Genomic DNA, 168,439 nt, shown 5'->3' on the forward strand with positions numbered 1-168,439 from the left:
ATTTAGGTTGCTTCAGTGATGCCGAAACTGTGTATTTATAAACAAATAGCGTTAGCACAGTAATTACAGCACAGAATAAATAACTCAGTTGATAACCATAATAGGCAATCATCAATCCCAAAATGACTGAGCCGATTGCCATACCCAAATCAAACAGGGTAAAGAATGTGGAAATTGCATGCCCCATACGCTGTTTTGGCACAGACTGAATAGCAATGGTTTGAAAACATGGAAACAGTGAGCCATAACCAATACCAATAAATATAGCAGATAACCAGAGCAGCCATTGATTGGAGATAAAACTGACCACGACCAGGCCTATGGCAAAGAAAATAAAGGAAGGATAAATGACTGCACTGGCACCTTTACGATCGTAAATTTTGCCTACCCACGGCCGCACTACAATCATGGAAATGGCGAATACAATAAAAAATAAGCTGGTATACGCGAGCAGGGCTTTAGATTCGCTATAAGCGGTAATGAAACTCATAATGCTGGAATAGGCAAATGCAGTCAGCAAGGCAACAAAGCCAATCGGTATAGCACGTGTTTCAATAATGTCATGCCAACCCAGACGGTTTTTTTCTTGAGTTTCAGCCGTGAAGGCAACCTTGTCCTGCTGTTGTACTGGAATGATTAAACAAAAAATAAAACCCAGACTGATCACAGCGGTTAATAGCGCAAATAGCATCTTAAAATCAGTAAACTGCAACACGGTCAAGGCAATTAAAGGCCCAAATACCACGGCAAGATTGGTCGACATGACAAAATAGCCCATGCCCTCACCCTTACGCCGATCTGGAATAAAATCATTTGCTATGGGCACGGTGACCGTAGTTAATATGCTAAACCAAATGCCATGAATAAAACGGATCAACAATAAAGTCCACATACTGTCGGCAAATAAATAGCTAAAAGCAAACAGTACAAACAGCAATTCCGAGCCGCGAAAGGCAATTTTTTTGCCTAATTTTTCCACAATCAGTCCGGAAAATGGACGAACTGCAATTGAAGAAACCAGAAATAGGGTCAGTGCCAAACCTGCTTCCTTCACCGTCCCGCCTAGAGCCTTCATGATATAAATCGGCAAGACCGTTAATAATGCATAATAATAGGTAAATAAAAACAGGTTATTGCATAGACATAATATAAACGAGCGATTCCATAGACGCTCAGTGTTTGTTGCAGACATAATGACCAACTTAGCGGTAGCCCGGTGCTACTTTTGAACCAGAACAGGTTGCATCACCAAACGTACAAGATTGTGTATGTAAGTTTCATCTGGCATGCAATTAAAGAAAATAATCTGATAATGAATCGGCCCATACAACGTATCCAGCATCAGTTCAAATGGATAATCGGCAATAATTTCATTACGCTCTATGGCAAGTTGAATCAACTTGCGTGTTTGCTCACGACGCGGTAATAAATACAGCCTGAAAAACTCACCAGCTGCTTCACGATGCTCGGCCATCACCACCAATAAAGCTCGCCCTAACGGATGATTTAGCGCAAGGGACAATTTTAACAACTGCTGGTTCAGATTAACTTCCAGGCTCTGCTCGAAATCCAGATCAAAGACCGAAGCAGTGTGCTCTTTAAAGGCATCAAAGACCAGATCAGATTTATGCTTCCACCAGCGATAAATGGTCGACTTTCCTACCCCTGCCCGTGCAGCAATATCTTCAACAGTTAAATGACTGTAATCCTCATCTTCCAATGCAGCAGTCACTGCCTGCAAAATACATTGCTTGCGACGCGAAGTTTTTTCTAGTTCAGTCATTAACCACCAAAAACGAAACGATACGTATCGTTTTATATTAGGCTAATTTTTGCCTGCTGTATAGCTCCAATCTTCCCGTTAAAATCAAAAAAGACCGCTTTAAAGCAGTCTTTTTAACATCAGCGTTCCGTCTGTTTTAATACAGCATTAGCATTGCGAGGTTTTTTTATAAATACTGCATGAAGGATGATGGCTTTCTTGCAAGCGTGCCACTTTACGATGTTCAGCAGCCTCAAAACGGCAACGTTTCCAGTCATTGTCCAGCTTCAATGGCGGAATCTGTTTCGGTTGACCATTTTCATCTACAGCTACCATAGTGAAGTAACAACTATTGGTATGACGTACGGTACGTTTTTGAATGTTCTGCGCTTCTACGCGAATCCCGATTTCCATTGAGGTACGACCGACATGGTTGACACTGGCAAGAAAAGTAACGAGTTCACCCACATGAATCGGTTCTTTGAAATTTACTTTATCCACAGACAAAGTCACCACATAACTGCCTGAATAACGGCTAGCACATGCGTATGCGACCTGATCCAGTAATTTTAAAATTGTTCCGCCATGAACGTTTCCTGAAAAGTTCGCCATATCAGGAGTCATTAAAACTGTCATGGTTAATTCAGACTGGTCATCTAATGCTGGAGCAATTTGATCTAATGGGGACATCGCGTTCTCTAGACTCTTTTACAGACAATAGTATAAGGAATGATTATATCGTTTTTCTATGAAATAAAATGTCGAAATTGCCAATAAACACATCATTATTATTTATAGTGATTTTGGTATCATTCAAAAAAATATATATCAATTTTACTAAATCACTGAGATATAAAAATTTTTCTTATAGCATGATTTTAATAGAATATTTGTTCTAAAAATTAAATTACAAAAAGATGGCTATGTATTTTAAAACATATCGTGTGATTATTACTTGAATACCCATAAATCAAACAAAATTTAAATCCATTTGGGCACAGGGCTAGTGTCTAACGTGTCATATCAGACAAGTCGAATCTCAGCTTAAACTAATATCAAGGTGTTACATTGCGCAGCATTTCTTTGGAAATATTGCCATAGCTCAATACATTTTGCTGGTCAAGCTGGGTCTCAACACTATAGGTACCATCAGTATTTTCTGAAATCACGGTAAATACCAGATTTTCCATACTCGCCATTTTAACTTTTTGACCTATGGCAAATTTTTCTATGTTCATACTACTGTTATGCATTTAACCATCCTTACAGAAATATGCTTTTATGACTTTAATAAACTCCAGTGTAGAGAATTTTTATTTACTGGTAAACTTAAATCATTGAACAAACACATATTATATAAAAATTGTATAATACAAAAGCTTTCATCACTTAATTGATTTTATTTAATAATATCAATTGATTAGTTTATCTTTACAGTTGAATTCCATTCATTTTGATTGATTATCTCTCAAAACCTAAATAACGACAGACTAAAACCTAACAGCATTGCAATAATGAATCTGAGACTCTGAGGGATTCGGTTTCATCATTGCAATTAATTGAAGGACTTAATCCTGTGCGCTTAATTGCTGAATGGTATGGCCAAATGGATAATGCTTCTGTTTCAATAAAGTGGTAATTTCATTTAACTGACTTTCTGTTGCATCTATTCCGGCTTGCATGGTCATTGCACGACCTTTTACATCAAATATATGCCCTTTTTCTCTTAAATCTGGCTGAATCACAATATCTGCATGTTTTAACTCTTCTTCAGCTAAACGGCTTTGCATGATATTAATATTTTGATTGAACATTCCCCAAACATTACTGGTTTCGGTATGCATGGGTTGCGCCAGAATATCCACAGCAATCACAATATCCGCACCTAAATCGCGTGCCACGCCTACAGGTACCGGGCTCACCAGACCGCCATCCACATATTCATCCGCACCAATTTTGGTAGGAATAAACATGCTGGGAATAGACACGGAAGCGCGTACCGCCTGTCCGGTATTACCATAGTTAAAGACGACTTTTTTGCCTTGTTTTAATTCCGTTGCAACTACATACATCGGGATTTTTAATGCTTCTAAGGGCGTATTGTTGACTTGTTGATTGACATAATTTTCAACTTTTTGACCATCAAAAAAGCCTTTCATGTCCAGCTTTACATCACGCACATCATTGGCTTTCATACTTAAAGCAATATCACGCAGCTCTTCTGCTGTTTTACCACTGGCATAAATGGAACCCACAATACTGCCCGCACTGGTACCTACAATCAAATCCGGATGTATCCCTTGCTGCTCCAGTACCTGAATGACCCCGATATGAGCATAGCCACGAGCGCCACCACTGCCCAGTACCAAGGCAACAATAGGACGGTTTTCCTGCTGTTTGAGTTTTTTAAAATTAATACGCTCTGCCCGAACTTGAGCATCTGCAGCAGGTGGCTCTGATAGTCCTGTCGAACCAACAGTAAGCTTAGGTTGGGCAACCGTTTGACAGGCTCCCAACCCCAATACTGCCAAAACAATAAAACTAAATTTGATATTGCTCATGAACCACCTAAAGATAAATAAAGCTGTTCGCAAAAAGGCGTATATTTTAAGAACGATCTATGTGTAACACTGTATTCTTTCGTAAAGTTATCCTTAAAAGCTCTCATTTTTTAAAAGATCAGGGCTCATATATTTGCCGCCTTCCTCTTGATATTATCTCATCTTTTGACCTTTTTTATAGCAGGCTTTTGCCCATACGACTGGCGCTGATGATTCTCATACGAATGAGATCACTTAGGTATTAACTGGAGATGAAAAATAATTTTTCAAATAAAAAAAGAGGCGAACCAGTCGCCTCTTTTTTTATTTCCACTTTTGAATTAGAAATTATATTTAGCCATCAAACCTACACGGTTATCTTTATATGACTGTCCAGCAAATGTTTCACGCTTACCATTGATATATTCCACACCTAAATCAATTGGTGCAGCTGGTGAATAGATAATGTTCATCCAAGCTTGTTGCACTTTTTCATTCGCTGTTGTATTGAGGCGGGCATAGTCAGTACCATCGTCAGCAAACGATGCACCATAAGCCAATGTTGAACGCAAGTTAGGTAAAATCTTATAAGTTGCGCCGACTTGAACTGCATTAAACTCATTCTGCTCAATACTGTTATTTGCCGCATCTACAACATAAGCTGAATTGCTGCCATATAAATAGTTGCTGTTACCCACTACATGCGAAACATCAGCAGACACTTTTAAAGGATCAGCAACTTGATAATTGACCCCGGCAGCGATACCCCAACCAGTTTTTTCATCATCAGCTGCTGTTGATTTATAATTCTCAACCAAAGCACGTGCAGATACTGAACCTTTACCCTCTGCAAAACCTTGTACTAATTTTGCAGTTAAATTAGGTAAACGATATTTGATGTCTGATGTTGGGCCTGCACTATCTCCTTCTTCTGCAGACAAGAATAATTGAGTTGCAGGAGCCAGTTTAAGACCATAGCGTACTTGAGGAACACGTGCTGTACCGCCACCAATGTTGGTCGCAAGGTCAATCATTTCTGGTGCATGATTCGACAGGAAGTTCGAAGTGGTTTGACCGAATAACCAGTCATTATAAGTCAAATAAGCATGGCGAAGACGTAAGTTTTCTGACTTGCTATTGTCATTACTTGCAAAGTCAACTTCAACTTTACCGCCAACTTTTGCATCGCCCACTGGCGTATTAAAATCTAAGCCTAAACGACTCATTTTTCCAGTAGCACGAAGCTTGTCATTAACTAATGCAGTTGCTCCACCAGATTTGTGTACTGCGTTAAAGTCGTCATCTGCACCTTCAATAATATAGTTGGCATCACCACGGACAAAACCGTATAGGTTTACACTGGCGCCCGCTTTAGTTTTAAAGCCAGTTAATGCTGATTCAGACTTCGCTGCAGGTGCTGCTGCAAGTTGAACAGGCTGTGCCTTGACTTGCTCAATTTGAGTTTGTTGCTGTTGCTGCACTTGCTGTTGTTGTTGAATTAAAGATTTTAATGCTTCAACTTCTTGACGTAATTGTTGAATTTGTTTTTGTTCAGCTGTGCCGGCATGTGCTGTACTAACCATGACTGCTGTAACTGCCAATGCTAAACCTTTAGCAATAAATTTACCGTTACGTAATTGACTCATTCTTAAAATCTCCGATTTGTTAAATTTCGCATTCCATGCATTCAGTGATTTTTTAAAAACTCAATAAATCTATGAAAAAAATACCCTTCAAAAATTAATAAGCTTAAAAAACCATTGCATTTTCAGCTTCTGAGTACAGTAAAAAACTTAAAATATTATAATATTACAAATATGTGACATCCACATATCGTGCTAAATCTAGCAATTTTCAGACTTTATTAAAATCAGTTTTCCCGAACAGTGATTGAAAAATAATCTCATTTTCAGATCTAATAAAAAAATAATGTGGATATTCTTAGACTTAGAAAAATTCATCCTAAAGCCGAACAACCAGATATTCGACTAATGTATATAACTACCCAGCGCTAAAAAACTCATTTCAAAAGACATTTTTATAAATTTACAGCTCATTTCAGCATGTAAACGATGCATAACTGCCCGCCATGCGGTACGGGATTTTTTGCATCAGACAGGTTGATCCATAAATCATTAAAACATTTTAACCGTAGCAAGCCGGGCACCCTTAAGAAAACCTTTGCCTAGTTATCCGGAAAAATGGATATTGCCGCGTTTATGGATAAATAAATAGCTTGAATTCAAACAGACCTTTAGCACGAATAAGTTTAAAGGTCTGTTTTGCTATGCAGATATTTAAATATTTAAACTTTTATCCTGCAATTGTCTGCTGAGCTGCAGAATTGCAAGCAAAGTTACAGCCACAAAGATCAACATCAGAATTCCCATATTGAGCAGTGAATTCCACATCAGAAAATTCAAAATCACGCCGCCGAGCAAACCACAGGCAAACTGCATACTTCCCATAATCGCACTGGCTGTTCCCGCTTGCGCACCCTGTTCCGACATGGCCAAAGCCATCGCATTGGGACCCGTAAAACCAATTCCTGCCACTGCCCAGAACATGCCAATCAATACCAGCCATAAGGGACTATGACCGATTAAACCTGCACTGAATAAAATGCAGACCCCAAGCAACTGGATGATGCCGCCTATTTTCAGGCGACTCAGGACCGAAAATTGCTGGCCAAGTCTTTTATTGAGCGCAGATAACAGCATGATACCAAAGGCATTCAGCCCAAAAGCATAAGCAAATTGCTGTTGCGTTAATCCATAATGATCCATCAGCACAGCAGCAGATGAGCTGATATAACAGAATAAAATGCCGCCAGAAAAACAACCAGCCAGCATTGGCCATTTAAAACTCGGGTCTTTAAAAATACTACTGTACAGCTGGATAATCTGAGCAACATTCAGCTTTAAACGGCGTTCAGGTGGCAAACTCTCTTTAAAGAAAAAGTGCACACAGAATAGACAGATCAGTCCGATCAAGGTTAAAAAGACAAAGACTGCATGCCAGCTAAAGAACATCAATACCATTGCCCCGACACTCGGCGCGACAATCGGTGCAATCCCCATCACAATCATCATGCTGGCAAAGGCCTGTGCAGAAGCCTGCATATCCAGACGGTCACGAATGGCAGCCCGGGCAATCACCACCCCTACGCAGCCTCCAACAGCCTGTAAAATCCTTGCAGCAATTAAGCTCCATTCATTGCTGGCAAAAATACACAGCAGGCTTGCAACAACATACAGGGTTAATCCAAAATACAGTGGCGTTTTACGCCCAATCCGGTCACTCAAAGGTCCATAGATCAGCTGCCCTAAAGCCAGTCCCAAAAAATAAGCCGGTAAAGTATTGGCTACCATTTGCGTACTGACGCCAAAATCCTGTGCCATTTGCGGCAAGGCTGGCAGGTACATATCAATAGAAAGTGGACCAAGTGAGGTCAATAAAGCCAGCAGCATGATCCATGCTGTGGAATACTGCCGTGTAGATTGCTGTACAGACATAACGATATTCAATTTTTAAATGGGGGCTTTAAAGACAAGCTTACACTGTACATAGTATTATTTTAAGGATTGAAAATGAAATTTCACATAATTTCATTCCCTGATGCATACATCCTTTAGTGATTAGGACATAACTTGAAATCTTGGCTGACGCGTCTTAAACAAGCGACTTACAATACCACCTTCATGTATAACCTGCGCATGATTATTGCATTTGCAGGTACCGCCTTTGTGCCCTATTTTATGGGGCAACAGCTTGCCACCATTCCCTTGACCTTAGGAGTAGTGGCTGCCGGTTTAAGCGATATTGATGACCGCTTTTCAGTGCGGATCATGAACCTGATTTATACTTACATCGGTTTCTTTATTACCGCCGTCTCGATTTATTTTTTATTTCCTCATCCTATTTTATTTGCCATAGGGCTGATTCTGTCCTGCATTGGCTGGATTCTGCTCGGCTCATTAGGACGGCGTTATGCGACCATTTCCTATGGCTGTCTGGTCATTTCAGTCTATTCAATGCTGGGGGTTGGGCTGTTTGATCAATGGTATATGCAGGCTGGGCTGCTGGTTGCCGGTGCCATGTGGTATGGCCTGCTTTCTACCATCAGTTTTCTGCTATTTCCGGTTCGGCAGGTTCAGGACAAACTGTCCCAGTGCTATTCATCACTGGGGGACTTTCTATTTGCTAAATCGAACCTGTTTGATGTTGACATGACGCCAGAAAGTTATCAGCAAAGCATGATTGAGCTGTCTTTGGAAAATGGCAAACTGGTCGGTATTTTCAATGAAATGAAAACTGCCCTGTTAACCCGATTAAAAGGTGACCGTGGACAAAAAGATACCCGTCGCAGCCTGCAATATTATTTTGTGGCTCAGGATATCCATGAACGTGCAGATTCAGCGCATATTGATTATCAAAAACTGGTCAAAGTTTTTGAACATAGTGACATTTTATTTCGCTTTCAACGCATTCTTTCTATTCAGGGTAAGGCCTGTAAAGACTTGGGTCACAGTATTTTAAATCGTGAAACCTATCAGCATAACAAGCGCTTTAAACATGCCTTTGCCAACTTAAAAATATCCCTGGAAAAACTCCGTGCCGAGCAGCAATACGATCAGGTTTGGGTCAATGCCTTATTTTCTCTTTATCAAAATTTAAAGTCGATTGATGCCCAGCTTCGCAACGTAGAAACAGAGCGGCATATTAAGTTAGATAAAAGCAAACATATTGAAAACCAGCTAAAAGATGATGATCTCAAAGGCTGGGATGATATTGTGATTCGGATCAAACAGCATTTAACGCCAGAGTCGGTGCTGTTTAGACATGCAATTCGTGTCTCTATTGTCTTGTTTATTGGTTATATTTTTGTTCAAGTTACCCAGATTCAATATGGCTACTGGATTCTATTAACCGCGCTTTTTGTCAGCCAACCCAATTTTAACGCCACCAAACGTCGTCTGCGTTTACGGATTGTTGGCACCTTGGTCGGCATTATTCTCGGCTATGCCATTTTGTATTTTATTCCTTCGATCGAAGGTCAATTATTACTGCTGATTTTAAGTGGTGTACTGTTCTTTGAATTACGCAGTAAGCAATATGCCCAGGCCACCGCCTTTATTACGATTTTGGCATTAATTAACTTTAACCTCGATGGACTGGGTTTTGCCGCAGCCCTCCCGCGCATGATTGATACCTTGATTGGCTGTGCCTTGGCCTGGTTTGGGGTAAGTTTTATCTTCCCCGACTGGAAATTCCGTCGTTTACCGCGCAATATCCGGCGTTCACTCAACGCTCAATGTGAATATTTGGCCGAAGTGATTGAGCAGTACAAAAATGGCCGTAATAATGGTTTGAAATATCGTGTGGTACGTCGTGCTGCGCATAATAACGATGCAGATGTGGCCTCACTGATTTCGACCTTGGCCACAGAACCTGATTTTGATCCGACACAAAAAAGCCAAGCTTTTGAATTCTTGTGCTTGAATCACACCCTGCTCAGCTATATTGCTGCACTGGGCGCACATCGTGAAAAAATTGCAGATCAGGAAGTCTTGCAGCTCCTCGATCAAGCGCTGGACGACATTCAAGGGGCATTGCTAAAAGATGAAGTGCCCGACCTGACGGCACAAAATATGCTGAATACCATACGCCAACGCTTAAGCCAAAATAATGAAGAGGATCAAAAATCTCTGATTGTTTTGCAGCAATTATCGTTGATGCTCAGTATTCTGAATCAGCTCAGTCGTTTAAAGCAAAGTCTAAGCCATGACCGTGATGAAAAAGCCACCGAATTAGCCTCATTATAAATAGGATGATTTTGGAACAATATACTCACTGAATTGGTATAAATAATGCTAAACTTTTTACAGTTCTAAATTTGTTATTTTCATTATGACCGCGAAAAATTTATACGCTTATACCCTGCAGCCTGTGAACTATGAAATTTCTGAGGCTGAACAACGTCAAGCGCAACTTGCCATCTGGCGTAGCACCAATAAAATCGGCACCAAAGCCTGGATCATCATGGCAGCTGTTGCCCTACTTTCCATTGTCGGTATCATCTTGCTGAAAAACTATTCCACCATTTTCTGCTGGGTGGCTTTGGTCTGTGTGCTTGCATATTTCCTGATCCGTAAATTCGGCTTGGAATGGTATGTAAAACGCAAGATGAATGAATTTCCGGTACAGGAAATTAAGGGTATCCGTTTGGGCGTACAGCCTCACGGCATTATCATGCGTCAGCAAATGGGTGCACAGGAAGGTGTCGGTGCCATTGGCTGGAAAGATATTTATGAGTGGTATAATACCCCTGACTTTATGTTGATTAACTTCAAGGTTAAAGGTCAACAAGGTGCTTATATCTTGCCAAAGCGTATGGATTCAAAGAATTTTTCTTTCAAGACTATCCGCAAGCACTTGAATGAAACTGTGGGCGAAGCAAAACAGATTTAAACGCTACTGCAAGCTAGACATTAAAAAACCTCCAGACTGGGGGTTTTTTAATTCCGACAAAATTAAATGATAATGAGAATAAATATTACCTACAAAATCGATATCATTTTGGGAAAGTTCAGCTATAATTCAGGTTAATTCTGTTTCTCACCCTGTTTTTTCGGCTATGTTAAAAAAAATCTTTTTCCAGATTCACTGGTTTCTTGGTATTACTGCCGGGTTAATCCTCTCCATTATGGGGATAACTGGTGCCATTTATTCATATGAACAGCCTATCCAGAAATGGCTCAATCCGGCTAGCTATACCGTCCAGATTGAAAAACAAGATAAATTAACCCCTGCCGAACTGTATCAGCATTTTCAAAAAACTGATCCGGAAATGAAAATTAACAGCATCACCGTGGCCAAAGACCCGACAGCATCTTCAAGCATTAATATTGTCAAAGAAGGTGCACATAAAGGCTATACCATGATGATTAACCCTTACACAGCCAAAGTGTTACCTGAAATTAAAGGACGAGAATTTTTCAAGTTTATCGAGCAGTTGCATCGCAATTTAACCGTTGGACCCGTCGGCAAGCAGATCACTGGGGCCTGTACCCTCATGCTGATCTTTTTTGTACTCAGTGGTCTATATCTGCGCTGGCCGAAAAAGCATTCTGTTAAACAGTGGTTCATGCTTAAGCCACAACTGAAAGGTCGTAATTTCCTTTGGGACTTACATGCGGTTGTGGGTACCTGGGTGGTGATTTTCTTCCTGATTATCGCGTGTACCGGTTTAACCTGGTCTTATGGCTGGTGGCGTAGCGGCTTGTATACCGTGATGGGTGTTGAACAACCACAAGCCAAGGGTGAAGCTGAAGCGCCAAAAGGTGGTGAAGCACGCGGCAACCGTGAGGGTTCAAGCGAAGCATTACCTAATACAGCTACAGGCAACCCTGAAAAAGCTGCTGAACCTCAACCTGGTGAAAAACGCGAGAAAAAAGGCTTAAGCCCGGAACAGATCAATCTAGCTTTGAGTCAAAGCTGGAACGGCTTTAATGCTCAAGTGGGCCGTGATTATTCAAGTATTACCCTGAATATCCCGAAAAAAGCCAATGGTGAACTTGAAATTAGCTTTGTCGATGCCATTCCCCAGCATGAACGCGCACGCAACAAAGCCACATTTGATTATCAAGCATCTAGCATTAAAGAGATGGAACTTTACGAAGATAAAAAACTCAATGAAAAAATCATGAGCAGTATGCTGCCGGTGCACCGTGGTAGCTTCTTTGGTCCGGTTTACCAGTTCATGGCTATGCTGGCTGCTCTGAGTATGCCATTGTTCTTTGTTACAGGCTGGATGCTTTATCTGAAACGTCGCAAACAGAAGAAACTAACCCAAGCTGCACGTCATGGCTTAACCGCGATCAATATTGATGCCCGTGCAAAACCCTGGCTGATTGTCTATGCGTCACAAACCGGTACGGCAGAACAGCTGGCATGGCGTACAGCAACCAGCCTGCAACAGACTCATCAGTCTGTAAGTGTAAAATCTGTACAATATTTAAGTCTGGATGATTTAAAAAATACTGAACAGGTTTTATTTGTAGCCAGTACTTATGGTACCGGTGAAGCACCTGATTTAGCATCGGGTTTTGCCAAAAAAATATTGCGCAAAAAAGCTGATTTAAGCCATCTGCACTATGCAGTATTGGCCTTGGGTTCGCGCGAATATGCCGACACTTTCTGCCATTTTGGCCATGCAATTGATAACTGGTTAAAACAGAATGGTGCACAGCAATTGTTTAATATCATTGAAGTGGATAATACCAATCAAGAGCAGATTCAGGCATGGAATACGACTTTAGCAAAAGTAACCCAGCTTGAGTTACAAACCATGAATATCGAAAAAACCTTCGATTGCTGGACTTTAACCCAACGTGATCTGCTCAATCCGAACAGCGTAGGTGCCCCAGCCTTTAATATCGAGTTAAAGCCAGATCATGAAGTGAGTTGGCAAGCCGGTGATATCGCCGAGATTCAACCCGGTAACAGTGCTGAACGTATTGCCCGGTTTATGCAGCAGCATCAAATTCAGCCGAATACCTCTGTAGATTCGTTAAAGATCAATATTGAACAGGCCTTATGGAACAAAGATTTGACCGGTGAAGTTGAACCTTTTGCCAATATGGATCATTTACTGGAGCAACTTCCGATGCTGCCTTCACGTGAATATTCCATTGCCAGTATTCCTTCACAGCAAGTTCTGCGTTTAGTGGTGCGCCAACAGTCCGATGCTCAAGGCCAATTGGGTCTGGGTTCAGGCTGGCTGACTCGGCATGCCCCGTTAAATAGCAAGATTGCGCTGCATATCCGTAACAATGAATCTTTCCACCTGATTGATGACAACCGTCCTATCATTTGTATTGGTAACGGTACCGGTCTTGCAGGATTAATGAGCTTGCTACATGCACGTATCCGTCAGAACTATACGCAAAACTGGCTGATCTTTGGTGAACGCCAGCGTGAACATGACTTCTTCTATCAGAGCACGATTGAAGCCTGGCAAACCACTGGCATGTTGCAACGCCTGGATTTGGCTTTCTCACGAGATCAGGCAGAAAAAGTCTATGTACATCATAAACTGCGTGAACAGGCACAGGAACTAAAAGCCTGGGTTAAGAATGGTGCGGTGATTTATGTGTGCGGTAGCATCAACGGTATGGCCAGCGATGTCGATCAGGCTTTAACCGACATTCTGGGTGAAGCTGTAGTTGACCAGCTACGCCAAGATGGACGTTATCGTCGTGATGTCTACTAATCATTGAAGTCAATAAAAAAACCGGGTCTCAGAACCCGGTTTTTTTATACTTAAAGTATCCAATTTGTTTAAACTAGCAACAACATTCACCCAGAGTAATTTTATGTCCAGCAGCTTCAAACGTCACCTGAGCTTGATTATCGGCAGTATATTGACTCTCGATGGCTTATGGTTACTGTCACTGGATAAAATTCATCTCGGCATTATTCTTCCGTTGATCATCGGTATTGGACTCATGCTCTATGCCCTGTTTTTTAACCGGATTCAAAGCTTTATTCAGCGCACGCAATTAAGACAGACTTTATGGCGCTGTGCATGGGCGGGATTTTTTCTCTGGCTCAGCACATTGGTGATATTTTTCAGTTATCTGCTATATAGCATTCAGCAGTCCAATACAGTTCAGCCCGCCTCTGCAGTCATTATACTGGGCAGTGGAATCGAAAAGGGTCATCCCTCTCCCACCTTAAAACAGCGATTAGATGTTGGTGCTGCCTATGCCAAACGTTACCCGGAAACCGTGCTGGTCGTGACTGGAGGTTTAGGATTTAAAGAACAAATTGCTGAAGCAACAGTGATGTCTGAATATCTGCAACAACAGCATCATATTGATCCATCACGTATTCTGTTAGAAGCTAAAAGTACCAGCACTGCAGAAAATCTGCGTAATGTGCAGCCTTTACTGGCACAGCAGCATATTTCCCTAAAGCAGCCAGTTGTCATTGTCACCAGTGACTTTCATATTTTACGTGCCAAAGCCATTGCTAAACATCAAGGTTATCAGCAGATATTTACCCTTAGCGCCCCAACACCGCTTTATATTCGCTATAACTCCTGGTTACGCGAATATTTTGCCTTTATCAGTGGCTGGCTGTTACAGGAATACTAAAATCAGTTCAAACGAATGCTACGGGGTAAAGGCAGTTTTTCATCTTTAAACAATTCAGGTTTTTGCAGGTAAATCTGATACAGATAATTTTTGATATCCAATAATAATTTTTCTGGTGCCACCAGCACATTTTGCCCTTCTGGTGTCAAATCCATCGATACACAGGTACTTTCCTGACGTAAAAAAGGAATGACTTTTTCAACAAAATCTTTAAGTGAAATATTCTCAACATGATAATTTGCCCAATTGTCTTTCACCAGCAATTTTGCCAGCCCTTTGCTTTGCCAAATAGCAAATGCACGCTGACCGGTAGGCGTTGCACATAATGCCCAACCATCATCATACAGGGCATGGACGTAACCTTGGCCTACAATCATTTCAACAAATTTTTTATAGATTTCTTGGGCATTATAAGTATTATTTTGGGTCTTAGACGCAGCCTTGCGTTGATATGGATTTCTCATGATTTTTCAATAGTTAAAATTATTATTAACTAAGGATTTTAGGAGAAAAATAGAATTTGATCAAGGAGAATATATGGTGGGCGCTGACGGGATCGAACCGCCGACATTCTGCTTGTAAGGCAGACGCTCTACCAACTGAGCTAAGCGCCCTGAAGAGTAAAAATAACATCGTTATTTTTTATGACGCAAGACAAGCGAAGTGCGTAGTCTTGGTATTGATATCTTAAACTCAGGGATTTAAGACATTTTAAAAATGGCGCAGCGGACGGGACTCGAACCCGCGACCCCCGGCGTGACAGGCCGGTATTCTAACCAACTGAACTACCGCTGCATCACGATACTTATTTCTAAGTAGTTATATCTAAAAAAGAAAATATCTTTAAAAGATATGGTGGGCGCTGACGGGATCGAACCGCCGACATTCTGCTTGTAAGGCAGACGCTCTACCAACTGAGCTAAGCGCCCTCAAAGGGTCTTGCATTTTCGATTCTAAGGATGGCGCAGCGGACGGGACTCGAACCCGCGACCCCCGGCGTGACAGGCCGGTATTCTAACCAACTGAACTACCGCTGCATCGCAAAAAATCTGGTGGGCGCTGACGGGATCGAACCGCCGACATTCTGCTTGTAAGGCAGACGCTCTACCAACTGAGCTAAGCGCCCTCAAAAGGTCTATCATGTAAATGGCGCAGCGGACGGGACTCGAACCCGCGACCCCCGGCGTGACAGGCCGGTATTCTAACCAACTGAACTACCGCTGCACTTACACAATGTCGCTATTGTGGCAAACGAATATTAAGAACTGAAGTGGCGCAGCGGACGGGACTCGAACCCGCGACCCCCGGCGTGACAGGCCGGTATTCTAACCAACTGAACTACCGCTGCACTAAAGTGTCTTAACGCTAAAGAGCTTGGTGGGCGCTGACGGGATCGAACCGCCGACATTCTGCTTGTAAGGCAGACGCTCTACCAACTGAGCTAAGCGCCCTTTAAACGTCTTCATCGTTTGATGAGGTGCATTATAGAGAATCCTGACAGACTGTCAAACGCTTTTCTGACTGTTTTTGGTTTTTTACGTTTGAGTGATTAAAAAATAGGTTGTTTGCTATAAAAACAAACAATTTCGATAACTTATTTACTATTTTCCGTAAAAACCCAAAAATCACCGAGTCATTTTTAAGCAAAATATTGCAATATTTTTTGAACTGCTGGCGAATACCGCCGTTTTTTATCTGCTATATATTCAGCTGGGTATTAAGCTTTTAATACTTTATCACATTATTAATCGGCGATTGCCTGTGTACCATCCTTCAAATTCAAACGCTGTTCTGAAATAAACACCAAAGCATCCTCAGTGATCAGTTCGAATAATTCAATCACATCCTTATTACGCATCCGGATGCAGCCATGTGACAACGGAATCCCCATAGGCTCTGTATCGGGGGTGCCATGAATATAGATATAACGCTGAAAGGTATCACAGCCCTCACCCTGATTAAAATTTTCTTCCAGACCACTTAACCAAAGGATACGCGATAAAATCCAGTCACGTTCAGGATATTGTGCAGCCAATGCTGCATCATAGACTTCACCAGTTTGCTGCCGTGCTTTAAACACCGCATTTTTCGGAGCATTATGACCAAATTTAAGCGCCACTTTATGCCAGCCCCGAGGAGTCTTGCCGGAATTTTCCTGCTCGCCAATCCCGTTTTTGCCTGTAGAGATGACATAAGTCTTGTCATGTTTCGGTAAGATCAAACTTTGCTCAGCTAAGTCAATCCATATATCCGCCTGTTCTAAAGAATATGCCATAACAAAATCACTCACCATCTTTGATTGGTTCTGCTGAAGGTTCAGGACGTAGCCATAACCAGATGGCCACTGTCAGCATGGTCAGGTCAGTGAAGATTTTCACCAAAAGCGGTGCATTGGTAAATAACATGATGATTCCACTGATCATCATCATGATAGTGGCGAACCATTTTGCCTTGCGTGGTACGGTGCCATTTTCACGCCATGCCCTTAAGGTCGCCCCATATTTAGGATGATTCAGCAACCAGGCATCCATTTGCGGCCAGCCTTTCGAAGCCGACCAGGCAGCTAAAATCAGAAATACTGTTGTTGGCATACCCGGTAAAAGTGCCCCGATAAAGCCCAGGATGACAAAAATCATCACTAAACTTCGCCAAAACAACATTTTCATAGCACTACCCTATACAACTAATTGCGGTAGTATAAAGTGTTTTTGCATATTATCCGTTGTCATTCTGCACTTTTTAATTTATCGCCCGGGGTTGCTATGTTTGCTTTAAATCAAGTCTCTCATATTGAAGAACCCTGGCTGCAATTTAAAAATTTACTGGTTCGGCAACTGGCCTTTTGTGTATGCAGTCCAAATATTTTATCCCACATCCCGTCCGAAATGGTACTCAAGCATGCTTTTCAATTTCATGATGATGCCGTATGGCGTAGCCATTTTCAGAATTATCACTCCAGATTGCTTTATTTAGATCAGCATCCACAAGAATTAGAAAGCTTTTTACAGCAGCTGAAAAGTACACGTTTGGGTCTGCGTTTTGAAATGCTGGTCTGGTTCTGGTTGCTCGACCAAGACTATCATCCGTATCAGTTAATCGGTCATAGCATTCAGAAAATTGCAGGACCCAGAACTCTGGGTGAACTCGATTTTCTGTTATTGAATACCGAAACCCAAGCCATTGAACACTGGGAAGTGGCTTTAAAATATTATCTGGCAGAACGGGATTGTTCTTTGCCCTACTGGTATGGCTTAAACCGCAGCGATACTTTATTGCGAAAATTAAATCACTTTAGCCAAAAGCAGTTTCAGTTTGAGGATGCACTGGAACACAACATTGAGCAGCGTTTCGCAGTACTCAAAGGGCAACTTTATCTACCTATTGGAAGCACAACAAACAGCCTTCCCAACTGGGTCAATCGACAGCGACGTTTAGGCTGTTGGGGAAGCGATATTCCTCCGCAAAATGCTCAATTTTACCGCTTACAGCGACTCGAATGGATCTGTCCAGAGCAGCATATCAGTAGCGATACCGCACAGTGGTGGAGTAACGGCTTATATCTGCAAAAAGATCAAAATAATTTCTATATGTACCGCAATCCACCTTTACTCTCTCAAGCAATACATCGCCAATTTTATGAGAATTGTCTATTTTTATAACAAATGCTTACTTTTCTACCATCAAAAAACCCTATTGTTTAGACTGTGTATTAATTAACCTGAATTCACATCAAAATAATGAATGACTTGGAGATGATGATGAAAAAAATTCTTGCTGCTTCCCTCATTATTGCATTTGCTTTAACTGGCTGTAATACGTTTAAAGGTATGGGTAAAGATGTATCTAAAGCTGGAGAGGCTGTAACCGATACTGCAGAAAAAACTTCTGAGGAAATCCGCAAAAACTAGTTTGTCTTCAGCACACAGAACCCTATCCAAGATAGGGTTTTTTTATGCCAATTTTAGGGCAGTCATTCACATTCAAGGACATATTCGCCTATTATAGTGCAGACAAATTTATCGACTTATGAAAATCGCATGACCTCTTCCGCTACCCTTGATTTAAGCCTGCAACTGCTACGTCAGCCTTCTGTAACACCAATCGATCATAACTGCCAAAATATCATGGCGGAACGTCTGGAAAAAATCGGCTTCAATATTGAACCGATGCGTTTTGAAGACGTGGACAATCTGTGGGCACGTAAAGGTACTGAAGCACCTGTTTTATGTTTTGCAGGCCATACCGATGTGGTACCTACCGGGAGTTTAGATGCCTGGAATTCGGACCCTTTTGTACCGGAAATTCGCGATGGTAAACTGTATGGACGTGGCAGTGCCGACATGAAAACAGCACTGGCAGCGATGGTAGTGGCTTCAGAGCGTTTTGTGGCAAAACACCCAGACCATAAAGGTTCTATCGCATTTCTCATTACTTCCGATGAAGAAGGTCCATCCATTAACGGTACCGTGAAAGTTGTGGAAGCTTTAGAAGCCCGTAATGAAAAAATGACCTGGTGTTTGGTTGGTGAACCATCCAGTACCAAACAGTTGGGTGACGTGGTCAAAAATGGTCGTCGTGGTTCATTGAATGCTAAATTAACCGTGAAAGGTAAACAGGGACATGTGGCTTATCCTCACCTTGCCATCAACCCGATTCATACTGCCTCTAAAGCCCTGGCTGAACTGTGCGATACGGTGTGGGACAATGGCAATGAATATTTTCCTGCAACATCTTTCCAAATTTCCAATATCAATGCAGGTACCGGTACAACTAACGTGGTTCCGGGCAGTATGAATCTTTTATTTAACTTCCGTTATTCAACTGAAGTGAATGCTGAACAGTTAAAAGAACGTACCTTAGAAATTCTAGACCGTCATAATCTTGATTATGATATTGAATGGACATTATCTGGCTTGCCATTCCTTACCCCAGTAGGCGAATTGGTCAATGCTGCTAAAAATGCCATTCGTAATGTCACCGGTATTGAAACTGAACTTTCTACCAGTGGCGGTACTTCCGACGGTCGTTTTATTGCCCCTACAGGTGCACAGGTGCTGGAACTCGGTGTATTAAATGCCAGCATCCATCAAATTGACGAACATGTAAATGTTGCTGACCTGGAACCGCTTGCTGAAATTTACGAACAAATTCTAGAAGGCTTATTAGCTCGCTAAAACAGTAACCACATAAAATAAAAAAGGAACTGAACAGTTCCTTTTTTATTACCCACCTTTTATAAATGCTTCAACATTACAATCCTAAAGAAGACTGAATGTGTTCGAGATTAGGCACATAAAACACCTGATCTCCCATCCGTACATACTGGAATACATCAGGGTCTGTTGCCGTGCGTTCTTCATCTACCACTTCAGAAATACGCAGACGAATCGTTTTTGGCATCTCATTACACATCAGGGCAAAACGCTGACTGACATCATCGCCTTCAATGACCAATGCTACACCCGTTTTGCGCTCCGGATCATTCACAGCATACACTGGCAGCTTCAATTCATGCCATTCCACAAAAGGCACCTGTGTAGCGCTATCCAGCGCAGACAAGACAATGTTTTGCGGAAGAATCATCGCTTCCTTACCATAACAATCGATAATATAGGTATCGATAAATCCGGTAGATACCGTAATAAGGTGGTGTAACTCCTGTTGTGAAATTCGGTCAACAGCAGAGTTTGAAACACTATTTTGGCTCATTGAGTTATCCCTGACTGATTTCTAACAAACTTTCCACATTTTCCAGCAATTCCGCTTCCTGGAACGGTTTACCCATATAGTGCGTTACCCCAAGACTGAATGCACGTTCACGGTGCTTCTCGCCTGTTCTTGACGTAATCATGATAATAGGCAAGTTTTGATGCACGTCATGGTGACGAACCAGATTCGTGACTTCAAAACCGTCCATGCGCGGCATTTCAATATCCAGCAACATCAAGTCTGGTTTGACATTTTCCAGCTGCTCCATGGCATCAATACCATCTTTGGCCGTCACCACATCAAAGCCTTGACGTTCAAGTAAACGTGAAGTCACCTTACGTACTGTCACCGAGTCATCCACAATCATGATCAGGCGGCGTGCATTACTGTAACGCGAATGCTCACGTTGATCAGAAACATGTTTAAGACGTTGAGTGTTCTGAATTTGTCGGGCAATATTCTGACCATCCAGAATCAGACAGACTTGACCATCACCTAAAATGGTCGCTCCGGCAACAGCGCCAACACTTGAGAATTGCTGACCGATCGGTTTCACCACAATTTGTGCACGCGAACCAATCAGCTGATCCACAAGTAGTGCAATAGTTTGACCACTATTGCCTTTAATCAGCAATACAGGTAAAGAATGTGCAACATTACTTAAACGTGGTAAAGGCTGATTGGACACAAATTCGGATAAATAACGCAGTTTGTAACTGGTGTTATCAATTTTAAAGAAGTCTTCTTTACTATTGAAATACTGTTCCAGCGCTGATGGTGCAATACGTACAATACGGTCAATTTGTGCCAGTGAAATCGCAAACTGCTGGTCGCCTGATTTAACCATCAAGGCATCACTCACCGCCACCGTAGTCGGTACGCGAATGGTAAAGGTGGTCCCTTTACCCAATTCAGAATCGATGGAAATATGTCCACCCAGTGCCTTAATTTCGCTTTGCACCACGTCCAGACCTACACCGCGTCCGGAAATTTGCGTCACTTCTTTGGCAGTAGTAAATCCAGGATGGAAAATTAATTGCAGGATTTCCTGCTTATCCATGGATTGATCGGCTTTAATTAAACCCAAGCTGAGTGCTTTTTCTTTAATTTTTGTTTCATCAATCCCTTTACCGTCATCACTGAATGACACCAGTACATCTGTACCTTGACGGCTAATATTGAGAACAATTTTCCCGACTTCAGGCTTCTGTAGCTCATGTCGTACGTGAGTGTCTTCCAGACCATGGTCAATCGCATTACGCAGCATGTGCTCGAACGGTGTGACCAGACGCTCTAGAATGTTACGGTCCAATTCACCTTCGGTGTTTTGTACCACCAGCTCGGCCGGACGGTTCAGGGTCGAAGAGGTTTGACGCACAATCCGTTGTAAACGTGGCAATAGACGCTCAAATGGTACCAGACGGGTACGCATCAGGCTTTCTTGAATCTCGGCTTGAATACGGGATTGTTGTAACAGTAAACCTTCCGTATCACGAATCTTTTCTGACAAGGTCGTCTTGAAATCGACCAAGTCGGATGCAGATTCCGCCAGCGATTTTGACAACTGGTTTAATGATGAATATTGGTCCATCTCCAGAGGGTCAAAATCGGCATAGCGTGAATTATCACCATGTTTGGCAATAATTTGAGACTCGAGCTCACCTTCCATTCGACGCAACTGGTCAGCCAGACGCTTGATCGCCAGTTCCATTTCGTTCAGGGTATTACTAAACTGTCCCAAGTCCATTTCAATACGTGAACGGTTAATCGCATTTTCACCAGACAAGTCGATCATTTTTTCGACCAGATCGGCAGAAATACGGATCATTTCATTGCTGTTGTCCTGTTGATTACTTGTATCCCACTCACCCATCATTGCTGGAGGTTCGGTACCATCACCCTGAACAAATTCAAAGACTTTAGCCGTAGACAGCGTATCCGATTCAGCCACGCGCTTAGGTAACTGCGCAATGACATCAACAAATTCAATCGACTCTAAACTTAATTTGACGCTGTCAAAATTACTGTAATCATGCTCGAAAATGGCCTGCTTTAACCATGCCAAAGTCGTTTGCAATAACAGGTCATAAACATTGGAGTTGAACTGATGCACCGCAAAGCGTTCGAAGGTGGTTTCCAGCTGGTAAGCAATTGCCCCTACCGGTTCATTTTCCACCATACGTGCGCCACCTTTCAAACTGTGGGCTGCACGCTGTAATTGAAGCAGCAAGCTACGGTCACTACGCTGCTCAAACCACTGTTTCAACAGGCTATCTGTAGACTCCAGAATTTCTTCTGCTTCTTCCCAGAAGGTTTCTTCTGCAATTAAACGGATACTGTCATCCGGCTCTTCAACATAGTCTGGAGTTGCCAAGGCAACTTCAGCAGCTGTTTCAGCTTCGACTTTAGCTTCCACTTCAGTTTCAAGCTGAATCTCAGGTTCAATTTCTGTTTCTACTGTCGTTGCAGTTTCAAGTTCTTCAATTTCAGCTGCAACTTCCGGTTCAGCCTGAACTTCGACTTCCGCAACTGCGGTGCTTACAGCCACACTACCTTGAGCGATCGCCTGAATATTACGCAAAATTTCAATCGATTCAGTACCAGAATAATCAATCTGCTCATCGCGAATGACTTGAATACGGTCTGATAGATCATCTTGTACTAAGCGAATAATACTGATGAGTTGCGGATTGACCTCAATTTGATGACGGATCACACGTTCATAAATGCTTTCCAATTCATGCGCAATTAAGCCAATATGAGTCGCCTGAATCATATTGGCACCCCCTTTAAGGGTATGCAAATAACGCATTAAATTATTCAGTGCCGCAGTATCGGACGGATCTTTCGACCAGGTATTCAAGTCTTGATCGATCCCGCCCAGTAATTCTTCTGCTTCTTCCAGGAAGATATCCAACAAATCTTCATCAAAATCACGATTTGCATCAGCAGCATGCATGTGTTCGCGGTCTGAACCAATTTTTTGTGAAATCTGTGCCAGATCTACAATACCTGAAGCAGCAGCTGGTGAGGCTTCAGCTTGAGTTGCAGGATTCGGTTCCTGAGCTTCGAACTGTTCAAGATCCTGCTGAACAAAGGCTGCCAGATCATTCAGAACTTTCTGGATATCTTCCGTTAAAATAACGCGCTGACCTGCCGCCAGGGTATCGAACAGATGAATGAACTCTTGATGTGCCTGCCCAAACAGATCATATGCATAGTCGATATTGAGCAGTTCCGGTTTTAATACCAGAGCTTCATAGCCAGACTTCAATTCATGGGTAAATTGATGGATGCCCATCGCAGCACGATTATCAGTATTGTCGAATAATTGCTGTGCCTGCTGGCTTAAGGCCTGAATGTATTCCGGATATTCTGCTTTGGCACGTTTTTCAAATTCGAATTCGGCATCCAGGAGTAAATCAATATTCAATTCGACCAGTTTGGACACCAGACCTTGCGGATTAACGTCCTCATCCACTTCTGCAGAACTGAAACCATAGTCGTCCCATGCCGAATTAAAGGTGGCATATATCGCATCAAGTTTCTGGGTCTGACCCTGTCTTAAAGTATGTAAATAATCACGGACAAATTCAGCATATTGAATTAGCAACGCAGTCTGGCTGGAGGTAGAAACAATTTCTTCTTGTAAAAGTGTTTTAAATAAGTTTTCAACCTTGGTACTGGCTGCAAAAATCTGATCAATATGCGCCATAGAAGAGCTGCCACGCAAGGTATGCAAGGCACGGATCAGGCCATTATAATCCTGATATTGTTCCTGTTCATTTTTCAGGAACTGGTCAATCGTGAGCAGATGTTCTTCTGCTTCTTCAATAAAGATCGCGACCGTTTCTTCAATATCATTGTTGTCGTCTGCTGCGACTGGCGCTACTGCAGCCGTTGTTTCGATTGCCGTTTCAGGCTCTGATTCAATAGATGTTTGATCCTGCAATTCCAGGCCAGTGAGACTATTGACACTGGTCAGTGTGCTAGACAGTTCAAGCAATTCTTCTAGTGCAGGTTCCAAACTGACCTGCTGCTGAATTTGCTGCCCCAATAAAACTAAAGGTCTTAAGTCGATATCAGCATTTTGAACAGTTTTGAAAATTGGGTATAACTTGTATTGATAAATATTAAATACAGTTTGGGCAAATCGTTGAACTGTGCTATCCAAAGGTACTGTGCCGGAAATAACCCGATTTAAAGTATCTTCAACCGCCCATGCCAACTCACCCGCAGATTTTGCTCCAACCATACGGCCAGAACCTTTAAGGGTATGAAAATGACGGCGAATGGTCGTTAAAGTTTCTTGGTCATTCGGATTTTCCAACCAAGTTGTAAATAAAGTACTTAATTCAACGAAGATTTCTTCTATTTCTTCAACAAAAATTTCTAGAATTTCTGCATCTTGATCAAGATAACTATCTTCAGGAAGCGTAGTCGTTTCAACTAAATTTTTTAATATTTCTTTCATAGCTTAGGCTTCTTACGTTTATCTGCCACCAAGAAGGTTGCTCAAACTTAATTGTCACCATCACGCGAGACCTAACTTTGAAGTTAAGTTCATCTTGTCGATGCTTGATCTGTGTCTTATAGATATCCCCTGCCCAAAAGCAGGGAATATCACTGCAACGCTTTTTAATTAACTTAGTCAGGTAATTTAAAGTCGGTTACAGATTCACGTAATGATTCGGCCATATTTGCCAGTTCCGATACCGAACGTGCTGTATCGAAGGTTGCTGTTGTGGTTTGCGAGGTAATTTCTTGTACGACATTCATCGTTGTCGCAATGTGACCAGCAGAAGCAGACTGAAGTTTTGCAGCATCCGAAATGTTGGCAATCAATCGCGCCAGGTTGGTCGATACGTTTTGAATTTCATCCAGTGCCACACCGGCATCTTTGGTTAAGCTTGCACCACGAACAACCTCGGAAGTGGTTTGCTCCATCGAAATTACGGCTTCGTTGGTATCTGTCTGAATGGTTTTTACCAAGCCTTCAATCTGTTTGGTTGCAGAGGCTGAACGTTCCGCAAGACGCTGTACCTCATCGGCTACCACGGCGAAACCACGACCAGCCTCACCCGCCATAGATGCCTGAATTGCAGCGTTCAATGCCAGAATGTTGGTTTGGTCGGCAATATCGTTAATCAGGGCAACGATGTTACCAATTTCCTGAGAAGATTCACCCAGACGTTTAATACGTTTAGATGTTTCCTGGATCTGCTCACGGATGGTGTCCATACCTTCAATAGAACGGTTTACAACCTCTGCACCATTGGCAGCAATTTGTACCGAACGCTCCGCAACCACTGCAGATTCTTCCGCGTTTGCAGATACCTGGTCAATAGACATCGCCATTTCGTTAATCGCGGCAGATGCACCGGCAATCTCTTGTGCCTGGTGTTCAGATGCTTCAGCAAGCTGGTGGGTAATGCCTTGGGTATTCGCTGTATATTGCGCAACTTCTTGAGACGTTTCAGTAATACGTGATACCAGGTCACGTAACTGGTCAATCGCGAAGTTAATGGAGTCGGCAATTGCTCCGGTAAAATCTTCCGATACCGTTGCATATGAACGCAAGTCACCATCCGCCAAGTCGGCAATTTCATCCAGTAAACGTAAAATCGCATTCTGGTTACGGTCATATTCTTCTTGCAGGTTTGCCACGCGCTGTTTATCTGACTGGCCACGTAATGCAAGCAACTTGAATACAGAAAACAGGAAAGCAACCAGACACAGGATTAAAAGCAAGGCAGGAAGCGCAATAGCCAAGCTCGAACCACCAGATAGCTTATTCAGGTTGGCTAACAATTCATCCGACTGGGCAAAAATTGCAGCAGAAGCTTGACGTACTTTTACAATTTGCGCCGAGTTTGAAAGAATTGTTGCAGAAGCTGATTTTAGTACATCATCATATTCGCTTTTAATGCCTGTCAGTGATTCACGCAATGCCGGATCATCAATACGTTCTACACCCAGTTCTGCACTACCATTGAGCTGGGCATTGAGGTAAGAACCGAAAGTTTCAGTATCGGCACTGAAGTCATCCGCAGATTCACGCGAGTTATCGTTACCTGTGAGTACCGAACTGATCGAACGCAAAATACGTTCCGCAATGAATACCTGGTTTTTGGCAATAACCACCTGGTTAGACGGCATGTTTTGACGCGCCATTTGGTCAACCATCAGGTTATATTCTGCCTGAATTCCCGGAATCGACTCACCAATTGCAATATTGGTATCGTACAGCTTGTTAATCATTTTCTGTTGAGACGAAATTAAATCAATCCCTTCTGATAGCGATTTCCACTGCTTTTCCACCTCAACCAATGCAGCTGTATGTGGATGAATATCTTTAACCGTTTCCAGGTTTTCAGCAAATTCTTTTTGCGATTTAATTAATTTATCAATCGACTCTTTGGTTCCTGAAGCAGTTGCATCAGTTGCCTGACGTGAAATGGTTTGTGACAATAGACGCAAATCACCCACACTACGTGTCAATTCATTGTTACGCGGTACACTATAGAATAAGTACAATAACAGGAAGAGTGCTACGACCAGAGAAAATGCTGCCCCCAAAATTAATGGTTTGGACTTTTCACTGTCACCAAATACACGTGATAATTGCTCTGTTTGTGATTGAATCTTTGCGACTAAAGCATTCCCGCCATTATGGCTGGTGCCTTCACCTGTATTTTTCTTTTTAAGTTTAAAGCCCATCCAGCTTCTCCCCGAGTTGCGCTATCATTCTTTAGCTTGCGACTATTAATTTATAAATTTTATAGAGGCATTCATGTATTTTGGGTTTTGCAATAAACGACTAAATAAGAAAACATGCCAGTGCTGATTATGCTGATAAAAATAACCCTGACAATATTCTTGTAAATTGCTATCTAATTCACTGTTTTTAGAAAAGAAACTCTTCTTATTAAAGTGTTGAATCCCCAAAACCTGATCTACCACCAAACCGACATAATGGTCATTATGACTAATACACAATACTTTTTGAGTCGGTGAAAACTGACTTCGATGTCCTGAAATATAATGCGCCAAATCAGCGACGGAAAGTAAACGTCCCCGAATATTGGCCAGTCCCATCACCCATGACTGAGTATTTGGAACCGGAGTATATTTTGGTGGATATATCACTTCAGATACTTCACCCAAAGGGGCCACAAAATATTGCCCCATCATCTCAAAAGCAATGCCTGACCATCGGTTTACTTCATTTTCAGTTGTAACGTAGTTTTTGTTACCACGTTTAGCAATCCGAAGTAATTCGATAAATCCATTTGCTGCCATAGAGCTTATCCTGCATTGAGGTGTTGTTTAATCACATCAATTAATTGGTTTTCGTCTACAGGCTTGGTCAAATAATCACTTGCCCCCTGACGTTTCCCCCAAACGCGGTCAGTGGCTTGGTCCTTGGTACTGACAATCACAATCGGAATGTGTTTGGTAGTAGCACCACGGGCAATCTGACGTGTTGCCTGAAAACCGTTTACACCAGGCATGACCACATCCATGAGCACTAGATCTGGCAATTCTGCTTGTGCCATTGTGACACCATCAGCACCATTTGCTGCTTCAATCACCTCAAAGCCATGCTTGGTTAAAATCTCTCTAAAACGAAATGTTTCCGTAGGTGAATCATCAACGATAAGGATACGTGACATGCTTTTCCCCAATAAAAATAAACTTATGCTGTTACGTGATTGCGGATTGCGTTTAACAATTCATCTTTACTAAAGGGTTTGGTTAAATACTCATCCGAACCAACAACACGACCTTTTGCCTGGTCAAATAAACCATCTTTACTTGACAGCATAATGACTGGAATATTTTGATAATTCTGCGAATTTTTAATTAATGCACAAGTTTGATAACCGTCTAAACGTGGCATCATAATATCTACAAAAACAATATCCGGATTTGCTTCAGCAATTTTTGCCAAAGCCTCAAACCCGTCTACTGCGGTCACGACTTCACAACCTTCACGTTGGAGTAATGTTTCTGCTGTACGACGAATGGTTTTTGAATCATCAATCACCATCACTTTTAGATTTTGGAATTTTTCGTCCATTTAATGATCCTTCCCATTTTTAGAATGTACAAACAATTTTAGTCAAAAATTTTATTACAAGTTACAAACATTTTTAACATATCTTTACTTGCCTTTTCAACGAACATTTTCCGCACGAAGACTCATTTTAGTCTATTTTCAATAACGACTTCACACTTTCTATCGACCAATGATTTTTTTTTGACAGACAGAGGTTTTTTATTACTTATTTTGAGTCTAATATAGCTCATTTATTACTTTTAAAATAAGTAATTTAGTCAACTTTTATTCGGGGGTTACAATGCAAAGTCAGTTTAAATACAAACTTGCTTTCATTGCACAAAAAAAAATGAACTTTAGATTCATTTTTCTTTCTTTTCTGGTTTTACAATCGGCATTCGCATATGCTGAAAATCCGCCACCTAAAGCCACCTGGTATCGCTATTATGATAGTAAGGGTATAGCCAATATTAGCACCAATGTCACCCCCAATCATATTCGCTATGGCTACGAAGCTTTGGACCAGAACATGCAGGTCATCCGGCGTAATCGTGCCTATAATAGTGAAGCCGATATTAAACAGGCACCGCAACGTGCAGCCCACGCCAAGCAGCAGGCAGCGGACTTAAAACTAAAAAAGGCTTATGGTAATAGTCAAGTTGCATTCGCAAAACGTAATGACGCATTAACCAGCATCAAAAAGCAAATTGCCTTTCAGCAAGACCAGTTAAAGCAATTACAAACTGACCGTATTTATTTTAAGCGTCAACAGATTGAACATTTACGTAAAGCTGAAGATATTCCAGCCAGCTTGAAAAATACAATCGAGAATAATCAAAAGAATATTGAAGCAAAAAAAGCAACGATTCAATCATTACAAATTAACTATCGAAATACTCAAGCAAAATACGACAATATTATCGCTCGCTTAAAAGCGCTTGAATAAATTGTATTTAGGCTATGAAGCACTTAATTTAAGTCACAATAAATAAAAAGGATGAAGCTACATGCTATCTGGACAGCATATGAAAAAATCTAAATTAAGTGACCATAAGCAATATTTAACCGGCAGCGTTCTGTGTTTAATTTTATTTCTAACAGCTTGCCAAAAAAATGAAATCGAAAAACCTGTAGAAACAACAAAAAAAATTGAGTTAATTGAAAAAGATCTAGTTTCCGTGAAGAATGGCACTTCTGTCGCCAAAAGTGCTTTTACCGGTACGCTTCGTGCAGTCAATCAAAGTAGCATACAGGCTCAGGTCACTGCCACTGCAACCCAGGTCTATGTCCAGGTCGGACAGTCAGTCGCTAAGGGACAGATCTTGGTTCGCCTGAATAATCAAGATAATGCTGCACGTTTAGCGCAAGCTCAGGCTAATTTGTCAGCAGCACAAGCGCAGGCCAATCTGGCTAAAAATATGATGCAGCGCAAACAACGCTTATTGGATCAAGGTTTTATCTCCAAAGTTGAATATGAACAGGCTGCTGTTGACTATCAGGCACAACTGGAAAATGTGCATGCGCAACAGGCCAGTGTCAATATTGCCCAAAAAGCCGAGCGTGAAGGGACTATTTATAGCCCCATTTCCGGAGTGATTACACAGCGCCAAGTCGATGCCGGTCAAACCGTTGCTGCTGGCCAGACCCTGTTTGAAATCGTGGATCCGAATCAGCTGGAAATTCAGGCCAAATTGCCAAGTGACATGCAAGCCGCTTTAAAAGTGGGACAACATATTGAATACACCATTCAAGGTAATCCAGCTCAACTGACTGCTGTTTTAACACGCATCTCCCCGATTGCCGATCCTGCCAGTCGTCAGATTGAATTCTTTGCCCGACCGAATGAAACCATTAACTCACTGAGTATTGGTTCTTTCGTGGAAGGCAACATTCTTGCTTCGACTCAAGTTTCAGGTCAAATCATTCCGCTCGATGTGATCCAGAATATCAAAGATAAACCCTATGTCTGGGTGATCCGCCAAAACAAAATTGAAAAGGTCAACCTGGTGATTCTGGAACAGCGCTATCGGGACAATTTGGCTGTCGTGCAAGGACTGCAAAACGCCGACCAGATTAGCCGTATTAAATTTAATGACCAGGACATTCATCAAGCAGTCATCATCAATAAATAATAAAAAATAAGTACAGGATTGTTCTTATGTGGTTTACCCGAATTAGCGTTAAATATCCTGTTTTCACCATCATGATGATGTTGTGTTTACTGGTACTGGGGCTGGCATCTTGGCAACGCATGGGCATAGAAGAATTTCCCGATGTCGATTTTCCATTTGTTGTGGTCTATACCTCCTATCCGGGTGCCTCCCCTGAAACCATTGAATCTGAAATTACCAAAAAAATGGAAGACCAGATCAATACCATTTCAGGTTTAAAACAGATTATTTCTCAGTCTAGTGAAGGGCTGTCGACCATTATTGTCGAATTTAATCTGGATATGTCTTCTGCAGTGGCCGCCCAGGATATTCGCGATAAGATTGCTCCAGTTACCGCCCAGTTTCGAGATGAAATTAAGGATCCTGTTGTTGAACGTTATGACCCTACTGCCAATGCAGTGATGTCGATTGTGTTTGAATCGGAGAACATGCCCTTACGCGACTTGAGTTCCTATTTAAGTCAGCAGATTGTCCCGCAACTTCGAACCGTGCCGGGCGTGGGTACAGTCAATTTACTGGGCGATGCACAACGCCAGATTCGTATTGAAGTCGATCCGCATAAACTGCAAAGCTTTGGTATTGGTGTAGATAAAGTCATCAATACCTTGAAAGGTGAAAATATTGAGGTTCCGGGGGGAACCTTAAAACAGCCTACATCTGAACTGGTGGTGGAAATCAAATCCAAAGTGATTCACCCGCAATCGTTTGGTGACCTGATTATTGCCAATAAAAATGGTGCCCCTATTTTTCTAAAACAGGTGGCAAGTATTGAAGATGGTCAAGCCGATCTGGAATCCAGTGCTTATTTAAATGGTAAAGCTGCGGTCGCGATTGATATTCTGCGCAATTCGGATTCCAATGTAATTGATGTGGTCAATGCCAGCTATAAAATCCTAGAAAAAATCGAGCAACAGCTACCCGAGGGTACTGTGGCTAAAGTTGCCGTCGATAGCTCCAAAGGAATTCGGGGCAGTATTAAAGATGTTGCACGGACCATTATTGAAGGTGCAGTTCTCGCTGTTCTGATTGTTTTGCTGTTCTTGGGTTCTTTTCGTTCCACTGCCATTACCGGACTGACTTTACCTATTTCCCTGTTGGGGACTTTGACCTTTATTTGGGCTTTTGGCTTCACCATCAACATGATGACCTTACTGGCACTATCCCTCAGTATTGGTCTGTTGATTGATGATGCCATTGTAGTGCGGGAAAATATTGTCCGTCATGCCGATATGGGCAAAGATGCTGTAACGGCAGCACTCGATGGCACCAAAGAAATTGGACTTGCGGTTTTAGCCACTACAATGACCATTGTTGCGGTATTTTTACCGGTTGCATTTATGGGAGGTATTATCGGTAAATTCTTCTATCAATTTGGAGTAACGGTCAGCGCTGCCGTGCTGATTTCAATGTTTGTCAGCTTTACCCTCGATCCCATGCTTTCTGCACACTGGGCTGAAAAACATAATACAAACAAGAAACCCAGCAGAATCAAGCGCTTATTTAACTGGATATCCAACAGGCTTGATCATTTAAGCCATTACTATGAAAAACTGTTAAAACTGGCACTACACTTCCGTATTTTAACCCTGATAGTGGCCGCAGCTTCACTTTTTGGTGCATTGGGTTTATCTAAATTGATTGGTACGGAATTTGTTCCTGTTCCAGATAAAAACGAAATTCGGATTAAATTTGAAACGCCTGTAGATGCCTCACTCGAATATTCACAAGCCAAATTGTTGCAAGTAGAAAATATTCTGCGCCAGCATCCCGATGTACGTAATACCTACAGCATTATCAATGGGGTAACGGATCGTGGTAAAAACCATGTCAGCATACGCGTCAAGGTCACTCCTCGTCTGGAGCGTGATAAGACCCTGACCCAACTGAATAATGAGTTTCGCCAGCGCTTGCAAAGTGTAGCGGGTATTACCATTACCTCGGTGGCTTCGGCAGATGAAACGGTTTCGGGAGGGCAAAAACCGATCCTGATTTCCATTAAAGGCACCGACCTGAACGAACTGCAAAAAATCTCCGATCGCTTTCTGGCAGAAATTTCCAAAGTCGAAGGTATCGTCGATCTTGAAAGTTCACTTAAAGAACCTAAGCCCACCTTGGCGGTTCATATCAATCGTGTCCTTGCCAGTGATTTAGGTCTTTCTGTCAATCAAATCGCCAGTGTCATTCGTCCCTTAATTGCAGGCGACAACGTTACCACCTGGCAAGATGAAAAAGGCGAAATCTATGATGTTAATCTTCGCCTGACTGAAAACAGACGCACCTTACCGAGCGATATTGAAAATCTTTATCTGAATTCACAAAAAACCGATGCTTCTGGCCAGCCTATTTTAGTGCCTCTAGCCAGTGTGGCAAACTTCGAAGAAAGTTTGGGGGCATCGCAAATTACCCGCCGTGATTTGGCCCGTGAAGTACTGGTAGAAGCCAATACAGCAGGCCGCCCTGCAGGGGATATCGGTCAAGACATTAAAAAAATTCAAGATAACTTTGATTTACCACCCGGTTATAGCTTTGCCACGCAAGGTGCAAATAAAGACATGGCCGAATCGGCAGGTTATGCCTTAACCGCCATTACCCTTTCCATTGTGTTCATCTATATTGTACTGGGTTCACAATTTAACAGCTTCATTCATCCTGCTGCGATTATGGCTTCCCTTCCCCTCTCGCTGATTGGGGTGTTTCTGGCTTTATTCCTGTTTAATTCCACCATGAACCTGTTTTCCATTATTGGCATTATCATGCTGATGGGATTAGTGACCAAAAATGCTATCCTGTTAATTGACTTCATCAAAAAAGCCATGGATCGTGGGGTTGATCGTTACGATGCCATTATAGAAGCCGGTAAAACCCGTCTACGCCCTATTTTAATGACCACCAGTGCCATGGTGATGGGGATGATTCCTCTGGCATTGAGTCTGGGTGAAGGTGGCGAACAAACTGCACCCATGGCCCATGCCGTGATTGGGGGCGTAATCACTTCCACCCTATTGACTCTGGTTGTGGTTCCTGTGATCTTCACCTACCTGGATGACTTGAAGAATTTTATGACGCGCCAAATCCGAAAAATCATGGCATAATAAACCCACTTGACATGAGGTGACATTCTGAAATGTTCACCTCATTTTTTATCGTATAATCTTATGCTTTAACGCTTAATTATTAGGACAGTTTCCATGCGCGCGAGTCGCTTTTTATTTGCTACGTTAAGAGAAACCCCAAATGATGCTGAAGTGATTTCACATCAGCTCATGTTACGTGCGGGGATGATTCGTAAATTGGCTTCGGGTTTATACACTTGGTTGCCGATGGGCGTACGCGTGCTAAATAAAGTTGAAGCGATTGTCCGTGAAGAAATGAACCGTGCAGGAGCGCTGGAAGTATTCATGCCAGTAACCCAGCCTTCAAGCCTTTGGGAAGAATCCGGCCGCTTTGTGCAATATGGTCCAGAACTGTTACGTTTCAAAGACCGTCATAATAACGATTTTGTACTTGGCCCTACACACGAAGAAGTGATCACCGATCTTGCACGAAATGAATTGAAAAGCTACAAACAGCTGCCAATCAATTTCTATCAGGTACAAACCAAATTCCGTGATGAAGTTCGTCCACGTTTTGGTGTGATGCGTTCACGTGAATTTATCATGAAAGATGCTTATTCTTTCCATATCGATCAAGCTTCACTACAAGAAACCTATGATGTCATGTACGACACTTACTGCCGTATCTTTGGCCGCTTGGGCTTAGACTTCCGTCCAGTACAGGCAGACACTGGTTCAATTGGCGGTTCAGGTTCACATGAATTCCACGTTTTAGCATCAAGTGGTGAAGATGATATCGCCTTTTCTACCGAATCAGACTATGCAGCCAACGTTGAAATGGCTGAAGCAATTCTTGTCGGTGAGCGTGCGGCCGCAACTCAGGAATTAAAACTGGTCGATACACCAGCTCAAAAAACCATTGCCGATGTATCTGCCTTCTTAGGTACCGATGCTGCACAGTCTGTAAAAGCCTTGCTCGTGCAGGGTGTCGCTGAAGAAGGTAAAGCTATTCCAGTAATTGCTTTATTCTTACGTGGCGACCATGAACTGAATGAAATTAAGGCTGAAAAGCATCCGTTAATTGCTGCGCCTTTAACATTCGCAACTGAAGCTCAAATTGCTGAACTTGGCTTAACCACTGGTTTCATTGGTCCACAAGGTCTGGTTGAAAAAGGCATTACCGTGATTGTTGACCGCGCGGCATCTGTGCTTTCTGATTTTGTTGCCGGTGCTAATGAAGCCGATAAACATGCAACAGGTGTCAACTGGGAACGTGATGCAACATTTACTGAAGTTTATGACTTACGTAATGTGGTTGAAGGTGACCCATCTCCAGATGGTAAAGGTACACTGCAAATTAAACGCGGTATTGAAGTTGGTCACATCTTCCAATTGGGTCAAAAATACTCTGAAGCTTTAGGCTGCAAAGTGCTTGGTAAAGACGGCAAACCGACGATTGTAACCATGGGTTGCTACGGTATTGGTGTAACGCGTGTGGTAGCCTCTGCCATTGAACAGAACTTCGATGACAAAGGGATTATCTGGCCTTCTGCAATTGCACCGTTTGAAGTTGCGATTGTTCCAATGAATGCACATAAATCACCACGTACTTTGGAAGCTGCTGAAGCACTTTATGCAGAACTGCAAGCTGCGGGTTATGACGTGATTTTGGATGACCGTGACGAGCGTCCAGGGGTGAAATTCTCTGACCTTGAAATTACCGGGATTCCACACCGTATTGTCATTGGTGAGAAAGGTTTGGATGCAGGGACTTTTGAATATAAAGGTCGCCGTGATGCTGAATCTGTCAATATTTCAAAAGAAGAATTGCTCGCTAAAATTGCAAAGTAATTCATCTTTAAAATAAAAAATCCCGCTAACTGCGGGATTTTTTATATCCTCATTAGCAGAATTTCAGCCCACCAAAGCAGTTCGACTTAAAGTTCTGTCCTTGCAAGGTTAAGTTTTGTAATGGGAAATTAATCATTGCAGGGTTCTTAATTTCACCCACATCAAGTTTTGAATCAGCAATACATCCGAAAACCAAATCCCCACATTCACGCGGCTTAGAGGTTAAGTCGTGATTAATCCCTGCAATCGTTTGTTTAAGCACTTCGTCGGTAATTTTTACATTGGTTGTTGGACTAATACTCCCTAAATCCACTTCATCTTCAATTGCTAACCACCACCCTCGATTGGCAGCAACCGATGCACCTGGCCACAATATTTGCTGTGTCTGTAGTGATAATGAACTTGCATTATTTAAATACAAAGAGTGGATCAAACCTAAATTTTGATTCACGGTAATATCTGTCTGCAAGCCGGTTAAAGAACCGGTAATATCTTTATTAAGTGTTAAATTTAAACCTAATGCTGAAATCTGTGCAGCTAAAGGTCCAGAAAAATCTATTTGATTTACTGTTCCTGTTCCTTTTAGGACTGCTTCTGTCATACGTGTTCCAGATACGATCATCGATGGAATGGTAAAAGGTGCAGTTGTTGAAGATAAGTTAAATGAATAATCATTTGACTTGTAATGCAATTCTAAAGGAATACCAACCAATGTTCCCGTTACAGCACCTTCGATATATTGACCCGTTGCTGCATAATCCATAATTCGAGGATCTGTAATTGCCACCCCAGAAGAAGCCTTGGTTTTCATATAACCACTAAAGGAGTTAATACCATTAGGCGTACTACTGTTTTCTGTTCCTATTGTCATTAAGCCAGCAATTTTTTCAGCACTTAAACGAAAGCCAAGAACCTCACGAGTAGAAGCAGATTTTGGATTTTTAATAGCAAACTCAACAAATGGATTGGTAATAAGGGCTGAGCTTGCCGCACGATCATCAGAAGTATAGTTTGCGCCTTGCAAACCACTTAAAGAAATATTATCAATATCAATATCACATTTGCCAATACCATTCACCCCACCACAACCTAATTGCAGCTTTTTAATATTGGCGTTGATTTCCATTTCAGCTTCCAGGCCCAATTTATAAAATCCCAGATTCGTCTGGTCTACATTTTGTCCTTTAGCATCAATAACGTTATAACCCGCGTTATATTCCATAGACAATAATGCTTGACCACTTACATCAGATAATGAATCATCATCCATAGCAACCATTGCATGACTTAAACTTGGTATTGCAATAGATGAAGTAATCAAACTTGCCAATAATAATTTTTTCATAAAATTCTATCCCTATTCTTTTATTTATTCTCAAACAGGTTAACGTGGAGTAATACCTAAATTACTTCTAATACTTCCCCCTGTAATTGCAATATCTGCCATTTTCTGCATTTGATTCGGCATGGTAGACATCGATAATTCGGTTCTGAATACCTGATTCAAAGATTTGGCCGGATTAATATCCACTTTATTATCAAATACCACAGTATCTTTTTGCATCTTGACTTGTGATTCAAGCGCTAGGACACCTTGCAATTTATTCAAATTAATACTTGAAGTTTTCACAACCGTGTTATTCGCATCAACATCTTCGTTAATCAAACTAAAGTAGCTTCCCAAAATATTGGGGTTCAATTTATCTGTGTCTGATAATGCATTAAATTCAAAGTTAGCACGGAAAGATAAGAAGTTATTTTCTGCATTATCATTCATACCGGGAATAATAAACAAATCACCTTTACCATCCAGTTTAAAGGCAATGGAAGTCAGCACATCATCTTTGCGGGCGAAATTATCAACAGGAACGACACTGCCACATTTAACAGAACCACTGGTACAGTTATAGAGCGAACCAGGTAATTGACCAATCGCCATTTCTGCACTTGCAGCGACAAGCAAATCATCGGCGCTAATGTAGATTCCTTGCTCTTCGTAACCAATCACGCCTTTGGCTTTGACAAATGCATCAATATTACGTAAACCGGCATAGTAATTTACTTCTTCATTGTGCAGCCCTTTTTTTCCATCTATTAAAATTAATGATGTAGTACTCGCTGCACCCGTTTTTGTGTCAATTCCATAACCATCGGTAGTTGCCATTACATTGTAGGCAATTCCTTTTTTAGTCCCACCATCCACTTTTGATGTATATTCTGTGCCTGCAAGCGCAATATTCGCATTCAGATTATAAACAGGGATACCAATTCCCCAGCTACTGGTATCATTGGTAATTTCAGCTAAAGAGTTATCCGCAATAAACCGTGCTTTACGTGCAATCGATTGAAAATCCATACTACGTATAGCGATTAATGCAAAGTCATTACCTTTTTCAAGCGATGATAATTGCTGCGTCTGAACTAAATTGCTCACCCCTAAAGTCTTTTTAATTTTATCGTTAATTAAAAAATCTAAACTTTTTGCTTGTATTGCATTAATATAAATGTCACCAAAATCAATATAGGCATTTTTGGTATTTAAATCTGTGTTAGAACTCGAATTACGAACAGTTAATGGTGATAAATTGGAAAATTCAATAGCATAACTTCCATTACCTGTATGACCAATTTCAAGGGTTGTTGGGGGCTGATTCGTACCTAAAAGTGCATTCCCTTCACGGGTAAAATCGGCAGAAATACCAAAATGCAGCCCGCCTAGCCCTACCGCATCATAACCTGTTAATGTCGCTGTTGAAGTACGGCCAAAATCTGTAATCCCACTTTGATTGGCATTTAAGAAAATTGTGGCATTGGTTACCGCGCCCGATGCCCCCATACGAATTAAATTTCGTTGCTGATTCGGATCACTGCCATAACGCAGGTCAATATTTACCCCTGGGTTGGTTGCCTTGGTTCTTGATGAATGTACGGTATCACGACCAGGCAGTGAATTTGCACTGGCGACAGGATCGCTGTCATCTACTCGTCCCAACATTACAACATGATCCGTGGCACCATTACGACTCTTTGTGGTCAGGACAATCCCTTCATCCATGTAACTGCTTGATGTTCTTTCTTGATAAGAGTTCAGATACATATAGCCATCACCAGAAAAATTGAAGTTAAAATCTTTCAAAGTGAGCTTTTGCCCGTTTAAACCATGACTGATACTGGCATTTTGCAATTGAAAATTAAGGTGTGCCGTTTCATCTCGATTAAATAATCCTGCTTCCGTTTGAAGAAGTAAACGAAGCGGTGAACTAGTTTTGATATCGAGAGAACCCAAACTTTGTTCAGGAATCTGACATTTAGTTGCATCAGTACACAGTAACATGAGGTTGTTAACAGCTAATTCAAATGGAGAAATATTGGCTTCTATGCGAATCCCCGCCCCTCGATCAGTTGTCCCCACATCAAAGTCAAGCGTAGAAATAATCGATTGATTATTGACACCTGACAGGGTCACATCTTTCAGCCCCATCTTCATGGTATCAGGGCGTAGCAATGAATCGTTGGCATTACCTTTCGAAGAAGAATCAACCCAGTTGACAGCATTTATAGTTGCCTTGGAGATCTCATGTGTAATGCTGATACCATCTTGCCCGGTTACTGAGCCAAGATAATCATCAGAAAGTTGCTCAAATGCATGGCTTTGTTGTGCAATCAAAATGCTTACCGTAAGTATTTTTAACTTTGTTATTTTTTTCATTTTTATATCCCTATCTGGCTTTATTCAATTAACAGCGCGCAGTTCCTGCACCTGTACAGTTAAAACTGAATATTTTTAAATTGCCTGACATATGCAAATTGCCATGCATATTTAAGCCCATAAAGCCTTTTTCTGTATTTTTATCAAATGTCGGCACATCTAAGCCTGCAACTATTGTTCCATCAGATTTTTTTTCTGTATAGGTGCTATAAATCATATTATTGGCATACCCTTCAACACCTGCATCACCTGTTTCAACCGCCAAAGTATTAAAACCTAAATTCCTAATTTTAAGTGGCTTATCATCAAAAAAAGAAATTTGTAATGCAGTCTGAGGATTACCGTCACGGTTAATAATGGTCGAACCATCTAATGAAAACTGATCAATTTGTAAGGTGCCTTGAATGCCTTTAAAAACTAACCATTTCTTATTACCCGCAGCATCTTTATGATTATTCGGTGCGATCGCTAAACGGCAAAATACATTATCAGTACAACTATAAGTATAGAATGCCTCTGTTGCCTTACCTGTTGCATCAAAAACTGAAATATTTTTTAGAGATAAATCTTTAGCATAACGATGATTTAACGATAGAGTCCAACTTAAATCTGCACCACCTTGTCCGGATATATCAGTCATCTCATCATTAGCCATACCTACTAACTGTGCATTTGCAATAGGGGTAAAAGCCAACATAGAAATTGAACAAACCAGGTTCAGGATAGAAGTTTTAATACGTGAATACATAGCCTATTCTCCTATAAACCTGTTGTTTTTATTTTTAGGTGCTGAATGAGTACACCATCAATTGCAACTGAGCCTAAATTTGTCGCCTGGCCATTAATATTTTTAAAGACAACACCGGTTGCATCTGCAGTTTTGTTGGCGTTTAACAAATTACCTGTAGCTGACCGTTCTACCGTACCAATACTGATACTACTATGGGTTGCATTTCGACCTTGATAAGTCGTAGTAATATTATTTGCCGTCGTGGTAATTTCAGTACCACAACTATAAACATTACAGGTTGAACCTTTTAAATAATCAGAAAGTTTCGTGTAGGTCACTCCATCTTTATCGATCATCGCAATATTCTGATTATTTTTATCTTTCAATACAGTTGTTGAGTCTGTATCACTATAATAAGTATAAATTTGTGAATATATTTCTGGCACATTTGGAATACGGGTAATTTCTAAAATAATATTGTTACCTTCAGAACCTAAAATAAAAGGCTGATACATATTCCCTAATACCAGGTTAATATTGGGACTATATAAATACATCCCTTCCACATCATTAAATATAGGAGCTAATGAGCGGTCAATCGCTGGAGTGACGGCGGTACCATCATATAGATCAGGAGTGCTGTCCGGGCCTTTTTTTGCAGCAGTACTCATTCTAATTCCACGAGCATCCAGGTCAGCATCCGTTGCTTTTAGCATGGATGGATCATCATGAGTATTTAGACGTAAAATTGCAGCCATGCCTAAAGTTTGATTGTAATTGGCATTGCTCGTTGCTGGTAATGTTTGGAATAATCGAACTTGTGACCCATTTAAATTCAAGCCATTGGCAATAAACTGGGTTCTCAAACGATAATCTTTATCTAGTCCAGAAGTGGGTGCTCCAGTTAACGGATCCACCATATTACTTGAATTTAATTGGCGTGAAAAAATATCGCTCCAGAAGCCCAATTTAAAAGTATCACTGATATCTGTTCCTTTTAGCTTTAAAGGTGCCTCCAATGCAATATAACCGACATTGGCCTTATTGCCTTTTGCAAACTGAATCGTATCCACATTACCTGCACGAATCAGCCATGGATTTGCTGCTGTTCCCCAATTAAAACCTTGATTACTGTACCGGGTACTTAAGGACCCATCACTTTTAGAAAGAGCCAGACCATAAATAAAAACGTCTGCTTTGGTTCTTAAACTTCCTACTGTAGCTTGAGCTGCTGCCAATTTTGCCAATCGAATGGCTTCAGCTTCAACCTCAGCAAGTGCAGTATTACTTGCTGTAGTGGCTACGCTTTTCGCATATTCAGCAGCTTGTTGATTAAGTACTGCTTGGGTTTTAGCTTCCAGTTGATTCGCAACAGTGGTGTCGATCGTATTTTGCCTGGTTACACTTTGTGAATAGGTAGTTGTAGGTATACTTTCAGTTGAACGATTGCCATAAAGCAATTCAATCATTTCTAATGTATTTTTTGTAGCATATTGTTGGGATTTGTCTTTTAACCATAATGTCGATTCGGCAGACCCCGGTTCAGTTGTACCATCATCTTTTACACTTAATGGCCACAAATTCCCATCATAATAATCATCATAACGTTGTTGATAATATTGCTTCATCAAAGGAGAGTCGACGTAACTTTGTACCACATTCCCTCGATATTCTGCTGTATAGTTATTCTTTACAGTTGTGTTAACAGTCGTATAATTATTTGTTCTATAAGTATTATAAGCAGATTGATAAGTATTTTCGTAAACACCATTATAATTAGCAGCCTTCCCGCTTAAGTAAGCATCCGTATAAGCTTTATTATAAATTTTAGTATAAGCACGCTGACCAAGCAGCTCATAATTTTCACCGGTCGGAATAATTCGGATAAAGCCCGTATCATACTGTCCCGGATCGGCAATTCCTTTGCCATAACTTGAAGCTTGTGAAATTTCGTTTGGACCTTGAAAGACCATCTTAAAATTTTCAAGGGCTAAAGCAACGCCTTCACCTGTAGTTTCAGAAAGATGATCATCTGACAAGGATTCAAGCGCATAAACTGATGGGCTAAGTAAAGCTGCGAGCATGCTCGCCAAACAAGATTTTTTAAATCTTGTATTATTCCAACTCTGAGTCATCACGACCTTCCTTTTTATCAGATGCTCCGCATCATTATTTTTTAATTCGTCCTATGCTTGGTATGTCGAATTTTTATTTATTTGTCATGACGACAATGTTCTGACCAAGTCTGTTCAACTTTTTATTATGCTGAATATTATTGCAATTGCAAAAAAAAACTAGGCGAATGAACACAGTTTCCGATGAATGAAGCAAGCAAAAAATAAGCGGACCAAAATGATCCGCTTATTCAATTATTTGTAATATTTATGCTTTTGGCAAAGTCACACCGGTTTGTCCTTGATACTTACCACCCCGGTCTTTATATGAAGTTTCACATACTTCATCAGATTCAAAGAACAACATTTGCGCAACGCCTTCACCTGCATAAATACGTGCTGGCAAGTTGGTGGTATTTGAAAATTCCAGTGTCACATGTCCTTCCCACTCTGGTTCAAGTGGAGTGACATTCACAATAATACCGCAGCGTGCATAAGTCGATTTACCAAGACATACAGTCAAAACATTACGCGGAATACGGAAATACTCTACAGTACGAGCCAAAGCAAATGAATTGGGCGGAATAATACAGACATCGGATTCAATGTCGATAAAGCTTTTATCATCAAAGTTTTTTGGATCGACAATTGCTGAATGAACATTGGTAAATACTTTAAATTCGCGTGCACAACGAACATCATAACCATAGCTTGAAACACCATAAGAAATGAGTTTTTCACCAGTTTCATCATAACGTACCTGGTTTTCCGCATACGGTTCAATCATGCCGTGTTTTTCGCTCATTTCGCGAATCCAACGATCAGACTTAATTGCCATTATTTCAATCCAAAAATAGTTAATTCGATTATTGCGCTGTACTTTAACTGAAATTGGCTACAATGAAAATAATGATCAGGCGATGAGGTGTTTTTTTACAAAATGTATATTTTCATCGCCGTAATTTCAAGACTTAAAAGTTTAAAGACTCAAAATAGCAGAATAACTTAATGGAATTGAAAAACTGATTAAGATGATAGAAGCAGTCTTTTGCAAATTGGATTGATTTAACCAGCGTACTTTATTAGAAGCCAGAATTGATCCAATAAATGTCCAGAACAAGGCAATCGGGACAATGAGAACCAGAAACATTGCAATATGCGCAGCATAATTATTCACACTGAGCCATGCCGTACTTGGAAAAACAGCCGAAGCAAATAGTAAGGCTTTAGGATTGAGTAAAGTTGCACAGAACAATTCGCGGGCACGGATGGTCGGCAGATTAAAACTTGCTTCAATATCGGCAGTTTTCCAAAGTTTAATGGCGAGGAAAATAATATAGAATGCACTCAGTAGCTTTAACAAGGTCGGAAGCATGGGAAATTTAGCTGAAACGCTACCAATGATCATGCCCCAAAGCGTAATTGCAATTAAATAACCAATCGCTTCAGCAGGAATCAATCGTAATGATTTACGTACACCGACCTGAATGCCGGAAGATGCAAGCAAGGTATTTGTTGGACCAGGCGTCAATAAAATGCTAATGACTAAACCAATGAATAACCATGAAATCATATGCGATCTCTCTATAGAGTGCACGAAGAGTAAATCAGTTTATTGTACTTGGCAAATCAGAAATTTTACATCTTTTAAAATTGCCCAATCTGTTTTATTAATTTATTAAATTTCAATAAATTAAAGTTATTTTTGTAGTTTAACTCCTGAGTCATTTGTTAAAAAAAATTTCAACAAATACTATTTTAAGGTTGATCATTTATATTTATCTGGCTTGATCTGTCTCTGGGGGATCGATTCAGGCACAATACATCATCATTTAAGCGGCCTATTTTTATGGCAAAACAGTTCTTTCAGTCCTGGCTTCCCTCACCGCAAAAAGTTGCAGGGATGAAAGTAATGAAAATTTTTGGTGAGCGTACCTTAAATCCTTTACTTTGGTATGTGAACAGAAAGTCCATTTCAAAAGCTGTTTTTATTGGCACGTTTTGGGGCATGCTACCTTTACCATTTCACAGTATTTTGATTGTATTGACGGTATTGCTATTTGAAGTCAATTTACCTGTGAGCTTATGTCTTGCCTGGCTGACCAATCCTTTTACCCTGGTTCCAATTCTGTATCTGGGGTTCTGGTTAGGCAGCAAAATTTTCCAGGTCAATATGATTGATCAGGATATGATGCTGGGGGTGTTGCATCAGATCAGCCACGCTATCACCCACTTTGGGCATGGACACATCGACTTGAGTCTGGCGAAAATTTTATTATTCGGGTTGGTACTAGAGGCTTTCATCTTTGCAATTGTATTCTTCGTGATTACCCGATTATTGTGGCGATGGAATATTATTCAGCACCATAAACGGCGCCGATATTTTCAATAATCATTGCATCTTTTAACTATATTTCACTATTTAGCCTATTCATATTCGCTTTAACAATAAAATAAACTTCTGTCTAATTGTTGATCCCCCGATTTATTTCCTCCCATCAAGAGAAAATTAAAGGAATTAAAGCCCAAACAACATTGGGCTTTTCGAAAATATTGCTTTAATCAGACAGTAAATTTAAAAAATTCTATTGTGTGGTTTTTCTACTTTCGGCAATTGATCGGCAATTTTTTGCGCAATCGCCATATAACTTTCAGCTGCATCATCCCCCACGAGTACAGAAGGTTTACCAGCATCGGCATTTTCACGGATTTGCACATTGAGCGGTAAACGCCCGAGTAAGGGAATATGGTATTGTTCAGCCAATTTGTCACCTCCACCTGTACCAAAAATCTGTTCCTCATAACCACAATTAGAGCAGATATGGGTCGACATATTTTCCACTACACCAATTACCGGAATCTGGACCTTATTAAACAGTTCAATGCCTTTGGTTGCATCCAGTAAGGCAACATTTTGCGGGGTGGTGACAATCACTGCCCCGGTCACCGGAATACGCTGCGCCAAAGTTAATTGAATATCCCCTGTCCCTGGTGGCATATCAATCATCAATACATCCAGGTCTGGCCACAAAGTCTGATTAAATAATTGCATTAAAGCGCCAGTCGCTTTGGGACCACGCCAGGCAACCGGGGTATTGTTATCTCCGGTTAGATGTCCAATCGAGAGTACTGCCATACCGTAGGCATCCAGCGGAACAAAGTTTTCTGCTTCAATCATGGGCGTACGTCCGGCATTGCCCAGCATGGTTGGAATACTCGGCCCATAGATATCTGCATCCAGAACACCGACTTTTAAGCCAAGTTTCTGTAAAGCCAATGCAAGATTGACGGTGGTGGTCGATTTGCCCACTCCCCCTTTACCTGATGAAACCAGGATCACATTTTGAATGCGTGGATGCTTGGGCACATCTCTTTGCTGCGGTGCCGGTTTCTGGATTGGTGGGTTATTCGGATCTTCTGCAGCTTTGCTTTCAGCTGGAGCAGTTTGTCCGGCAGCATCTACCACAGGGGGAAGTTTTTGCGCTGAAGCTGCCGTTGAAGCCTGTGCATCACTTGCACAGCTATGCCCCTGTTTGCCATGCTCAGGATTAGAACAGCTTTCATCCTGTTTATGCTTTTGTTGAATAACATGCATATTCAGTTCCCGGATGCCGCATTTTTCCAGTGCATCGGCCAAATCATCATGAATTTGTTGTAAATGATCAGCTTCTTCAGGATAAGTATGAAGAGTGATTTGTAATACCTGACCTTCTACATTGACCTGAGTAATCCGGTCTTTCAGGGCATGCTTGGAATTGGGCAAGATATAGCCCTGTAACACATTCTGGATTTCTTCCTCCTTCACCTCTTGCGCGGGTGAAAACACAGATTTAAGCGAAGAAAGCCACGACATAAGTTTACTCCAAGTACGGACATACAGCTGAATAGTATAGTTTAGCTTTAAATGCCTCGAAGGTTAAGCATAGTTCTCTATAGCTTGATGAATGTATGAATAAATCCAAATAAATCGATAGCTTGGACTATTTCATATTGTATTTTTATTTATGTCTTCAAAACCCTTGTTTAAGTCGTTTACCTAGTAAGCATATAGGGCGGTAAAACAGCTTCAGGTCAGATTAATTTATCCAGCATCCAGCCTTATTTCTGTTAATAATTCTGCTACAGACATGCTGCTATTTTGTTCTTTATATTGATAAATTGTTTTGATTGTCATTTTATTTTGGGGATAACATGTTACTTAAATATATAATTCCAGTGATTTTTTTGTCAGTAGTGTCATTTAATCACGCAGCGAATGAGACATCATCCATCCACACGCCTTCTGGTCAGTCCATCAGTTTGGGAGATTCTTATTCCGACATGCAAAACCGTATGTCTTTATCCCCCAACTCCATGAGCACACATGAAATCAAAGAAGGAAAAAACCATTATCTAGCCATGGACTATACCTATACAGTTGAAAATATGCTTTACACCATTACCATCGTGAACGATCGGGTGAAAAAAATTGAATGGCTGAATACCGATCAGGATATTAATAAAGATCAAATTACAAAAGAATGATGCAAAATCATTCATAGAAATGGCGACACTGGATAGTCCTTAGCGGTAAAATAACTTTAAAAACAAGCAAATCCAAGTCGCATCATTTTTTAATTTGTACAGGTCTTGGTGGCTATATTCTTTAGCTCTTCCAATTGACTACAGGTATAGGTGTTAAGTTCATCACATCTAATCGCAGCGGCATGTTGCAGTCCTGAACGGGATTTAAATTGCAGCGGCATACTCAGCAAACCGCTGCAATACAAGATAAAGTGTTTATCTCCAAAGATAATCTGCGTTTAAAGAATCATGACCACGACAGCGCACGATGACCTTTATTTAACCGGAATCATCAAGTGCTGATAAGGCGTTCCGGGCCACATGACATAAGGTACGGCAGTATCTGGCTGGGCATTTTGGGGATACATGTTATAAAAACCAGATTCGGCACCGACAATCATGACGTGTGGGCCGGTCTTGATCCAATGGTTACCTTTGGTGGGTTTTTGGGCATATGGGTCGGTATTACTGGCATCGGTTCCACCCGCCAACATATACATAAAGCCGATTTTACCTACATTTGGCGGTTTGTGTCCCATCCAGGCTTCTGCCCATTCCAGCGCATCCTTGTCCATGCACATTGGATCTGGACCGGGGGTAGTCGGATTATCAGGCATACAGGTAAAACCATTATTGCCTTTGCGCAAAGTGCGCATCTTGCCATCTTTGCCTATAACCACAATGGTGGCTGCTGCACTGACTTTTTTCGATGCTGCGCTCATGGCGCTGGCGATAGCCTTCTGGTCAGCTGCGGAGGTACTGCCCGGTTTGCCACCTGTGGTCTCCGCTGCAAGTATGGCCAGTGTGGATAGAACTATCCATCCGCTCATCATTAATATTTTAGCGATGTTCATGGTCTTTTTCTCCAAATAGGAGGTTATGTTTGGACCCCTCACTCAAGTTATAAGATCCAATATTCGCCTTATAACAAAAATAGCTAAAATGGAGAAAAGCATCATTATTGTTTTATGGATTATTTTTAACCACATTTAATTATTCCATCAATATGATGTACCGCAATGCACAGATTTCATAACAAATGAAATCACTAGGACACAATAATTTACCAATATAGAAACCATGCCACTCACGGTATCCTGAACATAAAACGATCTTATTTGGACTGTCCCCAATATTGTGGAAAAATATTGTCTATTCTCTTTTTGAATAGGGAAAGAACATGATAAGTGATCATCACTTCAGATGTAGTGACAGCTTAAATTTTTCATTAAAAACGCAGCTTCAGCTGCTTTAACCTGTGCTAAAAATTATAGAAGGCTTTAATTTTGCAGCTTCTAATCAGGCAACTGATAAAAATTCTCGAACAAGAGTTTTCTAATAAAAATTTTTTAATATTTGATTTGGTTTTTTAAATATGGTCCTTTTCAGCATATTTTGAGTTGCCCCATCTAAGCAAGCGGCCACAATTTGAAGGAATTACCGGCTCCTGCCCACATCTCAACCAAGAAATGCGGCTTCTATTACAGAAATGTCAATTTTTTTCATGGTCATCATGGCATCAAATGCACGTTTGGCAGCCGCACGGTCAGGGCTGGTATAAGCTTTCGTTAGGGCGATTGGGGTAATCTGCCAAGAGATTCCCCATTTATCTTTACACCAACCCCATTCGCTTTCCTGACCGCCATTTCCGACAATCGCATTCCAGTAGCGATCCGTTTCATCCTGATCCTCGGTCGCAACCTGAAATGAGAACGCTTCGTTATGTTTAAATGCTGATCCGCCATTCAGTCCGATGCAGGCAACGCCTAGCACGGTAAACTCCACAGTTAAAATATCCCCTGCTTTCCCTGATGGATAATTTCCAGGTGCACAATGCACTGCACCGATCGATGAATCAGGAAAGGTCTCGGCATAAAATCTTGCAGCGCCTTCAGCGTCATTATCGTACCAAAGGCATATGCTATTCTTTGCAAGATTCATCATTTCACCTCTTTATAGAGACTAGGATTGATGTGATTCGTCATCACTGTCCAATATTTCCAATATCGGTCTAAATATTCTATTCAACACTTTTTCTATATTTAAGCAAAAAATGGAATAGGCCTATTTCATAATTGTATTTTTATTAATCTAAGCGTGTTTTTTAGTGAGCAAAACTACTAGTTTTTCATAGAATTTAATGAATGATGATAAAAAATTATGAGATAGGTTTGTTGTATTCCTCTATCACTAAAATATTTTCATTTTGATAATTAACGATAATTCATGTGAGTCTGAGAGATGATCATTTTTAGGGGAGATTACCGATAATTAAATGATTACTACTTTCATTAAATGCTGATTTAGAGTTAAACATAATTTTCACAATATTTTTGGCGTCTAAATCCCTATTTTTATTCATGAAAACCGTATTAGACTTAAGTAGCAAAAGATAGAGGATATTCGTCATGAATTGATTAATGTGGGCTTTTTGATAGTTTTTTTTGATGCTGCCATGGTTAGAAAAATAGCTAAAGTTGCTGAATCTGAACGATGATTGATGATTTAAAAATAAACGATTTATCAAAAGAAATAAAAAACGAGCCTCTGTACCTCTCCAGAGTTCCTTCATATTCACCTAAAGGATAAAGTAGCTTTATATCCATGGCTGAAGCACACGTTCATCCATACTCAAAGACACAATATAGCCCAGCAAAATGGTACATTCTCAGCTCACCCCCATCGAGATGATAAAGGTTAGACAGGATATTATTGACCTTTTGTACAATATTGTGCCGAATGCCCTGAGTTTTAGTAAAGTCCAAAACTGCGTTGTGCAGGGTCAAGTACCCATTTAAGGAAAATACATTTTCCTCAGCAAACTCCTCTTTAGGTTTGATACAGTATGGCTTTTCACATCAACACCTTATTCCTCATCTTTGATTTATTGACTAAGAGAAGTTCAACTCTTCAGCAACTATCATAAAACAATGGAGGCACCATAGTTTTATATAACCGACTCGCCGAGTAATAAAAAATCTCACATCTAACACCTAAAAAATAGGCCCACCTTAAATACAAGTATTTTAGTAGGAATTACTACTTTAATTATAATTGTAAATACAAAAATTAAAATAAAATCACACATCCAAAATATGAGTAATTTAGTAGGAATTATTCCTGAAAAACAATGAAAAAACATATCAATAAAAATAGATAACATTAAATTAAGTATTTGTAAATAAACAATAAAAAATCAAAAAAACAACATTCTACCTAAACAATATTAATTAAATTAAAAACAACATACTTTAAATACCAGTAATTTAGTATGAATTACTAAAAAAATACGTTCTTTAAATTAAAAAACAGATTATAATCACGAGCAATTTAATAGGAATTATTACCACAATAATAATCCATTAAATATATTAATTAAAATAAATAAAATATTTCCTAAAATACGCCCGAAAATTTCATCATCGTTGAAAAGTTAAGTCTATTACTTTGTGCCAAGATTGGTCGCAGGAGCTTTTCATGAGTGGAAAAATTGATGTGCGCGAAATCGACGCTTTAGTCGATGCACAAAATGGACGTATTACTCCATCTATTTATACAGATCCAGATTTATACGAATTAGAACTTGAACGCGTTTTTGGTCGTACATGGTTATTCCTTTGCCATGAAAGCCAGATTCCTAAAGCCGGTGACTTTTTTAACACCTACATGGGTGAAGACCCGATTATTGTGGCACGTCAAAAAGACGGTTCAGTTAAAGCATTCTTAAACCAATGTCGTCACCGTGCTATGCGTGTGAGCTTCGCAGACTGTGGTAATACCCGTGCGTTCACTTGCCCATACCACGGCTGGTCATACGGTATTGACGGTTCTTTAAAAGACATCCCGCTTGAAGAGCGTGCTTACCCACAAGGGGCTTGCAAAAAAGAATGGGGATTACTTGAAGTAACCCGTGTTAAATCCTACAAAGGCCTGGTATTTGGCTGCTGGGATGAAACAACGCCTGACCTAGAAGAATACATGGGCGATATGGCTTGGTATTTAGATGGTGTTCTTGATCGTCGCCCTGGTGGTACAGTGATTGTTGGTGGTGTACACAAGTGGGAAATCGAGTGTAACTGGAAATTTGCTGCTGAACAGTTCGCATCTGACCAATACCACGCATTGTTCTCTCATGCATCTGCAGTACAGGTGCTTGGTGCAAAACCGGACGATGATGCGTCTAAACACCTTGGTGCAGCACAAACGGCCCGTCCAGTGTGGGAAACAGCGAAAGACGCGATCCAATTCGGTTCACGTGGCCATGGTTCAGGCTTCTTCTTCACTGAAAAACCAGATGCAAACGTTTGGGTAGACGGTGAAGTAGCAAACTATTTCCGTGAAACTTATGAAGAAGTGAAAGAACGTTTAGGTGAAACCCGTGCACTGCGTCTAGCAGGTCACAACACCATGTTCCCGACCCTGTCTTGGTTGAACGGTACGGCAACACTTCGTGTATGGCACCCACGTGGTCCAAACAAAACTGAGGTTTGGGCATTCTGTATCTGTGATGCTGATGCACCACAAGATGTGAAAGACGCATTTGAACGTTCTGCAACCCGTGCTTTCGGTCCTGCTGGTTTCTTGGAGCAAGATGACTCTGAAAACTGGGTAGAAATTCAAAAAGTATTACGTGGTTATAAAGCTCGTCAAAACAAACTCATTATGGAAATGGGTAAAGGCAGCGAAAAAGTACGTGAAGATGGTGTCCCTGGTATCACCAGCTATATTTTCTCTGAAACAGCAGCACGTGGTTTTTATCGTCGTTGGGCAGACCTGCTGATTCATAAAGAATGGGAAGATGTTGAGAAAGCAACTGAAGCATATGAGAAGGAGCTTGTGAAATGAGTCAAGTAAGTGTGGAACTTCATTACGAAATCAGTCAGTTTCTTTATCGTGAAGCAAAATTGCTGGATGACTGGAAATTCCGCGAATGGCTGGATGTTATGGCAGACGACGTTTCTTACGTCCTGCGTACTACGCCAAACGCGCAAACCCGTGACCGTCGCCGTTCAGTTGAGCCACCAACAACTTGGGTGTTCAACGACAACAAACATCTGTTGGAACGCCGTGTAGCGCGTCTGGAAACGGGTATGGCTTGGGCTGAAGAGCCTCCATCACGTACCACTCACATGGTGAGCAACGTGATTGTTGAACCAACTGAAGTTGCAGGCGAATACGACGTATACGTGACTTATCTGCTCTACCGTTCTCAAAAAGAGAAAGATATTACGATTTACTGTGGTAAACGTCACGACAAGATCCGTAAAGTTGAAGGTGGTTTAGGCTGGCAAATTTTTGACCGCAAAATCACCCTAGACCAAGTGACCTATACCTCACATAACCTGAGTGTGTTCTTCTGATGAATAAGGTTTTTATTTGTCAAGTTACAGTCTAGATATCCGTAGTTTACGTCAGCTGTATGCTAGATGCTTTGATGAATAAAAATCTAGTCTGATCAAAACGGACTTATCGGCAGCCTGTTCTTAGGCTGCCTTCCTTTTAAGGAGTCTCTTATGGCTATTAAACTTATTTGTGCATCTCATAGCCCTTTAATGGAATTTGCTTCACCTCAGGAAAAACGCAAAGAACAGGTTGTTCGTGATGCCTTTGCCAAACTGGCAGCTGAAGTAAAAGCTTATGACCCTACCCTGATCATTACTTTTGGTCCTGACCATTTTAATGGTTTTTTCTATGACCTGATGCCAAGCTTCTGTGTCGGTGTTCGTGCCAAGGCTGCAGGTGACTGGGACTATGGTAAAGATAATGACCACCTGAATGTACCTCAAGACAAGGCACTGGCTTTGGTTCGCAATGTACTGGATGAAGGTGTGGATGTTGCATATTCTTATCGCATGCAAGCCGACCATGGGGTAACCCAGCCTTTACATTTCCTCTGTGAAGGTCAGCTTGACCGTTATCCAACAATTCTAGTTTTTATTAATGGCGCTGCAGCACCTATGCCCACCACCAAGCGTACCATCGCTTTAGGCCGTGCTGTAGGTCAGTTTATCAAGTCTTTAAACCTTGAAAATGAACGTGTACTTGTCCTGGGTACCGGTGGTTTGTCACACGATCCACCGACTCCGCAAATGGGTTCTGTACCACCAGAAGTGGAAGAGTTCCTGATTGCAGGCCGTAACCCGACACCTGAAGCACGTAATGCCCGTCAGGCGAATGTGATTTCTGTCGGTCAGCGTCTGGCTGCAGGCGACAAGAGCATTTCTGTGCCTCTAAACCCTGAGTGGGATCTGGCATTACTTGAAAAATTCAAAAATGCAGATTTCGCTGCACTGGAAGCCATGACTGAAGCTGAAATCCGCCGTGACGGTGGCCGTGGTGGTCAGGAAGTTCGTGCCTGGATGGCTGCATTTGCTGCCTTGAGCGAACTGGGCGAATATGACATGACGACACATTGCTATGAAGAAATCAGTGAGTGGATCGCGGGCTTCGGCATCGTATCTGCTGAGTTAAAAGCTTAATGACATGAGCAACATCGAAACCATCCGTGGCAATAGTGTAAATAAAATCAACGCTGAAGCGCATACGGTTGAATTTCAAAATGGTGATGGTGTTGCTTATCACAAGCTGTTGCTTATAACGGCTGGTATAGGATGTCGCTTGATAAGCTAAGGATACGTTGAGTAAACATATTTATACTCTGCTTAATCTGGAAGAATCACCGGCACTGGTTCCCATAGTGCAGCCAGGCCGCCCAAACTTTTCAATTTGCCGAAAAAGTTGCCTGAAGGCGAAGGTATTGATTGGAATGTTGGGATTATAGATGCCACAAAAATTCTAATCTAAAAGTCTAAAACAAAAGAAAAACTATAGTGACCAGAAAAACGCATTTTCAAACAGCTAAAATTTTTAACAACTGTGTAACTCTCTTAAGAGATGTATTTGAAGTGGCCGTAAAGAATAATGTTATTTCTAAAAATCCAATGAATAAAATCAAAAACCGTAAGGTTCAAGTTGAAATACCGGCCCCCTTTACAAGAAAAGAAATGGAAACTCTTCTTTCATGGCTAGAATCAGAATAATTTTAGCCAATAAAGATATTTGGCAGACAATCAATTCCAGTTATTGATATAGACAAATCTTGTTGCTTAAAAATATTTTTTAACTGCTGTGTGAGTTAAGTTTAAACAGTTTTTATTGTATAAAAATCAGCCCTGAATGGGCAGGGCTGATTTTTAACTGGTTGATGTAGCATTTATTATGAAGATAAATCTACACACAGATATTTCATTTCGAGATATTCATCAATACCGAATTTAGAACCTTCACGTCCTAAACCAGATTGCTTCACACCACCAAATGGCGCAACTTCATTAGAAATGGCACCGGTATTAATTCCGACCATGCCATATTCCAATGCTTCACCGACACGCCATTGACGCGCTGTACTCTGTGTGAATACATAAGTAGCCAAGCCAAACTCGGTATCATTTGCCATTGCTACCGCTTCTTCTTCCGTGTGGAAGCGGAATAATGGAGCCAATGGACCAAAAGTTTCTTCTTTAGCCACTTTCATGTCCTGGGTTACTTCAGTCAGCACGGTAGGCTCAAAGAAAGTGCCACCTAGACTTGAACGCTGGCCACCAATTTTAATCTGCGCACCTTTGCTCGCTGCATCTGCAATATGCGACTGCACTTTGGCAATTGCATCTTCATCAATTAACGGGCCTTGAGTAGAACCGTCTTGACGGCCATCACCCACTTTTAAATTGCCCACAGCGGCAGTCAATTTCTCAGCCAGCGCATCATAAATGCCATCTTGCACATAAATACGGTTGGCACAGACACAGGTTTGACCGCTATTACGGAACTTGCTGACCATAATACCCTGAACCGCCTGCTCCAGATTGGCATCATCAAAGACCAGTACTGGAGCATTGCCACCCAGCTCAAGTGACAGTTTTTTGATGGTTGGCGCACATTGCTGCATCAGAATACGGCCGACTTGAGTCGAACCGGTAAAGCTCAGCTTTTTCACTGTGTCGCTTTCGCACAAGGTTTTGCCCACTTCAATGGCATCGCCACTAATGTGCAGCAATACATCTTGTGGTAAACCTGCCTGCAAAGCCAGCACTTCCAGAGCATAGGCTGTTAATGGCGTTTGCTCAGCCGGTTTAACCAGCATAGAACAGCCGGCAGCAATTGCAGGCGCAGCCTTACGGGTAATCATGGCTGCAGGGAAATTCCACGGCGTAATTGCAGCGGTGACCCCAATTGCCTGTTTGATGACCAGCAAGCGCTGATTCGGCAGTGTTGGTGTCAGCACTTCACCGTCAATACGGCGCGCCTGTTCAGCAAACCAGCGGATAAAGGAGGCGGCATACGCAATCTCACCGCGCGCTTCAGCTAAAGGTTTACCTTGTTCAGCAGTCAAAATCTGAGCCAATGACTCTTTATTTTCCTGCATCAAATCAAACCAGGCCCACAGCACGTCAGCGCGTTGTAATGCTGTTTGTGCTTTCCATGCTTTCTGTGCCGTCTGTGAACGAGCAATTGCTTGTTCTACCGATGCACGGTCATGGGATTTCACCCATGCCAGCGTGTCATGTGTTGCCGCATCTTTTACTTCGATGTAATCGCCACTTAAGGGCTGATCCAAGCAAACATCCGGATGCTGTAATAAATATTTCAAATGATCTGGAAGCATTTCAATCCCTCATTCATTCTTATGCAGTTAAAGTTGCAAATCCCTGTTCTAAAATAGCCAGACCTTCACGGAATTGCGCTGTTGGAATGGTTAAAGGATATAGGAAACGAATCACATTACCAGAACGACCGCAGGTTAAAATCAGCAGGCCATGTGCCATTGCATAGTTTTGCACCGCTTTGGCCTGTTCAGCCGTTTCCAATTCTACTGCAACCATTGAACCCAGCGCGCGAATATCGGTGACTACATTACTGCTGGCTTTAATGTTATTTAATACCGAAACCAGTTCCGCACCCAAGACATTGGCACGATCACACAGACCTTCACCTTCAATCACATCAATAACTGCATGTGCTGCAGCAACAGCAATTGGACTACCCGCATAAGTACCGCCTAAGCCACCCGGATTCGGTGCATCCATAACTTCAGTACGACCAACCACGCCAGAGATCGGGAAACCACCGCCCAGACTTTTTGCCATCGTGATCAGGTCTGCTTTGGTTTCGTAGTGATTCATGGCAAACAGTTTACCGGTACGGGCAAAGCCTGTTTGCACTTCATCTGCAATCATCAAAATACCATGCTGATCACACAATGCACGTAAACGCTTTAAAAATTCTGCCGGTACAACATTAAAACCGCCTTCACCTTGCACAGGCTCAAGTACAATTGCCGCCACATCATGTGCAGCCACATCTTCAGCAAAAATGTCTTCAATGCTTTGGATGGCATCGTCCACAGTAATGCCTTTTGACTCTACCGGATAACGTGCATGGAAAACACCCGCTGGCATTACCCCAAAGTCACGTTTGTAAGGGGCAGTTTTACCCGTCATGGCCATGGTCATGAATGAACGGCCATGGAAACCGTTACCAAAAGTCACAATACCGTGACGGCCAGTATAGGCACGAGCAATTTTAACTGCGTTTTCTACTGCTTCAGCACCGGTAGAAAAGAATGAGGTTTTTGCAGGGCCGTCAATCGGTGCACGCTCATTGATACGCTCAGCAAGAGAGACATAACTTTCGTAAGGTACAACCTGATAGGCTGTATGGGTAAATTTTGTTAATTGTTCAGTAACAGCAGCAATAATTTTAGGGTGACGATGACCGGTATTCAGTACCGCAATACCACCTGCGAAATCGATATATTGATTGCCTTCGGCATCCCAAATTGTCGAGTTCTCTGCTTTCTCCGCGTACCATTGACACATGACACCAACACCACGAGGCGTCGCTTGCTGTTTACGTGCATTCAGTGCAGAGTGTTTACTGTCCATTTTGTATCCTCATTCTTGATTCATACAGTGTAAAATTTTGGCATCCATATCATGTGATTGATGATATGCAAATGACTGGTTGATCTTCCTCATTTTGCGCTTTTATCGGCCTGACACGAGAGCCACTTTGAACCAGATAGACAGAGCCAATTCACCCTATCCCGAAGATTTAAAAAATCAAAAAACAGAATAATTAAATACAAATCATAAACTTGAAATCACACCACAAAAAAAATGGCACCTTTTTATAAGGTGCCATTTTGATAACTGAGAGCAAAAATTTAGAAATTGTACATAAACAGTAAATTCAGCAGTCGGCTATGGCCTGCTGCATCTCCTTGCGCCAAAGAACCGGCATCACCGCCAATGAATACATCATTTTTACCGATGATATATTCGGCTGCCAGCGAAAACTGCTTAACATCCAGCTGAGCACCCAAAATATTGCGTGTGGATGTGGCAAAACCGGACTTGTCTTTATCAAAGATGGTATAGCTGACATAAGGCGTCAGATCGTAATCTTTGTAAAAATCAGTCATTTGATAATCCAGATTCGCCACATAATAATTGGCTTTATTGGCCACATGATACTTCGATTCAAAAGAACCTACCGTCGCATAATCTGGATTCTCTACAGCCTGGGTATCTGCGCGATTCTGTCCGGCAGTCAGGGTCAGGTTTGCATTCTGGTAGTTTAAGCGACCAAACACATTCCATGCATTGCGATGCCCGGTTTGACCATTGCGGTTATTTTCCAAATCTGAATACCAGTACGAGCCGCCAACATTCAGTTTAACCGGGCTGTCCTGCAGCGGAATCTGCTGATTGATGCGTGCAACCCACATGTTTTTTTCTTCAATGTCATCGGTGCTGGCATCTTCCGGCTTGACATAATTGGCCGCATAACGTGCCGCATCGTCACCAGTGCCAGCAAAACTTCCCCCATCACGCAGAAAATAAGCCACATTGACCTTGGTATTTGTACCTAACTGCTGCTGCCAGTTAATACCCAGATTATGCACATCTTCCAGTCCGGCATTGTCCATTGAACTGCCATACCAGCTGCTGCTCCAGAAGCGGCCAATACCAAAAGGCATATCTTGCAGACCCAAGGTGATGCGGCTGTCATCATTCAGCTTATAGCCCAGGTTGGCATTCACCAAAGTTGAAAAATCACACAGGGTATCATTTTGATAGCAACGGTATTCCACATCGCCGAACAATGACTTGGCATCATATTTCAGGCTGAGTTTCGCCGCATTAAACTTTAATTTATGGTCACTGTCCGAATAATCTTTATCCTGATAATTTGCTCGTAGCCACCCCGATACAGTCAGTTTGCCTAAATCGGTATCGGCATCTCCCCAAGAAAGCGAATCTGCCTGCACGGTGGCAGACATCGTAATGGCACTGGCGACAAGCGCACAGAACGAAAATGGTTTCACTAAAAAACATTGCGACATTATAGAAGCCCCAAAAAAGAAATAATAATTTTCAAAACCAGGTCGCTGGCAAAAGCAAAGTTTCTGACCAAATGGAATCAGCAAAGGCGTTAAATATCCAAACTTATGCCGGGTCAAATATTGCATCCTGCAAGAGACACTACCCTTAACCTGGATAGATGCCGCGCTCTTGGCGAGCCATCAGAATCCGTTCACATGCCAAAATATAAGCTGCGGTACGTAAAGAACATCCGGCCTGCATGGCTTTGAGCCAAACGTCATGCACGGCATTTTTCATGATCACGTCCATGCGCTGATTGATTTCTTCTTCTGTCCAGAAATAGCTGGCAAGGTCTTGTACCCATTCGAAATAGCTGACGGTCACGCCACCGGCATTGCAGATCACGTCCGGTACAACAGTGATTTGACGCTGACTCAGGATTTCATCCGCTTCAGTGAGGGTCGGACCATTGGCCCCTTCCAAAATGATCTTGGCTTGAATAGTTTGAGCAACATGCACATCAATCACCCCTTCCAGCGCCGCAGGAATAAATACTTCTGCGGGAATTTGCCAGAATTTTGCCGTCGCGATTTCGTCGCTTGCAGCAAACCCCTGAATCTTGTGATAGGTGTTTGAATATTCCATTAACTTGGGAATATCAATCCCTTGTTCTTGATATAGGGTTGCAGAGTGATCCTGTACGCAAATCACTTTGCTGCCATTTTCATGAAACAGCAAGGCGGCTTCGCTGCCGACATTACCAAACCCCTGCACACACACCCGGGCATCTTTTAAATCCAGGTCAATTTGCTGAGCCACTTCACGCCCGCTAATATACACGCCACGTCCTGTGGCTTTACTGCGGCCTAAAGAACCGCCAAGATGCACGGGTTTCCCGGTCACTACACCGGTAATGGTAGAACCTGCATTCATGGAAAAGGTGTCCATCATCCAGGCCATAATTTGCGGATTTGTCCCCACATCCGGTGCCGGAATATCCTTTTGCGGCCCAATAACCAAATTGATTTCTGCGGTATAACGGCGTGTCAATCGTTCTAGTTCACGCTTGGATAACTGGCTTGGATCAACCCGTACCCCGCCTTTGGCACCCCCAAAAGGTAAATTCAGTGCCGCACACTTAATCGTCATCCATGCAGACAGTGCCATCACCTCATCTAAATTGACATCAGGATGGAAGCGTACACCGCCCTTGCCCGGACCGCGGGTCAAATTATGCTGAACCCGATAACCTTCAAAATGCTGAACGCTGCCATCATCCATAATCACCGGAATATCCACAATCAGACTCCGCTTCGGGCGTCGCAACATATCCAGTCTTTCGCTGAGTTCACCCAGATAAGGAGCAACTTTATCCAGCTGTTTCAGATAATTGTTCCAGGCCGTCGTACCGTGCTCGGTATAGGTGAGCCCCTTCATCATTGTGTTCATTGCATGATCCTGTTTTTTGTATGCAGACGCATTTCCTTGCGACCACAAAAAGTATAAATTTATCTCTGCTTGTCGGCATTTATTGATCCAGCTATGTAGCCAGCGTGATCTGAGCTAAAACATTTAGCTTGGATTTTTCGCTTTGGCTTTAACCCAGATATGTGTATATTGCCTGCCGTTTACAGGCCCGTATTTACATGCACTGCGCAACAACGGGATACTTTACAATTACTGCCTGACCAGATTATTTTGCACATACCGATATCGCTCTCACGAGAGCCACTTTGAATTTGTAGGAGAGAGCCAATTGCGTAGCTTGCTTGGAGACTATTTGCTGCAGCGCTTACAGCAAGATATCGATGGAACATTGCAGCTGCGATTATTTCGCTGCTTACGCAATGCCATAATTGACGGCGTATTGGCGCCCAAGACTCGCCTGCCGGCATCCCGCGATCTGGCCAAAGAGATCAAGGTTTCCCGCAATACGGTATTAAGCGCGTATGAACAATTACAGGCACAAGGGTATGTCGATGCCCGCACAGGGCAAGGCACCTGGGTCACAGATAAGCTGCCCGAATCCTTTTTAGTCAAGGCGGAAAATAGCAACGCCCCTATTCAAGAAAAAAAATCTCAGCAAAGTTACAGCTTGTCTCAGCGCGGTTCTTACTTAATCGGCTATTCAGCAGCTTCGCCTTATCAATGGGGTGCTTTTGTTCCCGGTGCGCCGGATGTGACAGAGTTTCCGCATCACATTTTTAGCAAAATTCAGACCCGTTTGAGCCGTGAACCGGAAATTACCCGCTTGATTTACAGCAATGCCGGCGGCTGTCTGGAACTGCGCCAAGAACTTGCGGAATATCTGAAAATTGCACGTTCGGTGCAATGCGATGCCGATCAGATCATTATTACCGAAGGCACCCATCAGGCCATTGATTTAGTCTCGCGTACCTTGAGCGACATTGGCGATGAAGTCTGGATCGAAGATCCAGCCTACTGGGGCGCCCGCAACATTTTGCGCATTAACGGGGTCAATCTGCGTTCACTGCCGGTCGATCAGGAAGGCATTATTCCTGATCTTGATCCCAAAGTACCCCCCAAGCTGATCTTTGTTACACCCTCCCACCAGTATCCCCTAGGTTCGCATCTAAGCCTGGAACGGCGCAAACAGCTGCTTGCAATTGCCCGGCAGCATAAAAGCTGGATTGTGGAAGATGATTATGACAGTGAATTCAGGTTTTCAGGCCAGCCCTATCCGTCTTTACAAGGATTGGAACCTGATTCCCCGGTCATTTATATGGGCACATTCAGCAAAACCATTTATCCTGCACTGCGTATCGGCTATCTGGTGGTTCCGAAGAAACTGTTTTCCCCGCTACGCATTGTGGCCGCAGAACTCTATCGCGGTGGACATTTAATTGATCAGAAGGCACTGGCAGAATTTATCCGTGAAGGCCATTATGAGGCGCATATCCGACGCATGCGCTTACTCTACAGTAAACGCCATGCATTTCTGATTGATTTAATTCAGCGTCATTTAGGTGAAGATTTTCTGCACGAATACAACACGGCAGCAGGCCTACACCTGATTTTAAAACTGCCAAGCAGCAGTGATGATGTCCTGATTGCATCGAATGCACTTGATCAAGGTATTAAGGTCAGAGCCCTATCGCAATACTATACCAAGCACTATTCTACCCGGCAGAAAGGATTACTGCTCGGTTTCGCCTGCGTGAGGGAACAAGAAATATTGGTGGCTTTCGGCGTACTGTTGAAATGCTTGCGCGACAATGGAATTCATACTTTAAACTAGTAAAATTCAGATTCTAATTAAAATTTTATTTTTAAAATCAATATATTATCGGCCGGTTTTTAAACAAGGAGTAAAACCTTTTATGGCCACTTCATTTTATTTAGTCTTTATTTTTCTGTAAACATTTCTTTCTGTAATTTTCACCTTTTTAAAGCAATTGGCTCCCTTCAATAGCTAAAAAATGGCTCTCGTCACCTGACAACAAAAAAGAGAAATTAGCAGCATACATAAACAGCATGTAACAGTTTTGTAATCAAAGTGTGATTTTTCATGTGTTTATAGAAACATCAACTTTATTAAGTTTAACTTAAAATTAATGAAGTGATTGCGAATTCGGTTACAGTTTCAAAGGATAGATAGTGTACACAAGGTAGAGAGCTCTATTGCTGTTACACTATGGATATTAAGGGAAATTATATGGCAGAACATCAACATGTCTCCACGCCCGATTCATCACACGGCTTAAAAAGTGGACTTAAGTCACGTCATCTTACAATGATCTCGATTGCCGGGGTAATTGGTGGCTCACTGTTCATTGGCTCTGGTAATGTAATCTACTCGGCAGGTCCCGCTGCAATTTTGGCCTATGCTTTTGGTGGATTGCTCATTCTATTAATCATGCGCATGCTGGGTGAGATGGCCGTTCTCAACCCGGATAGCGGTTCATTCTCAACCTATGCTGATCGTGCAATTGGCCGCTGGGCAGGTTTTACCATTGGCTGGCTGTATTGGTGTTCTTGGGCCTTACTGATGGGCTGGGAAGCGTATGTCGCAGGTAAAATTCTCAACAGCTGGTTTCCGTTTATCCCCATCTGGGGCTATATGCTCCTAGTTATTGTGTCATTGGTTGTCGTTAACTTACAAAATGTCAAAAACTATGGTGAATTTGAGTTTTGGTTTGCACTGATCAAAGTGATCGCAATCGTTATTTTCTTAGTCATTGGTAGCTTGGCCGTCATGCACTTATGGCCATGGAGCCAAGCAGGTGCGACAGGTATTACCCATTTAACCTCTGAAGGTTTCATGCCCAATGGTTTCTCTGCGGTAATCACGGCATTACTCGGGGTTATGTTTGCCTACATTGGCGCTGAAATTGTGACGGTGGCTGCCGCAGAATCACAAAATCCTGCTCGTGAAATCCGTAAAGCATCGAACTCAGTGGTATGGCGTATCATGTTGTTCTATGTCGGTTCAATGCTTATTACCGTCTGCCTCATTCCACATAACAACCCACTACTCAAAGACCCAACTTGGGGAACCTATAGTGTGACCTTAACTGCACTCGGTATTCCAGAAGCAAAACACATTGTCAATTTTGTGGTCCTGACTTCAGTGTGTAGCTGTTTTAACTCTGCACTCTATACCTGTTCACGTATGCTGTTTTCATTGTCAAAACGTTGTGATGCACCGAAAAGTTTTGGTTTAATCAACCGTAATGGTAGTCCTTGGATGGGTGTTCTGGTGTCATCATCATTCGCTTTATTGGCAACCTACCTGACGGCCACTGAAAGTATGAATGTCTACGACATCTTTATGTTAGCGACAGGTACAGCGGCACTCTATGTCTATCTCACCATTGCTTTTTCTCAATTACGTATGCGTAAGAAATTAGAAGCGGAAGGACAAGTGATTGACTTTAAAATGTGGTTATTCCCCTGGCTGACTTATCTGGCAATCTTCTTTATTATTGGTGCCCTGATTACCATGCTGGTTGAAGGAACATATTTCAAAGAAGTGACTTATACCAGCTTGCTTGCACTCTTTATTGTGGGATTAGGCATCTGTGCACAAAAATTCAATTGGGGTAAAGATTCACAAAAAAAAATTTCGCAAAATAGAATAAACCTGAGCGACAATATTTAACGCTCAAGCTGATAACATAAATCTTGGGGACAGAATCAGACCCGGCTGGTAGGTGAATCGTTAATCTAAACTTTCACCTACCAATAACAATAAAAGATCTTTTATCATTCAAAAACTGCTGTTCTTTTTATCGGATATAAATAGTAACAACGTTCTCAATAGTCGGGCATCATCTGCCTAATATGCCTTAAATAATCTCCCATTTTATAGATCTTTTTTTTCTTGGATAACATGGCGAACAAAATCAAGTTCCCGATAGTCCTTATCTTCAGATTTTAGATTTCCTAATACTGTATCTGATAAAGGGCGCTTTTTAATATCTGAACGCTTTATTGTGTATCACAGTGGTTTCAATTACTTATCAATGATACACGATATGATACAAACTCATATACTCGGTTAAGCTCAGTTATATACAGGTATAAAAAAAGGCTTGATCCGTTAAGAATCAAGCCTTTTCGTTTTAAGACTTGGCATATTTTGCCATGTCTTGTTAGGTATTTGGTGGAGATGGCGGGAGTTGAACCCGCGTCCGCCAGCACTACGCTCGAGAATACTACATGCTTAGATATCGTCTATTGTTTTAACTCTTTGTGACCCGACGAACAGGGTACAAATCGCGATCCTCTAAGTTTAGTACAAAGCCCCGAGGCTTGGCTTTATACGGACTTGTGTGCGTGCGCTTCAGTCGGACTCTCTAACCACAAGTATTTGGAGAGGCGGACAAGCTGCCCTTAGGCAGCTAGAGCGTATGATTCGTCGTTTGCGACTATTAAAATGCAAATTTGATTTACGAGAGAAAATGCGCTCTCGACATGCATCTATGAGTTTCATCACCAGCGTCGAAGCCAGAAACATCCCCAAAGTAGACCGCAATCATAACATAAATGTTTAAACCCGCAGCGAGTTTTTTAAACATTTACACAAACAGATGCGATTAATTCAATAATTGCGCTAATATTTTATTTTTCAAGTCCTATAAAAGAAAAAAATTATGAGCTATTTACTTGCACTCGATCAGGGAACCACCTCTAGCCGTGCGATTATCTTCAATGAACAGGGAAAAGTTCAAGCAACAGCTCAGCGTGAGATACATATCTCTACCCCACATTCAGGCTGGGTAGAACAGGATGCACAGGAAATCTGGACCACACAAATTGCAGTTGTGCAGCAGGCCCTCGCCTCGGCCCGTATTCTGGCCAAAGATATCAAAGCCATTGGACTGACTAATCAGCGTGAAACCACCATGGTTTGGGATAAACGCAATGGCAAGCCGCTTGCCCCTGCAATTGTCTGGCAAGATCGACGTGCAACTGAATGGTGTAATCAGCTTCTGCAAAAAAATTTACAGAATAAAATCCAGCAGAAAACCGGTTTATTGATTGACCCTTATTTCAGTGCCGGAAAACTGGTCTGGTTGCTGGAAAATATCGAAGGTCTGCGTGATCTGGCACAACAGGGACATGTGGCTTTTGGAACAGTCGATAGCTGGCTGATGTGGAATCTGACCCAAGGTACAGAACATGTCATTGAAGCCAGCAATGCCTCCCGTACTATGCTGATGAATCTGCAAACTCAGGCCTGGGATGAAGAATTGCTACAGCTGTTTAATATCCCGCGTTCAGTTCTGCCGCAAATTATTGCTTCGGATAGCTATATGGCAGACACGGCTACAGGTTTATTGGGCGCAAATATCCCAATTATGGGAATTTTGGGCGATCAGCAATCGGCCCTGTTTGGCCAGTCCTGCTTTGAAGTGGGTAGTGCAAAAAATACCTATGGCACGGGTTGCTTCATGCTGTTCAATACGGGGCATCAGGTGCAATTTAGCCACAACAAGCTCTTGAGCACCTTAGCCTGGCAATGTCATGAAAAAACCACTTATGCATTGGAAGGCAGTGTATTTATGGCGGGTGCCATTGTGCAATGGTTACGTGATGGTTTAGGGATTATTCAAAACAGTCGTGAAGTCGAACAGCTGGCTTGTCAGGTAAAAGATACCGACGGCGTAGTTTTGGTGCCGGCTTTTACCGGACTCGGTGCTCCGCATTGGGACAGTGATGCCCGTGCCCTGCTCTGCGGCATGTCCCGTGGGACCAATAAAGCCCATATTGCCCGTGCAGCTTTGGAATCGATAGCCTTTCAGGTCTCCGATGTCCTGATGGCCATGCAATCCGATATTACCCATCCCTTAAAGGAACTGCGCGTCGATGGCGGTGCGAGTAGCAATGACATGCTGATGCAGTTTCAGGCAGATATCTTAAATGTGCCGGTATTGCGCCCTAAAATGCTGGAATCTACCGCTTGGGGTGCAGCAGCCATGGCCGGATTAAAAGCTGGCGTATTTTCCAGCATGTCAGATATTTCTGCATCATGGCAACTGGAGCGGGCTTTTGAACCCAATATGAATCAAGACCAGCGCCAGTTTCATCTAAGCAAATGGCAAACTGCATTAAAGCGTGCTAAATCAGATATTTAATATCTTCATATCCAAGATAATCAAAAACCGCTTCGAAAAGCGGTTTTTGATTAATGTGCATGTCCACCACCGGTGACACCATTTTTGGGTTTTGGACATAGCCAGATAATCAGTGCGGCAAAAACAAACACCAGCGCCAGAATTAAAAATACATGGTTAGCAGATAAGGTAGATGCTTCTTTATCGACCAGACTCGAAATATAGCCCAAACTGCTTTCTGGACTCATTCCTCTTTGGGTCAGCGTATTTTGCACCTCATCCACATGCAAGCTTCCGGCCATCTCGCTACGTGCCACCTTTGCATGATCATCCCAAATGGTAACGGCAATCGACGCTCCAATTGCCCCGGCCATGGTTCTGAGGAAGTTCATCAAACCGGCAGCAGAAGCCATTTCTTGCGGCAATACTGAAGCCAGAGCCATATTGGAGAGTGGAATAAAGAAAAACGGTACGGCAAAACCTTGCAAGATTTGCGGCAATGCCAAGGCCATAAAGTCGGCTTCAGTAGTCCAGAAGGCCCGCATCAGGGTCACCCCGCCCAGCAGACATAAACCAAAACTGGCCAAAGCCCGCTGATCATATTTGGTCGCCAGTTTGGCCACAATGGGCGACATCAGCAAACTGCCAAAACCCATGGTTGCAGTCAAATAACCTGCCCAAGTGGCGGTATAGCCAAGATTCACCTGTAACCATTGTGGAATCATGACAATACTGCCAAAAAAGGCCCCAAAACCAAAGGCTAAAGCCAAAACGGAAATGGTAAATCCACGATATTTAAAGATCTGGATATTCACTACCGGATGGCACTCGGTGAGTTCCCAAATGGTAAAAACGATGAGCCCGATCAAGGCAATCATGGCCAAAATAACAATAAAGGGATGATTAAACCAGTCATACTCATGGCCTAAATCCAGCATCAGCTGCAATGCCCCAATCCATAAAATCAGAAGCATTAATCCGCCCATATCAATTTTGAGTGTATTGGTTGCTGTTTCAGCAGATTTCAGCAAACGCATTGCAGCAAATGCACAGCCCAACCCGACCGGGATATTGATAAAGAAAATCCAGTGCCATGACCAGTTATCACTAATAGTCCCGCCCAGAATTGGCCCCAAAATGGGTCCAACAACTGTAGTCATGGCCCACATGCCCATCGCCTGCGACTGTTTCTCCGGTGGGAAAATACGCATCAGCAGGGTTTGACTGAGCGGCATAATCGGCCCGCCAAACAGGCCTTGTCCAATTCGGCAAAATACCAGCATTTCCAGACTGGTGGATAAACCGCATAACACAGAAAATAAGGTAAAACCGAACAGGCTGATGACAAAGATCCGGACCGTGCCAAAGCGTCCAGCCAGCCAGCCGGTTAAAGGCACACAAATGGCTTCGGCAACGGCATAGGAGGTAATCACCCAGGTCCCTTGCGATGCAGAAACCGCAAGGCTACCGGTAATATGCGGAACCGAGACATTGGCAATGGTCATGTCCAGCACGACCATAAAATTGGCAAAGGCCAGTACAAATGCTGCCAGAAGCAGGCGGCCGCCAGTCAGGTTCGGTATAGGAGCGTAGTTATTCATAAATGACTACTTCGAAGACAAATCGATCTTCGCTTCCATAGACAGTCCCACCCGTAACGGATGTTCAGCCAGTTCTTTAGAATCAAGCTTGATGCGAACCGGCAAGCGCTGAACCACCTTAATCCAGTTACCCGTCGCATTTTGTGCCGGAATCAGCGCAAAGGCTGAACCGGTTCCGCCAGAGAAGCCTTGTACCGTGCCGTGATATTCAACGGAATCTCCATACAAGTCAGAAGTCAGGATTACATTTTGACCGGGACGGACTTTTTCCAGCTGGCTTTCTTTAAAGTTGGCATCAACATACAGTTGTGAGGTCGGCACCACCATCATCAGGACAGTGCCCGGTGCCACACGCTGACCAACCTGAATATTACGGCGTGTCACCACCCCATCAAAAGGAGCCTTGATTTCAGTACGCTCCAGATCTAACACAGCCTGCTTTAATTTGGCCTGTGCCACCAAAACATCAGGCGTGCTATTTTCATTGGCGCCGCGAATCAGTGCTTCATTGGCCGCCAAATTGCTTTGTGCCGCTTTTTGGCTGGATTTAGCTTGTGCCAAACCGGCTTGTGCCGATTCATAAACCGCTTTGGCGGTATTCAGTGCGCTTTGTGCCGTACTGAGTTCTTCTTTAGAAATGGCGCCAGAGGCACTGAGTTTTTCACGACGGCTTAAATCATCTTGTGCCTTATCCATTTCAGCTTTGGCCTCGGCCACTTTGGCTTCAGCACTATGAATCGCATCATCACTGACAAAAATTTGTGAATTCAGTGAGCTGCTATTGGCTTGCGTCTGTTTATATTGACGCTGTGCCTTGACCAGTTCTGCTTTGGCTGCAGCAAGAGCGATTTCCGCATCGCGCTGATCAACTCGAACCAGCAACTGACCTTTTTTGACCGTTTGAGTATCACTGACCAATACCTGTTCGACTTGTCCGGTGACCATAGAAGTGATTGAGGCCGTTTCTGCACCTACATAGGCATTATCGGTATCAACAGAATGATTGAAAAATAATGTCCAGATGGCATATAAAATCACAGCAAGGATTAAAATCAGTGCCACAAATCCCAAAGCCTTTTTTCGTTTTGCCTTGAGTTGCTGGTCAGTCACCTGTTCAGACTGTTGAGCATCTGGCGGCGTAATTTGAACATCTGTCATGCATGTTTCCTAAATCCAACAGCCCCCATCAGCAAGCAGCCCTGATCTGCCACCTTGACAATAGGCATCTAGATCGTAGTAAGCTCATCTTGATGAGACGTTATTCTTGTAAAAATTTTTGATGCATTTTAAGAGTAAAAAATCATATTTTGAGAATAAAAATGTAACTCACCAGTTTCCAAAACAAATTCAGCACCGGATTTTCATCCAATGCCACATATTGACCTGACTTCTACTTAGCTGGCTTCAAACAAGTTTAATAAGCATAAGAAGCGATGGCGGTTGCAATCGCTTTGTCTTCATCATTGACTAAGGTCATGCGCATGGTGCAACCTTTCCGACCTAAACGCAAAGTCTCGGCACGTGCAGTAAAAGAATTGCCGCGACCCGGTGCAAGATAATCGACCCGCATATCAACTGTTGCCAAACGGGATACCTTCTTAATGGTCTCGGGCAAATCATCAGACGTTGCTTTCTTGTATAGCTCCCCCATGGCCACAATTCCGCCAATACTGTCTAAAATGGTCGCCGCAACACCGCCATGCAAAATCTGAAATGCCACATTGCCAATCATATACGGCTGCATGTCGATATGGGCTTCAATCTGCCCATCTACCACCCGCATGTTCATGCCATTGTGCTGAAAAAAAGGAGATTTATTAAAAGCCTTGCATAACTGGTTCAGCAATACATCAATATCAACTTTCGAGCCGAAATGTATATGACCGGTCCAACTTTTTTCTGTTTCGTTTACCATTCGCTCGAATTTCCTGATTGAATAAAAATCTGTTAAACATCACCCAAAAACATATTCTAGGGCTACAATAGCCAAAGTTTAATACTGATCATTGAGATTGTTATGACCTATACGTTCAATCGTCCAGCATTTCCCGCTACCCGCATGCGCCGCATCCGTAAAAATGACAAATTACGTGCCATGGTACGTGAAACCCAGCTGACGACCGATCATCTCATTTACCCAGTATTCGTCCTTCCGGGACAGAACCAAACCCAAGACATTCCAAGTATGCCGAATGTACAGCGTCTGTCTGCCGACCTACTGTTAAAAAAATCCGAACGTCTACTGGAATTGGGCGTTTCTAAATTAGCGCTCTTCCCTGTTACTCCACAAGAAGACAAAAGTCTGTCCGCCGAAGCTGCATGGCGTGAAGATGGTCTGGTCCAAAATACCGTTCGCCTGCTAAAAAAAGAATTGCCAGAAATGGTGCTGATCACGGATGGTGCTTTAGACCCGTATACTACGCATGGTCAGGACGGCATCATTGATAACACAGGCTATGTGCTAAATGATGAAACGGTAGAATGTCTGATTAAACAAGCCTTAAGTCATGCTGAAGCCGGTGCAGATGTGGTTGCGCCGAGTGACATGATGGATGGCCGGATTGGTGCAATTCGTCAGGCTTTAGAGGCCAATGGTCATATCTATACCAACATCATGGCTTACTCAGCCAAATACGCTTCCAGCTTCTATGGCCCTTTCCGTGATGCTGTTGGTTCATCCAGCAACTTAAAAGGCGGCAACAAATACAATTACCAGATGGATATTGGCAACCGTGCCGAAGCCCTACATGAAATTGCCCTGGATATTCAGGAAGGTGCAGACATGGTGATTGTCAAACCGGGTATGCCTTATCTGGATATCGTCCGTGAAGTGAAAGATACCTTTGGCGTGCCGACTTTCGTTTATCAGGTCAGCGGTGAATATGCCATGCTGGCGGGTGCCATTCAAAATGGCTGGCTGTCCGACAGCGTGATTATTGAATCACTGATGAGTTGCCGCCGTGCCGGTGCTGATGGCATCTGGACCTACTTTGCCGAAGAAGCGGCTCTTAAACTAAAAGACATGAAATAAGGATTTGTGGTCTAAGCGATGAAAATTGCCATTATTGGAGCAGGCATTAGCGGTCTGCTGTCTGCTCTAGAGCTGGTGGAACAGGGATGTTCCGTGATGATTTTCGATCAGCAGCAGGCAGGAAAAGCTGCCTCCTGGGCGGGTGGTGGGATTCTCTCCCCGATGTATCCGTGGCGCTATCCGCAAGCCGTAAATCAGCTGGCGCAATATGGCAAGTCATTGTATTTAGACTGGAACAAAAAGTTAAAGCCTGTGTCAGGCATTGATTTTGAAATTCATGAAAGCGGTATGCTGATTTTTGATGAAGCTGATTTTGAAAGCGGTCTGAATTATGCCGAGCAGTTTCAGGAACCAATGCAGCAATGTGAATATTTACAACAGGAACAGATTGAACAGCTAAATCCTTTTATTGACGCCAAATTTCAACACGCCATTTATTTCCCCCAGATTGCCAATGTCAGAAACCCGCGCTTACTGCAATCCATGGTGGCCTATTTAAAGCAGCATCCACAAGTCGAATTTATTGAACACTGCCCGATTGAGCAGTTCAATATCGCCAATGGCCAAGTCCAGTCCGTAGCTGCTAAAAATGGCAAAACTTATGATGCGGATCAGTTTGTGATCACCACCGGCGCATGGTCGCAGCGCTGGTCTGAACAACTGGATCTTGAGATTCCAGTTCGTCCGGTTCAGGGACAGATGGTGCTGTTTAAAACCCCGGCAAACTGGTTACCGACCATGTGCATGAATGATGTGATGTATTTAATTCCACGTCTGGACGGTCATGTGGTCTGTGGTTCCAGCATGGCGGATTGCGGTTTTGACACCACCCCAACAGTAGCAACCAAGCAGAAAATTTTAGAAGCCTGTTTCGAGATGGTTCCCGAACTGGCAGCGTTCCCTATCGAAAAACAGTGGGCCGGTTTAAGACCCGGCTCCCCAACGGGTATTCCTTACGTCGGCAAAATACCCGAGATGGAAAATTTGTGGGCCAACTTTGGACATTTCCGTAACGGCTTATGTATGGGGCCTGCCTCTGCACAATTGCTCAGACAGCTGATGCTGGGCCAAACTCCTCTCGTAAACCCGGCAGCTTATAGCCCTGCGCGTCTCAAATCTGAAGCAGAGTTAATGGTTCACTAATATATCTTCTAAAGCGCTGTTCAAGGTCGGATATTTAAACTCAAAACCGGCCTCTTGCAGGGCTATGGACGCGACATATTGACCATTTAATACCAGTTGTGACTGCTCACCCAGCATCCATCGCAACACGAAAGCCGGTAAAAAGAACACAGGTTTACGTTTTAAAACTTGTGCCGCTGTTTTAACAAACTGCGCTTGCGAGACTTTTTCAGGTGACACGAGATTAAATATTTGTGCTTCAGTTTCATTGAGCATTAAAAATTCGATGGCACGCAGCACATCTTGCACATGCACCCAGACTACAGGTTGCCGCCCATGTCCAATCTGTCCCACCAGATTCAGTTTAATGGGGAATAACATACGCGGTAAAATTCCGCCATTTTTCCCAAACACAATGCCAAGACGAATAATCTTGGTTTTTTGCTGCGTAAAACTGAGGGCTGCCTGCTCCCATAACTGGCACAATTCCGACATAAAAATAGACTGTGGTGCAGACAGTTCTGTATATGTTTCTAACCATTGTTCAGTCGGATCTATACCGTAATATCCGACTGCGGAACCGGAAATAATCCGCTTTGGAAAAATCTGTCTTTTTTCCAGGTATCGATAGAGCTGCTGCGTGGTTTCTACCCGGCTCTTCATCAGTTGTTGTTTTCTTTTCGCTGTCCAGCGTCCCTGTCCAATACTTTCACCAGCCAGGTTGATGACATAATCAATGCGGTCGGTTTTTAGTTCATCTAAATGCTGAATCCAGGTCAGATCGGGATGATTTGAGCGTTTATTTTTCTGGCGGGTCAGTCCCACCACGGCATAATCACGAGCCAGCAAATAAGACAACAGATGCGAGCCGATAAAACCACTGCCCCCGGTAATCAAGACACATGCTTTTTGCATTTTAGACGTACTCATGTTTTTCTTATCTATAGATCAAGACGGTATAAAACTCAAGCCTACATCAGGGTCGTTTAGCCAAACATTTTTTGCGCCATGCGCTTCGCCTGTTTACCATAAAACCAATAGGTCAAAAGATAAAGTGGAATGGCAACGAGCAAGACCATGATCAGTACCATACTCATAAATTGTGTATTTTTGAGATATAAAAGAAAATTCTGCCAAACTTCGGGATCATTCTTGGCAAAAAGGACAATGCCGAGCAATAAAAAGGCCAGGTTATAGCCCCAGAAAATCAGGCTAAACCCCAAAGTAATTTTTTTTTGTTCTTGAGCGGTTGGTGCTCGTCGTTGTTGTTTTAAAAACTTATACAGCACTAAAATCATGGCTGTTAAATAAGGCACAATGGTCAGAATTCCGCCCATGCCGGTTGGCAGTAAAGCAGCCAATACACCACAGATACAGGTAAAAATAAAACAGAAGAGAAAAAACCATAAAAAATATCGGGTTAATGACACAATGAGCCTGCATAAGCAACTTTTAGATGATCAGTATAAAAAAAAATGAGTTTTTTTTCATTTTATTGTCAACCAATCTGTAAAGCTCTGCGTTATATAAGGTATGAAGTTCATGAACCGTTAATTTGTACCGGCATCCACAATATTTTCGGTGAACTTTTCTAAAGCAATAAACTTGGTTTCAAGTTTTAGTTAGGAACAGCAGCCCAAGCTAAAACTTGCAACAGATTTTTTGACCGACGATTTCATCATCACTCGAATCGTCGGTCTTTTATTTTCTACATTCTATTTTAATCCTAACGTTAAGTCTGGGAATAGATTTATACACTTCTTGCATAAATCACTCTTTTTATAAAATAACAAATGAGTAAACCATTCAAAATTGATTTACCCATGCCGTGATTTATTTCATTCCAAAGATTAACTTCAAGCCCAGTAAAGTCATGATGCCGCCTGCAGCACGGTCAAAACCTGCTTTAAATTTCAAATAGACACGACGTGGCTTTTCTGCCGACAAGGCCACTGCAACCAGTGAGCACCACCCTGCATCAATAAAAAAGCACAAAATGGGTAACACAAAATAATAATAAGTCGGAATTTCTTTGGGTAAAAGTGCAGTAAAAATACTGGCCAGCACAATTGCAATTTTCGGATTGGAAAGCTGAGTAATCAGGCCTGTAGTAAATGCACGGCGTAAGGACATTTGGGCTTGCGAACTATGCTCAGATTCAATCGGTTCTTTGGCATGTTTAATAATTTTAAAAGCCAACCAGAGTAGATATATGCCACCGCAGATTTTTAAAGCCAGATAGGCAGATGGCACCGCCAATAAAAATGCCTGTAATCCGAGTACGGCCAACAAGCCAAAAATGGCAGCGCCTGTGCCTGTACCTAAAGCGGTAAACACACCATGCTGACGTGAAATCGCAATTGAATTTTTAGCGACATAAATCGAAGTCGGTCCAGGACTCATTGCACCTAACATTAAGGCAAATGCAATTGAGCCCAAAATCCAAAATGATTCCACAAGTCCACCTACTGAAATTAATTCCTCGGCAATTTTACAATTTAAAAGGCTGAATATCTCCCTGAATTTCACCTCTTTTTCAGAATTTCACCGCATCATTCACCAAGAATTAAATCAATCACCTAATAAATCACTAAGTAGGCACATCAAATCCCTCATTTATTAGAAAATGGATGAAATGAACAGAAGTATGGCTGCTGCGTAGCGATAGATATGGAAGAATATAAAATAAAGGTTTATATGGTAAAGATCGTTACAGTTACAATGAAATTAGCTGCATACATATATTTTTATGACAGTACTCAAATAGAAAAAAATCAGCACATCATTTCAGTAATAATTTTTTAGATACATATCAATTCAGACCTGCCAATTGGCAGGTCAAGCTTGATTTAGCGCGAGATTAAATATCGGTTTCCGCTCAGTTTACTCTTGAGCCATTGGCTGGATTTCACGTGCGCCAAGCGGAGCAAGCCGATAATCTTGATCATGCACCGGCACACCGCCAATAATCATGCTACGAACTTCGGTTTTTGGCTTATTATAATCATCTTTCGCATCACATGCTGTCAGCAATAGCAGCACGCAAACAGATAAACCCACGGATAGCGTCTTCATCACATATCCTCTTTTTCATCATTGTTATATCTTTTAGATTAACACTAATGAGTATTTTTCAATCATTATTTTTATCATTTTAATTCAATTATTTAAGATATATTTACAAATAAGGCTTCTATGAATATGAGCAAGAACAAAAATCTTCAATAACTATTGTCAGGTCACTCCTTATATTAAAATATCACTTTGATGATCCTGATGAAAACAGCGTGCCATAGATCCTCCTATTTTACGTACAATACAATCTCATATTTATGGACCATAATGAAATGTTTGACCATATTGCCCAGTCAGTCACTTATCAGCACATTCAGCTGAATGCCCCCGTTACAGTGACTGTGAAGCGTTTGGATCAGATTCATCCTCAAATTTCGGGCAACAAGTTTTTTAAACTGAAATACAATTTTCTGGAAGCAGAGCAGCAAGGCTTTAAAAAAGTCCTGACTTTTGGCGGTGCCTACTCCAATCATATTGCTGCCACCGCTTATGCAGCACATCTGTTTGGCTTTGCCAGTGTAGGCATTATTCGCGGTGAAGAACTCAAAGATAAAGCACTCAATCCTACCCTTGCCACAGCGCAACAATCTGGTATGCAACTGCATTTTGTCTCCCGCCAACAATATCGTGAAAAAACCAGTTCTGATTTTCTTGCACAATTACAACAGAGCTATCCAGAGCATTACATCATTCCCGAAGGTGGAACCAATTCTCTTGCCATTCAGGGCTGCAAGGAAATTTTAACAGCCGGAGACCAACACAATTATGATGTGATCTGCTGTGCCGTTGGAACAGGCGGAACAATTACAGGATTAATTGAAGCCAGTGCTGCTCATCAAACTGTGCTGGGTTTTTCGGCCTTAAAAGGCGATTTTTTAAAGTCGGATGTCGAGCAATGGACAACAAAGAAAAACTGGAAAATCACCGATGCCTATTGCTGTGGCGGTTATGCCAAGACCAGTTCTGAGCTATTACAGTTTATGCAGTGCTTTGAAGCCGAGCACCACATTCCTTTAGAGCAGGTTTATACTGCGAAGATGACGTACGGTCTGATGGATTTAATTGCCCAAAACCATTTTCCGGCAGGCAGCCGTATTCTGGTAATTCATACGGGTGGTCTGCAAGGTCGGCATCCAGATGCAGATCTATCCTGAAATTGAGCGCAAAATTGTCTATAATGCCCTGTTTTTATCTCCCGCGGGTTGCTCATGTCTACAAATCAGTATGATGTCATTGTTTTAGGTGCAGGTGCATCCGGTCTGATGTTGGCATTTATGGCGGCCCAGCGTGGTCGTAAAGTTGTGGTACTGGAAAAAGCCAACAAGGTGGGTAAAAAAATTCTGATGTCCGGTGGTGGTAAATGTAATTTTACCAACCTGTACGTCGAACCTGAAAACTATATTTCACATAATCCGCACTTCGTAATCTCGGCCTTAAGCCGCTATACCAACTGGGACTTTATTGGTCTGGTGTGTGAACACGGGATTGAATATGAAGAGCGCAAACACGGTCAGTTATTTACCTTAAAGGGTGCCAAAGAAATTTTGGCTATGCTGCTGGCTGAATGTGACAAAACCGGTCTGGTCGACATTAAAACCGGTTGTGAAGTCAAAGCAGTGACGGCAGTGAATGAGCAAGGTTTCCAAGTTGCAACTACTTTAGGTTATTTTCAGGCTGAATCTGTGGTTGTGGCAACGGGTGGTTTGTCTGTTCCTACACTTGGCGGCTCGGGTATTGGTTATGAGATTGCCAAACAGTTCGGCCATCATGTGCACCCGACCCGTGCAGGCTTGGTGCCCTTTACTTTTTCCGACCAGTTTAAAGAAGTGACTACCCGTTTAAGCGGTAATGCGGTCGATGCCACCCTATCCAATGATTTAAACAGTTTTACTGAAGCCTTGCTGTTTACCCATCGTGGTTTAAGTGGTCCAAGTTCATTACAGCTTTCTAACTACTGGAATGTCGGTCAAAGCTTTAATATCAATTTTCTGCCTTACCTCGACTTGGTAGAATTTTTTAAAGCTAAAAAATCCAGCCAGCCTAAAGTGCTGCTACGTACCCTGTTGAATGAGCATTTGCCAAAAAGTGTGGTGCTGGAACTGCAAAATCTCATATGGGCAGAACTGGCCGATATAGCAATCGGTAATTTGAGTGACGATAAACTGGAACAGATTGCCAAACATCTACAGCATTTTGAAGTGAAACCGTCTGGAACTGAAGGCTACCGGACTGCGGAAGTGACTTTGGGTGGTGTAGATACCACGGAAGTATCGTCCAAGACCATGGAAAGTAAGAAACAGAAAGGCTTGTACTTTGTCGGTGAAGTTCTGGATGTGTCTGGTCATTTAGGCGGGTTTAATTTTCAATGGGCATGGGCCTCTGCACATGCCGCATCGCAATATGTTTAATCCATTGCAACTAAATTATTCTAAATAGTCCGTACGTAAAATTTCAATATGCTGCTTCTGCTGCATACGCACAATTGCTTGATCCATCTTTGCAACTGCTTGTGTATGTTGGCAGTCTTGTTGAAATGCTTGCCCGACTAAACCTAAAAGTTTCTTAACTAACATCATAATTTCCCCTCAATAATTATTTATACGTCCTAGTATAGAATGATGAATATTTCAAGAATATTAAAACTAAGTCTTTATATTCTTGAAACATTACAATTATATTTAGCATAATACATGCCAACAATCGAGCATTTATTGATTATTTTTTATCTAAATTTTCTCGATATTCTGGGCTTTTCTGTTGATATTCAACTTTAAGTTTGGCAAATATAAATTTATATGCACTCATAAGAAACCCAACTGTTATACCTGCGATTACAATTGGTATAAGAAACTTATTCGGTTCTCTTTTACTCATTTTGCTCTCCTGTTCAGAATTAGGGTCTGTTGACGATCCGTCCCTAATTTTGACAATACATTTTTTTAACGAGTCTCAGGCTTGCAATAGAAAATTCAGTCATTTTACTGACTGCTTCATAACAATAGAGCTGCAAAAAACATCCCCATCCCTTATGCACAAACAAAGCAGCGCTTTGTTTGTGCTCATGTAGTGGATTTTTCTGGTTCTAGCGATTATTTTTTATCATCACTGGAGCCAGGATTATTTGGACCTTTGTCACTCTTAAGATCGACATCAGACTCTTTTTCCCCCGTGGATCCAAAAGGATTATTTACTGGCGGATGCTTGGGATCAACACGAACAGAATCCGGAATACTCTGATCTGAATCCGTTTTTTGTGCCTCTTGTGGTGCAGTGGTTAATGAGGCAGGAGTTGGGTTAGATAAATCAGGAGTGAGCGTTTCTTTTTGATCTGAGATTGGAAATGAACTCACCGTTACAGGTTTGTTAGAAGTAGAGGTTGCTGGTACTCCGCCATCGATTTCCAATTCAGAAGATTTATGTACTGAAGTATCAGAACCTGGTCTTGAATTTTCCTGATGCGGATTAGGCTGCTTCGCCTCTTTTTTGCATTTATCAATCAAGTCGGTCAAGACACGTTGTGCCGGATCTCGCCCACCTAAACCAAAAGCCAATGCGAAGGCAACAGCGACGGCTCCCAAGGTTAAACCGAAGGCCAGATTGACGATGGAATCGGCAATACCCATTGCACGCAACCCCATAGCAATCACCAGTCCCATAATCAATATACGAACAAGATTTGCCAGCCAGCGTGAACTGACATATTCACCTCGTCCAATCACTTGGGCGACCAGATTAGCAAGCCAGAAGCCAATCATCAGAATCACTGCACCGAGCAGGATATTGGCACCGAACTGGATAAACATCGAAATCAGTGCACTGATCTGCTCAAAACCAAGCCGGTTCGCTGCTTCAGATACCGCAAACAACATGGTAAAGAACACAATCAGGTAACCAATAATTGAAGATACTTTGGTCTTGCCTAAAAAGCGTTGTGCATCCATTTTGGCAGGAATTTCATCCACGCCCGTTCCAGAGACAATGTCTACCACCAGTTTAGCCACAAAGCGCGATACCACATAAGCCAGAATAAGAATCAGAGCCGCTGCAATAATATGCGGAATGGCATTCATGATTTCGTACAACATGGCTGTGGCCGGTTGTGAAATTGCCTGAATGCCTAAAGCTTCGAAGGCAATAATTAGGGCGGTAATGATAATAATCGCAAAGACAAATGAGCCCAGTACCTGTGACAGATTAGAATTTTTAAACATCCCGATTTTCTGGGCATGTTGCTGGAGATTCAAACTGCCCACCAGACCTTCAACAATACCGCGTACAATTTTTGCCAGAATATAACCAACAAATACAATCACAGCAGCAATAAAGATATTCGGCAAGAATGAAACAACTTCATTCACCATGTTCTGTACTGGAACAAGCAAGCCGGTTAAGCCTAAAATAGACAGTACAATTGGCAGGAACAATAACAAAATCAGCCAATACACAATCTCGCTAATGTTTTGGCTAATAGGACTGACGCCCACATCAGCACTTAATTTTTCGTCCAGTTCAGTTCTGTCCAACAGTTTTTGTAGCCCCATCTTGACCAGATTTGCTACAATCCAGCCAATAAAACCGACCGCAATAGCCGCCAAAAGTTGAGGAATAAATAACAGGAATTGCTGAATCATATTGCTAAATGGCCCACTCACGCTGGTGAGATTCAGCACATTAAAAGCACCTATAACGGCAATGATCATCACGATCCAAAAGACAATACGCGAAACAATGCTTTCAATATTGGCGCGATGTCCTGTCGCACCCGAAAGTCTTTGATTTGTTCCAAGCTTTTGTAAAACTTTTTTAATTCCTGCCGCAATAATAAGGGCAACAATCCAACCTATGATTAAAATGGCGATGGCAGCGAGAATAGGATGAAACTGATTCCAATAATACATCGCATCAAATTCACCCCCTCTAGGGCCTCCAGAAAAATACTCATTCATATTGTCATGTCCTCTTGTTATTACTTATTGAATTTCTATAGATGAATACTGGGTTATGTTGGCTCAGTTCACCCTAAAATGATGAAGTTAAGAACACATTAGAATTCGATTATTTTTTATTCAATACAAACCAGCATAAATACAACAAAAGCGCACATTAGATTGCAAAAAAGCCCTAATCCTTTCAAATTAGAGCTTTAAATGAATGATTTGAATCCCTACTGATTTTTGTTACTAATGCCTGTCCCCACATTATCGGCAGCCTCACCTATTGCACTTTTTTCACCCGGTTCTGTTACAGTATCGGCATCTGTAGCGACTGCCTCATCTGTTGCCGTTGCAGTACCGGTAGTGGCGGTATTATTTGGTGTGGCAGGTTGGGCACTAGGGTCAGGATGTCCTGGAGGAGCATTTGATGATTGCGGTTTAGTATAGGCAAACATGTAAACCAGTACGGCAATGAAGAATACACCCACAAGAAGGAGGATATACACTGGCAAACGTTTTTTCTGAGATCTTTCTTCTTCACTCGTAACATGAGGCAGTTTATTAAAATCATGTGTCATGTTTTTTCCCCTTTTTTTATCTCATTCCATGTATTTATATTAACCATATTTCCTGATGAATTATGTATAAAAGCATAGTGACATGGTGAAGACTTGTAATTTTCACTTAAAAAACAGCAATTCAGAAAACAGCTGTTTAAATATTTTAAGGCAAGAAGATTGTGTCGATTCAATTTTCAGTCAGGCTATCATTCTTTTCTATAGCTCTTTTAATATTACTGCTGCTGTTGCTTTTATCGCAGTAAAGAGGACTTTTATTCCATTTTTATATCTGGAGCAAGACACTATTATTTTACTTTAAGCCCCAGCAAAATTTAACCATGCAAAAGATAGGGGTTTAAGTTGCGGTTTTTAAAATAAGAAAATTAACCGATTTTTAAACCTGTCTAAGCTTTCATGATGAAACATGCTTTAGGTGCTGAAAGGCTTAAAATGAGCTATAATTATGCACCGTTTTTCATGCTGCTTAACTTTATGGCGTATCGTCAGCAATCTGTAACGCTTGATTTGGACACTGACGTCACTCATCAATGTTGTTTGCATTACACTCGTGATGAACATCTCATTGGAATTATTGAATTTAGTAAACCAAGTTATGTGCTTAAATGGGGTGATCTGGAATATTTCCGCCGTCGTACCGAAGAATTTTCTGTGATGCCGTTTCCTGAATGCATCAATGCCATGGTGATCGACATTCGCAATATTGCCCCGTTCATAGACAATGAAGTACCCATTATTCCTTGGCGCTTACTAGAAGAAGAATGTCCGATCCGTCTGGTGGTTCCCCAAGAACGACTTGAACATTATGCCGGTATATTTGAACCTACCTGGCTGACCAGCGATGTGGAAACTGCAATTCAGGAAATCCGCGAATTTATTGATATGTTTGTCCACTAAACTACTTCAATCAAAAACCTCCTGTACGGAGGTTTTTTTATGCCTAAAGAAAGTCCCCCTTAGAAAAAGGGGGATTTAGGGGGATTCAATTTTCACGAGATAAATTATTCATTTTAATCCCTCCCTTGCGAAGCAGTGATTCTCACCTTTTCCAAAGGAAAGATCATTAGAGGCTTTACCAATAATTCTCGACCGCAATATTACCTTCACCACGGCGGTTCATTTTCAAGCCACGTACTTTTAATGCTTCTTTGGTATCTTCCACCATTTGTGGGTTACCGCAAAGCATCACATGACTGGTGTCTACATTGAATTGTAGCCCTACCGCTTTTTCCAGTTCACCATTTTCAATCAATACCGGTAAACGGTCATGCAACGTTGCATCGGGATTCCGGGTAATAATCGGGATAAATTTAAAGCCCGTATGACCTTCGCCAAAGGTTTCAGCTATTTCCTGAATACGCTCGACATAAGCCAGTTCGGCTTCCGTACGCACACTATAAACCAGATTGATCTTTTGATATTTCGACCAGGTTTCAAAGTCTTGTAGCATGGAAATAAACGGTGCCAAACCTGTGCCAGTCGCGAGTAGCCACAAGTCATGCGGTAATGGGAGCTGATAACGCGCCAAGGTTAAAAAACCATAAGGAATTTTTTCCAGGTACAGCTCATCACCGATCTGTAAATGTTGCAGGTTAGATGTAAATGCACCATCTGGCACCACAATTGAAAAGAACTCCAGGGTTTCATCAAAGGGAGATGACACCACGGAATAAGCCCGAACCACCAGTTCATCGCCCACTTTTAGGCCAATACGTGCAAACTGCCCTGCAGTAAATTTAAAATGTGCAGGTCGTGTCATGGTAAAACTGAATAAGGTATTGGTCCAGCGATGTACAGATAAAACTTTTTCTAAGCTAAATTTTTCAATTGACATGATTTCAACGTGGCATGAAAGACTGTGCTCATGGTAGCATGACCACATAATTTATTAATATTTTTTAAATGTTAAGGCTCTATTCATGCGCATGACCTTACGCCAGTTGGCTGTTTTTGTAGCAGTTGCACAAGAAGGCACAGTAACCAAAGCCAGCGATGCTGTCAAACTCACGCAAAGTGCTGCAAGTATGGCTTTAGCAGATTTGGAAGATGGCTTGGGTGCACCTCTATTCGACCGTCTTGGCAAGCGTCTGCAACTCAATGATTTAGGTCGTTTTCTACTTCCTCAAGCACTAGAAATTTTAGGTCGCTGCGAAGCTTTTGAACAGGCGGCTAAAGGTGAATTACAAAGTATTGACCTGCGCCTGGGGGCAACCTTAACCATTAGCGATTACCTGATGCCAGACCTGATGGCAGACTTTTTGCAAATTCAGCCGCAAGCACATTTGCAGTTGCAAGTAGGTAACACCCGTCAGATGATTGAAGCAGTCAACCAGTTCCAGCTGGATTTAGCCTTGATTGAAGGGTCCTGTCATTTGCCACAGCTGCAGTGTATACACTGGCGCGATGATGAACTGGCGGTATGCTGTTCACCAGAGCATCCATTGGCAAAACTAGACCGCGCAATTACCGCTAAAGATTTTGACTATGTCGAATGGATTTTACGTGAAGAAGGTTCAGGGACCCGTGAGGTGTTTGACAATGCCATTTTAAAAGACCTGCCAGATGCCAATATCCGCCTCACTTTAGGCCATAATGAAGCGATTTTAAAAATTGTGGCGGGAGGTATTGGGATGTCCTGTATTTCTAAACTCGCCATTGAACCTTTACGTGAAAAAGGTCAGCTGGTCATTTTAGAAACCCCTTTCTGGCAACTGACTCGTCCTTTATTCATGTTGGTGCATCGTCAGAAATATCAGGGACCCGGCCTTAAAGCCTTTATGAAATTCTGTGAAGAATAAAAAACGATTTAAAAAAAGCGCCATTTAGGCGCTTTTTTTATTACCAGCGTGAATCATTTTCACAAGGTATACCGTCACCATCACCATCCATCTTATGATGTGGACAGTTTTGTACATACCACACAGCTTCTGCTCTTGAATTCATTTGACTGCAATGTTGCCGTTCATCACATTTAAATTGTGCTGTTGCTAATCTCACCCCATTTTGCTGATCAATACTGGCATTAATTTTTTCCGAGCGCGGTTTAGTGGTATTGTAAGTTTCACCTGCCAGATTACGCTGCCCCTGCTCCGACAAAACTGCTTCCGGTAAATCCCCCAGTGCTTCTCGCTGTTCTGACACAATGCGCTGTTGCTCTATAATCAACTGTTGCGCTTTCAGCTGCTCTGCCGTGCGATAATCCTGATATTGACCATAACCGATCACAGCAAGCAGTGCCAGAATGATCAAGGCAATAGCGGACAAGATTCGGCCTTTATATGAAGCCTTATTATAACGTGGTGAAGCAGTTTTCTTTTTTGCACCTGCTGGCTTGGCAGCTATACTCTCCGCTGAGACAGACTGTAGGTCCAGTCGTACAATACGGTCGGCTTTAAACTTACCATCATCTTCCACAATAATAAATTTTAACTTCTCCCCGACTTTAGGTTCGATAGTGCTATTGGGCACATCTTTAATGTGAAAGAAAATATCTTTCACTTCGCCTTCCTCTACTGCAATAAATCCAAAACCACGCTCTGCGTTATAAGTTTTGACTTTCCCCTGAACAAACATAAAACACTCTTTTTCATTTATATTTTTTCTTATTATAATAAAAAAGAGGCTAAAAAGCCTCTTTTCCAATGATTGTCAAAAGCAACCCTGAACATCATCATACTGCAATCAAAAGCAGAAGCCTCAACCTCGAAAATTCGACAACAAGGCGGATGTAATCGATTTATTATGCTCAGATACTTTCGATTTTTTTGCTTTTGCTGAGTGATCTGCAACACGTTCTATACGAATGGCCTTGTACTTATCACCATTCTTAACAGCCGCAAATTTTACCCGTTCATTACGTTTCGGTTCGCCTTCTGCCGCAGGGAAATCTGAAATATGAAAGAAAATATCCCCTTCAGCCGAACCAATAAAACCAAAGCCTTTTTCAGGGTCATACTTTTTGATTTTACCCTGATGTAATTCATCTTTCATGCTGCTGCCCTATACTAAAAAATGCCATGTTTACAGTATATAAAAAAAGAGGCTTGAAGCCTCTTTTAATTTGTCTTCCAGGATCAGTCTTTTTGTACTGAACCGAAAATTTTATCGCCTGCATCGCCAAGACCCGGAACGATATAACCATTTTCGTTGAGACCGTCATCAATAGCTGCTGTGAAAATAGTCACATCCGGATGTTCTTCTTCTACTTTTTTAATACCTTCGGGTGCAGCCACTAAAACCATGACACGAATATCTTTACAACCACTTGCCTTCAATACATCAATGGCTGCGACCAATGAAGAACCGGTTGCCAACATCGGGTCGATAATCATCGCCAAACGGTTCTGTACATCGGGAACCAGTTTTTTATAGTAAGTACGTGCTTGCAAAGTTTCTTCATCACGCTCAAGACCCAGTACAGATACTTTTGCGCTTGGAATCAGGTTCAGGAAACCATCTAACATGCCAATACCGGCACGTAGAATTGGCACAACGGTAATTTTTTTACCCGCAATACGGTCTACAGTAACTTTGCCATTCCAGCCGTCAATTTCATGCTCACACATCGGCAAGTCTTTGGTTGCTTCATAAGTCAGAAGCATGGTCACTTCTTGTGCTAATTCGCGGAAGTTTTTTGTACTGATGTCTGCACGACGTAGCAAACCAAGTTTATGTCGGATAAGCGGATGACGGATTTCATGAATAGCCACGGGAGAGTACCTAAAAAAATAAGATAAAATTTCAGCTATTATAAATGTTTTTTATATCTCTTATAAACTAAAAAGCCTCCTAAGAAAGGAGGCTTTTTAGAAAAAACTTATAGTTTTTTTAGATTACTGCTGAGAAAGCATGAAATGCAATGGAGATAAAATCTCCGCTTGAAGCGCCAATTTGATGATTGGGTCAGGATAAACACCAATGATCAATACAGCCAATGCCGCAGCAAGCACCATAATACCACCCACTTTCTGACCCCAATGTTTGTCAGCATCAATACGTGGCGTATCTGGCGGAGTCATGTACATCACCACCATCACACGAAGGTAATAGTACAGACCAATACCTGAACCTACTACAATCATGGCAGCAAGGAACCAGTGCTGGGTTGTTACCGCAGCCATCACCACCAGGAACTTACCAATGAAGCCTGCAGTCAATGGAATACCGGCAAGAGACAACATCATGACAGTCAAGGTCGCAGTCAATACTGGACGGCGCCAGAACAAGCCACGGTAATCTGCCAGGCTTTGTGCTTCATCTGCATTGTTATACGGACTAGACATCAACGCGACAACACCAAATGCACCAATCGTCGTCAATACATAAGTGATTACGTATACAGATACGTTACCCAGGCTTGCATAAGTCATGCTGATTAAACCAATCAGCAAATAACCAAAGTGCGCAATTGAAGAGTAACCCAGAATACGTTTCAGGTTGACTTGACGTACTGCAAGGAAGTTACCCACCAGAATAGAAAGCACCGCAATAATCGTGATGATCGTTACGATTGAATCTACCAGGATTGCACCCGAAGCAAGTAAATAACGTACAAACAAACCAATGGTTGCTACCTTAGCCACAGTCGCAAGGAATGTTGCGATTGGCGCTGGAGCACCTGCATACACGTCAGGCGTCCATTTATGGAATGGCGCAAGAGACAATTTAAATGCCACAGCAAACACGATTAAGCCTAGACCTAAAATCACCATTGGCTGTTTGATCGCTTGCATCAAGGCCTGAACATTGTCATAGAAAGACAATGAACCGGTATAAGCATAGATATATGCCATGCCCATCAACAACATTGCAGAAGCAGTTGCTGAAAGAACAAGGTATTTAATACCCGCTTCTAGCGATTGTGAACGTTGGTGTGTATAAGCCAAAAGACCGTATACAGGAATCGACATCAACTCAAGGCTAATGAAGAAAGATGCATAATGAGAACTAGCCACCATCAGCATTGCGCCCGCTACCGAGCACAGCATCAGGATATACAGTTCTTCACGGTTATCTTGATAGCTTTCAATATAAGCATGTGACAAGGTACAGCAAGCCAGTGCAGCAATCAGGATGACCAATTGGTAAAGCAAGGTAAATGGGTCAAGCATAAACATGCCCATCACGTTCGCTGGTGCAAAAGCACCACCGAAGATTGCAATCAGGACATAGGCTGCAGCAAGGTTCAAGCCGACTACAGAGGCTGTTGCAATTAAATTATGGTTACGTTTAATTGCAATGAGAAGCATCACTACGATCGCAGTTAAAGCCACGATCATCACAGGAGCTAATGGCATAAGCTCGGAAAATGACATTGTGAAGTTCATGGCTTATTGGATCTCCACATTTTGTTGAGATACGACCTGTTGAGTCGCATCGACAACTTCTTGAACTGGGATATAGCTGTTTGCTAACCACGCCATGCTTGAATTTGAAATATCAAGGAAGCTTTGTGGATAGATACCGAGCCATAGTAGACCAAAAGCACACACTAACAAAATAACAATCTCACGCGCATTCAAGTCTTTCAATGGGTTTGTATAATTTTGTTTTTGCTCTTCATTTGGCGTACCAAACAATGCTTTGTGAATCAGGATCAAACCATAAAGACCTGCCAATACCAAGCTGGTCGCTGCCACAATGGTAAAGGTTGGGAATTTATTGAATGAACCCATCAAAATCAGGAATTCACCAATAAAGTTACCTAAACCTGGAATACCGACAAGCGCAGCAATAAAGAACATCAGGAAGAAAGCTAGGTACGGGAATTGACCGCGCATACCACCCATTAAACGTAAGTCGCGCGTATGAACACGCTCGTACACTTGACCACACATAATGAACAAGGCAGCAGATGACAGGCCATGTGCCAGCATCATGATCATTAAGCCTTGGAAAGTCAGTATATTACCTGCGTAAAGTGCAAGTAATACAAAGCCCATGTGTGAAATTGAAGTATACGCCAACAAACGTTTCATATCGGTTTGCTGGAAAGCACACCAGGCACCGTAGAATACGCCGACTAAACCGAAGATGATCGCGATATCTGCAAACTGTGCAGAAGCCGCCGGGAAGAATGGCATAACAAAACGAAGCAAACCGTATGCAGCAGTCTTAATCAAGATACCTGCCAAGTCGACAGAACCGGCTGTCGGTGCTTGAGCATGGGCATCTGGTAACCAGCCATGCAATGGGAACACTGGAAGTTTTACAGCGAAACCAATGAACATACAGATCATCAAGGCATAAGCCACTGATGGCAACTGTGCATCAAGCGTATTCGCCACACCTAACAGGTAGTTGTAATCGAAGCCGATCATGCCAGTCATCATGTATCCGTAAACCACAAGGCCTAGAATACCGATCAGCATGATCAAACCTGCTACCTGCGTATAGATGAAGAACTTGGTCGCAGCATAAACACGTGACTTACCGTCTGCTCCCTTATGACCCCATAAGGCAATCAGAAAGTAGATCGGTACCAGCATCATCTCCCAGAAGAAGAAGAACAGGAACAGGTCAATCGCCAGGAATACACCGATTACCCCACCCAAAGACCATAAAAGGTTTAAGTGGAAGAAACCCACGTTCTTTTGAATCTCACCCCATGAACAGCCCACTGCAAGTACACCCAGTAATGCAGTCAAGCCGACCATAAGCAGTGAAAGACCATCCACCGCAAGGTGAATGTTAATGCCAAGGGTTGAAATCCAAGGCAGCATGAATTCGGCAGACCAAGTTGGAACTTTGGCGCCGAGTTCATAGTGATAAGTACCAGAATTCCAAAGCGCAACGGTTAAGCCCAAAGTAATGAGCATACCGAATAACGCAATGTAACGCGGTAGTTTGTCGTCGAGCTTGTCGACGATCCAGCATACAAAACCTGCAATGAACGGTACGAGGATCAGCGCGGGTAAAATCCAGTTGTTTGTGATTTCCATCTTATTTCCCCACTACCTGAATCACGATCAGGATCATCAGCAATACCACTACACCGAGTGACATACTTGATGCGTATTCACGCAATGAACCTGTTTGACGTGAGCTGGTGAAGCTATGACCACCTTTAACAATGGCAGGAAGCACTAACCACAGGCCGTCAATCGGATCACGACCTAAAATTTTCGCGATAAGCAAATATGGTTGTACAAATACGATGTTATACAACGCATCAAAACCAAGTGCATTACGGCAGATATTGGCAAGACCGGCACCCAATGAAGTACGGGCAAAACCTTTCACTGCATTATAAGCAAAGACAAATAATACGATACCTACCACAAGACCAGCCAATGCAATACCCACAGCGGTATATTCAGCACCATGTACACCTGCTTCAAGCGCTTCAGGAATAACAAAAGCTGGGATATTGGCTTTGGTTAATGCAGCTTCTACTGGTGCTTTCAAGAAGTAAGCCAAGCCAGTTGAAAGTACCGCCAAGATACCCAACGGAGCCCAATAAGTTGCACCTTTGATTTCGTGATAAGGCGTGTTTTCTTTACCAAAGAATACAACCCAGATTAAACGGAATGTATAGATTGACGTTAAGAATGCACCCGCAACACCTGTCCAGTATAAGCAATTATATATAGGAAGATTTGCAATGTGGCTTTGTGCCCAAACTGCACCAAGGATGGCATCTTTCGAGAAGAAGCCGATGGTCAAGAATGGAATGGCTGCCAATGCACCACCACCAATCGCGAAGCAGGCAAACAGGAATTTGTTATGTTTGAACAAGCCACCCATTTTGAAGATGTTTTGTTCGTGATGGTAAGCCAGAATCACCGCACCAGAAGACAAGAACAATAATGCCTTAAAGAATGCATGTGAAAGCATGTGGAACAGACCCGCTTGGTATGCTTCAGCACCTACAGCCATAAACATATAACCGAGCTGACTCATGGTTGAGTAAGCAAGAATACGTTTGATGTCGGTTTGAACCAATGCAGCAAAACCAGCCACAATCAATGTTACCGCACCAGTGATCGAGATGAACATCATCACTTCTGGTGTCATTTCAAACACCGAGAACATACGGCAGCACAGGTAAACACCAGCAGTAACCATTGTTGCAGCATGGATCAACGCAGAAACAGGTGTAGGACCTGCCATTGCGTCTGCCAACCATGTTTGTAATGGAATTTGCGCAGATTTACCGGCAGCACCCAGGAACAACATTAATGATGTCCAGATCGCAAGTGAATGATCACCCGCTAATACTTGCGGTGCATTGGCAACGATTGTACCGATATGCAAAGTACCGAATTGTTGGAAAATCAGGAACAATGCAATCAGCAAGAATACGTCACCAATACGGGTTACGGTAAATGCCTTGATTGCTGCAAAACCATTTTCCGGGTTTTGATAGTAGTAACCAATCAGCAAGTAAGAGCAAAGACCTACGCCTTCCCAACCCAGGAACAATAACGCCAGGTTATCGCCAAGAACGAGCAGCAACATGCTGGCAACGAACAGGTTGAAGTAAGAGAAGAAACGTGCGAAGTCTTCTTCACCGCGCATGTACCATGATGCAAAGATATGGATCAAGAAGCCCACACCTGTGATCATGCCGGTCATGAGTAATGACAGACCGTCTAAATGCAGGCTCATGCCCGGTGCAAAACCACCGACATTGAACCAGGTCCAAAGATGTTGAACCTGAGCTACTGAACCATTGTCTACAAAGCCCATGCCAGCAATCAGTGCAAATAAAGCAGATAAACCGACTGAACCCACACCAATAATAGCTGCCACATTTTCAGGAAGCTTATTGCGCCCCGCCGCCAAGAGGACAAAACCAATGAGCGGAAATAAAATTGTTAAATATAAATAACTCATCCGCGCATCTCACTAGCAGCATCCACATCCAAATGATGGAAGCGATGGTAGAACTGAAGGACGATCGCAAGACCAATACAAGCCTCTGCAGCTGCAAGGGTCAAGATCAGGATGAACATGATTTGTCCATCTGGCTGTAACCATGCACTACCTGCAAGAACGAACGCAAGCGCCGCTGCGTTCATCATGATTTCAAGGCTCATCAACATAAATAGTAGGTTGCGTCGCACCATTACACCGTAAAAACCCAGTGCAAAAAGAATGGTTGCAACGATTAAACCGTGTTCTAAAGGAATGTTGCCCATTATTCTTTTTCCTCTTTTGCACTTGGTTCACGTTTACCTAAGTGGAATGCTGCAACGAGGGCTGCAAGCAATAACATTGCGGCAACTTCTACCAATAGTAAGTAGTGAGTAAAGAGCGCTGTACCTACAGCTTTAGGTCCCACAACTTTAGTGCCCATTACCAGACCTGCGGTTGTGTAATCCGAACCAAGCATCCAGACAAGCACCAGGCCCATCAGGAAACTCATCAATGCTGGATATGCCCATGCAGATGAAGTCAGCCATTTACGTTCCTGTTCAACCGTATGTTGACCAAGATTCAGCATCATCACCACAAACACGAACAACACCATGATCGCGCCGGCATAAACAATAATTTCTAGTGCGCCAGCGAATGGCGCACCAACGATCATGAACATCCCTGCCACAGCAAGGAGGGACACGATCAGGCTTAATAAAGCATGCACAGGATTCGCGTTAGTCACCACACGAACCGTAGAAACAATGGCCACAAGTGCCATCAAATAAAATGGCCACATCATGGTAATAAGCTCCGTACGTCAACTGGTGCACTTTCACGTTGTGCCTGACCTTTATCTTTACCTGCCACTGCCATACCGGTTACACGGTAGAAGTTATAGTCAGGATATTTACCAGGACCTGAAATGAGCAGGTTCTCTTTTTCGTAGACCAAGTCTTGACGAACGTATTCACTTAACTCGAAATCTGGTGTCATTTGAATCGCTGTCGTTGGACAAGCTTCTTCACACATACCGCAGAAAATACAACGCGAGAAGTTGATACGGAAAAACTCCGGATACCAGCGACCATCTTCTTTTTCTGCTTTCTGTAAAGAAATACAGCCCACAGGACAAGCAACCGCACACAGGTTACATGCCACGCAGCGTTCTTCACCATCTGGGTCACGTGTCAATACAATACGACCACGGAAACGCGGCGGAACAATTTGTTCAGCTGGCACTTCTGGATAAAGAATAGTGTCACGTTTACGTGTCACGTGGCTGAACACCATCCACAATGAACGTACGATTGACCCGAATCCAGCTAGAATTTTATACATTTTGTACTCCCTGCTGTCCTAGGCCTGATTCATCAGAATCACAGCACCAGTCACCAACAAGTTGACCAACGCCAATGGCAAACAAATTTTCCAACCAAAGTTCATCACTTGATCGTAACGTGGACGCATTAACGAACCACGAGCCAAGACAAACATCATCACAAAGAATGCTGTTTTGATAATGAACCAGAATACTGGTGGAATAAATGGAATTTCTAGGTTAAATGGTGCTAACCAACCGCCAAAGAATAAAGTGACGATCAATGCTGAAATAAGAACTACGTTGACATATTCCGCAACGAAGAACATACCCCATTTCATACCGCCGTATTCGACGTGATAACCTTCCGCCAATTCTTGCTCAGCTTCCGGTTGGTCAAATGGATGACGGTGCGTTACTGCAACACCTGCAACAATAAAGATAATGAAACCCAAGAATTGTGGAATCACAAACCATACATCGCGTTGTGCTTCAACAATTTCACGCATGTTGAATGAACCGGCAATTGCCACCACACCCATCAGCGAGATCCCCAGGAACACTTCATAAGAAATGGTTTGAGCTGCAGAACGCAGACCACCCAATAATGCATATTTGTTATTTGAAGACCAGCCACCGAATAGCACGGCATATACCGCGATACCAGCCATTGCCATAAAGAACAACAGGCCGATGCTCATGTCTGCTACGCCCATTGTCGGACTTACAGGAATCACCATGAACGAAAGTACCGCAGTTGCCATGGCAACTGCAGGTGCTAAACGGAAAGTCAGCTTATCGGCAAACTTAGGCGTCCAGTCTTCCTTGAACATGATTTTCAGCATGTCGGCAACGATCTGGAACATCCCCCCGGGACCAACACGGTTTGGACCGTAACGGTCTTGCCATAACGCAAGTAAACGGCGTTCGATGAATGACATCAACGCAGCGACAAGCACCACTACAAGCAAGATCACAATCGCTTGAATCACAGAATAAGCGATTGGCCAGTTCTCAGCCCATAGCGGTGTTTGACGTATAATTTCTTGATTCATGAATTACACTCCTACCGCGACGGATACAGGCTCTGCAAGTGATACCGTTGGTGCAAGACCAACTGGATAACCGATATAACCTGTCGGCAAATATTCGATCACTTGAACTGGAAGGCTGATTGTCGCCTCACCTGCTTTCACAGTAATTTTTTGACCATCTTGAACGTTTAGACGCGCAGCATCCTGTTCACCTACTGCAAACATGGCTTCAGGAATACGTGATTCCATGGCCGGAGTTTTCACCGTAAATTCACCAGAAGCGAAGATATGATGCATTGGCACTAAACGGAAGCTTTCAGCATTTGCAAGTACTGCTGCTGGAGCAACGAAAGTACGTGCAGGGCGTTTAGCCAAACGATCAAATAAACGAATACCCGAATCACCACCTTTTAGGTGACCACCCACGTGATCCTGGAATTTGTTCCAGGCTTGTGGAGAGTTCCAACCTGCAGACCATGCAAATGGAACTAGTGAAGATGGGGTTTCATTACCCACATAACCTTCCATAGAGAACGTTAATGCAGAATCGACATCGATTGGCTGTTTAGGTTCATGAACAGACAATGGTGCACGCATAGAGGTACGACCAGAGTAACGACGCGGTTCACGCGCAATCTTCAAGCCATGGACACGGTAACCTGCATCTGGTGCTACATCCTGAATGGCTTCAAGTGCCGGAACATTTTTCACTACAGATTCAATGACATCATCCAGCAAGGTCCAGGAAATCGCTTTGCCTTTTACACCGGTTTCAATGGCATGTAACCAGCGCCAAGATTCTTTGATTGCAAGTTCCGGTTTGTAGTAGCTTGGGTCATACACCTGGTAGAAACGTTGTGCACGGCCTTCTTGAGATACCACAGTACCATCACCTTCCGCGAAGCTTGCAGCAGAAAGCACGATATCTGCTTTCTTCACAGTTTCGGTTTCAGAGTGATCAAGAACAATCACGTCTTTGCCTGCAAGTGCAGCGTTGACTTGAGCAGCAGGTAAACGACGGTAAAGGTCATTTTCCACAATGATAACAGTGTCATAATCTTGCGCAAATGCTTGCTCAAGGCTGTTACCACCGAAGATTGCAAGACCCATTGAGTTCACTTCAGGAACAGTCAAGGTCAAACCAGCATTACCCAGGTTCTGTGCCACTTGTGCAGCAGCTTCCATGATGGCAGCATCTTGTAAGCTGGTACCAGAGATGATCAATGGTTTCTTCGCCGCTTTTAAAGTGTCAGCAATGGTTTGAGCAAATGCTTTGGCATCGTCATCTAAACCAGTAACCGCTTCACCTGCAACTGCCGCAGCAACCGCAAAGCCTAAACGTGCAATATCGTTTGGAGAAGCAACCACTTCGCCAGTCGCGACGTCAGCTAAACGCGTTTGAGTCGCAGCAAGAATGTAGATTGGGGATTTTGCATCCTGACCAATACGTTGTACCGGTTCAGCCAACCATTCTTGGGTGCGGCGTTCTGCTGCCATTTCTTTGGCTTTGTTTTTCGCAGCTTGGCGAACAGATAAAGCCATACGTGGCGCAGTTTGGGTTAAATCTTCACCCAAGATGAGCACTGCATCATAACTTTCGATTTCACGCATGGTCGGGTTATAAACACCCTCGGTTTGCATGATCGATGCAGCCAACTCAACCAGGTTTTGCTCTTTTTGAGCCATACCAGTTGAGTAGTTGTCTTGACCAACAAGCTCACGCAATGCGAAGTTCGTTTCAAGCGATGCACGTGGTGAACCAATACCCAGAACTTTTTTGCCCTGAATCTTTTCAATCACGGTATCAAGCGCGGTATCCACTGAAACAGTCGTTACGTTTGCACCATCACGGAATTGTGGCTGACGTGGACGGTCTGCACGGTTCACATAACCGGTACCGAAACGGCCTTTGTCACACAGGAAGTATTGGTTTACATCGCCGTTGAAACGGTTTTCAACACGACGAAGTTCGCCATAACGTTCACCCGGAGAGATGTTACAGCCTGAAGAACAGCCTTGGCATACGCTTGGCGCATACTGCATGTCCCACTTACGGTTATAACGTTCAGAGTGAGTTTTGTCGGTGAACACACCTGTTGGACATACTTCAGTCAGGTTACCCGAGAATTCAGATTCTAAAGTGCCTGATTCTGGACGACCAAAGTACACACGTGATGCATTGGCATACACGCCAAAGTCAGTACCGCCCGCATAGTCTTTGTAGTAACGCACACAACGGTAACACGCGATACAACGGTTCATCTCGTGTGCAATAAACGAACCAAGTTCCTGATTGTAATGCGTACGTTTGGTGAAACGGTAACGACGGCGGTCGTGCTGAGTCATCACAGTCATATCTTGTAAATGACAGTGACCACCTTCTTCACAGACTGGACAGTCGTGTGGATGGTTGGTCATCAAGAATTCAACAACAGATGCACGGAAATCTTTTGCTTCTTTGTCTTCAATCGAGATGTAGGTATTGTCAGCTGCTGGCGTCATACATGACATGACTAAACGACCACGCGTATCTTCAGGATTCGCGTATTGAGTCACGGCACATTGACGGCAAGAACCGACAGAACCTAAGGATGGATGCCAACAAAAGTACGGGATATCAATGCCCAAAGATAAACATGCTTGCAGCAGGTTTTCTGAGCCATTGACTTCGTACGATTTGCCATCGACATGAATTGTAGCCATAGTCGAATTCCTTAAGCTTGTTCTACGGAGCTAACTTGAGCGGCAGCATTTACGACTTTCGCTTCAAATTCGCCACGGAAATGTTTGAGTGCGCCCATAAGCGGTTCCATTGCACCTGGAGCGTGGGCACAGAAAGTCTTACCAATCCAAAGCTTACGAGTCAGTTCTTGTAAGTGATCGATATCTTCTTTCTTGCCTGTACCATCTTCCAGTGCTTTAAGCGCTTTTACCGCCCAAGGTAAACCGTCACGGCAAGGTGTACACCAGCCACATGATTCACGCGCAAAGAATTCTTCCAAATTACGAGTCGCAGATACCATACATTGAGTTTCGTCTACCACCATCAGCAAACACGTACCTAAACGTGAACCCGCTTTCATGATGCTTTCTGCATCCATCGGCAGGTCAATGTGCTCTGCTGCCAGGAAGTCAGTCGATGCACCGCCTGGTAACCACGCTTTCAGTTTAAGACCGTCACGCATACCACCGGCATGCTCTTCAATCACTTCGCGCGCAGTGGTACCGAATGGAAGTTCCCAAAGACCTGGGAATTTCACCTTACCGGATGCACCGTAGATTTTGGTACCTGGATCTTTTGATTTACCTTCAGATAAACCCACATACCATTCTGGACCACGTAACATAATCGCAGGTAAGTTGTTGTAGGTCTCTACGTTGTTGACAATCGTAGGACGACCCCAAGCACCTGCAACTTGCGGGAATGGCGGTTTGGTACGCGGATTGGCACGGCGACCTTCAAGCGAGTTAATCAATGCAGTTTCTTCACCGCAGATATAACGACCCGCACCGGTATGCACATGCATTTCGAAGTTCCAGCCAGAACCCAGGATATTTTCACCCAGGTAACCTTTGGCACGAATTTGCTCTAATGCTTCATTCAAGTATTGAGCAGCTTCGATGTATTCACCACGGATGAAGATATAACCTTGCGTTGCTTCAAGCGTATAGCCTGCAATCAGCATACCTTCGATCAATTGATGTGGAAGTTTTTCCATCAACAAACGGTCTTTGAAAGTACCCGGTTCCATTTCATCGGCATTACAGATCAGGTAACGAGGGCCACCATCATTTGGCGCCATCAATGACCATTTAATCCCTGCTGGGAAACCTGCACCACCACGACCTTTTACAGTCGCAGCTTTAATGACTTCAAGCACTTCTTTCGGTTGCATGCCAAGGGCTTTTTTAAAGCCGGCATAACCTTCCAGCACTTCGTAATCATCAGCACTACGAACGTGTTCCTGTTTGCTCAAACGCCATGTTAATGGGTGAGTTTCTGGGTTACCGTCGCCATAAATTGGTTTTGGTTCAGTATTCATACATACTTCTCCAATAACTGTTTAATTGAAGTTACTTCAACCAAACCGTGCGTATCTTGATCAATCATCAGGGTTGGACCTTTGTCACAGTTACCCAGACAGCAGATTGGCAATAAAGTGAAACGACCATCAGCGGTGGTTTGACCAAACTGAATCCCCAATTCACGCTGGAACGCTTCTGCCAGAGTTTCCGCACCCATCAAGAAACATGCGATTGAATCACATAATAAAATTACGTGACGACCAACCGGTTGACGGTAAATACGGTTATAGAAAGTCGCAACACCTTCAAGATCTGCAACACTCATGCTAAGCATTTGAGCAATTGCATTCATTTGTGCATCGTCTACCCAACCATTACGGCGTTGTACACACTTCAGCGCATCTAAACATGCAGCACGCGGGTACGGGTAGTGACCCATGTGATGTTCAATTTCATGGATTTCTTCCGAAGTTAAAATCCCTTCAACATTCACACGTGGCTTTTTATCAGTCAAAATCATCATAATGCGTTTACCCCTTAGCGATCCACGTCAGCCATTACGACGTCAATTGTCGCTAAATAAATGATCAAGTCAGATACAAGACTGCCATTAATCACAGAAGGCATTTGCTGTAAGTGCGTGAAAGTCGGTGTACGAATACGGGTACGGTAACTCATGGTTGACTTGTCTGAAGTCAAGTAATAGTTAGACGCGCCTTTTACCACTTCTGCCATCACAGATGCTTCACCTGCAGGCATTACAGGACCCCATGACACGCTCAAGAAGTGCGTAATCAAGGTTTCGATATCTTGTAGTGTCTTATCTTTCGGTGGTGGAACAGCCAGTGGATGGTCTGCTTTGTACGCACCAGACGGCATGTTGTCTAAGCACTGCTTGATGATTTTCAGTGACTGTTCGATTTCACGGAAGTGAACCAGAACACGTGCATAAGCATCGCCTTCGTACTCAACCGGCACATCGAAATCATAGTTTTCATAACCGCTATAAGGACGGTATTTACGTACATCGAAGTCGATACCTGTCGCACGTAGACCTGTACCGGTTACACCCCAAGCCAATGCAGATTTTGCATCGTATTGCGCAACATTACGGGTACGACCGATAAACACTGAGTTTTTCAAAGCCGCAGTGTAGTACTCGTTCATACGCTTCGGCATCCAGTCCAGGATTTCGCGAATGAGGTGTTGCCAGTTGTTTGGAAGATCGTGTGCAGTACCGCCAATACGGAACCATGCAGGGTGCATACGGTAACCAGTAATTGCTTCGATGGCGTCATAGATTTTTTGACGGTCAGCGAACATATAGAATACTGGTGTCATACCGCCGGCATCTTGAATTGCAGTACCGATATACAACAAGTGGTTATTGATACGGAACAATTCGGACATCATGACACGGATACATTGCGCACGGTCAGGAACAGTGATTCCCGCCAGTTGCTCCACACCCATCACATAAGGCATGTTTTGAGCACAACCACCCAGGTAGTCAACACGGTCGGTATACGGAATGAATGAATGCCAGGTTTGACGTTCAGCCATCTTTTCCACACCACGGTGGTGATAACCGATATCAGGCACACAGTCTTTTACTTCTTCGCCGTCCAACTGCAAGATCACACGGAACGCACCGTGCGCAGATGGATGGTTAGGCCCCAGGTTCAGGAACATGAAGTCTTCATCGGCGTTACCGCGTTTTAGCCCCCAGTCTTCAGGAACGAAACGAAGGTGCTCCTGTTCAAAGTCCTGCTTGGCCTGGTTCTGCATATACGGTGTATATTCAGTGGCACGTGCAGAATATTCTTTACGCAGCGGGTGACCTTCCCAGTATGTCGGCAACAAGATACGACGGAGCATTGGATGCCCTTCGAAGTTGATACCAAACATATCGTAAGCTTCACGTTCGTACCAGTTGGCATTTGGCCAAATGTTGGTTGCTGTTGGAATGTTGAGATCACTCTCATTCAAGGCAACTTTAATACGAATGTCAGTATTACGCTCTAGCGACAACAAGTGATAGAACACAGTGAAGTCTGACGCAGGCAAACCGTCACGGTGAGTACGTAAACGCTCATCTACCGCAGACAAATCGAACAGCATCACGTAAGGACGTTCTACTTTCCGCAAGAACATTAAGACTTCTTGCACACGTGCGCGCTCAACCCAGACTGTTGGAAAGTCTTCAAAAGTCGTTTGCACAAAGAAGTTCTCACCAAATTTGGTTTTGAGCTCTTCTATAATTGCAAATGCTGGGCGTGAATCAACAGGCGTTGATTCTGGCATAGCAATGTCAGTTTCAGCCATTGGCTTGGCTTCCTATTCAATACAAATTCAGTCAACCTGAACGACAATTACACCCAGACCGGGTGCATCAATATTTTGTCGCTCGGATTATTTAATTTCATCCATAGAGCGTAAGTTTTTCACGGCAATACGTTCAGCATTCTTACGGTCACGTTCTGGCTGCATCTTTGGCTTATACACTGGCTGAAGATCATCACCAATAACCGCTGAAAGTGGACGGCGCTCTAATTGAATTTGGTCTTGTAACAACATTAATGCTTGCAATAATGCTTCAGGACGTGGCGGACAGCCCGGGATGTACACATCGACAGGGATGATTTTATCCACACCTTGTACAACCGAATAAATGTCGTACATACCGCCAGAGTTTGCACAAGCACCCATTGAAATCACCCATTTAGGCTCTAACATTTGCTCATATAAACGCTGGATTACAGGTGCCATTTTCACGAAGCAGGTCCCTGCAACGATCATTAAGTCCGCCTGACGTGGTGAAGCACGAATAACCTCGGCACCGAAACGCGACATATCATGCACACCCGTCAAAGTGGTTGCATATTCTACGTAACAGCAAGATGTACCAAAGTTAAAGGGCCATACAGAGTTTTTACGGCCCCAGTTTACAGCTGTATGCATTACATCCTCTAAACGAGTCATGAACACATTTTTATTCACTTCTTCTTCAAGCGGATCAGTAACGATTTGACGCTCTTGAAGTGGATATTGATCAGCATTCGGATTCGCACGGGTTAATGTATATTTCATTCCCGGGTTACTCCTTAGTAGATGATGTAGTCGCAGATTTTTTCACACGACCAGATGATTGAGCTGGAATTTGACCTGTAGGGTCAACAACCAACTCTTCAATAGAATTGAAGCGTGTAATGTCGGCAAGGTTCATATTTGCTGAACCCACTTTCGATTTCATCACTGCCGCTTTGAGACGATCGGTTGGTGCCCAGTTTAATGCGCCTACAGCAATCGCATAAATCAAAGCAATCAATAAATCAACTACAAAAATCACAACAGTGGTAAAACCGAACCAACCTACTTCACGAACTGATGTAGCCCATGCGTAGAGATACAATGCTTCCAGGTCAAATACCACAAAGAAAATAGCAACCAAGTAGAATTTCGCAGATAAGCGGATGCGTGCTCCACCAGCACCTACCACACCTGACTCAAATTGCTCTTGCTTTGCACGGCCCCATGATTTACCCCCAAGGAGTAAAGGAACTGTGAGCATAAAGACACAAAGAAATGTAACGCCGATCACGAAGGCAATAATTGCCCAATCGTATGGAGTAATGGCACTCATGCGGGGATAACTCCTGGCAGGCCTAATTTATTAACAAAGAATGTATGTATTGGCCTTCAAATACACCAAACACAAAATTAATCCCGTCAATTGTACCTGATTTATGATTTCACTTGCTAGCTCATAAGCCTTAGTCTTTTGGATGATTTTTTCAGCATTATCGCTTTTAATTTACATCTATTCCTTTACACAACACCTTCATCGTTTTATTTAATAAAAACAGTTATTTTTATTAAATTTTCTCACATTAAGATTTTATGAGGAAATATTGCTCACTTATTTTGCAATCCCGAAATTCAATTATTGTTGAATATTCTCTCGATTCTAAAAGTTCAGTTTATTTTGAGTATTTATTTAAAAAATGACAGGAATCACAAAAATTGATTAAATTTTCTTCCCTATCATCACGATATTAAAAATACCGCCTTTCTTTGCTTTAGAAATTACCTTATATCTTTTGCATAAGCTGCTTTATTCTTGTAGTTTTTTTGCAACACTTTGACATGCGTTTAACAGTTTGTGATATTGGTATTTAAAATTCAAAAAGCGAATAGACAGGAGAAACTATAATGACATTAAAATATGCCCATGAATCTGAATATTTCTTCTTTGCACAACTGTTAGTCCACCATGTGGAAAGATACATTGAGAAACACCCAGATGCTCAGGATGCCATTTTTGACCTGCGTGATATCTATGACCTTTTCCGCCAAGACTTTGCTGCCACCACCACCAATCTCGAAGCTATTTTAAACGTTGCGGATGAATACAAGGTCGAAACATTAAATGGGGACCAGAAATTGATTAGCCATTATGCCATAGATCCCAAAAACAATTCTTTGCTACTAGATCTTAATGCCGATGCACTCGCTAGCTTAAAACAGGGAAAAAGCCTGATTGAACCAGATGCCACCAGTCATGAATAAGACTAAAAAGCACCGAATGCGGTGCTTTTTAGTGTTCCCTATTCTTTAAAATTCTGTCTGTATGGCACCATCAACCTTAAGGACACCGGTTTTCTTTTTTGCTTTATTAAACCGCTGTACCGGCCACGACATGGTGAAACGAGCCCCGCCTAAAATCGGGCTTTGATCCACCTCAATTTTCCCACCAAACCAGTAAGCAATACGGCTCACAATGGACAAACCTAGACCATAGCCCCCTGAAGCACGGGTCCGGCTGTCATCCAGACGGGCAAAAGCTTCAAAAATGCGCTGCCGCTCTTCCTCAGGAATACCGGCACCATCGTCTTCTACCTGAACATAAGCCTGCCCCGCGTCATTGATACCACCACTGACAAGCACTTTATGATCACAGTAGCGAACCGCGTTGCCAACCAGATTTTGTACTACACGATGCAAGTAACGCCGCTCAGCATCGACCACCACACTAATAGGTGGTGCTTTGAGTTCAATTTCTTTTTGAGTTTTAAGTGCCTCGGTTTCAATCACCACCTGATCCAGCACTTCAAACAGCACGATTTTTTCAAAATCTAAAGAAGGTGTGCCCTGCTCCAGTTTTGCATAGGTCATGATTTCATCAATCAAGGTATTGAGCGCTTCAATATCTTTATCAATCTGTTCAACCTGTTGTAGGCGATACTCATAGTCATCTTCTTCGGCCAACATTTCCATACCAAAACGGATACGTGCTACAGGTGTTCGCAGTTCATGCGAAACTGCACGCATCAGCTCGCGCTGTGCTTCAATCAAACGCTGAATATGATCGGACATGCTGTTGTAATTGGTCGCCAGACTGGCCATTTCATCAGTACCATCGACCGGTAAACGCAAGGTCATGTCACCCGATTTCATACGATGCAAGGCGTAATTCACTTCACGTAAACGACGCTGCATTGGCACCAACAACCCATATACGCCAAGGCTTAACACAAATAGACTCAGTAAGGTAATGCCAGCAGCCAACTGGAAAGGCATCCAGTTAAATAAAGGTACAGGCCCTAAAACCAGCACCTCGGAAGGTGAGCTGGGCATAGGAGAAACGATCGAGATGGTGGTACCCCGAACCGAGGCATTATCACGGTACAAAATAATACTGTGATCCAAGCGAAGCCGGCCGATTTGTTCAGAATCAAGCGGCAGGTTTTGCACTTTTTCAATGGCAATCGGATAAGAAAAATTCGATTGAATTTTGGCGAGATACTCTTTTTCTTGCCCAGGGTAATACACCAGATAATCCAAAATGAAAATAGGTAAGGCTTTCATCTGGCGCTCGCCTATTTTATTCACTTTTACATACAGCAAATGCTGAGGATCATCTTTCAGACCAATAATGATATAAGCAATGGAGTTTTCTGCATCATAACGAACGACTGCTTTACGCTCTTCAATCCGTTTTCTCTCGGTACGCGATAAATCCACCTTAGCCGCATCAACATAATAGATCGGCAGCTCCAGCAAATCAGAAGCATCGGAAATCCAGTCTTTTTTCTGCTGCTCATTCGGCTGTCGGGCAATCCCTTCACTAATGATATAAGAAATACCATCGGTTAAAGATTCACGATATTCTTGCGCACGCTGATAATTGATGATTTGTACCAGCAGATAGCCAAATAAGGCAACCAAGGCCACTAAAATCACTAATCCTGCATAAATGCGCAAGAATATACTGTGTTTAAACACGTAGTTGTCCTATAAAATTAGCGAGCGGGCAGAGATTAAAGACCTGTTTCTTTAACGAAAAGATAACCTTTACTGCGTACCGTTTTAATACGTTTTGGATTTTCAGGATCATCGCCAATTTTTGGACGGATACGCGAGATACGTACGTCAATTGAACGGTCCTGACCGTCATATTCAATACCGCGCAGACGCTCAAAAATGTCTTCACGGGAAAGAATGCGACCCGCATTTGAAGCCAACAACCATAACAGGTCGTATTCCGCACTGGTAAAATCAACCAGCTCACCATTCAAGGTCACTGAACGGCCACCATTATCAATCACAAGATCATCAAATTCTATGCGTTGAGCCACTTCATCTTCAGGAGCCTTGTCGGTACGGCGCAGCAAGGCACGAATACGGGCAAGCAATACACGGGGTTGAACAGGTTTTGCGACATAGTCATCTGCCCCCATTTCCAGGCCTAAAACCTGATCCATGTCTTCAGTACGTGCTGTGAGCATTAAAATCGGCTGATGATAATGTGGACGTACTTCACGACAAATGGTCAAACCATCCGCACCCGGTAACATGACATCAAGTACCACCAAATCTGGCTGTTCAGCGATGATACGGCGGATTGCACGATTACCGTCAGGTTCTACCCCAACTTCCAATCCGTTACGGATAAGGTATTCTTGAGTCAAACGCGCAAGACGTTCATCGTCTTCAACAATTAAAATTTTAGGTAACTTTTCTTCTTGGCTCATAAAATGCCCCTTTATATGGATTAAGCTATCCTTAAAAATCCGTTGGATAGGCTTTAATATCTTCAGCAATATACACACGTTTACATTGTAAACAAGATGCTGTTCACCAAACTGATACATCAAAGTAGCATTTTGTTATATTTTTTTTAAACATTGAATTTATTGAATTTTTCATATTCTAGTAATTTTCAGGCTATTTATAGAAATATTTAGCTACAAAATGTCTATTTTTTAAACCGCCTGTCTGTTTGCACAGTTTCTGACTAGTTAGATAGCTTCTTTTAAGTTATCCACAATGTTATCTATAAGCACATTTTTTTAGCTTTGTTATGCTATGCCTTGCCTGATAAGGCTTATAGAAAAATCAATAAAAATAGCAATATTTTTACAGAGATTAATGCATGTACTAAGAAAAATATTTAGCAAAATGTCAATATTGATCTACCCTAAATTTTCCCGTATCTTGTGTTCAATTAATTTTAAAACCACTAGGTCTTGTGTTTATTCCTCAAATACTGTGGCATAAAATTTGCCCGGTTCAAACGGTCCATAAACATAAAAATAGATGACAATGGAGCTATGCTAAATGAGCGTAATCACTTCAACTCCTGGTCAACTTCAGGTGATTAAACGCACCGGTGATGTTGCCACTTTTGACGCAGAAAAAATTTCTGTAGCGATTGGTAAAGCTTTTTTGGCTGTAGAAGGCCAGCAAAGTGCAGATTCTAGCCGTATTCATGATCGTATCGAGCAACTGACTGAAATGGTGATGAATACGTTTAACCGTCGTTTACCGTCAGGCGGCACAATTCATATTGAAGAAATTCAAGACCAGGTTGAACTTGCGCTGATGCGTACTGGTGAACAAAAAGTTGCACGTGCGTATGTCATCTACCGCGAACAACGCTCTGAAGCACGCAAACAGACCGGTGCTCATCACCATCCGACTTTACAAGTGACTACTGCAAATGGTCAGCTTAAACCGCTTGACCTGGGCGCACTAGAAGCACATGTGGCAAAAGCAGCTGAAGGCCTGGAAGGTATTGACGTTAAAGCCATTGTCGATGAAACCGTAAAAAACCTCTATAACGGCGTAAAAGAGTCTGACATCGCTACAACGATGATGATGGCGACACGTACCCGTATTGAACAAGAACCAAATTATACCTATGTGACTGCACGTTTACTTCGTGACAATCTGGTTGCTACAGGTTTAGAGTTCTTGGGCCTATCTACAGACACCAACGAAGGCGATGCTTTAGAGACTTTCCTTAAGAAAGGGATCGAGCTTGATCTTCTGTCACCAGAATTATTGAATTTTGACCTTGCGAAACTGGCAGCGGCGATTCAACCAGAACGCTCAAACCAGTTCACCTACTTAGGTCTGCAAACCTTATTTGATCGTTACTTTATTCATTCAAATGGCATCCGTTTTGAATTACCGCAATTGTTCTTTATGCGCGTTTCAATGGGGCTGTCGTTAAATGAAGAAAACCGTGAAGAGCGTGCAATCGAGTTCTATAACTTATTGTCTAGCTTCGACTACATGGCCTCTACGCCGACCCTGTTCAACTCTGGTACTTTACGTCCACAGTTGTCGAGCTGCTACCTCACCACGATTGCCGATGACCTTTACAACATTTATGGTGCAATGCGTGATAATGCCATGCTGTCTAAATGGGCTGGCGGTTTAGGTAATGACTGGACGCCTGTTCGTGCCTTGAACTCATATATCAAAGGCACCAACGGTAAATCACAAGGTGTCGTACCTTTCCTTAAAGTGGCCAACGATACTGCCGTTGCGGTAAACCAGGGTGGTAAACGTAAAGGTGCAGTATGTGCATACTTAGAAACCTGGCATCTGGATATCGAAGAGTTCCTGGAACTGCGTAAAAATACCGGTGATGACCGTCGTCGTACCCATGACATGAACACAGCAAACTGGGTTCCAGACCTGTTCATGCAACGTGTATTTGAAGATGCAGAATGGACTTTGTTCACGCCATCTGAAACACCTGACCTTCATGATTTAACCGGTCAGGCATTTGCAGAACGCTATGCTTATTATGAAAGCATTGCCAAAGAAACCGACATGCTGCACAAGAAAGTGCGTGCCAAAGACTTATGGCGCAAAATGCTTTCTATGTTGTTTGAAACCGGTCACCCTTGGATCACGTTCAAAGACGTATGTAACTTGCGTTCACCACAACAACACGTAGGCGTAGTGCATTCATCTAACTTGTGTACAGAAATTACGCTAAACACAAACCAAGACGAAATTGCGGTATGTAACCTGGGTTCAATCAACCTGGTACAGCACGTTCAAGGTGGTGTGTTAGATCGTGAAAAATTGGCGCGCACTGTAAAAACAGCCGTTCGTATGCTCGATAACGTCATCGACATCAACTACTACGCAGTACCTCAAGCGAAAAATTCGAACTTGAAACACCGTCCAGTTGGTATGGGTATCATGGGCTTCCAAGATGCTTTATATGAAATGAAACTGGCTTACGGTTCTGATGAAGCTGTAGATTTTGCTGACGAATCTATGGAAGTGATCAGCTACTACGCGATTCAAACCTCTAGCGACTTGGCTGTTGAACGTGGTACTTACGAAACATTTAAAGGATCACTTTGGGATCAAGGCATCCTTCCTATTGATTCTTTAGACATCGTGGCTAAATCACGCCCAGAACGCATGTTTGAAGTAGACCGTACACAACGTTTAGACTGGGACACTTTACGTGCCAAAGTTCAAAAAGACGGTATGCGTAACTCGAACGTAATGGCGATTGCACCTACTGCGACTATTTCGAACATCTGTGGCGTATCTCAGTCGATCGAACCGACTTTCCAAAACCTGTATGTGAAATCTAACCTTTCTGGTGAATTCACAGTGATCAACCCGTACCTGGTACGTGCGTTAAAAGATCGCGGTCTTTGGGATTCAGTGATGGTCAACGACCTGAAACACTTTGAAGGTTCGGTACAAAAGATTTCTCGTATTCCTGAAGAGCTTAAAGCGATTTTCGCAACTGCGTTTGAAGTTGAACCACGCTGGATTGTAGATGCTGCATCACGCCGTCAAAAATGGATCGACCAGGCTCAGTCACTTAACCTTTACATCTCTGGTGCAAACGGTAAGAAACTTGACCTGACTTACAAAATGGCATGGTTACGTGGTCTTAAAACCACTTATTACCTCCGTGCATTGGGTGCAACTTCTGCCGAGAAATCGACCATTAATACTGGTGCATTGAATGCCGTTAAACCGGCCACTGTTGCAGCACCTGTAACTGCTGCGGTAGCGCCTGAAGTGAAAGCTGAAGAAGACGGTTTTGCTCAAGCAGCGCCAGTGCCAATGGCATGTTCAATTGACAACCCTGATTGTGAGGCTTGTCAGTAAGTTAGCCGGATTAGGAATCAACCGAGATTTATCTCTTCATTGCGAATTAGCAATGGTTGATTCTTATGAGCGGTTAGCATAAGAACTCACTTTTGCTAATTCGTTATGATTGATTCCGTAAAAGGAATAGAACATGTCGAAAAAGTTTAAAGAATTTAAAAAGAAAGTTCGCATTGTACGCAAGGAAATTCAGACTTTTTGCTTCACATGCTTATTACCCTGCTCAGTTGCAATATTGGTTTCAATAAACCAAGCGAATGAACAAAAGTTTGAAGGTATTAAACCAACTACTCAGGTAGTTGCTTGATACAAAATCCCCCTAAATCCCCCTTTTCCAAAGGGGGACTTCCGTGGAAGCAAAAGAATTCACGGAAATCCCCTCCTTTATTAAAGGAGGGGTTTGGGGAGGATTTAATATTTAACAATAAAGGAAATAAACCACCATGCTCCATATGACTCATAACTACATGTTAGGACTTGCAGTACTGGTGTTTGCCTTTATTTTCTTTTACACGCCTATGGTTTATGCGTTTTTAGCCATTCGCAAACAGCAGCGTAATCAAAATAAGTCGTGAGGATATCTGTCCTATCGAACAAGATTAGAGCAGTAGTCGGCAAAACTTAATTTTGCTTACACAATTTAAGCGTATAGTAGACATCTTCGTTTGTGAGATGTCAGATAACGGATATAAGCAACGAAGAGAGAATTGATATGTCTATCCTAAGTTGGGACGATTTCGAAGATGATTCGCAAAAACCGGCTGCACCTGAACACAAGTCTGCGCCCGTCGAACCGCAAAAAGCGGCTCATACACAGGTGGTATCTGATGCACACAACGCACCGTCGCATGTGGCAACTGCACAACCCCTTAGAGCCACTCAAAACCGAGGATCAAATCCAACCGATTCATTGGCAAGAGCATCTTCTTCCCTAGAGAACCTTGATGTTGCTCCAGGTCTGGAAGAGCTTGAAATGGGCGCGCAGCGTGTACAGGTTGATGATAAAGCAATGATCAACTGTCGTGCTGACCTGAACCAGCTGGTTCCGTTCAAATACGAATGGGCTTGGCAAAAATATCTGGACGGTTGTGCCAACCACTGGATGCCGCAAGAAGTCAACATGAACCACGACATCGCACTTTGGAAGTCTGAAAATGGCTTGACTGAAGATGAACGTACCATCGTGATGCGCTCGCTCGGTTTCTTCTCGACTGCCGATTCACTGGTTGCAAACAATCTGGTACTGGCGATTTACCGTCACATCACCAACCCTGAATGCCGTCAGTACATCTTGCGTCAAGCATTTGAAGAAGCGATTCATACTCACGCTTATCAGTACTGTATCGAGTCGCTAGGTATGGATGAAGGCGAAGTCTTCAACATGTACCGTGAAGTACCATCAGTTGCACGTAAAGCGGCTTGGGGTCTGAAATATACCCAGTCTTTAAGTGACCCTACGTTCAAAACTGGCACACCTGAAAATGACCAGATTTTGCTTCGCAACCTGATCGCGTTCTACTGTGTACTTGAAGGTATTTTCTTCTACTGTGGTTTCAGCCAGATTTTGTCTATGGGCCGTCGTAACAAGATGAACGGTGTTGCCGAGCAATTCCAGTACATCCTGCGTGATGAGTCTATGCACCTAAACTTCGGTATCGATATGATCAACCAGATCAAGATCGAAAACCCAGGTTTATGGACGACTGAATTCCAGGAAGAAATCATCCAGATGATTCTTGAAGGCACCATGCTTGAAATCGAATACGCACGTGACACCATGCCACGCGGTGTACTTGGCATGAATGCTGCGATGATGGAAGAATACCTGAAGTTCATCTGTAACCGTCGTTTAGCACAACTTGGTTTGCCTGAACAATTCGCTGGTGTGAATAACCCATTCCAGTGGATGTCGGAAATGATGGACTTGCGTAAAGAGAAGAATTTCTTCGAGACGCGTGTTACGGACTATCAGACCGGCGGTGCGTTAAGCTGGTAAGAAATATAAAAAGCGTCACGCGACACATAAGTTGTCATTTGCGACAAATAAAATGTCATTGCGCGACACATAAGTTGTCATTGAGAAAATAGAGCCAGATGGCTCTATTTTTTACTCATACTTAAATTATAGTTTCCAGATATTTATATTCTTTGGTATCTCTAGAAAAAGAAGCTTTCAAATTATTGAGTGCTATTTCACTAATATTTTCATCCAAACTTTCAATTACTTTAATAACATCTCTTAATAAAATTTCACCTGAATATTTAGTGCCATTTAAGATTTCCACAACTTCTTTATATTTCAGCCATAAATCTTCATGTATTTTACTAACTGATGTATCAGCATCTTTTAATATTTCCCTTTTCAAACCACAATATACAAACCAAGTGTTTACAATCTTTTGAGGATCAAAAATAGGATGATCCTCTAATAACTTTCTAATCAAACTTATCAAAGCATCAGCTGATAAATCACTTATATCAACCCAACTAAACATTTCTAGAAATAGCTTTTGTTTATCTCTAAAGTTACTTCCTTGTATAAGGATTTTATCAAAAATACATTTAAAACCAGTATCCTCATAATTTTCAACATCTGATTTCCCTAAATGATAATTAATTAACTCCCCCAAAAAATCAAAACGTATACTTATATCAATAATTCCAACATTAAAAAAATTTACTATATGCTCATGAAACTCATCTTCACTTAAAATGTTTTTCTCATAAAGAAATTCCAATACATTAAAAATATTTCCGGAAGATACATTTGGATTCTGTTGTTTCACTAACCAAGTTAAATATAAATCATCAGTTAATAGCAAAACACTTTCATCGTTCAAATCACAGTCGTACTTAAAGTCTTTCTCTTCATCATCAATTAATTGCAATTTTTCTATATTATTTTGAATTGCTTTTAAAATATTACCAGATATCTGACTATTAATAGATATTGACTCATGAGTAGTAAGGTTTAAATTTTTAAACACTGAAGTAATAATAGAAAATTTCGGCAATATTCTTAAAAATTCATCTAAAATATTTAACTCATTTAGAATTAATAACGATGTTTCCTCAAATAAAATAATATCTGAAATATCAATCAATTTTATGAAGTTATCTTTTTCTATCTGAGGGGCATGAACGATTCTAAACTCAAGCTCTTCATCTTTAGAACATTTTGACAATATCCAAGTGGTATAAACGTCCCTTGTATTCTGTAAAAAATATCCACGCATGGAAAAAGGTATCGGAAGCTCCCTATTTCTCAACTTTTGTTTATTACTCTCCCACACTTCTTCTAATTCTGGAGTTACACCAGTCAATTGCCTTAAAGAAGCTAATAAAGCTTCACCATCTCCCTCAATATCTATACTTGCTCTTCTAAAAGCTGTGGAATTAGGAAAGGTCTCAAAATAATTATTACATCTTGCTTGATATTCTTTAAATTGTTCAGGACTATCAAAAGGAGCATATAGAATACATAAATGCAAATAATCTCCTTCTTGTTCGCAGTTAGCTTGATCTATTAATGCTCCATATTTCAAAATTGCAGCCTTTAGCTTTTCCCCATATTCAGGTCTATTGATATAGATCGCGATAAGTCGTCTGACAATTAAAATTATACTTTGAGCATTAGTTGAATTAGCCAAGTTTTCTTCAAGAAAATCGACCACATTATCAATTAGACCAAGAGAGAGAGACAACGAAATAAAGAACTCTTGTTCTTCTCTGCCAATATCTTCTGACTTTATAACATTTTCAATAGTCTTATAAGCAATCCCAACTTTACCCTGATTTTGCAAAGCAGCAGCTTGTACTAATTTCCACTTAGAAACAGCTACACCTTTAGCTATATTTTTCTCAGCTAACTTTTCAGCTTCCTTCCACCTTTCAGTAGTAAAAAATGCTTGAGCTAAATCCAAATATTTATTCTTACTAAGTTCTCTAATATTTAGAATATGCTCAGCCAGTTCAATTATTTGATGTGCAGTTGCACTATTGTGAGGATCTAAATATGGCAATAACTGTTCTGCAATAACAAATGGCTTATCTAGCTTCACATAAGTTTCATATAAATCTTGGGCAAATTCCTTACTCCGACTTTTATCCATATTGCATGCTGAAACAAACTTTTGGATAGCAAAAAAAGCTTCACCATTGTTTAATTTTCTAACAATATTTTCATATCTTACAACTAAAGCCTTTTGAAAAGTTGCTTCAGCTATTTCAATCCCAACACAAAAAATCGCTGGCGTATTTTCTCTCGGAGAAACTAACAGAATACTTTCATATTCTCCTATTAACTCTAAACATTGTTTCGATTTTCCAAGATGATAATATGAGAGAATCTTTATGCCACACTCATCAGCATCTAGATTATCTAATTTCCCTAACAACTCAGTTGTTTTTTTATAATCTCTAGAATTAAACAATATACGAATATAATGTTTTATTATTTCTGTATGATTAGGTCTTTCGATCAGAATTTCTTCTATATGAGAACATAACTCTGAAAAATTATTAAAATAACCATAAATTAAGCAACTGATATCCATTAGCATTGATACATCACTTGGATACCCTAATTTTCTCGCAGAATCCCATGCTTTTTGTATGAATACATAAGACAACTTCATTTCTTCAATATTATATTTCGGATGCCCTGTGAATGGTAAAACTTCTCCATGTATTCCCATCTGGTTTGAAGCTTTATGAAAATATCTGCGAGCAGCTAATGCATTAAAATCATATTTTTTTCTTTCACCAATCAACTCAAGTTCAATGTTTTTTTTAATGATTTCATCGAGTTCCTTATAAAGTTCACCGATAGTACATATAGCCATTTGAGCAGTGATCTCATTTGGATGTTTTACTTTTAATAGCTCTAAACCCTCTTTCGACCTTTTAAGTAAAGCAAGCGATTTTGCTTTAATAAAACATTTAGAGAAACTTTGATCATCCAATGTATTTACTAAATTCTCAAGTTCATCATTTGAAGGCATTGAGTCTAGCTTAAATCTAGATTGCAAATATGCTAACTGATAACGATCTTTTTTATTTTTCTCATATGCCATCTTGAATTGAGCTTCTGCTTCATCAGGAGAATATTCATAAGACAACAAATTACCTTTTTGATAATAAAATTCTGCGAGCTCATGAGCCGTAAAACTATTTATTTTAACTTGCAATTGATCTAATATCTGTCTTGCATCTTTTACTCTATTATTTGATAAAAAATCAGAACATAATTTCAATTCAGTGGCCACTTCACCTGTAGGATTATCAATCCACGGAGCTTCACTTTGTTTTTCTATACTCTTCAATAGAAGAGGTTTTTCAGTTATTGCATTTGTAAATAGCTCAATACTTTCTACTGATGTTTTATTTGGTATTTGAATCTTCTTTTTTAACTCTGCTACTGCAAATTTTTCTAAAATTCTGTTTGAATAATATTCATAAACATCTAAAGAGGTATGCAAAATGTTATTCACAGGAATTCTAATAGTAATAGTACTTTGAGTTTTTAACTTATGTTGATTTGTTGAAAACCATTCTTCTTCTAACCAAAAGTAATAAATTGGGCAATTAGGTAAATCCTCTTCATTTTCACTCAAATCAACTACAGCAACCATTACTAAAGGCTCTTGTTGATGATAATTATTTAGAGTAGATACATTAAAATCATATGAAATAGAAGTTTTATCAGCACTATAAGATGGAACTGTAGTACCTTTTAATTGTAAGTAAAAAGTATATTTTACATAGTTTTCATTGGATTTTAATTGAATTGTATAATCAATACCGAAATCAGTATCACCAGCTAATGGTGTTTCAATCCAAGATTTAGGCAATTTAATACCTAAGGCTCTTGCTGCCAAACGGCCTATTTCTTGACTGCGCCCCTCTTTTGGTAGATTTTCCATATTTTTGGAATCCTATCCTGACTCTTTAAGCTTTCAATTAATAGAATAATATCAAAAACAAAAACTTAATTGAGCTTTGAATCTCCATAAAAGTAAAAGTTTTTCATATTTATAAAGTGCATACAGCCTTAATTAAATTGAGGATACAAAGTGGACTTTATTTTAGTGATTTAGAAAGTTTGTTAGCTCTACTTCTAAAATTTTTAACCAATCAATCAATTCAATAACATCAAGTCTTCTTTCTAAAATTTCAACTTTGGAAACATAGGACTGAGGTTTATTCAAACAACGCGCAAGCTCTACCTGAGTCACATTTTTGGACTCACGCAGTTCTATAAGTTTCTTAATTAGGGTCTGATACCTAGGATCGTGTATTGAGCGCATGGCTCAATATCAGTTACAATTAAAAATATCCCAAAATAGGATATTTCAACTTAACCCTATCTGTTTATGGAAATTTTTCGTTTGGAAATTTAATGAATAGTAGTTTAGGAATTCACTGTGAAGCAAAAATTTTCTGTAGCTCAAATCAACGGCATTGTTAAAAAGCATTTAGCAGGTGCAACTATCGAACAAATTTGCCAAGAATACAAAATCAGTGTGGCTACTTTCTATCGTTGGAAAGCAAGTTACATAGATATTAATGAGCAAATACTGATTCGATTAGATAAATTAGAACAAGAAAATTTAGCTCTAAAGCAAATGTATGCGGAAGAAAAACTATCTAAGCGTCTAGAAATGTAGAGCTTTTACCCCCCTATTCTTTACGATCCAATAGCTCCCATTAAAAATTTCGAATGTAAATTTCAAAGATAATTTGCATTCGATGCAGTTCACATAGCATCTTTTTTCAGAACGTTACCCCCGTCCAATAGATTTAGAACTTGTGCTTCATGCAATAAATTTGATAATGCTCTAACACTTTCCTTTCTTGTAATACCTACTTTCCCCTTATCTTCCATTGATAACAGCAGATTTATCAAAATTCTGACATTTTTCGAAAAACTATCCACAAAATTTTTACCCAATACTTTCTCTGTTGAGCTAACTAAAGAGAAGATGTTCGAATTAATTAATGAAATAAAGTGCTCACGATAATTAAAAAATGGAAGTTCAGTACACATAATAAGTAAAGTCCTATAAATAGACTGACTTAATACAGAAGTATCCTCTTCCCTTTTAACAGCTAATTTAAAAAAAATTATCTGTGCTGCCAATGCATCCAATCCAGCTAAACACTCTAGCTGGCGTAATTTTCTTTTAGATAGGGTCGTGACTAATAAACTCCCACAATCGTATTTGTTAGCTTTATAAAGAATACGTTGGACTTCCCACGATAGATTTCTAAGCTCATCATTTAACAGCGAATCAATACTAATGGAGTTATTCATGACTTGCCAAAGAGTATGTTTAAGAAGCATAGAGCTGCCTTGTACATGAGATTCTGCTTGGCCTATAAGTATAGGACTTGGAGTATGTTTACCTAAGCGATAACCTCGCCATTTATTATTATGATAAACATCACCATGCTTATTTTTATTAAAAGCATCTGGCTCAATTACTTTTTCAATTTGATAATCTGAATTTTTAGATAAATTGACCCTGATATACCAATACCATAATGAAACTCGAATGATATCTAACTCACTTCTTTTTTCCATTTGTATATTTTGCATTTTTAGTCAGTCTCAAAAAAAATCCTACTTATGATTATTTCTAATTTAAAAACAATAAATTAGAAATTTGTATAGAGTAAAAAATTGAGCTAATTTTACTTTCTACAAAACTTTTTTTAAAAGATATATGCTTCTGTTGTGACAGGATAATACAAGAAGCCCTATGCAAAACCATTTAATAGTTGATGCAACAACAATAGAAAAAGAGCTATTTGACCGTTACGGCCCACTAATAGCTGATGATGCTCTAAGAATTGCTTTAGGTTACAAAACCACAGATGCTTTTCGTCAAGCATTAACACGTAAAACTGTTCCTATTCCTATTTTCACTTTCCCAAATCGTCGTGGAAAATATGCGTTAGTAAAAGATGTTGCTACATGGCTAGCAAACCAAAGAAACTCATCTTTAGATCCGAACCATAACCACTAAAGTTTCATTTTTCAAAAATTATTATGGAGTCATCATGAAAAACTAAACTAAAAATCAATAAAAAACGGACCCTAAAAGGATCCGTTTGTGACTTTATATAGAAGCATATAAAGACCTGAGAATCATAGTATCTTCTCTATATCGTCACCAGTCAAGTAAGTGCTATTCAATCGTAATAGTACAGATTAACTCATTCTCAAATATCTATTGAGAATAGGATTACTTCTGGATAAACAGATATGTCTTATAAAACAGTTTTTTCAAAAACTGATATTCAAATAAATATCCTTGAACAAATCAGAATTGCCTTTGAATCAACAGCAAATGTAGCAGCTACACTTCACGGGCAACGTAAAATCTTTCAAGGTGCTTTTGGCCGTCGAACTTCCCTATTCCCTAGTCAAAAGTGTTGCGGTGCAATACCATTAGAAAGCCGTCTTGAACTGGCACATGCGATACATTTAGAACAAGATCCCAACATCATAAATTATCGCTCACAAGCATTAAAAATTTTACTTATTAATGAACAATATTGTTTTCCAGATTTTTTAGTTAAAACAAAAAAAGGTAGTTATGAAGTTCATGAAGTCAAACCATCCATAGCATCACTATCAACAGATGATTTAAATCGCTTTGCAATACTATCTGATCTACTCCACTCGATTGATATTACTTTTAAGCTAATAGATCACATAGACTTACCAAGTGAATCAGAAATTTCTCAGCTACTTTACTGGTATCAAAGAGGACATCGATTCAATTGGAACACCCTCGAAATCAATTACGCCTTACGTCACTTAAATTTCGAAGAATTTGATACCTTACAACAAGTCTACAAAACACTTGAATCAATAGGTCTTAAACAAGAACTAGCTGATTATTTATTTTTTCATAAAAAAATTAAGCTCCGCTCAGAAAATATGAATAGTCGAAAGGTCTATTAATATGGAAAACTCTCTTTTTATACCTCAAACTGGTTTTCGTTTTTATTTTAAAGCACATCCCGACTATATTTTTGAAATCGGATCTATAACCTATAATGCTATTCGGTATGCTGCTATAGCCGGTGGAAAGCCATTTTCAATAACACCCAACGAATTCGAAAGCCGCTATAAATTAGGTGAAATTTTATGTGTCTTTGCACCTGAGAAACTCATAATCAACCCAAAATACAGTTTAGAACTTCATCGCAAAGAGCGCTATGTTGTCAATGCATTACAACTATTGGAGCACCCTACAAGTATTAATCTGCTTTCCGAATTAATCCCCCAAATAGCTTCCGATATTAATGACCTTAACCCACCTTCGTGCCGTACTGTGGCAAGATGGATCAATAAATATAAAAATTCTTCTCAGAATAAACTGTGCTTGCATAATAAACATTCAGGTAATCGCAGTTTACGATTCTCTCCTGAAATTTATCAAATTCTAAATCAAGCAATTAATGAAGTCTATTTAAAGCCTGAATACAGAAGTGGTAAAGACGTACAAGCCTATATGCTTGGTCGATTCATGGAGCAAGGCATCCCATTAGAACAGTTACCAACACTTCGTAGTATCCAGCGACATATCAAAAAATTGGATCCTTATATTGAATTTAAAATGAAAAAAGGGTCCAGAATAGCGAAGAAAAAATTTCAAGCTGCTGGCAAAAGTATCATTAGTCCATTCGCTCTTTATATGGTCGAAATTGATACACACTATTTAGATCTAATCGTTATTGATCCGAAGACGAAACTTGCCTTAGGCCGACCATTTCTCGCATGTGCAATTGACATCTACTCTAGAACCATTGTTGGTACTTATATCAATATGTACCCCCCTAGTGCTGCAACTACATTAGAAGTTATCAAAGACATGATTACTCGGCCAAACCAAAAGTTACCAGGAGGAATCCCAAGTATCGTCATTCCAGATAATGGTGTGGAGTTTAAAAATAATGCTCTTGAACGAGTATGTGAACAGCTGAAAATTACTTTGACTCCTTCCCAAGTAGGTACACCTAATAACAAACCTCATATTGAACGTTTTTTTAGTACGCTCACACATGGGATTATACAAAAACTACCGGGAACAACTTTTTCTAATCCAACGAATAGAGGTGAATACAATTCAAGTAAAATTGCACAATTAACTTTAGAACAATTAAAACAATATATAGATACGTGGATTCATGAGGTTTATCACCGATCTATCCATCACACGACAGGGCGTTCACCTATCATCATGTGGCAAGATGCCATTGAAGATATACGACCGAGTTTTCTTAAAGATATAGATGCAAAAATTTTATGCCGTAGGCCTATTGAAAGAAGCATTAATCACGGTCAAGTACGTGTAGACGGTATTAGTTATTTTTCACATGCTCTAACTACACTACAAGCTAAAGGCATAAAAAAAGTTACCGTGCTTATAGACGATTTAAATTTAAATGAAGTTTTTATCATTGATCCCAACAATAAAGATGTAATCATTCAAGCAGATTCAACCAATCAAGACTATACATTTGGATTAACACGAGTAACCCATCTTGAAGTTCAAAAACTAAAGAAAATCCAATCTCGATCTGATAAACAAAAAATTGGTTCGATGTCCGATTTATATTATCTGTATAAACTTATGCATGAGATTCAAACTAATCTTGTGAGACGAAAGCCAAGATTGAAACCACTTACTCTTGAGCTTCCCAAGCAGCTACAGAGGATCGAAGAACAACTATTCTCAAAAGACAAGGATATTGCTGAACAAGCTGTTTCCACAATAAATGTACCTACACCAATTAATCAATTTGGTTCATTGGAGGTTTTTAAACATGGAAAAATTTGAGAATCGTTTTGAACAAATTCGATCTATTAACAATATTGTTATTACTTCTAATGAATTCATGACCGCTTTCACAGGTATACAAGATTGTGTAAAAAGAAGTATTTCATTTAGTGAACCTGTTGGAAGTATGCTTCTTGCTGAAGGAGGTCTTGGAAAAACTACGCTCTGTAAAACGATCTTGAGTCTGATGCCTCGTACAGAAAAAATTGAGAAGGATCATAAGAAAAACATCATCCCTGTATGCTATGTAGAAGTACCATCGCCTGCCACAGTTAAATCATTAGCAATAACGATGCTCAAAGAGCTTGGTGATCCTACTTATGAAAATGGATATGGTACTACTGAATACTTAACTAGCAGGCTTATTTATTTACTCGCACAATGCGAAACCAAGCTTATATTCTTAGATGAATTCCACCATTTATTTGAGCGTAAACCGACATCTACAAGAATGAATCGGACTACAGGAAATTGGCTTAAAACGCTAGTAAACCGAACAGGGATTAGTTTTTGTTTAGTTGGTTTACCTGAGTTTGTCCCACTACTTCAAGTTGATAGCCAGATTGCACGTAGATTCCCATTCATCTACCACCTAAATCCATTAACTGTTGATCCTTCAAATGGCGGGAGCATGTTTGCATTTCTCGCTGAAGTTTCAAGAACGCTCAGTAAGCAAAATATCACTTTCTCACCAGCACTAGATAGCCAACTCGCAGGCATGCAAATTCAATTAGCTACGAAAGGCTATCACTCATATGTAATGAGCCTGATTAGGGAAAGTATTACACATGCTTTAAATGATAACAGGCAAGTCATAAATCCCAATGACTTCAGTTATGCATGGAAGTTAGGCATCACGTTATACATCAGTAAACAAAATAAAAATCCCTTTGAAATGAATATTTCGCAAATCGTTTCATTAATGAATTAGACATAATTATGCAAAATACTCTTTTAATACAAGCTATCCCTTATGAGGATGAGTCTGCGTGAAGTTTCTTATTAAGAACAGCGGAGCTTAACGCACACAGTTCAATTTTTAATTTGATCGGTAAAGAAAAATACAAATCCATCATCCATCAATCTTTAAATTATCATATTTCTGATATGACTCGCTTCACCTTAGTCTTAAAAGCATTGAATCTTGATAGTTCTTATAAATTTCTAGCTTTTGAAAGATCGAAGCCCACCTATAGATCTCCAATAATTATTGGAACAATTGAAGTTCCCCATGAATTAGTAGAAATTGAACTTTTACGCTACTGCCCTATCTGTCTTTCTGAAAAAGCTTACCTTAGAAAATTATGGACACTCAAACCAGTACACGCATGCCCAATACACTCTTGCTTGTTAATTTATTCTTGTCCTAACTGTAAGAATCTTCTTACTCCTAAAACAGGAGTTCGAAATTGTTCGAGCTGTGGTTTTAAATTAGATAAAGCACCCATAAGGGAAGCAAAATCAATGGAAAGTATCTATTGGTTTATTGATATTCTTAATCATAGTTCAAAGGAGCTGTTTAAAGAGTTTGCATCATGTTGGAAAGCTTTTAATGATTTTTTAAAATCTGATAGATCCAACACAAATGAAAATATTTTTTCTAAAGTATATGAATATTTTTCTGACCCTGACATTTCAGCATTAAAATTAAGTAAAGCTATTAATAGTAAAAGTGAGTATTCTCACCCTCGAATTCAATTATTACCATTTCTAAAGCATGAAAAGTTTTTCAAGAAACATATTGAAGTCACTGAAAAAAATTCATCAGAATATACAATTACTCAAAATAGTATTTCTAGAAGACTTAGAAATTATGAAATAAAACTGATCTTAAATATTTCTCGCTTTGAGCTTGAGAAATTGATAGATAGTGACTATTTAAACCTTGGCGATAAAGAACTCTATAAAGGATATATTGCTAGTATAGATGTAGAGCGCTTTCTAATTGGTGCATTTTCTCAGGCTAAATCTGCATCAGTTACCAAAATTGATGCACCAACATGTAGTGATAATATTCCATTAAAAGATGTGGCTAAGATCTTAGATATAAATTATGAAACTACTAGAAAACTAGCAAAAGCTGGATGGTTCAACTTAGAAAATACGCTTAAAAAGCCGCAGACTCTCAAAAAGTACTCAAAACAAAAGGTCAATAAATTCAAAAACAACTACATGCTTGTTAGTCCATTAGCAACACAGCTTGAGGTGTCTCCAACTAATCTAGTAGAAAAATTAGGGGCTTTAGGTATAACAGCTGCTCATGGCCCACACATAGATTCAACTGCAATCAATATTTTTTTAAAGACTGATGTCCAAAATATAAAGCCAGATGCCTTAAGCATGATTAAGGACTATCCAACTCGTTCTGGAAGGCACAAAAATGCCTTAAAAGATGTATCCCAAAATGCAGATTATTACTCTTTAAATGATTCTGCATCCATATTAGCAATCAGCTCAAATAAAGTTGCGGTACTTGTTCAAAAAGGGATTCTCAGGAAAAAGGAGAACAACCCTTTATATATTCAGATTGAAGCTTGGTCTCTATTAAATCTTAAAAACAAACTACTAAGCGAAGAATATATTCTTTACCTCGATGCAGCAAAGCTATTAAATTGTCCCATTAACTGGATGAAAAAATATTGGGTCGATACAGGCTTCTTAAACATTGAAGATTTAGTGTATTGGAAGCTTATCAATAAAAATGAGCTAACTGAAGTTCTGAGTTTAAAAGAAGAATTCATTACTGGTGCTGAGGCAAGCTCTCTTTTAGGTATGCGTCACTCTCATGTCACTAACTTACAAAAACAGGGTCTTATAAAGCCTCATTATTTTGGAAAAACAGATAAAAAAGTAAGGCTTTTTAAAAAGGCTGAGGTTTTAAAATTTTGTAATTCAATAGATTAATTTACATTTTTCAGATCCCATCTACTCCCTATGTGGGGATCTTCTTACAATTAAAATCGCTTCATTAGGCACCTCAACCTTAACTTTTATTTTAAATTCGTTTCCATTTTTGTCTTTGGTTTTAGCTGTGTATTGAATTAAAGCATTCTTACCAACCCCTTTTAAGAGTATTTCACCACCTTTTATCTCAACATATTCACCCCTTTTCTTCCCAATTTTTGACTCTGGAAAGAAATCTTTAAATCCATCTTTGATATAAATTAAGCTATTCTTTTCATCTTCTCGTACAGAACCTAGTACCGTATTAATAAAAATATTTTTCGATTTTTCAGCGTAAAATACATACACAGAACTAGGAACAAGTAGAATATAAAGTAGCATCATTGAAAGCCTGATATTCTTATTTTTATTTTCATCTTCTGTTAATTCCGCATTATTAGTCTTTAAGTTCTCAATGAATTTATCAATAAACACTTTTAAAATAATACTTAAAAAAAGTATTATTAATAAGCTTATTGATTTACCACTATAAAAAACAAAAATAAAAGCAAAACCAAAAGTGTAAAATAAAAATTTAATAAAAACCTTACTTAAACCATTTAAAAAGTTATTAATATTTAATTTAAAAAAGATTAGATCTATTAAGCATTCTGACAGCCTTCCTCGTAATGAAAATAAAACTTTAAAAAAACTCCATACCGCCTTCAGAAAAAACAATAAAACACTACCAAGCGCATAGTGTGAGCCTAAAAATAATGCATAGACGAATAAAAATTTTATTGTAATTAAGAAAAATAAAAGACCATCCCCTAATGATAAATCCGTAGGGAAGTAATCAATATACCAAAAATATAAAAGAATAAAACATATACCAACACCTATAGTAAATTTAGCAATAAACCCACTGTTATCAACAATGAGCTTAATTTTTTGCAATAAAAAAACAGTGAAATTCACATACCCCTCATTTTATATTTTAATTAATAAAAAATAACTTTCTGAAATTGAATATCCAGATCAAGTACCAATTAGATCCTAGCTAATACAATACAAATAATAAGCTCAAATTTTAAGAGTTGTTATTATTACCAATGTTTTAATAGTTGCTCACTAAAAATTCATTCATCTTTAGAAATGATCTGAGCGGAAAATACTAATAGTAATTCGCTAATCAGTATTTAGAGAAATTTCAACATTCAAGCCATTGAAATTGCTATACTTAACTTACCCCAACAAACTGGAGCTTAGTTTAAGTATTTACGCAGTATTCTTTACAGACTCAATTACTATTTTAAGTTCATCAGTAAGATTTTTCTTTAATTCTTCCAACATTTGATAACTTATAGTTGTATTCCTACGAATCATAACTTTCTCATCCGTCATTTCTAGCAATAATTTATCATTCATATGTTCATTCAAAGCTATTTGAAAGTCCATCTCATTTTTTCTTGCAGCCAATACAACCTGTTCTTTGTCATTAATTACCATAAAGGTAATTGGGTTATTTAAAACCAGTTCTTTCAATCCTTTATCAAATGACATAAAAAAAGGAATAAATATTGAACAAGAATTTGAATTTGTGGCTAATGATTCAAAAGCTCTCATATGAACTAAATCCCAAGACATACTTTGATCAATTTTCTCAAATATTTTTTTAGATATATTAGTAATAGCCCCCCAAAAAGGTGGCTTAACTTTTGAATAAAAAAATTGCCAAGCCAAGTTAAGCTCATAATTTGGTAATTTATTTAAAACATTTATACAAAACTCAATTAAGCTTGAAAAATTACTGCTAGCATCTTCAGGATTGGAAATATATAAAATAGCAATTTTATATAAAATACAATTATTAAATAGAGCCTTATATTCAAAAGATTTAATTGCACTATCAGTCATATAGCCTTGAATATCTTTCTCAGCTTCATCAACTATTTCATTCCATGGCTTTGTAGTTAACTCTTTTAATGGAGTATTTTTATCTTTTTCAAATTTATTCCAGTCGATGTAATCCAATGCTTTAAATGAAGCAATCGTATCACGAGGTCTATCATTTTCAGGACAATTTCTACGTAATCTCACGTTTTCAATAATCATTGGGAATATATCAGTTTGAATTGATAATTCTTTTTTTAAAAAAATAAAATTTCTTATTAGCTCTTTATCTTCATCTCTTATATTGCTTCCAAAAAAAATATTTCTTAACTTTTCAGCAAAATTAGAATCATATGAAAATGACCAATCTATTGGTACAATTGACTTACCACCAGTTAAATAACTTTGCATAGCAATTTCAGCAGAAGTAATAAAAAAATTATCATGCTGAAAAATAGATACTATTATTGGACATTTTTTCTTAATAATATCTAAATCAAGATCGAGGCGTGCACCTCCGTCTTTTGGTGTTGACATAATAATTCTAATATTTTCAAACTCTTTAGATCTTCGTTCAGCAATATGATCTAATTTAGAGTTATTTTCCGTCAGTATTGCTCCATATATTTCATCGATTAAAGGGAGCGAAGATAAATCATTTTTTTCCATATTTTTATACCTAATATAATGTAAAAGTATCTTTACAGTATTTACATAAATTTAATTACAGGATCAGTTAATTCTTAATTTCTAAAGAAAGATTTAATAAATCTCCAAAGCTTCAATAACCAGCTATCTCGATCTGGTAAAGAATTAACTTCCTGCTTATTCTTACTAGCAATATAATTTTGTTTATCAAACCTATCTTTTGTTTGGATGTTGGCAATTCGCCTTTGTGTAAATCTATTAGCCCAAATCACTCGATTATTCGTAATGAAATAATGTGATTTACAACGATAGTTCCAGTTCCCTATAGATGGTCTAAGTGAAACACTATTCATATCTTTTTTCAGTTGCCAATCGACTGGTGAAAGAGGAGTAACCACCTCCTCACCACACCCGCAACAACACTTATGAATAGCAGTTTGATAAACCTCACTGATATACAGCTTACCCTCTTCAATAGTATCGGGAATAAACTCTACATAGACTGGTGTAATCTTTTTAACTGCCATTTACTATTCCTCAGGGCAATCATCACGTGTCAACGATTGGAGAGGAATTACCAGATTCAAATTATGGGCATTCAGTTGATCAAGATAGAATCCCATAAATTGTTTCCACCGCATTACAGCTAATGCAGCATTTAATGCATTAAGATCAGCAACTTGAATATTGCTACGATAGATAGCTTCTTCATTATCATCCTCTAGATTTAACCGTGATGGTAAATGACTATTCAGAGTATGAGTTGCCAAAGTAACGCGACATGTACCTCTTAACTGTGGATCCCCATCCAAACCATTAGCGACCTCAACCCCCATCCCAACATCAATGAATGGAATACCTTTTTTAACGAGATGATCTGTAATTACTCGCCGAGCTTTTCCATTATCTACAGCAACAAAAACAAATGTACATTCATCCAATTCATGTACATTCTGCTCATCTAAGAAGTAATCATGAGTAAAAATTCCCTCTCTCATCGCTGAATATATCTCACGAAAATATTCAACTTTCTTAGGGAAAGCTTGAAGTTGCTCTAATGATGCTGCTCCAGGGGCTCTAAACGCATTATGTGGTTCAAAGTTATCAGCATCAAATAAGTGAATCTCTTGAACTGGAGTTTTAGCAAGCAAGTCCAAGATAAAACTTCCTGTACCTCCAACACCGACAATACCTATACGAGAATCTTCAAGCTTCTGGGTGATAGCAGTAATACCTACACGAGATGATGCTGTATCTGGATAACAAAATACTGAACGTTCATCACGTTGACCATGTACTACACCAGTACGACCATCAGCATTTGCATCAACAACACGAGCTTGGCTAACGAACAATGTGTGATAATGAACTACCTTGTCATAAAAATTAGTGAAAGATTGACCATTTGGCTTATTTGATAAGTAATAATCCACATTAAAATCATCAAACAGAGTTATTTTTCTCTCACTATTTACAACCTCAGACATTTCCTTACCAGTTGCATCATGGGGATATTCTCCCTTGAAATACATTGTATGGTCTTGAGGCTGTGTTTCAATTTCTCCATTTTCAACAAATGGACAAACTAAAGTCGCTAATTTTACTTCACGTGACTGATTGAGGTAAGGAATGGAGTGCACCAGCAAATGCTGGCGCTGGATATCAATTTCAAAACCTTCTTCAATCAATCGCTGTACTGATGGATTAAGAACGGTTTGTTTTATTGACATCGAATTTCATCCCATTTCGAATAGCTACTGACTGCCCCGCAACCAAAGTCCCATCTGGTGTTTGTGGTCCAACATATGCGACTGTATATACAATATTTGGATCAACTTGACCTGGAAAAGCTAGCTCAAGGACTTCTTCATAACTAATTCGCTCGCCATATACTTTTTTAGGACGAGCATTAACGATAATGTTGACGAACTTGTCTTGATTACCTTTACCACTTTCTGAATGTTGTGACATTGTGCCATTCCTTCATTATTTACTGGCAAGGTCCTTTTATTACGGTTATAATTATCTTCGCCAAAAGAAAACCGTTTAGACCTTGTAATTTAATTTTTAATTAGATTTCTCTAACTAAACACTAAAGCCTCGATGTATCTTCATTGGGGCTTTTTTAATACTCAAATAAACTAACTCATGAATGGTACCTCCTTTACTTAAAAAATTTTCAATTCACTCTTTCAACAATTGACAACTGTTAAAGAACAATTCTTGATCACCACTCATGATCACATAATCATTTTGATCATGTCAAGTGGTAATTTTGATTACTCCATGAGATAGTAATGATCGTATATAATTACTTAGTAATGTCAGAGGTTTTATACAATGGAAGAAAAAAAAATTAATAAAAACTTGGAAGAAAGACTAAGATTTATAGAGTTAACTTTAAGGTTTAAAGGCTGGTGCTCTAGATCAGACCTAACAAGAAAATTTGATATATCATTACCAGCTGCAACTCGGGATTTCAGAGAGTATAAAGATTTATGCCCAAACAATTTGAGTTTTAATGAAGTTGAAAAGCATTATGAAATTAATTTGCATGAGTTCGTTCCTCATTTCCCAATCAATTTTAAAACAGCTGTAGGCTTCATAAGAAATAGTACTAACTCAAAGACTATTGGGCTAAGTGAATTCGACTCTATTCAATCACCTCCAAGACTTTCTGAGCCTGATTTAGATGTTCTGTTAAAAATAACTAGAGCAATTTTGGGTAACACAATTATAGAGGCTGAATATTTCTCAGTAGATAATGGTTTTTCTCACAAAAAACTTGCCCCACACTCCTTAATAGACAATGGGTTAAGATGGCATGTAAGAGCATATGATTACGAAAAATGTAGATTTGCTGACTTCGTTTTGACACGATTTAAAAATGTGCAAGAAACCAAAATAAAAGTAGGAAAAAATGAATCTAGATCGCAGGATAATCAGTGGAACCGACTTGTTAGATTAGAACTCGTTCCTCACCCTAACCCTAAAAATGTTCAGTGCCCTGAAACATTAATGCATGACTATAATATGGAAGATGGTGTAAAAGTAGTCGAAGTAAGAGCAGCTGTCGCTGGTTATTGGTTGCGTCTATGGAATATTGATTGTTCAACTGACCACCGCTTAACAGGGAAAGAGTTTCATCTTTGGTTAAGAAATTCTGTTGCGTTGTATGATGTTGATAGTGTTTATCTTGCCCCAAAGTAAAAATGTGAATTCAATTAACTTAATGTAAAGATATCTGCATTTTAAATAATAGCTATGTATTCGATTTCAGAAAATGACAATAGATGTGTCGTTTTTTTCATAAAATGTCACTAGTTGCGTCGCATTCTAGTGTCATTATGAGTCGAAAGATTTCTAAGTTATTGAATTTAGGTATCTAAAAATGACAACTTATGTGTCGCATGACGAAAGCGGAATCATTAGGTTCCGCTTTTTTTATACGAATAAAAATAATGGTGAATAAAAATGAGTAAAGGTAAAAATCAACATGTCGTCCCACATTCTAATGGATGGGCTGTTAAAGGTGCCGGCAATAGCAAAGCAACTAAAGTAACATCTACCCAAGCTGAAGCAATTAAAATTGCTGAAAGCATTGCTCGTAATCAAGGGTCTGACACAAAAATTCATGGTACAAATGGACAAATACGTTCCGGTAACAGTTATGGTAATGATCCTTATCCACCGAAAGATACAAAATAATCCGATTCTAGATCCCGCTTCAATAGCGGGATTTTTTATCAAAAGATAAATATATTATAAAAAACAATATAAATACATAGACTTAATAATAATTAATTAGTTTAATTTTTAAACCATTCTGCTATGATGATACTAAATTTATAACGCATACTACAAAAATAGAGGCTAATAATGAAAGGAACAATTCTGGATTTTTCAATCCAAAGCAATACAGGCATTATCAGTGGTGATGACCAAAACCGCTATAATTTTACTGGTGCGGAATGGCGAGGACAGCGCCCGCCTTCACCTGGCGAACATGTCGATTTTGCGGTTGACAATGCCGGTAATGCCTCGCAGATCTATATTGCCCTCAACCGCAACAGCACCGTTCAGAACCTGTCTGAACAACTGGATAGAATTTCAAACCAGAATCAATCTGAAGAACAATTTAATATGATTGACTGGTTTGTAAAATGTCTGAAAAATTATGTCACCTTTGATGGACGTGCACGCCGTAAGGAATTCTGGTTCTTTATGTTGGTTTCTTTCATTTTGGGCATTATTGTTCAAATCATTGATGCAATACTCGGTACCGACAAAATGCTGAATGGACTATTAAATTTGGCATTATTCCTACCAAGTCTCGCCGTAGGTGCCCGTCGTTTACATGACACAAATCGATCTGGTTGGTGGCAATTAATCGGATTAACAATTATTGGTCTTATTCCTCTTATTATCTGGTGGGCTTCAGACACCAAACGGGAAAACAATCAGTGGGGACAACCCACTAAATAAAGCAGATCAAAAAGGGCGATATCGCCCTTTTCTCTTATCTAAAATTCATCAACCATCAACCATCAACCATCAACCATCAACCATCAACCATCAACCATCAACCATCAACCATATTTTCGGGCAAAATCTTCATCTGAAGTACACAAATAAATAATGAACTCAATGAAAGCGACAAATGCAGGAATGAAGGTCCAGCAGAAAATCAGATAAACAATGCCCCAGCCAATTTGCCCCAAATAAAATTTATGAATACCAAAGCCACCGAGGAAAAAAGCTAACACTGCAGCCACAACCCTGTTTTTCTCGCCCACCTGATTGGTAAATGTAGAGGCTGAACTCAGGACATAAATGTCGTTGGCCTGACCGGTTCCATCCACAGTAAAATCGACTTTCTGCCCCCGGGCAGGTGAAATCTGCCCACGCCAGCTTGCCCCAGTAAAGTGATAGCGGTTCTGGTCATCACCACTAATCACTCCACTATTACTTTGAATAGAAAAATCTAATATCTGACCTTTCATATATTTCCTTGTTTTTCTTTATATTCACTTTGAATAGTAAGTGCATTTGATTAAATTTAAAATAATTATCAACTCATCCCTTATGCTAAAAATATGCAAAAGCCCCAGACTTTGCTCGTCTGGGTCATGGATGCATAATTTCATCTATTAAAAATACTTATCGCAATTCGATCTGATTGATTTGTTCAAGGCTCTGCACTGCAGCAGAAAAGTCCAAAGTACTGGCCTGCTCTTTTTGAATTCGGGCAAATTGATTTTGGATTAATTGCATACTCGGAAGCTGTAGCGATTGTTCCTGAATGAGATCCATCGCAATGCCAATGTCTTTCTGCAACAAGTCTAAAGCAAAGGTTTTATCAAAACTGCGATTCAGCACTCGCTGTGCCATAATATTTTCCGACATGCTGCTTTTACCGCTGGAATGATTGATACAGTTCAAAGCCGCAGATAAATTGACACCTTTCGACTTCAGCACGGTTAAACCTTCAGCCAAAGCCCACAAATGCGTTGCCATTAAGGTATTGTTAATGGCTTTGACCGCAAAGCCCGAACCACTCTCCCCTACATATTCAATCAGACTCGAAAAGGCTGCAATGATGGGTTTAGCTTTTTCAAATGCATCGACATCACCGCCCACCATCACAGTTAAAGTGCCTTTTTCCGCACCGATGGTTTGTCCTGAAACCGGTGCATCCAGATATACAACACCGAGTTTTTTCAAGCTTTGCATTAAATTCTGCGCCGATTGTGGCACACCACTGGTGCAATCTATCCAGATACTGCCTGACTTGGGAGGATGTGCTGCAATCAACTGCTCAACATCGGCACTGGTCGGCAAACAGGAGAAAATAAAATCGGCCTGTACCGCCTTTTCAATCTTTACGGATTGGGTTTGAAAAGTTTCGGCATGTTGATCCGCCTTGGATCCGGTCCTATTCCAGACCGAGACTTCATGTCCCAGTTGAGGAAGGTGGGAGGCCATATGCCATCCCATTGCCCCTAGTCCAATAAATGCAATTGTATGGCTCAAAATACACTCCTATTGGTTAACCACAGGTGTTACTGAATTTTCGCTATCGAGGCTGACTGAATCTTGTTTTTCTTCGCCACGACTCAAAAACAGGTTCAGCACAATCGCCGCCAAAGTGGCTGTACCAATACCGCCCAAATCAAATGAACCGATATGCAGACTAAAGTTCCCTGCACCCATAATCAGACTAACGGCTGCAATAATTAAGCTGCTGTTTTTGGTGAAATCGATTTTGTTATCGACCCAGATTTTGGCACCGGCTACGGTAATCAGGCCAAACACCACAATTGATGCACCACCCAACAATGCCACAGGAATGGTACTGATTACCGCACCAAACTTTGGTGACAAACCCAACAAAATGGCAAATACACCCGCCACTACAAAAATAGTGGTTGAGTAAACTTTAGTGACGGCCATGACGCCAATATTTTCCGCATAAGTGGTCATGCCTGTGCCACCCACCGAAGCCGACATGGTAGTACATACCCCATCTGCAAAAAATGCACGGCCCATATACGGTGACAGGTTTTTACCGGTCATGGCTGAAACGGCTTTAAAGTGCCCCAGATTTTCAGCGACCAGAATAATGGCAACAGGTGCAATCAATAACATCGCATTGGCGTTAAAGACCGGCGTTTGGAAAGTTGGCAGACCAAACCAGGCAGCATTGGAAATGATGGAGAAATCAATCGGCTTGCCCAAACCCATGACATTGGCCAGCAGGAAATACACCAGATAAGAACTGCACAAACCAATCAACAATAGCAGACGGCGCACCATACCGCGGGTAAACACGGCGACAACACTAATGCAGATAATAGTGACCACAGCCATCCAGGTATCAAAACTATTGGTGGACACGCTCTTGATGGTAACTGGCGCCAAATTCAGACCAATAATCATCACAATCGCACCGGTCACAATCGGTGGCATCAGCTTTTCAATCCAGCCGGTTCCGGTTTTCATCACAACCAGACCAATCGCCGCATAAACCAACCCACAAGCTATGGTTCCACCCAGTGCCAATCCGATATTCGGATTGGAACCTGCACCCGCATAGCCCGTTGCCGCAGCCACTGCGCCAATAAATGCAAAACTTGGTCCCAGATAACTCGGCATCCGTCCGCCGGTCATCAGGAAAAATAAAATGGTGCCAATCCCGGTAATAAAGATCGTCAGATTTGGATCGAAGCCCATCAGCAAAGGTGCAAGTACTGTTGCGCCAAACATTGCAAAAGCATGTTGCAAACCCAAAACCATACTTTTGCCAGCAGGCAAATATTCATCAACCTGTACAGGCATTACATCTAGATTGCCTTGATAAGGCTTAAATTTCGGAAACCATGATTCTTTTTTTTGCATGGGTTTCCCCTCCCCTTAAATTAGGAATATTGGATCAATTCATTGGTTGCGGCTCACAATAACTACGGTTGAAATACATTAATGCATTACCGCCCTGATTCTGTTTCATGGCCTTGACCTGACAAATCAGAACGTCGTGACTACCTACCGACATGCTCTTCACCACTTCACAGTCAAATGAAACCAAGGCATCTTCTAAAACCGGTGCCTGTGTGATCAGGGTTGACCATATTCCACGCAAGAATCGTTCTGCCATAGGTGTTTTGCCACCAAAAGCATTGGATAATTCTTTTTGATGAGCCGCCAAGGTATTTACACAAAGTACCTGATTACGCTTAAAAGTTTCAAATACAGATGCTGAACGGTTCAAACAGACCAGTAATGTCGGTGGGCTATCGGTGACACTACATACAGCCGAAGCGGTAAACCCTGCCTGACCTGCTGCACCATCGGTGGTAATCACATTCACAGCGGCACCCAAATTACTCATGCCTTGTCTAAAAGTTGCCTGATCAATTTCTGTATGTGCTTCATCATCAGCTATTTTAAAACTTTGGGCATGTTGTAATAAATCTTTTCCAGATGGAACGGACATCAGTTTACTGTTCATCACCTTCTCCATCACTGAAATCCGCTATTGATCATACAGTGCAAATTTCAGTGTTGCTGTTTTTAATTACCCAATCAGCTTGATGCTTGGGTAGAAAAATATGTAATTTACACATGGGCAACCGAAGCGATTTCTACCAACGCATCGGGGTTGACCAGTCCTGTTTGCACGCAGTAACGTGCCGGTTTATCCCCCGGAAAATATTCGGCATACACGCTATTGACTGCCGCATAATCCGCCCAGTCCTTGACGAATACATGATTAAAGGTTACGTCATCCATTGTGCCACCGGCCGTTTCTATGACTTTTTTGATGGTTTCCAGAATATGACGGGTCTGTGCTGCCGCATCGCCGACATGCACCACATTGTTATGTTCATCAAACGCTAAAGTGCCGGAAACGTACACAATATTGTCCGCTTTGGTTGCCGGTACGTACGGTGCCAATGGTTTGCCTGTTCCTGCAGGTAAAATAATGTCTTTAGGCATGTGTTTTCCCCTATAACGACTTAAGCTGATTTTTCTAAGAGGTGTGATTTGAATTGAAATGTTTCAACAAAATTCTGTGTAGCTGACACCCAGCCAAAAAAAGTTTTAATGTTATACAGGCTTGCTACATGCGCTTCCGGAGAACCGGCCTGATAACAGGCATCTGCCAGCGCCACGCCGAAATATTCCAGAAAAAAGCCATCTCTTAAGGTCGATTCCACACAGACATTAGTGGCAATTCCGACAAACACCAGATTACGAATCCCTTTACTACGTAACATGCTGTCCAATGCCGTATTAAAGAAACCGCTATAACGGGGCTTTTCAATCACAATGTCTTGTGCCAAAGGTTGCAGCTCATCAATCAGCTCAAAGTCCCAACTGCCTTTAGCCAGTAATTTTCCCTGTAATTCAGGATACTTACGCATGGTTTTTAAAGCATTGGATTTATGAAAATTGGGCGAATTGATCCCGCCCGCTTCCACATACTGATCATCCCAACCATTTTTGAAATAAATCACCTGAATGCCAGCGGCATGCGCTGTATCCACTGCCTTTTTAATATTCTCCACCACCGGCTTGGTTTTAGACACATCAAAACCGGCCAGATCCAGATAGCCCCCTTTGGAGGTATAGGCATTCTGCATGTCAATTACAATCAGTGCGGTTTGCTCGGCTGCAAGCTGGATCGCTTCCGGTTCAGCCTTTAACACTTTTCCTGTTCCGACGGCTTGGGTAAAGCCTGTACAAACCACATGTTCTAAAAATTCATTTGGGTTCATGCTGACTTCTCCAAGGCTGTGGCTGGAGCGGTTACACCTTGGACCACAACATGTTCACGACATTTCATTAACGGTTGAATTCTTTGACCAAAATCCTCTACTCCTTGAATAAAATCATCAAAAGTTAACAGGATGCCTTCGGTACCTTTAATTTCGCCAATTTCATCCAGCATTTTCGCGACATTTTCAAAAGAACCGACAATCGTGCCCATATTGATATTGACTGGAGATACACTAGAAGCCATTTGGCGAATATTGGTATCGGTACCAGATTTGGTATCCAGACTGCCTTGATTCATCAGCCAGTTAATGGCTTCTACATCTGCTCCCTCGTTATAGCTTTGCCATTTGGCAAAAGCTTCTGCATCGGTTTCTGCAGCAATCAGCATAAATAGCACATAAGTTTGCACATCACGCCCGGTCTTGTCGGTTTGTGCTTTTAAGCGGTCATTGATGTCTGCATAGGCAGTCGGCGTATTTAAACCTTTGCCAAAAACAAAATTGTAGTCTGCATATTTGGCCGAAAATGCCAGACCTGTATCCGACTGTCCGGCACAGATGATTTTCATATCGGCTTGCGGTCGCGGGCTGACCCGGCAATCTTCCATTTGAAAATGCTCACCCTTAAAGTCTGATTTTCCAGTCGCCCAAAGTTCACGTAAAATTTCTACATACTCAGACAGATAATCGTAACGTTTGGCAAAGTATTCATCGCCCGGCCACATGCCCATTTGTTGATATTCAGGGGCTTGCCATCCCGTCACCACATTTAAACCAAAACGGCCATTGGAAATGGAGTCAATGGTAGATGCCATACGAGCTACAATCGCAGGTGGCATCACCAAAGTTGCCGCAGTGGCATAAATTTTAATTTTGCTGGTTACTGCCGCCAGACCGGCCATTAAGGTAAAGGTTTCGAGGTTATGATCCCAAAATTCTGTTTTCCCGCCAAAGCCACGCAACTTGATCATGGAAAGTGCAAAGTCGAATCCATAATGTTCTGCACGCTGTACAATCTGCTTATTCATTTCAAAACTCGGTTTATATTGTGGTGCATTTTCCGAGAGCAGCCAGCCATTATTCCCGATTGGACAAAAGACACCTATTTTCATTTTCGATACCTCTTTTTTACCATTTGGTTATAAATACACTTCAGGTAATTAACCTGTTTTTTCATAAAAATTATTTAGCAAATGCTATGCCAAATAATTTTAATCATTAATTATCAAATATTTATAATTATTTTATTTTAACAAATAGTAAAATAAACAGTTAAATAAATGCACCTTTATTAGCCATCATGGCTCCAAAAAAATGCATGGTTTGAAAAAACCGTCAAATTCAATTTGCCTTATATTCAAGCTGTCTTTAATAAAATGGATAAAAAAACCGTGATTTTAAACAATCACGGTGAGCTAGGAGGATAAGAAATTATCGAGAAATCCGTTGCAAATTTTATTAACAAGCCAGTTTCATTTACTCAAGACGTTACTTGCAAAAAGTGTTTATGCAAAAATTCAAGCATGGTTTTATTCAGTAATTCAGGCTCGGTTTGCGTGGAAGCATGGGCTCCAGTTGCAAGAATACTTAAACATCCATGTCCAAGCCGCTGCTTTAAATCACTCGACTTGTGTACAGGAACCAAAAAGTCATCCTGATTGGCAATCAAATGCAACTGACTGTGTTGCAAGGCCTGTATATGCTGCTCATTAATTTTAAATTGTTGTGCTACCTGAATTCGCTTGAGTACATTTTGCGGCGGCGGAAAATCCGCGAGTTGAATATCCTCCAAAGTCTTTAAATGCTGATGATGTTTTGAAATCCAGCTCGGTGGATATAAAAACAGTCCCTGCGCCCTGACATAAGCATCAGAACCCGCTGACTTTAATAGAAGAGTCCGTGCTTCAAAGCATTTTTGCGTATGTGGGTCGAGTTCGTCCCAGCAATTGATACAGGTCAGGCTGAGCACTCTCAGCTCAGATGAATTGAGCAATAACGCTAGCTCTGCACCAATAAAACTGCCAATTGCATGTCCCACAAAATGAAAATGCCGAATTTTTTCTTGCCTGATAATTTGCAGTAACTGCTGGGCCAGATGGATAATGTTGTAATCATCAGGCAAAATTGCTGAATCCGCATGACAGCCCTCCTGATCATACGTCAAAATATGAAAATATCGCGTGAATGCATCAATTTGAGGGCGCCAGAAACTGCCATGCCCGCCCAAACCGGAAGAAAAAATTAAAAAATCGGCGGCTGAATTTTCTGTGCACAAATGAATTTGATAGTTCATTTTTTACCATTTATTCAAATAATTTAAAAAATAAACAGCAAGTTTTATGCCTGAAAAATCACATCAATTCAGCCTGTCTGATTCTTGGAAACCTTGGCTTGCAAGGCTCATAGAAAAAGTAAAATTTTATGCAAAATAAACAAAAGAATAATTTGGCTCTAAACACTGAATAACAGGATTTACTTTCATACTCAAATCTACAACAAAAATAGATAAACCCAAGAAAACTCAAACACTTAAAATAGATAAACACAAAAATAGATACCAGAAAATAACTTGCTAAAACAAGGATTAAGAATTTAAACACAACTTAATTGGAGGAAAATTTATAGCATTCATAATGCAACACCTGTTTCCCCATACAGCAGTCATTATGAAAAAAATAGCCATCATGGCCCTATCTCTACTTTGCTTGAAAGGTGATGATGAATGGACATACCTACTGAATATCCGCTATTTCAATGCCATTATCTGCCCCGTTATTTAATTGGGTTAATCTTTATTCCTTCTATATTTATTGTTTTAGCGCAGCACTCGCTCAGTAACTTCAATATGATTAAAGATTTCAGTAGCCTGATTCAATACTTATTGCATCAATCCATGCCGGGTTGGTTGATGCTGGCACTCTTCATCATGCTGACATTGATTGCAATCAATATGAAATTGGTCATCACCCGCCAAAGCATATCCATACAAAGTTTTGGCATAAAGTTAAGCAATCTGGTACAGCGCAACAGGCTTTTAAAGACCCAGCTTTATTCCTCTCACAGCTCAAGGTATCGCACATATAAGCCCTTCGCAGCAAAAGCATTCAGCCAAGAACAACAGTGGAAAGTGAGTAGTCTCGGCTTTATTTTAAAACCTGAATTTCGCAAGCAATATAAAATGACACATATTGATCTTAATATGTTCGATAAAGACAACCGAAAAAAACTGATTCAGATTTTGGCGCAACACTATGATTTAGACCCTAAATTTTTTTTAGGTAGAGCACAACTTGCCAGACAGAAATTACAGCACAAGCTTCGATAAAAAAGCGCTCTCGGCGCTCTTTTATCAGGTTCTACTTAAGTCGGGATACGCAGTACCTGCCCGGGAAAAATATCATCAGCATCTTTTAACAAGGGACGGTTAGCCTCAAATATTTTGTTGTATTGATTGGCGTCACCATAATATTCTTTTGAAATCTTGGACAAGGTATCACCCGATTTAACTGTATAGAATTTACTTTCCGGAGCAGGTGTTACCACGGTCATTTGGTCATCTACTTTAGCCACATGATCGACATTCCCTACAGCCAGGACAATTTTTTCGCGGTCGGCCTGATTTTGTACCTGCCCTTTAATGGTCGCCAGATCGCTGCTGCTGTTATAACTCACCGATAAACCGGTCACTGGCAAGCCTAAAGCTTTAATATGCCCCAGAAGCTTGTTTGCGATTTCTTGTGCAGAAGGTTCTGCTGGAGGAGTTGAAGCGACCGGAGCTGGCTGAGGTTCTGCTGGTGCCGTATTTTTTTTACCAATACCTTTTACAAAATCAAAAAGACCCATTGTATTTCTCCATCATTATTATTTATGCAATTTGAAATAGCGTCTTTTTTTATACATAAAATTAATTCAAAGAAAGGTTGTCTTTGGTCCAGCAACAGTAAAGATATGTAATTATCATTTTGATGAGTAAATAAAAAAGCCACCTAAAGGTGGCTTTTTTATATTCAGCAGAGCTGAAACAACAATTAACCTAGTTTCTTAGAAACATAGTCAATAGCTGATTGAACAGTTGTGATTTCGTTAGAATCTTCATCAGGGATAGTGATGTCAAAATCATTTTCGAAAGACATAACAAGCTCAACTAAGTCCAAAGAGTCAGCACCTAAGTCATCCATAAAAGATGCTTCGTTTTTGATTTCTTCAGCTTTAAGACCAAGTTGTTCTGCAACCGCTTGTTTGATACGTAGTTCGATATCGCTCACAGGAATTCTCCTCATTGCTTGTGGCGTTTTTAATGCCGTTAGTTTAATTGAATATCTTATTTTTGCAAAGTTTATACTTGAGCTTAGCTCATGTATAAACCGCCATTTACATGTAAAACAGTACCAGTGATATAGCTTGCTTTATCGCTTGCTAAAAAACTCACGGCATTTGCGATATCTTGTGGATCACCTAAACGGTTTAATGCCACTTGATCACTCATTTTTTTACGAATGTCTTCGCTTAATTGATCCGTCATTTCTGTTGCAATAAAGCCAGGTGCCACAGCATTCACGGTAATTTGGCGGCTGCCCATTTCTTTTGCAAGACTTCGACCAAACGCTTCAATGCCTGCTTTGGCAGCAGAATAGTTGGCCTGCCCCGGGTTTGCAAAGTGTGCTACAACAGAACTGATATTAATAATGCGGCCAAAACGTGCTTTAGTCATGCCCTTTAAGACACGCTTAGACAGACGGTATACGGCCTTCAAATGAATATTGAGAATATCGTCCCAATCATCTTCAGACATACGCAGTAACAAATTATCTTTGGTAATGCCAGCATTATTCACTAATACAAGAACTGGACCATATTTTTGTTCAATATCTGTAACTAGTGCATCAATGGCTGCCGCATCACGTACATCCAGTACTACACCCGCACCATTTTCAGCAAAACTTGCAGATAATTTTTCTGCGCCCGCTTCTGAAGTGGCGGTTCCCACTACAAAATAACCGTCTTGAATCAATTGCTGAGCGATGGCTGCACCAATCCCTCTGCTCGCGCCTGTCACTAATGCGACTTTGCGTTCCTGTGTCATGCAATTTTTCCTTCAGCCACTAAAATGGCATTTAGCGCATCTTCCATACGACTGTTACTGTCGACTGGGAATGCTTTTTCGATATTTGGTAAACGCTTCGCAAGATTAGCCAATACATTACCTGGACCACATTCAACCACATACTGCACTCCTTGATCTTGAAGGAACTGCATGGTCTTGGTCCATTGCACAGATTGATACAATTGTGCAGTCAATGCCTGACGTAATCCTGCTACATCTGTCGCGATTTCCGCGTTGACATTTTGTATTACAGGAAGGCTAGGCAGCTCAATGGCAGTATGTTCCAAAGCTTGTGCAAATTTGTCAGCCGCCGGTTTCATCAGCGAACAGTGCGATGGAACAGAAACAGGTAAGGCAATGGCTTTACCGCCATTTTCTTTTGCTAGCTCCATGACCGCTTCGACCAGGGTCTTATCACCTGCAATCACCACTTGGCCCTGAGCATTATAGTTGGCAGCTTCTACTGAACCACGCCCCTGAATATTGACCTGTTCGCATAATTCAATCACTTTGGCATCATCCAGACCCAGAATAGCCGCCATTGCACCTTGACCCTGTGGTACTGCATCTTGCATTAATTTGCCGCGCAAATTCACAAGCTTAACCGCATCACCTAATGACATCGCTCCGGCAGCAACCAATGCGCTGTATTCACCCAGTGAGTGTCCTGCAAGATATTTTGGCGCCACTCCACCCAACTCTAGCCACACACGCCAAAGTGCAATACTTGCGGTGAGCAGTACAGGCTGGGTAAATTCAGTCTGATTTAAACCTTCGCCAGTTTGTGCAATGTGCCAGAGGTCAAAACCCACAGCTGCCGATGCTTCTGCAAAAGTTTCTGTCACGCTACTAAACTGTTCAGCCAATTCTGCGAGCATACCGACTTTTTGTGAGCCTTGACCCGGAAATACAAATGCTGTTTTCGTTGCTTGAGCAACTTGCTCGAGTTGTTTAGCAGACATAAAAAAATCCTGTAATGAAGTGATATTGTTATTCAACAATCGGTTAAATAACCAACATACACTTATGTAAGCTTATTTACGGAACGGAATTTAACACTTAATTTTTGTTTTGGTAATTGCCAAATACAACAAAAAGACGCCATAAAAAAAGGGAGCTTAACGCTCCCATTTTTTCTACTAAGCTTGACGCTTAATACATCATCAATTATTCAGCAGATGCTTTCGCGAATAATTGGCGACCACGGTAGATACCATCTTTAGATACATGGTGACGACGGTGAGTCTCGCCAGTAGCTTGGTCTACAGTTAATGCATTCTCGGTTAAAGCGTCATGTGAACGGCGCATGTCACGGCGAGAGCGACTTTTACGGTTTTGCTGAACGGCCATGATGGCTCCTTACAAAGATCGAAAAAATGGATCAGAACAAATTCAGTTGTCTTATACTTAACAGTATAACACAAAAATTAGTTAAGTTTACCCTTCAAACTTGCCAAAACACCAAACGGGTTATCCCGTTTTTCTTCGACAATGTCATCAATGGCAGGTTGATGCTTATGCTCACAAACGTCATGCTTAGGAGACAAAGGCAACAACAATAACAATTCATCTTCTATCAGAGAAAGTAAATCAGCCGTCGCAGGCGCATCATAGCTGCCTTTTGTCGTTGCTTCACTCTCACCTAAGACGATGAAATCAGCATCCTCATCCAAGCGCTCTATCAGTGATTCATCATCCACAAGCGCTAAATGAAAGTCTGAAACGAGAGAAATTTCAACGGGATTCAGACAACGCTGACATTCCATTGGTACTTTCGTTTCAACATGACCATCTAACCATACGATACGATGATACGCATCCATTGATAGCTTACAGTCTATGTTAATCAATTGATCATCAATTGATCCAACAGCTTCACGGGAAATACGAACAAAGCGAGACAATGGCAGTGTACCTGACCATGTAAAGCCCTGTTCAGCCCATTTAAACGGCTCAATCTGTGCCGGAAAGGTATTTGCTGACATAATTAAGGCGGCAATTCTACAAATTCATCGGTACTCTGTCAAAGATTAAGATACAATTTTGTACTTATTTAGACAGATCAATTGGGTAATACAAGTCATGCATCAGTTGCAGCCGCAACCTGAAGTCACCACTTCATTACAGTTAACCACTTATTCAACCTCAAGTTGTGCTGTTTCTATCGACCCTGTGCAACGCTCACCTTGGGCCAGTTTGCAAACTGAAGTTCAACAAGTTGATTGGCTTATACTACACTTTAATCACTGGTTTTCCCACTTAAATGTGTGTTTGGTCAAAGGCGATTTTGAACCTGAATATTTTCCGGCAACCGAAGATGCGCCTGCCCGCATTCAATTTGCCCATGGTTTCTTTAATAGTGCCTTGCATGAAATCAGTCACTGGACTATTGCGGGTGAGCAAAGACGCTTGCTCCCCGACCTGGGTTACTGGTATGCCCCAGATGGTCGCACGGCAGAACAGCAGGCTTTATTTGAGCAGGTCGAAATCAAGCCCCAAGCGATTGAATGGATGTTTGCACAAGCTTTTGGTCGTAAATTCCGTGTATCGCTAGATAACCTGACCGGTGACGGCGGTGATGGCAGCACCTTTAAAGATAATGTCTTTGCTCAAGTTCAACGTTATTTTTCCGGTGAAGCCAAGTTGCCACGTGATGCTGCACATTTTATTGCCTGTATCTGTGCCTGCACCCGGGGTGGCAAAACATTACAAAGTAACGAGTTTCAACGTGACATGCTGGATTAATTTACACAAAATCATCAAAGCCTGATTGCAAGACTTTGTAAATTCAACAGATAATGACTAATAGCAAGTCAGGGGAGAATAAATATGCTGCATTTAAGAATACATCCTGATAATCCTCAACCACGTTTGATTAGCCAGGCGGTAGAACGTATTCGTGCCGGTGATGTGGTGGTTTACCCGACCGATGCTGCCTATGCCATTGGCTGCCAGATCGGAAATAAAAATGCCATGGAACGCATTGCCCAGATTCGTGGTCTCGGTCCAAAGCATCAATATGCCATTCTTTGTTGTGACCTGTCCGATATTGCGACCTATGCCAAGGTCGACAATGCCATGTATCGTCTGCTAAAAAACAATACACCGGCAATCACTACCTTTATTTTACCTGCGACCAGCGAAGTTCCTAAACGACTGATGCATCCAAAAAAGAAAACCATTGGTTTGCGCGTACCAAGCAACCGTGTGTGCCAAATGTTGCTTAAGGAATTGGGTGAGCCATTGTTAACCAGCACCCTGATTCTTCCCGGTCAGGATGAACCTTTAGATGACCCTTATGACATTGAGCAACAGCTGGAAAAGCGTATTGATGTATTTATTGATAGCGGATTCGGCACCTTAAGCACCACCAGTGTTGTAGATTTATCCGGTGACAATCCTGAAGTGATCCGTCGCGGTATGGGTGATGTCAGCGCGTTTGAATAAGCACGGTTAAGATTAAAGGGAATGTTCAGGATCAAGGAGTAGTGCGAGAATGGATCTGTTTTATGTGCTGCTCAACTATCATGATTTTGAGGTAAATAGCCGCATTTATGCGGAAATGCCCTGGACACTTGAGTCTAAAGTGAAAATTATGAAGGCAAATGTTGAGCAAACCCCTTCTGCGATGATCGACAACACCTATGCATTTTTCCTGGAAGTTGCCGTTATTCACAAATTATCCAGCCTCGATCAAACTCAAAATTTATGCATCCGAGATAGTGCGCAACGAATCATCGAATTAGCGCTCAAGTTATCGACATCCACCGCAACAGATCATTAAGCACAGTAAAGTTAAAGAACATCACGCAAGCGCATTTTTTGTTGCCCATTCTGATCAAAATTATCTGCTCTTAACCAGGCCCGATAGGCTTTTTCCAGTTCAGGCCACTCTTGATCCAAAATTGAAAACCAGGCGGTATTGCGGTTACGACCTTTGGCAATACGGTCTTGGCGAAAAGTGCCTTCATAATGAAAGCCAAAGCGCAAGGCTGCGCGTTTAGACGGCAGATTTAAGTCATCGCATTTCCATTCCACACGGCGAAAGCCCTGTTCAAAACACGCCTTTAATAATAAATAGATGACTTCTGTCGATGCTGTAGACTGTTTCAGTTGATGTGAAAAATAAACATTACCGATTTCAATAACATGATCGGCAGAACGCTGGTTCAGCAGGCCTACCCATCCTACAATTGCATGATTGGCTTCAACCAGATAATGGATTGAATTTTTGAAATTAAAGTTATTTTCAAGAGCAGTTTGCAATTCCGCTGCATTTTCAAAACCTGAATAAGGTAAATAAGTCCAGCAGCTGCGATCTATTTCACCATTTACACAGTGCCAAACTTGCTTCAGCTGATCTTCACTCATGGTTGCTGAAGATAAGACATGCAGGGTGGCATATTTACCATAAAGGGTTTCGGCTAAAAAATGGGTCGGTAAAGGATGAGATACGGGAACTCCAATAAACTGCCCATATTCATTTTCTTGTACTTTTTCATGATCTTTCATGACACAGGGAATCTCTTTTTTATTGGCATTCATATTGCCGAAAAATTTTGCTTTATTCTATATTCAGAATCTTCTTTTACTCTATTCACAATATGGGGCCTACTACATGGAGCCTACTACCATGCCCCATTTTTTCATGAAAATCTAAAATCTAATCGGTTCGGTCAAAAAAATTAAAACCATACCCCCCTATGCATTTCACATCATCAAGCCAGTTAAAAACCTTACTGAATTTCAGGTTTTTTTGTATTTGTTGACTTAACTAATTTATTTGAAGTCAAATTTCCATTACACTAGCGCTTACTAATTTACGTGCTTTTTCTTTCGATGCGAGATCGAGGCAAAAGCATCATCCTGCATGCCTTTGAAAATTCGCGTGGCCTAAAACTGCAATGAATCAACCTATCCATAATCCTATGGAGCCAAGCTCACATATCCGTGTTATGGATGAGTGGCAAGATACGATTCCAGAGGATTTATATATTCCTCCTGCTGCATTTGAAATTCTGCTAGAGCATTTCGAAGGTCCACTCGACTTCCTGATTTACCTGATTCAAAAAAACGGTTTCGACTTATTACAACTGGATATCGCTCCCATTGCCGCGCAGTATCTATCTTATATGGATGCCATGAAGTCGCTGAATATTGAGCTGACGGCAGATTATATGGTGATGGCTGCCTTATTGGCCGATCTTAAATCACGACTGCTGTTGCCAAAACCGAGCACAAGTGTTGTCGTTGAAAAAGATCCCAAACAGCAACTGATTGACCGGCTGGAAACCTATTTACGGGTCAAACAGGCGGCTGAACGTTTAGGACACATGTCTGTTCTGGAACGCGATACCTTCCCGGCCAATATTAGTCTGGGTCAGGTGGTGCAAATCAATGAAGGTTATGATGTCAGCCAGCTACGTGATGCGCTGTTTTGCGTATTCAATCGCCCAGAACCTGTCACCCATCAAATTCAGCAAGAACCGGTGTTGCTTGAAGAACGCATCGCCTTTATTGAAAGGCGTTTACAGTCCGGTGAAGTGCTGCATTTTGAAGCCCTGCTTAAACCCAGCCAGGGGCGCATGGGCATGGTGGTTACATTTATGGCCATTTTAGAACTCACACGGCAACAAAAAGTAGCTATTATTGCCAGCGGTATTGAAGCACCACTTGCAATTCAAGGAGTAGCTGCATAATGGATCATCAAGCAACATCTCTATCTGTTGCCGAGAATCAACATGAAGTTCTGATGCAACTGGAAGCCATTATTTTTGCCAGTGAAACAGCTGTTTCGCTTGCACGTTTGAAAGAAGCGTTCCAAAATCAATATAATAAACAGGAATTGCGTCAGTTGTTACAACAGCTCGCCATGCTACAACATGGTAGATCGATTGAACTGGTAGAAACCGCACAAGGGTTCCGTTTCCAGGTTCGGGCTAAATATCGCAATATCATTACCCAGGTGTGGCCGGAACGACCAACTCGTTTATCACCCACCCTGCTCGAAACCCTTGCTGTGATTGCTTATCACCAACCAGTAACCCGGGCAGATATTGAACAGATTCGTGGAGTTTCAAACAATAGTCAGATCTTAAGATCATTGTTTGACTGGAACTGGATTAAAGAATCCGGCTTCAGAGAACTACCGGGAAGACCCGCGTTGTTAGTTACAACGCCACAATTTTTAAATGCTTTTGGTCTGACATCTTTAGGCCAATTGCCTCCCCTGCAGGATGCCAAGGAAGCTTTTATGGCGCTCGATGCTCACGCAGCGAAGTCGTAGATAGGTGAACTGTTGATGATAATTTCTAAGGTTATGCTGTCATGAGTGAAAAATTACAAAAGGTGCTTGCACGCGTAGGTTTGGGTTCTCGCCGTTATATGGAAGAAGTCATTGCCGCTGGTCGTGTCAGTATCAATGGACGCGTTGCCCAAGTGGGTGAACGCATTGAACCAGGTGATGAGCTTCGCATCGATGGTCGTAAAGTCCAATTCCAGATTGAAGACGAAATCCGTCGTCGCGTTCTGATTTACTACAAACCCGAAGGTGAAATTTGCTCACGCAATGATCCTGAACAACGTCCTACCGTATTTGAACAGTTGCCTGCAATTGCCAATGACCGCTGGGTGATGGTCGGCCGTCTGGATATTAACTCAACCGGTCTTTTACTGTTCACAAATGATGGTGAATTAGCCAACCGTTTAATGCATCCATCAAATGAAATTGAACGTGAATATGCGGTTCGTGTGATGGGCGAAGTGACTCCACAAATCAAAAACAACATGCTTCAGGGCGTGGTTTTAGATGATGGTCCGGCGAAATTCGAATCATTCTCTGAAATTGGTGGTGACGGCATCAACCGTTGGTATCAGGTGGTGGTTAAAGAAGGTCGTAACCGCGAAGTGCGTCGTATTTTTGAATCACAAGGTCTAAAAGTCAGCCGCCTGCTGCGTACCCGTTATGGTACTGTGATTTTACCGCGTGAACTTCGTACCGGTCGCTGGATGGAGCTGGATAAAGCCGATATCGACAACCTAACCAAATCTGTAGAGTTGAAGCCACGTCAAGGTACAGGCCTGTTTGGTATGGCAAAACGCCGTACCGAGCGTATGCAAGAAAAACCAATGGCAGCACGTCGTGGCGGTTATTTGCGTCAGCAACGCCGTGATAGCGAAGAAGGTGAAAACCAAAGCCCAATGGGCTATGCACAGCGTGATCGTCGTGAAAACCAGAATGGTCATGCACAACGTCGTGACAATACTGGCAATCTTTATGCACGTCGTGACGGCAATAATGGCAGCGGTTTTGCCCAACGCGGTGAACGTCGTCAGGATGGCAATCCAAACACTTACGCTCAACGTGAACCACGTCAAGGCAACAGCTATGCACAGCGTGAAAACCGCCCTGAAAACTTTGGCAATCAAGCGACATATGGCCAGCGTGAACGTCGTGATGAAAATGCACCACGTAAACCATTTGGCAACAAAAACTTTAAGAAGTTTTAATTTTTAATAGCTTTTATTGTCAATCAAAAGCCACTCGGTTGAGTGGCTTTTTTATATCCTTCTCTTTTAAGCAAGAGTTAGGATAAAACAGGAATATCAATCCACTGTGCATTTGGGAAATGTATCGCCAGATAGCTTTTCAGATAATCCGAAGTATCTCTGGAAATCAGCTGGTCCTGTGATTCGTCATTCAGGTTATAGGCCAAAGCATAAAGTTCCAGACCACGACTTTTCAAGGCTTCCAAACTGAGCAAGGTATGATTGATACTACCCAAACGACCAGAACTAACCAGAATGACAGGGAATTTCTGTTCAGCAATATAATCAATCGTTAACAGTTCTGTGGTTAAGGGCACCATTAAACCGCCCGCACCTTCCAGCAACACTACTTCATATTTTTCAGTTAATTGCCGGGTCGCATCGGCAATTTTCTGGAAGTCGATTTCACGGCCATCAATTTTAGTCGCCAAATGTGGCGAAGCCGGATAAGTAAAAATTTCCGGCATGGTGAGTTTGCTTTCATCTTCCGGAAACCAGCCCATCTGCATCATTTTACGGTGCTGTTCAATATCTTCAGAAATATCGGTATTGCCGGTTTGCACCAGTTTTTGGGTGATGGTTTTCTTGCCCTGCTCATTCCATAACTTCGCCAGATAGCCTGTGGTATAGGTCTTACCAATACCGGTATCGATGCCACTGATAAAATAAACGGGGGATGTCATGGCTTACTCCGTGCAATGCAATAAATAGGATGATAGCTCAGCTGATAATGGTGCTGACCAGATTGATCCAGCTCCGAAAATTGCTGATAGTCCTGATAAAACTGCTGTAAAGACTGTTTGGTCCAACGATGCTGTGCGGCGGTTGCAGTGACCCCGGTGGCCTTTAAATGCTGCAGCACAGCTTTAGGAAGGGAAAAATTCAGTATTTCCAGACTCTCGGAAAGATGTAGAATTTCAAAACCCTGTTTAAGCAGCTTGTGCTGAATCTCATCAAGAGTCAGATAATTCAGCCCTTGCCCAGTCAGAGCCTTAATTTCTTGCAAATTCTGCTGACCGAAAGTGGAAAAACACAAATAGCCATTTTCGATAAGCGCCGCTGCACTTTTTTTAAAAATCGAATCGATATCGCCCACCCATTGCAAAGCCGAACTGGAAGCAATCAGGTCAAGGGATTGCGGAAAATCTAGTTGTTCCACATCGCCAATCAACCACTCCAAATTTTCTTTAGCCTGAAAATGCTGCTGAACTTCGGGATACAGATCATTTAAAAACACATGCTTTATTTCAAAGTTTTGTATCAGCAAATGGCTTAAATTACCTGAGCCACAACCGATTTCAAAAACACGGTTCAGGCTGTTATTTGGCAAATATTGCTGCATCAATTGCAGTAACTGTTGGCAAATCTGTTTTTGTACGATGGCATGTTCGGCATAGCTTTGTCCTGCCTTGGCAAAACGCTGTGCAACTTGATACTTATTAATATTCACGGCAACAACTCACAGCAACGCCACCAGCTGCTCAAGGTCAGCCTGATTGACTTGAGAAGTCAGTGAAATACGTAATCTTGAACTGTGTTTCGGTACTGTAGGTGGACGCACCGGCATGATATAAAATCCGGCCTGTTGTAGCTGCCGGGCTTTTTCCACCGTCTTTTGCGATTCGCCAATAATCACCGGCACAATATGTGAAGTCGAAGGACAATCAAAACCTTTGACCTGTACTGACTGTTGCAGATTTTGACTGATCTGTTGCAGATGCTGACGTTGCTGTTGTAAGCCTAAAACTTTCTGGAAAATAAAATCAGTCCACGCCATACACATGGGTGGCTGTGCGGTACTGAAAATCAGCGGACGCATGGAATTAATCAGATATTCCCGGATGATGGGATGGCAAATCAGATAACCACCGACCGATGCCAGTGCTTTCCCGAAAGTCCCAACCAGCAGATCAATCTCATCAATCACCGCATACTGTTCTGCACAGCCCAATCCTTGCTCGCCGCGCACGCCAATGGCATGCGCTTCATCAACATACAGCATCACCTTAGAAAATTGCTGTTTAATACGAACCAGTTCAGCCAGATCAGTTTCATCACCATCCATGCTAAAAATGGATTCCGTGACCACAATAATACGCTCAAAAGCCTCATCTGTATGATATTGCTGTAAAAGCTGTTGCAGATGATTCAGGTCATTGTGCCGATAGCGTACATATTTTGCAGAGGATAAACGGATACCGTCAATCATGCTGGCATGCACCAGTTTGTCGGCCAGAATCAGGGTCTTACTGTCGCTTAAAGCTGGCAGAATCCCGATATTCATGTGATAACCACTGTTAAATAACAGCGCAGCACGACCATGAAAAGCCTGACTTAAACTGGCTTCCAGCTGCTCATATTCAGGAAAATTTCCGGTTAACAATCGCGAAGAAGATGAACTCATAATACGAAGTTCATTTGGTGTTTCATCAAAAAACTGTTCACGCAAAGTTAAGTCTGCTGCCAATCCCAAATAATCATTGGAAGACAGGTTAAGCATCGAATGACCCTGGATTTCAATCATTCGGCCTTGCTGGACATTAGAGGTAAATTGCCGCAAATTGCCCTGCTGTTTGAGTTCATCCAGCTTGATTGCATAATCATTTAACAAAGGACTATTTAACAAAGGAGCATTTAACAGCTGGTTATTTAACAATTTCATGCGGATACCTCTTGCATCTGCTCCACCACATTCACTAATTGTTCCAGCAATATATTCAATTGTTGTTCAGTAATCACATACGGCGGCATCACATAGACCAGTTTACCAAATGGACGTATCCAGATCCCGCGCTTAACAAACTGTTGTTGCAGGCTTTTCATATCCACATTAAATATCAGCTCCACCACACCAATCGCGCCCAGCACACGCACATCCTGCACATAATCCAGTGCTGATAGGGGCTGCAGATGGTGTTGCAACTGTTGCTCGATGCGCTGAATGTTGGCTTGCCAGTCCTGAGCCAATAAAACCTCGGTACTTTTCACAGCCACCGCACAGGCCAGTGGATTGGCCATAAAGGTCGGGCCATGCATAAATACGCCTGCCTCACCACGGCTAATGGTTTCAGCTACACGCTTGCTGGTTAAGGTAGCCGAAAGTGTCATATAACCACCAGTCAAGCCTTTGCCGATGCACATGATATCCGGCTCAACGCCGGCATGTTCCCAGGCAAACAATTTGCCAGTACGACCAAAACCGGTGGCAATTTCATCAAAAATCAGCAGCACTTTATATTGTTCACACAGCAATTTGGCTTGACGCAAATATTCAGGATGATAAAAACGCATCCCGCCTGCACCCTGCACAATTGGTTCCAGAATTAAAGCAGCAATGCTGGCATGATGCTGTTTTAAGACCTGTTCCAGTTCAGCAATATCGGCTTGATTCCATTCATCATCAAAGCCAACCTGTGGGGCTGCAACAAAGAAACGATTCGGTAAACTGGAACCAAAAATCTGATGCATGCCTGTGACCGGATCACAAACTGACATGGCATTCCAGGTATCGCCATGATAGCCAGAACGCGGCGTAATAAAATTGGTTTTCTGACTTTCACCTTGTGCAGTCCAAAACTGCACCGCCATTTTTAATGCCACTTCTACGGCAACAGATCCAGAGTCAGCATAGAAAATTTTATCCAGACTGGGTGGGGTAATTTTTAATAACAGTCTGCCAAGTTCAATTGCAGGATCATGAGTCAAACCACCAAACATGATATGCGACATCTTGTGTAATTGATCCGTCACGGCCTGATTCAGTTCAGGATGGTTATAGCCATGGATGGCACACCACCAAGAAGACATGCCATCAATCAGTTGCCGTCCATCTTCCAGCTCGATAATGGCACCATGCGCCTGTTTTACCTTAAAGGTCGGCAATGGATCGGTCATGGAGGTATAAGGATGCCAGATATGCGCAAGATCAAAGTCTTGGTCGTTTAATTCGGTCATCCCTTACTCCTGCAGACGCTTGAAAATCAATTTTTCATGATCTTAAACCTGCATGAACTAAAAATAAATTGCGATATAAACCAGTTATCCGCTTGTTTGTTCTATTTTCTTTAAAAATTGGCAGATTTTGCCAGTTATCAGTTCAGCCTCAAATAAAGGAATGCCATGCGACCCGCTGATTAGTTCTGTCTCCAAAAACTTTGCATTGAATTTCTGAAAATTTCTTTGAACTTTGTAACTAACTAAAAAATCCTGTCTTGCAAACACATGATATTGATGACCCGGGTAATTTTTCAAGATATCTACATTGTTTAACTGTTCAAGGCAATTTAATCCCTCACGAAGGGTTTCCAAGTTCTGCGCCTGAATCAAACTTTGTAAAGTGATAAAGTCAGCTTTGGTTGTTACTGTACCCTGACACACCATATAACCAAACTTTTTCAGGGTTGCAATCGCATCCTGCTCAAATGACTGTTTAAATTGCTGAAATGTCTGCTGATCCATTGCCGTAGACCATGTGTCATTTGCCACAAAACAGGGATTGGAACCTAAAGTAATCAATACTTTTTCCCGTCCATGCTGCTTTTGAATCTGATCGACCATTACTGTGGCCAACTGCCCTCCCAGAGACCAGCCGGCAATCACATCGAACTGACGGGCCAATTGCACTTTCTGCTGTAAAACCTGTTCGTCTAAAGCATTAAAGATGTTGCAAAGTTCAACTTCATGTCCTTGTGCCGCCAAAGCCTGTTTTAATGGATCAAGCAGTTGGGTTCCACCGCCCCAGCCTGTGATGAGTAAAATACGTTGATTCAAGGTAAACTCTAAAAAAACTAAATCATTTGAACAGTATAAAACGTCTGTCTCAATTCTCGCAGCAGCATTTCAAAATTCATTCATAATCCACTATCGTGAATGGCGACAAGGAAGTCGTTGTTGCTGAAGAGTGATATGAATCTCACTACTGTCCCATAGTTTGCTTTAAATAAAAAAACCTGAGTCTAAATAGTTAAAATATGAGTGCAAACAAACACTTTAACTATAAAGGACTCAGGTTTTGTCACATCAGAATACCGTATTTCATCAATTACTCAAACCCATTTTAAGACAAGATTTTGAACGTCTGGCTAAACTGCACCACTCTGGGCAAAAATTAAGATCAGCCACCCGCTGGGATCAGTTTGTTGCCATATTGATGTCCCAACTTTCTTGTCGGCAAAGCTTAAGAGACATTCAATCCAATCTCGAATCCCATCAGGAAAAGCTCTATCATCTTGGTGCGAAAAGAATTGCGCGAAGCACCTTAGCAAGACTTAATGAAGAACAGCCCGCCAGCCTGTATCAGCAATTGTTCACGCAGCTGCTTCAGCACTGTGAAAACTCTAAAACTGCACATAAATTTAGATTCAAGAATCCGCTGTATTCACTAGATGCCAGTCATATTGATCTTTCACTGTCATTGTGCGCATGGGCAAAAGTGCATGAATCCAAAGCCAGTATTAAACTCAGTGTTGGCTTAAATCACAGCAATACCATTCCTGAATTTGTAGCGCTTGGGGATGGTATTGAAAATGATATGGTGCAAGGCAGAGCATTTAAATTTCCTGCTGGTAGCATTATCGTCTTTGATAAAGGATATGTTGATTATCAATGGTTTGCTCAGTTGACACTTCAGAAAGTCAGCTTCGTAACTCGGCTACGCCCAAAGACAGTTTATCAAGTTAAATCAAGCCGCAGCGTATTAGCGACTAAAGGGATTATTGCGGATGAATGTATTGAATTGAGCAGTGCGCATGCCAAGAAAAGAGGTGCACCTAAATTATTAAGACGTATAGAGTTTTATGATACAGATAAGAAAAGAACATTCGAATTTCTGAGCAACAACTTTCATCTGGCAGCATCCACCATTGCTGCAATTTATAAAGACCGCTGGAAGATTGAGTTATTCTTTAAAGCCATCAAGCAGAATTTAAAACTGAAGTCATTTCTAGGTCGAAGCCGCAATGCGATACAAACGCAAATATGGATTGCATTAATCGCCTATTTACTGGTGAACTTCGCTAAACACATGGCACAAGAAGAATGGAGTGTTCAGCGTTTACTGCGAATTATTCAGGTCAATTTATTTGAAAGGAAACATTTAAGGTCACTCTTTGCGCCTGATAAAAAATGGCGAAAACAAGAAGAACCTCAATTGAGGTTCTTCTTGTGATATTTGTGGGACAGCAGTGATATGAATCTCCCCTTTAACCAACAGCGGGGTTTTGTTACTTTTGATCCATCAAAGGTAAATATGCAATCACAGGTAATTTTTAAAGAATTTCGTTCATAAGAAAATTTTGAAATCATTGCAAACCTACACTGCACCGTCTCATCAGCAAATCTGCTAAGATTAATGCAAACATTAATTATAAAAGTATACGTCATGAAAACTTCAAAACTGCTGCAAATCAGCTTGATATCCATATCAGCATTCAACGCTTTCACGGTTCCTGCCTATGCCGAAAATTCGATCTTCGCTTCTCAGAAAAACACTGAAAAACAATGGCTCGGAAAAGCGGCACCTGCATTTAAATTGCAGGATCAAAATGGTCAATGGCATTCCTTGAACCAGTACAAAGGCAAATGGGTGGTGTTATATTTCTATCCTAAAGACAACTCTCCCGGCTGTACCCAGGAAGCCAATCAATTTAAAGCGCTCTATCCACAATTTTTAAAAAGCAATGCCGTAGTTTTGGGGGTGAGTCTGGATGATGTTAAATCCCATCAAAAATTTTCAGAAAAATTAGGCTTAGCTTTTCCTCTTTTGGCAGATTACAAACACCAGTTATCGAATCAATTGGGTATTGTGCGTAATCTGGGTATTATCCAAATTGCCAAACGGGAAAGCTTTCTGATTGATCCTCAAGGCACCATTGTTTACCACTATAGCAGTGTGAAGACGCAAACTCATGCGGCTCAGGTCCTGGCGGATATCCGGAAATTTTCTCAATAACACGTCATTGCCCATCTCAATCATAAATTTAAACAAATAAAAAAGCCCGACTCAGGTCAGGCTTTATATTTCAATATTTCAATATTTCAACATTTAAACTTACATTTGCGATTGAATATAGTTTTGCAAACCAATCAATTCAATCAGACGAATCTGTTTTTCCAGCCAGTAAGTATGATCTTCTTCCGTATCCGACATTTGCTGACGAAGCATATCACGGCTCACATAATCACCTTTCTCTTCACACAATTTCACGCCTTGTGCCAATTTTTCACGTACATGATATTCGAGTTTTAAATCTGCTTTTAAACAGCTCAGCACATCTTCACCAGTTTCGATGTCATCACGGTTCATATTCGGTGTACCCTCTAAAAACAGTACACGGCGAATAAGCGCATCGGCATGAGCAGCTTCTTCCTGCATTTCATGATCGATCCGTTCAAAAATCTTGCTTAAACCCCAATCTTCATACATACGAGAATGAATCAGGTATTGATCACGAGCTGCCAGTTCGCCACCAATCAGCATATTTAGATAGTCTACGACTTCTGGATTGCCACGCATTTTCAATACTCCATACCCTTTTTGCGTATTATGGACAAAACTAAACATCAATGCAAAATAAAAATTGTGTAAGTTTATGATTTTTATAAAATTAAAATGAGAAACACTTACATTTACAGTTTTAGTTGAATAAATTCCCATTTATAAAACAATGTCTTGCACTCAGTACTCAGCTTAGATGAACAAGATCAAAGTACTTTTATAATGTATTGGTTTTTTGTAACTAGGTTCAAAATCATTGTGGCATATATTCATTGAACTATATGCGTATCAAATCAGAAACGCTGAGTGCATCGGCATCAGGTTATTATATATAAGCAAAATTGAGCTTGTTCATTGGTATAAGCAGGCCAAATCTTAGTCATGCACCGACAAGCTCACTCATCCTCAGCGAAAATAGGCTTAAGCTGAAGTCCAACGTGCATTTCTCCATGCTTGTTGTTGCTTTAAATCTAAAAAAGTCCAAGCGACAAAACGACTTTCTTTTTGCCCCTGCGTCATTTTAATGGTTTTCACATCCACTGCTCCGCTCTTACGCAACGCATTTAAAAGCAAAGGCAATGTTGTTTTCTTGGAAACCAGTGTGCTAAACCAAAGACATTGCTCAGCAAACTGTATGCTCTCTTGTACCATTTGGCAGACAAAGCGTTCTTCACCACCGTCACACCAGAGTTCATTTTTTTGACCACCAAAGTTTAACACCACCTTCGTCCGATCAACCGGCTTGCCAAGTTTTCTTAATTTTTGAGTTGCTGTGGCATTTGCTTCATCTTGCGAGGCATGAAATGGCGGGTTACACATCGTCAAATCAAAATGATCTGTGGGTTTAATCACACCTTTGAAAATATTGCTTGAGTTCTTCTGCAATCGAATCTGAATCCCTTTACGCAAATTTGGATTCGCCTCCACAATGAATTGAGCACTTTTAAAGGATGTAGAATGAATGTCTGAGCCGACAAATTTCCAACCATAGCTACGATGACCAATGATCGGATAAATACAGTTTGCTCCCACCCCAATATCCAACACTTGAACGGCATGCCCTGTTGGAATCTGACCTTTATTATTGGCACTCAACAAGTCAGCCAAATAGTGGATATAGTCAGCTCTACCCGGAATAGGCGGACAAAGAAAATCTTGAGGAATATCCCAATATTGAATGCCATAAAAATGTTTCAGCAATGCTTTATTGAGCATTTTCACAGCCTGTGGATCAGAAAAATCGACTGAAAGATCGTTATATTTATTTGGGCTAACAAAAGGTGCAAGTTCCGGACAAGTCTGCATTAACTGAGGAAAATCGTAACGACTGCGATGCAGATTTCGTGCATGTAATTGCGATTTTTGTTGCGGAAAAGTTTTCTTTGCTTGCGCCATGTGTATGCCAATAATCAACGGGAGAACAGAATCATCTGATAAGACAGGCTCAATACCTGTCAATAGATCGATATTGTACGTGAATTCAGCTCATCATGACGATCCCAACCCAATCAAGCCATAAAAAAGACATCCGAGGATGTCTTTTTTAATTCATGCTTAAGATCGATTAAGCAGGAAGTTGACCATGCTCTTTCATCAAAGCAATAAACTGTTCTTCGTTGATCACAGCGACACCGAGTTTTTCTGCCTTATCCAGCTTGGAACCGGCTTTTTCACCGGCAACCACACATTTGGTTTTACTGGATACACTGCCACTGACCCGAGCGCCTAAGGCCTGGAGTAACTGTGTTGCCTCATCCCGCCCCATACTACTTAGCGTACCCGTCACCACCCAGCTTTCGCCATTTAGTGGCTGACGTGTCGGGGCAACTGGAGCATCCCAGTGAATTCCCGCTTCAAGCAAACGCTTGACCACTTCCAGATTATGCGGCGCCTTAAAGAAATCGATAATCCATTCAGCGGTAATCTCCCCAACATCCGGCGTTTTCTTCAAGGCTTCAATATCGGCATTTTGCAGTGCTTCAAAAGTCTGGAAAGTATTGGCCAGCATACGTGCAGTGGTTTCTCCCACGCCACGAATCCCTAAAGCATAAATAAAGGAAGCCAATGTCGTTTTCTTGCTGTTTTCAATTGCATCAAACAGGTTTTGTACCGATTTTTCACCCATTTTATCAATGTTTAAAAGCTGTTCACGATGTTCGTGCAAGCAGTAAATATCCGCCACATTTTTGAGCAGGTCGAGATGGAGTAAACATTCCACCCAGCGATCGCCCAGACCTTCAATATCCATGGCCTTACGCGAAACAAAGTGGCGAATGGCTTCAATTCGCTGGGCTGCGCAGTACAAACCGCCAGAACAGCGTGCCAATGCCTCGCCTTCAGGCATCACCACCGGCGAATCACAAACAGGACAATTTTCCGGTAAATGAACCTCTACTGCCTCATCCGGGCGGAATTCCGGCCAGACTTTTTCCACTTTCGGAATCACGTCACCGCTACGGTATACGCTGACGGTATCGCCAATTCGGACATCTAAACGGTGGATTTCGCCAATATTATGCAGGGTGACATTGGACACCGTGACCCCACCGACCGCGACAGGGTTTAAACGTGCAACCGGAGTTAAAGTTCCGGTACGCCCCACTTGCCAGTCAATATTTTCTACCGTGGTTAAAGCCGCCACCGCCGGGAATTTATAGGCGGTTGCCCAACGGGGTTCACGGCTCAAAAACCCGAGCTGTCTTTGCTGTTTTAAGTCATCGACCTTGATGACCAGACCATCAATTTCAACACTTAAATCGGCACGTTCTGCATTGATTTTTTCATAGGCTTTTTGTACATCCTGAATCGTGTCACAAATAAAATGACTTTCCCCGATGGTAAAACCAAACTGGGTTAACCATTCCAGACTGGCATACATGGTGGTCTGGCCATGATGCGGTTCGCACTGCGCTATACCATAAGCATAAAAGGCCAGTGGACGTGAGGCTGCAACATTTGGGTCGAGCTGGCGCAGACTGCCTGCCGCTGCATTACGCGGGTTGGCAAAGGTCTTTTCACCTTTAGCTTCATTTTCGGCATTCAGCTTTTCAAAACCTGCTTTAGGAATCAGCACTTCACCACGCACTTCAAGCAGCGTCGGCACCTGAACCTGTGCAGAGCTTAGAACTTTCGGCAAGTTACGGATGGTTTTGACATTATGGGTAATATCTTCACCGGTTTCGCCGTCACCACGGGTAACACCACGCACCAGCACGCCATTTTCATACCACAGGGAAATGGCCAGGCCATCGAATTTCAGTTCGACATCGTATTGAATCTTCTGGTTTGGTAAACGCTCTTCGATACGGCGGGCAAAAGCGAACAGTTCTTCCTGATTAAAGACATTACCCAATGACAGCATCGGTACGGCATGGGTCACGCTGGCAAATTTAGTAAGCGCTTTGCCACCCACTTTATTGGTCGGAGTATCCGCCTGTACATATTCGGGATATTGTTCTTCTAAAGCCTTGAGCTGATGAAAGAGCTGATCATATTCACTATCTTCAATGCTGGGTTGATCCATTACATAATAGGCATGGTTATGCTTGGCTAAAATTTGAATCAATTGACGCATTTGCGCTTTGATAGTTGAATCTTCGGTCATATCTACACCATAAAAAAGGGCGGTCTATTTCCGCCCTTCATAACTATTTGATCTATCCGCTATTATAGAAATCGAGTCCGTCAGTTTCAAACTAAACTTCTGTACTTTGACCTTCACGATAGTCGATTGCGAAATGACGCCATTGTTCACGTAATTGCGGCGTAAATTCCTGATTGTTCTGGTCATACACGGTGCCGTCAATTTCACGGGCAATCAGACGCGAAATGCTGTCCATGGTATCAAAAGCATTTTGCACATCGCTGTGTGGCAGTGCCAGGAAGAAAGCCAAACCTTTCACCTGTTCAGTCGACAAGGTTTCCAGATCAAAACCGGCTGCACCTTCGTCGGTAATTTGCAAAACAGAAAACAGTAACTTGCTGCCGTCTTCAGTATAACGATGGAAACAGGCCATTTCACCAAAACGCAGGCCATATTTAAGCAAGACTTTTAAAGTTTTTTCCCCGGAAAGCACCCGGCGTTCCGGATAAATATTCAAGGCAATAAATTCGGCTGCAGTCGATAAGGCACTGGCTTCATCCACGCGTTGCTGTTCATGCAAATGCTCATCCAGAATGCTGCTTTCATCTTCAAAGTCTGAAATTTCGGCTTTTTCAATGCTGCTGTTCAGGTTAAATTCATCTGCTTTTTTATCTTCACCCTGTTGAGCCTGCCCTGAGCTGGCTTCAGATTTTACTTCTTCTACAGCTGTAGCATCTGCTTTCAACTCCGCCTGAGCGGGTGCTGCTGCCTGTTCAACCTGAGCGGTTTCAACCTTTTCTGCTTGCGCTTCTGCCTGCTGAGCTGCCGGAAGCTGTTCAGCCGCCGTTTCAGTTAAAGTGGGTTCAACACGTTCGGCTTCTTTTGCACTTTGTAGTTGATCACGCACATGACGAGGAATGACCGGTTGCTGGCTGTCAGAATTGACATGAAGTTCCGAATCTAGTGACGGTGCTGCATCCCCAGGTTTTTTAAACAATAATCTTAAACCGAATAGCATAATGATGATGGCGATAACTATGCCAACAATCGTAGTGACTTCCATACTATGACTCCGCAACTAAACCGTATTCTTTTGCCTGTTCCAAATCGACAGTGACTAATTTTGAGGTGCCCGGTTCTGGCATGGTAACACCTAACAAATCGGTTGCCATCGTCATTGCAACTTTATTATGGGTAATGTAAATGAATTGCACCTGTTCAGAAAGTTCTTTTACCAGATTACAAAACCGTCCCACATTGGCATCGTCCAAAGGTGCATCGACCTCATCCAGTACACAGAACGGTGCCGGATTTAAACGGAAGATGGCAAATACCAATGCCAATGCTGTTAATGCTTTTTCACCACCAGAGAGTAACGCCAGAGAACTGTTCCGTTTACCCGGTGGACGCGCCATTAGTTTTACACCCGATTGCCAGTCGTCTTCAAGGCTTAAACTGGCTTCCCCGCCATTAAATACTTTCGGGAACAGGTCTTGCAGTTCATGATTGACCTGATCAAAGGTGGTCATAAACAATTTGCGGGTTTCCTGATCAATACTTTTCATGGCGCCCTGTAACTGATCGACTGTTTTTTCCAGGTCTTCAATCTGATGACTCAGTTCTTCAAAGCGACTGGAGACTTCCTCATATTCTTCAGAAGCCGCCAGATTGACCGCACCCAGTTTTTCAAACTGCTGCTGCGCTTTTTCCAGGGTTTGTTGATGGCTGGCAATATCAATACTCAGCCCCGTGAGCATTTCACTATTCATCTCTTTTAACTGTTCAGAATAGTGCTGCCAGTCAGACTTGGCTGCTTGCCAGGCCAAGCGTTTCTCTTCTAACTGGCCACGCAATTTCTCGTCTTGCTGCTGGTGCTGATGGCGCTGTTCGGTCAGGTGCTGCTGTTTTTCTTGAACACTGTTCAGTTCAGCCTGCCATTCATTCCAGGTCTTTTGCAACTTCTCGGTAATGTGTGCCTGCTCACTGAATTGAGATTCCAGTGCTGGTAATTCCAGCTGCACCGGATCAACAAACTTTTTCGCCTGCTCCATTTGCGCAATAATCTGTTGATATTGCGCTTTGGAGAAAGAAGCATCTTTTTCCAGCAATTCAATTTGCTGCCGGGTTTGCGTGGCCTGACGACGCAGCAATTCCAGCTCCTGTTGTGCTTGCTGCCAGGTGTGCTGGGTATTTTCCAGCTGCTCGGTCAGTTCCTCAACCTGGAATTGTAGGGTTTTATAATTCGGTAAAGCCTGTTCCAATTTCAGGTTTAAGGCATGCAGATCAATTTCCAGATCATCTTTCTGCATGGCATCCTCTTCCAGCTGCTCATCCAGCTGTTGCAGTTGACTGGCCAATTGCTGTTTCTGAAGCGAAAAAGCCTGAGCCGTACTTTGTACTTTGGCAATGTTGACATCCAGCTGCTGCAATGCTTTTTGCTGTAGCTTTAACTGGTCTTGCTGATCTTGAATGTTTTTTTGCAACATTTGAATCTGTTTTACCAGTTCCGGCAACAGCTGTTCCGCCGTTTCAAGCTGTGGCCACTGCTGTGCCAATGCTGTTTCAATTTCTTCCAAACGGATACGGTGACTCAGTGCCCCTTGTCCTGCCTGACTGGCTTCATCATAAAACAGACCGATCACCCAATCTTGAGCCACCTGATAACCATCCAGCGTCAAGATAGACTGACCAATACCCAATTGCGACTGTAAAGCCAAAGCCTGATGAAGATTGTCTGCAACGGCCACCTGCTGCCAGATGGAATGCTGCGGTGATTCAATCCACTCGGCCAGACATGGCAAACTGGCCAGCTGAATCTGCCCTTTTGCCACCTGAACTTTCAGCTGACGGGCAATACTTTTCGTGAAATCAGTATTCGCATCTAATACTTGTGCAGAGAGCCATTTCGCCAGGAATTTTTCAATCAGATGGGCATGGTCTTTGGCCTGATCTTTGAGCTTCAACACCTGCATCAACTGCACGGCATCGCTCTGGACTTTCGGACTGTTCTTGATCAGCAACTGATGGAGATTTTTCTGTTCCGACTGCAACACCTGAATCGCAGACTTCAAACTTGAAACATCATTTTTCTGCTGCGCATATTGTGCTTGCACTGACTCTAATGTTTGTTTCTGCGTTTGAATGGCTTGTTCCAGCTGTTCAATCTGCTGAGACAGTTGAACTTTTTCACTTTCCAGCTGTTCAATATCCTCCAGCTGGTGCTGATTTTGAATTTGTGCGGCTTGTTGTTGCAAGGTCTGTTTTTGCTGTTCGATCCGGGCAATATTTTTCGCCAACTGCTCACTTTGCGCCAGCATCTGCATTTTTTGCTGCTGCTGTTTTTCAACCTGGGCTTTGACCAGTTCAAATTGCTGTTGTACCTGTTGCTGTTGTACTTTCAAATCGCCCAGACTTTGACTCTGGTCTTGTCCCTGACTTTCTTGCTGCTGTAATTGTTCAGTCTGCTGTTCATGCTGGGCTTGCAAAGTTTCAATTTGCAATTCAATCAGTTGCAGCCGTTCTTTGGTCTGTAGTTTTTGCTGTTCCAGCTGACTCAAAGTTGTCGTATTCTGCTGGAACAAGGACTGCTTCTGTTCCAGCGTCATTTTCAGTTCAGCTAGTTTTTTCTCAGCCTGTTGCCATTCATTTTGCAGTGGCGTGGACTGCTGAATCAGGCGCTGAAATAATTCACTGGTTGCAGTCAGATCATGTTCCAGTGTGGTGAGTTCGGAACGCACCAGCTTGAAGGTTTCGCCCAGCTCATTCATCTGCACAGTATATTCTTGCTGTAAGCGGCTGCTTTGCTCACATTGAAATGACAGCACTTCCACTTTTATGGTGCGAATCCGGGTTTCCAGTTCTTTATATTGAATGGCGGTTTCGGATTGACGTTTCAGGGTTTTCAGCTGGGATTTCAGTTCCGCGGCAATATCTTCAAGACGGGATAAATTTTGCGTGGTGTGATCCAGATGCAATAGGGTTTCACGGCGACGTGCCTGATAACGGGAAACACCGGCAGCTTCTTCAATAAACACCCGCATTTCTTCCGGTTTGGCATCGACCAGACGGTTAATCATGCCCTGTTCAATGATCGCGTAAGAGCGCGGACCCAAACCGGTTCCCAAGAAAATGTCGGTGATGTCACGACGACGGCATTTGGTGCCATTTAAAAAATATTCGGACTTGCCATCACGGTTGACCTGACGACGTACAGCCAATTCGTTATAGGCATTATAAGCGCCACCGAGCTTGCCATAGGTATTGTCAAAACGCAGTTCGACACTAGCGACCCCGACCGGTTTACGTTTTGCAGTTCCGGTAAAAATCACATCCTGCATGCTGCCGCCACGCAGCTGGCGCGCACTGGACTCTCCCATTACCCAGCGTATGGCATCAATGACATTGGATTTACCACAACCGTTGGGCCCAACCACAGCGGTACGATTTGCCTTGAAATGTAAAGTTGTACTGTCGGCAAAAGATTTAAAGCCGGAAAGTTTTAAGCTGCTTAAACGCATAATGTCCTGATCAACGTCGTGAACGTCTTGCCCATGCAAGTTCGATTTGTTTCATCCGTGTCAGAGATTCCAACACAAGGTTACGCAAGTGTCGACAAAAATCATCCATAAATAAAGTAGCTTGTTGTGATTTTCGGATCAAAACTGCATCAGTCACCAGCTTAAACAATTCAAATGATTCCTGCAGTTCGCGATGCGAGATATTTAAGGTTAAAAAATAGCTGCGGCGCAGTGAAGGTAACAGTTCCTGGTAGACTTTCATTAAATAAGGATTGCCGACCATTTCATGCTGACGAGACAAGCCCTGAAAGATTAAATCATAAAATTTTTCAGTATGGCCGTGACGGGTTTCTTCCTGCAACTGTTGCAATAATGCCTGAATGCTTTCGGCTTCATGCGGACGCCAGGTTTCGGCCATGCGTTGCACGATTTGCCCACACAGCAATGCACACATTTCAAACAGGGCACGTACCTGCTGGGCAGACATTTCCGAGACAATCGCCCCACGACGGGGATAAATTTCGATTAATTGGGTACGCTCCAGCAGCAGTAAGGCTTCGCGTACCGAACCACGACTGACATCCAGTTCAGAGGAAATGCGCAATTCTTGAATGCGTTCCCCCTCTACCAGTTCACCGCGAATGATTTGCTCACTAATATGCCTGGCAATCTGCTCGGACAAACTGTCCTTTTCTTGTTCTTGCATACTGTTCCTATCTTGTTTTTATAAGATGCAATCAAAAAAATTGGATAAACCCTGTGGATAAATCCTGATTGTTACGTGCTTTTTTACTTGATTTTAATTGCAAAAAATATGACATTGTCAGACAATTTTCAAGTCGATAAAGCCAATATCAGTTTGTGATCAGTAGATCGGATAAAACTGTCTATTTCCGTCAAATATCCTGCTCTAGACTCACTTCAACCTAAGCGATTCATTTAAATTATAAAATAAAAATTATTCTTAGTTCAGCACATCCTTAGAAAAACAGCAGGATAAGTGATCTCAAGGTGCGTATGCAAAAACCATAGCACACCTTTTCATCTCTTTTATATGGTTTTTAAATTAAAAAAAGGCTGAAAAACCTTGATAAATAAAATACGAACCGACAGTTGCCAACAGGCAGGCAAAACATCTTTTCAGCATGGCTGGCGATAGTTTATGCGCCACTTTTGCACCTAATTTAGCCGTCATAAAACTCATGACACTAATACCAATAAAGGCATAGATATGCACATAGCCAATGCTATGCGGTATTTCAGTTTCGGTATTGGAACCAAACCACATAAAGCCTAACGCCCCAGCAATGGCAATCGGTAAGCCGCCTGCAGCCGAGGTGGCTACCGCTTTCTGGATCACTACGCCATGACGACTTAAATACGGTACGGTCAAGCTGCCACCACCAATACCGAATATGGCAGAGGCGATTCCGATTCCGCCGCCAGCCAGAATCTGCATGGCTCTGGAAGGTAAATGATGATTCGGGTCCACCGCTTTGCTTGCACCATTAAACATGGTATATGCCACCCAAAGGGCAAAAAAGCCGATTAATAATTGCAAGCCCTGACCCGACATATAGTCCGCAATACCGGCTCCTAAAAATGCCCCTAAAGCCAGTCCCGGCGCTAAATTACGAAATACATCCCACATCACCGCGCCTCTTTTATGGTGCGCTGTGACCGAGCTGATGGAAGTGACAATAATGGTCGCTAAAGATGTACCCACAGCCAGATGCATAATCACCGATGGATCATAATGTAACTGGGTAAATACAATATAAAGAATGGGAACAATAATCAGGCCGCCACCAACGCCAAACAGCCCGGCAGCAAAACCCGCCATTGCACCAATCAATAAATATATGATTAACTCCATTATTCACATTCCACGATTACTTAGATTTAAATGGATTTAGAGACCCGACAGCTGCAAAAAATCCTCGATGATGCCCATCAGCTTCCTGAAGTTTTGTTACTCAAACCCGTCACCACGTCGACCAATGACGATGTACGTGAAATTGCACTGAAAGGCGTGCACAGTGTTCTGGTTTGCAGTTCCAAACAGACTCAAGGTCGTGGACAGCGTCAACGACAGTGGGTATCGCCTGAAGGCAACATCTATTTAAGCACATTGCTGAATACGCGAACAGCCATTGATGGCCGGCTGGCGCTTGAAATCGCACTGAATATTTTACAAATGCCGAGTTTGCAAAATTTAGATTTGCAAGTGAAATGGCCGAATGACCTATATAGTAGACAAGGTAAATGGGGTGGCATTCTGGTTGAACCGATTTCCCCTCATCAGGTCATTGTCGGTGTCGGGATTAATCTTGAACCTGTTCTCAAAGCACAGATTGACCAGCATGCCACCTCACTGCGTGAATTGGGATTACAGGATATTTCCCGTATTCAGCTGATTGCTGAACTGTATATGGAGATTCAGCAAGCCAGTGCATGGTTTGATCATGACTGCTATAACCTAGCGGCACGCTTTAATCATTATGCGGCTTTTAAAAACCAAGCTGTTGAATTTGAAGACCATTCGGGAGTATGTTCAGGTATCTTCCTGGGCATTCAGGACGATGGCTCTGTCACGATTGAAACCCCTGAAGGTTTAAAACAGTTTTATCAAGGGCGTTTACGCCGCCTGAATACCTCTCTTTAGAGAAATGCAATGAAGAATTTATGGCTGGATATCGGCAATACCCGACTCAAATACTGGATTACTGAAAATCATCAGGTAATTGAACATGACGCAGAACTGCATCTGCAATCCCCTGCCGACCTGCTACTCGGTTTAATCCAGCATTTTAAAAGTCTGGATCTGCAACAAGTCGGGGTGTCTTCGGTTCAGGACAAAAAGAACAATGAACGCATCCAAAAAATTCTCAAGTTTTTAAATGTTCCGGTGACTTTTGCCAAAGTCCATGCCGAATATGCCGGCTTACGCTGTGCCTATGAAGATACCAGCAAGTTCGGGATTGACCGCTGGCTGCAAATGCTGGCTGTCGTGAACAATCCGGAGCAAAAATATTGTGTGATCAGTTGTGGAACTGCACTGACCATTGACCTCACCGATGGCTTGCAACACTTGGGCGGTTATATCCTGCCGAACCTGTACCTACAGCGTGATTCCCTGATTCAAAATACCAAAGGCATCAAGATTCCCGATGCCATATTTGATGAGCTTAGCCCAGGTCGCAATACCATTGATGCCGTTCATCATGGCATTCTGCTCAGTCTGGTCAGCACCATTGAAAAGGTCCTGGAAAAGTATCCAGGCGAACTGATTTTAACTGGTGGTGATGCACCGCTATTTGCTAAATATTTGACAGCTTATCAGCCTGTTATTGAGCCGGATCTATTGCTGAAAGGGCTGCAAAATTATATTTATTCCTTGGCTGAAGCCTGATTTTAACGAATAGGATTTAGCGAATCAGATAAGGTTGTATCGTCTGCCAGACTTCCGGCAGTTCGGTGCAGCCTTTTATAAAAATGAATGGCTGAATGTGTGCATCCGGCAATTTACCTCATTACTTGCATAAAGATTGCAATAGATTCCCACCAGATTAATGCAGCAGCAAAGGTTTTAGCACATCCCAGACCTGGTTAAATTCATCAAAACCATCACTGCGCATAAAATGCCCGGCATGGTTCACCTCCTGCATCTGGGCATTAATGTAATGACCTAGCAGTACAGCTTTGGGCGGTGACACATAAGGATCATTACAGGAAAACAGTAAAAATCGGGTCGCAATCTGTTTTTGCAAAATGGCCATGTCTAATTTTGCCTGCCGAATAAAACCGTCCAATTCGGGTAATGCAGTGAGTTTATCCTTAAAGCCAGCCACCAGTATCAGCCCTTTAATTGAAGTCTGACTGAGTGCCTGAGTCAAAAAATGCAGACTGGCAAGACAACCTAAACCATGCGCGACAATAATGCTTTCTGAATCTAAATGGGGTATTTGCAGCTGTATTGCTGTTTGCCAGCTTTGAAAATTCGGTGCGTTCGGATCGGGTAAGATTAGTCGCCTTGCCAGATGGCCTGAATGCTGAATTTGCTGGCTAAGCCAGGGAAACCAGTGATCATTAGGAGAAGCTTGATCACCATGCACAATATAAACTTGCTTTTGTAATTGTGACATATCTGTTCTTCTTATTATAAATTGTAGAATGAGTCATATTTATTCAATTATGATATGCCGATGAGAATCAAAAAATCCAGCCTGTTCATCACAAAATAAACCGGATTGTTTCAAAGTGTTTTTAGGATAGGAAAAAAGGCAATAAAAAAGGCGCATTACGCGCCTTCTTGGGATTGATCAGTAAAGCTCAATCTTATTTATCTTTATTGCCGAATAGCGGGCCCATACCGCCGCCACCGAATTGCTTTTGCATATTGCCCAATGAACGCATCATTTTTGCCATACCTGACGGATTGGCAAATTTCTTCATCATTTTCGCCATTTGCGCATGTTGCTTGATCAGTTTATTCACTTCGGCAACATCCATACCACAACCGGCAGCGATACGTTTTTTACGGCTTGGGTTCATCAGGTCCGGGTTACGACGCTCTTTAATGGTCATCGACTGAATAATCGCTTCCATCTTTTTCACTTGCTTTTCAGGGTTCGCCTGTGCAATCGCGTCCTGAATACCCGAGTTACTCATGCCTGGAAGTTTATCCAAGAAGCCCATCATGCCACCCATTTTGTTCATTTGCTCAAATTGCATCAGCATATCTTCAAAGTTGAAGCTGCCGCCTTTTTGCAATTTTTTCGCCATTTTTTCGGCTTTTTCTTTGTCGATCTTGCGTTCAACTTCTTCGACCAAAGAAAGCACGTCACCCATGCCGAGAATACGCTGCGCGATACGCTCAGGATGGAATGGCTCTAGGGCATCAAGTTTTTCACCCATACCCAGGAACTTGATTGGCTTGCCGGTAATCGCACGTACCGAAAGTGCCGCACCACCGCGTGCATCACCATCAGTTTTCGTGAGGATCACACCGGTTAATGGAAGCGCATCATTAAAGGCTTTGGCTGTATTCGCCGCATCCTGACCGGTCATGGCATCGACCACGAACAGGGTTTCAGTCGGCTTGATGGCAGCATGAAGCTCTTTAATTTCGTCCATCATTTCGTCATCGACGTGTAGACGACCTGCGGTATCGACAATCAGCACATCAGCAAACTGGATTTTCGCTTGTTCAATGGCACGGTTGGCAATATCAATTGGTTTTTCATTGGCATTCGATTCAAAGAAAATCGCGCCAACTTCACCCGCTACAGTTTGCAGCTGTTTGATTGCCGCTGGACGATAAACGTCGGCAGAAACCATGGCCACTTTTTTCTTTTGACGCTCTTGCAGGAAACGTGCAAGTTTTGCCGCAGTCGTGGTTTTACCCGCACCTTGCAAACCTGCAAGCAGTACAACCACAGGGGGTTTGGCTGCGAGGTCAAGGCTTTCATTGGCCTCACCCATCATTTTGGTCAGTTCGTCATGGACGATTTTGACGAACGCCTGGCCCGGTGATAACTGAGTCATCACTTCTTGGCCCAATGCCTCTTCCTTAACTTTCGCGATGAACTCACGAGTTACAGGTAACGCCACATCGGCTTCAAGAAGTGCCATACGCACTTCACGTAACGTATCTTTAATATTGTCTTCGGTTAGCTGCCCTGAGCCAGTAACATTTCTTAAACTCTGCGTGAGTCGTTCTGTTAAGGTATCAAACATTGCAAATTCCGCTTAAAATAGCCGTGAGCAAAAAATTGTTTCTTAAAATAGAAAATTTATGCATAGAATGCTATAGGATACTGTAGTTCGCATCGAATTTATATAAATGAATATTCATCATCCTGAAAAAGGTTTGACATGATTAGCCTGCCCTTGGTTTACACGATCTTAGCATTAATCGCTTATACCTCATCTTTCTGGTATCTGTTTATCCACTTAATGTCAAAACGTGATCCAAACCATTGGCTTATTGGGCTGGTACTGGGTTTAGGGGTAATGTTGCACGGGGCTGTGCTGTATAGCGATATGCTGACCCCTTTAGGCATCAATTATGATGTTTTTGTGCTGATGTCATTTACCTCTGGTCTGATGCTGCTGCTCAGCCTGCTGTTTAGTACATTTCGTCCCATTTTGGCACTAAATTTACTGGGTATCCCTGTTGCTGCAATCGGTCTCATTTTAGGTTTTACCTTAAGCAAGACCAATCAGGTGATTGAACAGCATTCTCTGGGCCTAGACATTCATATTATCTTGTCTTTATCGGCCTATGCCGTTCTGCTGATGGCAACTATTCAGGCGGTGATTTTGTGGTTTCAGAACCGTGAATTAAAGAATAAGACCAAAAGACTGTGGGTTAATTTACTGCCTTCATTTCAGGCTATGGAATCATTATTATTTGATTTAATCATTACCGGTTTTATCTTGCTGACTTTAGCGCTTGGTTTTGGTTTCTTTACCATTGAAAATTTCTTTGCCCAGCATTTGGCGCATAAAACGGCGTTTAGTATTATTTCCTGGTTTGTTTATGGCTTCCTGTTGATTGGCCATTATAAATTTGGCTGGCGCGGTCAAAAAGCCATTCGCTTTACCTTGATTGGTTTTATGCTACTTGCGATTGGTTTTATTGGTTCCAAGTTTGTACTGGAAATGATTTTGGGAAAATAAGGCTTTTTTGTTCAGTTTGACTAATTAAAAATGTGGAACATGATAAATCATTAAAAAGGCCCAACCCTTATGGTTTGGACCTTTTTTTCATACGATATATCATTGATTAAAAATAATAAATTGATAGTTTCATATAACTTGTATATGTTAATTTTAGAAAATCTTAATCATCGCTCAAATAAATTATTAATATTTTTCTTCAGAGTACTAGCAATATTAGGATCAAATCCATCTACTAAAAATCTACTCATTAACCCTTCTATTAAAGTATAAATTAGCTCAGATAAATCTTGATGATCCGCTAATAAGCAATTTTTCGATACTAAATCTTTTATCCACTGCTTATGCTTTTTAGAAACGGATATTATATCTTTTTCATTTTGACCAGACTCAGCTACAGCTCTCACGAATAAGCACCCTTTGAAAGATTCTTGTTGAAACCATTCCATATGCCAATCAAAAATTTTATTAATTGCACAAATACCTTCTGCTGTTCCAATGTATTTGAATAAGCTCTCTTTAAATTTTTCATCACGAGCTCTAAGAACCGACTGAACCAACTGATTCTTATTTTTGTAGTAAGTGTACATAGTGGTTTTAGAACAACCAGATTCATCTCGAATTAGATCTACCCCAACGCCAACAAAGCTATTTTGATTAAATAGTCTTTCTGCTGTATCTAAAATTTTTAATGCTGATTTTGACATTTGTCGCACCCCAAAATAGTACAGATCTGTACTATTTTTTATTTTATCTATATTATGGTTTGAAAACAATATTTTGAAAGAGGGGATATAGACATGTTTTCGATTTTTGAAGGAAAGGAAAAATTAGCTGCATTTCCCAAAAGGCATGAAGTTCTTAGAAGTTTATTTGGAGGAACGATCAGCATCTTTCTTCTACTTTTGCTTACTAAATTAACAGGTAATCTCTACATCATGGCTCCTTTTGGCGCTACTTGTGTAATTCTGTATGCTGTTTCACAGTCACCATTGGCACAACCTAGAAATGTTATATTTGGTCATTTCATTTCAGCTTTTATCGGCCTATTTTTCCTTAATTTTTTCCCTGATTCTATTTTGACTATAGCTTTATCTGTAGGCTGTGCAATTGCCTTAATGCAAGTTTTTAGATGTGTACATCCCCCAGCTGGAGCTAATCCATTAGTAATACTTTTAACAGCAAATTCTATCCACTATGAATGGAGTTTCTTGGTTTTTCCTGTGTTATTAGGATCTATAGCTTTAGTTTTGGTTGCTACTGTTATAAATAATATTAAAACTAATAATAAGTGGCCTCTATATGGCTTAGGTTTAATCAGAACCAAGTAATAAATGAGACTGTAAATTAAATTGTGTAATTGCCTGAATTTGCTATGTTCATATTCACAACGGAGTCAGGCAACATGATGAACGAACAAAAACTAAAAGACCTTGCAGCAGAATTTGCTAAAGGAATCAAAACAGAAGACGATCTCAACCAATTCACCCGATTGTTGACTAAACTCACTGTTGAAACGGCTCTCAATGCCGAACT

At 41.5% G+C, this 168,439-nt stretch carries 150 protein-coding genes, 8 tRNA genes, 1 other RNA gene and 3 pseudogenes (1 of these 162 running past the window's edge); 55 read left to right on the forward strand and 107 right to left on the reverse strand.

Annotation, left to right across the window (positions count from 1 at the left end):
- From B9T38_RS06230 to B9T38_RS06260, 7 genes are all read right to left on the reverse strand, one after another.
- Positions 1-1,192: the 5' portion of an MFS transporter gene (locus B9T38_RS06230; RefSeq protein ID WP_086195968.1), read on the reverse strand. 2 nt of this gene lie to the left of the window's left edge; 1,192 of the gene's 1,194 nt are visible here — the first part of the coding sequence; the start codon lies at positions 1,190-1,192; the stop codon is cut by the window's left edge — 1 of its three bases falls inside, at position 1.
- Positions 1,193-1,219: 27 nt separating this feature from the next.
- Positions 1,220-1,783, reverse strand: coding sequence for a TetR/AcrR family transcriptional regulator (locus tag B9T38_RS06235; protein ID WP_086195969.1), 564 nt, complete (start codon positions 1,781-1,783; stop codon positions 1,220-1,222).
- A 147-nt stretch (positions 1,784-1,930) separates the two neighbouring features.
- Positions 1,931-2,452: an acyl-CoA thioesterase gene (locus tag B9T38_RS06240; RefSeq protein WP_086174788.1), complete on the reverse strand. Its 522-nt coding sequence runs from the start codon at positions 2,450-2,452 to the stop codon at positions 1,931-1,933.
- Positions 2,453-2,817: 365 nt separating this feature from the next.
- Positions 2,818-3,015 (reverse strand): hypothetical protein, encoded by a 198-nt coding sequence (locus B9T38_RS06245; RefSeq protein ID WP_171263187.1) that lies wholly within the window; start codon positions 3,013-3,015, stop codon positions 2,818-2,820.
- A 315-nt stretch (positions 3,016-3,330) separates the two neighbouring features.
- Positions 3,331-4,323, reverse strand: coding sequence for a patatin-like phospholipase family protein (locus B9T38_RS06250; RefSeq protein WP_086195970.1), 993 nt, complete (start codon positions 4,321-4,323; stop codon positions 3,331-3,333).
- Positions 4,324-4,643: 320 nt separating this feature from the next.
- A complete protein-coding gene (locus tag B9T38_RS06255) occupies positions 4,644-5,948 on the reverse strand; it encodes a DcaP family trimeric outer membrane transporter (protein WP_086195971.1) in 1,305 nt (434 codons plus the stop codon).
- 651 nt (positions 5,949-6,599) lie between these two features.
- A complete protein-coding gene (locus B9T38_RS06260; RefSeq protein WP_086195972.1) occupies positions 6,600-7,817 on the reverse strand; it encodes a multidrug effflux MFS transporter in 1,218 nt (405 codons plus the stop codon).
- 135 nt (positions 7,818-7,952) lie between these two features.
- Between B9T38_RS06260 and yccS the strand changes: the two genes are divergently transcribed.
- From yccS to B9T38_RS06280, 4 genes are all read left to right on the forward strand, one after another.
- Entirely contained in the window at positions 7,953-10,127 is a 2,175-nt protein-coding gene (gene yccS / locus B9T38_RS06265; protein ID WP_086195973.1) for a YccS family putative transporter, read from the forward strand.
- An 85-nt stretch (positions 10,128-10,212) separates the two neighbouring features.
- On the forward strand, positions 10,213-10,773 hold the full coding sequence (locus B9T38_RS06270; protein WP_086195974.1) for a YcxB family protein: 561 nt from the start codon (positions 10,213-10,215) through the stop codon (positions 10,771-10,773).
- A gap of 166 nt (positions 10,774-10,939) precedes the next feature.
- Positions 10,940-13,576 carry a PepSY domain-containing protein gene (locus B9T38_RS06275; protein ID WP_086195975.1) on the forward strand — a complete coding sequence of 879 codons (2,637 nt, stop codon included), beginning with the start codon at positions 10,940-10,942 and terminating at the stop codon, positions 13,574-13,576.
- 103 nt (positions 13,577-13,679) lie between these two features.
- The gene (locus B9T38_RS06280; protein WP_086195976.1) at positions 13,680-14,462 is read left to right on the forward strand and encodes a YdcF family protein; all 783 of its coding nucleotides are present in this window, start codon (positions 13,680-13,682) and stop codon (positions 14,460-14,462) included.
- A gap of 2 nt (positions 14,463-14,464) precedes the next feature.
- On the opposite strand, the gene B9T38_RS06285 is transcribed toward B9T38_RS06280, so the two are convergent.
- The 11 genes from B9T38_RS06285 to B9T38_RS06335 form a co-directional block, all read right to left on the reverse strand.
- Positions 14,465-14,926 (reverse strand): DUF2750 domain-containing protein, encoded by a 462-nt coding sequence (locus tag B9T38_RS06285; RefSeq protein WP_086195977.1) that lies wholly within the window; start codon positions 14,924-14,926, stop codon positions 14,465-14,467.
- A 74-nt stretch (positions 14,927-15,000) separates the two neighbouring features.
- Positions 15,001-15,076: transfer RNA gene (locus tag B9T38_RS06290), tRNA-Val, on the reverse strand.
- Between the two features lie 104 nt (positions 15,077-15,180).
- Positions 15,181-15,257 (reverse strand) — tRNA-Asp (locus B9T38_RS06295).
- Between the two features lie 58 nt (positions 15,258-15,315).
- Positions 15,316-15,391, reverse strand: a tRNA-Val gene (locus B9T38_RS06300).
- 31 nt (positions 15,392-15,422) lie between these two features.
- Positions 15,423-15,499 (reverse strand) — tRNA-Asp (locus B9T38_RS06305).
- A gap of 13 nt (positions 15,500-15,512) precedes the next feature.
- A tRNA-Val gene (locus tag B9T38_RS06310) sits at positions 15,513-15,588 on the reverse strand.
- A 21-nt stretch (positions 15,589-15,609) separates the two neighbouring features.
- Positions 15,610-15,686 (reverse strand) — tRNA-Asp (locus tag B9T38_RS06315).
- A gap of 47 nt (positions 15,687-15,733) precedes the next feature.
- Positions 15,734-15,810 (reverse strand) — tRNA-Asp (locus B9T38_RS06320).
- A gap of 27 nt (positions 15,811-15,837) precedes the next feature.
- Positions 15,838-15,913 (reverse strand) — tRNA-Val (locus B9T38_RS06325).
- 293 nt (positions 15,914-16,206) lie between these two features.
- The gene (gene elsL, locus B9T38_RS06330) at positions 16,207-16,737 is read right to left on the reverse strand and encodes a cell wall-recycling L,D-carboxypeptidase ElsL (protein ID WP_086196101.1); all 531 of its coding nucleotides are present in this window, start codon (positions 16,735-16,737) and stop codon (positions 16,207-16,209) included.
- A gap of 7 nt (positions 16,738-16,744) precedes the next feature.
- Positions 16,745-17,128 carry a YbaN family protein gene (locus B9T38_RS06335; protein ID WP_086195978.1) on the reverse strand — a complete coding sequence of 128 codons (384 nt, stop codon included), beginning with the start codon at positions 17,126-17,128 and terminating at the stop codon, positions 16,745-16,747.
- 96 nt (positions 17,129-17,224) lie between these two features.
- Between B9T38_RS06335 and B9T38_RS06340 the strand changes: the two genes are divergently transcribed.
- The 3 genes from B9T38_RS06340 (at position 17,225) to dapE (ending at position 19,636) form a co-directional block, all read left to right on the forward strand.
- Positions 17,225-18,121, forward strand: a complete 897-nt coding sequence (locus tag B9T38_RS06340) for a DUF1853 family protein (protein ID WP_086195979.1) — start codon at positions 17,225-17,227, stop codon at positions 18,119-18,121.
- A gap of 99 nt (positions 18,122-18,220) precedes the next feature.
- Positions 18,221-18,370, forward strand: coding sequence for an entericidin A/B family lipoprotein (locus tag B9T38_RS06345; RefSeq protein ID WP_086195980.1), 150 nt, complete (start codon positions 18,221-18,223; stop codon positions 18,368-18,370).
- Positions 18,371-18,499: 129 nt separating this feature from the next.
- Positions 18,500-19,636: a succinyl-diaminopimelate desuccinylase gene (gene dapE, locus B9T38_RS06350; RefSeq protein ID WP_086195981.1), complete on the forward strand. Its 1,137-nt coding sequence runs from the start codon at positions 18,500-18,502 to the stop codon at positions 19,634-19,636.
- Positions 19,637-19,712: 76 nt separating this feature from the next.
- Here dapE and B9T38_RS06355 read toward each other — a convergent pair whose 3' ends face one another.
- The 6 genes from B9T38_RS06355 to pilG form a co-directional block, all read right to left on the reverse strand.
- Positions 19,713-20,171, reverse strand: coding sequence for a hypothetical protein (locus B9T38_RS06355; protein ID WP_086195982.1), 459 nt, complete (start codon positions 20,169-20,171; stop codon positions 19,713-19,715).
- Positions 20,172-20,175: 4 nt separating this feature from the next.
- Positions 20,176-24,645 (reverse strand): hybrid sensor histidine kinase/response regulator, encoded by a 4,470-nt coding sequence (locus tag B9T38_RS06360; RefSeq protein WP_086195983.1) that lies wholly within the window; start codon positions 24,643-24,645, stop codon positions 20,176-20,178.
- A 173-nt stretch (positions 24,646-24,818) separates the two neighbouring features.
- Positions 24,819-26,891 carry a methyl-accepting chemotaxis protein gene (locus B9T38_RS06365; RefSeq protein ID WP_086195984.1) on the reverse strand — a complete coding sequence of 691 codons (2,073 nt, stop codon included), beginning with the start codon at positions 26,889-26,891 and terminating at the stop codon, positions 24,819-24,821.
- Positions 26,892-26,936: 45 nt separating this feature from the next.
- Entirely contained in the window at positions 26,937-27,473 is a 537-nt protein-coding gene (locus B9T38_RS06370) for a chemotaxis protein CheW (RefSeq protein WP_086195985.1), read from the reverse strand.
- Positions 27,474-27,478: 5 nt separating this feature from the next.
- Entirely contained in the window at positions 27,479-27,847 is a 369-nt protein-coding gene (locus B9T38_RS06375) for a response regulator (RefSeq protein WP_086195986.1), read from the reverse strand.
- A gap of 23 nt (positions 27,848-27,870) precedes the next feature.
- On the reverse strand, positions 27,871-28,254 hold the full coding sequence (gene pilG, locus B9T38_RS06380; RefSeq protein WP_086195987.1) for a twitching motility response regulator PilG: 384 nt from the start codon (positions 28,252-28,254) through the stop codon (positions 27,871-27,873).
- A gap of 280 nt (positions 28,255-28,534) precedes the next feature.
- Between pilG and B9T38_RS06385 the strand changes: the two genes are divergently transcribed.
- From B9T38_RS06385 to B9T38_RS06400, 4 genes are all read left to right on the forward strand, one after another.
- Positions 28,535-29,179, forward strand: coding sequence for a hypothetical protein (locus B9T38_RS06385; protein WP_086195988.1), 645 nt, complete (start codon positions 28,535-28,537; stop codon positions 29,177-29,179).
- Between the two features lie 79 nt (positions 29,180-29,258).
- Positions 29,259-30,365: an efflux RND transporter periplasmic adaptor subunit gene (locus tag B9T38_RS06390; RefSeq protein ID WP_251992211.1), complete on the forward strand. Its 1,107-nt coding sequence runs from the start codon at positions 29,259-29,261 to the stop codon at positions 30,363-30,365.
- A gap of 26 nt (positions 30,366-30,391) precedes the next feature.
- A complete protein-coding gene (locus B9T38_RS06395) occupies positions 30,392-33,496 on the forward strand; it encodes an efflux RND transporter permease subunit (RefSeq protein WP_086195990.1) in 3,105 nt (1,034 codons plus the stop codon).
- Between the two features lie 96 nt (positions 33,497-33,592).
- Entirely contained in the window at positions 33,593-35,308 is a 1,716-nt protein-coding gene (locus tag B9T38_RS06400; protein ID WP_086195991.1) for a proline--tRNA ligase, read from the forward strand.
- Positions 35,309-35,360: 52 nt separating this feature from the next.
- On the opposite strand, the gene B9T38_RS06405 is transcribed toward B9T38_RS06400, so the two are convergent.
- The 6 genes from B9T38_RS06405 to B9T38_RS06430 form a co-directional block, all read right to left on the reverse strand.
- Positions 35,361-36,653: a DUF6160 family protein gene (locus B9T38_RS06405; protein ID WP_086195992.1), complete on the reverse strand. Its 1,293-nt coding sequence runs from the start codon at positions 36,651-36,653 to the stop codon at positions 35,361-35,363.
- 39 nt (positions 36,654-36,692) lie between these two features.
- On the reverse strand, positions 36,693-39,017 hold the full coding sequence (locus B9T38_RS06410) for a DUF6160 family protein (protein WP_086195993.1): 2,325 nt from the start codon (positions 39,015-39,017) through the stop codon (positions 36,693-36,695).
- 28 nt (positions 39,018-39,045) lie between these two features.
- Positions 39,046-39,741: a hypothetical protein gene (locus B9T38_RS06415; protein ID WP_427929897.1), complete on the reverse strand. Its 696-nt coding sequence runs from the start codon at positions 39,739-39,741 to the stop codon at positions 39,046-39,048.
- 35 nt (positions 39,742-39,776) lie between these two features.
- Complete coding sequence (locus tag B9T38_RS06420; RefSeq protein ID WP_086195994.1) at positions 39,777-41,882, reverse strand: hypothetical protein; 2,106 nt, start codon at positions 41,880-41,882, stop codon at positions 39,777-39,779.
- A 247-nt stretch (positions 41,883-42,129) separates the two neighbouring features.
- Positions 42,130-42,699: a dCTP deaminase gene (dcd, locus tag B9T38_RS06425; RefSeq protein WP_086174816.1), complete on the reverse strand. Its 570-nt coding sequence runs from the start codon at positions 42,697-42,699 to the stop codon at positions 42,130-42,132.
- Positions 42,700-42,840: 141 nt separating this feature from the next.
- On the reverse strand, positions 42,841-43,434 hold the full coding sequence (locus tag B9T38_RS06430) for a LysE family translocator (protein WP_086195995.1): 594 nt from the start codon (positions 43,432-43,434) through the stop codon (positions 42,841-42,843).
- A 276-nt stretch (positions 43,435-43,710) separates the two neighbouring features.
- Here B9T38_RS06430 and B9T38_RS06435 point away from each other — a divergent pair, with 276 nt between their 5' ends.
- Positions 43,711-44,253 carry a DUF2062 domain-containing protein gene (locus B9T38_RS06435; protein WP_086195996.1) on the forward strand — a complete coding sequence of 181 codons (543 nt, stop codon included), beginning with the start codon at positions 43,711-43,713 and terminating at the stop codon, positions 44,251-44,253.
- A gap of 183 nt (positions 44,254-44,436) precedes the next feature.
- On the opposite strand, the gene apbC is transcribed toward B9T38_RS06435, so the two are convergent.
- Positions 44,437-45,714, reverse strand: coding sequence for an iron-sulfur cluster carrier protein ApbC (gene apbC / locus B9T38_RS06440; protein WP_086195997.1), 1,278 nt, complete (start codon positions 45,712-45,714; stop codon positions 44,437-44,439).
- A 338-nt stretch (positions 45,715-46,052) separates the two neighbouring features.
- Between apbC and B9T38_RS06445 the strand changes: the two genes are divergently transcribed.
- Complete coding sequence (locus tag B9T38_RS06445; protein ID WP_086195998.1) at positions 46,053-46,385, forward strand: hypothetical protein; 333 nt, start codon at positions 46,053-46,055, stop codon at positions 46,383-46,385.
- A 314-nt stretch (positions 46,386-46,699) separates the two neighbouring features.
- Here B9T38_RS06445 and B9T38_RS06450 read toward each other — a convergent pair whose 3' ends face one another.
- Together B9T38_RS06450 and B9T38_RS06455 are read right to left on the reverse strand one after the other, a co-directional pair.
- Positions 46,700-47,278 (reverse strand): hypothetical protein, encoded by a 579-nt coding sequence (locus B9T38_RS06450; RefSeq protein WP_086195999.1) that lies wholly within the window; start codon positions 47,276-47,278, stop codon positions 46,700-46,702.
- Between the two features lie 604 nt (positions 47,279-47,882).
- Positions 47,883-48,365, reverse strand: a complete 483-nt coding sequence (locus B9T38_RS06455) for a VOC family protein (protein ID WP_213033054.1) — start codon at positions 48,363-48,365, stop codon at positions 47,883-47,885.
- A 1,536-nt stretch (positions 48,366-49,901) separates the two neighbouring features.
- Here B9T38_RS06455 and hcaE point away from each other — a divergent pair.
- From hcaE to B9T38_RS06485, 5 genes are all read left to right on the forward strand, one after another.
- Complete coding sequence (gene hcaE / locus B9T38_RS06465; RefSeq protein WP_086196002.1) at positions 49,902-51,269, forward strand: 3-phenylpropionate/cinnamic acid dioxygenase subunit alpha; 1,368 nt, start codon at positions 49,902-49,904, stop codon at positions 51,267-51,269.
- Positions 51,266-51,784 carry a 3-phenylpropionate/cinnamic acid dioxygenase subunit beta gene (hcaF, locus tag B9T38_RS06470; protein WP_086196003.1) on the forward strand — a complete coding sequence of 173 codons (519 nt, stop codon included), beginning with the start codon at positions 51,266-51,268 and terminating at the stop codon, positions 51,782-51,784. The genes hcaE and hcaF overlap by 4 nt, the downstream gene beginning before the upstream one ends.
- Before the next feature lie 153 nt (positions 51,785-51,937).
- Positions 51,938-52,903: a 3-carboxyethylcatechol 2,3-dioxygenase gene (locus B9T38_RS06475; RefSeq protein WP_086196004.1), complete on the forward strand. Its 966-nt coding sequence runs from the start codon at positions 51,938-51,940 to the stop codon at positions 52,901-52,903.
- Between the two features lie 4 nt (positions 52,904-52,907).
- On the forward strand, positions 52,908-53,054 hold the full coding sequence (locus tag B9T38_RS17185) for a hypothetical protein (RefSeq protein ID WP_171263188.1): 147 nt from the start codon (positions 52,908-52,910) through the stop codon (positions 53,052-53,054).
- Positions 53,055-53,254: 200 nt separating this feature from the next.
- Positions 53,255-53,464, forward strand: a complete 210-nt coding sequence (locus tag B9T38_RS06485) for a hypothetical protein (protein WP_251992212.1) — start codon at positions 53,255-53,257, stop codon at positions 53,462-53,464.
- A gap of 176 nt (positions 53,465-53,640) precedes the next feature.
- Here B9T38_RS06485 and B9T38_RS06490 read toward each other — a convergent pair whose 3' ends face one another.
- The 4 genes from B9T38_RS06490 to B9T38_RS06505 all read right to left on the reverse strand — a co-directional run bounded on the left by B9T38_RS06490 (position 53,641) and on the right by B9T38_RS06505 (position 59,248).
- Positions 53,641-55,089 carry an NAD-dependent succinate-semialdehyde dehydrogenase gene (locus B9T38_RS06490; RefSeq protein ID WP_086196005.1) on the reverse strand — a complete coding sequence of 483 codons (1,449 nt, stop codon included), beginning with the start codon at positions 55,087-55,089 and terminating at the stop codon, positions 53,641-53,643.
- A 19-nt stretch (positions 55,090-55,108) separates the two neighbouring features.
- Positions 55,109-56,368: a 4-aminobutyrate--2-oxoglutarate transaminase gene (gene gabT, locus B9T38_RS06495; RefSeq protein ID WP_086196006.1), complete on the reverse strand. Its 1,260-nt coding sequence runs from the start codon at positions 56,366-56,368 to the stop codon at positions 55,109-55,111.
- Positions 56,369-56,649: 281 nt separating this feature from the next.
- Complete coding sequence (locus B9T38_RS06500) at positions 56,650-57,831, reverse strand: TonB-dependent receptor (RefSeq protein WP_143222671.1); 1,182 nt, start codon at positions 57,829-57,831, stop codon at positions 56,650-56,652.
- Between the two features lie 145 nt (positions 57,832-57,976).
- Positions 57,977-59,248: a Glu/Leu/Phe/Val family dehydrogenase gene (locus B9T38_RS06505; RefSeq protein WP_171263193.1), complete on the reverse strand. Its 1,272-nt coding sequence runs from the start codon at positions 59,246-59,248 to the stop codon at positions 57,977-57,979.
- A gap of 319 nt (positions 59,249-59,567) precedes the next feature.
- Between B9T38_RS06505 and pdxR the strand changes: the two genes are divergently transcribed.
- Together pdxR and B9T38_RS06515 are read left to right on the forward strand one after the other, a co-directional pair.
- Positions 59,568-61,070 carry a MocR-like pyridoxine biosynthesis transcription factor PdxR gene (pdxR, locus tag B9T38_RS06510; protein WP_086196008.1) on the forward strand — a complete coding sequence of 501 codons (1,503 nt, stop codon included), beginning with the start codon at positions 59,568-59,570 and terminating at the stop codon, positions 61,068-61,070.
- A 417-nt stretch (positions 61,071-61,487) separates the two neighbouring features.
- On the forward strand, positions 61,488-62,933 hold the full coding sequence (locus B9T38_RS06515; RefSeq protein ID WP_086196009.1) for an amino acid permease: 1,446 nt from the start codon (positions 61,488-61,490) through the stop codon (positions 62,931-62,933).
- 243 nt (positions 62,934-63,176) lie between these two features.
- Here the strand turns inward: B9T38_RS06515 and B9T38_RS16960 are convergent.
- Together B9T38_RS16960 and ssrA are read right to left on the reverse strand one after the other, a co-directional pair.
- A pseudogene (locus tag B9T38_RS16960) lies at positions 63,177-63,266 on the reverse strand (Arm DNA-binding domain-containing protein); the annotation flags it as partial.
- Between the two features lie 169 nt (positions 63,267-63,435).
- Positions 63,436-63,795: a transfer-messenger RNA gene (ssrA, locus tag B9T38_RS06520) on the reverse strand.
- Positions 63,796-63,927: 132 nt separating this feature from the next.
- Here ssrA and glpK point away from each other — a divergent pair.
- A complete protein-coding gene (glpK, locus tag B9T38_RS06525) occupies positions 63,928-65,412 on the forward strand; it encodes a glycerol kinase GlpK (protein ID WP_086196010.1) in 1,485 nt (494 codons plus the stop codon).
- Between the two features lie 50 nt (positions 65,413-65,462).
- On the opposite strand, the gene B9T38_RS06530 is transcribed toward glpK, so the two are convergent.
- The 3 genes from B9T38_RS06530 to B9T38_RS06540 all read right to left on the reverse strand — a co-directional run bounded on the left by B9T38_RS06530 (position 65,463) and on the right by B9T38_RS06540 (position 68,907).
- Positions 65,463-66,992 (reverse strand): DHA2 family efflux MFS transporter permease subunit, encoded by a 1,530-nt coding sequence (locus B9T38_RS06530; protein WP_086196011.1) that lies wholly within the window; start codon positions 66,990-66,992, stop codon positions 65,463-65,465.
- A gap of 6 nt (positions 66,993-66,998) precedes the next feature.
- Entirely contained in the window at positions 66,999-68,150 is a 1,152-nt protein-coding gene (locus B9T38_RS06535) for an HlyD family secretion protein (protein ID WP_086196012.1), read from the reverse strand.
- 256 nt (positions 68,151-68,406) lie between these two features.
- Complete coding sequence (locus B9T38_RS06540) at positions 68,407-68,907, reverse strand: thioesterase family protein (RefSeq protein WP_086196013.1); 501 nt, start codon at positions 68,905-68,907, stop codon at positions 68,407-68,409.
- Between the two features lie 102 nt (positions 68,908-69,009).
- Here B9T38_RS06540 and hemB point away from each other — a divergent pair, with 102 nt between their 5' ends.
- Entirely contained in the window at positions 69,010-70,023 is a 1,014-nt protein-coding gene (gene hemB / locus B9T38_RS06545) for a porphobilinogen synthase (RefSeq protein ID WP_086196014.1), read from the forward strand.
- An 18-nt stretch (positions 70,024-70,041) separates the two neighbouring features.
- Positions 70,042-71,166 carry a glycine oxidase ThiO gene (gene thiO, locus B9T38_RS06550; RefSeq protein ID WP_086196015.1) on the forward strand — a complete coding sequence of 375 codons (1,125 nt, stop codon included), beginning with the start codon at positions 70,042-70,044 and terminating at the stop codon, positions 71,164-71,166.
- Here thiO and B9T38_RS06555 read toward each other — a convergent pair.
- The 4 genes from B9T38_RS06555 to B9T38_RS06570 form a co-directional block, all read right to left on the reverse strand.
- Entirely contained in the window at positions 71,152-72,060 is a 909-nt protein-coding gene (locus B9T38_RS06555; RefSeq protein ID WP_086196016.1) for a TIGR01777 family oxidoreductase, read from the reverse strand. The genes thiO and B9T38_RS06555 overlap by 15 nt on opposite strands.
- 71 nt (positions 72,061-72,131) lie before the next feature.
- The gene (locus tag B9T38_RS06560; RefSeq protein ID WP_086196017.1) at positions 72,132-72,578 is read right to left on the reverse strand and encodes an ABZJ_00895 family protein; all 447 of its coding nucleotides are present in this window, start codon (positions 72,576-72,578) and stop codon (positions 72,132-72,134) included.
- A 400-nt stretch (positions 72,579-72,978) separates the two neighbouring features.
- Positions 72,979-73,602, reverse strand: a complete 624-nt coding sequence (locus B9T38_RS06565; RefSeq protein ID WP_086196018.1) for a LysE family translocator — start codon at positions 73,600-73,602, stop codon at positions 72,979-72,981.
- Between the two features lie 426 nt (positions 73,603-74,028).
- Positions 74,029-74,220 carry an NF038215 family lipoprotein gene (locus B9T38_RS06570; RefSeq protein ID WP_086196019.1) on the reverse strand — a complete coding sequence of 64 codons (192 nt, stop codon included), beginning with the start codon at positions 74,218-74,220 and terminating at the stop codon, positions 74,029-74,031.
- A 272-nt stretch (positions 74,221-74,492) separates the two neighbouring features.
- Between B9T38_RS06570 and B9T38_RS06575 the strand changes: the two genes are divergently transcribed.
- Positions 74,493-75,374 (forward strand): 1-aminocyclopropane-1-carboxylate deaminase/D-cysteine desulfhydrase, encoded by an 882-nt coding sequence (locus B9T38_RS06575; RefSeq protein WP_086196020.1) that lies wholly within the window; start codon positions 74,493-74,495, stop codon positions 75,372-75,374.
- A 54-nt stretch (positions 75,375-75,428) separates the two neighbouring features.
- Entirely contained in the window at positions 75,429-76,628 is a 1,200-nt protein-coding gene (locus B9T38_RS06580; protein WP_086196021.1) for a BaiN/RdsA family NAD(P)/FAD-dependent oxidoreductase, read from the forward strand.
- Between the two features lie 15 nt (positions 76,629-76,643).
- Here the strand turns inward: B9T38_RS06580 and B9T38_RS16740 are convergent, their stop codons facing one another.
- From B9T38_RS16740 to B9T38_RS06590, 4 genes are all read right to left on the reverse strand, one after another.
- Positions 76,644-76,796, reverse strand: a complete 153-nt coding sequence (locus B9T38_RS16740; RefSeq protein WP_166167744.1) for a hypothetical protein — start codon at positions 76,794-76,796, stop codon at positions 76,644-76,646.
- 139 nt (positions 76,797-76,935) lie between these two features.
- Positions 76,936-77,094, reverse strand: a complete 159-nt coding sequence (locus B9T38_RS16745) for a hypothetical protein (RefSeq protein ID WP_166167747.1) — start codon at positions 77,092-77,094, stop codon at positions 76,936-76,938.
- A 215-nt stretch (positions 77,095-77,309) separates the two neighbouring features.
- Positions 77,310-79,166: a mechanosensitive ion channel gene (locus B9T38_RS06585; RefSeq protein ID WP_086196022.1), complete on the reverse strand. Its 1,857-nt coding sequence runs from the start codon at positions 79,164-79,166 to the stop codon at positions 77,310-77,312.
- A gap of 218 nt (positions 79,167-79,384) precedes the next feature.
- Positions 79,385-79,732 carry a hypothetical protein gene (locus tag B9T38_RS06590; RefSeq protein ID WP_251992213.1) on the reverse strand — a complete coding sequence of 116 codons (348 nt, stop codon included), beginning with the start codon at positions 79,730-79,732 and terminating at the stop codon, positions 79,385-79,387.
- A gap of 474 nt (positions 79,733-80,206) precedes the next feature.
- Between B9T38_RS06590 and B9T38_RS06595 the strand changes: the two genes are divergently transcribed.
- Positions 80,207-80,629 carry a hypothetical protein gene (locus tag B9T38_RS06595; protein WP_086196104.1) on the forward strand — a complete coding sequence of 141 codons (423 nt, stop codon included), beginning with the start codon at positions 80,207-80,209 and terminating at the stop codon, positions 80,627-80,629.
- 175 nt (positions 80,630-80,804) lie between these two features.
- On the opposite strand, the gene B9T38_RS06600 is transcribed toward B9T38_RS06595, so the two are convergent.
- Entirely contained in the window at positions 80,805-81,566 is a 762-nt protein-coding gene (locus B9T38_RS06600) for a ferredoxin--NADP reductase (RefSeq protein WP_086196023.1), read from the reverse strand.
- A gap of 85 nt (positions 81,567-81,651) precedes the next feature.
- Between B9T38_RS06600 and gigC the strand changes: the two genes are divergently transcribed.
- Positions 81,652-82,530, forward strand: coding sequence for a LysR family transcriptional regulator GigC (gene gigC, locus B9T38_RS06605; protein ID WP_086196024.1), 879 nt, complete (start codon positions 81,652-81,654; stop codon positions 82,528-82,530).
- A 40-nt stretch (positions 82,531-82,570) separates the two neighbouring features.
- On the opposite strand, the gene B9T38_RS06610 is transcribed toward gigC, so the two are convergent.
- From B9T38_RS06610 to ndhC, 16 genes are all read right to left on the reverse strand, one after another.
- Positions 82,571-83,305, reverse strand: coding sequence for a cold shock domain-containing protein (locus B9T38_RS06610; RefSeq protein ID WP_086196025.1), 735 nt, complete (start codon positions 83,303-83,305; stop codon positions 82,571-82,573).
- A gap of 123 nt (positions 83,306-83,428) precedes the next feature.
- Positions 83,429-83,722 carry a cold shock domain-containing protein gene (locus B9T38_RS06615; RefSeq protein WP_086196026.1) on the reverse strand — a complete coding sequence of 98 codons (294 nt, stop codon included), beginning with the start codon at positions 83,720-83,722 and terminating at the stop codon, positions 83,429-83,431.
- Positions 83,723-83,805: 83 nt separating this feature from the next.
- Entirely contained in the window at positions 83,806-84,441 is a 636-nt protein-coding gene (gene upp / locus B9T38_RS06620) for a uracil phosphoribosyltransferase (RefSeq protein ID WP_086196027.1), read from the reverse strand.
- A 123-nt stretch (positions 84,442-84,564) separates the two neighbouring features.
- Complete coding sequence (nuoN, locus tag B9T38_RS06625) at positions 84,565-86,058, reverse strand: NADH-quinone oxidoreductase subunit NuoN (RefSeq protein WP_086196028.1); 1,494 nt, start codon at positions 86,056-86,058, stop codon at positions 84,565-84,567.
- A gap of 3 nt (positions 86,059-86,061) precedes the next feature.
- Complete coding sequence (nuoM, locus tag B9T38_RS06630) at positions 86,062-87,666, reverse strand: NADH-quinone oxidoreductase subunit M (protein WP_171263194.1); 1,605 nt, start codon at positions 87,664-87,666, stop codon at positions 86,062-86,064.
- A 7-nt stretch (positions 87,667-87,673) separates the two neighbouring features.
- Positions 87,674-89,569, reverse strand: a complete 1,896-nt coding sequence (gene nuoL, locus B9T38_RS06635) for an NADH-quinone oxidoreductase subunit L (protein WP_086196030.1) — start codon at positions 89,567-89,569, stop codon at positions 87,674-87,676.
- Complete coding sequence (gene nuoK, locus B9T38_RS06640; protein WP_004651041.1) at positions 89,566-89,874, reverse strand: NADH-quinone oxidoreductase subunit NuoK; 309 nt, start codon at positions 89,872-89,874, stop codon at positions 89,566-89,568. The genes nuoL and nuoK overlap by 4 nt, the downstream gene beginning before the upstream one ends.
- Positions 89,874-90,392: an NADH-quinone oxidoreductase subunit J gene (nuoJ, locus tag B9T38_RS06645; protein WP_171263195.1), complete on the reverse strand. Its 519-nt coding sequence runs from the start codon at positions 90,390-90,392 to the stop codon at positions 89,874-89,876. The genes nuoK and nuoJ overlap by 1 nt, the downstream gene beginning before the upstream one ends.
- Positions 90,392-90,934, reverse strand: coding sequence for an NADH-quinone oxidoreductase subunit NuoI (gene nuoI, locus B9T38_RS06650; protein ID WP_086196032.1), 543 nt, complete (start codon positions 90,932-90,934; stop codon positions 90,392-90,394). The genes nuoJ and nuoI overlap by 1 nt, the downstream gene beginning before the upstream one ends.
- Positions 90,935-90,952: 18 nt before the next feature.
- Positions 90,953-91,969 (reverse strand): NADH-quinone oxidoreductase subunit NuoH, encoded by a 1,017-nt coding sequence (gene nuoH / locus B9T38_RS06655; RefSeq protein WP_086196033.1) that lies wholly within the window; start codon positions 91,967-91,969, stop codon positions 90,953-90,955.
- A gap of 3 nt (positions 91,970-91,972) precedes the next feature.
- The gene (gene nuoG, locus B9T38_RS06660) at positions 91,973-94,651 is read right to left on the reverse strand and encodes an NADH-quinone oxidoreductase subunit NuoG (RefSeq protein ID WP_086196034.1); all 2,679 of its coding nucleotides are present in this window, start codon (positions 94,649-94,651) and stop codon (positions 91,973-91,975) included.
- A gap of 11 nt (positions 94,652-94,662) precedes the next feature.
- Complete coding sequence (gene nuoF, locus B9T38_RS06665; RefSeq protein WP_086196035.1) at positions 94,663-95,991, reverse strand: NADH-quinone oxidoreductase subunit NuoF; 1,329 nt, start codon at positions 95,989-95,991, stop codon at positions 94,663-94,665.
- Complete coding sequence (gene nuoE / locus B9T38_RS06670) at positions 95,988-96,497, reverse strand: NADH-quinone oxidoreductase subunit NuoE (RefSeq protein WP_086196036.1); 510 nt, start codon at positions 96,495-96,497, stop codon at positions 95,988-95,990. The genes nuoF and nuoE overlap by 4 nt, the downstream gene beginning before the upstream one ends.
- Before the next feature lie 14 nt (positions 96,498-96,511).
- Positions 96,512-98,299: an NADH-quinone oxidoreductase subunit C/D gene (nuoC, locus tag B9T38_RS06675; protein ID WP_086196037.1), complete on the reverse strand. Its 1,788-nt coding sequence runs from the start codon at positions 98,297-98,299 to the stop codon at positions 96,512-96,514.
- An 87-nt stretch (positions 98,300-98,386) separates the two neighbouring features.
- Complete coding sequence (locus tag B9T38_RS06680) at positions 98,387-99,064, reverse strand: NuoB/complex I 20 kDa subunit family protein (protein ID WP_086196038.1); 678 nt, start codon at positions 99,062-99,064, stop codon at positions 98,387-98,389.
- Positions 99,065-99,071: 7 nt separating this feature from the next.
- Positions 99,072-99,617 (reverse strand): NADH-quinone oxidoreductase subunit A, encoded by a 546-nt coding sequence (gene ndhC / locus B9T38_RS06685; RefSeq protein WP_086196039.1) that lies wholly within the window; start codon positions 99,615-99,617, stop codon positions 99,072-99,074.
- 569 nt (positions 99,618-100,186) lie between these two features.
- On the opposite strand from ndhC, the gene B9T38_RS06690 reads away from it, so the two are divergent.
- Complete coding sequence (locus B9T38_RS06690; RefSeq protein WP_086196040.1) at positions 100,187-100,543, forward strand: hypothetical protein; 357 nt, start codon at positions 100,187-100,189, stop codon at positions 100,541-100,543.
- A 45-nt stretch (positions 100,544-100,588) separates the two neighbouring features.
- Here B9T38_RS06690 and bfmS read toward each other — a convergent pair whose 3' ends face one another.
- Positions 100,589-102,259 (reverse strand): sensor histidine kinase BfmS, encoded by a 1,671-nt coding sequence (bfmS, locus tag B9T38_RS06695; protein ID WP_086196041.1) that lies wholly within the window; start codon positions 102,257-102,259, stop codon positions 100,589-100,591.
- Between the two features lie 35 nt (positions 102,260-102,294).
- Positions 102,295-103,008 carry a response regulator transcription factor BfmR gene (gene bfmR, locus B9T38_RS06700; protein WP_086196042.1) on the reverse strand — a complete coding sequence of 238 codons (714 nt, stop codon included), beginning with the start codon at positions 103,006-103,008 and terminating at the stop codon, positions 102,295-102,297.
- 586 nt (positions 103,009-103,594) lie between these two features.
- Between bfmR and B9T38_RS06705 the strand changes: the two genes are divergently transcribed.
- From B9T38_RS06705 to B9T38_RS06715, 4 genes are all read left to right on the forward strand, one after another.
- Positions 103,595-106,414 carry a ribonucleoside-diphosphate reductase subunit alpha gene (locus B9T38_RS06705; RefSeq protein WP_086196043.1) on the forward strand — a complete coding sequence of 940 codons (2,820 nt, stop codon included), beginning with the start codon at positions 103,595-103,597 and terminating at the stop codon, positions 106,412-106,414.
- A gap of 133 nt (positions 106,415-106,547) precedes the next feature.
- A complete protein-coding gene (locus tag B9T38_RS16750; RefSeq protein WP_171263189.1) occupies positions 106,548-106,721 on the forward strand; it encodes a hypothetical protein in 174 nt (57 codons plus the stop codon).
- Between the two features lie 136 nt (positions 106,722-106,857).
- Positions 106,858-106,989 (forward strand): preprotein translocase subunit YajC, encoded by a 132-nt coding sequence (locus B9T38_RS06710; RefSeq protein ID WP_086196044.1) that lies wholly within the window; start codon positions 106,858-106,860, stop codon positions 106,987-106,989.
- Between the two features lie 137 nt (positions 106,990-107,126).
- A complete protein-coding gene (locus tag B9T38_RS06715) occupies positions 107,127-108,410 on the forward strand; it encodes a ribonucleotide-diphosphate reductase subunit beta (RefSeq protein WP_086196045.1) in 1,284 nt (427 codons plus the stop codon).
- 121 nt (positions 108,411-108,531) lie between these two features.
- On the opposite strand, the gene B9T38_RS06720 is transcribed toward B9T38_RS06715, so the two are convergent.
- A complete protein-coding gene (locus B9T38_RS06720; protein ID WP_086196046.1) occupies positions 108,532-112,338 on the reverse strand; it encodes a DUF4365 domain-containing protein in 3,807 nt (1,268 codons plus the stop codon).
- Positions 112,339-112,500: 162 nt separating this feature from the next.
- A complete protein-coding gene (locus tag B9T38_RS06725; protein ID WP_086196047.1) occupies positions 112,501-112,722 on the reverse strand; it encodes a helix-turn-helix domain-containing protein in 222 nt (73 codons plus the stop codon).
- A gap of 117 nt (positions 112,723-112,839) precedes the next feature.
- On the opposite strand from B9T38_RS06725, the gene B9T38_RS06730 reads away from it, so the two are divergent.
- Positions 112,840-113,082 carry a transposase gene (locus tag B9T38_RS06730; RefSeq protein WP_086196048.1) on the forward strand — a complete coding sequence of 81 codons (243 nt, stop codon included), beginning with the start codon at positions 112,840-112,842 and terminating at the stop codon, positions 113,080-113,082.
- Between the two features lie 89 nt (positions 113,083-113,171).
- Here the strand turns inward: B9T38_RS06730 and B9T38_RS06735 are convergent, their stop codons facing one another.
- Positions 113,172-114,014 carry a hypothetical protein gene (locus tag B9T38_RS06735; RefSeq protein ID WP_086196049.1) on the reverse strand — a complete coding sequence of 281 codons (843 nt, stop codon included), beginning with the start codon at positions 114,012-114,014 and terminating at the stop codon, positions 113,172-113,174.
- 163 nt (positions 114,015-114,177) lie between these two features.
- Between B9T38_RS06735 and B9T38_RS06740 the strand changes: the two genes are divergently transcribed.
- The 5 genes from B9T38_RS06740 (at position 114,178) to B9T38_RS06760 (ending at position 120,174) form a co-directional block, all read left to right on the forward strand.
- Positions 114,178-114,444: a hypothetical protein gene (locus B9T38_RS06740; RefSeq protein WP_054580152.1), complete on the forward strand. Its 267-nt coding sequence runs from the start codon at positions 114,178-114,180 to the stop codon at positions 114,442-114,444.
- A 239-nt stretch (positions 114,445-114,683) separates the two neighbouring features.
- Entirely contained in the window at positions 114,684-115,388 is a 705-nt protein-coding gene (locus tag B9T38_RS06745; protein ID WP_086196050.1) for a hypothetical protein, read from the forward strand.
- Position 115,389: 1 nt separating this feature from the next.
- Complete coding sequence (locus B9T38_RS06750; protein WP_086196051.1) at positions 115,390-117,270, forward strand: TnsB C-terminal domain-containing protein; 1,881 nt, start codon at positions 115,390-115,392, stop codon at positions 117,268-117,270.
- On the forward strand, positions 117,257-118,201 hold the full coding sequence (locus tag B9T38_RS06755; RefSeq protein WP_086196052.1) for a TniB family NTP-binding protein: 945 nt from the start codon (positions 117,257-117,259) through the stop codon (positions 118,199-118,201). The genes B9T38_RS06750 and B9T38_RS06755 overlap by 14 nt, the downstream gene beginning before the upstream one ends.
- A gap of 113 nt (positions 118,202-118,314) precedes the next feature.
- Positions 118,315-120,174, forward strand: coding sequence for a TniQ family protein (locus B9T38_RS06760; RefSeq protein WP_251992214.1), 1,860 nt, complete (start codon positions 118,315-118,317; stop codon positions 120,172-120,174).
- A 21-nt stretch (positions 120,175-120,195) separates the two neighbouring features.
- Here B9T38_RS06760 and B9T38_RS06765 read toward each other — a convergent pair whose 3' ends face one another.
- The 5 genes from B9T38_RS06765 to B9T38_RS06785 all read right to left on the reverse strand — a co-directional run bounded on the left by B9T38_RS06765 (position 120,196) and on the right by B9T38_RS06785 (position 124,665).
- The gene (locus B9T38_RS06765) at positions 120,196-121,131 is read right to left on the reverse strand and encodes a hypothetical protein (protein WP_086196053.1); all 936 of its coding nucleotides are present in this window, start codon (positions 121,129-121,131) and stop codon (positions 120,196-120,198) included.
- Positions 121,132-121,431: 300 nt separating this feature from the next.
- Positions 121,432-122,715, reverse strand: coding sequence for a hypothetical protein (locus B9T38_RS06770; RefSeq protein ID WP_086196054.1), 1,284 nt, complete (start codon positions 122,713-122,715; stop codon positions 121,432-121,434).
- A gap of 74 nt (positions 122,716-122,789) precedes the next feature.
- Positions 122,790-123,221 (reverse strand): ubiquitination-like system serine protease family protein, encoded by a 432-nt coding sequence (locus B9T38_RS06775; protein WP_086196055.1) that lies wholly within the window; start codon positions 123,219-123,221, stop codon positions 122,790-122,792.
- Between the two features lie 3 nt (positions 123,222-123,224).
- Positions 123,225-124,424, reverse strand: a complete 1,200-nt coding sequence (locus B9T38_RS06780) for a ThiF family adenylyltransferase (protein ID WP_086196056.1) — start codon at positions 124,422-124,424, stop codon at positions 123,225-123,227.
- Complete coding sequence (locus B9T38_RS06785) at positions 124,399-124,665, reverse strand: multiubiquitin domain-containing protein (RefSeq protein ID WP_046879588.1); 267 nt, start codon at positions 124,663-124,665, stop codon at positions 124,399-124,401. Before B9T38_RS06785 ends, B9T38_RS06780 begins: the two co-directional genes overlap by 26 nt.
- A gap of 369 nt (positions 124,666-125,034) precedes the next feature.
- Between B9T38_RS06785 and B9T38_RS06790 the strand changes: the two genes are divergently transcribed.
- The 3 genes from B9T38_RS06790 (at position 125,035) to B9T38_RS06800 (ending at position 127,179) form a co-directional block, all read left to right on the forward strand.
- Positions 125,035-125,904 (forward strand): BrxR family transcriptional regulator, encoded by an 870-nt coding sequence (locus tag B9T38_RS06790; RefSeq protein ID WP_086196057.1) that lies wholly within the window; start codon positions 125,035-125,037, stop codon positions 125,902-125,904.
- Positions 125,905-126,168: 264 nt separating this feature from the next.
- On the forward strand, positions 126,169-126,402 hold the full coding sequence (locus tag B9T38_RS06795; RefSeq protein WP_086196058.1) for a DUF2188 domain-containing protein: 234 nt from the start codon (positions 126,169-126,171) through the stop codon (positions 126,400-126,402).
- 171 nt (positions 126,403-126,573) lie between these two features.
- Positions 126,574-127,179 (forward strand): DUF805 domain-containing protein, encoded by a 606-nt coding sequence (locus B9T38_RS06800; RefSeq protein ID WP_086196059.1) that lies wholly within the window; start codon positions 126,574-126,576, stop codon positions 127,177-127,179.
- Positions 127,180-127,283: 104 nt separating this feature from the next.
- Here the strand turns inward: B9T38_RS06800 and B9T38_RS06805 are convergent, their stop codons facing one another.
- The 8 genes from B9T38_RS06805 to rutD form a co-directional block, all read right to left on the reverse strand.
- On the reverse strand, positions 127,284-127,697 hold the full coding sequence (locus tag B9T38_RS06805) for a TM2 domain-containing protein (protein WP_205683530.1): 414 nt from the start codon (positions 127,695-127,697) through the stop codon (positions 127,284-127,286).
- 157 nt (positions 127,698-127,854) lie between these two features.
- Entirely contained in the window at positions 127,855-128,727 is an 873-nt protein-coding gene (locus B9T38_RS06810) for an NAD(P)-dependent oxidoreductase (RefSeq protein ID WP_086196060.1), read from the reverse strand.
- Between the two features lie 9 nt (positions 128,728-128,736).
- The gene (gene rutG / locus B9T38_RS06815) at positions 128,737-130,092 is read right to left on the reverse strand and encodes a pyrimidine utilization transport protein G (RefSeq protein ID WP_086196061.1); all 1,356 of its coding nucleotides are present in this window, start codon (positions 130,090-130,092) and stop codon (positions 128,737-128,739) included.
- A 34-nt stretch (positions 130,093-130,126) separates the two neighbouring features.
- Complete coding sequence (gene rutF, locus B9T38_RS06820) at positions 130,127-130,702, reverse strand: NADH-dependent FMN reductase RutF (protein WP_171263190.1); 576 nt, start codon at positions 130,700-130,702, stop codon at positions 130,127-130,129.
- A 107-nt stretch (positions 130,703-130,809) separates the two neighbouring features.
- Complete coding sequence (rutC, locus tag B9T38_RS06825) at positions 130,810-131,190, reverse strand: pyrimidine utilization protein C (protein WP_086196062.1); 381 nt, start codon at positions 131,188-131,190, stop codon at positions 130,810-130,812.
- Between the two features lie 20 nt (positions 131,191-131,210).
- Positions 131,211-131,972 carry a pyrimidine utilization protein B gene (rutB, locus tag B9T38_RS06830; protein ID WP_086196063.1) on the reverse strand — a complete coding sequence of 254 codons (762 nt, stop codon included), beginning with the start codon at positions 131,970-131,972 and terminating at the stop codon, positions 131,211-131,213.
- Complete coding sequence (gene rutA, locus B9T38_RS06835; protein WP_086196064.1) at positions 131,969-133,084, reverse strand: pyrimidine utilization protein A; 1,116 nt, start codon at positions 133,082-133,084, stop codon at positions 131,969-131,971. The genes rutB and rutA overlap by 4 nt, the downstream gene beginning before the upstream one ends.
- Before the next feature lie 368 nt (positions 133,085-133,452).
- The gene (gene rutD / locus B9T38_RS06840; RefSeq protein WP_086196065.1) at positions 133,453-134,265 is read right to left on the reverse strand and encodes a pyrimidine utilization protein D; all 813 of its coding nucleotides are present in this window, start codon (positions 134,263-134,265) and stop codon (positions 133,453-133,455) included.
- 429 nt (positions 134,266-134,694) lie between these two features.
- Between rutD and B9T38_RS06845 the strand changes: the two genes are divergently transcribed.
- Positions 134,695-135,297, forward strand: coding sequence for a hypothetical protein (locus B9T38_RS06845; protein WP_086196066.1), 603 nt, complete (start codon positions 134,695-134,697; stop codon positions 135,295-135,297).
- Between the two features lie 35 nt (positions 135,298-135,332).
- Here B9T38_RS06845 and lysM read toward each other — a convergent pair whose 3' ends face one another.
- The 6 genes from lysM to B9T38_RS06875 all read right to left on the reverse strand — a co-directional run bounded on the left by lysM (position 135,333) and on the right by B9T38_RS06875 (position 139,061).
- Entirely contained in the window at positions 135,333-135,815 is a 483-nt protein-coding gene (gene lysM / locus B9T38_RS06850) for a peptidoglycan-binding protein LysM (RefSeq protein WP_086196067.1), read from the reverse strand.
- A 185-nt stretch (positions 135,816-136,000) separates the two neighbouring features.
- On the reverse strand, positions 136,001-136,237 hold the full coding sequence (acpP, locus tag B9T38_RS06855) for an acyl carrier protein (RefSeq protein WP_004651013.1): 237 nt from the start codon (positions 136,235-136,237) through the stop codon (positions 136,001-136,003).
- An 83-nt stretch (positions 136,238-136,320) separates the two neighbouring features.
- A complete protein-coding gene (gene fabG / locus B9T38_RS06860) occupies positions 136,321-137,055 on the reverse strand; it encodes a 3-oxoacyl-ACP reductase FabG (protein ID WP_086196068.1) in 735 nt (244 codons plus the stop codon).
- Entirely contained in the window at positions 137,052-138,038 is a 987-nt protein-coding gene (fabD, locus tag B9T38_RS06865; RefSeq protein WP_086196069.1) for an ACP S-malonyltransferase, read from the reverse strand. Before fabD ends, fabG begins: the two co-directional genes overlap by 4 nt.
- Positions 138,039-138,243: 205 nt before the next feature.
- Positions 138,244-138,426 carry a 50S ribosomal protein L32 gene (rpmF, locus tag B9T38_RS06870; protein ID WP_004279227.1) on the reverse strand — a complete coding sequence of 61 codons (183 nt, stop codon included), beginning with the start codon at positions 138,424-138,426 and terminating at the stop codon, positions 138,244-138,246.
- Between the two features lie 77 nt (positions 138,427-138,503).
- Positions 138,504-139,061, reverse strand: a complete 558-nt coding sequence (locus B9T38_RS06875; RefSeq protein ID WP_086196070.1) for a YceD family protein — start codon at positions 139,059-139,061, stop codon at positions 138,504-138,506.
- Positions 139,062-139,158: 97 nt separating this feature from the next.
- Here B9T38_RS06875 and B9T38_RS06880 point away from each other — a divergent pair, with 97 nt between their 5' ends.
- The 3 genes from B9T38_RS06880 (at position 139,159) to B9T38_RS06890 (ending at position 140,860) form a co-directional block, all read left to right on the forward strand.
- The gene (locus B9T38_RS06880; RefSeq protein ID WP_086196071.1) at positions 139,159-139,821 is read left to right on the forward strand and encodes an elongation factor P hydroxylase; all 663 of its coding nucleotides are present in this window, start codon (positions 139,159-139,161) and stop codon (positions 139,819-139,821) included.
- A gap of 84 nt (positions 139,822-139,905) precedes the next feature.
- A complete protein-coding gene (locus B9T38_RS06885) occupies positions 139,906-140,523 on the forward strand; it encodes an L-threonylcarbamoyladenylate synthase (RefSeq protein ID WP_086196072.1) in 618 nt (205 codons plus the stop codon).
- A 49-nt stretch (positions 140,524-140,572) separates the two neighbouring features.
- Positions 140,573-140,860: a hypothetical protein gene (locus B9T38_RS06890; RefSeq protein ID WP_086196073.1), complete on the forward strand. Its 288-nt coding sequence runs from the start codon at positions 140,573-140,575 to the stop codon at positions 140,858-140,860.
- Between the two features lie 11 nt (positions 140,861-140,871).
- On the opposite strand, the gene B9T38_RS06895 is transcribed toward B9T38_RS06890, so the two are convergent.
- A complete protein-coding gene (locus B9T38_RS06895; RefSeq protein WP_086196107.1) occupies positions 140,872-141,588 on the reverse strand; it encodes a GNAT family N-acetyltransferase in 717 nt (238 codons plus the stop codon).
- 392 nt (positions 141,589-141,980) lie between these two features.
- On the opposite strand from B9T38_RS06895, the gene B9T38_RS06900 reads away from it, so the two are divergent.
- From B9T38_RS06900 to rluB, 3 genes and pseudogenes are all read left to right on the forward strand, one after another.
- Positions 141,981-142,775: a segregation and condensation protein A gene (locus B9T38_RS06900; protein ID WP_086196074.1), complete on the forward strand. Its 795-nt coding sequence runs from the start codon at positions 141,981-141,983 to the stop codon at positions 142,773-142,775.
- Positions 142,775-143,362 carry an SMC-Scp complex subunit ScpB gene (gene scpB / locus B9T38_RS06905; RefSeq protein ID WP_086196075.1) on the forward strand — a complete coding sequence of 196 codons (588 nt, stop codon included), beginning with the start codon at positions 142,775-142,777 and terminating at the stop codon, positions 143,360-143,362. The genes B9T38_RS06900 and scpB overlap by 1 nt, the downstream gene beginning before the upstream one ends.
- A 41-nt stretch (positions 143,363-143,403) precedes the next feature.
- Positions 143,404-144,258 (forward strand): annotated as a pseudogene (gene rluB / locus B9T38_RS06910) (23S rRNA pseudouridine(2605) synthase RluB); the annotation flags it as partial.
- Positions 144,259-144,662: 404 nt separating this feature from the next.
- Here the strand turns inward: rluB and bioD are convergent.
- The 5 genes from bioD to B9T38_RS06935 form a co-directional block, all read right to left on the reverse strand.
- Entirely contained in the window at positions 144,663-145,307 is a 645-nt protein-coding gene (gene bioD / locus B9T38_RS06915) for a dethiobiotin synthase (protein ID WP_086196077.1), read from the reverse strand.
- Complete coding sequence (gene bioC / locus B9T38_RS06920; protein WP_086196078.1) at positions 145,304-146,074, reverse strand: malonyl-ACP O-methyltransferase BioC; 771 nt, start codon at positions 146,072-146,074, stop codon at positions 145,304-145,306. The genes bioD and bioC overlap by 4 nt, the downstream gene beginning before the upstream one ends.
- 9 nt (positions 146,075-146,083) lie before the next feature.
- Positions 146,084-147,286 (reverse strand): 8-amino-7-oxononanoate synthase, encoded by a 1,203-nt coding sequence (locus B9T38_RS06925; protein WP_086196079.1) that lies wholly within the window; start codon positions 147,284-147,286, stop codon positions 146,084-146,086.
- The gene (gene bioA / locus B9T38_RS06930) at positions 147,283-148,578 is read right to left on the reverse strand and encodes an adenosylmethionine--8-amino-7-oxononanoate transaminase (RefSeq protein WP_086196080.1); all 1,296 of its coding nucleotides are present in this window, start codon (positions 148,576-148,578) and stop codon (positions 147,283-147,285) included. Before bioA ends, B9T38_RS06925 begins: the two co-directional genes overlap by 4 nt.
- 84 nt (positions 148,579-148,662) lie before the next feature.
- Positions 148,663-149,394: an alpha/beta hydrolase family protein gene (locus B9T38_RS06935; RefSeq protein WP_086196081.1), complete on the reverse strand. Its 732-nt coding sequence runs from the start codon at positions 149,392-149,394 to the stop codon at positions 148,663-148,665.
- Positions 149,395-149,635: 241 nt separating this feature from the next.
- Here B9T38_RS06935 and B9T38_RS06940 point away from each other — a divergent pair, with 241 nt between their 5' ends.
- Together B9T38_RS06940 and B9T38_RS06945 are read left to right on the forward strand one after the other, a co-directional pair.
- Positions 149,636-150,790, forward strand: a complete 1,155-nt coding sequence (locus B9T38_RS06940; protein ID WP_086196082.1) for an IS4 family transposase — start codon at positions 149,636-149,638, stop codon at positions 150,788-150,790.
- A gap of 213 nt (positions 150,791-151,003) precedes the next feature.
- The gene (locus tag B9T38_RS06945; protein ID WP_086196083.1) at positions 151,004-151,573 is read left to right on the forward strand and encodes a peroxiredoxin; all 570 of its coding nucleotides are present in this window, start codon (positions 151,004-151,006) and stop codon (positions 151,571-151,573) included.
- Positions 151,574-151,672: 99 nt separating this feature from the next.
- On the opposite strand, the gene ftn is transcribed toward B9T38_RS06945, so the two are convergent.
- From ftn to B9T38_RS06980, 7 genes are all read right to left on the reverse strand, one after another.
- The gene (ftn, locus tag B9T38_RS06950; RefSeq protein ID WP_086196084.1) at positions 151,673-152,137 is read right to left on the reverse strand and encodes a heteropolymeric bacterioferritin subunit Ftn; all 465 of its coding nucleotides are present in this window, start codon (positions 152,135-152,137) and stop codon (positions 151,673-151,675) included.
- Positions 152,138-152,539: 402 nt separating this feature from the next.
- A complete protein-coding gene (gene rlmF, locus B9T38_RS06955) occupies positions 152,540-153,514 on the reverse strand; it encodes a 23S rRNA (adenine(1618)-N(6))-methyltransferase RlmF (protein WP_086196085.1) in 975 nt (324 codons plus the stop codon).
- A 169-nt stretch (positions 153,515-153,683) separates the two neighbouring features.
- Positions 153,684-155,723: an NAD-dependent DNA ligase LigA gene (gene ligA, locus B9T38_RS06960; protein WP_086196086.1), complete on the reverse strand. Its 2,040-nt coding sequence runs from the start codon at positions 155,721-155,723 to the stop codon at positions 153,684-153,686.
- Positions 155,724-155,814: 91 nt separating this feature from the next.
- On the reverse strand, positions 155,815-156,765 hold the full coding sequence (locus B9T38_RS06965) for a cell division protein ZipA C-terminal FtsZ-binding domain-containing protein (protein ID WP_086196087.1): 951 nt from the start codon (positions 156,763-156,765) through the stop codon (positions 155,815-155,817).
- Position 156,766: 1 nt separating this feature from the next.
- Positions 156,767-160,219, reverse strand: a complete 3,453-nt coding sequence (gene smc / locus B9T38_RS06970) for a chromosome segregation protein SMC (RefSeq protein WP_086196088.1) — start codon at positions 160,217-160,219, stop codon at positions 156,767-156,769.
- Between the two features lie 10 nt (positions 160,220-160,229).
- Positions 160,230-160,925, reverse strand: a complete 696-nt coding sequence (locus B9T38_RS06975; protein ID WP_086196089.1) for a GntR family transcriptional regulator — start codon at positions 160,923-160,925, stop codon at positions 160,230-160,232.
- 360 nt (positions 160,926-161,285) lie between these two features.
- The gene (locus B9T38_RS06980; protein ID WP_086196090.1) at positions 161,286-162,095 is read right to left on the reverse strand and encodes a sulfite exporter TauE/SafE family protein; all 810 of its coding nucleotides are present in this window, start codon (positions 162,093-162,095) and stop codon (positions 161,286-161,288) included.
- A 30-nt stretch (positions 162,096-162,125) separates the two neighbouring features.
- Between B9T38_RS06980 and B9T38_RS06985 the strand changes: the two genes are divergently transcribed.
- Positions 162,126-162,884: a biotin--[acetyl-CoA-carboxylase] ligase gene (locus B9T38_RS06985; protein ID WP_086196091.1), complete on the forward strand. Its 759-nt coding sequence runs from the start codon at positions 162,126-162,128 to the stop codon at positions 162,882-162,884.
- 9 nt (positions 162,885-162,893) lie between these two features.
- On the forward strand, positions 162,894-163,631 hold the full coding sequence (locus tag B9T38_RS06990) for a type III pantothenate kinase (RefSeq protein ID WP_086196092.1): 738 nt from the start codon (positions 162,894-162,896) through the stop codon (positions 163,629-163,631).
- A 157-nt stretch (positions 163,632-163,788) separates the two neighbouring features.
- Here B9T38_RS06990 and B9T38_RS06995 read toward each other — a convergent pair whose 3' ends face one another.
- Complete coding sequence (locus B9T38_RS06995) at positions 163,789-164,364, reverse strand: RBBP9/YdeN family alpha/beta hydrolase (protein WP_086196093.1); 576 nt, start codon at positions 164,362-164,364, stop codon at positions 163,789-163,791.
- Between the two features lie 193 nt (positions 164,365-164,557).
- Positions 164,558-165,958 (reverse strand): signal recognition particle protein, encoded by a 1,401-nt coding sequence (gene ffh, locus B9T38_RS07000; protein WP_086196094.1) that lies wholly within the window; start codon positions 165,956-165,958, stop codon positions 164,558-164,560.
- A gap of 138 nt (positions 165,959-166,096) precedes the next feature.
- Between ffh and B9T38_RS07005 the strand changes: the two genes are divergently transcribed.
- Positions 166,097-166,903, forward strand: coding sequence for a cytochrome C assembly family protein (locus tag B9T38_RS07005; protein WP_086196095.1), 807 nt, complete (start codon positions 166,097-166,099; stop codon positions 166,901-166,903).
- Positions 166,904-167,070: 167 nt separating this feature from the next.
- Here the strand turns inward: B9T38_RS07005 and B9T38_RS07010 are convergent, their stop codons facing one another.
- Positions 167,071-167,610 carry a TetR/AcrR family transcriptional regulator gene (locus tag B9T38_RS07010; RefSeq protein ID WP_086196096.1) on the reverse strand — a complete coding sequence of 180 codons (540 nt, stop codon included), beginning with the start codon at positions 167,608-167,610 and terminating at the stop codon, positions 167,071-167,073.
- A 93-nt stretch (positions 167,611-167,703) separates the two neighbouring features.
- Between B9T38_RS07010 and B9T38_RS07015 the strand changes: the two genes are divergently transcribed.
- Together B9T38_RS07015 and B9T38_RS07020 are read left to right on the forward strand one after the other, a co-directional pair.
- Positions 167,704-168,234 (forward strand): HPP family protein, encoded by a 531-nt coding sequence (locus B9T38_RS07015; RefSeq protein ID WP_086196097.1) that lies wholly within the window; start codon positions 167,704-167,706, stop codon positions 168,232-168,234.
- Between the two features lie 77 nt (positions 168,235-168,311).
- Positions 168,312-168,439: pseudogene (locus B9T38_RS07020) on the forward strand (IS256 family transposase); the annotation flags it as partial.

The sequence above is a fragment of the Acinetobacter sp. ANC 4218 genome, from assembly GCF_002135245.1.
Taxonomy (GTDB): domain Bacteria; phylum Pseudomonadota; class Gammaproteobacteria; order Pseudomonadales; family Moraxellaceae; genus Acinetobacter.

Coding starts and splice junctions, on each gene's coding strand:
- dcd (WP_086174816.1), bottom strand. CDS start 42,699: ATGGCAATTAAGTCTGATCGTTGGATTCGCGAAATGAGCGAAAAACAC.
- B9T38_RS06590 (WP_251992213.1), bottom strand. CDS start 79,732: ATGACACATGATTTTAATAAACTGCCTCATGTTACGAGTGAAGAAGAA.
- B9T38_RS06355 (WP_086195982.1), bottom strand. CDS start 20,171: ATGAGCCAAAATAGTGTTTCAAACTCTGCTGTTGACCGAATTTCACAA.
- B9T38_RS16740 (WP_166167744.1), bottom strand. CDS start 76,796: ATGATGTTAGTTAAGAAACTTTTAGGTTTAGTCGGGCAAGCATTTCAA.
- B9T38_RS06885 (WP_086196072.1), top strand. CDS start 139,906: ATGCTGCATTTAAGAATACATCCTGATAATCCTCAACCACGTTTGATT.
- B9T38_RS06385 (WP_086195988.1), top strand. CDS start 28,535: ATGCAAAGTCAGTTTAAATACAAACTTGCTTTCATTGCACAAAAAAAA.
- B9T38_RS06750 (WP_086196051.1), top strand. CDS start 115,390: ATGGAAAACTCTCTTTTTATACCTCAAACTGGTTTTCGTTTTTATTTT.
- B9T38_RS06270 (WP_086195974.1), top strand. CDS start 10,213: ATGACCGCGAAAAATTTATACGCTTATACCCTGCAGCCTGTGAACTAT.
- B9T38_RS06980 (WP_086196090.1), bottom strand. CDS start 162,095: ATGGAGTTAATCATATATTTATTGATTGGTGCAATGGCGGGTTTTGCT.
- B9T38_RS06500 (WP_143222671.1), bottom strand. CDS start 57,831: ATGTCGCAATGTTTTTTAGTGAAACCATTTTCGTTCTGTGCGCTTGTC.
- hcaE (WP_086196002.1), top strand. CDS start 49,902: ATGAGTGGAAAAATTGATGTGCGCGAAATCGACGCTTTAGTCGATGCA.
- rutC (WP_086196062.1), bottom strand. CDS start 131,190: ATGCCTAAAGACATTATTTTACCTGCAGGAACAGGCAAACCATTGGCA.
- B9T38_RS06245 (WP_171263187.1), bottom strand. CDS start 3,015: ATGCATAACAGTAGTATGAACATAGAAAAATTTGCCATAGGTCAAAAA.
- thiO (WP_086196015.1), top strand. CDS start 70,042: ATGAAAATTGCCATTATTGGAGCAGGCATTAGCGGTCTGCTGTCTGCT.
- glpK (WP_086196010.1), top strand. CDS start 63,928: ATGAGCTATTTACTTGCACTCGATCAGGGAACCACCTCTAGCCGTGCG.
- B9T38_RS06975 (WP_086196089.1), bottom strand. CDS start 160,925: ATGCAAGAACAAGAAAAGGACAGTTTGTCCGAGCAGATTGCCAGGCAT.
- nuoK (WP_004651041.1), bottom strand. CDS start 89,874: ATGGGCAACATTCCTTTAGAACACGGTTTAATCGTTGCAACCATTCTT.
- B9T38_RS06615 (WP_086196026.1), bottom strand. CDS start 83,722: ATGAAAGATGAATTACATCAGGGTAAAATCAAAAAGTATGACCCTGAA.
- ftn (WP_086196084.1), bottom strand. CDS start 152,137: ATGCGTGGCAATCCAGAAGTCGTAGACTATCTAAATATGCTGATTGGT.
- B9T38_RS06260 (WP_086195972.1), bottom strand. CDS start 7,817: ATGTCTGTACAGCAATCTACACGGCAGTATTCCACAGCATGGATCATG.
- nuoI (WP_086196032.1), bottom strand. CDS start 90,934: ATGTATAAAATTCTAGCTGGATTCGGGTCAATCGTACGTTCATTGTGG.
- B9T38_RS06985 (WP_086196091.1), top strand. CDS start 162,126: ATGGATTTAGAGACCCGACAGCTGCAAAAAATCCTCGATGATGCCCAT.
- B9T38_RS06705 (WP_086196043.1), top strand. CDS start 103,595: ATGAGCGTAATCACTTCAACTCCTGGTCAACTTCAGGTGATTAAACGC.
- B9T38_RS06875 (WP_086196070.1), bottom strand. CDS start 139,061: ATGTCAGCAAATACCTTTCCGGCACAGATTGAGCCGTTTAAATGGGCT.
- B9T38_RS06370 (WP_086195985.1), bottom strand. CDS start 27,473: ATGGCAGCAAATGGATTTATCGAATTACTTCGGATTGCTAAACGTGGT.
- nuoN (WP_086196028.1), bottom strand. CDS start 86,058: ATGAACTTCACAATGTCATTTTCCGAGCTTATGCCATTAGCTCCTGTG.
- bioA (WP_086196080.1), bottom strand. CDS start 148,578: ATGACCGAATTAAACGACCAAGACTTTGATCTTGCGCATATCTGGCAT.
- B9T38_RS16750 (WP_171263189.1), top strand. CDS start 106,548: ATGTCGAAAAAGTTTAAAGAATTTAAAAAGAAAGTTCGCATTGTACGC.
- B9T38_RS06430 (WP_086195995.1), bottom strand. CDS start 43,434: ATGATTTCATGGTTATTCATTGGTTTAGTCATTAGCATTTTATTGACG.
- B9T38_RS06405 (WP_086195992.1), bottom strand. CDS start 36,653: ATGAAAAAATTATTATTGGCAAGTTTGATTACTTCATCTATTGCAATA.
- B9T38_RS06505 (WP_171263193.1), bottom strand. CDS start 59,248: ATGAAGGGGCTCACCTATACCGAGCACGGTACGACGGCCTGGAACAAT.
- B9T38_RS06375 (WP_086195986.1), bottom strand. CDS start 27,847: ATGTCACGTATCCTTATCGTTGATGATTCACCTACGGAAACATTTCGT.
- B9T38_RS06755 (WP_086196052.1), top strand. CDS start 117,257: ATGGAAAAATTTGAGAATCGTTTTGAACAAATTCGATCTATTAACAAT.
- B9T38_RS06610 (WP_086196025.1), bottom strand. CDS start 83,305: ATGTTTGTTCAGGGGAAAGTCAAAACTTATAACGCAGAGCGTGGTTTT.
- B9T38_RS06780 (WP_086196056.1), bottom strand. CDS start 124,424: ATGTCAATAAAACAAACCGTTCTTAATCCATCAGTACAGCGATTGATT.
- B9T38_RS06240 (WP_086174788.1), bottom strand. CDS start 2,452: ATGTCCCCATTAGATCAAATTGCTCCAGCATTAGATGACCAGTCTGAA.
- B9T38_RS06995 (WP_086196093.1), bottom strand. CDS start 164,364: ATGTCACAATTACAAAAGCAAGTTTATATTGTGCATGGTGATCAAGCT.
- B9T38_RS07010 (WP_086196096.1), bottom strand. CDS start 167,610: ATGTCAAAATCAGCATTAAAAATTTTAGATACAGCAGAAAGACTATTT.
- B9T38_RS06575 (WP_086196020.1), top strand. CDS start 74,493: ATGTTTGACCATATTGCCCAGTCAGTCACTTATCAGCACATTCAGCTG.
- B9T38_RS06475 (WP_086196004.1), top strand. CDS start 51,938: ATGGCTATTAAACTTATTTGTGCATCTCATAGCCCTTTAATGGAATTT.
- B9T38_RS06390 (WP_251992211.1), top strand. CDS start 29,259: ATGAAAAAATCTAAATTAAGTGACCATAAGCAATATTTAACCGGCAGC.
- B9T38_RS06775 (WP_086196055.1), bottom strand. CDS start 123,221: ATGGCAGTTAAAAAGATTACACCAGTCTATGTAGAGTTTATTCCCGAT.
- B9T38_RS06805 (WP_205683530.1), bottom strand. CDS start 127,697: ATGAAAGGTCAGATATTAGATTTTTCTATTCAAAGTAATAGTGGAGTG.
- B9T38_RS06530 (WP_086196011.1), bottom strand. CDS start 66,992: ATGAATAACTACGCTCCTATACCGAACCTGACTGGCGGCCGCCTGCTT.
- B9T38_RS06795 (WP_086196058.1), top strand. CDS start 126,169: ATGAGTAAAGGTAAAAATCAACATGTCGTCCCACATTCTAATGGATGG.
- rpmF (WP_004279227.1), bottom strand. CDS start 138,426: ATGGCCGTTCAGCAAAACCGTAAAAGTCGCTCTCGCCGTGACATGCGC.
- B9T38_RS06880 (WP_086196071.1), top strand. CDS start 139,159: ATGCATCAGTTGCAGCCGCAACCTGAAGTCACCACTTCATTACAGTTA.
- lysM (WP_086196067.1), bottom strand. CDS start 135,815: ATGGGTCTTTTTGATTTTGTAAAAGGTATTGGTAAAAAAAATACGGCA.
- B9T38_RS06945 (WP_086196083.1), top strand. CDS start 151,004: ATGAAAACTTCAAAACTGCTGCAAATCAGCTTGATATCCATATCAGCA.
- B9T38_RS06785 (WP_046879588.1), bottom strand. CDS start 124,665: ATGTCACAACATTCAGAAAGTGGTAAAGGTAATCAAGACAAGTTCGTC.
- apbC (WP_086195997.1), bottom strand. CDS start 45,714: ATGTCGTGGCTTTCTTCGCTTAAATCTGTGTTTTCACCCGCGCAAGAG.
- nuoL (WP_086196030.1), bottom strand. CDS start 89,569: ATGAGTTATTTATATTTAACAATTTTATTTCCGCTCATTGGTTTTGTC.
- B9T38_RS06735 (WP_086196049.1), bottom strand. CDS start 114,014: ATGCAAAATATACAAATGGAAAAAAGAAGTGAGTTAGATATCATTCGA.
- B9T38_RS06800 (WP_086196059.1), top strand. CDS start 126,574: ATGAAAGGAACAATTCTGGATTTTTCAATCCAAAGCAATACAGGCATT.
- B9T38_RS06445 (WP_086195998.1), top strand. CDS start 46,053: ATGTTACTTAAATATATAATTCCAGTGATTTTTTTGTCAGTAGTGTCA.
- fabD (WP_086196069.1), bottom strand. CDS start 138,038: ATGTCTGCTAAACAACTCGAGCAAGTTGCTCAAGCAACGAAAACAGCA.
- B9T38_RS06285 (WP_086195977.1), bottom strand. CDS start 14,926: ATGAGAAATCCATATCAACGCAAGGCTGCGTCTAAGACCCAAAATAAT.
- ffh (WP_086196094.1), bottom strand. CDS start 165,958: ATGTTTGATACCTTAACAGAACGACTCACGCAGAGTTTAAGAAATGTT.
- B9T38_RS06400 (WP_086195991.1), top strand. CDS start 33,593: ATGCGCGCGAGTCGCTTTTTATTTGCTACGTTAAGAGAAACCCCAAAT.
- B9T38_RS06770 (WP_086196054.1), bottom strand. CDS start 122,715: ATGGAAAAAAATGATTTATCTTCGCTCCCTTTAATCGATGAAATATAT.
- B9T38_RS06275 (WP_086195975.1), top strand. CDS start 10,940: ATGTTAAAAAAAATCTTTTTCCAGATTCACTGGTTTCTTGGTATTACT.
- nuoJ (WP_171263195.1), bottom strand. CDS start 90,392: ATGTGGCCATTTTATTTGATGGCACTTGTGGCCATTGTTTCTACGGTT.
- B9T38_RS06845 (WP_086196066.1), top strand. CDS start 134,695: ATGGACATACCTACTGAATATCCGCTATTTCAATGCCATTATCTGCCC.
- B9T38_RS06490 (WP_086196005.1), bottom strand. CDS start 55,089: ATGCTTCCAGATCATTTGAAATATTTATTACAGCATCCGGATGTTTGC.
- B9T38_RS06420 (WP_086195994.1), bottom strand. CDS start 41,882: ATGACTCAGAGTTGGAATAATACAAGATTTAAAAAATCTTGTTTGGCG.
- B9T38_RS06515 (WP_086196009.1), top strand. CDS start 61,488: ATGGCAGAACATCAACATGTCTCCACGCCCGATTCATCACACGGCTTA.
- B9T38_RS06455 (WP_213033054.1), bottom strand. CDS start 48,365: ATGAATCTTGCAAAGAATAGCATATGCCTTTGGTACGATAATGACGCT.
- fabG (WP_086196068.1), bottom strand. CDS start 137,055: ATGACACAGGAACGCAAAGTCGCATTAGTGACAGGCGCGAGCAGAGGG.
- B9T38_RS06535 (WP_086196012.1), bottom strand. CDS start 68,150: ATGACAGATGTTCAAATTACGCCGCCAGATGCTCAACAGTCTGAACAG.
- elsL (WP_086196101.1), bottom strand. CDS start 16,737: ATGGCATATTCTTTAGAACAGGCGGATATATGGATTGACTTAGCTGAG.
- B9T38_RS06340 (WP_086195979.1), top strand. CDS start 17,225: ATGTTTGCTTTAAATCAAGTCTCTCATATTGAAGAACCCTGGCTGCAA.
- B9T38_RS06360 (WP_086195983.1), bottom strand. CDS start 24,645: ATGAAAGAAATATTAAAAAATTTAGTTGAAACGACTACGCTTCCTGAA.
- rlmF (WP_086196085.1), bottom strand. CDS start 153,514: ATGGCGCAAGCAAAGAAAACTTTTCCGCAACAAAAATCGCAATTACAT.
- B9T38_RS06580 (WP_086196021.1), top strand. CDS start 75,429: ATGTCTACAAATCAGTATGATGTCATTGTTTTAGGTGCAGGTGCATCC.
- B9T38_RS07015 (WP_086196097.1), top strand. CDS start 167,704: ATGTTTTCGATTTTTGAAGGAAAGGAAAAATTAGCTGCATTTCCCAAA.
- gigC (WP_086196024.1), top strand. CDS start 81,652: ATGCGCATGACCTTACGCCAGTTGGCTGTTTTTGTAGCAGTTGCACAA.
- B9T38_RS06555 (WP_086196016.1), bottom strand. CDS start 72,060: ATGCAAAAAGCATGTGTCTTGATTACCGGGGGCAGTGGTTTTATCGGC.
- rutA (WP_086196064.1), bottom strand. CDS start 133,084: ATGAAAATAGGTGTCTTTTGTCCAATCGGGAATAATGGCTGGCTGCTC.
- B9T38_RS06600 (WP_086196023.1), bottom strand. CDS start 81,566: ATGTCAATTGAAAAATTTAGCTTAGAAAAAGTTTTATCTGTACATCGC.
- rutD (WP_086196065.1), bottom strand. CDS start 134,265: ATGAACTATCAAATTCATTTGTGCACAGAAAATTCAGCCGCCGATTTT.
- nuoH (WP_086196033.1), bottom strand. CDS start 91,969: ATGAATCAAGAAATTATACGTCAAACACCGCTATGGGCTGAGAACTGG.
- B9T38_RS16745 (WP_166167747.1), bottom strand. CDS start 77,094: ATGAGTAAAAGAGAACCGAATAAGTTTCTTATACCAATTGTAATCGCA.
- B9T38_RS06990 (WP_086196092.1), top strand. CDS start 162,894: ATGAAGAATTTATGGCTGGATATCGGCAATACCCGACTCAAATACTGG.
- B9T38_RS06435 (WP_086195996.1), top strand. CDS start 43,711: ATGGCAAAACAGTTCTTTCAGTCCTGGCTTCCCTCACCGCAAAAAGTT.
- B9T38_RS06740 (WP_054580152.1), top strand. CDS start 114,178: ATGCAAAACCATTTAATAGTTGATGCAACAACAATAGAAAAAGAGCTA.
- pilG (WP_086195987.1), bottom strand. CDS start 28,254: ATGGACGAAAAATTCCAAAATCTAAAAGTGATGGTGATTGATGATTCA.
- B9T38_RS06410 (WP_086195993.1), bottom strand. CDS start 39,017: ATGAAAAAAATAACAAAGTTAAAAATACTTACGGTAAGCATTTTGATT.
- B9T38_RS06720 (WP_086196046.1), bottom strand. CDS start 112,338: ATGGAAAATCTACCAAAAGAGGGGCGCAGTCAAGAAATAGGCCGTTTG.
- B9T38_RS06900 (WP_086196074.1), top strand. CDS start 141,981: ATGAATCAACCTATCCATAATCCTATGGAGCCAAGCTCACATATCCGT.
- B9T38_RS06690 (WP_086196040.1), top strand. CDS start 100,187: ATGACATTAAAATATGCCCATGAATCTGAATATTTCTTCTTTGCACAA.
- B9T38_RS06680 (WP_086196038.1), bottom strand. CDS start 99,064: ATGAAATATACATTAACCCGTGCGAATCCGAATGCTGATCAATATCCA.
- B9T38_RS06585 (WP_086196022.1), bottom strand. CDS start 79,166: ATGAATGAGTATTTTTCTGGAGGCCCTAGAGGGGGTGAATTTGATGCG.
- B9T38_RS07005 (WP_086196095.1), top strand. CDS start 166,097: ATGATTAGCCTGCCCTTGGTTTACACGATCTTAGCATTAATCGCTTAT.
- B9T38_RS06255 (WP_086195971.1), bottom strand. CDS start 5,948: ATGAGTCAATTACGTAACGGTAAATTTATTGCTAAAGGTTTAGCATTG.
- gabT (WP_086196006.1), bottom strand. CDS start 56,368: ATGGACAGTAAACACTCTGCACTGAATGCACGTAAACAGCAAGCGACG.
- scpB (WP_086196075.1), top strand. CDS start 142,775: ATGGATCATCAAGCAACATCTCTATCTGTTGCCGAGAATCAACATGAA.
- B9T38_RS06570 (WP_086196019.1), bottom strand. CDS start 74,220: ATGAAGACGCTATCCGTGGGTTTATCTGTTTGCGTGCTGCTATTGCTG.
- B9T38_RS06450 (WP_086195999.1), bottom strand. CDS start 47,278: ATGAACATCGCTAAAATATTAATGATGAGCGGATGGATAGTTCTATCC.
- B9T38_RS06895 (WP_086196107.1), bottom strand. CDS start 141,588: ATGAAAGATCATGAAAAAGTACAAGAAAATGAATATGGGCAGTTTATT.
- B9T38_RS06395 (WP_086195990.1), top strand. CDS start 30,392: ATGTGGTTTACCCGAATTAGCGTTAAATATCCTGTTTTCACCATCATG.
- bfmR (WP_086196042.1), bottom strand. CDS start 103,008: ATGAGCCAAGAAGAAAAGTTACCTAAAATTTTAATTGTTGAAGACGAT.
- ligA (WP_086196086.1), bottom strand. CDS start 155,723: ATGACCGAAGATTCAACTATCAAAGCGCAAATGCGTCAATTGATTCAA.
- B9T38_RS06715 (WP_086196045.1), top strand. CDS start 107,127: ATGTCTATCCTAAGTTGGGACGATTTCGAAGATGATTCGCAAAAACCG.
- B9T38_RS06745 (WP_086196050.1), top strand. CDS start 114,684: ATGTCTTATAAAACAGTTTTTTCAAAAACTGATATTCAAATAAATATC.
- nuoC (WP_086196037.1), bottom strand. CDS start 98,299: ATGGCTGAAACTGACATTGCTATGCCAGAATCAACGCCTGTTGATTCA.
- B9T38_RS06710 (WP_086196044.1), top strand. CDS start 106,858: ATGCTCCATATGACTCATAACTACATGTTAGGACTTGCAGTACTGGTG.
- B9T38_RS06280 (WP_086195976.1), top strand. CDS start 13,680: ATGTCCAGCAGCTTCAAACGTCACCTGAGCTTGATTATCGGCAGTATA.
- B9T38_RS06235 (WP_086195969.1), bottom strand. CDS start 1,783: ATGACTGAACTAGAAAAAACTTCGCGTCGCAAGCAATGTATTTTGCAG.
- B9T38_RS06790 (WP_086196057.1), top strand. CDS start 125,035: ATGGAAGAAAAAAAAATTAATAAAAACTTGGAAGAAAGACTAAGATTT.
- B9T38_RS06345 (WP_086195980.1), top strand. CDS start 18,221: ATGAAAAAAATTCTTGCTGCTTCCCTCATTATTGCATTTGCTTTAACT.
- B9T38_RS06965 (WP_086196087.1), bottom strand. CDS start 156,765: ATGGAAGTCACTACGATTGTTGGCATAGTTATCGCCATCATCATTATG.
- smc (WP_086196088.1), bottom strand. CDS start 160,219: ATGCGTTTAAGCAGCTTAAAACTTTCCGGCTTTAAATCTTTTGCCGAC.
- rutG (WP_086196061.1), bottom strand. CDS start 130,092: ATGCAAAAAAAAGAATCATGGTTTCCGAAATTTAAGCCTTATCAAGGC.
- B9T38_RS06335 (WP_086195978.1), bottom strand. CDS start 17,128: ATGAAAATGTTGTTTTGGCGAAGTTTAGTGATGATTTTTGTCATCCTG.
- B9T38_RS06725 (WP_086196047.1), bottom strand. CDS start 112,722: ATGCGCTCAATACACGATCCTAGGTATCAGACCCTAATTAAGAAACTT.
- ndhC (WP_086196039.1), bottom strand. CDS start 99,617: ATGAGTGCCATTACTCCATACGATTGGGCAATTATTGCCTTCGTGATC.
- nuoE (WP_086196036.1), bottom strand. CDS start 96,497: ATGATGATTTTGACTGATAAAAAGCCACGTGTGAATGTTGAAGGGATT.
- rutB (WP_086196063.1), bottom strand. CDS start 131,972: ATGAACCCAAATGAATTTTTAGAACATGTGGTTTGTACAGGCTTTACC.
- hcaF (WP_086196003.1), top strand. CDS start 51,266: ATGAGTCAAGTAAGTGTGGAACTTCATTACGAAATCAGTCAGTTTCTT.
- B9T38_RS17185 (WP_171263188.1), top strand. CDS start 52,908: ATGAGCAACATCGAAACCATCCGTGGCAATAGTGTAAATAAAATCAAC.
- bioD (WP_086196077.1), bottom strand. CDS start 145,307: ATGACATCCCCCGTTTATTTTATCAGTGGCATCGATACCGGTATTGGT.
- B9T38_RS06925 (WP_086196079.1), bottom strand. CDS start 147,286: ATGAAATTGTTAAATAACCAGCTGTTAAATGCTCCTTTGTTAAATAGT.
- rutF (WP_171263190.1), bottom strand. CDS start 130,702: ATGAACAGTAAACTGATGTCCGTTCCATCTGGAAAAGATTTATTACAA.
- B9T38_RS06250 (WP_086195970.1), bottom strand. CDS start 4,323: ATGAGCAATATCAAATTTAGTTTTATTGTTTTGGCAGTATTGGGGTTG.
- dapE (WP_086195981.1), top strand. CDS start 18,500: ATGACCTCTTCCGCTACCCTTGATTTAAGCCTGCAACTGCTACGTCAG.
- B9T38_RS06365 (WP_086195984.1), bottom strand. CDS start 26,891: ATGGGCTTTAAACTTAAAAAGAAAAATACAGGTGAAGGCACCAGCCAT.
- B9T38_RS06595 (WP_086196104.1), top strand. CDS start 80,207: ATGGCGTATCGTCAGCAATCTGTAACGCTTGATTTGGACACTGACGTC.
- nuoG (WP_086196034.1), bottom strand. CDS start 94,651: ATGGCTACAATTCATGTCGATGGCAAATCGTACGAAGTCAATGGCTCA.
- B9T38_RS06540 (WP_086196013.1), bottom strand. CDS start 68,907: ATGGTAAACGAAACAGAAAAAAGTTGGACCGGTCATATACATTTCGGC.
- hemB (WP_086196014.1), top strand. CDS start 69,010: ATGACCTATACGTTCAATCGTCCAGCATTTCCCGCTACCCGCATGCGC.
- nuoF (WP_086196035.1), bottom strand. CDS start 95,991: ATGAATACTGAACCAAAACCAATTTATGGCGACGGTAACCCAGAAACT.
- B9T38_RS06890 (WP_086196073.1), top strand. CDS start 140,573: ATGGATCTGTTTTATGTGCTGCTCAACTATCATGATTTTGAGGTAAAT.